The 227599-nt window shown below is 56.9% G+C and carries 228 protein-coding genes and 3 tRNA genes (2 of these 231 running past the window's edge); 86 read left to right on the forward strand and 145 right to left on the reverse strand.

Going from position 1 to position 227599, the window contains the following annotated elements; all coding sequences use genetic code 11:
- From MWU60_RS04190 to MWU60_RS04215, 6 genes are all read left to right on the forward strand, one after another.
- Positions 1-969, forward strand: partial view of a CoA-acylating methylmalonate-semialdehyde dehydrogenase gene (locus MWU60_RS04190; RefSeq protein ID WP_247225832.1) — the 3' portion only. Its footprint begins 531 nt before the window's first position; only the last 969 of its 1500 coding nucleotides appear in the window; its start codon lies off the left edge, out of view; its stop codon occupies positions 967-969.
- A 116-nt stretch (positions 970-1085) separates the two neighbouring features.
- The gene (locus tag MWU60_RS04195) at positions 1086-2222 is read left to right on the forward strand and encodes an acyl-CoA dehydrogenase family protein (RefSeq protein WP_247225834.1); all 1137 of its coding nucleotides are present in this window, start codon (positions 1086-1088) and stop codon (positions 2220-2222) included.
- Entirely contained in the window at positions 2219-3262 is a 1044-nt protein-coding gene (locus MWU60_RS04200) for an enoyl-CoA hydratase/isomerase family protein (RefSeq protein WP_247225836.1), read from the forward strand. The genes MWU60_RS04195 and MWU60_RS04200 overlap by 4 nt, the downstream gene beginning before the upstream one ends.
- Positions 3259-4131: a 3-hydroxyisobutyrate dehydrogenase gene (gene mmsB / locus MWU60_RS04205; RefSeq protein WP_247225838.1), complete on the forward strand. Its 873-nt coding sequence runs from the start codon at positions 3259-3261 to the stop codon at positions 4129-4131. Before MWU60_RS04200 ends, mmsB begins: the two co-directional genes overlap by 4 nt.
- Before the next feature lie 140 nt (positions 4132-4271).
- Entirely contained in the window at positions 4272-4415 is a 144-nt protein-coding gene (locus MWU60_RS04210) for a hypothetical protein (protein WP_247225840.1), read from the forward strand.
- A gap of 3 nt (positions 4416-4418) precedes the next feature.
- Positions 4419-4745: a hypothetical protein gene (locus MWU60_RS04215; RefSeq protein ID WP_247225842.1), complete on the forward strand. Its 327-nt coding sequence runs from the start codon at positions 4419-4421 to the stop codon at positions 4743-4745.
- On the opposite strand, the gene uvrA is transcribed toward MWU60_RS04215, so the two are convergent.
- From uvrA to MWU60_RS04245, 6 genes are all read right to left on the reverse strand, one after another.
- Positions 4746-7604, reverse strand: coding sequence for an excinuclease ABC subunit UvrA (uvrA, locus tag MWU60_RS04220; RefSeq protein ID WP_247225844.1), 2859 nt, complete (start codon positions 7602-7604; stop codon positions 4746-4748).
- A gap of 173 nt (positions 7605-7777) precedes the next feature.
- A complete protein-coding gene (lpdA, locus tag MWU60_RS04225; RefSeq protein ID WP_247225846.1) occupies positions 7778-9172 on the reverse strand; it encodes a dihydrolipoyl dehydrogenase in 1395 nt (464 codons plus the stop codon).
- Positions 9173-9275: 103 nt separating this feature from the next.
- Positions 9276-9857 carry a DUF924 family protein gene (locus MWU60_RS04230; RefSeq protein WP_247225855.1) on the reverse strand — a complete coding sequence of 194 codons (582 nt, stop codon included), beginning with the start codon at positions 9855-9857 and terminating at the stop codon, positions 9276-9278.
- A gap of 148 nt (positions 9858-10005) precedes the next feature.
- Entirely contained in the window at positions 10006-11277 is a 1272-nt protein-coding gene (locus MWU60_RS04235; RefSeq protein ID WP_247225857.1) for an MFS transporter, read from the reverse strand.
- A gap of 95 nt (positions 11278-11372) precedes the next feature.
- Entirely contained in the window at positions 11373-12425 is a 1053-nt protein-coding gene (queA, locus tag MWU60_RS04240) for a tRNA preQ1(34) S-adenosylmethionine ribosyltransferase-isomerase QueA (protein WP_247225859.1), read from the reverse strand.
- A complete protein-coding gene (locus tag MWU60_RS04245; protein WP_247225861.1) occupies positions 12422-15709 on the reverse strand; it encodes an AsmA-like C-terminal region-containing protein in 3288 nt (1095 codons plus the stop codon). The genes queA and MWU60_RS04245 overlap by 4 nt, the downstream gene beginning before the upstream one ends.
- Positions 15710-15797: 88 nt before the next feature.
- Between MWU60_RS04245 and bcp the strand changes: the two genes are divergently transcribed.
- The 4 genes from bcp to MWU60_RS04265 all read left to right on the forward strand — a co-directional run bounded on the left by bcp (position 15798) and on the right by MWU60_RS04265 (position 19043).
- Positions 15798-16265, forward strand: coding sequence for a thioredoxin-dependent thiol peroxidase (gene bcp, locus MWU60_RS04250; RefSeq protein WP_247225863.1), 468 nt, complete (start codon positions 15798-15800; stop codon positions 16263-16265).
- An 11-nt stretch (positions 16266-16276) separates the two neighbouring features.
- A complete protein-coding gene (locus tag MWU60_RS04255; RefSeq protein WP_247225865.1) occupies positions 16277-17092 on the forward strand; it encodes a ferritin-like domain-containing protein in 816 nt (271 codons plus the stop codon).
- Positions 17093-17248: 156 nt separating this feature from the next.
- Positions 17249-18556 (forward strand): M23 family metallopeptidase, encoded by a 1308-nt coding sequence (locus MWU60_RS04260; protein WP_247225866.1) that lies wholly within the window; start codon positions 17249-17251, stop codon positions 18554-18556.
- Positions 18546-19043 carry a polymer-forming cytoskeletal protein gene (locus MWU60_RS04265; RefSeq protein ID WP_247225867.1) on the forward strand — a complete coding sequence of 166 codons (498 nt, stop codon included), beginning with the start codon at positions 18546-18548 and terminating at the stop codon, positions 19041-19043. Before MWU60_RS04260 ends, MWU60_RS04265 begins: the two co-directional genes overlap by 11 nt.
- A 52-nt stretch (positions 19044-19095) precedes the next feature.
- On the opposite strand, the gene MWU60_RS04270 is transcribed toward MWU60_RS04265, so the two are convergent.
- The 3 genes from MWU60_RS04270 to MWU60_RS04280 all read right to left on the reverse strand — a co-directional run bounded on the left by MWU60_RS04270 (position 19096) and on the right by MWU60_RS04280 (position 23653).
- Positions 19096-19809, reverse strand: a complete 714-nt coding sequence (locus MWU60_RS04270) for a DUF2189 domain-containing protein (RefSeq protein WP_247226176.1) — start codon at positions 19807-19809, stop codon at positions 19096-19098.
- Between the two features lie 130 nt (positions 19810-19939).
- Complete coding sequence (prfB, locus tag MWU60_RS04275; protein ID WP_247225868.1) at positions 19940-21064, reverse strand: peptide chain release factor 2; 1125 nt, start codon at positions 21062-21064, stop codon at positions 19940-19942.
- A 75-nt stretch (positions 21065-21139) separates the two neighbouring features.
- A complete protein-coding gene (locus MWU60_RS04280) occupies positions 21140-23653 on the reverse strand; it encodes a PBP1A family penicillin-binding protein (protein ID WP_247225869.1) in 2514 nt (837 codons plus the stop codon).
- A 157-nt stretch (positions 23654-23810) separates the two neighbouring features.
- On the opposite strand from MWU60_RS04280, the gene MWU60_RS04285 reads away from it, so the two are divergent.
- Positions 23811-24419 (forward strand): class I SAM-dependent methyltransferase, encoded by a 609-nt coding sequence (locus MWU60_RS04285; protein WP_247225870.1) that lies wholly within the window; start codon positions 23811-23813, stop codon positions 24417-24419.
- On the opposite strand, the gene MWU60_RS04290 is transcribed toward MWU60_RS04285, so the two are convergent.
- The 6 genes from MWU60_RS04290 to hemA form a co-directional block, all read right to left on the reverse strand.
- Positions 24416-25570: an N-acetylmuramoyl-L-alanine amidase gene (locus tag MWU60_RS04290; RefSeq protein ID WP_247225871.1), complete on the reverse strand. Its 1155-nt coding sequence runs from the start codon at positions 25568-25570 to the stop codon at positions 24416-24418. The two genes, MWU60_RS04285 and MWU60_RS04290, sit on opposite strands and share 4 nt — an antisense overlap.
- Positions 25567-26712, reverse strand: coding sequence for an aminotransferase class I/II-fold pyridoxal phosphate-dependent enzyme (locus tag MWU60_RS04295; protein WP_247225872.1), 1146 nt, complete (start codon positions 26710-26712; stop codon positions 25567-25569). Before MWU60_RS04295 ends, MWU60_RS04290 begins: the two co-directional genes overlap by 4 nt.
- 113 nt (positions 26713-26825) lie before the next feature.
- A complete protein-coding gene (locus tag MWU60_RS04300) occupies positions 26826-27254 on the reverse strand; it encodes a DUF4399 domain-containing protein (protein WP_247225873.1) in 429 nt (142 codons plus the stop codon).
- A 162-nt stretch (positions 27255-27416) separates the two neighbouring features.
- Positions 27417-28541 (reverse strand): flavodoxin-dependent (E)-4-hydroxy-3-methylbut-2-enyl-diphosphate synthase, encoded by a 1125-nt coding sequence (gene ispG, locus MWU60_RS04305; RefSeq protein WP_247225875.1) that lies wholly within the window; start codon positions 28539-28541, stop codon positions 27417-27419.
- A gap of 82 nt (positions 28542-28623) precedes the next feature.
- Positions 28624-29817, reverse strand: coding sequence for a helix-turn-helix domain-containing protein (locus tag MWU60_RS04310; RefSeq protein WP_247225876.1), 1194 nt, complete (start codon positions 29815-29817; stop codon positions 28624-28626).
- A 116-nt stretch (positions 29818-29933) separates the two neighbouring features.
- On the reverse strand, positions 29934-31157 hold the full coding sequence (hemA, locus tag MWU60_RS04315) for a 5-aminolevulinate synthase (RefSeq protein WP_247225878.1): 1224 nt from the start codon (positions 31155-31157) through the stop codon (positions 29934-29936).
- 326 nt (positions 31158-31483) lie between these two features.
- On the opposite strand from hemA, the gene MWU60_RS04320 reads away from it, so the two are divergent.
- Together MWU60_RS04320 and MWU60_RS04325 are read left to right on the forward strand one after the other, a co-directional pair.
- Positions 31484-32857 (forward strand): M20/M25/M40 family metallo-hydrolase, encoded by a 1374-nt coding sequence (locus tag MWU60_RS04320; RefSeq protein ID WP_247225880.1) that lies wholly within the window; start codon positions 31484-31486, stop codon positions 32855-32857.
- A 345-nt stretch (positions 32858-33202) separates the two neighbouring features.
- A complete protein-coding gene (locus MWU60_RS04325) occupies positions 33203-34144 on the forward strand; it encodes a hypothetical protein (RefSeq protein WP_247225881.1) in 942 nt (313 codons plus the stop codon).
- A gap of 50 nt (positions 34145-34194) precedes the next feature.
- Here MWU60_RS04325 and MWU60_RS04330 read toward each other — a convergent pair.
- The 6 genes from MWU60_RS04330 to lon form a co-directional block, all read right to left on the reverse strand.
- Positions 34195-34271, reverse strand: a tRNA-Asp gene (locus MWU60_RS04330).
- 73 nt (positions 34272-34344) lie between these two features.
- Positions 34345-35283, reverse strand: a complete 939-nt coding sequence (locus MWU60_RS04335) for a pirin family protein (RefSeq protein ID WP_247225882.1) — start codon at positions 35281-35283, stop codon at positions 34345-34347.
- Between the two features lie 138 nt (positions 35284-35421).
- A tRNA-Val gene (locus MWU60_RS04340) sits at positions 35422-35497 on the reverse strand.
- A 42-nt stretch (positions 35498-35539) separates the two neighbouring features.
- Positions 35540-36094, reverse strand: a complete 555-nt coding sequence (locus MWU60_RS04345) for a histidine phosphatase family protein (protein WP_247225883.1) — start codon at positions 36092-36094, stop codon at positions 35540-35542.
- A 39-nt stretch (positions 36095-36133) separates the two neighbouring features.
- Positions 36134-36427: an HU family DNA-binding protein gene (locus MWU60_RS04350; protein WP_247225885.1), complete on the reverse strand. Its 294-nt coding sequence runs from the start codon at positions 36425-36427 to the stop codon at positions 36134-36136.
- A gap of 413 nt (positions 36428-36840) precedes the next feature.
- Positions 36841-39246 carry an endopeptidase La gene (gene lon / locus MWU60_RS04355; RefSeq protein WP_247225887.1) on the reverse strand — a complete coding sequence of 802 codons (2406 nt, stop codon included), beginning with the start codon at positions 39244-39246 and terminating at the stop codon, positions 36841-36843.
- 343 nt (positions 39247-39589) lie between these two features.
- Here lon and MWU60_RS04360 point away from each other — a divergent pair.
- Positions 39590-39666 (forward strand) — tRNA-Asp (locus MWU60_RS04360).
- Between the two features lie 136 nt (positions 39667-39802).
- Positions 39803-40744, forward strand: a complete 942-nt coding sequence (locus MWU60_RS04365; protein WP_247225888.1) for a hypothetical protein — start codon at positions 39803-39805, stop codon at positions 40742-40744.
- Here the strand turns inward: MWU60_RS04365 and tgt are convergent.
- The 3 genes from tgt to MWU60_RS04380 form a co-directional block, all read right to left on the reverse strand.
- Complete coding sequence (tgt, locus tag MWU60_RS04370) at positions 40705-41835, reverse strand: tRNA guanosine(34) transglycosylase Tgt (protein WP_247225891.1); 1131 nt, start codon at positions 41833-41835, stop codon at positions 40705-40707. The genes MWU60_RS04365 and tgt overlap by 40 nt on opposite strands.
- Before the next feature lie 52 nt (positions 41836-41887).
- A complete protein-coding gene (locus MWU60_RS04375) occupies positions 41888-42958 on the reverse strand; it encodes a glycosyltransferase (protein WP_247225893.1) in 1071 nt (356 codons plus the stop codon).
- A 147-nt stretch (positions 42959-43105) separates the two neighbouring features.
- A complete protein-coding gene (locus MWU60_RS04380) occupies positions 43106-44611 on the reverse strand; it encodes a phosphate ABC transporter substrate-binding/OmpA family protein (RefSeq protein WP_247225895.1) in 1506 nt (501 codons plus the stop codon).
- A gap of 528 nt (positions 44612-45139) precedes the next feature.
- Here MWU60_RS04380 and MWU60_RS04385 point away from each other — a divergent pair.
- From MWU60_RS04385 to tpiA, 6 genes are all read left to right on the forward strand, one after another.
- Positions 45140-45502, forward strand: coding sequence for an SUF system Fe-S cluster assembly protein (locus MWU60_RS04385; RefSeq protein WP_247225896.1), 363 nt, complete (start codon positions 45140-45142; stop codon positions 45500-45502).
- An 80-nt stretch (positions 45503-45582) separates the two neighbouring features.
- Entirely contained in the window at positions 45583-46185 is a 603-nt protein-coding gene (locus MWU60_RS04390) for a hypothetical protein (RefSeq protein WP_247225897.1), read from the forward strand.
- Positions 46186-46338: 153 nt separating this feature from the next.
- Positions 46339-47040 (forward strand): DUF3307 domain-containing protein, encoded by a 702-nt coding sequence (locus tag MWU60_RS04395; RefSeq protein ID WP_247225899.1) that lies wholly within the window; start codon positions 46339-46341, stop codon positions 47038-47040.
- Positions 47041-47084: 44 nt separating this feature from the next.
- Positions 47085-47447 carry an iron-sulfur cluster assembly accessory protein gene (locus MWU60_RS04400; protein ID WP_247225900.1) on the forward strand — a complete coding sequence of 121 codons (363 nt, stop codon included), beginning with the start codon at positions 47085-47087 and terminating at the stop codon, positions 47445-47447.
- Complete coding sequence (locus MWU60_RS04405; RefSeq protein ID WP_247225902.1) at positions 47447-47746, forward strand: TfoX/Sxy family protein; 300 nt, start codon at positions 47447-47449, stop codon at positions 47744-47746. The genes MWU60_RS04400 and MWU60_RS04405 overlap by 1 nt, the downstream gene beginning before the upstream one ends.
- A gap of 9 nt (positions 47747-47755) precedes the next feature.
- Positions 47756-48487: a triose-phosphate isomerase gene (gene tpiA, locus MWU60_RS04410; protein ID WP_247225906.1), complete on the forward strand. Its 732-nt coding sequence runs from the start codon at positions 47756-47758 to the stop codon at positions 48485-48487.
- Positions 48488-48490: 3 nt separating this feature from the next.
- On the opposite strand, the gene MWU60_RS04415 is transcribed toward tpiA, so the two are convergent.
- The gene (locus tag MWU60_RS04415) at positions 48491-49321 is read right to left on the reverse strand and encodes a cobalamin B12-binding domain-containing protein (protein ID WP_247225907.1); all 831 of its coding nucleotides are present in this window, start codon (positions 49319-49321) and stop codon (positions 48491-48493) included.
- A gap of 231 nt (positions 49322-49552) precedes the next feature.
- Between MWU60_RS04415 and MWU60_RS04420 the strand changes: the two genes are divergently transcribed.
- A complete protein-coding gene (locus MWU60_RS04420) occupies positions 49553-50722 on the forward strand; it encodes a cytochrome P450 (RefSeq protein ID WP_247225910.1) in 1170 nt (389 codons plus the stop codon).
- On the opposite strand, the gene MWU60_RS04425 is transcribed toward MWU60_RS04420, so the two are convergent.
- From MWU60_RS04425 to MWU60_RS04435, 3 genes are all read right to left on the reverse strand, one after another.
- A complete protein-coding gene (locus MWU60_RS04425) occupies positions 50719-51525 on the reverse strand; it encodes a DUF2145 domain-containing protein (RefSeq protein ID WP_247225911.1) in 807 nt (268 codons plus the stop codon). The genes MWU60_RS04420 and MWU60_RS04425 overlap by 4 nt on opposite strands.
- Before the next feature lie 11 nt (positions 51526-51536).
- Positions 51537-51896 carry a hypothetical protein gene (locus MWU60_RS04430; protein ID WP_247225912.1) on the reverse strand — a complete coding sequence of 120 codons (360 nt, stop codon included), beginning with the start codon at positions 51894-51896 and terminating at the stop codon, positions 51537-51539.
- A gap of 128 nt (positions 51897-52024) precedes the next feature.
- Positions 52025-52486, reverse strand: coding sequence for an Lrp/AsnC family transcriptional regulator (locus MWU60_RS04435; protein ID WP_247225913.1), 462 nt, complete (start codon positions 52484-52486; stop codon positions 52025-52027).
- A gap of 137 nt (positions 52487-52623) precedes the next feature.
- Between MWU60_RS04435 and cysG the strand changes: the two genes are divergently transcribed.
- The 6 genes from cysG to MWU60_RS04465 all read left to right on the forward strand — a co-directional run bounded on the left by cysG (position 52624) and on the right by MWU60_RS04465 (position 58032).
- Positions 52624-54015: a siroheme synthase CysG gene (gene cysG / locus MWU60_RS04440; protein ID WP_247225914.1), complete on the forward strand. Its 1392-nt coding sequence runs from the start codon at positions 52624-52626 to the stop codon at positions 54013-54015.
- Positions 54015-54317, forward strand: a complete 303-nt coding sequence (locus MWU60_RS04445; RefSeq protein WP_247225915.1) for a DUF2849 domain-containing protein — start codon at positions 54015-54017, stop codon at positions 54315-54317. The genes cysG and MWU60_RS04445 overlap by 1 nt, the downstream gene beginning before the upstream one ends.
- Complete coding sequence (locus MWU60_RS04450; RefSeq protein WP_247225916.1) at positions 54317-55987, forward strand: nitrite/sulfite reductase; 1671 nt, start codon at positions 54317-54319, stop codon at positions 55985-55987. The genes MWU60_RS04445 and MWU60_RS04450 overlap by 1 nt, the downstream gene beginning before the upstream one ends.
- The gene (locus MWU60_RS04455) at positions 55977-56696 is read left to right on the forward strand and encodes a phosphoadenylyl-sulfate reductase (protein WP_247225917.1); all 720 of its coding nucleotides are present in this window, start codon (positions 55977-55979) and stop codon (positions 56694-56696) included. The genes MWU60_RS04450 and MWU60_RS04455 overlap by 11 nt, the downstream gene beginning before the upstream one ends.
- Positions 56693-57109, forward strand: a complete 417-nt coding sequence (locus tag MWU60_RS04460) for a DUF934 domain-containing protein (RefSeq protein ID WP_247225918.1) — start codon at positions 56693-56695, stop codon at positions 57107-57109. The genes MWU60_RS04455 and MWU60_RS04460 overlap by 4 nt, the downstream gene beginning before the upstream one ends.
- A 65-nt stretch (positions 57110-57174) precedes the next feature.
- Positions 57175-58032, forward strand: coding sequence for a ferredoxin--NADP reductase (locus MWU60_RS04465; RefSeq protein ID WP_247225919.1), 858 nt, complete (start codon positions 57175-57177; stop codon positions 58030-58032).
- Between the two features lie 72 nt (positions 58033-58104).
- Here MWU60_RS04465 and MWU60_RS04470 read toward each other — a convergent pair whose 3' ends face one another.
- The gene (locus MWU60_RS04470; RefSeq protein ID WP_247225920.1) at positions 58105-58764 is read right to left on the reverse strand and encodes a hypothetical protein; all 660 of its coding nucleotides are present in this window, start codon (positions 58762-58764) and stop codon (positions 58105-58107) included.
- Positions 58765-58962: 198 nt separating this feature from the next.
- Here MWU60_RS04470 and infC point away from each other — a divergent pair, with 198 nt between their 5' ends.
- The gene (gene infC, locus MWU60_RS04475) at positions 58963-59508 is read left to right on the forward strand and encodes a translation initiation factor IF-3 (protein WP_247226177.1); all 546 of its coding nucleotides are present in this window, start codon (positions 58963-58965) and stop codon (positions 59506-59508) included.
- Between the two features lie 168 nt (positions 59509-59676).
- Positions 59677-60075: a hypothetical protein gene (locus MWU60_RS04480; RefSeq protein WP_247225921.1), complete on the forward strand. Its 399-nt coding sequence runs from the start codon at positions 59677-59679 to the stop codon at positions 60073-60075.
- A gap of 38 nt (positions 60076-60113) precedes the next feature.
- Here MWU60_RS04480 and MWU60_RS04485 read toward each other — a convergent pair whose 3' ends face one another.
- The 7 genes from MWU60_RS04485 to MWU60_RS04515 form a co-directional block, all read right to left on the reverse strand.
- The gene (locus tag MWU60_RS04485) at positions 60114-60905 is read right to left on the reverse strand and encodes a xanthine dehydrogenase family protein subunit M (RefSeq protein WP_247225922.1); all 792 of its coding nucleotides are present in this window, start codon (positions 60903-60905) and stop codon (positions 60114-60116) included.
- Between the two features lie 12 nt (positions 60906-60917).
- Positions 60918-63287, reverse strand: coding sequence for a xanthine dehydrogenase family protein molybdopterin-binding subunit (locus MWU60_RS04490; RefSeq protein WP_247225923.1), 2370 nt, complete (start codon positions 63285-63287; stop codon positions 60918-60920).
- 68 nt (positions 63288-63355) lie between these two features.
- Positions 63356-63841 carry a (2Fe-2S)-binding protein gene (locus tag MWU60_RS04495; protein WP_247225924.1) on the reverse strand — a complete coding sequence of 162 codons (486 nt, stop codon included), beginning with the start codon at positions 63839-63841 and terminating at the stop codon, positions 63356-63358.
- Between the two features lie 104 nt (positions 63842-63945).
- Positions 63946-64926 (reverse strand): molybdopterin-binding protein, encoded by a 981-nt coding sequence (locus MWU60_RS04500; RefSeq protein ID WP_247225925.1) that lies wholly within the window; start codon positions 64924-64926, stop codon positions 63946-63948.
- Positions 64923-65897, reverse strand: coding sequence for an XdhC family protein (locus MWU60_RS04505; protein ID WP_247225926.1), 975 nt, complete (start codon positions 65895-65897; stop codon positions 64923-64925). The genes MWU60_RS04500 and MWU60_RS04505 overlap by 4 nt, the downstream gene beginning before the upstream one ends.
- 70 nt (positions 65898-65967) lie before the next feature.
- On the reverse strand, positions 65968-67221 hold the full coding sequence (locus tag MWU60_RS04510) for a VWA domain-containing protein (RefSeq protein WP_247225927.1): 1254 nt from the start codon (positions 67219-67221) through the stop codon (positions 65968-65970).
- 69 nt (positions 67222-67290) lie between these two features.
- On the reverse strand, positions 67291-68196 hold the full coding sequence (locus MWU60_RS04515) for a MoxR family ATPase (protein WP_247225928.1): 906 nt from the start codon (positions 68194-68196) through the stop codon (positions 67291-67293).
- A gap of 113 nt (positions 68197-68309) precedes the next feature.
- Here MWU60_RS04515 and MWU60_RS04520 point away from each other — a divergent pair, with 113 nt between their 5' ends.
- A complete protein-coding gene (locus MWU60_RS04520; protein ID WP_247225929.1) occupies positions 68310-69533 on the forward strand; it encodes an acyl-CoA dehydrogenase in 1224 nt (407 codons plus the stop codon).
- Positions 69534-69639: 106 nt separating this feature from the next.
- Complete coding sequence (locus MWU60_RS04525; RefSeq protein ID WP_247225930.1) at positions 69640-70581, forward strand: phosphoadenosine phosphosulfate reductase; 942 nt, start codon at positions 69640-69642, stop codon at positions 70579-70581.
- Between the two features lie 162 nt (positions 70582-70743).
- Here MWU60_RS04525 and MWU60_RS04530 read toward each other — a convergent pair whose 3' ends face one another.
- On the reverse strand, positions 70744-71031 hold the full coding sequence (locus tag MWU60_RS04530; RefSeq protein ID WP_247225931.1) for a hypothetical protein: 288 nt from the start codon (positions 71029-71031) through the stop codon (positions 70744-70746).
- A 118-nt stretch (positions 71032-71149) separates the two neighbouring features.
- On the opposite strand from MWU60_RS04530, the gene pyrC reads away from it, so the two are divergent.
- The 5 genes from pyrC (at position 71150) to MWU60_RS04555 (ending at position 76043) form a co-directional block, all read left to right on the forward strand.
- Complete coding sequence (gene pyrC, locus MWU60_RS04535; RefSeq protein WP_247225932.1) at positions 71150-72205, forward strand: dihydroorotase; 1056 nt, start codon at positions 71150-71152, stop codon at positions 72203-72205.
- A 55-nt stretch (positions 72206-72260) separates the two neighbouring features.
- Positions 72261-72929, forward strand: coding sequence for an orotate phosphoribosyltransferase (locus MWU60_RS04540; protein ID WP_247225933.1), 669 nt, complete (start codon positions 72261-72263; stop codon positions 72927-72929).
- Positions 72930-73129: 200 nt separating this feature from the next.
- Entirely contained in the window at positions 73130-74617 is a 1488-nt protein-coding gene (locus tag MWU60_RS04545; RefSeq protein WP_247225934.1) for a replicative DNA helicase, read from the forward strand.
- A gap of 63 nt (positions 74618-74680) precedes the next feature.
- Positions 74681-75058: a MerR family transcriptional regulator gene (locus MWU60_RS04550; protein WP_247225935.1), complete on the forward strand. Its 378-nt coding sequence runs from the start codon at positions 74681-74683 to the stop codon at positions 75056-75058.
- A complete protein-coding gene (locus MWU60_RS04555) occupies positions 75051-76043 on the forward strand; it encodes an aldo/keto reductase (protein WP_247225936.1) in 993 nt (330 codons plus the stop codon). Before MWU60_RS04550 ends, MWU60_RS04555 begins: the two co-directional genes overlap by 8 nt.
- Positions 76044-76068: 25 nt before the next feature.
- On the opposite strand, the gene MWU60_RS04560 is transcribed toward MWU60_RS04555, so the two are convergent.
- Positions 76069-77232: a sterol desaturase family protein gene (locus MWU60_RS04560; RefSeq protein ID WP_247225937.1), complete on the reverse strand. Its 1164-nt coding sequence runs from the start codon at positions 77230-77232 to the stop codon at positions 76069-76071.
- Positions 77233-77356: 124 nt separating this feature from the next.
- Here MWU60_RS04560 and alr point away from each other — a divergent pair, with 124 nt between their 5' ends.
- From alr to MWU60_RS04605, 9 genes are all read left to right on the forward strand, one after another.
- The gene (gene alr, locus MWU60_RS04565; RefSeq protein ID WP_247225938.1) at positions 77357-78394 is read left to right on the forward strand and encodes an alanine racemase; all 1038 of its coding nucleotides are present in this window, start codon (positions 77357-77359) and stop codon (positions 78392-78394) included.
- Between the two features lie 56 nt (positions 78395-78450).
- Positions 78451-78891: a paraquat-inducible protein A gene (locus MWU60_RS04570; protein ID WP_247225939.1), complete on the forward strand. Its 441-nt coding sequence runs from the start codon at positions 78451-78453 to the stop codon at positions 78889-78891.
- A 55-nt stretch (positions 78892-78946) separates the two neighbouring features.
- Complete coding sequence (locus MWU60_RS04575; RefSeq protein WP_247225940.1) at positions 78947-79336, forward strand: DUF4087 domain-containing protein; 390 nt, start codon at positions 78947-78949, stop codon at positions 79334-79336.
- Positions 79337-79389: 53 nt separating this feature from the next.
- Complete coding sequence (radA, locus tag MWU60_RS04580; protein WP_247225941.1) at positions 79390-80754, forward strand: DNA repair protein RadA; 1365 nt, start codon at positions 79390-79392, stop codon at positions 80752-80754.
- A gap of 22 nt (positions 80755-80776) precedes the next feature.
- A complete protein-coding gene (locus MWU60_RS04585; protein ID WP_247225942.1) occupies positions 80777-81340 on the forward strand; it encodes a CvpA family protein in 564 nt (187 codons plus the stop codon).
- 182 nt (positions 81341-81522) lie between these two features.
- Complete coding sequence (purF, locus tag MWU60_RS04590) at positions 81523-82980, forward strand: amidophosphoribosyltransferase (protein WP_247225943.1); 1458 nt, start codon at positions 81523-81525, stop codon at positions 82978-82980.
- 3 nt (positions 82981-82983) lie between these two features.
- Positions 82984-83388, forward strand: a complete 405-nt coding sequence (gene arsC / locus MWU60_RS04595; protein WP_247225944.1) for an arsenate reductase (glutaredoxin) — start codon at positions 82984-82986, stop codon at positions 83386-83388.
- A gap of 127 nt (positions 83389-83515) precedes the next feature.
- Positions 83516-83782 (forward strand): pilus assembly protein PilP, encoded by a 267-nt coding sequence (locus MWU60_RS04600; protein ID WP_247225945.1) that lies wholly within the window; start codon positions 83516-83518, stop codon positions 83780-83782.
- Positions 83783-83821: 39 nt separating this feature from the next.
- Positions 83822-84463 carry an SDR family NAD(P)-dependent oxidoreductase gene (locus MWU60_RS04605; RefSeq protein WP_247225946.1) on the forward strand — a complete coding sequence of 214 codons (642 nt, stop codon included), beginning with the start codon at positions 83822-83824 and terminating at the stop codon, positions 84461-84463.
- Here MWU60_RS04605 and MWU60_RS04610 read toward each other — a convergent pair.
- A complete protein-coding gene (locus tag MWU60_RS04610; protein WP_247225947.1) occupies positions 84450-85013 on the reverse strand; it encodes a TetR/AcrR family transcriptional regulator in 564 nt (187 codons plus the stop codon). The two genes, MWU60_RS04605 and MWU60_RS04610, sit on opposite strands and share 14 nt — an antisense overlap.
- A gap of 81 nt (positions 85014-85094) precedes the next feature.
- Between MWU60_RS04610 and MWU60_RS04615 the strand changes: the two genes are divergently transcribed.
- The 4 genes from MWU60_RS04615 (at position 85095) to MWU60_RS04630 (ending at position 88226) form a co-directional block, all read left to right on the forward strand.
- Positions 85095-85472, forward strand: coding sequence for a hypothetical protein (locus MWU60_RS04615; RefSeq protein ID WP_247225948.1), 378 nt, complete (start codon positions 85095-85097; stop codon positions 85470-85472).
- A 65-nt stretch (positions 85473-85537) separates the two neighbouring features.
- Positions 85538-86323 (forward strand): 5'/3'-nucleotidase SurE, encoded by a 786-nt coding sequence (surE, locus tag MWU60_RS04620; protein ID WP_247225949.1) that lies wholly within the window; start codon positions 85538-85540, stop codon positions 86321-86323.
- On the forward strand, positions 86320-86961 hold the full coding sequence (locus MWU60_RS04625) for a protein-L-isoaspartate(D-aspartate) O-methyltransferase (RefSeq protein ID WP_247225950.1): 642 nt from the start codon (positions 86320-86322) through the stop codon (positions 86959-86961). The genes surE and MWU60_RS04625 overlap by 4 nt, the downstream gene beginning before the upstream one ends.
- A 62-nt stretch (positions 86962-87023) precedes the next feature.
- Positions 87024-88226, forward strand: a complete 1203-nt coding sequence (locus MWU60_RS04630; protein WP_247225951.1) for a M23 family metallopeptidase — start codon at positions 87024-87026, stop codon at positions 88224-88226.
- Positions 88227-88259: 33 nt separating this feature from the next.
- On the opposite strand, the gene MWU60_RS04635 is transcribed toward MWU60_RS04630, so the two are convergent.
- From MWU60_RS04635 to MWU60_RS04650, 4 genes are read right to left on the reverse strand one after another with little or no spacing between them, the layout of a single operon-like run.
- Complete coding sequence (locus MWU60_RS04635) at positions 88260-89102, reverse strand: ATP-binding protein (protein ID WP_247225952.1); 843 nt, start codon at positions 89100-89102, stop codon at positions 88260-88262.
- The gene (locus tag MWU60_RS04640) at positions 89099-90097 is read right to left on the reverse strand and encodes a twin-arginine translocase subunit TatC (RefSeq protein ID WP_247225953.1); all 999 of its coding nucleotides are present in this window, start codon (positions 90095-90097) and stop codon (positions 89099-89101) included. The genes MWU60_RS04635 and MWU60_RS04640 overlap by 4 nt, the downstream gene beginning before the upstream one ends.
- A complete protein-coding gene (tatB, locus tag MWU60_RS04645; RefSeq protein ID WP_247225954.1) occupies positions 90094-90519 on the reverse strand; it encodes a Sec-independent protein translocase protein TatB in 426 nt (141 codons plus the stop codon). Before tatB ends, MWU60_RS04640 begins: the two co-directional genes overlap by 4 nt.
- Positions 90520-90550: 31 nt before the next feature.
- Entirely contained in the window at positions 90551-90763 is a 213-nt protein-coding gene (locus tag MWU60_RS04650) for a twin-arginine translocase TatA/TatE family subunit (protein ID WP_247225955.1), read from the reverse strand.
- Between the two features lie 207 nt (positions 90764-90970).
- On the opposite strand from MWU60_RS04650, the gene MWU60_RS04655 reads away from it, so the two are divergent.
- On the forward strand, positions 90971-91630 hold the full coding sequence (locus tag MWU60_RS04655) for an HTH domain-containing protein (RefSeq protein WP_247225956.1): 660 nt from the start codon (positions 90971-90973) through the stop codon (positions 91628-91630).
- On the opposite strand, the gene MWU60_RS04660 is transcribed toward MWU60_RS04655, so the two are convergent.
- From MWU60_RS04660 to MWU60_RS04790, 27 genes are all read right to left on the reverse strand, one after another.
- Entirely contained in the window at positions 91627-92364 is a 738-nt protein-coding gene (locus MWU60_RS04660; RefSeq protein ID WP_247225957.1) for a hypothetical protein, read from the reverse strand. The genes MWU60_RS04655 and MWU60_RS04660 overlap by 4 nt on opposite strands.
- Before the next feature lie 35 nt (positions 92365-92399).
- The gene (dusA, locus tag MWU60_RS04665; protein ID WP_247225958.1) at positions 92400-93395 is read right to left on the reverse strand and encodes a tRNA dihydrouridine(20/20a) synthase DusA; all 996 of its coding nucleotides are present in this window, start codon (positions 93393-93395) and stop codon (positions 92400-92402) included.
- Positions 93396-93586: 191 nt separating this feature from the next.
- Positions 93587-94507, reverse strand: coding sequence for a sugar kinase (locus MWU60_RS04670; protein ID WP_247225959.1), 921 nt, complete (start codon positions 94505-94507; stop codon positions 93587-93589).
- Positions 94504-96585, reverse strand: coding sequence for an FAD-binding protein (locus tag MWU60_RS04675; protein WP_247225960.1), 2082 nt, complete (start codon positions 96583-96585; stop codon positions 94504-94506). The genes MWU60_RS04670 and MWU60_RS04675 overlap by 4 nt, the downstream gene beginning before the upstream one ends.
- A gap of 20 nt (positions 96586-96605) precedes the next feature.
- A complete protein-coding gene (locus MWU60_RS04680) occupies positions 96606-97769 on the reverse strand; it encodes a Gfo/Idh/MocA family oxidoreductase (protein ID WP_247225961.1) in 1164 nt (387 codons plus the stop codon).
- A 76-nt stretch (positions 97770-97845) separates the two neighbouring features.
- Positions 97846-98853, reverse strand: a complete 1008-nt coding sequence (locus MWU60_RS04685) for a LacI family DNA-binding transcriptional regulator (RefSeq protein ID WP_247225962.1) — start codon at positions 98851-98853, stop codon at positions 97846-97848.
- Positions 98854-98869: 16 nt separating this feature from the next.
- Positions 98870-99178, reverse strand: coding sequence for a Dabb family protein (locus MWU60_RS04690; RefSeq protein WP_247225963.1), 309 nt, complete (start codon positions 99176-99178; stop codon positions 98870-98872).
- The gene (locus MWU60_RS04695; RefSeq protein WP_247225964.1) at positions 99175-100770 is read right to left on the reverse strand and encodes a GMC family oxidoreductase N-terminal domain-containing protein; all 1596 of its coding nucleotides are present in this window, start codon (positions 100768-100770) and stop codon (positions 99175-99177) included. Before MWU60_RS04695 ends, MWU60_RS04690 begins: the two co-directional genes overlap by 4 nt.
- Positions 100767-102248 (reverse strand): GMC family oxidoreductase, encoded by a 1482-nt coding sequence (locus MWU60_RS04700; protein ID WP_247225965.1) that lies wholly within the window; start codon positions 102246-102248, stop codon positions 100767-100769. The genes MWU60_RS04695 and MWU60_RS04700 overlap by 4 nt, the downstream gene beginning before the upstream one ends.
- Positions 102248-103360 (reverse strand): ABC transporter ATP-binding protein, encoded by a 1113-nt coding sequence (locus MWU60_RS04705; RefSeq protein WP_247225966.1) that lies wholly within the window; start codon positions 103358-103360, stop codon positions 102248-102250. Before MWU60_RS04705 ends, MWU60_RS04700 begins: the two co-directional genes overlap by 1 nt.
- Positions 103361-103364: 4 nt before the next feature.
- The gene (locus tag MWU60_RS04710; protein ID WP_247225967.1) at positions 103365-104246 is read right to left on the reverse strand and encodes a carbohydrate ABC transporter permease; all 882 of its coding nucleotides are present in this window, start codon (positions 104244-104246) and stop codon (positions 103365-103367) included.
- Positions 104246-105139, reverse strand: coding sequence for a sugar ABC transporter permease (locus tag MWU60_RS04715; protein ID WP_247225968.1), 894 nt, complete (start codon positions 105137-105139; stop codon positions 104246-104248). Before MWU60_RS04715 ends, MWU60_RS04710 begins: the two co-directional genes overlap by 1 nt.
- An 84-nt stretch (positions 105140-105223) precedes the next feature.
- The gene (locus MWU60_RS04720) at positions 105224-106474 is read right to left on the reverse strand and encodes an ABC transporter substrate-binding protein (protein ID WP_247225969.1); all 1251 of its coding nucleotides are present in this window, start codon (positions 106472-106474) and stop codon (positions 105224-105226) included.
- 40 nt (positions 106475-106514) lie between these two features.
- A complete protein-coding gene (locus MWU60_RS04725) occupies positions 106515-108035 on the reverse strand; it encodes an aldehyde dehydrogenase family protein (RefSeq protein ID WP_247225970.1) in 1521 nt (506 codons plus the stop codon).
- Between the two features lie 4 nt (positions 108036-108039).
- Positions 108040-108807, reverse strand: a complete 768-nt coding sequence (locus MWU60_RS04730) for an enoyl-CoA hydratase/isomerase family protein (RefSeq protein ID WP_247225971.1) — start codon at positions 108805-108807, stop codon at positions 108040-108042.
- Positions 108804-110375: a CoA-transferase gene (locus MWU60_RS04735; RefSeq protein ID WP_247225972.1), complete on the reverse strand. Its 1572-nt coding sequence runs from the start codon at positions 110373-110375 to the stop codon at positions 108804-108806. The genes MWU60_RS04730 and MWU60_RS04735 overlap by 4 nt, the downstream gene beginning before the upstream one ends.
- A 110-nt stretch (positions 110376-110485) precedes the next feature.
- Positions 110486-110890 (reverse strand): VOC family protein, encoded by a 405-nt coding sequence (locus MWU60_RS04740; RefSeq protein ID WP_247225973.1) that lies wholly within the window; start codon positions 110888-110890, stop codon positions 110486-110488.
- A 121-nt stretch (positions 110891-111011) separates the two neighbouring features.
- Positions 111012-111623, reverse strand: a complete 612-nt coding sequence (ureG, locus tag MWU60_RS04745; protein WP_247225974.1) for an urease accessory protein UreG — start codon at positions 111621-111623, stop codon at positions 111012-111014.
- Positions 111620-112264 carry an urease accessory UreF family protein gene (locus MWU60_RS04750; RefSeq protein WP_247225975.1) on the reverse strand — a complete coding sequence of 215 codons (645 nt, stop codon included), beginning with the start codon at positions 112262-112264 and terminating at the stop codon, positions 111620-111622. Before MWU60_RS04750 ends, ureG begins: the two co-directional genes overlap by 4 nt.
- Positions 112254-112721 (reverse strand): urease accessory protein UreE, encoded by a 468-nt coding sequence (locus tag MWU60_RS04755; RefSeq protein ID WP_247225976.1) that lies wholly within the window; start codon positions 112719-112721, stop codon positions 112254-112256. The genes MWU60_RS04750 and MWU60_RS04755 overlap by 11 nt, the downstream gene beginning before the upstream one ends.
- Positions 112721-114430 (reverse strand): urease subunit alpha, encoded by a 1710-nt coding sequence (gene ureC / locus MWU60_RS04760; protein WP_247225977.1) that lies wholly within the window; start codon positions 114428-114430, stop codon positions 112721-112723. The genes MWU60_RS04755 and ureC overlap by 1 nt, the downstream gene beginning before the upstream one ends.
- A gap of 1 nt (position 114431) precedes the next feature.
- The gene (locus MWU60_RS04765; protein WP_247225978.1) at positions 114432-114737 is read right to left on the reverse strand and encodes an urease subunit beta; all 306 of its coding nucleotides are present in this window, start codon (positions 114735-114737) and stop codon (positions 114432-114434) included.
- 9 nt (positions 114738-114746) lie between these two features.
- Positions 114747-115049, reverse strand: a complete 303-nt coding sequence (locus MWU60_RS04770; protein ID WP_247225979.1) for an urease subunit gamma — start codon at positions 115047-115049, stop codon at positions 114747-114749.
- Between the two features lie 4 nt (positions 115050-115053).
- Entirely contained in the window at positions 115054-115824 is a 771-nt protein-coding gene (locus tag MWU60_RS04775) for an urease accessory protein UreD (protein WP_348644669.1), read from the reverse strand.
- A gap of 220 nt (positions 115825-116044) precedes the next feature.
- A complete protein-coding gene (locus MWU60_RS04780) occupies positions 116045-117865 on the reverse strand; it encodes an ABC transporter ATP-binding protein/permease (RefSeq protein ID WP_247225981.1) in 1821 nt (606 codons plus the stop codon).
- Positions 117866-118008: 143 nt separating this feature from the next.
- Positions 118009-118425, reverse strand: a complete 417-nt coding sequence (locus MWU60_RS04785; protein WP_247225982.1) for a VOC family protein — start codon at positions 118423-118425, stop codon at positions 118009-118011.
- Between the two features lie 193 nt (positions 118426-118618).
- Positions 118619-119887 carry a leucine-rich repeat domain-containing protein gene (locus MWU60_RS04790; RefSeq protein ID WP_247225983.1) on the reverse strand — a complete coding sequence of 423 codons (1269 nt, stop codon included), beginning with the start codon at positions 119885-119887 and terminating at the stop codon, positions 118619-118621.
- Between the two features lie 207 nt (positions 119888-120094).
- Here MWU60_RS04790 and MWU60_RS04795 point away from each other — a divergent pair, with 207 nt between their 5' ends.
- Positions 120095-120574 carry a DUF1877 family protein gene (locus MWU60_RS04795; RefSeq protein ID WP_247225984.1) on the forward strand — a complete coding sequence of 160 codons (480 nt, stop codon included), beginning with the start codon at positions 120095-120097 and terminating at the stop codon, positions 120572-120574.
- Positions 120575-120812: 238 nt separating this feature from the next.
- On the opposite strand, the gene MWU60_RS04800 is transcribed toward MWU60_RS04795, so the two are convergent.
- Positions 120813-121967 (reverse strand): LysM peptidoglycan-binding domain-containing protein, encoded by a 1155-nt coding sequence (locus MWU60_RS04800; RefSeq protein WP_247225985.1) that lies wholly within the window; start codon positions 121965-121967, stop codon positions 120813-120815.
- A 111-nt stretch (positions 121968-122078) separates the two neighbouring features.
- On the opposite strand from MWU60_RS04800, the gene MWU60_RS04805 reads away from it, so the two are divergent.
- Positions 122079-122636 carry a TIGR00730 family Rossman fold protein gene (locus MWU60_RS04805; protein WP_247225986.1) on the forward strand — a complete coding sequence of 186 codons (558 nt, stop codon included), beginning with the start codon at positions 122079-122081 and terminating at the stop codon, positions 122634-122636.
- A 225-nt stretch (positions 122637-122861) separates the two neighbouring features.
- Entirely contained in the window at positions 122862-123302 is a 441-nt protein-coding gene (locus MWU60_RS04810; RefSeq protein ID WP_247225987.1) for a hypothetical protein, read from the forward strand.
- A 184-nt stretch (positions 123303-123486) separates the two neighbouring features.
- On the opposite strand, the gene MWU60_RS04815 is transcribed toward MWU60_RS04810, so the two are convergent.
- Positions 123487-124458, reverse strand: a complete 972-nt coding sequence (locus MWU60_RS04815; protein ID WP_247225988.1) for a pyridoxal-phosphate dependent enzyme — start codon at positions 124456-124458, stop codon at positions 123487-123489.
- Between the two features lie 72 nt (positions 124459-124530).
- Positions 124531-125130: a superoxide dismutase gene (locus MWU60_RS04820; protein ID WP_247225989.1), complete on the reverse strand. Its 600-nt coding sequence runs from the start codon at positions 125128-125130 to the stop codon at positions 124531-124533.
- A gap of 271 nt (positions 125131-125401) precedes the next feature.
- On the opposite strand from MWU60_RS04820, the gene MWU60_RS04825 reads away from it, so the two are divergent.
- A complete protein-coding gene (locus tag MWU60_RS04825; RefSeq protein WP_247225990.1) occupies positions 125402-126220 on the forward strand; it encodes a DUF2189 domain-containing protein in 819 nt (272 codons plus the stop codon).
- 25 nt (positions 126221-126245) lie between these two features.
- On the opposite strand, the gene MWU60_RS04830 is transcribed toward MWU60_RS04825, so the two are convergent.
- The 5 genes from MWU60_RS04830 to MWU60_RS04850 all read right to left on the reverse strand — a co-directional run bounded on the left by MWU60_RS04830 (position 126246) and on the right by MWU60_RS04850 (position 132021).
- A complete protein-coding gene (locus MWU60_RS04830) occupies positions 126246-126812 on the reverse strand; it encodes a sarcosine oxidase subunit gamma family protein (protein WP_247225991.1) in 567 nt (188 codons plus the stop codon).
- Positions 126805-129816 carry a sarcosine oxidase subunit alpha family protein gene (locus MWU60_RS04835; protein ID WP_247225992.1) on the reverse strand — a complete coding sequence of 1004 codons (3012 nt, stop codon included), beginning with the start codon at positions 129814-129816 and terminating at the stop codon, positions 126805-126807. The genes MWU60_RS04830 and MWU60_RS04835 overlap by 8 nt, the downstream gene beginning before the upstream one ends.
- A complete protein-coding gene (locus MWU60_RS04840) occupies positions 129813-130142 on the reverse strand; it encodes a sarcosine oxidase subunit delta (RefSeq protein ID WP_247226178.1) in 330 nt (109 codons plus the stop codon). Before MWU60_RS04840 ends, MWU60_RS04835 begins: the two co-directional genes overlap by 4 nt.
- 102 nt (positions 130143-130244) lie before the next feature.
- Complete coding sequence (locus MWU60_RS04845) at positions 130245-130469, reverse strand: hypothetical protein (RefSeq protein WP_247225993.1); 225 nt, start codon at positions 130467-130469, stop codon at positions 130245-130247.
- Between the two features lie 307 nt (positions 130470-130776).
- Positions 130777-132021: a sarcosine oxidase subunit beta family protein gene (locus MWU60_RS04850; RefSeq protein WP_247225994.1), complete on the reverse strand. Its 1245-nt coding sequence runs from the start codon at positions 132019-132021 to the stop codon at positions 130777-130779.
- A gap of 204 nt (positions 132022-132225) precedes the next feature.
- Between MWU60_RS04850 and ccmI the strand changes: the two genes are divergently transcribed.
- Genes ccmI through MWU60_RS04865 form a run of 3 tightly spaced genes read left to right on the forward strand, consistent with a single transcriptional unit; the run spans position 132226 to position 134137 of the window.
- Entirely contained in the window at positions 132226-133425 is a 1200-nt protein-coding gene (gene ccmI, locus MWU60_RS04855) for a c-type cytochrome biogenesis protein CcmI (protein WP_281493188.1), read from the forward strand.
- A complete protein-coding gene (gene ruvX / locus MWU60_RS04860; protein WP_247225996.1) occupies positions 133422-133898 on the forward strand; it encodes a Holliday junction resolvase RuvX in 477 nt (158 codons plus the stop codon). Before ccmI ends, ruvX begins: the two co-directional genes overlap by 4 nt.
- Positions 133895-134137: a DUF1289 domain-containing protein gene (locus tag MWU60_RS04865; RefSeq protein WP_247225997.1), complete on the forward strand. Its 243-nt coding sequence runs from the start codon at positions 133895-133897 to the stop codon at positions 134135-134137. Before ruvX ends, MWU60_RS04865 begins: the two co-directional genes overlap by 4 nt.
- 292 nt (positions 134138-134429) lie before the next feature.
- On the opposite strand, the gene MWU60_RS04870 is transcribed toward MWU60_RS04865, so the two are convergent.
- The 4 genes from MWU60_RS04870 to MWU60_RS04885 form a co-directional block, all read right to left on the reverse strand.
- Complete coding sequence (locus tag MWU60_RS04870; RefSeq protein ID WP_247225998.1) at positions 134430-136172, reverse strand: phosphate ABC transporter substrate-binding/OmpA family protein; 1743 nt, start codon at positions 136170-136172, stop codon at positions 134430-134432.
- Positions 136173-136406: 234 nt separating this feature from the next.
- A complete protein-coding gene (locus MWU60_RS04875; protein WP_247225999.1) occupies positions 136407-137477 on the reverse strand; it encodes an ABC transporter ATP-binding protein in 1071 nt (356 codons plus the stop codon).
- A gap of 72 nt (positions 137478-137549) precedes the next feature.
- Entirely contained in the window at positions 137550-138671 is a 1122-nt protein-coding gene (locus MWU60_RS04880; protein WP_247226000.1) for a hypothetical protein, read from the reverse strand.
- Entirely contained in the window at positions 138671-139450 is a 780-nt protein-coding gene (locus tag MWU60_RS04885) for an SDR family oxidoreductase (RefSeq protein WP_247226001.1), read from the reverse strand. Before MWU60_RS04885 ends, MWU60_RS04880 begins: the two co-directional genes overlap by 1 nt.
- A 124-nt stretch (positions 139451-139574) precedes the next feature.
- Here MWU60_RS04885 and MWU60_RS04890 point away from each other — a divergent pair, with 124 nt between their 5' ends.
- The gene (locus tag MWU60_RS04890; RefSeq protein ID WP_247226002.1) at positions 139575-140537 is read left to right on the forward strand and encodes a Hint domain-containing protein; all 963 of its coding nucleotides are present in this window, start codon (positions 139575-139577) and stop codon (positions 140535-140537) included.
- A gap of 9 nt (positions 140538-140546) precedes the next feature.
- Here MWU60_RS04890 and MWU60_RS04895 read toward each other — a convergent pair whose 3' ends face one another.
- Complete coding sequence (locus MWU60_RS04895; protein ID WP_247226003.1) at positions 140547-141155, reverse strand: hypothetical protein; 609 nt, start codon at positions 141153-141155, stop codon at positions 140547-140549.
- A 100-nt stretch (positions 141156-141255) separates the two neighbouring features.
- Between MWU60_RS04895 and MWU60_RS04900 the strand changes: the two genes are divergently transcribed.
- The 4 genes from MWU60_RS04900 (at position 141256) to MWU60_RS04915 (ending at position 145514) form a co-directional block, all read left to right on the forward strand.
- The gene (locus MWU60_RS04900; RefSeq protein ID WP_247226004.1) at positions 141256-142851 is read left to right on the forward strand and encodes a peptide chain release factor 3; all 1596 of its coding nucleotides are present in this window, start codon (positions 141256-141258) and stop codon (positions 142849-142851) included.
- Positions 142852-142861: 10 nt separating this feature from the next.
- Positions 142862-143602: a hypothetical protein gene (locus tag MWU60_RS04905; RefSeq protein WP_247226005.1), complete on the forward strand. Its 741-nt coding sequence runs from the start codon at positions 142862-142864 to the stop codon at positions 143600-143602.
- Positions 143603-143720: 118 nt separating this feature from the next.
- Positions 143721-145178 carry a DEAD/DEAH box helicase gene (locus tag MWU60_RS04910; protein WP_247226006.1) on the forward strand — a complete coding sequence of 486 codons (1458 nt, stop codon included), beginning with the start codon at positions 143721-143723 and terminating at the stop codon, positions 145176-145178.
- A 48-nt stretch (positions 145179-145226) separates the two neighbouring features.
- Positions 145227-145514, forward strand: coding sequence for a hypothetical protein (locus tag MWU60_RS04915; protein ID WP_247226007.1), 288 nt, complete (start codon positions 145227-145229; stop codon positions 145512-145514).
- A gap of 29 nt (positions 145515-145543) precedes the next feature.
- Here the strand turns inward: MWU60_RS04915 and MWU60_RS04920 are convergent, their stop codons facing one another.
- From MWU60_RS04920 to MWU60_RS05060, 29 genes are all read right to left on the reverse strand, one after another.
- Positions 145544-147208: a ribonuclease J gene (locus tag MWU60_RS04920; protein WP_247226008.1), complete on the reverse strand. Its 1665-nt coding sequence runs from the start codon at positions 147206-147208 to the stop codon at positions 145544-145546.
- Complete coding sequence (locus MWU60_RS04925) at positions 147205-147978, reverse strand: type III pantothenate kinase (RefSeq protein WP_247226009.1); 774 nt, start codon at positions 147976-147978, stop codon at positions 147205-147207. The genes MWU60_RS04920 and MWU60_RS04925 overlap by 4 nt, the downstream gene beginning before the upstream one ends.
- 17 nt (positions 147979-147995) lie before the next feature.
- Positions 147996-148757 (reverse strand): biotin--[acetyl-CoA-carboxylase] ligase, encoded by a 762-nt coding sequence (locus tag MWU60_RS04930; RefSeq protein ID WP_281493189.1) that lies wholly within the window; start codon positions 148755-148757, stop codon positions 147996-147998.
- Entirely contained in the window at positions 148747-150183 is a 1437-nt protein-coding gene (gene nuoN / locus MWU60_RS04935) for an NADH-quinone oxidoreductase subunit NuoN (protein WP_247226010.1), read from the reverse strand. The genes MWU60_RS04930 and nuoN overlap by 11 nt, the downstream gene beginning before the upstream one ends.
- A gap of 12 nt (positions 150184-150195) precedes the next feature.
- Complete coding sequence (locus MWU60_RS04940; RefSeq protein ID WP_247226011.1) at positions 150196-151737, reverse strand: NADH-quinone oxidoreductase subunit M; 1542 nt, start codon at positions 151735-151737, stop codon at positions 150196-150198.
- Positions 151737-153854: an NADH-quinone oxidoreductase subunit L gene (nuoL, locus tag MWU60_RS04945; RefSeq protein WP_247226012.1), complete on the reverse strand. Its 2118-nt coding sequence runs from the start codon at positions 153852-153854 to the stop codon at positions 151737-151739. The genes MWU60_RS04940 and nuoL overlap by 1 nt, the downstream gene beginning before the upstream one ends.
- 5 nt (positions 153855-153859) lie before the next feature.
- On the reverse strand, positions 153860-154165 hold the full coding sequence (nuoK, locus tag MWU60_RS04950; protein ID WP_008235370.1) for an NADH-quinone oxidoreductase subunit NuoK: 306 nt from the start codon (positions 154163-154165) through the stop codon (positions 153860-153862).
- Between the two features lie 52 nt (positions 154166-154217).
- Positions 154218-154688, reverse strand: a complete 471-nt coding sequence (locus tag MWU60_RS04955) for a hypothetical protein (RefSeq protein ID WP_247226013.1) — start codon at positions 154686-154688, stop codon at positions 154218-154220.
- Between the two features lie 6 nt (positions 154689-154694).
- Positions 154695-155300 (reverse strand): NADH-quinone oxidoreductase subunit J, encoded by a 606-nt coding sequence (locus MWU60_RS04960; RefSeq protein ID WP_247226014.1) that lies wholly within the window; start codon positions 155298-155300, stop codon positions 154695-154697.
- Positions 155297-155695, reverse strand: a complete 399-nt coding sequence (locus MWU60_RS04965; protein WP_247226015.1) for a carboxymuconolactone decarboxylase family protein — start codon at positions 155693-155695, stop codon at positions 155297-155299. Before MWU60_RS04965 ends, MWU60_RS04960 begins: the two co-directional genes overlap by 4 nt.
- Positions 155692-156090: a carboxymuconolactone decarboxylase family protein gene (locus tag MWU60_RS04970; protein ID WP_247226016.1), complete on the reverse strand. Its 399-nt coding sequence runs from the start codon at positions 156088-156090 to the stop codon at positions 155692-155694. The genes MWU60_RS04965 and MWU60_RS04970 overlap by 4 nt, the downstream gene beginning before the upstream one ends.
- Positions 156087-156581: an NADH-quinone oxidoreductase subunit NuoI gene (gene nuoI, locus MWU60_RS04975; protein WP_247226017.1), complete on the reverse strand. Its 495-nt coding sequence runs from the start codon at positions 156579-156581 to the stop codon at positions 156087-156089. Before nuoI ends, MWU60_RS04970 begins: the two co-directional genes overlap by 4 nt.
- Before the next feature lie 3 nt (positions 156582-156584).
- Complete coding sequence (nuoH, locus tag MWU60_RS04980; protein WP_247226018.1) at positions 156585-157625, reverse strand: NADH-quinone oxidoreductase subunit NuoH; 1041 nt, start codon at positions 157623-157625, stop codon at positions 156585-156587.
- Positions 157626-157636: 11 nt separating this feature from the next.
- Positions 157637-159655: an NADH-quinone oxidoreductase subunit NuoG gene (gene nuoG / locus MWU60_RS04985; protein WP_247226019.1), complete on the reverse strand. Its 2019-nt coding sequence runs from the start codon at positions 159653-159655 to the stop codon at positions 157637-157639.
- Between the two features lie 137 nt (positions 159656-159792).
- On the reverse strand, positions 159793-160197 hold the full coding sequence (locus tag MWU60_RS04990; protein ID WP_247226020.1) for a DUF5333 domain-containing protein: 405 nt from the start codon (positions 160195-160197) through the stop codon (positions 159793-159795).
- A 100-nt stretch (positions 160198-160297) separates the two neighbouring features.
- Entirely contained in the window at positions 160298-160807 is a 510-nt protein-coding gene (locus MWU60_RS04995; protein WP_247226021.1) for a DUF3291 domain-containing protein, read from the reverse strand.
- Positions 160776-161009, reverse strand: a complete 234-nt coding sequence (locus MWU60_RS05000; RefSeq protein ID WP_247226022.1) for a hypothetical protein — start codon at positions 161007-161009, stop codon at positions 160776-160778. Before MWU60_RS05000 ends, MWU60_RS04995 begins: the two co-directional genes overlap by 32 nt.
- An 11-nt stretch (positions 161010-161020) precedes the next feature.
- On the reverse strand, positions 161021-161419 hold the full coding sequence (locus tag MWU60_RS05005) for a hypothetical protein (protein ID WP_247226023.1): 399 nt from the start codon (positions 161417-161419) through the stop codon (positions 161021-161023).
- Positions 161419-162705, reverse strand: a complete 1287-nt coding sequence (gene nuoF, locus MWU60_RS05010; protein ID WP_247226024.1) for an NADH-quinone oxidoreductase subunit NuoF — start codon at positions 162703-162705, stop codon at positions 161419-161421. The genes MWU60_RS05005 and nuoF overlap by 1 nt, the downstream gene beginning before the upstream one ends.
- Positions 162705-162935 (reverse strand): DUF5337 domain-containing protein, encoded by a 231-nt coding sequence (locus tag MWU60_RS05015; RefSeq protein WP_247226025.1) that lies wholly within the window; start codon positions 162933-162935, stop codon positions 162705-162707. Before MWU60_RS05015 ends, nuoF begins: the two co-directional genes overlap by 1 nt.
- Positions 162936-162950: 15 nt before the next feature.
- The gene (locus tag MWU60_RS05020) at positions 162951-163607 is read right to left on the reverse strand and encodes an NADH:ubiquinone oxidoreductase (RefSeq protein ID WP_247226026.1); all 657 of its coding nucleotides are present in this window, start codon (positions 163605-163607) and stop codon (positions 162951-162953) included.
- Positions 163608-163797: 190 nt separating this feature from the next.
- Complete coding sequence (gene nuoE / locus MWU60_RS05025; RefSeq protein ID WP_247226027.1) at positions 163798-164853, reverse strand: NADH-quinone oxidoreductase subunit NuoE; 1056 nt, start codon at positions 164851-164853, stop codon at positions 163798-163800.
- 73 nt (positions 164854-164926) lie between these two features.
- Positions 164927-165229 (reverse strand): hypothetical protein, encoded by a 303-nt coding sequence (locus tag MWU60_RS05030; RefSeq protein ID WP_247226028.1) that lies wholly within the window; start codon positions 165227-165229, stop codon positions 164927-164929.
- 49 nt (positions 165230-165278) lie between these two features.
- Entirely contained in the window at positions 165279-165476 is a 198-nt protein-coding gene (locus MWU60_RS05035) for a hypothetical protein (RefSeq protein ID WP_247226029.1), read from the reverse strand.
- Complete coding sequence (locus MWU60_RS05040) at positions 165473-166708, reverse strand: NADH-quinone oxidoreductase subunit D (RefSeq protein ID WP_247226180.1); 1236 nt, start codon at positions 166706-166708, stop codon at positions 165473-165475. Before MWU60_RS05040 ends, MWU60_RS05035 begins: the two co-directional genes overlap by 4 nt.
- Positions 166709-166714: 6 nt before the next feature.
- Complete coding sequence (locus MWU60_RS05045) at positions 166715-167608, reverse strand: sulfotransferase (protein ID WP_247226030.1); 894 nt, start codon at positions 167606-167608, stop codon at positions 166715-166717.
- Entirely contained in the window at positions 167608-168036 is a 429-nt protein-coding gene (locus tag MWU60_RS05050) for a GFA family protein (protein WP_247226031.1), read from the reverse strand. The genes MWU60_RS05045 and MWU60_RS05050 overlap by 1 nt, the downstream gene beginning before the upstream one ends.
- On the reverse strand, positions 168036-168647 hold the full coding sequence (locus MWU60_RS05055; RefSeq protein ID WP_247226032.1) for an NADH-quinone oxidoreductase subunit C: 612 nt from the start codon (positions 168645-168647) through the stop codon (positions 168036-168038). Before MWU60_RS05055 ends, MWU60_RS05050 begins: the two co-directional genes overlap by 1 nt.
- Positions 168644-169174 carry an NADH-quinone oxidoreductase subunit B gene (locus tag MWU60_RS05060; protein ID WP_247226033.1) on the reverse strand — a complete coding sequence of 177 codons (531 nt, stop codon included), beginning with the start codon at positions 169172-169174 and terminating at the stop codon, positions 168644-168646. Before MWU60_RS05060 ends, MWU60_RS05055 begins: the two co-directional genes overlap by 4 nt.
- A gap of 185 nt (positions 169175-169359) precedes the next feature.
- Between MWU60_RS05060 and MWU60_RS05065 the strand changes: the two genes are divergently transcribed.
- Complete coding sequence (locus tag MWU60_RS05065) at positions 169360-170784, forward strand: diguanylate cyclase (protein WP_247226034.1); 1425 nt, start codon at positions 169360-169362, stop codon at positions 170782-170784.
- 20 nt (positions 170785-170804) lie between these two features.
- Here MWU60_RS05065 and MWU60_RS05070 read toward each other — a convergent pair whose 3' ends face one another.
- The 12 genes from MWU60_RS05070 to MWU60_RS05125 form a co-directional block, all read right to left on the reverse strand.
- Positions 170805-171170 (reverse strand): NADH-quinone oxidoreductase subunit A, encoded by a 366-nt coding sequence (locus MWU60_RS05070; RefSeq protein ID WP_247226035.1) that lies wholly within the window; start codon positions 171168-171170, stop codon positions 170805-170807.
- Between the two features lie 121 nt (positions 171171-171291).
- Positions 171292-172233: a hypothetical protein gene (locus tag MWU60_RS05075; protein ID WP_247226036.1), complete on the reverse strand. Its 942-nt coding sequence runs from the start codon at positions 172231-172233 to the stop codon at positions 171292-171294.
- A gap of 68 nt (positions 172234-172301) precedes the next feature.
- The gene (locus MWU60_RS05080; protein ID WP_247226037.1) at positions 172302-173087 is read right to left on the reverse strand and encodes a crotonase/enoyl-CoA hydratase family protein; all 786 of its coding nucleotides are present in this window, start codon (positions 173085-173087) and stop codon (positions 172302-172304) included.
- Positions 173084-173944, reverse strand: coding sequence for a hydroxymethylglutaryl-CoA lyase (locus MWU60_RS05085; RefSeq protein ID WP_247226038.1), 861 nt, complete (start codon positions 173942-173944; stop codon positions 173084-173086). Before MWU60_RS05085 ends, MWU60_RS05080 begins: the two co-directional genes overlap by 4 nt.
- A gap of 78 nt (positions 173945-174022) precedes the next feature.
- Positions 174023-174673 carry a glutathione S-transferase family protein gene (locus MWU60_RS05090; protein WP_247226039.1) on the reverse strand — a complete coding sequence of 217 codons (651 nt, stop codon included), beginning with the start codon at positions 174671-174673 and terminating at the stop codon, positions 174023-174025.
- Positions 174670-176580 carry an acetyl/propionyl/methylcrotonyl-CoA carboxylase subunit alpha gene (locus MWU60_RS05095; protein ID WP_247226182.1) on the reverse strand — a complete coding sequence of 637 codons (1911 nt, stop codon included), beginning with the start codon at positions 176578-176580 and terminating at the stop codon, positions 174670-174672. The genes MWU60_RS05090 and MWU60_RS05095 overlap by 4 nt, the downstream gene beginning before the upstream one ends.
- 5 nt (positions 176581-176585) lie before the next feature.
- Complete coding sequence (locus MWU60_RS05100; protein WP_247226040.1) at positions 176586-178148, reverse strand: carboxyl transferase domain-containing protein; 1563 nt, start codon at positions 178146-178148, stop codon at positions 176586-176588.
- 84 nt (positions 178149-178232) lie between these two features.
- On the reverse strand, positions 178233-178526 hold the full coding sequence (locus MWU60_RS05105) for a hypothetical protein (protein ID WP_247226041.1): 294 nt from the start codon (positions 178524-178526) through the stop codon (positions 178233-178235).
- A complete protein-coding gene (locus MWU60_RS05110; protein ID WP_247226042.1) occupies positions 178523-179026 on the reverse strand; it encodes a lysozyme inhibitor LprI family protein in 504 nt (167 codons plus the stop codon). The genes MWU60_RS05105 and MWU60_RS05110 overlap by 4 nt, the downstream gene beginning before the upstream one ends.
- Positions 179027-179105: 79 nt before the next feature.
- Positions 179106-180269, reverse strand: a complete 1164-nt coding sequence (locus MWU60_RS05115; protein ID WP_247226043.1) for an isovaleryl-CoA dehydrogenase — start codon at positions 180267-180269, stop codon at positions 179106-179108.
- 113 nt (positions 180270-180382) lie between these two features.
- Complete coding sequence (locus MWU60_RS05120; RefSeq protein ID WP_247226044.1) at positions 180383-181588, reverse strand: DegT/DnrJ/EryC1/StrS family aminotransferase; 1206 nt, start codon at positions 181586-181588, stop codon at positions 180383-180385.
- Between the two features lie 67 nt (positions 181589-181655).
- Positions 181656-182324, reverse strand: a complete 669-nt coding sequence (locus MWU60_RS05125; RefSeq protein WP_247226045.1) for an HAD hydrolase-like protein — start codon at positions 182322-182324, stop codon at positions 181656-181658.
- 122 nt (positions 182325-182446) lie between these two features.
- On the opposite strand from MWU60_RS05125, the gene glmU reads away from it, so the two are divergent.
- Genes glmU through MWU60_RS05140 form a run of 3 tightly spaced genes read left to right on the forward strand, consistent with a single transcriptional unit; the run spans position 182447 to position 186300 of the window.
- Positions 182447-183790: a bifunctional UDP-N-acetylglucosamine diphosphorylase/glucosamine-1-phosphate N-acetyltransferase GlmU gene (gene glmU, locus MWU60_RS05130; protein WP_247226046.1), complete on the forward strand. Its 1344-nt coding sequence runs from the start codon at positions 182447-182449 to the stop codon at positions 183788-183790.
- 3 nt (positions 183791-183793) lie between these two features.
- The gene (gene glmS / locus MWU60_RS05135; RefSeq protein WP_247226047.1) at positions 183794-185617 is read left to right on the forward strand and encodes a glutamine--fructose-6-phosphate transaminase (isomerizing); all 1824 of its coding nucleotides are present in this window, start codon (positions 183794-183796) and stop codon (positions 185615-185617) included.
- Entirely contained in the window at positions 185617-186300 is a 684-nt protein-coding gene (locus tag MWU60_RS05140; protein ID WP_247226183.1) for a DNA alkylation repair protein, read from the forward strand. Before glmS ends, MWU60_RS05140 begins: the two co-directional genes overlap by 1 nt.
- Here MWU60_RS05140 and MWU60_RS05145 read toward each other — a convergent pair.
- Positions 186297-186776, reverse strand: a complete 480-nt coding sequence (locus MWU60_RS05145; RefSeq protein WP_247226048.1) for a D-galactarate dehydratase — start codon at positions 186774-186776, stop codon at positions 186297-186299. The genes MWU60_RS05140 and MWU60_RS05145 overlap by 4 nt on opposite strands.
- An 85-nt stretch (positions 186777-186861) precedes the next feature.
- On the opposite strand from MWU60_RS05145, the gene moaA reads away from it, so the two are divergent.
- Together moaA and MWU60_RS05155 are read left to right on the forward strand one after the other, a co-directional pair.
- On the forward strand, positions 186862-187866 hold the full coding sequence (moaA, locus tag MWU60_RS05150) for a GTP 3',8-cyclase MoaA (protein ID WP_247226049.1): 1005 nt from the start codon (positions 186862-186864) through the stop codon (positions 187864-187866).
- Positions 187867-188051: 185 nt separating this feature from the next.
- Positions 188052-188369, forward strand: a complete 318-nt coding sequence (locus tag MWU60_RS05155) for a hypothetical protein (protein ID WP_247226050.1) — start codon at positions 188052-188054, stop codon at positions 188367-188369.
- A 100-nt stretch (positions 188370-188469) separates the two neighbouring features.
- Here the strand turns inward: MWU60_RS05155 and MWU60_RS05160 are convergent, their stop codons facing one another.
- Both MWU60_RS05160 and argE read right to left on the reverse strand, forming a co-directional pair.
- Positions 188470-189633 carry a M20 aminoacylase family protein gene (locus MWU60_RS05160; RefSeq protein ID WP_247226051.1) on the reverse strand — a complete coding sequence of 388 codons (1164 nt, stop codon included), beginning with the start codon at positions 189631-189633 and terminating at the stop codon, positions 188470-188472.
- Between the two features lie 37 nt (positions 189634-189670).
- Entirely contained in the window at positions 189671-190837 is a 1167-nt protein-coding gene (argE, locus tag MWU60_RS05165) for an acetylornithine deacetylase (protein ID WP_247226184.1), read from the reverse strand.
- Between the two features lie 210 nt (positions 190838-191047).
- On the opposite strand from argE, the gene MWU60_RS05170 reads away from it, so the two are divergent.
- The 5 genes from MWU60_RS05170 to MWU60_RS05190 all read left to right on the forward strand — a co-directional run bounded on the left by MWU60_RS05170 (position 191048) and on the right by MWU60_RS05190 (position 196861).
- Positions 191048-192052 (forward strand): ABC transporter ATP-binding protein, encoded by a 1005-nt coding sequence (locus MWU60_RS05170; protein ID WP_247226052.1) that lies wholly within the window; start codon positions 191048-191050, stop codon positions 192050-192052.
- Complete coding sequence (locus MWU60_RS05175; protein ID WP_247226185.1) at positions 192045-193088, forward strand: ABC transporter ATP-binding protein; 1044 nt, start codon at positions 192045-192047, stop codon at positions 193086-193088. The genes MWU60_RS05170 and MWU60_RS05175 overlap by 8 nt, the downstream gene beginning before the upstream one ends.
- Before the next feature lie 25 nt (positions 193089-193113).
- Positions 193114-194835, forward strand: coding sequence for a peptide ABC transporter substrate-binding protein (locus tag MWU60_RS05180; RefSeq protein ID WP_247226053.1), 1722 nt, complete (start codon positions 193114-193116; stop codon positions 194833-194835).
- A 72-nt stretch (positions 194836-194907) separates the two neighbouring features.
- A complete protein-coding gene (locus tag MWU60_RS05185) occupies positions 194908-195915 on the forward strand; it encodes an ABC transporter permease (protein ID WP_247226054.1) in 1008 nt (335 codons plus the stop codon).
- On the forward strand, positions 195908-196861 hold the full coding sequence (locus MWU60_RS05190; RefSeq protein ID WP_247226055.1) for an ABC transporter permease: 954 nt from the start codon (positions 195908-195910) through the stop codon (positions 196859-196861). The genes MWU60_RS05185 and MWU60_RS05190 overlap by 8 nt, the downstream gene beginning before the upstream one ends.
- 459 nt (positions 196862-197320) lie before the next feature.
- Here MWU60_RS05190 and MWU60_RS05195 read toward each other — a convergent pair whose 3' ends face one another.
- From MWU60_RS05195 to MWU60_RS05205, 3 genes are all read right to left on the reverse strand, one after another.
- The gene (locus MWU60_RS05195) at positions 197321-198838 is read right to left on the reverse strand and encodes an NAD(P)(+) transhydrogenase (Re/Si-specific) subunit beta (protein ID WP_247226056.1); all 1518 of its coding nucleotides are present in this window, start codon (positions 198836-198838) and stop codon (positions 197321-197323) included.
- A 12-nt stretch (positions 198839-198850) separates the two neighbouring features.
- Positions 198851-200431 carry a Re/Si-specific NAD(P)(+) transhydrogenase subunit alpha gene (locus tag MWU60_RS05200; protein WP_247226057.1) on the reverse strand — a complete coding sequence of 527 codons (1581 nt, stop codon included), beginning with the start codon at positions 200429-200431 and terminating at the stop codon, positions 198851-198853.
- Between the two features lie 104 nt (positions 200432-200535).
- Positions 200536-200985 (reverse strand): isoprenylcysteine carboxylmethyltransferase family protein, encoded by a 450-nt coding sequence (locus MWU60_RS05205; RefSeq protein WP_247226186.1) that lies wholly within the window; start codon positions 200983-200985, stop codon positions 200536-200538.
- Between the two features lie 80 nt (positions 200986-201065).
- On the opposite strand from MWU60_RS05205, the gene MWU60_RS05210 reads away from it, so the two are divergent.
- Genes MWU60_RS05210 through kynU form a run of 3 tightly spaced genes read left to right on the forward strand, consistent with a single transcriptional unit; the run spans position 201066 to position 203380 of the window.
- A complete protein-coding gene (locus tag MWU60_RS05210; RefSeq protein ID WP_247226058.1) occupies positions 201066-201824 on the forward strand; it encodes an SDR family oxidoreductase in 759 nt (252 codons plus the stop codon).
- Positions 201824-202177 carry a DUF1304 domain-containing protein gene (locus tag MWU60_RS05215; protein WP_247226059.1) on the forward strand — a complete coding sequence of 118 codons (354 nt, stop codon included), beginning with the start codon at positions 201824-201826 and terminating at the stop codon, positions 202175-202177. The genes MWU60_RS05210 and MWU60_RS05215 overlap by 1 nt, the downstream gene beginning before the upstream one ends.
- Positions 202178-202186: 9 nt before the next feature.
- Positions 202187-203380, forward strand: coding sequence for a kynureninase (gene kynU, locus MWU60_RS05220; RefSeq protein WP_247226060.1), 1194 nt, complete (start codon positions 202187-202189; stop codon positions 203378-203380).
- Here kynU and MWU60_RS05225 read toward each other — a convergent pair.
- Positions 203377-204234 carry a YihY/virulence factor BrkB family protein gene (locus tag MWU60_RS05225; RefSeq protein ID WP_247226061.1) on the reverse strand — a complete coding sequence of 286 codons (858 nt, stop codon included), beginning with the start codon at positions 204232-204234 and terminating at the stop codon, positions 203377-203379. The genes kynU and MWU60_RS05225 overlap by 4 nt on opposite strands.
- A 198-nt stretch (positions 204235-204432) precedes the next feature.
- On the opposite strand from MWU60_RS05225, the gene MWU60_RS05230 reads away from it, so the two are divergent.
- Together MWU60_RS05230 and MWU60_RS05235 are read left to right on the forward strand one after the other, a co-directional pair.
- Positions 204433-205074: a nucleoside/nucleotide kinase family protein gene (locus MWU60_RS05230; protein WP_247226062.1), complete on the forward strand. Its 642-nt coding sequence runs from the start codon at positions 204433-204435 to the stop codon at positions 205072-205074.
- A 9-nt stretch (positions 205075-205083) separates the two neighbouring features.
- The gene (locus MWU60_RS05235; protein WP_247226063.1) at positions 205084-206715 is read left to right on the forward strand and encodes an alpha-D-glucose phosphate-specific phosphoglucomutase; all 1632 of its coding nucleotides are present in this window, start codon (positions 205084-205086) and stop codon (positions 206713-206715) included.
- On the opposite strand, the gene MWU60_RS05240 is transcribed toward MWU60_RS05235, so the two are convergent.
- The 4 genes from MWU60_RS05240 to MWU60_RS05255 form a co-directional block, all read right to left on the reverse strand.
- Complete coding sequence (locus tag MWU60_RS05240) at positions 206712-208022, reverse strand: TRAP transporter large permease (protein ID WP_247226064.1); 1311 nt, start codon at positions 208020-208022, stop codon at positions 206712-206714. The two genes, MWU60_RS05235 and MWU60_RS05240, sit on opposite strands and share 4 nt — an antisense overlap.
- Positions 208019-208522 carry a TRAP transporter small permease gene (locus MWU60_RS05245; RefSeq protein ID WP_247226065.1) on the reverse strand — a complete coding sequence of 168 codons (504 nt, stop codon included), beginning with the start codon at positions 208520-208522 and terminating at the stop codon, positions 208019-208021. Before MWU60_RS05245 ends, MWU60_RS05240 begins: the two co-directional genes overlap by 4 nt.
- Positions 208523-208563: 41 nt before the next feature.
- Positions 208564-209595, reverse strand: coding sequence for a TRAP transporter substrate-binding protein (locus MWU60_RS05250; RefSeq protein WP_247226066.1), 1032 nt, complete (start codon positions 209593-209595; stop codon positions 208564-208566).
- A gap of 73 nt (positions 209596-209668) precedes the next feature.
- The gene (locus tag MWU60_RS05255; RefSeq protein WP_247226067.1) at positions 209669-210346 is read right to left on the reverse strand and encodes a fumarylacetoacetate hydrolase family protein; all 678 of its coding nucleotides are present in this window, start codon (positions 210344-210346) and stop codon (positions 209669-209671) included.
- 117 nt (positions 210347-210463) lie between these two features.
- Here MWU60_RS05255 and MWU60_RS05260 point away from each other — a divergent pair, with 117 nt between their 5' ends.
- From MWU60_RS05260 to MWU60_RS05275, 4 genes are read left to right on the forward strand one after another with little or no spacing between them, the layout of a single operon-like run.
- Positions 210464-211093, forward strand: coding sequence for a paraquat-inducible protein A (locus MWU60_RS05260; protein WP_247226068.1), 630 nt, complete (start codon positions 210464-210466; stop codon positions 211091-211093).
- Positions 211063-211695 carry a paraquat-inducible protein A gene (locus MWU60_RS05265; RefSeq protein WP_247226069.1) on the forward strand — a complete coding sequence of 211 codons (633 nt, stop codon included), beginning with the start codon at positions 211063-211065 and terminating at the stop codon, positions 211693-211695. Before MWU60_RS05260 ends, MWU60_RS05265 begins: the two co-directional genes overlap by 31 nt.
- The gene (locus MWU60_RS05270; protein WP_247226070.1) at positions 211692-213785 is read left to right on the forward strand and encodes an MlaD family protein; all 2094 of its coding nucleotides are present in this window, start codon (positions 211692-211694) and stop codon (positions 213783-213785) included. The genes MWU60_RS05265 and MWU60_RS05270 overlap by 4 nt, the downstream gene beginning before the upstream one ends.
- A gap of 1 nt (position 213786) precedes the next feature.
- Positions 213787-214344: a PqiC family protein gene (locus MWU60_RS05275; protein WP_247226071.1), complete on the forward strand. Its 558-nt coding sequence runs from the start codon at positions 213787-213789 to the stop codon at positions 214342-214344.
- Here MWU60_RS05275 and MWU60_RS05280 read toward each other — a convergent pair.
- From MWU60_RS05280 to MWU60_RS05300, 5 genes are all read right to left on the reverse strand, one after another.
- Positions 214333-215478: a Gfo/Idh/MocA family oxidoreductase gene (locus tag MWU60_RS05280; RefSeq protein ID WP_247226072.1), complete on the reverse strand. Its 1146-nt coding sequence runs from the start codon at positions 215476-215478 to the stop codon at positions 214333-214335. The genes MWU60_RS05275 and MWU60_RS05280 overlap by 12 nt on opposite strands.
- A 3-nt stretch (positions 215479-215481) precedes the next feature.
- Entirely contained in the window at positions 215482-216534 is a 1053-nt protein-coding gene (locus tag MWU60_RS05285; protein ID WP_247226073.1) for a sugar phosphate isomerase/epimerase family protein, read from the reverse strand.
- A gap of 65 nt (positions 216535-216599) precedes the next feature.
- The gene (locus MWU60_RS05290) at positions 216600-217625 is read right to left on the reverse strand and encodes an extracellular solute-binding protein (RefSeq protein ID WP_247226074.1); all 1026 of its coding nucleotides are present in this window, start codon (positions 217623-217625) and stop codon (positions 216600-216602) included.
- Entirely contained in the window at positions 217604-218971 is a 1368-nt protein-coding gene (locus tag MWU60_RS05295) for a sensor histidine kinase (protein ID WP_247226075.1), read from the reverse strand. The genes MWU60_RS05290 and MWU60_RS05295 overlap by 22 nt, the downstream gene beginning before the upstream one ends.
- Positions 218964-219629 (reverse strand): response regulator transcription factor, encoded by a 666-nt coding sequence (locus MWU60_RS05300; RefSeq protein ID WP_247226076.1) that lies wholly within the window; start codon positions 219627-219629, stop codon positions 218964-218966. The genes MWU60_RS05295 and MWU60_RS05300 overlap by 8 nt, the downstream gene beginning before the upstream one ends.
- 106 nt (positions 219630-219735) lie before the next feature.
- Between MWU60_RS05300 and MWU60_RS05305 the strand changes: the two genes are divergently transcribed.
- From MWU60_RS05305 to MWU60_RS05315, 3 genes are read left to right on the forward strand one after another with little or no spacing between them, the layout of a single operon-like run.
- Positions 219736-220722, forward strand: coding sequence for a tripartite tricarboxylate transporter substrate-binding protein (locus MWU60_RS05305; protein WP_247226078.1), 987 nt, complete (start codon positions 219736-219738; stop codon positions 220720-220722).
- Between the two features lie 60 nt (positions 220723-220782).
- A complete protein-coding gene (locus MWU60_RS05310) occupies positions 220783-221271 on the forward strand; it encodes a tripartite tricarboxylate transporter TctB family protein (protein ID WP_247226079.1) in 489 nt (162 codons plus the stop codon).
- A gap of 3 nt (positions 221272-221274) precedes the next feature.
- The gene (locus MWU60_RS05315; protein WP_247226080.1) at positions 221275-222792 is read left to right on the forward strand and encodes a tripartite tricarboxylate transporter permease; all 1518 of its coding nucleotides are present in this window, start codon (positions 221275-221277) and stop codon (positions 222790-222792) included.
- Here MWU60_RS05315 and MWU60_RS05320 read toward each other — a convergent pair.
- The 5 genes from MWU60_RS05320 to MWU60_RS05340 all read right to left on the reverse strand — a co-directional run.
- The gene (locus MWU60_RS05320; RefSeq protein WP_247226082.1) at positions 222789-223619 is read right to left on the reverse strand and encodes a metal ABC transporter permease; all 831 of its coding nucleotides are present in this window, start codon (positions 223617-223619) and stop codon (positions 222789-222791) included. The genes MWU60_RS05315 and MWU60_RS05320 overlap by 4 nt on opposite strands.
- The gene (locus tag MWU60_RS05325) at positions 223619-224473 is read right to left on the reverse strand and encodes a metal ABC transporter permease (RefSeq protein ID WP_247226085.1); all 855 of its coding nucleotides are present in this window, start codon (positions 224471-224473) and stop codon (positions 223619-223621) included. The genes MWU60_RS05320 and MWU60_RS05325 overlap by 1 nt, the downstream gene beginning before the upstream one ends.
- The gene (locus MWU60_RS05330; protein ID WP_247226086.1) at positions 224473-225342 is read right to left on the reverse strand and encodes a manganese/iron ABC transporter ATP-binding protein; all 870 of its coding nucleotides are present in this window, start codon (positions 225340-225342) and stop codon (positions 224473-224475) included. The genes MWU60_RS05325 and MWU60_RS05330 overlap by 1 nt, the downstream gene beginning before the upstream one ends.
- Positions 225339-226229: a metal ABC transporter substrate-binding protein gene (locus MWU60_RS05335; protein WP_281493192.1), complete on the reverse strand. Its 891-nt coding sequence runs from the start codon at positions 226227-226229 to the stop codon at positions 225339-225341. Before MWU60_RS05335 ends, MWU60_RS05330 begins: the two co-directional genes overlap by 4 nt.
- 159 nt (positions 226230-226388) lie before the next feature.
- A protein-coding gene (locus tag MWU60_RS05340; protein WP_247226087.1) for an efflux RND transporter permease subunit crosses the window boundary here: on the reverse strand, positions 226389-227599 show its 3' end. Its footprint extends 1954 nt past the window's final position; 1211 of the gene's 3165 nt are visible here — the last part of the coding sequence; its start codon lies off the right edge, out of view — the gene reads right to left on this strand; it ends in the stop codon at positions 226389-226391.

Here is a 227599-nt window from a genome sequence, read left to right on the forward strand (position 1 = left end):
GACCCCTCTGTGCCGCTAATGCTGGCTGAACTGATGGAAGAAGCAGGGCTGCCCAAAGGTATCCTGCAAGTCGTCAATGGCGACAAAGAGGCCGTCGATGCGATCCTTTACGACGACACAATCCAATCGGTCGGCTTTGTCGGCTCCACCCCCATCGCTGAGTACATCTATGGCACCGGCTGTGCGCAGGGTAAGCGCGTACAGTGTTTTGGCGGGGCAAAGAACCACATGATCATCATGCCCGACGCCGATATGGACCAAGCCGCCGACGCATTGGTTGGCGCAGGCTATGGTGCCGCCGGCGAACGCTGCATGGCGATCTCGGTTGCTGTGGCGGTCGGTGATGACACCGCTGACCGTTTGCTTGATAAGCTGGTGCCGAAAGTCGAAGCACTCAAGGTTGGCCCTTACACATCCGGCAATGACGTGGACTATGGCCCTGTCGTGACGGCGGCGGCCAAGGCCAACATCGAACGGCTGGTGCAAACCGGCATCGACCAAGGTGCCAAGCTGGTCGTGGATGGACGCAACTTCAGCCTGCAAGGCTATGAAGACGGTTTCTTCGTCGGTGCGCACCTTTTCGACAACGTGACCAAGGACATGGACATCTATAAAACCGAAATCTTCGGTCCTGTTTTGTCCACGATCCGCGCCAAAGACTATGAAGAGGCGCTTGGCCTCGCCATGGACCACGAATACGGCAATGGCACCGCCATCTTTACACGCGACGGCGACACCGCCCGCGATTTCGCCAACCGGATCAATATCGGCATGGTTGGTATCAATGTGCCGATCCCCGTGCCGTTGGCCTATCACACCTTCGGCGGTTGGAAGAAATCCATGTTCGGCGACCTCAACCAGCATGGGCCGGATGCGTTCAAGTTCTACACGCGAACAAAGACGATCACATCGCGCTGGCCTTCGGGTATCAAAGAAGGCGGCGAATTTTCAATTCCAGTGATGGAATAGGACCATAAGGCCCACCCGAAAGCGGTGGGCCTTATGCTTGGGCCGGTCCGCTTGCCAATTGTGGCTGATCTGCGCAAGATATGAACAAGCGTTCAATTCCTTGACGGGAGGCAAAGATGGATTTCGCTCTAACCGAAGAACAATCCGCGATTTTCGATATGGCCCACGACTTTGGGCAAGAGCATATCGCACCCCATGCGCGAACATGGGAAGCAGAAGGCACGATCCCAAAAGAGCTTTGGACAAAGCTGGCAAAGCTTGGGTTCGGCGGGCTGTATGTCTCTGAAGACCGCGGCGGATCAGGTCTTTCGCGCCTTGACGCCACCCTTGTGTTCGAGGCGCTCGCGCAATCCTGCGCGTCGGTCTCTGCGTTCCTGTCGATCCACAACATGTGTGCCCGCATGATTGATGCCTACGGCACCGATGCGCTCAAAGACCGGCTGCTGCCGAAAGCCCTGACGATGGATACGATCCTGTCCTACTGCCTGACCGAACCGGGCTCCGGTTCGGATGCTGCGGCCCTCAAAACGAAGGCGACACGCGACAACGCGGGTTACCTGCTGACCGGCACCAAGGCGTTCATCTCGGGCGGCGGTTATTCTGACGCCTACATCGTCATGGCGCGCACAAGCGACGATGGACCCAAGGGTATCAGCGCTATCATCGTCGAAGATGGCGCGCCGGGCCTGTCCTTTGGCGGGCTAGAGGACAAAATGGGCTGGCGTTCGCAACCCACACGGCAGGTCCAAATGGACAGCTGCCCTGCCCCGGCCGAAAACCTTCTTGGCCATGAGGGCATGGGCTTTACCTATGCGATGGCTGGTCTTGACGGCGGCCGGTTGAACATCGCGGCCTGTTCGATCGGGGCGGCCCAATCCGCTCTGGATCAAACAGTGGCCTACATGGCCGAGCGCCGCGCCTTCGGCAAATCCATCGACCAGTTCCAAGGGCTGCAATTTCGGCTGGCTGATATGGAAATCGCCCTGCAATCAGCACGCACCTTCCTGCGACAGGCCGCATGGAAACTTGATCAAGGCGCACCCGATGCCACCAAGTTCTGCGCGATGGCCAAGAAACTATGTACCGAGACCGGCAGCAAAGTCGCCGATCAATGCCTGCAACTGCACGGCGGCTACGGCTATCTGGCGGATTATGGGATCGAAAAGATCGTGCGCGATCTGCGCGTGCATCAGATCCTCGAAGGTACAAATGAAATTATGCGGGTCATTACGGCGCGCCACATGATCCAATGACCGATATTCTCATTCGCAAGACCGGGCGTGCCGGACATATCACGCTGAACCGTCCCAAGGCGCTGAACGCGCTGACGTGGGACATGTGTCTTGCGATTGAAGACGCGCTCGACACATGGCGCGATGATGCTGACGTCGCACTGATCCTGATCGACGGCGCAGGAGACCGCGCCTTTTGTTCGGGCGGTGACATTGCCGAAATGTATGCATCGGGCCAACGTGAAGACTATGATTACGGCAGGCGCTTCTGGCGCGACGAATACAGGCTAAACGCCAAGCTTTATAACTACCACAAGCCCATCGTCACATTCCTGCATGGGTTTACCATGGGTGGCGGTGTCGGCGTTGGATGCCATGCATCCCACAGGATCGTGTGCGAAAACAGCCAGATCGCCATGCCGGAATGCAGCATCGGTCTGGTGCCCGATGTCGGCGGTTCACTGATCCTTGCCAAGGCACCCGGTCATTGCGGCGAATTTCTGGGGCTCAGCGGCGACCGGATGGATGCGGGCGACGCGATCTATGCCGGTTTCGCGGATCACTACATCCCGCAAGAGGCGTGGCACGATCTGAAAAAAACGCTTATCGCAACCGGTGACATCACAAAGATTGAAACCACTGGCCAAGCCGCACCGACAGCGCGCCTCTCCGCGTGGCAGACCGAGATCGACAGCGTTTTTGCAGGTACAACCCTTGGTGCCATCTACAACACCATGACTGACGCTCCTGGTCCTGCAATCACCCATGCACGCAAGTTGATGGACCGGAATGCCCCGTTGGCAATGGCGGTCGCGGCAAAGATCATTCAGGCCGCCCGAACTGACCCCAGCATCGAAAACGCGCTCGACCGGGAATTTCGCTATACTTATCGCTGCGTGGCACAGGGTGACTTTATCGAAGGCATCCGCGCCGCGATCATTGACCGGGACCGCGCGCCAAAATGGCAGCACGACAGCTGGGATGCCGTCACTGGACAAGAGGTTGCGCAAATGACCCGTGACTTGGGCACAAACGCGCTGCAATGGAAGGAAACAGCATGAAAATCGGATTTATCGGGCTGGGAAACATGGGCAGTCCAATGGCCGCAAATCTGGCTGCTGCGCATGATGCCATAGGGTTTGATACGGTGGCGAGACCAGAAGGCATGACTCTTGCTGACAGCGCGGCAACGGCTGCCAAAGACGCCGACGTGGTGATCACGATGTTGCCGAATGGGGATATCCTGCGGGCCGTGGCAAATGAGATTTATCCCGTGATGACGCCCGGCGCGATCCACCTCGACTGTTCCACTGTCGACGTCGAAAGCGCGCGCGCTGTCGCGGCACAAGCTGAAGCTGCTGGCCTGAACGCCGTCGATGCACCCGTGTCAGGCGGTATCGGCGGGGCTATGAATGGCACGCTGACATTCATGGCTGGAGGCCCGGCTGACGCCTTCGCCAAAGTCCAACCGCTCTTCGACATCATGGGCCAAAAGGCCGTCCATTGCGGTGCTGCAGGCAACGGCCAGGCCGCCAAAATCTGCAATAACATGATCTTGGGCGTCACCATGATCGCCACCTGCGAGGCCTTTGTACTGGCCGACAAGCTCGGCCTCGACCGGCAAGCGATGTTCGACGTGGTCAGCACCTCGTCGGGGTATTCATGGTCGATGAACGCCTACTGCCCTGCCCCCGGCATCGGGCCACAAAGCCCCGCGGACAATGACTATCAACCCGGCTTCGCGGCCGAGCTGATGCTCAAAGACCTCAACCTCAGCCAGATGGCCGCGGCGACGGCGGATGCTGATACACCTATGGGACAAGCCGCACGCGACCTTTATGCGCAGTTCGTTCAAAGCGAAAATGGGGCTGGAAAAGACTTTTCTGCCATGCTGCCACGTTTCAAAAAACGGACCCGGACCAAGACATAGTCGCGCCGCCATCGCCGGGCAGCATTGGCAAAACTTTGCCAATGCAGACAGAACAACGTGTGATCGACAGTCTGTTCCCTTGAACGCGAACATCCCATACCCAATTTCTTAGTCATTCAGTCAGGAAAAAGGAGTATCAGATGGAAGACCACAAAACACCCGCCCTTAACACGTCTACCGTGACCACTTGGTTGAAGAAAGACATCACGTTTACCGCACCCGGTTGGGTTTTTGCCGTGGCGGTCATGGTACTGCTTGTCCTTCTTGGCGTGGCATTGGACTAGACTATGCGGTACATATCCAGCCTTGCAGCCCTTCTATTGGCGTTGCCGACGGTCGGGTTTGCTGATCAAACAATTGCGGACCTCAAACCAGACACAGAAGTCACGATCAGCGGCACCGTCGACCGTATTTCCGATGAGGATACGTTCATCCTGAGCGATGATAGCGGACAGATCGAGGTCTATCTGGGCCCCAACCAGGTTCCCGTACCGGCTGGCACCACCGTGACGGTGACCGGCGTCGTTGACGATAGCCCCACCCCAGAGATCTACGCCAGCAGCCTGCAAACCAGCGACGGACAGATCTTTACGTTCGACCGCAGTTACGACTGATCACTCAGCAGCAACCTTACGGGCCGAGAGCATTTCCTTCAGATATCGGCCCGTATGACTCTCTGGCACTTCAGCCACTTTCTCCGGTGTACCGGTTGCAACGATGCGCCCCCCGCCGTCGCCGCCTTCCGGCCCGATATCAATGATATGATCGGCAGTTTTGACCACATCCAGATTATGCTCAATCACAATCACAGAGTTACCCTGATCAACCAATTCATGCAGCACTTCCAATAGCTTACGCACATCTTCAAAATGCAGACCCGTTGTCGGTTCATCCAGAATATAAAGGGTGCGCCCCGTGGACTGCCGCGCAAGTTCCTTACTAAGCTTCACCCGCTGGGCTTCACCGCCTGATAGCGTTGTCGCCTGCTGACCCACCTTGATATAACCCAGACCGACACGCATCAACGCGTCCATCTTCGCACGGATTGACGGCACCGCAGTAAAGAAGGTCTGCGCATCCTCAACGGTCATATCCAGAACATCCGCAATGGATTTGCCCTTGAACTTAATCTCCAGCGTCTCGCGGTTGTAGCGCGCACCTTTGCAGGTCTCGCAGGTGACGTAGACATCCGGCAAAAAGTGCATCTCGATCTTGATGACGCCGTCACCCTGACAGGCCTCGCAACGGCCGCCTTTGACGTTGAAACTGAACCGGCCCGGCTTGTAACCGCGCGCCTTCGCCTCTGGCATGCCAGCGAACCATTCACGGATCGGCGTAAAGGCCCCGGTATAGGTCGCAGGGTTGGAACGCGGCGTGCGCCCGATGGGGCGCTGATCAATGTCGATCACCTTATCAAGATGCTCAAACCCCTTGATCGTCTCGCAGGGTCCCGGCGTCTGGCGGGCACCGTTCAGTTTCATCGACGCGTTCTTGAACAGCGTTTCAATCGTCAGGGTCGATTTGCCGCCACCTGATACGCCAGTCACACAGACGAACTGCTGCAACGGAAAATCAACGGTGACGTTTTGCAGGTTGTTTCCGGTAGCCTTTACAACAGTCAGTTTCTTGCCTTTGCCTTTGCGGCGCTTTGCAGGGACTTCGATCTCTTTGGCACCGATCAGATATTGCCCGGTGACTGAGTTTTCATTGGCCATGATCTCTTGCGGCGTGCCTTTGGCCACCACTTGGCCGCCGTGCACGCCCGCCCCCGGACCGATGTCAAAGACATAATCCGCCTCGCGGATCGCCTCTTCATCATGTTCCACCACAATCACGGTATTGCCCTGATCGCGCAGGTTTTTCAGGGTGGTGAGCAGGCGGTCGTTGTCGCGTTGGTGCAAACCAATAGACGGCTCATCCAACACATAAAGGACGCCCTGCAGGCCCGACCCGATCTGACTGGCCAGCCTGATCCGCTGGCTTTCACCCCCAGACAGCGTGCCGGAGTTGCGCGACAGCGTCAGATATTCAAGGCCCACGTTGTTGAGGAAACCCAGACGCTCGCGAATTTCCTTCAGGATCGCTTGCGCAATTTCGTTCTTTTGCTTGCTGAGCGCGGACGGCACATCCTGACACCAGTCATAGGCCTCTTTGATCGACATCTTCACGACCTGACCAACATGCAGGCCACCAATTTTTACCGCTAGCGCCTCTTCGCGCAGACGATACCCACCGCAGGTACCGCAATTGCGGTTGTTCTGGTAGTTTTCGAACTCTTCGCGAATCCAATTGCTATCGGTCTCGCGATAGCGGCGCTCCATGTTCGGGATCACCCCCTCAAAGGCACGCTCTACCTGATAAACGCGGCCGCCCTCATCATAGCGGAACTTGATCTCTTCCTTGCCAGAGCCGCGCAAAAACACCTCTTGCACCTTTGGGTCCAGATCCTTCCAGCGGGCGTTCTTGTTAAAGCCATAGTGCTTGGCGATGGCTTCAATCGTTTGCAGGAAGTAAGGCGATTTACCCTTACGCCACGGGGCCAGCGCCCCATCAGCGATCTTCAGGGTGACGTCCGGCACAACCAAATGTTCGTCAAAGAACAACTCAACCCCCAAGCCGTCACAGGATGGGCAGGCCCCGAAGGGCGCGTTGAACGAAAACAAACGCGGTTCAATTTCAGGGATGGTGAAACCGGAAACCGGACAAGCGAAGTTTTCAGAGAATGTCATCCGCTCTGGTTCGCCCTCTTTTGGGGCGGTCTCTAGCACCGTAATCCCGTCTGCCAGATCAAGGGCCGTCCGGAAACTATCCGCCAAACGGGTCTCAAGCCCTTCACGCACTACGATCCGGTCCACAACAACGTCGATATCGTGGCGGAACTTCTTGTCCAGCGTCGGCGGCTCATCCAGTTCATAGAATTCACCGTCGACCTTCACGCGCTGGAAACCCTGCTTGCGCAGCTCAAGAAACTCTTTGCGGTATTCGCCCTTGCGGTCACGGATGATCGGGGCCAGCAGATAGCCGCGCGTGCCCTCTTCCAGCGCCATGACACGGTCCACCATGTCCTGCACCTGCTGGGCCTCAATCGGCAGGCCAGTGGTCGGGCTGAAGGGCGTCCCGGCACGGGCAAAAAGCAGGCGCAGGTAATCATAAATCTCGGTGATCGTGCCGACAGTCGAACGCGGGTTCTTTGACGTCGTCTTCTGCTCAATCGAAATCGCGGGTGACAGGCCAGATATGTGATCCACATCCGGCTTTTCCATCATATCGAGGAACTGGCGGGCATAGGCCGACAGCGACTCAACATAGCGGCGCTGTCCTTCGGCATAGATCGTGTCGAATGCGAGAGACGACTTACCAGACCCCGAAAGGCCAGTAATCACGACAAGCTGATCGCGCGGAATATCAACGTCGATATTCTTGAGGTTATGCTCGCGCGCGCCGCGGACTTCGATATTTTTCAGCTCAGCCATTTCGACCCCCAAAGGCAACGCCTTACCAGATAGGCGTACAAAGCGAGAGCGCCACCCTGAATACGGAACATTTCGCGAACATACACAAGTTTATTTTCCTCCGCCAGCCAAAAGCAAAAGGCCCGCCACGATGGGCAGGCCTTTGCAACCGGTAAGGTGGATCTTGATCCAACTTACATGTGAATCACGCGGTCATACGCATCAAGCACACTTTCGTGCATCATCTCTGACAATGTCGGATGCGGGAAAACGGTGTTCATCAGATCTTCTTCCGTCGTCTCCAATTGGCGGCCTACAACATAGCCTTGGATCAATTCGGTGACTTCCGCGCCCACCATATGCGCGCCCAACAGCTCACCCGTTTTGGCATCAAAGACCGTCTTGATCATGCCCTCAGGTTCGCCCAAGGCAATCGCCTTGCCGTTGCCGATGAAGGGGAAACGTCCCACTTTGATCTGATAACCCAGCTCCTTGGCTTTCGCCTCCGAATACCCAACGGAGGCCACCTGCGGATGGCAATACGTACAACCGGCGATGCTCTCAGGTTTCACAGGATGTGCGTGCTTGCCTGCGATCAGGTCAGCAACCATCACACCTTCATGGCTGGCTTTGTGCGCCAACCAAGGCGCGCCCGCGATATCGCCGATGGCATAAAGCCCTTCAACACCGGTGCGGCAGAATTCGTCTGTCACAACATGCGTACGGTCAATCTTGACGCCCAGTTCTTCCAGCCCCAGCCCTTCGACATTGCCAACAATCCCCACCGCCGAGATGACGGTATCAAACTCCATCTTCTCGGTCTTGCCGCCGGTCTCAATATGGGCGGTCACTTTGCCTTTGCCCCGGTCCAGCTGCTTGACCATGGATTTCTCCATGATCTTCATACCTTGCTTGACGAATTGTTTCTTGGCGAAAGCGGAAATTTCTGCATCTTCGACAGGCAAGACACGGTCCATGACCTCAACCACAGTCGTTTCAGAACCCAGCGTGTTGTAGAAACTGGCAAACTCAATTCCGATCGCACCCGAACCAATGACCAGCAACTTCTTTGGCATCTTCTTGGGTTCCAACGCATGGCGATAGGTCCAAACCAGATCACCATCCGCTTCAAGCCCCGGCAACTCCCGTGCACGGGCGCCAGTGGCCAGAACGATGTTCTTAGCCGTAAGCTCATCGGTGCCCTTCTCGCCTTTGACTGAAACCTTGCCTTTTGCAGGGATCGTCGCCTCACCCATGAACACTGTCACCTTGTTCTTCTTCATCAGGTGGCCAATGCCGCCCGAAAGCTGCCCCGCGACAGAGCGGCTGCGTTTGACAACCGCATCCAGATCATAATCAACGCCAGTTGCCTTCAGCCCGAATTCCTTGGCGCGATGCATCAGATGGAAAACTTCAGATGACCGCAACATCGCTTTCGTTGGAATACAGCCCCAGTTCAGGCAAATGCCACCAAGGTTTTCGCGTTCGATAATGGCGACCTTCATGCCAAGCTGCGAAGCGCGGATCGCCGCCACATAACCACCCGGTCCAGCACCGATTACGATAAGATCAAAATTCTGCGCAGCCATGCAGAGGCCCTCCAATTCCAAATTTAGTTGAACGCTAAACTACTTTTGGCGCAATCTCTAGTGACCTTAGGTCATAACAGCTACCCGATGCATGCAAGAGCCCTTATTTTGCGCGCTCTTGTTGCGCGCGAATTGCCGCACCATAGCCGCCAGCATCCAGAAATACCTGCTCGGCCGGTGTGGTTTTGCGGCCCAAAGCCTCATTGCGGTAGGGGAATCTGCCAAAATCGCGGATCACCGCGCGATGCGCGCAAGCGTGATCGACATTTCCAGCGCCGTGTTTTGGCATACGCGTATGGATCAACCGCACAGCACGGTCTTGATCACACAGGTTCTCGGCATGCATTAACGGCAAATAGAAAAACTGGCGCGCTGGTTCGTCGATACGCATGTCCCATTTACGATCAATCGCCATCTTTGCGGCGGCCCGCGCAACACTGTCGGTTTTGAAGGCCTCAGCGCTATCGCGGAACATATTGCGGGGAAACTGATCTGTCAGAATAATGTAGGCCAAAGCACCGGAAGGGTATGTCAGCCAGAGGCTAAGGGCGCCATCTGCGGCTTCCTGCCATGTTTCGGCAAATCTTTCGCGGATCAACGCGTCAAACGCCGGATCAGACTTGTACCAATCAGCAGGAGTGCACTCATCCAGCCAGAACGCCAATACCTCTTCAGGGGCTACCACGACACCGCTCCTTGGTCGTTACTATCTCTAAAACAATTGCAAGCAGACAAATCTTGATCTGACAAGTGTTTAGAGCGCCGCATTGGTCACTTGATCTTTCGAAGTGACATTTGCGGTGACCTAGGGTCAAGACCCTAAGGGCAACATGTTACGCCGGAGTGGTGTCATCCTCCATCGCGGCTTCTTCTTCGATATAGACCTCTTGAGCTAGCTCAGCGGCAACAGGTGTCGACGCGGCAGAGACAGGTGCATAGCGCACCGAGTCGCCTTCAAGCACATCATCACGGCTACGCTGCGTCGCCCGATACATACCGTAGACACCTACAGCGGCCATCAAAACCCCAGTAAACAGCCAGAACCCATTGTCGCCAATCACATCCATCATCAAACCAACAGTTAACGGCCCCAAGATCGCCCCGATCCCGTTAATGAACAAAAGGCCACCAGAGGCCGCGGCCATATCCTCTTTCTCAAGATAGTCGTTCAGATAGGCAATCAGCAGCGCATAAAGCGGGTTGGACGTGCCACCTACAATGGCCCCGCTGATCAAGATCACGAAGAAATAGCCGGGCACCAAAAAAGCGATCATCGACCCCGCAGCGCCAAGCAAAGACACCCAGACAATCAAAACACGGCGGTCCATGCGGTCGGACAGCCAGCCAATCGGATACTGCAGCACCAGGGCCGCCACATAAATCGCCGAGATGAAGAACGAAATCTCACCCACCGTCAGCCCGACCCGACTGCCATAGACCGCCGACATGCCGAACTGGGCCGAAAACACGCCGCCCAGCATAAACATACCAACGCAGGCTAGCGGTGAAGCTTTCACCAGATCGCGCAGTTTCATCGGCTTCGTCGTCTCAAACGCTGGCATGGGTTTGACCGACAATAGCACCGGTGCAAAGGCAAGCGACACCAAGATGGACGGGATAATGAACAGCACATAGCCCGACACATCGCCGGTCGTGACAATCCACTGCGCAAAGACGATCCCCGCCATCTGCACAATCATATAAAGCGACAGCGACTTGCCTCGGTTTTCGTTGCTGGACGCGTCATTGAGCCAGCTTTCGGCGGTGATATAGACCCCGCAAAAGCAAAACCCGATGATCACGCGGCCCACGGCCCACGCCCATGGATCGACAAGGACCGGATAGGCAATCAAAACCGCCGACACCATTGAACCCAAGGCCGCAAAGACCCGCACGTGACCAACACGCCGGATCAATTCGGGTGTGAAGCGCGAACTGAACAAAAAACCCAAGAAATAGGCCGACATGACGATCGACAGCTCTAACGTACTAAAGCCCTCGACCTCACCGCGCAGGCCCAATAGTGTGCCTTGCAGGCCGTTGCCGACCATCAACATGAACATGCCGACAAAGAGGGCCCAAGAGCCGGTGAATACCTGGAACATCGCACGCCCTTTCAGCCCGAAGCAGAACCGTGCAATGTCACGATTCTGGCTCGAGTTCACTACACGTTAGCGACAACGTCTCGCTCGTTCGCGCCTTAATGATCCGGCAAAAGAAGCGAGCTGTCACCATACGAGAAGAACCGGTACTTTTTCGCGATCGCGTGGTTATAGATCCTGTGGATGGTGTCCGTTCCCATCAACGCCGAGACCAGCATCATCAACGTTGATTTTGGTAGATGAAAGTTGGTCATCAACCCATCAGCAATCTGAAACTGAAACCCCGGCGTGATGAAAATATCCGTAGGCCCTTTCCAAGGCTGCATCACGCCGTCTTGCGCAGCACTCTCAATCAATCTCAATGCCGTTGTGCCCACGGGGATTACCCGGTTGCCTGCAGCCTTCGTGGCGTTCATCTCAATCGCCGCATCGGCTGTCACCTCACCCCATTCCGCATGCATCTTGTGATCGCGTACGTCGTCCACCTTCACAGGCAAAAAGGTTCCTGCCCCGACATGCAAAGTCACATGGGTGAACTGGACACCACGCGCCGCAAGCGCCTCTAACAATGGCCCGTCGAAATGCAGTGAAGCGGTTGGCGCTGCCACAGCACCAGAATTGCGCGCCCAATAGGTCTGATAGTCAACTTTATCGGCTTCATCCGCAGGTCGTTTCCCAGCGATGTAAGGCGGCAGCGGCATCGCCCCCACCGCATTCAACGCCGCATCAAAGTCATCACCTTTGAGGTTGAAGGACAGATAACCCTGCCCTTCCCCGCGCCCGACCACTTCGGCGGTCAGATCATCGGAGAAGACAATCACCTCACCATCGCGCACCTTCTTGAGCGGCTTGATCAGTGCCGACCAAGCGCCATCGGCGCGCGGTTCCAGCAACGTGACATCCATCTTGGCAGACGTCTCTCCCGCCTCACCTGACCTGTGGCGCAATCCGAACAACCGCGCCGGGATCACCTTTGTGTCGTTCAGGATCAACCGGTCACCGGGTTGCAAAATATCGGGCAGTTGATTGACGACACGATCCTCAATCGCGCCCCCCTGCGCCAACAACAACCGCGCCGAGGATCGGGGCCGCGCGGGCCGTGTCGCGATCAGCGCGTCGGGCAGATCAAAATCAAACTCGCTCAGCTTCATTGCGAGATATCCGGTGCAGGCCTGCGAAAGATCTCGCGAAACATCCCCGGCGTCAGCGCCGACAGCGGGTTCACCACGACCTGCGGCGCATCAGTCGTGCCGCGGATTGTATAGTTGAACCCGATCAGCCCCTCACCCCGACGGGTCAGGAACGAACCAATGCTGTTGACCAGAAAAAATGGTGACACGACGCCCTGCAGATCCAGTTGCTTGCTGGCGAGCGTGTAGAGCCCATCCACCGAAATGCCAAGCCCCGGACCAACGGCACTGGCCTCGGAAATGATGACCTGCTGAGGGGTCAGTCGGAAGCGGGCATCGACCTCATCAAAGGCAAGGCCTTGACCGTCAAGTTGCTGCAACAGCCCCACGACGCTGATGGCATCCAGAAGGGCCGCCATGGCAGGCGCGTCGCGTACCCGAATATCACGCACACGCAACCGGCCATCAAATGTCCCCGGTCCGCCCGCCGGCAACAATGTCAAATCAGCCGACCCGCCACGCGCGCCGCGCATCAGCCCGGCCGCTCTTAAGACGGCACCGGCGTCATCGCTGCGTAATCGCACACCTGATCGCCCGTCACGCGGTGCCACTGTCCCCGCCACTGGGGCTGCACCGTTTAGCTGCCCCGTAAACGCCCCCCGAAACCCGTCTTGGCTTCGGAAGTCGCCGCGAAAACCGGTGAGCGCAATCCCTTCGGTGACCTGCAAGCGATCCAGCGCGATGGTGACTGGACCACCCTCGCCTTGCCCACCGCCAAACTGGGCATTGCGCAAATCAAGTGACCCACCGCGTATTTCAACACCCAGCGGCTGCCCGACCCCGCGCCCCCGCAACGTGATGGGCGCATCAAACCAATCGCCTATGCGCAATTGCGAAAAGATCGCCGCCTCCAACCGGCCCGAGGCATCAACGTCGATCTGGCCTGAAGCCTGCAATCCACCGCCACCAATCTCAAGTGTTTCGATGAAGGGTACGGGACCCAGCGTTCCGGCGACCAACAGATTACCAGCTGTGTTCGGCCCCTTTTCCCAACCGACCGCCGGGATACCAACGCTGAGCCCCAGCAAATCAGAGGTCAAACGAAACGCTGGCGGCGCACCGGCCTGAAAATCAACCGAGAGTTCTCCGGCACCATTGCCGTCAATCGTGCCGGGCGGCAGTGCGATACCAAACTCATCCAGAAACGCTTGTGACAAGGCCACATCCGCCATGACTTGACTGCCCGGTCGCGCAGGATCGCCAAAGCGTTGATCCCATGCGCCCACCGCCGCGACATCGCCAATGCGCACAGGACCTGCGATGTTGACGCCTGCCCTGCTGACCGTCACATCCAGACGCGGTGCAGCAAAGCTTCTACCGGGCAGCAATCTTTCGCTACGCACGTTGCGTATCTCGGACGTCACCTCAAAAACAAAATCGTCAGGGGTCGGGCGTGGTGTCAGCGGCCACGTCACCTGCCCTTGGGTGTAGGCGCGCCCATCACCCAGTGTCACAGGCAGATTTGCTTTGTCCATATACTGAAACGGGCGACGGTTCAGGATCGACAGCGCAGCGGTCAGGGAGCTGTCAATCGCCAGCTCAAGTACCGCCGGTGATGGGTTTAGCCGCATATTCTGAATAGTGAAATGCGACCCCGCCAGTTGCAGCGGACCGCCTTCGGGTGCTGTCACAATGCCAGCGTCAAGGTTCAAGACAAAGCGCGCATCTTCGATGCTGGCAACACCTTTGGCCTGCCGGATCGGAGGGATATCGCGCAAGAACTTGATCTGACTGCCTGCAAACTCAAACCCAACAGCAAGCTCTGCGGCGCGTCCAGGTGCGGCGCGCAACCCAGCCACAACATCAAACAAAGCACCATCAGTGAAGTTGTTCACAACCCAACGCCGCGCGTTTGGCTTCATGGAAATCGGCCAAAAAGCGACCAGACGTTCCGGTGTGATCTCGTTGATTTGCGCGTCAAGTGCCACTTGCCAGCCCGCATCGGTGGCCGTGACTGCGCCGCTGCCCTGCACGCGGGTGTCATCGTCCAACACAACAAACTCGCCAATTTCGACAGCGAACGGGTCAAAGCGCAGCCGCAAATCAATGCTCGCCTCAGGCAATTGCGGCGCCGTTTCAAAAAATCCAGGGGGATTGAGGGCGATATCGCTGAACTGAAACTGGGCCAGCAAGGCACGCGGCAGACCATCGCGGAATTCGCGCAGATACGCGTCACCTTCTGCGCGCAAACTGCCCCATTCGGTTTGCAAGCTGATGTCGCTGAAAGCGATAAGATCGCGCGCCGGATCATAGGTAAAGTAGGCGCGGGCATCCTCAAAGGCGATGGCTTGGGTTGCGGGATTGGGCTGCAGAACCCCCTGCCCGATTTCCAAAGATGCGTTCAGCGGGCCAAGGGCACCGTCGGCGTCCACCTGCGTGCGCAAAGCCGCAGTGATAGGCGCATCCACACCGCGCAACCAACTCAGCGCGGGCGACTGCGCCGCGATATCGCTTGCCACGGCATCATCAAGGTTCAAGCCAAATTCTGCGGCGCGGCTGCCGCGCGGGCTGCTATAGGTCAGGCTGACGTTTGTGACGCCCGCGCGGCCCGATAGTAGCGAAAAGTTCCCCCGCATTACAGTTTCGCCACCGCGCAGATCAAGCGAGACAACTCCGCCATCGACAATCCAACTGCGCCCTGCGCGCGCATCATCAAAGTTGATGATCAGCCCGTCGGCGCGCACGCTTTCCAGCGCCTCCAGTGCGGGGCGTTCAAAGACCTGATCAAACTGCTCAAGCAGTGCGGGCAGCGAAGGGGCTTCACCCAAGGCGTTCCCACCTGCACTGAAGGCAAAGGATACATCCCCGTTTGTCGCGCGCCGCAGGTTCACCTGCGCCCCGATCAAGCGGACCTCTTGCATCAGCACGTCTTGCTGCAGAATCAGACCGCGTGGGGAAATCAGCCCCTCAACAATCGGCACGCGGGTCAGCGTCAGCCCACCGGGTCCCACAAGCCGCGTATCAACAAGGCGGACTGTCGGGTGCAGATCGCGTCCAATACGCAAAGTGATCGCTCCAAACTCCAAGGTTGCATCATCCAGCAGATCACCGGCGCGCGCCTCAATCCGCTCAGTAATCCAACTGGGAGCAGTGATATCGCGATCAATAATCATGACTGCGGCAGCCGCGACAAACACCAGCGGCAGCAAGCACACAACAAACGCGGCGCGCAGCCAAAACACCCATCGGCGCATGGCTTTGGGCCTTTCAGCCTTGGGGTCTGATGTTGCGTCCTCTTGGGTCATCTTTGCCTGATCATTGCCTTTGGTCTTTATCTTTGCCTGTCGCGGACTAAAACAAAACCAAGAAATCGGATCAGATGAAGGATACCCCATGACACAACCCGCCGTTGGCGACAAAGCCCCCGACATCAGCCTCCCCCGCGACGGCGGCGAGATTGTGAACCTGTCCGACTTTGCGGACAAAAAGGTGGTGCTGTACTTCTACCCCAAGGACGACACACCCGGCTGCACGAAAGAGGCGATCGGCTTTACCGAAAGCGTAGATGCGTTTGCGGCATTGGACACAGTGATCCTCGGTGTGTCGAAAGACAGCGTCAAAAAGCATGACAAATTCGTCGCAAAGCACGAACTCAAAATCGCATTGCTGTCGGACGAAGAAGGCGACGTCTGCGAACGCTATGGGACATGGGTCGAAAAAAGCATGTACGGCAAAACCTATATGGGGATCGAACGCGCGACCTATCTGATCGACGCCGAAGGCAAGATTGCGCAGGTCTGGCGTAAAGTCCGCGTGCCTGGTCATGTTGACGCCGTTCTTGATGCGGTCCGCGCACTGTGACCCTAACCGAAATGGCCGTCGCGGTACTGACCACCGCTGACGGTCGGGCCAAAACAGCCCTGTCGCGTCAGTGTGCAGCGACGTGGCAAGCGGCGCGCGATGCTGGTGAAACGATCAACATCGGCAATACCAAACCCCCGTTGCGCCCCGCACGGCCTGACAAACCAGAACTGCTCAGCCCGCGTGATGTGCCGCACCGCAAACCCGGCACGGCTGCCGGACAGATCGCTTTGTTGCACGCCGTAGCCCATATTGAGTTGAACGCAGTTGATCTGCATTGGGACATCATCGCGCGGTTTGCGGATACCAAAATGCCCATTGGTTACTATGATGACTGGGTCAAAGCCGCCGACGAAGAATCAAAACATTTCAATCTGATGTGCGACTGTCTTGAAGCACTGGACAGCCATTACGGCGCATTGCCCGCCCATGCGGGCATGTGGCGTGCCGCCGAAGACACGGTAGATGACTTTATGGGGCGGCTGGCTGTCGTGCCGATGGTGCTGGAAGCGCGCGGACTGGATGTCACCCCGGGGATGATCAAGATCTTCAAGCAGGCGAAACTGACCCAAGCGGTTGAGGCGCTAGAGACGATCTATGCCGAAGAGGTCCATCACGTCGCTTATGGGTCCAAATGGTTCCATTTCCTTTGTGGACGCCATGATCTGGACCCAACCGGCGTTTTCCACGGCCTTGTGCGCAAATACTTCCACGGCCCCCTAAAACCGCCGTTCAACGAAGAGAAGCGGGCCGAGGCCGGGATACCACCAGACTTCTACTGGCCCCTTGCCGGAACGACGCAAGCTACCCCTGGGTCATCCAAGTAATAGGCAATTCCCCGCGCAGCCCCCAATAAACATAAGGTACTCTCCATAAAATTGACGCAATAATCTTGCAGGTGCAGGCTGGTGCACTTAAACGAATATGCAACGCTACCGGGTGGGCTCCGGGAGACGGGCAAACGGGACAGGACAGGCTTTATCGTGAGATCACGACTAACAACACGCATCCACACCATGCTGGAACGCGTCTTTCCGGAAAGACGGCTATTCCTCCGCTCGGATAGTGAAACACGCTTCATCCGGCTCAAGCCTGAAACGCAGCTTGTGGCCTGGACCGGCAGTATCATTGTTGTGGCTTGGACAATCATTGCAACCGCCATTTTGTTAATGGATAGCATTGGCGCAGGAAATTTCCGCGCTCAGGCTCAACGCGATCAGCTGACGTATGAACAACGGCTCAACGCGCTATCGACCGAACGCGATGCCCGCGCGATGGAAGCCTTGGCGGCACAAGAGCGGTTCAACTCTGCGCTGCGGCAAATCTCGATCATGCAATCCGAACTGCTCGCGACCGAAGAAAAGCGGCGCGAATTGGAAACCGGACTTGAGGTCGTGCAAGCGACTTTGCGCGATACCATGCGCGCCCGCGAGGACGCACGTCGGCAGGTTGCAGCCCTGTCCGCCGATAACGAAGACGAAGGCACAGCCTCTATCAGCGATGATGCCGCAGGCACGGTTGGTCTGCTGGCAAGCGCGCTGGCAGATACCGCGTCAGAGCGCGATCAAATCGCGGCGGATGCCGAGTTTGCGATTGATCAAGCCCAAGAAATGCAGCTTGAACTGCGCCTCTTGCAAGAACGCAACGACCAGATTTTTCGCCAGTTGGAAGAGGCAATGCTTGTCTCGGTCGAACCACTTGATGATATGTTCCGCGCCGCTGGCATGAACCCCGACAACCTGATTGATCAGGTGCGCCGGGGCTATTCCGGCACCGGTGGGCCGCTGACACCGATCCAGTTTTCGACACGCGGCGGCACACCTGATCCTGATGCGCTGCGCGCCAATGCAATCCTGACAGCGATGGACCGGATCAACCTGTACCGGATCGCGGCTGAAAAAGCGCCCTTCTCAATCCCGGTCAAAGCAAACTTCCGCTATACATCGGGCTTTGGGCCTCGGTGGGGACGCCTGCACGCAGGCACGGACTTTGCAGGACCCATCGGCACACCGATCTATGCGACCGCCGACGGCGTGATCAGCCACGCAGGCTGGGCATCCGGTTATGGCCGCCTTATCAAAATCCGCCACGACTTTGGCATCGAAACACGTTACGCGCATCTAAACACCATGGATGTACGCGTGGGCCAAAGGGTCTCGCGCGGTGAACGAATTGGTGCTATGGGGAATTCTGGTCGTTCAACCGGACCCCACCTTCACTACGAGGTCCGTGTCAACGGCAACCCCGTCAACCCCATGACTTATATAAGAGCTGGACAAGATGTTTTCTAAATCCAAAATCAACGAGCCCGGACCCAAAACGTCCGAAACCGACACGGCCAAAGGCACAGACACTGCAAAGTCCGCAGGTTCTGATTACAAGGCATCTGCCACGCCAAAGGCAAAGCCTGCACCATCCATGCTGTCCTCTGATCTACTGATCACGGGCAACCTGAAGACAAGCGGCGATATTCAGGTCGAAGGCCAGGTTGAGGGCGACATCCGCGCGCACCTACTGACGGTTGGCGAAGGTGCGACGGTCAAAGGTGAAGTTGTTGCAGATGACGTCGTCGTCAACGGTCGCGTTGTCGGCCGCGTCCGTGGCCTGAAGGTTCGCCTGACATCAACCGCACGTGTTGAGGGTGACATCATCCACAAGACAATCGCGATTGAAAGTGGCGCACATTTTGAAGGTTCCGTGCAGCGTCAGGACGATCCACTGGCGACAGGGTCCAAGAAAATGCCGACCACTGCTGCGGCGACTGATCCGAAGGCTTAAAGCAGCTGAAAGCTTCTGAAATTGGGCGTCCTGCAGGGCGCCCTTTTTGCGTTTAAGCCAAGGCGCGCTTATACAAATGCCATGTTGCATGACCCAGTATTGGCAGGACCACCATCAGTCCTAAAAACCACGGCAGCAGCGCCAGCAACGACAGCACCGCGATGATCATCGCCCAGACCAGCATAACAAAAAGGTTCATACGGACCACCTTCATGCTGGTTAGCATCGCCGTTACAAAATCCACTTCGCGATGCAGCACCAGCGGCAGACTGACGACAGTCATCGAAAACAGCACAAACGCCAGCACAGCCCCCACAACCAGTTCAACCACAATCATCGCAATGCCATTGAGCGTCAGAAACACATCCAAACTCTGGCTGATATTGGTCATCGTCGAAAGCCCCATGAACAAGGCAAAGATCATATGGGCAAGAAAGGTCCAGAACAGAAAGTAGATGACAATGATCGCGCCCAGCCACGGCAACTGCCGGGTCCGTTCATTCCAGACAATGCCCAGCACTCCGCCCCATGCCAGCGCTTCACCCGCCTCCATGCGGCGGCTGACCTCGTACAGCCCCGCAGCGGCAAACGGGGCCAGCAAAGGAAAACCCAAGGACGTCGCAAGTGTCCATGTCACATGCCCCGCCCCGATCCAGAGCATCAAAAAACCGCCGACGACATAGACCGCACTGAAGAACAGCCCAAACTGCGGTGCGCGGCGGAAATCACCCAGGCCTGCACGCAGGCTGGCCATGATATCGGCCATTACAATCTGTTGGACCACCAGCTTTTCGGCACCGCCACTCAGAGTATTGGTAGAAGTCACGCCACGCCTCCCCACGCCTTGGACCTTCGGGGGTATCATCGCCTCAAGCCCGCGCAATTGGCAAGGGGGCTTACTCGGCGTTCGCCTCTGCCCTGCTTTTGCCGGACACATCCATCGCGAGGGTTGCGGCCATAAACCCATCCAGATCACCATCGAGCACACCTTTGGTGTCCGAGGTTTCAAAGCTGGTCCGTAGGTCTTTGACCATCTGATAAGGCTGCAAGACATAAGACCGGATCTGGTTGCCCCAACCCGCATCGCCCGCATTTTCATGCGCCTCATTGACCAGCGCAGACCGCTTGTCCAACTCGATCTGATACAAGCGCGATTTCAATGCCTTCATCGCGATATCGCGGTTCTGGTGCTGTGACTTTTCCGAACTTGTCACAACAATCCCGGTCGGGATGTGGGTAATCCGCACGGCGGAATCAGTCGTGTTCACGTGCTGACCACCGGCCCCCGAGGACCGATAGGTATCCAGACGGATGTCAGCGGGGTTCACTTCGATCTCGATATTGTCATCGACAACCGGATAGACCTTGACGGATGTAAATGATGTGTGGCGCTTTGCGGCACTATCGAAGGGCGAAATCCGCACCAGACGATGCACGCCGCTTTCCGACTTCAACCAGCCATAGGCGTTATGCCCGCTGATCTTGTAAGAGGCGGATTTGATCCCGGCCTCATCGCCCGACTGTTCGGCCTGCAATTCGACCTTATAGCCTTTCTTTTCAGCCCAACGGACATACATGCGCGCCAGCATATTGGCCCAATCGCAAGACTCAGTTCCGCCCGCACCGGCGTTGATTTCAAGGAAGGTGTCATTGCCGTCAGCCTCGCCATCCAAGAGCGCCTCAAGCTCTTTCTTGGCGGCCTTGTCCGCAAGGACAAGAAGCGCATTCTCTGCCTCGGTTACGACCTCCGCGTCACCCTCCATCTCGCCCAATTCGATCAGCTCGATGTTATCGGACATCTCTTGACTGATGCTGTCATAGTTGCCCATCGCATCGACCAGCAACTGCCGGTCACGCATCAGTTTTTGGGCCGCCTCAGGATCATCCCACAACGTCGGATCCTCAACGCGCGCATTGAATTCTTCCAGCCGGTGCGGTGCCGTTTCACGGTCCATCCGCTGCGCCAGCAGAGCGAGCGATTTTTCAATCGCTTCCACAGTATTTTGCATTTCCGCGCGCATGGGGCACCTGTCTTATGGTCAAAAGTTTGAATGTTTGATGGTCTTAGCGCGCCACCCGGCCCGCCACAAGCTTGGTCAGTAAAGACCGCCCGTGGACAGGGTGCCAAAGGTTGCCTTGTCGCCCACGGTCGCGGTTTCACCGGTGGATGTCGTGACCTCACGTTGGGTGCGCGGCACATCATCAAAGAGCGGCAGATCAACCCCCATTGCAAAGCCGCCATCAAACATGATCCCGAAAAGTGGCTCTTCGCCCGGACGGAAGCATTCGGTCACGACGTTATCGCCGGACGCACCAATCGGCAGGCGCGCACCGCTGAACCGGTCAATGTTGATGAACTGGCAATCAGCCGGGGCGCGGAATGAGCCCGAGCCGTATTTCTCGATCGCTTCGCCCATGAACTGGTTGAACACCGGCCCGCAGAAACCACCACCCGAGGCACCACGACCCAAGCTGCGTGGTGTGTCATACCCGATATAGCAACCGGCCACGATGTTGGATGAAAAGCCCACAAACCAAACATCCTTGGCATCATTGGTCGTGCCGGTCTTACCTGCAATCGGGACCGGTAGGTTGACGGTACCGCTTGCCGTGCCGCGATCCACGACGCCCTTCATCATGGATGTCAGTTGATAGGCGGTGATTTCATTCATCACACGGTCGCGGTTGGTCATGATGCGCGGCGCATCGCCTTCGGGCAACGTCGTTTGGTCGCAGTCCAGACAAGTGCGCTGATCATGGCGATAAACAGTGTGGCCATAACGGTCTTGCACACGGTCCACCAACGTCGGCTCAACCCGCTCACCACCGTTGGCGAACATCGCGTAGGCTGCAACCATCTTGAACAATGTCGTCTCATCCGAGCCAAGCGAGGCGGCAAGCACGCGGTTCATGTTTTCATAAACGCCAAAGCGTTCGGCATAGCGGCCAACCGTATCAATGCTGATCTCTTGGGCCAGACGAATGGTCATCAGGTTCCGCGACCGTTCGATCCCTGTACGCATCGGCGTCGGCCCGTAAAACTGGTTTGATGAGTTGCGCGGGCGCCACGTGCCTTGTGGCGTATTGATCGTGATCGGCGCATCAACGATAATTGTTGCAGGCGAATAGCCACTGTCGAGTGCGGCGGCATAAACAAACGGCTTGAACGAAGACCCCGGCTGACGCTGCGCCTGAGTCGCACGGTTAAAGACCGAATGCTGATAGCTGAACCCACCCTGCATCGCGATCACGCGTCCGGTATTGACGTCCATCGCCATGAAACCGCCCTGCACTTCCGGCACCTGACGCAATGACCAACGCACAAAATTGCCGTCACCATTCAGCAGGCGGCGCACATGCACAACGTCGCCGGGCGTGAAGTTGTCAAAGAAATCACCCACAAGCCAGCGAATGTCTTCGCGCGGAACGACAAAGGGCTCAGCATCGGTTTCCTGCACACCTTCAATGCCAATCGTCAACGTGTTCTCGGCCACATCGCGGATCACCGCAGGATACCATTGCCCGTCCAGATCAATATCGCGCGGAGCATTCACCGCGGACAGCGCAACGCGCCATTGTTCGGCGCTCAAAGCGTCCTCGGGAATTGTCAGCTCAGTCCCATGCCAGATACCCTGTTCGCGGTCATAGTCCTCTAACGCGCGTTGCAGCGAATGGCGGGCGGTGATCTGCAACTCCGGATCAACGGTCGCGCGGATCGACAGGCCACCCGAAAAGAATTCCTCTTCGCCAAAGTTCTGGCTCAGCTGGCGACGGATTTCATCGGTAAAGTAGTCACGCTCGGGCAGGCTGTCGCGGAAGTCGTCAAAGTCCCCGCCTTGCACGGACAAAAGCGGTGCCTCGCGCTCTGCGTCATAGGTGGCCTGATCAATATAGCCGTTCTCGAACATCTCGCGCAGGGTGTTGTTGCGCCAGAAAATCGCAGCATCCCGGTCACGGACCGGGTGGCGGTTGCTGGGTGATTTGGGGAGTGAGGCCAGATAGGCAGCCTCTCCGGGTGTCAGTTCGGTCAGTGGCTTATTGAAGTATGTCAACGCCGCCGCCGTCACACCAAAACTGTTCTGACCCAGAAAAATCTCATTCAGATAAAGCTCTAGAATACGCTCTTTCGGCATCGCGCCTTCGATACGGACGGCCAGGATAATCTCTTTGATCTTCCGCTCAACCGAGCGCGAGCCATCCAGCAAAAAGTTCTTCATCACCTGCTGCGTGATGGTCGAAGCACCACGCACGTTCTCTCCGCGCGATTCCACCGCATCGACAAAGGCCGACACCATGCCCATCGCGTCATAGCCGGAGTGTTCGTAGAAATTCTTGTCTTCAGCAGAAATGAACGCCTGCTTGACGATATCGGGAATTTCTTCGGCCGGTGTAAACAAACGCCGCTCGACCGCGAATTCGTCGATAATCTGGCCTTCGGCTGAATAAATCCGGCTGATTGTCTTGGGGGTGTACTGCGAAAGCGTCTCATAACTGGGCAAATCGCGGCCATACAAATAGAGCACGCCGCCAATCGCCAGCGCACCCATGATCAGGCCAAGGGTCAGCAGCGTGAAAAGTCCGCCGAGGAATGAGAAGATAAAGCGCAACACGTAAACTGGCCCAGCCCTGATTGTTTGGCAACGGTATACGCGCCCGAAGGCCCCGGGTCAAAAGGCCAAATGCCGCGTTCGGCCAGAAGATGCCGCCAAATCGCTCACTTTCTCATGAGCTCTTGCGCAGCGTTTCGCAACGCTGCATTCAGACGCCATGCGTGCACAAGATGTTATTCCGACCTATGAGCGTGTTGGCCAAACCTGGGCCAAACACCGCAACCGTAACCTGTTTGAAAAGAAGTGGTTGGACCGTTTCTTGACCGCAGCGCCCCGCAGCACCGGCCCGGTGCGGGTACTTGACCTGGGTTGTGGCTCTGGTCAGCCGATAGCGACTTATCTGGCGGAAAGAGGCGCAAGCATGACCGGTGTTGATGCCGCTGCGACGATGACCGCGCTTTATGCAAAGGCGCTACCGAAAGCGGACATCGTTCAGACTGATATGCGCGGCCTCGCCCTTGATCACTCATTCGATGCTATCCTTGCATGGGACAGCTTTTTCCACCTTTCAGCCGAAGACCAGCGGCCTATGTTTGCAACCTTTGCAGCGCATGCCGCCCCGCGTGCCGCCTTGATGTTCACCTCAGGCCATATGGCAGGCGAAGCCATTGGCACCGTCGCCGATGAACCCATCTACCACGCATCCCTTGATCCGGCAGAATACCGTAGCTTGCTTGAAGACGCCGGGTTCAAGGTCCTTTACTACACCCCTGAGGACCCCGACTGCGGGCAGCACACTGTCTGGCTGGCGCAATACCGCCCCTAACGGGCCATCAGCGCGATCGTATCCCGGATAGCGCGGGCAATCCGTGCCCGGCCTTCCGCACTTGCCAACACGGCACGATCATCAGCATTCGATAAGAAGCCTGCTTCGACCAACACACTCGGAAAATCAGCCGCAGTCAGTACTGCAAACTGCCCTTCGCGGCGCGGGCGCGTGTTCAAACGCACTCCTTCGGCGCGCATCGAAGACACCAAGGCATCCGCAAACCGGCGGCCCGCTGGCCCGGTTTCCGCACGCGCCAAATCCATCAAGGCCTTCGCCACTCGGTCCTCTGCTGCACTCAGATCGACACCTGCCAGCAAATCACCGCGCTCATGACGTTCGACAATGCGGCGTGCAGCATCGGACCCACCATCCGCAGATAATGTATAAACAGATGCTCCCTGCGCCTCATCCTCGTCCAACGCATCCGCGTGGAGCGAGATAAACAGATCAGCACCCACCCGCCGCGCAATCGTCATCCGAGCTGACAGCGGCACAAAATTATCGCCTTCTCTGGTCAGCACCGGGCGCACACCGTCAAGATCGCGCAGCATCACCGCCAGTTCCTCGGCCAGAACCAGCATCAAATCGGCTTCTTTGATGCCACCTTGATTGGCGCCGGGGTCAATACCGCCGTGCCCCGGATCAATCACAACGACAAAGTCCTCGCTCTCGGCCAGTTGTGCCGCGACCTGCGGGTCAAATCCCGTCACGACCTCCCAACCCGGATCAGGCGGCGCACCGGCGCTAGCTGCAAATTCTTCCGCAGTCGCACGTTCCAGCACGACCTTCAGGTCAGCGCCCTCAGCCACCGTCACCATCCCAGCCTCAGCGATCACCAGTGGTTCCGCCAGATCGACCACCATGCGCGACCAACCGGGGCGCAACGGGCCTACCCGCACGGCGGTCGCCCGATTACCTGATAAGACATTCAGAGGTTCGATCGCCCCAAAAGTCACCCCTTCAAAATCCAGCACCAAGCGGCGCGGCTGATCCAGCGTAAACACGCGATACGGGGTGATCTGGCTGAGCCCCAGTTTCACCTCAAGCGTCCACCACCCGTCACGTACCGCCGTCCGCTCAGGATCAACACTGACCTGCGCCGCCGCAACATTGGCTGCGAGGAAGAACGCAAGGATCCAGCGGATCATGCCGCGCGCGCCTTCATGAAGCGGCCCAGACGGTCCAGTCCTTCGGTGATATCCGCAGTTGATCTTGCATAGGAAAACCGCAGCCAGTGGTGACCACGGGCCGCATCAAAATCAAGACCCGGGGTCACGGCGACGCCTGCCTGATCAAGGATTTCAGCCGCAAAGGCCAAGGCATCATCGGTGTATTCGGACACATCCACATAAACATAAAACGCACCATCTGGCGGGGCAAACCGGGTCAAACCCGCCGCCTGCAACCCATCAATCATCAACGCGCGATTAGCTTGATAGACCGCCTTGTTCGCCTCTAACTCATCCGTGCAATCCATCGCGTGCAAAGCCAGCCGTTGGGCGGCATGGGGGGCGCAAATAAACATGTTCTGGGCCAGTCGTTCGACCTGCCGCACGTGATCGTGCGGCACAATCATCCAGCCCACGCGCCAGCCGGTCATCGAAAAGTATTTGGAGAACGAATTGACGACATAGACCTCATCAGTCACCTGCAACGCGCTGACAGGGGACGTGTCATAATCAATGCCATGATAAATCTCATCCGAGATCAGCGCGGCACCCTGCGCCTGACACGCCGCAGCCAAAGCAGCCAGCCCGGCACGATCCAACATCGTGCCTGTCGGGTTGGCAGGGGAGGCAACGATCAAGCCATCGAGATCATGCGCGGCCACATCAGATGGCAGAGGCTGAAACCGCTGCGCAAATGTTGTAGGAATATCGACCGGTGACAGACCGACGGCCTTCAAAATCTGACGGTATGATGGATAGCATGGCGTGCCCAATCCGACCCGCGCGTCATTGTCAAAAAGCGCCGAAAACGCCAGCAGGAAGGCTCCCGATGCGCCGCTGGTGATCACAACGCGGGCCGGATCAAGCGACACGCCGTACCAATCCGCATAATGCTGCGCGATGCGTTCCTTCAACGCGGGCAGCCCAAGGGCGACGGTATATCCCAGCGGATCAGCCATATCTGCAATCAGCTTGGCCTTCGCCGCCTCCGGCGCACCCGTCCCCGGCTGGCCGACTTCCATATGGATGATATGCCGCCCGGCCTCTTCCGCTTTGCGGGCGGCTTCCATCACATCCATCACAATGAACGGATCAACATCACCTCTGTTTGAGCGTCTCATGGCCTGCCTCAACTGCTTTGAGGTCTGTTTGCCCCTGCAAGGCGGGGGGCGTCAATGGGCAAGCGCCGTGTAACGCTTTACGAGACGTCAAAACCACCGCACTGTCGGTCCATTCAGTTTACCGTAATGGTGATCGCTTCGCTCATGACAGGCGGGTCATGAGGTACATGTGTCCAATCACCCAGCAAGAGTTGCAGCGTATGGGTGCCGGCAGGCAAATCCTTGGTCACCTGTGTCTGACCACCACCAAAGTGAACAATCTGATCAGTTGCAGGCAGACCAGCCTCCATATCAAGCGTCGTAGGGTCGATATTGATCAGCAAATGGTGATGGCCCGTATTCTCGATCTCAACATTTGCGGGCGCTATACCCATGCCCTCAAGCCCGAACACAATCGTGACCGGGTTTGGCACGGTCGCCCCATCGGTTGGCGAAATGATATAGGCTTTTGCACCCTCAGGCGCCGGGCTGCGATGCCCGTCTGCAAAGGATGGGCTGGCAAGCAGGGTGGCTGCGGCAATAACTTGAGCAAGGTATTTCATGTAATCCTCCCGATCCGTTGAACTTGATGATGTAATCATAGAACTAGGCCCAATAGCGCCAGAAACAATGCAACTACCTGTAGGCAAGGCCTAACATCACCGGAAAATGAAAGGGCGCTTGCGCGTGAAACACCGATACGCGACAGACTTGCGGGTCTGCGGCTACTCTGCAGCCACGTCCTTTTGCGCTTCGAGTTCAGCAGCCTTCTTTTCGACCTGCTCAACGATATGTTCGATCATTTCGTCGTTAGACTGCTTATGGCTTTGCTTGCCGGCCAGATAGACCATGCCAGACCCGGCACCACCGCCGGTAAAGCCCACATCAGTCATCAGCGCCTCACCGGGGCCATTCACCACACAGCCGATGATCGACAGCGACATCGGTGTCTTGATATGTTCCAGTCGCTTTTCGAGCGCTTCTACTGTCTTGATCACGTCAAACCCCTGACGCGCGCAAGACGGGCAGGAGATGATGTTCACACCGCGATGGCGCAGGCCGAGCGATTTCAAAATCTCGAAACCCATCTTCACCTCTTCGACGGGATCAGCCGACAATGAAACACGGATCGTATCACCAATTCCCATCCACAACAGGTTGCCCATGCCAATGGCAGATTTAACAGTGCCGCTGATCAGACCACCCGCCTCAGTGATGCCCAGGTGGATAGGCGCATCCGTCGCCTCGGCCAGCTGTTGATAGGCGGCGGCCGCCATAAACACGTCAGAGGCTTTGCAAGAAATCTTGAATTCGTGGAAATCATTGTCCTGCAGTATCTTGATATGATCGAGTCCGCTTTCCACCATCGCATCGGGGCAAGGCTCACCATATTTGTCCAGCAGGTGCTTTTCCAAGGAACCGGCATTCACGCCAATGCGGATCGAACAATTATGATCGCGGGCTGCCTTGATCACTTCTTTCACGCGCTTTTCGTCACCGATGTTACCGGGGTTGATGCGCAGGCAGGCGGCCCCCGCCTCTGCCGCTTCGATCCCGCGTTTGTAGTGAAAGTGGATATCGGCCACGATAGGCACAGATACTTCCGGCACGATCAGCTTCAGCGCCGCACTTGATGCCTCGTCCGGCACAGAAATACGCACGATGTCTGCACCTGCCTCGGCTGCGGCGTTCACCTGCGCGATCGTCCCTTTGACATCCGTGGTCAACGTGTTCGTCATGGTTTGCACGGAAATCGGCGCGTCACCCCCTACAGGCACATTGCCCACCATAATCTGACGCGATTTGCGGCGGTAGATGTTACGCCAAGGGCGAATATGGTTCAAAGACATCGGAATTCCGGCTTTCGACTACAAATCTGTTGTCGGTAACCTATGCCGCGCGCGCCGTCTCAGCAAGCGCTCGGGACTGCGATTATTCGTCCACCGCGACCTCAGCCACATTGACGATCTCGGCCAGATCATCATCCGCTGTCAAATCGGCAACGGCGTAGGTCTCTGTCAGGCTTTGGGTCGTCAAAGCCACGTTCGAGGTCACAACTCCCGACGGGCCAACCGGCCCATAATGCACGCCGTTCACCGCAAAATACATCGCGCCGCTTTCACCCACACGCAGCGTGGCAGGTTCTTCTGTTGCCGGAACCACAAAGTTCTGTCCCGGCTCCATCACACCTTCAAAAATCACCGTACCATCGGCAGAGCGTACACGGACCCACGCAGGGCGCACAGCGACCAACTGCAACTCGGGCACATCCGGTTCAACGACTTGGATCGCAGGTGGTGTCGGCAAATCAGCACTCGCAACACTCAGTTCCGGCACCTCCGGTACACCCACGTCAGGCATCAGCGCTCCGATTGTACCTGGGCTGAGTGTCGAAATTGGTGCATCACGCGCCACAAGCACAGGCACGTCCAAAGCTTGTGGCCGATAAAGCCGATCCAACGCCTGTGCTGTTGGAGCCTGAAAACCGGCTAGAGCATCATTCGTCTCAATCGCATTCGTAGCACCTGCCAGCGGGTCGAGATCGGATAAGACAACGGGTGTCTGCTCGATCGGTGCAAACTGTACCTTTTGCACCTCTTGCAGCACGGTCCAGCCACCGTATCCCAAGGCTGAGATCAGCGCGATCAATACGGCAACTGAGCCTATCGCGCGCGGTTCAACGCCTGAAAACACGGCCTCGCCTGCGGGAATAAAGGGCGTGGCGGAGGATGAAAAAATATCTTTGCCCAAAGGCGTTGAGGCAGGATCGAAACTTTTTCCTTTTAGCGATGATGCCTCGGCAGACATACCATGCGCCGTTACAAATCCGCTTTCTTTGCAGAAAGTCGCAAATGCGTCATCGGGGTCCATGCCCAGATAACGGGCGTATGACCGCACGTAGCCCGCAATAAATCCGGGGGTATCAAAAGCGGAAGGATCGGCATTTTCGATGGCGGCAATATAGGCGGCTTTGATCTTGAGCTCGCGTTGGACGTCCAACAGGCTTTTGCCCATTGTCGCACGTTCACCGCGCATCAAATCGCCCAAACGTAAATCGTAGGCGTCAAACCCTATGGTTTGTACGTCCTCCGACGCGTCCGCACGCTTGAAGGTCTTCCCGATCATCGACTGTCCCGCCGCTCAATGCCCCTAAGCGCCAATCGTCCAACGAATCGAAACAATACAAGCGCCTAGCACTTAAATAACACGTCCTACAAAGTTATGCACAGGTCTATATTATGTTATCCGGCAAGCTCAGCGCGATTTAGCGCACAGTGTGACCAAAGATCATCCAAAGCGCCCACCAAAGCATCCATTTCACGTGGGCCATGTACGGGTGAAGGCGTAAACCGCAACCGCTCTGTCCCACGTGGAACCGTGGGAAAGTTGATCGGTTGCACGTAAATTCCGAACTCGGACAACAACATATCTGACAATTTCTTTGTATGAACAGGGTCGCCCACGATCAGCGGCACGATATGACTGCCATGGTCAATGATCGGCAGACCCATCCCTTTCAGCCGCAGCTTAAGAATTTTTGCCTGCGTCTGATGCCGTTCGCGCGATGCTTGATCGGTTTTCAGATGCGCAACCGAGGCCGCAGCACCGGCTGCAACAGCGGGCGGCAAGGATGTGGTAAAGATGAATCCTGGCGCATAAGATCTTATTGCATCACACATTTTCGCGCTTGCCGCGATATAACCGCCCATCACACCATAGGCTTTCGCCAGTGTGCCGTTGATAATGTCGATGCGCCCCATCAACCCATCACGCTCGGCCACACCCGCGCCGCGGGGGCCGTACATGCCAACGGCGTGCACTTCGTCGATATAGGTCAGCGCACCAAATTCATTCGCCAGATCGCAGATCTCTTCAATCGGGCCAAAATCGCCATCCATCGAATAGATCGATTCAAATGCAATCACCTTTGGCGCGGCAGGATCGTCAGCCGCCAGCAGCTCGCGCAGGTGGGCCACATCATTGTGACGGAAAATGCGTTTGGCACCGCCGTTGCGACGAACACCTTCGATCATCGACGCGTGGTTCAAAGCGTCAGAATAGATGATCAAACCGGGAAACAGCTTTGGCAGTGTGCTTAACGTGGCGTCATTGGCGATATAGGCGGAGGTGAAAAGCAAGGCCGCTTCCTTGCGATGCAAATCGGCCAACTCTGCCTCAAGCCGCTTGTGATAGACCGTCGTGCCGGAAATATTACGTGTCCCGCCAGAGCCCGCACCGGTTGCATCAATCGCCTCATGCATCGCCGCCAATACGGACGGATGCTGACCCATGCCAAGATAGTCGTTACCGCACCACACCGTTACGGGGGCATCAGAGCCATCAGGCTTTCGCCATGTTGCATGGGGAAACTGACCGCGTTTTCGTTCAATGTCGATGAAAGTCCGATAGCGACCTTCTTCGTGCAAACGTTCAATCGCTGTATCCAACTGGGCGTTATAGTCCACGTCGTCGTCCTTTACTTCGGTACAAAAACCACCCTTTCGGCAGGCCTTTGAATCGTTCTAAACCTCATATAGAGCGCGACAGCACGGGGCAAGACGTTACAAAGTGTCGCGACACGTCACATCATTGATGAAAGGTCTGACGACGTGCTTCATTGATTTGCATCAAAGGCTGCGTAAAAATATCCAAACTGATCATTTTCCGCGTCCAATCAAACTTCGGGGTCAGCGCCAAAGGCGCGAGTCGCAGCGCACCTCTTTTTGCGCCATTGACCTAATGCGCAATTCCGACAACGTTACGCGAAACACTTAAGAAGTAGGTAACAGCCATGACCCTCACCCCCGTGCTCGCCCGTATTGACGCGGACCTGCCCCAAGCGACTGCGCGCCTCCTAGAGCTTTTGCGCATTCCCTCCATCTCGACCGATCCCGCCTACAAAAGCGATTGTGACACCGCAGCCGACTGGCTTGTTGCTGACCTGCAATCCATCGGGTTCGAGGCCTCCAAGCGGCCCACGACAGGACACCCGATGGTCGTGGCCCATACCGGTGGCGACGGCCCGCACATTCTGTTTTACGGCCACTACGACGTGCAACCCGTTGATCCACTTGAATTATGGGACCGCGACCCTTTTGACCCGCAAGTCGAAGACACCGCCAAAGGCCAAGTCATTCGCGGCCGCGGATCGTCAGACGACAAAGGGCAGCTGATGACTTTTGTCGAAGCCTGCCGCGCATGGAAAGCAGAGCACGGCACCCTGCCCGCCAACATTACGATCTTTTTCGAAGGCGAAGAGGAATCAGGTTCACCCTCTCTCACCCCCTTCATGGAAGAAAACCGCGAGGAACTGACAGCCGATATCGCACTGATCTGTGACACCGGCCTTTACGGCGACAGCACACCTGCGATCATCACCCAACTGCGCGGTCTCTTGGGCGAAGAACTAACTATCACGGGGCCCGACAAAGACCTGCACTCTGGCATGTATGGCGGGCTGGCCATGAACCCTGCCCGCGTTCTGGCACGCATCATCGCAGCCCTGCATGACGACAACGGACGGATCACCGTGCCGGGGTTCTACGACGGTGTACCGGAGCTTTCCAACGAACTTGCCGCGGCATGGGACGACCTGAAATTCGACGAAAAACACTTCCTTGGTGAAGTCGGCCTGTCCGAGCCCGCAGGCGAAGTCGGTCGCCGCCCGCTGGAGATGATCTGGTCACGCCCCACCTGCGAAGTGAACGGCATGTGGTCCGGTTACACAGGCGACGGTTTCAAAACAGTGCTACCGTCCGAAGCGCACGCCAAAATCAGCTTCCGCCTTGTCGGCACGCAGGACCCGCTGAAAATCCGCGAGAGTTTCCGCAACATGGTCCAAAGCATGCTGCCCGCCGATTGTTCGGTCAGCTTCAGCGACCATGGGGCAAGTGCCGCCGGGCAAATGACAACAACGCACCCCGCCTTCGATCAAGCGCGCAAAGCCCTATCCGACGAATGGCCCAACGCCGCGGCCTACGTCGGCTGCGGCGGGTCCATCCCAATTGCAGGACATTTCAAGGACATCCTGGACATGGACGCGATGCTGATTGGCTTTGGAAAAGACGACGACGCCATCCACTCACCCAACGAAAAATATGACCTGTCGTCATTCCATAAGGGGATCAGAAGCTGGGCACGCATTTTGGATGCAATGACGTCTTAGGTTCAAGGTGGATCAAGAATTGCCTCACTTTTTGGAACAGATGACGCGCTTGCCTATGCTCAACACCTTGTTGACGCAAACCCCAGCGATGCCCGCGCCTATGTCATTGATGTCTGCAAGACATCGGAGGGTCTTAGGATGATAGAAACAAATTGCATCAACACCGCAGGTTTTTACGCAACCAATTTGATCAAGCTGGCAAATGCGATTGATCCGATGGAATGAGGAAAGCTACGCTGTTGATTTGGCTGAAACCCAAGCTTACCGCTACGACAGAATTCGGGGTACACTGCGCCAACGACCATGCTAAGACACCATAGCTACGGTATTGGGATTGAGTGAATTATGAGTGCATCTGAAACAGCCGGTTACCAGGGTCCAGCACTTCTTCACGTCGGCTACATCAAGACCGGCACCACTTATTTGCAGCAAACCATCTTTGCTGATGAAAGCTTGGGATTTGCATTGGTGGGCGGGGATCAAAACCGTGCACTGCTCGTCAGTTGGTTTCGTGCCCGCAATGACTATGACTTTGACGCCGAAGCCCTGAAAACCGAGATGCGCGCACTTGAGGAACCAATTCGCATGCGCGGGCTTATCCCTGTGTGGTCCGAAGAAACCCTTTTGGGCGACCCTTTGGTGTCCGACTACTGCGGCCCCGCGATTTTGGCGCAGCTGAAACAGCTTGATCTGGACGTCAAAGTGCTGATCACCATCCGACGCCAAGAGGGGTTCGCTTTGTCCGGCTACCGCGAGGCCCTGCGCTATGGGCGCTACAGGATGCGCGATTTCATCGGCACTGGCAAAGAAGAGCTTTCAATGCGACCGATCTTGCGGCCAGAGTTTCTGTGTTACGACATCGCTCTCGCCCATTACCGGAACACTTTCGGCGCAGCAAACTGCACGGCCTTGCCCCTCGAAATGCTGCGCAGTGATCCTGTTGGTTATGCCAATGTGATATGTCGCCTGATGGACCGCCCCGACGCGACGAACGTTGACGCAGCACCTCGCAACGTGGGACGGGGTGCAACGGCCTTAACGGTAGCGAGAGTGCTTAATGGGCTCTATACAGTCAGCCCTCTAACGTTTCAGCGCAGCCTGACACATCGTGTGGTCGACAAGGTACTGAACATCATAAACCGGCTCGCCCCTGCAGCGCTGGACCGGCGCATTGAGACGACATGGCGCAAACAAATTGATGACGCTTATGAGAACCGGTTTGCTGACAGCAACCGTCGTCTGGAAGAGATGACCGGCCTCGTTCTGCAGCAGTTCGACTATCAATAGCTTTTAGTCTCCGCGCGGTCAGCAGAGCAATCAACATAAATAAAAGAAAATGGCGCGGTTGACGGGGCTCGAACCCGCGACCCCCGGCGTGACAGGCCGGTACTCTAACCAGCTGAGCTACAACCGCGCATCTACTTGTTCGGCATCGCGACCGAACGTGGGCTGCTTCTAAGTGGGGGAACGCGCCCCGTCAAGCGCCCTTAGCGATCCGGCAGTGGAATAAATTCCGCGTCATCGCCGGGCGGCAATTGAAAGCGTCCGTTTTGCCAATCGCCGGCGCGCCAAGCCTCTTTTGCCTCTTCGATGCGCTCCTTGCTTGAGGCCACGAAATTCCACCAGATATAGCGCTCGCCTTCCATCGTGGCACCGCCCAGCAACATCACGCGCGCGCCTTGTGAGCCCGCTTTCATGCTCACGCGATCACCGGGGCGGAATACCATCATGCGGCCCTGATCATAGGTCTCGCCTGCGATTTCCACAGAGCCTTCAAGCACATAGGCCCCACGGTCCTCGTGATTGTCGGGCAGTGGCAGGCCCGCGCCTGCCGCCAACACGGCGTCGAGGTAAAACATCTCAGACGGCGTTTCGACCGGCGCGCGTTCGCCGTAAGCGTCGCCCATGATCAGGCGCACTTGTTTACCTTCTCCCTCCATCACAGGCAGGTCACCCTTGGGCGCGTGAATAAACGCCGCCTCGCGATCCTCGGCCCCTTTGGGCAAGGCAATCCAGGACTGAATACCAAACAGGCTCTGTGGTTTCTTCATTGCCTCGCCATCCATGCGTTCCGAGTGGGTGATCCCGTGGCCCGAAATCATCAGGTTCATCGCCCCCGGTTCGATCCATTGGTCAGTGCCAAGACTATCGCGGTGGTGGATAGCGCCGCGATGCAGATACGTCACCGTGGCCAGCCCTATGTGGGGGTGCGGACGCACATCCATTCCCTGACCTGTGACGAACTCCGCAGGGCCCATCTGGTCAAAGAAGATAAAGGGACCGACCATCTGACGGCGCGGTGCAGGCAGCGCGCGGCGGACCTCAAAGCCGCCCAAGTCACGGGCACGGGGCACGATCACGGTTTCAATCGCGTCAACGGCATCGCCGGTCGGGCAGTCAGGATCAAGGGCGGGGTTCCAGCTCATCGCTTTGCTCCTTTATGGGTACAGAAGGAAAGATATATCGGGCCAAGTTGAATGCTAGACCGCTCCACGAAGAGAAATTGTGCAAACACGCACAGAACCATAGGTTTGGTGTGAGGCGACGAATATCAAGCTGAGGTATGGTGGGTGATGAGAGGCTCGAACTCCCGACATCTTCCGTGTAAAGGAAGCGCTCTACCAACTGAGCTAATCACCCGACGCCGCATCGTTTAGACCAGCCGTGCGGACAGTGCAAGCCTCATTCCAACAGGAATTGTTCACCGTCTTTAAGATGGTAGACGCGCCCCTGCCCACCATGCGTATCGGGTACTGCATGGGCCTTTTCGCCGACAACCAAGCCGCGGATCATGCTGCTGGTGATCCCATGGGTGACAAGCACGGCAGGGCCGCTCAAATCGGACAGAAAGTCCTGACAGCGCAGCTTGAGACGGGCAAAACCTTCGCCATTCGGGGCAATTTCGTATTGTGATGTGTGCGGTCTTTTGGGTGTTGGCAACGTGTCACGCAAAAGACCAGACCAGTCTCCAACTCCAATCTCCCGCAATCTGTCGTCCGTGCGGATGTGATCCGCAATGCCAGCAAGCGCGATACCCGCCGTTTGAAAGGCACGCCCTTGTGGGCTGCTAAGAAAAGCAAAGCGCTTCAACTCAAGCTCTGCCAGAATAGCGCCTTGCCTTGCCGCATCACGCAGGCCCTTTTCCGTTAAGGGCGAGTTGAGCTCACCTTGCATCCGGTTTTCGGCGTTCCAAATGGTTTCGCCATGGCGAAGAATATAGAGTTCTGGATACGACATACGTCAGCTCTGACAATCAGGAATAATGGTCATGTGGCGCTAGGCATCGTCGTCGGGCGCGACCGCCAGTGACGCGTTCTTGGGCGTGCGCAGCTTAAGCGTCATGACCGCTGCACCATTTTCAAGCGACTTGGATTTGACCAACCGAAGTTTCCCCAAAGGCGGCACATTCAGCTCTGCACCATCGCGCAACGCCTCTCCAATCACAGCAAGGGCGGCTTCGACCGTCGGCTTCACATCACGCTTCTTGAGGTTTGTACGTAATACCACCTCATCCAAAAGCTCCGGCTTCTTCACCAATCTTGGTGTGCTGTCTTCAGGCGGCATGGACATATTTTTGATCCTTCAATCGCTTTGCCTATTACCTCGCGTTCAGGTTGGAACGTCAAGCGGATTGCGACGCTGTCGTGTGAGATTGAACAATGCAATGCTAAACCGTCGCCGATAACGCAATTTTTGGGCTAATGGCATCATCGTATTCTCTGCTCAGGTGTTCCTCCAACGATGGCAACTCAACGTGCAAAGGACATCAAAGCAACTCTTGTTCTCGCGGGGCTTTCCCTCCCCGGAATGAAGACACCTCTATCTGTCGCGTTGCGGCAACCGCGCCAACACCCAAGGTCAGGACCCACTAAGTTCGCGCCGTCAGTTTGTCAGATTGTGGCTCAGCGCGCAGAATAGTTTAGTGAAAGCGAAAAAAAGGCGCCCCTCGAAAGGGGCGCCCAATGCTAAATCAATACGCGACATCAGTGCGCGCGGGCACCCTCGCCACCGCTTTGCGCTTTAAGTGCAGCGGCGGCAGCTTCTTCTGCGGCCTCATCCCACTCAATCGCTTCGGGCTTGCTGACCAGCGCGTGTTCCAACACTTCGGATACGTGAGTGACGGGGATGATCGTCAGCCCCTCTTTGACGTTGTCCGGGATTTCCGGCAAGTCCTTGGCGTTATCCTGCGGGATCAGAACAGTCGTGATCCCACCGCGCAATGCGGCCAGCAGTTTCTCTTTCAAACCACCAATCGGCATCGCATTGCCGCGCAAAGAAACCTCGCCCGTCATGGCGATATCCTTTCGCACAGGAATGCCTGTCAGAACAGAAACGATGGATGTCACCATCGCGAGACCCGCGCTTGGACCGTCCTTTGGTGTCGCCCCATCGGGGACGTGGACGTGGATGTCGATGGTATCGAACTTCGGCGGCTTCACACCAATCTCTGGCGCGATCGAGCGCACATAAGAAGAGGCCGCATCAATCGATTCCTTCATTACGTCGCCCAGCTTACCGGTGGTTTTCATCCGTCCTTTGCCCGGCAAGCGCAGCGCTTCGATATTGAGAAGCTCACCACCCACGGACGTCCAAGCCAGACCGGTGACAACACCGACCTGATCACTTTCTTCGGCAAGCCCAAAGCGGTGCTTTTCGACGCCCAGGAAATCATTGAGATTAGCGGCGGTTACATTGATGATATCCGCCTCCTTCTTGACGATCATGGTCACGGCTTTGCGCGCAACTTTGGCCAGTTCCCGCTCCATATTCCGCACGCCGGCTTCACGGGTGTAAACACGGACCATCGCCAGCAGGGCATCATCAGCGACCGAGAATTCCTTATCCTTCAGACCGTGATTTTTCATGACCTTCGGCAACAGGTGCTGCTTGGCGATCTCGACCTTCTCATCCTCGGTGTAACCAGAGAGGGAAATGATCTCCATCCGGTCCAAGAGCGGCCCCGGCATGTTGTAAGAGTTCGCTGTGGTCAGGAACATCACGTTCGACAGGTCATATTCAACCTCCAGATAGTGATCGACAAAGGTCGAGTTCTGTTCCGGATCAAGCACTTCGAGCATCGCAGATGCCGGATCACCCCGGAAATCCTGCCCCATCTTGTCGATCTCATCGAGCAGGATAAGCGGATTCGTGGTTTTCGCCTTTTTCAGCGCCTGAATGATCTTACCGGGCATCGACCCGATGTAGGTCCGGCGGTGACCGCGAATTTCGCTTTCATCGCGCACACCACCAAGGGAGATACGGATAAACTCGCGCCCCGTGGCTTTCGCAACCGACTTACCAAGCGAGGTTTTACCAACACCCGGAGGTCCAACCAGACACATGATCGGGCCTTTGAGTTTCTTGGAACGCTGCTGCACCGCAAGATACTCAACGATCCGCTCTTTGACCTTCTCAAGACCGTAGTGGTCGTTGTCCAGCACCTCTTGGGCCTTATGCAGGTCCTTTTTGGTGCGTGATTTCACGCCCCACGGGACGCCCAAGATCCAGTCCAGATAGTTGCGCACAACGGTGGCTTCCGCTGACATCGGCGACATGTTCTTAAGCTTTTTCAGCTCTGCATCAACCTTTTCGCGGGCCTCTTTGGACAGCTTGGTTTCGGCGATCTTCGCCTCAAGCTCATCAACCTCGTTCTGGCCTTCCTCACCGTCGCCAAGTTCCTTTTGAATGGCCTTCATCTGCTCATTCAAATAATACTCGCGCTGGGTGCGCTCCATCTGGGTTTTGACGCGGGTCTTGATCTTCTTCTCGACCTGAAGCACGGACATTTCGCCCTGCATCATGCCAAAGACCTTTTCCAGACGCTCGGACACGGAAAGTGTTTCCAACAGCCCCTGCTTTTGGTCCACTTCAATTCCAAGGTGCCCGGCAACAAGGTCTGCCAATTTCGCGGATTCAGTCGCCTCACCAATCGCAGCCATCGCCTCTTCTGGGATGTTTTTCTTGACCTTGGCATAACGCTCAAACTCAGCCGAGACGTTGCGCACCAGCGCTTCGATCTCAGCCGGATCGCCTTCGGTTTCGGTCAGATAGGCGCAAGATGCCTCAAAGAAGCTGTCATTTGGCACAAATCCGGTGATCTTTACGCGGTCGCGGCCTTCGACCAAGACTTTCACAGTGCCATCGGGTAGTTTCAGCAGTTGCAGGACATTCGCCAGCACGCCGGTCTTGTAGATACCTTCTTCATCCGGATCATCCTGGCCAGGGTCAACCTGACTGGACAAAAGGATTTGTTTGTCGTCCTGCATCACCTCTTCCAAAGCGCGGACAGACTTATCGCGGCCCACGAAAAGCGGCACGATCATATGCGGAAACACCACAATGTCGCGCAGCGGCAGGACGGGGTAGGATGAACTCAACGGTTCTTGCATGCTCTTTTCCTTTTTTGGCAAGACGCGCCTGTCCCGCTTGGCGGCAACGTGGGGCGTCTCCTTGGCCTCAACATGTGGGGTGATGTCGCAGTGGTTTCAACCAAACACATCAATTGCACGCGACAGAGTGCCCGTCTTGGCAGGCCGCCGCAAGCGGGCAAGGCAAAAAAGAACGGATAATTTTATGCGTAAATATCCGGTTTGGGTTGTATGCATACCCCGCATTAAAGAAGCTAAATCCGGACGGAGCATGATTTTGACGGCCAGTGCACAGAAAAAGGATAAGATTGCGCGGATTTGGCGTTGACGGTCTGCGTATCCGCGATTATCCCGCCCATCACGCGCGGTTGTAGCTCAGCTGGTTAGAGTACCGGCCTGTCACGCCGGGGGTCGCGGGTTCGAGCCCCGTCAACCGCGCCACTGCCTTTCCTGCGAAGACTGATATCTCCAAAATGGCAGCTGCGCTGCCATTGACAGTATTTGCTGATGCAGATGGTCCTGAAATCGTCATAATTTTAGAAGACCAGAGCGGTGCAACCGCAGTGTAAGGATACGCATGTTCGCTCAGCTTTACCGCCAAAGAAGACGGCTGATGCTTGTCGCGCTGGTCATCTGTGCACCGCTTTGGGTGGCCGTGTTCTGGAATGGTATCGACTACCCCCTTCCCTACTCGGTCACTGACTATTTTGAGAACAAGTATTTCTACTGGCTGTCCTTTGCGGTCTTTGCGCTTTTCGTGTCCGTCATAAATGTAGTTTTTCTGTTCGTCCCCGCCCTCTTCATTCTTTTTGCGACGCGGTGGCGCGGCATTGTCGAAGCGGGCTTTCTTGGCGTTTGTGTCGGCTTTCTTATCAGTGTCTTCCTTACTGCCACCGACAGGTTTGTTGATATATCGCGTTTTAGTGGTTTGCTCTGGTGGGTCTTGCTGTTCTGCGTTTTCTACTTTCGCCTGTATGATCGTGTATTGCCCAAGCTGCGCTTTGTCGCGCAAGAGACTTACAACAGCGCGAAGCCAATCGAACAGCTATGGGCTGAACTTGTCGTTGATGCTGCGTTCATTGATCAGCATTGGGACAAAAAGCTTATTGATATCACACACGCCCCCGATGATCCCGACAAATCAATCGCACGCTACCGCTTTGCCAAGTTCGAGGTGCGACAACAGATGCAGATCATCAAACATGATGCGCCGCATCACTTTGCCTACACCTACACAAACGTTGACGCCCCAAAGCAGCCTGTCATTGGTGGCACCTATAGCCTGTCCATTCAGGATCATGGTCATACACGGCATATCACCCTTGCCATGACAACGAACAAGCTGCCGTTCAGCGTTTGGATGCACATGTGGTTTGGTGACGGCCTTGGCGACCAAGTCGACCATCTGAAGGCACAGGAAACCGGCAAACGGGATTACTCAACGACAGGTGCAGTGATGCGCCAAGCTATCCGCCGTCATCAGACCGGTGCGATATCTCCCAACGCCCGGCCTTCGTGAAAATCTGCCTCCCAAGCCGCAAATGACCCCGCAGCAATCGCGTCGCGCATGCCTTGCATGATTTCCTGAAAGTAATGCAGATTATGCCAGGTCAGCAGCATACCCGAAATCATTTCCTGCGCCCGAAACACGTGGTGCAGATAGGCGCGAGAGTAATTGGTGCAGGCCGGGCATGTGCAGTGTTCGTCCAAAGGGCGCGGGTCATCCGCATGGCGCGCGTTCTTGATGTTCACGACGCCGCGCCGGGTGAACAGCTGACCTGTGCGCCCGGACCGGCTTGGCAACACGCAATCCATCATATCAATGCCACGCTTCACAGCGCCCACAATATCATCAGGCTTACCCACACCCATCAGGTAGCGGGGCTTATCTACGGGCAGCTGATCTGGCGCAAAATCCAGCACGCTGAACATCGCCTCCTGTCCTTCTCCCACCGCAAGGCCACCCACGGCATAGCCATCAAACTCAACCGCTTTCAGGGCCTCGGCACTCTGCGCACGCAGGTCCTCTTCCAGCCCGCCTTGTTGAATACCAAAAAGCGCGTAACCGGGCCGGTCGCCGAAGGCATCGCGCGACCGCTGCGCCCACCGCATCGACAGTTCCATGCTTGCGGCAATCCTCTTGCGATCCGCAGGCAAGGCCGGGCATTCGTCAAAACACATCACGATGTCAGAGCCGAGCAGTTTCTGGATATCCATCGACCGCTCCGGCGTCAGCTCATGTTTAGAGCCGTCGATATGACTTTTGAAGGTGACGCCTTTCTCGGTCATCTTGCGCAGATCGGCGAGGCTCATCACCTGAAAGCCGCCGCTGTCGGTCAGGATCGGCTTGTTCCAATTCATGAACTTATGCAGGCCGCCCAAACGGTCGATCCGCTCGGCGGTCGGACGCAGCATCAGATGATATGTATTGCCCAACAGAATGTCGGCACCTGTGGCCGCCACACTTTCAGGCATCATTGCCTTGACGGTTGCGGCCGTACCCACCGGCATAAATGCTGGCGTGCGAATATCCCCGCGCGGGGTCGAGATCACACCGGTCCGGGCTTTGCCGTCGGTGGCGTTCAGGGCGAATGAAAAGCGTTGGGTCATGGCCCCTCTTGCACTGATCTGGATGGGTTTGCCAAGGGGGATAACCCGTCGACTAGGTCACATCGTAAGGTGTGGGACGGTCCTTGAAGCAATAGTCAAAAATGGCAGCTATCTTTGCAATGCGCAGGCCTGCACTGCCAAACTGTATGCGCATCTTGGCCGGGTCGGACATCATCTTCAACGCTCCGTTGACGACATCAAAGCAAAAATTCACCATATTGAAGTTCAGATCCCGTACCAGCATGCGCCGTACAACAGCCGGCCCAAAATGTATGCGATAAATGAAATACAGATTTGTGTGTTCCCACCTCTTACGGCGAAAATGGTAGCTGTATTTGGTTTTTTCACCATGCTTGAGATCGTAGAGGATCGCTTCGGGAACGTGGCATAGCTGAATATCGCTTTGACGCAGGCGCATAAAAAATTCTGTATCTTCACCCCCCGACAGGTTGAACCGATTGTCAAAACGATACCCATGGCCAGAACTGTGAAAGATCGGCTTTTTGATCATGCAGTTACCCGTCTTGAGAAGGGTAGGCGTTGCTCCAAGCTTTAGATTTGGGCGCACTGCTGGGCGAATGTAGGTCGAGTAATCCGGGGGCAACTTTTCTTCATCGCGGCCGATGAAAACTTCACAATCAGAAATCTCGGATGCCGCCTGTTCAAAGCGTACCAGCCAGTCCTCGTGCACCTCATCATCGTCGTCAAGCAGGCAAAGCCAGTCTGCTTTCAAGCGCTCCGCCTCATCGAATGATCTGTTTCGCGCCGATACCAATCCCAGTTTGGGTTCATGTACGTGGTATATTGTAAAGGGAAAGTCCAATGCACCCAATATGTCGCCCAGTTTTGGTTCGACTTCGTTTTCGACGATCAGAACAGAGACGTCATAGTAGCTTTCGACATAGAGCTTGGATACGGCATCCAATGCCGCCATCAGAAGGTCGCTGCGGTTATGCGTACAGATGGCGATGACGACGCGCTTCTGGACAAAAGCATCTTTGACAAAACGCGTCGGTTTATTCGCAAAGTTATTCTTGAGCATGCCTACTTTTTCGAACAACAGCAATTGCCCCCCCGGACACTCACAGGTGGTAGCAATGTTACATTTCAATAAAAATGACAAGTCATGTCGTGGCCGCTATCCATCTGAGCCTCTTGGCGAAATGGGGCCTGCCACGTCGCACAAAAGGCTAATGCTGTGCACAAATAGGCAAAGGGCGCCGACACTTTGCCGACGCCCTTGGTATTTCTTGTAGCCGCTACCGGTTGATCAGCGCAGGGTGTTCCGGCTGTTGGGCAGGCGCAGCCATACTTCGACACGGCGGTTGCGCTCGCGACCGACTTCGCTGTCGTTGCACGACAGCGGCAGCAGTTCACCATAGCTGATGGGGCGCAGGTTTTGCGCATTGGCAACTGAGAGTGACTGGGCCAAAACGCGGCTCACTGCATCTGCGCGGTTCTGCGCCAGTGCTGTGTTGCGGGTACGCTCACCGACGGAGTCGGCAAAACCAACCAGCAAGACCTCAAGCCCTTCGAATTCACCGGCTTCCATACGTTCGGCCAGTTCTTGGATGTTGCGAATGGATTCAACGTCCAGCACGCTTGATCCGGTGTTGAAGCGGAATGAAGTGCTCAACCGGTCCGCGCCGCGCAGCTGCTGCATCATGTCGGAATACTGAGCACCGTCAAAGTCAGGCTCAACAGCGGCAGTGTGCACCAGCATCATTCCCATGTCTTCCAGGCGCATCCGCTCAAGTTCACGGTCAACAAAGTTGCTTTCCTTGATGTAGCTCTGTGCGTCGCTTGTCAGCGTCCAGTCCAGAAACGCCTGCGCTTCAGGGTGAATGATACCCGGCGTTGTGTAGGCATAAAGACGGCGGGACAGCGCATAGCCTTCGATTTTCATCCGGAAATCTGTTGGTGGAGACAGCAATCCGCAAACTTCACGAATAGCGAGCAGGTTCACGTCGTTGGTCCGCGCCAGCCAGCGGCCAACAAATCCTATACCACCACGATCAGCCATTACGGCGTCGACCATGTCCTGATAGGCGCTCCAGCGAACGACCTGAGCGGTTTCGTCACGGCCATTCGGACGTACCAGAGCGTCCATCATAACAGCACGGTCACCAGAGCCTTCACCGAAAGAGTTGACGGTAATGGGCACATTGCCACCGCCAAGTTGCAGCCAGTTTGTGATTTCGCCTGACCAGATCTGTGCGATTTCAAGCGAAGTCAGGTTCCGCACAGGGTTGTCAGGATGGGCGATCATCACAATGCCATCGACGCCCAAAACGGTCTCATCGGGGGTGTCACGCAGGTCAGGGATACCAGCGACGGCCAGTTTTTCGACATCACTGTCCTTCATGCGGCGGTCAGCGACGCCAATGGCCGCTAGTCCTTCGGCAAGTGCTGGGAAAGCGCTGCCGGATCCACGTGTTTGCAAATCAATCTCGGCGCGTAAAGTGCCATCAGCGTTGGTCAGCCTGACAATCCGCTCGGCTGCATCCTCAGTCGCTACAATCTCATAGGTGGCACCAACGGACGCAGCATAACCGCGCAGCAAGTTCGGGATTAGTGTCGTACCAACGGTACGCGATCCATAAATGCCAAACTCGGGGCCGTATTCCTGCCTTTCGGGGCAAAGAATACCAGTGCAGATCACACTGCTCGCCTTGATGCGAAGCGTACCGATATCTTCGGTTTCAACAATGTAAGTGTTGTTCTCAAAACTCAGCAGTTGACCAGAGATCGACATACTGCCGTCAACTGACTCCAATTGGATCGGAGCGCTTTGCTGAGCAAGCGTTGGGCTGGTCGCGATAGCAAATAAACCCGCCGCAACTGTGATGGCTTTCGTGAAAGCCTTGTACTTTAATTTCTTGAACTGTGGCATTACCTGAAGGTTCCTCGTTAAATCTCACAAGCGTTGTCAACATGACAAATGTGTTTCTATAACGGCAATCCATGCATTTTCTGCCTAATTTTGCATCAAATTGCACTATTCTTACGGTACGGCAGGCATTTTTGCCGACCTGACACCCGGACAATTGGCGCTTCAAGACGCATGAAGAAAGTGGCCGCTATTTTGTGATGGGCCTATCATCTGACGAATATCGCCAGTCTTTGTTCATGGTCAGCCGCCGAGAGTGCGATGCTTTACAACCTTGCAACGCCTTAAGGTCAAAAAACCCCCGGCCCCAGATTGACGATGCGGTCCCCCAATAACCGACGCTGTGCCGCACCCCCTTTACGCCTTCCCGCCCAAACCCTATATGTTTGCTCAGGTATATCGGGAACCGAGATCATGACAGACAGCAATGCTCAGCTTGAAGGCGCGCCGATGATTGCGCCGTCCACAACAGACCATCCGCTTTACGATGATGTCGTGCGGGCTTGCCAATCCGTATATGACCCTGAAATTCCGGTGAATATCTATGACCTTGGCCTGATCTATACGATTGATATCAAGGAAGATAACGCGGTCAATGTGATCATGACGCTGACCGCACCCGGCTGCCCTGTGGCAGGCGAAATGCCCGGCTGGGTCGCCGACGCGATTGAGCCGTTGCCCGGCGTTAAACAGGTCGATGTCGAAATGACGTTCGAGCCCCAGTGGGGCATGGACATGATGTCAGACGAAGCCCGTCTCGAACTCGGCTTTATGTAGCCCAGCCAATTTCTACACCGGTATTGCGACTTGCACTTGCCCCCCGCCCGCGCCAGCATAGCGACAAATGCGAGGGACCAATGGCCAATTATGCCGTTTTGACAGGCGATATCGTCAAATCTTCTCAGCTGCCTGAAGGCGGTTTGGACCGGATTTTTGCCAATTTAGAGCGGGCCTCTGATCTGATCGCCGGTTGGCAGGATGCCCCCACTTATCTGACACGCAATCGTGGTGATGGCTGGCAAATGGCCGTCGCACCGCAATTCGCGCTGCGCGCTGTCTTTGCGGCCCGCGCGGCGGTGCGCATGACCGACAAACGCTTTGACACGCGCGTCGCACTTGCGCTGGGCGATGGGGTGATCCCCGGTGACACGCTGGCCGACGCGCATGGGCCCGTTTTCACCGCATCAGGTCAGGCGCTTGAAGCAATGCCGCGCAGGCGCGATATGATTGTGGTGGACAATGAAAGCACGCTTGCCGTCGCACTGCGCCTTGCCGAAGAGATCATCAAACGCTGGACCGAGGCACAGGCGGAGGTGGCGCTTTTGGCACTTGATCCTGAAAACCCATCGCAAGCCGCTTTGGCCGCGTCTTTAGATGTGACCAAACAGACCATCCAACAACATGCTGAAGCATCTGGTATTGATGCGTTGATCGAAGCCTGCGAGGTGCTTGATGCATAGCCGACAGCCATATTTGGCTGTTTATGCAAGAAACAGTCATATGCAACTGCCTTTCTTAATGACAGGCGAATATGGCTGTCTTTTGAATAGACAGGCATATACGACTGTCTTCTATCAGGGCTGTCACTTGCAGCAAGAGCGGTGCGCCACGCCATGCTAACCACCGCCCTCGCCCTTTTGCTGGCCCATGTGCTTGCTGACTATCCGCTGCAAAACAGCTGGATTATCGCCAACAAGAAAAAACCTGCAGCAATGGCCGCACATATCGGCGTCGTTTTCCTGCTAACGTTGATTGCGCTGGGCGGAGAGATCATGCCAGCGTTGACGATCGCGGCCCTCCACCTTTGCATCGACTTAATCAAAACACACCTCGCGCCTGACAGGCTCTGGGCCTACATCGCTGACCAATTGGCGCATTTTGCGACAATAGCTGGCGTGTTGTGGTTTTGGCCTGAACTTGGGGCGCTTTGGCCGGACGCCACGATTTGGGCCCAATACCTGATGGCCATCACAGTCGGTACCATCCTTTGTGTCTATGCAGGTGGCCCCGCCGTCGGACTATTGATGCAAGACTTCGACACGATGCCACAACAAGGTCTGCCAGAGGCCGGACGTATGATCGGCCTTCTGGAAAGGGCTTTGATCTTCCTGATGGTGATGGCCGGACAACCCGGCGGGATCGGTTTTCTGATCGCCGCCAAATCGGTGCTGCGCTTTGATACCGCGTCCAAGGATCAAAAGGCAGGCGAATACGTGATTATCGGCACGCTTGCCTCTTTCGGATGGGCCTTGCTGGTCAGCTTTGCGACACTATCACTCATCACGTTCTACGGGCTGGACCCCACGCCATCTTGAGTGCGCCGCTCATGTACCTTACATAGTGTTTAAAGGAGAACACAATGTTCGGCATTCCAGGCAAACAAGCGGTAAGCATCACCGACAAGGCTGCAGCACAAATCGCGAAACTGATGGATAAAGACGGCCATCAGGGCTTGCGCATTGGCGTCAAGAAAGGCGGCTGTGCGGGCATGGAATACACGATGGATTACGTGACTGAAGTTGATCCGCTGGATGAGGTCGTTGAACAGGACGGCGCGCGGGTGATGATCGCCCCCATGGCGCAGATGTTTCTGTTCGGGACAGAGATTGATTATGAGGTCTCGCTTCTCGAATCCGGCTTCAAGTTCCGCAATCCAAACGTCGTGGATGCCTGCGGCTGCGGCGAATCCATCAAATTCGACGAAAATATCTCAGCAACCTGATGACCCTCGCGGACGCGGATATCGCTTTCGCGAAAGACCTTTTTTCTGAGCTTGGCAATGTGACTACCCGCAAGATGTTTGGTGGCATGTGCCTGTATCTGGATGGCGACGTCTTTGCACTGATGAGCAGTGACAGCCAACTCTACCTGAAGGCCCAAGGTGACATAGCCACACAACTTTCCGATGAGGGTGCAGCCCAATTTCATAATATGCCCTATTGGTCCATTCCCGACGCAGCCCTTGACGATCCCGGGGAGGCCTGCACATTAGCACGACGTACTATCGCGTCACTGATGTAAGGACCTGCCATGCCCCGTAAGATCGCTGCCGGAAACTGGAAGATGAACGGTGTGCAAAGCACCCTGGCCGAGCTGAGAACGTTGGAAGACAAACATGGCGATGCAGACATTGCGATCCTGATCTGCCCACCCTTTACGCTGATCAGTGCCTGCGAAGACACCCCTTTCGATATCGGCGGTCAGGATTGCCACCCTGAAGACGCCGGGGCGCATACTGGTGATATCAGCGCCGAGATGCTGGCCGATGCTGGTGCCAGTTATGTGCTTGTTGGTCATTCCGAACGCCGCACGGATCATGGGGAAACCGATGCGTTGGTCGCTACAAAAGCACAGGCCGCCTATGATGCCGGGCTGATCGCGGTCATTTGTATCGGTGAGACATTGGACGAACGCGAAGGCGGCAATACGCTTGATGTCATCGACGCGCAGTTGGAAGGATCCGTTCCTGCAACCGCAGATGCGCTGAATACCGTCATTGCTTATGAACCGGTCTGGGCCATCGGCACCGGCAAAGTTCCAACGACCCAGCAGATCGCCGAAGTTCATAGCCACATCCGCACGCGCCTAAGCGACCGCTTCGCCGATGGGGCCGCGTTCTCATTACTTTATGGTGGATCCGTCAAAGGCAGCAATGCCGCTGACATCTTTGCCGTGCCGCATGTCAATGGTGCACTTGTCGGTGGGGCCAGCCTGACGGCACAGGACTTTTCCCCTATTATCGCCGCACTGGAAGAGGCGTAAGACCTATCCGTTAGGCACCTCAATCACATCACGCAATGTACTGACGGCAGTGCCAATATCCCTCATCACAGCGTCAGCCCCGACCAGATCGTTGATATCGGGGTGATATTTTAAAATGTTGCCCGCCACAACGAGATGGGCCAAAGGATGTGAGATGCGCAAAGCAAGCACCAGACGTGTCAGAGGTTCGATCATCCCGTCGGAATTCGCCACCAACACAATAGCCAGATAACTGCGGCGGTCGGACTGTTCAACCAGCATATCATGGTCCAGCCCGACCATCATATCCACGTCCCAACCTTCACGGCGGAACACATCGGTCGCAATCTCAATTCCAAGTGTGTGGGTTTCCCCCGGCACCAGCGCAAACATCGCCGGGCATTCATCGCGGTTGTCCAATATGCCGGGCGCAATGACATGACGCAGGCCCCGGATAATCCGGTAAAGCTTGCCACAGGCCAGTGTGACATCAATGAACGAAATCTCGTCATTGTCCCACATCTCGCCCAGACGACGGGCAGCGCCTGCGATATAGCCAAGATAGATGGCATCAACCTGCACCCCGTCGCGGCGCGCGGCCAGAATGAACCTATCGGCGGAATCATCCTTTTTGGACAGCAAAGCGCTGCACAGCAGATCAATGTCTGACGGGGTGGGTAGGTCTTCTTTTCTGACAGCACGCGGCATTCGAAATGCAAGACGCCTTACAACTTCGCGCGCAAGTGACGATACAGCCACTTGCGGCAATTTCTGTTCAACTAACCGTAGCTGGCGATCAGCCCTATTATACTCAAAGCGATCAAACGCTTTTTCGCCCATTGGCGCTTTGGCCATGAACGGTCCTCCCTTGTTGGCACGTGATGTTCCCACTTCGCCCGTTGGCCAGACGATTTTGTATCCAACTGCATACAGGTTACCATAAAACAAAGGTGTGCAGTGCGCGTCAGAACGTCGCGGCGCACGGTTGGGTTGCGCCACAGGCAGGCCTTTGCCGTCAGGGTCCCCGCTGATCATTCTTGGATGATCGCCTTGCAAAGGCAGATTGCGTCGGACAAACCTGCTTCTATGCAACAGCTTAGCCAAATGCCAACCGACCCAACCTTTGTCCAGAACCCCTATCCGTTCTACGAAAAAGCGCGCGCTGAGGGTGATTTCATATGGTGGTCGGACTACAACATGGCCTGTGCCGTGTCTCACAAGATGGTCCATGCCGTGTTGCGTGACAGGCGGATGGGGCGCGAATGCCCTGCTGAACTTGCCCCCAAGATCCCCGCGCATCTACAACCGTTCTTTGATGTCGAATCTCATTCGATGCTAGAGTTGGAACCACCCCGCCACACCCGGTTGCGCTCATTGGTATTGCGTGCCTTCACCAGCCGCACGATTGCAGCGCTCCCGCCGGATATCAGCGCCTTGTGTCACCAGCTGATTGACGGGTTTCCAACAGGCCCCTTTGATTTGTTGACCCACTACGCACAACCCGTTCCGGTCATTATCATCTCGCGGCTTTTGGGCGTACCAGAGGACCGTGCTGATGATCTGGTGCGCTGGTCAAATGCGATGGTCGCGATGTATCAGGCCCGCCGCACGCCCCAAATTGAGGCGGACGCAATTGCGACCACCAATGACTTTGTCGCGTTCATGCGCGGGTACATTGCCAAGCGGCGTAAAACGCCCACTGACGATCTGATCTCGACCCTGATTGCCGCCGAAGAGCACGGTGAGAAGCTAAGCGAGGATGAGCTGATCACGACATGCATCCTACTGCTGAACGCCGGACATGAAGCCACGGTGCACACGCTTGGCAATGGGACAAAAACGCTGTTGGAACATGGTGTAGCCGACATCACAGATGCTGCGGTCGAGGAAATCATCCGCTTTGACCCACCCCTGCATATGTTTACCCGCTGGGTCTATGAGGACGTTGAATTGGGCGGTCAGACCTTCAAGCGCGGTGACCAAATCGCGTGCCTGCTGGGTGCGGCAAATCGCGACCCGCTGGCCTATGAGAGCCCCGAAGTTTTCGATCCGGCGCGCAAAGGTCCCCAAAACACCAGCTTTGGGGGTGGTATCCACTTTTGTGTGGGCGCCCCCCTTGCCCGGTTGGAGTTGCGTATTGCGTTGGAAGTCCTGTTTGAACGGTGCCCCACCCTGAAACTGGCCGGGACACCGCAGTATGGTGATGTCTATCACTTTCACGGGCTTGAGCGGCTGATGGTCTCAACCGGCACCTAATTTGCGAACCGCACGACCTGCGTAGGCGTGATCCGGTACACTTCATCCTCAAGACCATTGGCCTGCATGAACCGTGCGATTGATCCGAAGGTGGCAGTTCCAACGTTGGCCCCGTGATCAGCGGTTGTCAGCGCTTGTGACGCTGCTGGTGCAAAAAGCCGCTGCAAGCCATTCAGCTGTACTGGTTGCGGTGCAAAATACGCCCCGATATTGGCTTTGATCTGCTGCGGATCATCGGTGTCGTAAAGAGCGGCCATCAGCACATCCAGCGTATGTTCAGTGCAGTTTTGAAACTGCCCCGTGCGCGGATTTGCAAGCACGGAATAGCGCGCATTGTGCAAGGCCGCGTAGGTGGGGCTGGCAATCACATCAAGCAGTTTTCTTTGCAACCGCGGGTCGGGAATGATGACACCTGCATCAAGACTATGGGCACCGGCAAAGAAATCACCCGGGCTGTCTTGGACCAGATCACTGTGGGTCAGGTCACCGTCGCGTTGGTAGAGGTTGTAGACACGGTACCCCTGCCCTGTGGTGCCGTCCTCAAGTGTAATCCGAGAGTAGACCCAAAAAGCGACATGCGTGTAGTTGATCCCATTTGGCAGCACCGCTGGGTCGCGCCCGACCCGCGACACAATGGCGACACGTGCCCCACGTCCTGCAAGATCGCGTTGCACTTTATTGGCAAAGCTCGCGACATCGGCGGCAGGCAGAACAGGGTTTGTGGCAGCGCTGCTCCCGGCGGTGGCTGTGACGGGAGCCAGCGTTGACAGAGCAATCAGAACAGAAGCGATAAAACGTCTCATCATCATCCCCTTCAGTTCAGGACCGGCGGGCCGTTCGGCGCTACACATGGTGCGGGTTGCCGGGTTGCCGCGACGCGACACCCCGCAGGTGCTGTTGCACCCAGCCCCGCGTCCAGCACCTCGATCCCTGCATCGACCGAGGCGGTGCCAACGCTTTCGATCGCGGCCCCCGTCACTGATAGCACCGCGCCTGCTGCGACGACCGGCACTGCCGACACTGTGGCAGCACCGGATGCGACAGCACTGGCCCCGTGGCTGGCAGCCTGCGCACTGTGGTCCACCGATTGCGCGGTGTGCTGAACACTGGGTGCAGCACAGGCGGCGGCCAGTGTGAGCGTCGCCAGTGTGATTGCGAGTTTGGATTTCTGCATGGTATTTCTCCAATATTATGAACGATGTTCACAATAGCTAGCGGAGCCTCGCATCTCAGTCAATACATTTTTTGAACTATGTTCATATATGATGTGAGGCCGATCCCACCCCAAGTGCCCTGCTACCGTTAAAGCGGCAATGCCACCGTCGATTTGATCTCCTCCATCGACAAAAGTGCTGTCACATTATGCACCTTCACTTCGGAAATCAGCGCCTGATAGAACGTGTCATAGGCCCGCGCGTTCTGAACCCGGACCTTTAGAATATAGTCGATATCACCTGCCAGCCGATGTGCCTCTTGCACCTCGGGCCGTGATTTCAACGCTTTAAGGAACCGCCCCTGCCAGTCTGCGTCATGCTCGGACGTGCGGATCAGAACAAAGAAACAGGCCTCAAACCCCAGCGCTTCGGCGTCTAGTAAAACGGTCTGTTGCCCGATGATCCCAGCCTCTCGCATCTTGCGAATGCGATTCCACACAGGCGTCTTGGACGACCCTACAGATTTGGCAATTTCGTCCAATGATTGCGCTGCATCGGCTTGCATCGCTGCCAAAATTTTCCGGTCTGTGACATCTATCCGTACCGACATTCTTAAATCTCCAATTTTGCAGGACAGGTGGTCCTAACTCAGCACCTGATAGAACAAACGTCCTTATCAACAGCTATGGGGAGGCAAATATCAGAACATTATTCTATATTGAACCCAAGAAATCGCAAGGCAGACCCATGAAGCACTTTCCTATCTTCCTCGCCGTTGAAGGCCGCCGCATCGTTTTGTCAGGTGGCGGTGATGCCGCCATGGCCAAGCTGCGCTTGCTGATGAAGACCGAGGCGCATCTGACAGTCATCGCCGCAGACATTGCCGATGACATCCGCAAATGGGCGGGTCAGGGCAAGCTGCGGATCATCGACCGCGCAATGGAACCGGGCGATGCGCTTTGCGCCGCTCTCTTTTACGCCGCCAACGAGGATGACGCCGAAGATTCCCGTGTATCCGCCATTGCCCATGCTGAAGGCGCGCTGGTTAACATCGTCGATAACCTTGCCGACAGCCAATTCATTACTCCCGCCATTGTCGATCGCGATCCCGTCACCGTCGCAATCGGCACCGAGGGTGCTGCCCCCGTGCTTGCCCGCGCCATCAAGGCGGACCTTGAAGAGCGCCTGCCAACATCTTTGGGTGTTCTCGCCCGCATCGGCAAAACCTTCCGCCACGCGGTCGAGGTGCTGCCTATGGGCCGCAAGCGCCGCGACTTCTGGTCATCCTTCTATTTTGGCAGCGGCCCCAAAGCACTGGCCGAGGCTGGCGAGGGTGGTGTGATCCCTGCCCTTGAGCAACTCCTCGACACGCACATCACGCAAACCGCCAAGGCCGGTTCGGTTGACCTGGTCGGCGCTGGCCCCGGTGACCCCGAACTGCTGACCCTAAAGGCCCGCAACGCGCTGGATAAGGCCGATGTTGTGATCCACGACCGTTTGGTCACCGGTGAAATCCTTGAACTCGCCCGTCGCGAAGCGATTATCATTGATGCGGGCAAGGAAGGTTTTGGCAAATCCATGGCCCAATCCGACATCGACGCGCTGATCGTGCAGCACGCGCTGGACGGGCATCATGTTGTGCGTCTGAAAGCAGGCGATCCAACGGTCTTTGGCCGCCTGGACGAAGAGATCGAGGCGATTGAAGCCCATGACATTCCTTACCGCATCATCCCCGGCATCACCGCCGCCTCTGCCGCTGTGGCCAACATCGGCCAAAGCCTGACCAAGCGTGGCCGGAACTCTGCCGTGCGTTTGATCACGGGACACGACACCAAAGGCTATGCCGATCACGATTGGAAGGCGCTGGCCCAGCCCGGCGAAGTTGCCGCGATCTATATGGGCAAGAAATCTGCCCGCTTTATCCAAGGCCGCCTGCTGATGCATGGTGCGGATCCTGCGACGCCTGTGACCATCATCGAAAACGTCAGCCGCGCCGATCAGCAGATTATCGCGACCACGCTGGCCGAACTGGAACCAACCCTGACCCAAGCTGACCTAAAGGGCCCGGCGATCACCTTCTACGGCCTCGCCCCACGCGATGCCGCAGCCCAAGCCCGCCAACTCAAGGAGTTTGCATAATGCCCCGGAGTTTCTCTCCCAAAGTCATCACCGCTAATGCGTTGCTGGAAGGCGACGCGGTTTGGCTGACCGAAGCCAACACATGGACCCGCGATATCAGCGAGGCCGAGTTGCTGACCGATGAAGCACACGCTGATTTGCGCCTGTTGGAAGCGCAATCGCGGGTCGATGAAATCGCGGGTGCCTATCTGGCGGACGCCAAAGCAGGCGAAGCAGGCCCCGAGCCCACGCATTTTCGCGAAGCCTTCCGCACACGCGGCCCATCCAACTATGCCCATGGCAAGCAAGCGGAGCTTTCATAATGTACACCTACACCGACTTTGACGAAGCCTTCGTCCGCTCACGCGTCGCACAATTCCGTGGGCAGGTTGAACGCCGCATTGATGGCTCGCTCACCGAAGACGAATTCAAGCCGCTGCGCCTGATGAACGGCCTCTACCTGCAACTGCACGCCTATATGCTGCGTGTGGCAGTGCCATATGGCACGCTGAACCCAGCGCAGATGCGCCAGCTGGCCTATATCGCTGACCGCTGGGACAAGGGCTATGGCCATTTCACCACGCGTCAGAACATCCAGTACAATTGGCCAAAACTACAGGATGTACCTGATATGCTGGAGGCGCTGGCCGATGTCGGCATGCACGCGATCCAGACATCCGGCAACACGATCCGCAACGTGACTGCGGACCATTTTGCTGGTGCTGCCGCAGATGAAATCGAAGACCCACGCCCGGTGGCCGAGCTGCTGCGCCAGTGGTCCACCGACCACCCCGAATTCCAGTTCCTGCCGCGCAAGTTCAAGATTGCCGTAACCGGTGCGGAACATGACCGCGCAGTCACCAAAGCCCATGACATTGGCCTGCGCATGGTCCGCAACGATGCGGGCGAGCCGGGTTTTGAAGTCATCGTCGGCGGTGGCCTTGGCCGCACCCCGATGGTCGGCAAGGTCTTGCGTGCTTTCCTGCCCAAGGCCGATCTGCTGCCTTATTGCGAAGCGATTGTCAGCGTCTACAACCTGCTGGGCCGCCGCGATAACAAATATAAGGCGCGGATCAAGATCACCGTGCATGAGAACGGGCTGGAGAAAATCCAAGAGCTGGTAGAAGAGCGTTTCGCGGCGATCCGTGCCGGGTTCACCGGCCACGATCAGGCCCTGCTGGCCGAGATTGAGGCTGCCTTCGCGCCCCCTGCGTTCGTGACAAAATCAACCGACGGCTACGAGGCTGCGCGCCTTGCCAACCCCGCCTTCCGGTCATGGACAGACACCAACCTCGCTGACCACAAGGCCGACGGTTACGCCATCGTATCCATCAGCATCAAGAAGCACGGGTCCACACCCGGCGATGCCACATCTGACCAGATGCGCGTGATGGCCGATCTGGCCGAAGAATACGGTCATGGTGAGTTGCGCATCAGCCACGAGCAGAATGTGATCCTGCCACATGTGCACAAGGCGGACCTTGCAAAGGTGTATGCCGCCCTGCGCGAAGCCGATCTTGCGACGGCAAACATCGGTCTTGCGTCCGACATCATCGCCTGCCCCGGCATGGATTACTGCGCGCTGGCGACCGCACGCTCAATCCCGATTGCACAAGAGATTGCGACCCGGTTCGATGAGTTGAAGATTGAACATGAGATCGGCCAGCTGAAGATCAAAATCTCCGGCTGCATCAATGCCTGCGGGCACCACCATGTCGGTCATATCGGTATCCTCGGGCTGGACCGCGCAGGCATTGAAAACTACCAGATCACGTTGGGCGGTGACGGGACCGAGACCACCACCATCGGCGAACGCGCAGGCCCCGGTTTCAGCGCCGAAGAAATCGTGCCCGCGATTGAACGTCTGGTGACCGGCTATCTTGGTCTGCGCACCGATGCAGGTGAAACCTTCCTGCAAACCTATCGCCGTCTGGGGATGGAACCCTTCAAAGCCATCCTTTATCCAGCAGAGGACAAAGCAAATGCCGCTTAAAGAACTGGCCGAGCGCCGCAATATCCTGCACCGCAAATCTGATGCGCAAACCGTGCTGCGGCACGTATTAAGCGACGTCCAGATTGGCAAAATGGCTTTGGTGTCCTCTTTCGGGGCCGAAAGTGTTGTGTTGCTGCATATGGTGGCGCAGATCGACAAAACGACGCCCGTGATCTTTCTGGACACTGAAATGCTGTTTCCCGAAACGCTGACCTATCAGCGTGAGGTCGCAGCATTGCTGGGTTTGACTGATGTGCGTATCATTGGCCCAAACCGCGACGCGGTCCTGACAGAAGATGTGGATGGGCTGTTGCATCAGGCCGACACCGATGCCTGCTGCGACCTGCGCAAGACACGGCCATTGGCGGAAGCGCTGGCCGAATTCGACGGCTGGATTACGGGGCGCAAGCAATTTCAGGGCGGCAAACGCGCTGACCTGCCGTTGTTCGAAAAAGAGGGCCGCAAGATCAAGGTCAATCCGCTGAACAAATGGTCTGCGCAGGACTTGCAGGATTACATGGCAAAACACGATCTGCCGCGCCATCCGTTGGTGGCACAAGGCTATCCATCTGTCGGCTGCATGCCTTGCACCACACGCGTCAGCGACCATGAAGATCAGCGCGCAGGCCGTTGGCGTAACAGTGAAAAAACAGAATGCGGTATTCATTTTGACGCCACGAACACCGCCAAGGAAGGACAAGCCGCATGAGTTTGATTGTCACCGACACGGGCTTTGCCGTCGATGATTTTGCCTGCGGTTTCGTCGCCTTGGATGATGTCGCAGCAAACGATTGCGACTATGGCATTGATTTGCCCTCCGATACCACACCTGAGGCGCTAGCAGGCCTCAACAACGCGGCGATGATCCGCATTGATTTCCCTTCCTCTGCGGATGGGCGCGGGTTCACGCTGGCGGCGATGTTGCGCCGTGCGGGCTATAAGGGCCGTTTGCGGGCCAAAGGCCATGTGCTGGCAGACCAATACGCCATGGCGCGCCGGTCCGGCTTTGACGAGGTCGAAATCGACGACGCCCTGGCCGCCCGCCAACTCGAAGACCAATGGCAATTCCGCGCAGATTGGCAAAATCACAACTATCAGGCCCGCTTGCGCGGCCAGAAATAGACCGCGCCCCCTTCCCCTGATCCAGATCAACGACTAAACCGGAGGGCGGCCCTATTAGGGCTGCCATGACACATATGACTGAAGCGACACCCGTGACCCTAAATACCGCCAAAGCCGTACCCACCCTGCCTGATGCGCAGACGGTGACGGATGTAAAACACTACACTGACCGGCTCTTTTCGTTCCGGGTGACGCGGCCCGCATCCCTGCGGTTCCGCTCGGGCGAGTTTGTGATGATTGGCCTGATGGGTGATCCTGACCCCAAGACGGGCAAGCAGAAGCCGCTTTTGCGGGCCTATTCAATTGCCTCCCCATCTTGGGATGAAGAGTTGGAATTCTATTCAATCAAGGTGCAGGACGGCCCACTGACATCAAGGCTGCAACACATCAAGCCGGGCGATGAACTGATCCTGCGTCCAAAACCAGTCGGTACTTTGGTGCATGACGCCCTGATCCCCGGCAAGCGGATCTGGTTCTTCGCGACCGGCACAGGCTTTGCGCCTTTCGCATCACTGCTGCGAGAACCGCAAACCTATCAAGACTATGATGAGGTCATTATCACCCATACCTGCCGCGAAGTGGGCGAACTGACTTATGGGCGCGACCTGATTGAGGCGCTTAAAACTGATGAACTGCTGAACGAAGTCATCGGTGAAGGGTTCTGGAAGAAGATCAAGTACTACCCAACCACGACTCGCGAAGAGAGCCCCAAGATGGGGCGGATCACTGACCTGATGCGGTCAGGCGAAGCGTTTGCGGACCTTGATGTAGCGCCACTTTCGCCGGAAACCGATAGGGCGATGATTTGCGGAAACCTCGCATTCAACCTCGAACTTAAAGAGATGTTTGAGGAATACGGACTTGTCGAAGGCGCGAACTCAAAGCCGATGCATTACGTGGTCGAGAAAGCTTTTCTGGACTGAAGGCATCACAGACTACAAAAAAGGGCCGCGTCATGCCTGACGCGGCCCTTTTTATTTTGCGTTTTGAGACGCTTACATGCCTAATAGGTTCTTGATGTTATCCAGAACCGGCTGCAGCAAAGCAGGGTTGTTTTGGGCTGCTTCCAGCGCGGTTGTCAGCATCGGCTTTTGCGCGTCCGGGATTTCGGAACCTTCGATCAGCTGGGTTACTTGGTCGAGGTCGAAACCGTCGACCGTCAAAAGCTCACCCGCCATCTCCATCAGGCCTTCGCCCGCTTCAACAGCTTCAGTTGCAGCTTCTTCAGCGGCAGCTGCAGCTTCTTCGGCAGCAGCAGTGACGGCTTCCTCGGCAGCTTGAGCTGCGGCCTGCAATTCGGCGGCAGCAGCAGTAGCAGCTTCTTCGGCAGCAGCGGCTGCCTCAGCGGCAGCTTGTTCGGCGGCTGCAGCGGCCTCAGCGGCAGCGGCCTCAGCAGCAGCGGCTTCAGCGGCGGCAGCTTCTTCGGCAGCAGCAGCCTCAGCGGCAGCGGCTTCCTCGGCGGCAGCAGCCTCAGCGGCAGCGGCTTCTGCGGCTGCTTCAGCTTCAGCAGCCGCTTGTGCCGCAGCAAGCTCTGCGTCTTGTGTGGCGCCTGTTAGAACACCGACAGCTTCGCCGGGGCTGCGGCCTTCGACGGCGTACTGATAACCAAAAAAACCAATGACAGCTAAAACAACCAGAATAACAATTGCACGCATGGGTCATATCCTTCCAAATTTGTACATTTGGGCCCCATCGGACCTTGAGGCCGGCATATGTCAGATGGGTTGCCAAAGGTGAAGGGTCAATAAGGAGGAGAATTGGGCGGAAAGCCGCATCTTTTGCGGGTTGAAGCTGCCAGTATGGGTGTTTAGTTTGAGCATCATCAAGACGAAACAACACAAAGGATAAAGACCATAGGACGCAGACCCCATAACGCGCCACCACAACGCGACACTGGCCCACGGATTAACGACCGTATCAGGTCAGATGAAATCCGCCTGATCGGTGCCGAAGGCGAAAACGTCGGTGTAGTCACACCCGCACGTGCGATGGAAATGGCCGATGACGCTGGCCTTGATTTGGTGGAAATTTCACCAAATGCCAACCCGCCGGTTTGCAAAATCATGGACTATGGAAAGTTCAAATACGAGACTCAGAAGAAAGAAGCTGAGGCGCGTAAAAAGCAAAAGATCATCGAAATCAAAGAAGTGAAGTTCCGCCCTAATACGGACAGTCACGACTATGAAGTGAAGATGCGCAACGTCTTCAAGTTTCTGGAAAACGGCGACAAGGTAAAGATCACCTTGCGTTTCCGTGGCCGTGAAATGGCGCACCAACAGCTGGGCCGCGAGTTGTTGGAACGTGTGGCCGAAGACACCAAAGAGACCGGCAAGGTTGAAAACTTCCCAAAAATGGAAGGTCGACAGATGGTCATGCTGATTGGGCCGATGCCGAAGTAAGGACAACGGTTGCGGTTGAAGTGCATCACATTGGGGCTGGCACTACTTTGTGCCAGTCCACCACCTGCCTCAGCTGATGATCTTCAAATACTCATAGCCCAAATCGAAGAGGCCGGGATAAATGCAGATGACTTTGAAAGACACGCCGTCACGCTAGAAGATTGCGTGATGACCACCTATGTTTGGCGAAATACGAAGAATCACGGATGGGTGGTGTGGTCTTCGTTTCACTTCAATGTATCCCAAGTCGTTCTTGAGCCTATCGGCCTGAATAACGCGACCCCTTACATGTACATTCCTCCAGAACCGGGAATTCCGGGTGTCGTTACGTTCGGCTTGAAGAGCCGCGATAACGGTCTTGTGCGGCATGAACGCTCAAATCTGAGAAAGCCAACACCGACGGATCGCACCGAACCCTCACCTCGCGGCGATGGTGCCACCCACTATTTTGAATGGCACAACAGCTTTGCCATAATAATGGAGGGTCAGACGTCGGAGCAAAAGGCGAAGGACTTCAGCCTCGGTTATCAGCGCTATGCAGAAGAGTACTGCAACTATGCCGGCTAGAGAGAGGCCCACCGCCTAGGCAGTGAGCCCCGAATGCTTTAACTGGCTGCGGTAACCGCCCTGCCCGTCATAACTTTGACCAGATGCGCCCGGTACTCAGATGATCCGTGAAGGTCGGCGATCATGCCATCCGCGGAGACTGACAAACCATCAAGCGCCGACGCTGAGAAATCAGTCGATAGCGCCGCCTCAGCCTCGCTCCAACGGAATACGCCGTTCTCGGATGCACCTGTCACCGCCACGCGGACGCCATCTGCATATTTGGCGACAAATACACCGACCAATGCGAAACGCGACGCAGGTTGGACAAACTTTTCGTAGTGCGACTTTTCCGGCACCGGGAAACGCACTTCAGTGATCACTTCACCCTCATCAAGGGCCGTTTCGAACATTCCCTGAAAATAGTCATCCGCCGCGATCTCGCGCGCGTTGGTAATGATCGTCGCACCTGATCCAAGTGCTGCCGCCGGATAGCATGCCGACGGGTCGTTGTTGGCCAGCGAACCGCCAACAGTCCCGCGGTTGCGTACAGCCGGATCACCGATATTCCCCGCCAAACCGGACAGGCCCGGAAACGAAGATGCCGTTTCTTTGGCCACGGTTGCATGGTTCGTCGCACCCCCCACGCAGACCGCGCCATCGTCACCGATGCACACACCCTGCATTTCGCCGATCCCGGACAAGCTGACCAACGCTGACGGCATGGCAAGCCGCGCCTTTAGCGTCGGGATCAGAGTTTGCCCCCCGCCCAGCGCCTGCGCGTCTTCGTCTTTCAGCGCCTTTACCGCATCGGCGATCGTGGAAGGCCGTTCAATTTCAAAAGCATACATGAGCGTTCTCCCTTATGCGTTGTTCATGGCAGCCCAGACGCGCGCTGGCGTCAAAGGCATGTCAATGTGGGTGACGTTCTTGCCCCCCGATTGCAGTGCGTCGATAACGGCATTCACTACGGTGGGCGGTGATCCAATCGCACCGCCTTCGCCGCAGCCTTTGGCCCCCAGCGGATTGTGCGTGCAAGGCGTGCCATCCGCATGATCGACCGCGATGAACGGCAGATCGTCAGCACGCGGCATGACGTAATCCATGTAGCTGGCCGACAGCAGTTGACCGTTTTCATCGTAGGTCGTGTTTTCCAGCAAAGCCTGCCCGATCCCTTGGACCACACCGCCATGCACCTGACCGGACACGATCATCGGGTTCATCACGTTGCCAAAGTCATCGCAGGCCGTGAAGCGTTCGACCGTCACTTTGCCAGTCTCTGGATCCACTTCGACCTCACAGGCATACGCCCCTGAAGGGTAGGTAAAGTTCGCCGGATCGTAGAACGCTGTTTCCTCCAAGCCCGGCTCAATATCCTCAAGCGGGTAATTATGTGGGATATAGGCCTTGAGCGCGACTTCCCCAAAGCTGACTGACTTGTCAGTGCCTTTCACTGCGAACTGCCCATCGGTGAAATCCAGATCATCGGCAGAGGCTTCCAGCATATGTGCTGCAATCTTCTTGGCCTTCGCGATGATCTTCTCGGTCGCCCGCACCACCGCAGAACCACACACCGCGAGGCTACGCGATCCATAGGTGCCCATGCCGAACGGGATCTTGGATGTATCACCATGCACGATGTCCACAGAGGCCGGATCAATCCCCAGCATATCACCGACGATCTGCGGAAACACGGTCTCGTGTCCCTGCCCGTGGCTATGCGCACCCACCATGACACTCAGGTTGCCTGTCGCGTTCACGCGGACTGTCGCCGCATCATAAAGGCCCACACGGCTGCCCAGCACGCCAACAAGGTTGGATGGCGCGATACCACATGCCTCTACATAAGCATTGATCCCAAGGCCGCGCAGCATGCCTTTGGCTTCGCTGGCCTTGCGACGCTCTTCGAACGCTTTGCGATCAACCATCGCCTCCATCTTGTCCATCAGCGCATCATAGTTGCCACTGTCGTATTCCAGACCGGCGGCACTGGCGAATGGAAATTGATCCGGCTTGATGAAGTTCTTGCGCCGGATTTCGATCGGGTCCATGCCCAATTCGCGCGCGGCCATGTCGATGACGCGTTCAATGGAATAAGTCGCCTCTGGCCGCCCAGCGCCGCGATAAGCGTCAACCGGGGCGGTGTTGGTGAACACAGCCTTCAGGTTCACATAGACATTGGGCACCGTGTAGTTGCCCGCCATCAAGGTGCCGTGCAGGAACGTCGGCGTCGCGGTCGAGAAGTTCGACAGATAGGCACCGACATTCGCCAGCGTCTCGGTGCGGAAGGCGATGAATGTGCCGTCCTTTTCGCAAGCCAGTTCTATCTTGGTGACGTGGTCACGCCCATGGGCATCACTAAGAAAGGACTCCGAGCGATCAGCGACCCATTTCACAGGGCGGCCCACCTTCTTGGCTGCGGCCAACACGAGTGCTTCTTCGCCATAGTGGTAGATCTTTGATCCGAAACCGCCCCCTACATCAGGCGCGATCACAGTCAGCTTGTTCTCGGGAATACCCATGACGAAAGCCGAGATAAGCAATCTTGTCAGATGCGGGTTCTGCGATGTGGTTTGCAGCAGATAGGAATCACCTGCTGCATCATATGTCCCAATAGACGCGCGCGGCTCCATGGCATTAGGGACCAGACGGTTGTTGATCAGCTCCAACGTCGTGACGTGCGGCGCGTTCTTGATCGCCTCATCCGTGGCGGCGCGGTTGTCTTCGATCCAACCCCAGTCGAAACACTGGTTCGTCTCAATCTCATCGTGGACATAACTGTCACCGGCCAACGCGGCGGCCATATCAACAATCGCGGGCAGTTCCTCGATATCGGCGATGATTTCTTCGGCTGCATCACGCGCCTGCTGTTCTGTTTCGGCAATGACCGCGGCGTAGGCATCCCCCACATGGCGCACTTTACCATGCGCCAGCACAGGGCGCTTGGGCTCTTTCATCGGCTCACCATCACGGCTGTTGATCAGCCAGCCAGCAGGGTTGCCACCGACATCGGCGAAGTCTTCACCGGTAAAGACAGCCAGCACACCCGGCATACTTTCGGCGGCACTTGTATCGATCGACTTGATCACACCATTGGCGACCGTTGATCGTACAAATATCGCCGAAACCTGGCCAAAGGCGTTGATATCAGCCGTATACTTTCCCTTACCAGTCAAAAAGCGCACGTCCTCGCGGCGTGTTGTGCTGGCTCCAATTCCACCATCTTTTGGCATTTATTGTCCTCCCTGTCGGCCACACGACACCCCTCCTCGGGGCGGTGGCCAAGTTTTGTTTGAATTCTCTATTCAGCGGCGACCGCTGAGACATCCTGACCGGATGCTGCCATGATGGCCTTGACGATATTATGATAGCCCGTGCACCGGCAGATATTGCCTTCCAGATACTCCCTGATTTCACCTTCGGTTGGTGTTGGGTTGTCTTTCAGCAAAGCTGCGGCGGACATCACCATGCCAGGTGTACAAAATCCACATTGCAAGCCGTGATGATCCTGAAATGCCTGCTGGATGACGTTAAGCGAACCATCCGCATTGGCCTGCCCTTCAATGGTGGCGACATCCGTGCCATCCGCCTCGACAGCGAACATCGTGCAAGACTTCACTGCCTCGCCGTCAACATGCACGACGCATGCGCCGCATTGTGATGTGTCGCACCCTATGTGCGTTCCTGTCAGTTGCAGGTCATTGCGCAGAAAGTCCGACAACAGCGTGCGGCCCTCCACATTACCTGACACGGACTTTCCGTTCACGGTCATAGTTACCGATGCCATTCTTTCCTCCCGAGAATATATGCTTTGACAAGAGTTAAGCACGCCTATGCCCGGTTGAGAACACCCTAGTTACGCCGCACCTGCAAAGCAGTGGCCTCTTGCGCCTAGATTTCAGCGCGTGGTTTAGGCCGGGTCGGGATTTCCTTCAGCAGGCCACCGACCCCCATTTTGGCGAAATCAGCAGGGGTTGGTGTTACACCACAAACGACCCTCTCCAGCACCCAGTCCGCCCCATTAAGGGCGGGTGAACGCGCGCAACCGGGCAGTCCGATAACGGGCTTTTGCCCATAATAACCCAAGAATAAAAGGTTGCCGGGGTCCACCGGCATCCCGAATTGCGCGACGCTTCCGCCTGCTTCACGCACCGCTGCCGGCCCCACATCATTGATGTCCGAGGTCGCAGAGGCGGTCAGGATGCAAACCACATCACCAGTCGCCTCTTGCACGGCATGCGCCAAGGCATCTCGCGTGTGCGGCACAATCACGCGGGACGTCAGTGTCAGCCCAAGGCGGTCAAGGCGCCCATGCAAAGCCTGCCTGCCTTTGTCGGACGGTGTTGGGCCGATCTGCGTTTCGATCAGCGTAGCGGTCGCGAATTGTGCGGGCAGTACCGACAGACTGGCGCGTGCAGCAGACAATGCTTGGTCCACATCCTGCTCTGGGACGGCATAGGAAATGATCTTGATGGTTGCGACCATCGTGTCTGCGTCGACACGGAAGTAAGGTGGGACCGTGGCCACGGTGATCATCGGATTGACCGCGTTGAATGCATTGATCTGGGCGACATTGATCTGCGCAATTCCGAGGCCCGTTGCAAAAAGATTGACCCGCCCTGTCGCAGCTTGACTGATCCGCAAACCTGACCCAGCGAGGGCCTCTGCCAGTCGCGCGGCGGCAGTATCTTCATCCACATCGCCGGTTTCATACTGGGCCACGGTGACGGTATCCTGCCCCGCCGCCTGCAATGCCTCAAGGTCTGCCGCAGACAACACATGGCCTTTGCGCAAGCGTCCTTTTGTCAATGGAACCGAATGTGCGAGCACGGCTCCTAGTGCCTCCGCCGTGGCAATGCGCCCGAACTTCACGCCGGTTTCCGCAAAGTCTCGGTCACTTGCGCCATGATGCTGACGGCGATTTCTGCAGGGCTGCGCCCGCCCAGATCAAGACCAACCGGCGCGTGAATGCGCGCGACCTCATCATCCGTGAAATCAACCTCTTTGAGGCGCTCAACGCGTTTGGCATGCGTGCGCGTTGATCCAAGACATCCCAGATAAAATACCTCTGATTCCAGTGCAGTTACAATCGCCGGATCATCCAGCTTTGGATCATGGGTCAGGGTCACGACGGCGGTACGCGCATCAAGTTTCATATGGCGCAGCGCCTGATCCGGCCAATCGTCCACAATCGTTTCACCCGGAAAGCGTGCCTGCGATGCAAATGCGGGGCGCGGATCAATCAGAGTAACCTGATACCCGCAGGCCTTTGCCATTGGGGCAAGGTGCTGGGCGATATGAACGGCCCCAACGATGATCATGCGCAACGGCGGATTATGCACGGCAACGAAGGTCCGTCCGTCCTCTTCAACACCCGACCGATCCATCCGAAAGCGGTCAGGATAGGTAGAAGCAGCCTGGAGCCGGGGCGCGCCGCTTTCCAGATCGGTGACATAGGCAATGGGTTTTGCCTCGGACCGCGCCTCGATCAGCCGTTCAAGCAATTCCACGGGCATAACCGGGCCCACAGGTTCAATCAGTACTTTGATCTCACCGCCGCAAGCCAGCCCAACGGCAAAAGCCTCATCATCGCTGACCCCGAATTCCAGCACCCGCTGACGACCGTCGGCAACGGCGTCAATCGCCTCGGTGATGACTGCGCCTTCAACACATCCGCCCGACACAGAGCCTTCCATCGCGCCATCGGCGTCGATCACAAGCTGGCTGCCAACAGGGCGCGGTGCGGACCCCCAGGTTTGCACGACAGTCGCTATTGCGACACCGCGACCAGCGCGATGCCAATTCAAAGCAAGTTGTGGGAGGTCGGTGATTGATTCTGTCATCTGTTCCACATGTTAGTTGACTAGTCTGATCTTATCACAGGTCGCGCCGCGCGACACGGGGTTTGCAATCTTATTCTTTCATCATCGCCATCAGCCGCGCTTTTTCGCCCCCGTCGAAAGGCCGTGACAACGCCTGCGCCAGTCCTTCCAGCGATGCGATGTTATGGCCCGCGCGAAAACTACTGCAATGCGGCAGCATCTGCATGATGCCCGTGGCCTTGGGCGCAAAGCCATCCCAGCGCAGTAAAGGGTTCAGCCAGATCAACTGGCGCGCAGTCAGGTTGAGCCGCTCCATCTCGCGCGCCAGATTGCTGTCCGCATCGCGGTCTAAGCCGTCGGTAATCAACAGCACGACAGCACCCTGCCCCATCACCCGCCGCGACCAGTCGCGGTTGAAGTCGTGCAAACACGCACCAATGCGTGTGCCGCCTTCCCAATCCTGCGCCTCAGCCCCGGCGGCGGCAAGCGCTGCATCCACGTCACGACGGCGCAAATGGCGCGTGATATTCGTCAGCCTTGTGCCAAAGGTGAAAGCATGGACATGCGCCCAACCCTGCGCTTGCCGGTTGGCCACTGCATGAACGAAATGCAAAACAGCACGTGAATACTGCGACATAGACCCCGAAATATCGCAAATGACCACAAGATTAGGATACCTGATCCGCCGCCGCTTTGTCGCAAAATCCGTGACTTCGCCGCCACGGCGCATGGCTGTACGCATTGTGGCTTGCCAATCGGGCAGCTTGCCTGCCCGCGCTTGGGTTCGCCTGCTCAGCACAGGTGGGACCGGCAACGACAAGGTGGCCAGCATGCGCGTGGCCTGGGCCATTTCCGCATTGCTCATCAGCTCAAAATCAAGCGTGCGCAATCGTTCTTCGGCTGACGCTGTTTGCGAAGCGTCGATATCAATCTCGATCTCATCTTCGTTCTCTTCCGGCTTGGGCAGGGGCCGGTCTTGCCCATCAAGCAATGCTTCTGCCGCACGCTTTTCGGCAGGTTGCGCCGCACGTTCTTCTTGCGTGCTGCGCACCATGGGGCGCAGAAACGACATCATTTGTTCGAGGTACTGCGGATCACGCCAATAAAGCCGAAACAACTGCGCAAAGACCGTCCGTTCTTCGGGTTTGCTGACAAAGCAGGCGTGAAGCGTCCAGTAAAAATCTGACTTTTGGGAAAAGCCGACCGCTTGCACCGCGCGGATCGCGTCGATCACACGCCCCGGCCCGATGGCCAGTCCCGCCCGTCGCAAGGCACGCGCGAAATGGGTGATGTTCTGTGCCAGCTTTGGATCGTCAGGCAGATCAAGTTCGGGGTGTTGGAGCATGTTGTTAATGTTGGACTGGGGATTTCACATCCCCAGACCCCTGTGAGGTATTTTTGAACATGAGAAGCATTAGGCGACTTCCAAATCCGCCTTGGCTTCATCCAGAATCCGCTTCGCCTCACTACCTTGCAGCTTTTGAATGTCGTCCTGATACTTCAGAATCGCACCCAGCGTGTCCGCAATCGTTGCCGGCGACAGATTGATCACATCAAGCGCCAAGAGGCATTTTGCCCAGTCGATTGTTTCGGCAACGCCGGGCTTCTTGAACAGGTCTTCGCCGCGCAGGCGTTGAACGAAAGCCACAATTTCGCGTGACAGGTTTTCTGACGCTTCGGGGGCGCGGGCTTGCAATATCTCCATTTCCCGGTCGAAGTCGGGATAGTCGACCCAATGATACAGACAGCGGCGTTTGAGTGCGTCATGCACTTCGCGCGTGCGGTTTGAGGTTAGGATCACGATAGGTGTTTCGGGCGCGGCGATGGTGCCCAATTCAGGGATCGTCACCTGAAAATCGCTGAGTGCTTCAAGAAGAAACGCTTCAAAGGGTGCATCAGTTCTGTCGAGTTCGTCGATTAACAGAACAGGCGCTCCACCCGGTTGCGGGCGCATAGCTTGCAACAGCGGGCGTTCAATCAGATACTCTTCGGTGAAAAGCTCGGTTTTGAGCGTATCGCGGTCGGTGCCTCCTGCTGCCTCTGCCGCACGGATCGCGATCATTTGTTCCGCAAAGTTCCATTCGTAAACGGCAGATGACGCATCAAGGCCCTCGTAGCATTGCAGCCGGATCAGGCGTCTGCCCAATGCCGCCGCAATGACTTTTGCGATCTCGGTCTTGCCGGTGCCCGCCTCGCCTTCCAAAAACAACGGGCGCCCCAGCTTCAGGCTGAGAAACACAACCGTGGCCAGCGCCCGCCCGCAAACGTAATTCTCTGCCGCCAGCGCCGATTGCACATCATCAATGCTTGCAAATGCCATGTCAGTTCCTCCGCGTCTTACAACTGCATCCCGGGCCCGCCGCGTCAAGCCGTCCATTGCCCCGCCCCGGCCAAAGGCATAGCCTGCGCCCAACATCAAAAGGAGTTTGCGCCATGAATGATTCCACACCGATCAAGGCAACGGGTTTTGGCCCCGACCTTGGCCCTTTCGATTGGGCGGATCCGCTTCGGCTGGAGGACCAGTTGACCGAAGACGAGCGTATGTTGCGTGATGCGGCCAATGTCTTTGCGCAAGACACCTTGCAGCCCCGTGTGACAGATGCCTACCGTGAGGCGACCGTTGATCCGGGCATCTTCGCTGAAATGGGTGCTGCTGGTTTGCTGGGCCTGACGATCCCCGAGGAATATGGCGGTCTGGGGGCTGGCTATGTGACCTACGGTCTTGTCGCCCGCGAGATTGAGCGCGTGGATAGTGGTTACCGGTCCATGATGTCAGTGCAGTCATCGCTGGTGATGTATCCTATTCACGCCTACGGCAGCGATGCACAGCGGCAGAAATACCTGCCCGGATTGGCCGCCGGCACTCTGATCGGCTGCTTTGGTCTGACTGAACCTGATGCAGGCAGCGATCCTGCAGGTATGAAAACGACCGCGAAAAAGACCGCAGATGGTTATGTGATCAACGGATCGAAGATGTGGATCAGCAATGCGCCGATCGCGGATGTCTTCGTGGTCTGGGCCAAATCCGACGCCCATGAAGGCAAAATTCGCGGCTTTGTGCTCGAAAAAGGCATGAAAGGTCTTTCTGCACCCAAAGTCGGCGGCAAACTTAGCCTGCGCGCCTCTGTTACCGGTGAAATCGTCATGGACAATGTGGCGGTCAGCGAAGAGGCACTTTTGCCCGGTGTTCAGGGCCTCAAAGGGCCGTTTGGCTGTCTCAACCGTGCGCGTTATGGCATTGCCTGGGGTGTGATGGGTGCGGCAGAAGCGTGCTGGCATGCAGCCCGCCAATATGGGCTGGACCGCAAACAATTTGGCAAACCACTTGCCCAAACCCAGCTTTTCCAGAAAAAACTGGCCGATATGCAGACCGAAATCGCGCTTGGCACGCAGTCCGCCCTGCAATTGGGCCGCTTGATGGAGCAAGGCAAAGCCGCCCCGGAAATGATCAGCCTGATGAAACGCAACAATTGTGGCAAAGCACTCGATATCGCGCGGGCATCGCGCGACATGCACGGCGGCAACGGGATTAGCGAAGATTTTCAGATCATGCGCCATATGGTCAACCTAGAGACCGTGAATACCTATGAAGGCACGCATGACGTGCACGCATTGATCTTGGGGCGTGCACAAACCGGGCTACAGGCCTTCTTTTAGCACGATATGCCGTAAGACGAGGGCACATCATCGCCCATATACCGCCGTAAAGCCTTGGTATTTGCACCGATGAGATCGGGCAAAGACCCGACGGCGGAGCGCGTAAATGGTTGACCGGCAACTTGCCATTGAAACAGATCTGACGGACCTGAGCGCGAACGCGTGGATGGGTGCCGTTGACGAGTTGTGCGAGGAATTCGGTTTTTTCGAGCAGCTTGGCCAAACGCATTTTGCCGGGTTTCTTGAAGCGGGTAACAACCTGCTGGTGACCTTTGAGAACGCACCGACCGTGCAGGCACGCAATGCGAACGCGGAACCGCGTGGCTTTGCCTATGCCCGCCATGATGGTTGGTCGCATCTGGCGCTGTTTTCAACGCAGGAAAGCTGGTTCCGGGACGAAGCCGTTTACGACTTTTTCGACCGCATGGTTGACGACGGGTTTTTCGAAGACTTCGCGAAAATTATCTTTCACGGCGGCGATGGAGGGGCGGCTTATGCGGCGGCGGCATTCTCGGTCTCGGCCCCTGGTTCTACGGTCATCGCATTGCGCCCACAGGCTACGCTTGATGCCACAATCGCGGGTTGGGACGGGCGCTATCTTGCGGCGCGCAAATACGACTTTCGCGGCAGATACGGGTATGCGCCTGCGATGATCGAGGCAGCAAGTGATGTGTTTATCGCCTATGATCCGATACAACGCATTGATGCCTGTCATGCAGCACTATTCCTTAAACCCCATGTGACAGCGCTGCCTTGTCCTTTGCTGGGCACAGCGCTTGATCAGGCGTTTGACCGTATGGGTATCCATGACATCTTGATCAAACTCGCCATGGATAACGCATTGGACCGCAAGCGTTTTGTGCAATTGCTGCGCGCGCGGCGCTATGACCTGTCATATGTGCGCGCCCTCGTGCGCCGATTGGTCAGAACCGGGCATCCCCGCCTTGCCGTCATCATCTGTGACTACATGCTACGGCGCGGGCACGACGCATTTTTTACCGAAAAGCGTGCCGAACTTATCGCAGTCGGTGATGGTCAGACACAATAGAGGTCGCGGTGGACCTGCCTGCCGACACTGGTACGCGCCAGCCCTAGTTTGATATCACTGAGGTTTTGCGCGTTGTATCTTATTCGGTGTTTTTAGATAGATACGCGAAGCAAGTCTGTCGAAAACGGCCAAGGCTGCGTTACTGGTTTGCGGCACTATGCGCTATTCCGCGTCGCGGCGCCCTTCGATCGTCTTTTTGAGAAGGTTGAAAATGCGGGTGCCAAAGTAGCCCAGAATCGCTCCAAAGATGACGCCAAAGACAGTCCCACTCTCAAGTAGCACCGCCAGAAGAGCCGCAGCCAAAAGGGCAACCATGAACGCAATCAGTCGCCTTTCATTTGGTGCAACCGGAAAGTAGCCTTCCAGCACTTTGACAATCGGCCCTGCGACAGGACCTTCAAGTTGCGGCGTGAAAAAACCGGCGGCGGCGGCGATCAAAAAGCCAAGCATGTCGTATCTCCTCTCAGGAACCAACGTATGCAGATGAATATCAGAAATAGCGGCCGTATCTGCAAGGCCCGTGACAACACCTATGGCATCCCCCCGCGCAACGGTGTAATTGCGATTTATGCCTGATAAAGATTTGACCAGCCTGACCATCCGCCGCCCTGATGATTGGCATTTGCATCTGCGCGATGGTGCGATGTTGCAGGCGGTACTGCCAGAAACCACCCGCCATTTCGCTCGGGCTATCATCATGCCTAATCTTGTGCCGCCCGTTGTCACGGCCGCGCAGGCAGAGGCCTATCGGACACGGATCATAGAAGCGATGCCGGCAGGCGCGCGGTTCACTCCGCTCATGACGCTCTACCTGACCGAAGCAACCGACCCGGAAGACGTGCGTGCTGCGCATGCAGCCGGGATCGCGACGGCCGTCAAGCTCTACCCTGCTGGGGCGACGACAAACTCTGCCTCAGGTGTGCGCGACTTTGAGAAAGTCCGCCCAGTGTTAGAGGTCATGGCCGAGATTGGTATGCCGCTTTGTGTCCATGGCGAGGTGACGGATAACGACATTGATATCTTTGATCGTGAACCTGCGTTTATCGACAAGGTACTGAAACCACTGCGCAAAAAGGTCCCTGACCTGAAAATCGTGATGGAGCATGTCACAACGCAAGATGCAGTCGATTATGTGCGGGACAGCATCAAGAACCTGGCCGCCACGATCACAACCCATCACCTGATCATCAACCGGAACCATATTCTGGCGGGCGGGATCAAGCCGCATTACTATTGCCTGCCTGTCGCGAAACGCGAAACGCACAGGGTGGCACTGGTTCAGGCCGCGGTTTCTGGCGACAAACGTTTCTTTCTGGGTACCGACAGCGCGCCGCATACGGATCCGCTGAAGCTACAGGCGTGTGGCTGTGCCGGGATCTTTACCGCCACAAACACGATGTCTTGTCTAGCTGAGGTCTTTGACGCTGCGGGTAAAATTCGCAAGATCGAAGACTTTGCCTCTCTCAATGGGCCGCGTTTTTATGGGCTGGCCCCGAACGAAGACACGATCACACTGACAAAAGGTGAGCCGGTGGTTTATCCTGCACAGATTGAAACCGGCGATGGTCCAGTGACAGTTTTTGATCCGGGGTTTGATCTGCATTGGCGGGTGACAGAGACTTAACTTTTATGCCTCCGGCGGAGGTATTTTTGAACATGAGAAGACGAAAGCTGCTTGAATGATCCCCACTTCCTTTCCTGCCAAAGATGAAATAGCGCGCCTGACAGCGGGCATGTTGATCGAGATTGGGGCCGTTAGTTTTAACGCCGCCGAACCCTTTACGCTCGCATCAGGCAAACAGGCCCCAACTTATGTGGATTGCCGCAAAGTGATCTCTTTCCCGCGTGTCCGCGCGACACTGATGGACTTCATGGCTGTTTCAATCATGCGCGAAGCAGGGTTTGAGGCTTTTGACAATGTGGCAGGCGGTGAAACCGCCGGTATCCCTTTCGGCGCGATGGTCGCCGAACGTCTGGCCTTGCCCATGACCTATGTCCGCAAGAAACCCAAAGGGTACGGTCGCAACGCCCGCATCGAGGGCGTGATGACCGAAGGCCAGCGCGTGATCCTTGTTGAAGACCTGACCACCGATGGCGGATCAAAACTGTCTTTCGTCGATGCGATCCGGGAAACAGGGGCAACATGTTCGGCCACCGCAGTGATTTTCTACTACGGGATTTTCGACGGCGTCGAAGAGACGCTGAGCAATCACGGGGTTCAATTGATCAGTCTGTGCACATGGTGGGACGTATTGGCCGAGGCCAAGGCGCGCGGAGCATACGACGCGGCGACGCTGAGTGCGGTTGAGGCCTACCTCAATGACCCGGCTGGGTGGAAACCCGCCTGATTTTCTTTTCCACAACTGTGCATAAAAACAAGTGAAGTCGGTATCTATCTTGGGATTCCGCCGCTTCGCGATACAAGATGTTGATCGCCGCCGCAAACTCCGCAATAATGAGTAAGTTATCCGACGATATCCACAGACTTCGATCTGGCCCGCCGCGCAGGCAGCCTGCTAAGACCCATCCGGGGAACAGGTGAGTAGTAATGAACGAAATAACTGCATTTAACGCGACCGGCGTCGAACAGGCCGACACCGATCTGATGCCGCATTCGATTGAGGCTGAACAACAGCTTTTGGGTGCGATTCTAACCAATAACGATGTCTTTGATCGGGTTGCGTCTATCATCGGCCCCAAGCATTTCTACGATCCTGTCCATGCACGCATTTTTGAGACTGCAGCAAGCCGGATCGGACGCAATATGCTGGCCAGTCCAGTGACGTTGAAAACCTTCATGGAAGAAGATGAAGGACTGAAAGAACTTGGCGGCCCGCCGTATCTGGCCCGTCTGGCTGGTGCCGCAATTTCAGCCTTTGCTGCGCGTGACTATGCCCAGATGATCTATGATCTGGCAACGCGGCGCGAGTTGATCAAGCTGGGCCGCGATATCACCGACAAAGCCGCGAAAGTCGACGTGGAGCATGAGCCCAAAGAGCAAATTGTCGAAGCGGAACAGGCACTTTATTCGCTTGCCGAACAGGGCGTGTCCGAGAAGGGTTTTCAGTCGTTTCTTGCCGCCGTCACCGAGGCCGTGAACGTCGCCAATACCGCCTACCAGCGTGATGGTGGTTTAGCCGGGGTCTCTACTGGCCTGACGGATATGGATAAAAAGCTGGGTGGTTTGCACAAGTCCGACCTGCTGATCCTTGCCGGGCGCCCTTCGATGGGGAAAACCTCGCTTGCGACCAATATCGCGTTCAACATCGCCAAGGCCTACCGCAAGGGTAAGTTGCAAGACGGTAGCGAAGGGGCTGTCGATGGCGGTGTGGTCGGGTTCTTCTCGCTTGAAATGAGCGCGGAACAACTGGCGGGTCGTATTCTGGCCGAAGCCTCCGAGATTTCATCGCATAAGATCCGCCAGGGCGACATGACCGAAAGCGAATTCCGTCGTTTTGTGGATGCCGCCAAGCAGCTTGAATCCTGCCCTCTTTACATCGACGACACTGCCGCGATCCCGATTTCGCAGCTTGCCGCCCGCGCCCGCCGACTGAAGCGGACCCACGGGCTGGATGTGCTGATCGTGGACTACTTGCAGCTTGTGCGCGGTACGTCAGAAAACCGGGTACAGGAGATCGGCGAGATTTCGATGGGGCTCAAAGCCATCGCCAAGGAGCTCAACATTCCCGTCATCGCCCTGTCACAGCTCTCGCGTCAGGTTGAAAACCGCGAAGACAAGCGCCCGCAACTGTCGGACCTGCGCGAATCCGGTTCGATTGAGCAGGACGCCGACGTGGTCATGTTCGTCTACCGTGGCGAATACTATGTCGAGCGTGAAAAGCCCGAAGATCACAATATGGAAGCTATCGCCGCTTGGCAGGAAAAAATGTCGAGCTTGCATGGCAAGGCCGAAGTCATCGTTGGCAAGCAGCGTCACGGGCCTATCGGTATGGTGGAGCTTGCGTTCACGGCAGAATTTACTCGGTTTAGCGACTTAGCTAAACCGTGGCAGCAGGATCAGACAGAACAATTTTAAAACCGCCGCTTGACTTGGAGTGACTCCAATAGGCTAACTCGTTGGCCATCGGAGGAATGCACGATGCGAATCAACGAAGCTGCGGCCCGCTCTGGACTGACCCAAGACACCATTCGGTTCTACGAAAAATCCGGCATGCTGGCACCCATTCAGCGCGACACACGCGGTTGGCGGGTGTTTAGCGGTGATGACGTGAACTGGCTGACAACCCTTGAACGGCTGCGTGCCACAGGGATGCCACTGGATGACGTCAAACGCTTTGCGATGTCGGCGCATGCGCCGGATTGCAATGCGCCCGACCAACGCGCCCTGCGTTTGGCTTTATTGGAACGGCACGCCATCACGCTGGCGCACCGCGAAGCTGAATTGAAAGCCTGCAAGCATTTCCTCGACCAAAAGATCAATATGTACCGCACATCATTGGAGGTCTCAGATGGCTGATTTCAAACATATTCCGACCAAACCAACCCTTGGCCTTGGCTGCTGGGCCATTGGGGGTCCGTTCTTTACCAACGGCCTTGCCGTCGGCTGGGGCGAGGTTGATGACACCGTGTCCAGGGCCGCCGTCGCTGCTGCCGTCGAACAGGGTGTGATGCATTTCGACACCGCACAGGCCTATGGTTGCGGTCATTCCGAGGTCGTGCTGGGGCAAGCGCTCAAGGCGCACCCGGACGTTGCCATCGCAACCAAGATCGGTTTGGACATCGACACCGAAACAAAGCAACTGATCGGCCCCAACAATGACCCCGAATTTATTCGGCAATCCATTGATGCATCACGCAAGCGGCTGGGGCGCGACCGGATTGATCTGGTGCTGCACCACAACAACGAATTAGCTGTCGATGACGCCAAGCCCGCGTTCGATATGTTGGCAAAGCTTTATAACGATGGGATCATTGGTGCCTACGGATGGTCGACTGACTTTCCCGACAGCCTCCGCGCTTTTGCAGATCACCCCGGCTTTACGGCGGTCGAGCATGCAATGAACGTCTTTGTGCCCGTCACACAGATGGTCGCAACCGTTGAGGAAACCAATCAACTGTCCCTGATACGCTCGCCCCTTGCAATGGGCATCCTTGGCGGCAAATACGACGCCAAGACCACCTTCAGCAAGGATGAGATCCGCGGCAATGATCCGGGCTGGCAAGGCTATTTCAAGGACGGGAAAATCACCGATGCCTACCTCGCACAGCTGGACGCCGTCCGTGACACGCTTCGATCTGACGGGCGCAGCCTTGTACAAGGTGCAATTGCATGGCTGTGGGCGCGTACACCTAATGCAATGCCGATCCCGGGCTTCCGCACGCCAGAGCAGGTCAATGATCTTTGTGGCGCGCTAGAGCATGGCCCGCTGACGTCCGCACAGATGGCCGAGATCGAGACGATACTTGATCGGCCCGAAGAAGGCCCGCCAACAACGCTCTGAAGGTGATGGCGGGGCTCGCCCCGCCCTACTCTGCCGGTTCTTTGGGTTTGTCCTTCAGGAACGGATGCACGAACTGCCGCCAGTAGCCTTTGGGCACAGTGTCGCCGATTACGCCATAGGCCGCTGGCCAGTCCTTTTCAGGCAAGTGGTGCGTGCCGAAAAGCCAGTCATAGATCGGGAAATGGCTGGCGTAGTTGATATCAATCGCTGCCCGGTCTGACCCGTGATGCCAATGGTGAAAGCGGGGCGTGACAAAGAAGCGTTCCAGAAACCCAAGTTTCCAGCCGATGTTGGCGTGGATGAAGCTGGAATAGAAGTAAACGACCAACAGATAGGCTTGGATCGCCTCGGGCTTGAAGCCCAGCGTGAACATCGGCACTGCGGTCAAGCTGCGCAGCACGGCAATCTCGACAAAGTGCATGCGGGCGCCCGCCAGCCAATCCATTTTCTTGGTGGAATGGTGGATGGAGTGAAAACGCCACAACACCGGATAGGTATGAAACGCACGGTGCACCCAGTATTGCACAAAATCAGTGGCCATCATGATGATGATCACCTGCACAAAGAACGGCAAGTTCACGATATAAATCCGAACGTCATCAAGCGGTATTTGCGCGTTGACGTAGTTGGATGGCGCCAGCGTGATGAACCCCAGAACCTGCACCAACATGGAGCTGATCAGGTAGTAGAACATATCCTCCTGCCACTCCGCCCGGAAAACGGTTTGCTCGGAACGCGCGGGAAAGAAACGCTCAAGCGGGACAAAGAGAAAGCCAACGATCAGGACGTTGATGATGAAGTAATCAAGGCCAAAATAGAAGCTCTGCGGTGCCTCGGTGCCGATTTGCGGCTGGGTTGTTGCCATGAGCGAGGCCACGACAGAGACCGCTAAAGCCGTCCACCCCAATGATTTACGCGCACTCAGGATCAGGCTAAGCAATGACAACGCATAGCCCGACAAAAGCGTGAACCGCAAAAAGACCGTCACCACCCCACTGTCTTGGATGAAAGCGATCTCTGGATAGGACAGGGTTTCTGGAAACCAGCGCAACAGCACGATCAACAGACCCGCAAGCGACGCCAAAAGCGCCAAAGCCCCCGATAACCAGCCGCTCCCCAAAGGACGTTGATCCCGTGGTGTTTCCAACTGGGTGATGATTTTGTTCAGAATGCCCAAGACGTGCCTCACTCATTAAGTTGCGATCACCATAGCCGCATAAAATTGGCAAGAGAATGGCAGGAAAACCTCTATTGCAGCCCCTCACGTCGCCAAAACGCTTGCCCAGCCTCCGCACCCCTGCCAAAAGGTCGCAATGAGTACCGGACGCCTGATCATCGACCTTGACGCTGTCGTCGCCAATTGGCGCGCTTTGGACAGCATGACCAACTGCAAAACAGCCGCCGTGGTCAAGGCCAACGGCTATGGGCTGGGGGCAGCGAACGTCTCTAAGGCGCTGTTCAAGGCAGGCGTGCGCCAATTCTTCATAGCCGTGGCCGAAGAGGCCGTCGCAATACGTGAAGAACTGGGGCCAAAACCCGAGGTTTGCGTCTTTTCAGGGCATATGAAAGGCGACACTGACCTGATCCGCGATCTGGGCCTGACACCGATGCTGAATTCGGTGGAACAGCTGACGCATCACCTCGAAACCCTGCCCGGCCATCCCTTTGGTATTCAGCTTGATACCGGCATGAACCGCCTTGGTCTGGAAATGCAGGAATGGGCAGCGGTGGCTGAACTGGCATTAGCGCAACAGCCGCGCCTGGTGATGTCGCATTTGGCCTGCGCGGATGAGCCTGATCACCCGATGAACCCCTATCAACTTGCACAGTTTCATAAGATGACGGACGGTATTCAGGTGCCCCGCTCTTTGGCGGCAACCGGTGGTATACTGCTGGGCCCCGACTATCATTTTGACCTGACGCGCCCTGGCATCGGTCTTTATGGCGGTCTGCCTTTCGAGACAGCCGCACCAGCGGTAGAGCTTGATCTGCCGGTGATCCAAATCCGCGATGTCGCCGAAGGTGAAGTCGTGGGTTACGGCAATGCGTGGCAGGCTGAACGGCCCTCGCGGATCGCCACCGTGTCAGGTGGCTACGCGGATGGGATCACGCGCATTCTGTCGGACAAGGCCACGCTCTATCACGGGGATACGCCTTGCCCACTGGTGGGCCGCGTGTCGATGGACCTGCTAACGATTGACGTCACTGATCTGACCGAAGTGCCAACAAAACTGTCCTTGATCGGCCCAAATCAAACCGTCGATGATCTGGCACGCGCGGCAAATACGATCGGATACGAGGTGCTGACGCAGCTTGGCGCGCGCTACAATCGCAAGACCTTTGGTAAGTAAGCGAACCAGTCCGCATTAGCTTTCCTACGTAACAGACAGAATTTATTGGAATTTCGATGCTAACCTTCCTGCGAATTGCCAATCTGGCGCTGTTGATCCTGTTTCCCATTGCCTGGTTTGCACCATTGATGCGGGCGGGGTTACTGCCGATTTTTGGGCTCAGCGAAATCAGCGTAATCTCTGGCATGCAGGCCCTTTGGGAAAGCGACATCGCTTTGGCGTTGCTCGTCACGGCTTTTGCGCTTTTTGCGCCGTACCTCAAGACAATCGGATTGGCTCTGGTTCATTTCAACCTGTTGAAGGATAAGACATTACCAATCCTGTCATGGATCGGTAAACTGGCAATGGCGGACGTGTTTCTGATTGCCCTTTATATCGTCGTCTTTAAAGGCGTAGGCATCGGCAAGGTCGAAACCGGCTGGGGTCTTTATATGTTCACGGCCTGTATCCTCGCGTCGATCCTGATTTCAGCTTTGACGCCAACCAAAGGCAAGTAGAAAGTCACGTAGTTTTGTGCGAGTTTTGGAGAATACGCACATCAACTGGCGCATGATGAATATAATAAAATTGATCACTATTATCGCCCTGCTGCATCCGACTGCTGTTCTTGCAGAAGAATTGCGCTGTGGTTGGTACTTGAACCCGACACCCGCCAATCACTGGCTGGAAGACGCAGACGGCACTTGGATATTGGCGACCCAAGGCGGCTATCAGGTTTGGGAAACTGTTGACCTTGCAGAACAGAGTTTCGCCTTTGATGATCAATGGGTTTCGTCAAATGGTGAACCCGGACATGCCTACTACGGGCATGGATGTGCCTGTATTCGCGGGATATTCGAACCCACAAGTGGACGTGTGTCAGACATTTCACACATGAACCCACGTCCTTTGGACGCGTGCCGAACTGACCCTAATCTGCCGCCAGAGCCCAACTACCAGTAAATTCGTGTTGGGCAGGAGTTGTCGTTTACTGAAAATTGGTCCAAAAGGTGAACATGGCAAAAGACTTGAACTTCACCTGCTCTGAATGTGGCGCAGCATTTCGCAAATGGTCAGGGCAATGTGACGCCTGTCAGGCATGGAACACGATCAGCGAATCCAAGGCCTTGTCCAGCGGACCCAAGGGCAAGTCATTGGGTGCCATCCGAGGCAAGGCAATCCCACTGACTGACCTTGATACACAGGAAAAAGAACCACCCCGGACAGAGGCAGGCGTCGGTGAACTGGACCGCGTGCTTGGGGGTGGTCTGGTCAAGGCATCCGCGCTTTTAGTGGGCGGCGATCCGGGGATTGGCAAGTCAACATTACTATTGCAAGCCGCCGCAAGATTTGCGCGTAACGGGCTGAAAGTCATATACATTTCCGGCGAGGAATCTAACGCACAGGTCCAAATGCGTGCCCGCCGCCTTGGGCTGGAGAAAAGCCCGGTCATGCTCGCCTCTGAAACAAACCTCCGCGATATCCTCACGACGCTTGAGGCCGAAAAACCGGACCTCGCGATCATCGATTCCATCCAAACGATGTGGGCGGACAACGTTGATAGTGCGCCCGGGTCAGTGTCGCAGGTCCGGTCCTCTGCGCATGAATTGACAACCTTTGCCAAGCGCAACGGGATGTCAGTGGTGATGGTTGGCCATGTCACCAAAGACGGCACGATCGCCGGCCCCCGTGTGGTCGAACATATGGTTGATACGGTGCTCTACTTCGAAGGCGAACGCGGCCATCAGTTCCGCATCCTGCGCGCAGTGAAGAACCGATTTGGCCCCGCGGATGAGATCGGTGTGTTTGAAATGACAGGCAAAGGTCTGGCTGAGGTTAAGAATCCCTCGGCGCTTTTCCTGTCCGAACGTGGCACCCCTGCCCCCGGTTCAGTGGTCTTCGCGGGTATCGAGGGCAGTCGCCCCATGCTGTGCGAGATACAGGCACTTGTGGCTCCTTCGCCACACAGTCAACCACGGCGATCCGTGGTCGGATGGGACGGTGGCAGGCTTGCCATGATCCTTGCCGTGCTCGAATCCCGCTGCGGTGTGCCCTTCACCGGATTGGACGTATACCTCAACGTAGCAGGGGGTTTGCGCATCTCTGAGCCCGGCGCAGACCTTGCTGTGGCCGCCGCTTTGGTGTCGGCCCGCGAAGACGCGGCATTGCCCGCAGAGGCTGTCGTATTCGGGGAAATCAGCCTATCGGGCGCGCTACGTCCCGTCGTTCAAACGGAAAATAGATTGAAAGAGGCGCAGAAACTTGGTTTTACAACTGCGATCATTCCACAACAGGCCAAACAGCCAGGAGTGGACGGTTTGGTGTTGCGCACTGCAACGGACCTTGCCGGATTTGTAGAAGAGGTATTTGGCGCAAGATAGCGTCAATCGCAGGAGGCGAACCATGGAAGGTTTCACACTTGTCGACGCGGGCGTCGCGATCATCGTCCTGCTTTCGGGCGTTTTGGCGTACAGCCGCGGGTTCGTCCGCGAGGCGATGGCCATTCTGGGTTGGATCGGTGCGACCATCGTCGCATTCATCTTCGCCGATCAGGTTGAGCCTCTTGTGCGCCAAATCCCGGTCATCGGCGGATTTATCGGCGACAGCTGCGAGTTAGCCATCATCGCGGCCTTTGCTGCGGTCTTTGCGGTGGCGCTTGTGGTCGTATCAATCTTCACGCCCCTGTTTTCCAGCGTCATTCAACGCTCGGCCCTCGGTGGTATTGACCAAGGCCTTGGCTTTTTCTTTGGCATCTTGCGTGGCATCCTGCTTATCGCTGTGGCGTTCTTTGTCTACGACACGATCTTTGCGACGCAGCAGTTTGCGGTCGTCGATGACAGCCGCTCAGCACAGGTATTCGCCCAGTTGACTGGTCAGATCGAAGAACAAAATCCTGAGCAGGCTTTGGGTTGGATTACTGAACAGTACCAGCAGTTGGTTGGTAACTGCGGCGCACCAGCACAGTAGATAAACGCACCAATTCATTAAGGCTACATGCAGCTCTGCATGTGGCCTTTTTGATGGTCAAGCGCCCGAAACAGTCTTTCCATGCTCTGAACCCTGATCGTTTCGTGACACAACGCGTTTGACCCTCTAAGACGGACACATCCAAAACCAACGGATTCGGAGCTGCCCCCTTGTCCAACTTGATGCCCCCCGCCCATCCCTTTGACGATGATAAACTGCGGGAGGAATGTGGCGTGTTTGGCGTTGTCGGTGTGACCGATGCGGCGAACTTTGTGGCCCTTGGCCTGCACGCCTTGCAACACCGCGGGCAAGAGGCCGGCGGGATTGTCACACATGACGCCGACATTGGCTTTAGTCAGCAGCGCCGCATGGGGCTGGTCCGGGATAACTTTACCTCTGCCTCAATGATGGAGCGCCTGCCCGGTTCTATCGGGATCGGCCATGTCCGGTACTCGACTGCGGGCTCGAAGGGCCAAACGGCCATGCGCGACGTGCAGCCGTTCTTTGGCGAGTTTTCGATGGGCGGTGCGGCGATTGCACATAACGGCAATATTACCAACGCCCTGTCTTTGCGCAAGGAACTGATCGAGCGTGGATCCATCTTCCAAAGCTCATCTGACAGCGAATGTATCATTCATCTCATGGCGCGCTCTATGGGGCGCAACATCCCCGACCGCATGGAAGAAGCCCTGCGCAAGGTCGAAGGCGCGTTTTCCATCGTTGCCATGACCCGTACCAAACTGATCGGTTGTCGCGACCCGTTGGGTGTGCGCCCGTTGGTGTTGGGCAAAATTGGTGATGGCTGGGCATTGGCGTCGGAAACCTGCGCGCTCGATATCATCGGGGCCGAGTTTATTCGCGAGATTGAGCCGGGCGAGATGGTCGTCGTCACCGAAAAAGGCGTCGCGAGCCATTTTCCTTTCCGCCCCAAGCGGTCGCGGTTCTGCATCTTTGAGCATGTTTATTTCAGCCGCCCCGACAGTATCCTTGGTGGTCGCTCTGTCTATGAAACCCGCGAAAACATCGGCCGCGAACTGGCCAAGGAAGCACCTGTCGATGCCGATCTGGTTTGTCCTGTGCCTGACAGCGGCACGCCGGCTGCTATCGGCTATTCGCTGGAATCCGGTATCCCCTACGCGATGGGCATTATCCGTAACCAATACATGGGCCGCACGTTCATCGAACCCACCGAGAGCATCCGCAACATGGGTGTCCGTTTGAAGCTCAACGTGAACCGTGCCCTGATCAAAGGCAAACGCGTGATCCTTGTTGATGACAGCGTGGTGCGCGGCACTACCAGCCGCAAGATCAAGGAAATGATCCTTGATGCAGGTGCTGCCGAGGTTCATTTCCGCATTGCCTCGCCGCCGACCGCATGGCCGTGTTTTTACGGCGTCGACACCCCCCAGCGCGAAAAGCTGCTCGCGGCAACGATGTCCGCAGAAGAAATGCGCGATCATCTAGGTGTAGACAGCCTCAAATTCATCTCGCTCGATGGGCTTTACCGTGCCGTCGGTGAAGCCAAAGGGCGCGATGCCAAGGCACCCGCTTACTGCGATGCGTGCTTCTCGGGCGAGTACCCGGTGGCACCCTCAGATATGATTGAACAGGGGTTTCAGGCAAAGACGGCGGCGGAATAACCCATGACCACCGTGATCCACCACAATCCCGACTGCGGCACCTCGCGTAATGTCCTTGCGGTGATCCGGGCGACCGGGACAGAACCGGTCGTTGTTGAGTACCTCAAAACCGGCTGGACCCGTCCCCAATTGCAAGCCCTGTTCGCCGCGGCCGATATTACACCGCGTGACGCCTTGCGGACCTCCAAATCCCCGGCAGAAGAATTGGGACTACTTGCCCCCGATGTCAGCGATGATGTGCTGTTGGATGCCATGCTGCAACATCCCGTCTTGGTGAACCGGCCCATCGTGTGCACGCCCAAGGGCGTCGCTTTGTGCCGCCCGTCCGAGGCCGTGTTGCCATTGCTGGAAAAGCCGCTGACCGGGCCAGTCTACAAAGAAGACGGTACCCTGATCCTCGCGCCCTGACGCGCATGTGATCAAACGTTAGGTAAATTGGCGCCGAACCTAGCGTCAATGCACGCCCGCCCCCCTTTTTCTTGACGAACACATCTGGCAAGAGCGCGGCAAATCAAAAACCGACGCAGTATGATCCATGTCAGAAGACACACCAAACCCGGCTCTTGCAGCCGCCAAAGCCACTTTGCCGGACGCATTAGAGCTGCGCACGCTGTCCGTTATCGGGCTGATACAGGCCCATGATGGGCCGACGGCTTTGCTCCGCTCGTCACGCGGACAAATAGCACGGGTGCATGTCGGCCAAACCGCACTTGGTGTGCAAGTGAATGCTATTAACGATGCACAGGTGGTCATCACTGATCGCTGGGGACGCACGCAATCACTGGCATTGCCACACAGCTAACGCTTGACCTTGGGCGCGGTTCGGCACATCACGCGCTCCATGACAAAAACAGCACTCATCACCGGCGCATCGCGCGGCCTTGGGGCCGCATTGGCCAAGGCGCTCGCCCCGACACACCACATCATTGCCGTAGGCAAGACGGTTGGCGCGCTGGAAGAGCTTGACGATGCAATCCAGGCCGCCGGAGGACAAGCAACACTGGCCCCTATGGACATCAGCGTTGATGCGGCGATGCAGCAGCTGTGCCGTGGTATCTATGATCGCTGGGGCAGCCTTGATCTTTGGCTGCACACGGCGATCCATGCCGCCCCTTTGGCCCCTGCGGGACACATCGGCCCCAAAGACCTGGCCAAGTCCATGACGATCAACATTGAGGCCACATCGCGTCTGATCGCCTATGTCAGCCCGCTTTTGGGGCAAACCGGCCAAGCGGTGTTCTTTGACGATTCGCGCGGCGGCGATCAGTTCTTTGGCGCATATGGCGCAACGAAGGGCGCACAAATCGCACTGGCCCGCAGTTGGGCGGCTGAAAGCGCCAAAACCGGGCCGAAAGTGCAGATCCTGACCCCCGCCCCCATGCCCACGGCCACGCGGGCGCGGTTCTATCCCGGCGAAGATCGTAGCGCGCTGACAGACCCCGCGGCGGAAGCAGCCCGCCTCTTGCCGCTTATTCTGGGCTAGCCTGCGCCACGATCAGATCAATCAGACAGGTCAGGCCCGCCTTGGCGTCAATGTCATCGCGCGATGAAAGCTGCTCAAGCCCGATGTGGGCGCCATAAAGCAATGCCGCAAACGCGGGGTTTTGCACGCCAATGCCGGTCAGACAATCGCGCAAGAACGACAGCCGTGTGTCATCCACACGCGTCACAGCCACACCTGCCGGTGCATATGTGCGCGCCCAACCCCTGATCGCGGCCTCTGCCCCCGAGCCACCTTGGGCGTCATGAGGCGCATTGACGGCTGCGGCCAAGACCTTCAAGCGTGGCAGCCCCGGCGCAATCGCTTCTAGCTCGGCAATAATCCGATGCGTTGCGGCCTCTTCCCAATAGCGCAGCATTGCACGCTGGAATGCGTCCAGATCCTTGAAATGCCAATAGAACGATCCCTTCGTCGTGCCAAGCGCACGGGCAATCGGCTCCACCCGCAGCCCCTCGGGCCCGTGATGGGTCAGCGCACGAAAACCGGCATTGATCCACTCTTGTGGCCCGAGGCGTTGTTTTTTGGATGTCATCCAGAAACCATACGGGTGCGTATTGACACGGGCAAGCGATAAGCACACCATACGGGTACGTATGGAAAAGGAGTCTACCCCATGAACCGCCCTTTGATCATCGCCGCCTGTCTTATGGTCCTGACCACCGCGATCCACGTCTTTGCAGGTGGGCCAGAGTATCACGTGATCTATCAGGACGTACTGCCAACGGCCCATCTGGCCTCAATGGCTGCGGTGTTGTGGCATGCGGTGACGATCAACCTGCTACTATTGGCAGCAGCGCTATTCTGGCTAGCACGCCATCCCAACCCGGCCCTGTCGGTGGCCGTTTGCGCGATGCAGCTGGGGTGGGCCGGATTGTTTCTGTTTTATGGGATCGGCATGCTGGGGTCGCCCTGGGCCATGCCGCAATGGGTGATCTTCCTGGCCATACCGTTGCTGACATTCTACGGTACGACCCGACCTCGCACCGCATAACGAAGCGCGCTTGCCGCGCGCGCCTGCCTCGCTTAGGAACAAAGCTGAAGCAAAGGGGCGGCTGTATGCGCATTCTCATCACCAATGACGACGGTATCAATGCCCCCGGCCTGCAGGTTCTGACGGATATCGCACATGATATCGCCGGACCAGAGGGCGAGGTTTGGACGGTGGCCCCTGCTTTTGAACAATCTGGCGTGGGTCACTGCATCAGCTATACCCACCCCACGATGATCGCCGAGTTAGGCCCGCGCCGGTTTGCGGCGGAAGGATCACCAGCCGATTGCGTGATTGCGGGGCTTTATGATGTGATGAAAGACAACACGCCCAATCTGATCCTGTCGGGTGTGAACCGGGGCAACAATGCAGCTGAAAACACGCTTTATTCCGGCACCATCGGTGCTTGTATTGAAGGCGCATTGCAAGGCGTGCGGTCTATCGCCCTGTCGCAGTTTTACGGGCCTGCCAACGCGAATTTGGACAATCCGTTTGAGGCTGCTGCCGTACATGGCGCGGCAACTGTGCGGGCATTGATGCAAGACGCACTTTGGGATGATGCCGATTACAAGCTGTTCTACAACGTCAACTTTCCACCGGCACCGGGCGCTGACGTCAAAGGGATGGCCGCAACAACACAAGGGTTCCGTTTGAACACGCGGTTCCGGGCCGAGGCACAGACCTCACCTACAGGCCGCAAATTCCTCTGGGTGCGCGGCGGGCCGCAGCACGAACCAACCGCACCGGGCACAGATGCGGCGGCCAATCTTGACGGTTATATCTCGATCACGCCAATGCGCGCCGATCTGACCGATTACGCCCTTGTCGATACGCTCAAGGATGCGCTGAAGTGACCTTTGATGCGGCAACCAAAATGCAGTTTCTCTACGCGCTCCGCAGCAAAGGCGTGACGGACACCCGCGTGCTGACGGCTATGGAACAGGTTGACCGCGCCGATTACGTCAAAGGCACATTTGCCGACCGCGCCTATGAAGACATGCCCTTGCCGATTGCCTGCGGGCAAACTATCAGCCAGCCTTCGGTTGTCGGGCTGATGACCCAAGCGCTTCAGATCAGTCCCCGCGACAAGGTTCTCGAAATTGGCACAGGGTCCGGGTATCAGGCCGCAATCCTCAGCAAGCTGGCCCGCCGGGTCTACACGGTGGATCGCTATCGTCGCCTGGTCCACGCCGCGCGTGCCGTGTTTGAAGCAAACGATATCACCAATATCACGACATTCACCGCTGATGGCAGCCACGGTTTTGAAGAACAAGCGCCCTTTGACCGGATCCTGCTGACAGCTGCGGCTGAAGATCCGCCCGGCCCGCTGCTGGCACAACTGCGGGTCGGTGGGATCATGGTTTTGCCCGTTGGACAATCCGATGCTGTGCAAAGCCTGATCCGTGTTTCACGCACAGAAACCGGCTTTGACTACGATGAATTACGCGCCGTGCGCTTTGTCCCCTTGCTAGAAGGGCTCGGACAAGAGTAAACTACCCCAAAATATAGTACGACCCCATAGATAAGGGGCGACTTAGGCAAAGGAGCGGTAGGATGGCGAACGGGCATTTCCCGGTAAGACGCATCATGATGACGAGTGTGGCCTTGGTGGCCCTCACGGCATGTGAAGGTTTTGATTTTGATATGCGCGATGTGGGGAATGGGTTTGACACCACCTCAGCGGTGCAATCACTGCCTGGACGGCCAAGGCCCGATGATCGCGGCGTCATTTCCTACCCCAATTATCAGGTTGTTGTCGCGCGCCGCGATGACACGATCCGTGGCATTGCAATCCGGCTTGGCCTCGATGCGAATGAACTTGCAGCCTACAACGGCATCGAACCTGACGTGATCCTGCGCCGGGATGAGATCATTGCACTACCTACCCGCGTGACTGAGCCGTCACCGGCAACCGGTGCGCTGATCACCGGCCCGATCCAACCCTTTGACGTATCTGCCGTGGCGACGACAGCACTGGACCGCGCGGATGCCTCAGGCACCGGCGGTGTGACAGCCACGCCGATTGCACCGGCCGCACCGCAAGCAGCGGCACCGGTTCAACCTGCGGTCAGTGGCGACGAACCGATCCGCCACCAAGTTAAACGCGGCGAGACGACATTCTCAATCTCGCGCCTCTATAACGTGCCCGTGCCAAACATCGCGGAATGGAATGGTTTGGATGCGGCGTTCACAATCCGCGAAGGGCAGTACCTGCTGATCCCGCAAGGCGGCGCCGCAGCACCTGCCCCCGCAGCGGTCACAGCACCCGGAAGTGGCTCTGCAACGCCTGTACCGCCAAGTGCCGCCCTGCCCTTACCCGCAGAAACACCTGCCGCACCGCTTCCCGCCGCGGCTGTGCCTGCATCGCCTGATCTGGGCACCACGACCACGCAACCGGTCAGCAGCAACGCGCGCTTTTTGATGCCGATCCAAGGGTCGATCATCCGCGCCTATGCGCCCGGCCAGAATGAAGGCATCGACATCGGTGCCGCTGCGGGCAGTGATGTGCAGGCGGCAGGCTCTGGCACCGTTGCTGCGGTCACGACCGATACCAGCGGTGGCGCGATTGTTGTGCTCAAGCACAGCGACGGCTTGCTGACGGTGTACACGCAGATGGATGCGCTGACAGTCGACAAGAACGACAGCGTGTCCCGTGGGCAGGTTATTGGGAAGGTGCGGGCGGCTGATCCCAGCTTCTTGCATTTTGAGGTGCGGCGCGGGCTACAAAGCCTCGATCCGACCGATTACTTGCCGTAAGTGTTGATAAAGTAAGGTGGATCATGATCCACCTTACGCCAAGGTCACACCGCGCCTACCAGCCAGATCTATGAAATACTGCCACGCCACCCGGCCTGACCGGCTGCCGCGCGTGGCCTGCCATTCAATCGCTTCGGCACGCAGTGTCGCATCGTCAATCGCGACCCCATAGGCATCGCAATAGCCCCGGATCATTGCAAGGTATTCGTCTTGATCACAAGGATGGAAACCCAACCACAAGCCGAACCGATCTGAAAGCGACACCTTTTCCTCGACAGCCTCTGAGGGTGAAATCGCCGAGGAGCGTTCGTTCTCGATCATGTCGCGCGGCATCAGGTGGCGGCGGTTTGACGTTGCATAAAGCACTACGTTTTCGGGGCGTCCTTCGATCCCGCCATCCAAAACGGCTTTGAGCGATTTGTAATGCGCATCATCATGGCCGAAGGACAGATCGTCACAAAACATAATAAACCGCTCTGACGCGCCGCGCAGCAGGTTCAGACAGCGGCCGATCGTTGGCAGGTCTTCGCGCTGTACCTCAACGATTTTCAGACCCGGGTGATCTGCGTTCACTGCGCCATGTATAGCTTTGACAAGGCTTGATTTTCCCATGCCGCGCGCACCCCAAAGTAAAGCGTTGTTCGCAGGCAGCCCAGCCGCAAACTGCACCGTGTTTGCCATGAGCGTATCGCGCGATCTATCGACACCAACTAACAGATCAACGCTAACACGGTTCACCCGCGCGACAGGCTCCAGACGATCTGGATCAGCATGCCACACAAAGGCGGACGCGGCGTTGAACTCCGGTGCATCGCCCGGTGCCGGGCTCATCCGTTCAAGTGCTGCCGCGATACGTTGCAAGGACTTCTTGCTCACGCTTTGGGGCCCTCACCTGTCGTGGCATCGGCAGCAGCTTCGCCTTCGCTGATGTCATCATCGTCGATATCAAACAGGCTTTCACCTTCACCGATCACACCTTCGGCGCGGGCAGCGCGATCTTTTTTGCGCTCAACGGCGGCCACCAAATGGATCGAGATTTCATAGAGGCCGTAAACGACAACAAAGAGGATCAGCTGCGTTGTCACATCTGGCGGTGTGACAAGAGCTGCCACAACTAAAATGCCAACAACCGCGTATTTCCGTGTGCCGCGCAGACCACGCGAACTGGCCAGACCGGCAGAGCCCATCAAGGTCAGCAGCACAGGCAATTGGAAACACACACCGAAGGCCACGATCATTTTCAAAGTGATATCCAGCGTTTCATTCACCTTGCCGTTAAAGACGATGTCCACACCGCTGTCCGATACTGCAGATGCGGTGGCAGGCAGGCCAAGTCCGCCGGTCGCACCCGGCAACAACTCGGTCCCCGGTGGCGCTGTCACTGCGCCCGCCATAATGGCTGATACGAATGACGGAAGATCGGCGAATCCAAGGAAGAACGCCATTGCGAGCGGGACGACAATGTAATGCGCGAAGGCCGCACCAATCAAAAACAGCACGGGCGAGGCAATGATGAACGGCAAAAACGCGTTCTTTTCATTGCGGTACAGGCCGGGTGCGACAAAGCGCCAAAGCTGATAGGCAATCACTGGGAATGAGATCGTCAGACCACCCACGACCGAAATGCGGATCAACGTGAAGAAATACTCTTGCGGTGCGGTGTATTGCATGACCGGGTTCGGGTTGCCCAGATCACGCATGGTTTTTTCAATCGGGCCAAGCAGGAAATCAAGCAGCATGCCTCCGAACGCGAAACAGATGATCATGCCGACCAAAAACGCCATGACCGAATAGATCAGGCGCGAGCGTAGCTCTGTCAGATGCTCCAGCAGCGGGGCAGCGCTGTCTTCGATGTCGTCTTGGGCACTCATGATTTCGCCTCAGGTGCCGGTTTTTCATGGGCGGATTCGGTCTGTAACGTCTCTTCAGCCTCGCGCGCTTGGCGCGCAAGCGCTGCGTCCCCCATCGCCTTGCTCATCTTTTCTTTCGCCGCTTGGCGTTCAGCCGATAGCTCTGCGGTAGCAGGCCCTTTGGTCATACCTGTCGCTTCTTTGATCTTATCGGTCCCGAACTTTGTGGGGTTCGCAGCGGCTTTCAGCGTCTTCGACACTTCCTTCACGCCTGCCTGATCAGCGGCTTGGTTCATCGCGTTTGAGAACTCTCGCGCCATCATTCGGGCCTTGCCGGTGAATTGCCCTATCGTACGGAACAGGCCCGGTAAATCCTTTGGGCCGATCACAATCAGCGCCACGACGCCGACGACCAGCATTTCGCTCCAACCAAGGCCAAACATCAGGCGCGGTCCTTTTCGTCAGGCAAAGCGATCAGACTTTGTCTTTTTCTTCTGCGGGGGTCACGTCTTTGGCGTCTGCCATGCTGTCTTCGATTTCCTGCTTGCCGTCATCGACGCCCTTTTTGAAGGCCGTGATCCCTTTGCCGACTTCGCCCATCAGGCTGGAAATTTTGCCGCGTCCGAACAAGACCAGAACCACGACAGCGATCAGTAGAAGGCCGGGAAGGCCGATATTGTTGAGCATGTCTTTCTCCTTTTGCCGCGGGCAGGCCCGGCATCGTTTCATCTCTCTGCTGTGACAAATAGGGCCGGAGCCCGGCCAAGGGAAGCGCGAACTGCGCAATTTGCGCCGCTACTGCCCCTTTTTCACAAGGGTTTTTGGTATTTTGTGACAAAAACTTGTCAGTTGCCAGAAAATTGGCAAAACTGCCGCGAATCAAAAGGAAACCCGATGCGCCGTGCTGACCGTCTGATGCGACTTATTCAGATCCTGCGCGACGGGACCTTGCACCGCGCCGGTGATCTTGCGAAAGCGACGGATGTATCCCTGCGCACAATCTATCGCGATATGGAAACGCTGGCCGCCTCGGGTGTGCCAATTGAAGGCGAGCGCGGGATCGGTTACCGCGTCATTGCCGCGGTCACCCTACCCCCTCTCAACCTGACAATGACCGAGATGGAAGCGCTGCATCTAGGGCTGAATGCCGTCAGTCATAGTGACGATGCAGAGCTATCTGCGGCGGCGCGTGCCTTATCGGCGAAGCTTGATGCGGTGATGCCCGAAGACCGCAGTCGCGCCCCAAGCGGGTCGGGTTTTGCGATATACCCCTTTGCGGATGCGGCACGCGGGTTTCAACACTTGCCGATCCTGCGGCAAGCCGTGCGGACCCGCCAAAAGCTTGAACTGACCCTGCACGATGAGGCACGCACCGTCCGTCCGCTCCAACTTGATTATTGGGGGCGGCTTTGGACCTGTGTTGTCTGGTGCGAGACCCGCAATCAGTTTGACGAAATCCGGGTGGACCAGATTACCAGACAGCGGATCCTGCCCAGCCTGTTTGTGGATGAACGAGGCAAAGCGTTGAGCGATTACAACTGCCTGCGGGCCTAGAGCCACGCTGCAACATCAGTCTGCGGACGAAAATAAGCGATCATCCGCATCGCCCCCTCCGCATCGGCGGCCCAAGGGGCCACCCCATGCAACAGATGCCTGTCGAGCAAGACCGCCTGTCCCGGTTTTGCGCTGATCTCGACCCGTTGGCAGGTATCGAACACCGCGCGGCGCGTGGTCTGGTACACTTTCGTCACATCCAGATCGCCCCATGCCTTCGGTGGCAGGTCCTTGAAGGCTGCGCGAAACGCCGCGCGCATCATCAAGTGGCTGCCGGGCCAAACAACCAGAGGGCTCGCCGCAACATCATCAAGCGGCAAGCCAAGAATAAACGCGTGCGGTTCACGCAGATGCCGCCGTCTCTCCTGTCCTTCTGGCAAAAGCCCATCAACATGGGCTGCATCGCGGTTGCGGCGAAACAGATGCGCGGCCTCGCCTTCATGCGCGTCCCGCTGAGGATATCCGGGGAAAACAACCGAAAGCTGGGCAGCATGCCAGATGGCGGGCGCATCGACATATCGCAGCCAGCGACCTGTCAAAGGCACACCATTGATGCTTCCGTCTGGTGCGTTAGGCAAAGCATCAACGCCTACAAACCACGTCGATCCATGACGCCGCTCGCCGCCTTGCTCTAACACCGCGCACCCAGTAGTCGCTGCTGTGGCAGCCCAATCTGCGACTTCCGGCTCATCGGGAAAGACGGCATATCCCTGCTCTGAAAGTTGTTGTTCCATCATATCAACAGCCGCAGGTGCCGTACCCTCGTCCCTCAGGCCGCCAAACGCGTGACATGATCAAGAGCCGCCAACACAACCGCAGGCCCCGCGCCATCAGCATGGGCATTTTCCGACAAATGCCGCCGCCAGCCACGTGCGCCCGGACGCCCCTGAAATAGCCCAAGCATATGGCGGGTGACTTGCCCCAAACGCCCGCCTTGGGCCAAATGATCAGCGATGTAAGGCAGCATCAAATGTACAACCTCTTCGGCGGTCCGCCCGGTCGGGTCGCCAAAGATGCGAGCATCCGCGTCCAACAAAATATCAGCCGGAGTATGATAAGCGGCGCGGCCTATCATCACACCATCCAGACCACGTTCAAGAAACGCCTCAGCGGCATCCAACGTAGCAATACCACCGTTCACCGCCAGATGAAGATGAGGGAACAACCCCTTCATTTGCATCACTAAATCATAGTCTAAAGGCGGGATATCACGGTTCTCCTTCGGGCTTAGCCCTTGCAGCCAGGCCTTGCGGGCATGGATCGAAAACCGGTCCACACCCGCCGCTGACACTTGGGCCAGAAAATCAGGCAAAACCACATGCGGGTCCTGATCATCGACGCCAATCCGGCATTTGACAGTTACTGGTACACGTACCGCGTCCATCATCGCCGCCACGCAGTTCGCCACCAATGCGGGACTTTCCATCAGGATCGCGCCAAAACTGCCCGATTGCACTCTATCGGACGGACAGCCGCAGTTAAGGTTAATCTCAGCGTAGCCATACCCTTCGGCAATCCGCGCAGCCTCAGCCAGTTGGGCCGGATCAGACCCACCCAATTGCAGCGCGACCGGCTGCTCTGCAACGTTAAACCCCAACAAGCGGTCACGATCACCATGAACAATGGCAGGAGCCGTCACCATTTCGGTGTAAAGCAAGGTATGGCGCGACATCAGACGGTGCAGATATCGGCAATGCCGGTCCGTCCAATCCATCATCGGGGCCACGGATAATCGCGCTGACGCAGTGACTGCGTTGTTGGGCATAATCTGGTCTCCTGTGGCGCGCGCTTTGGATTTCGTCACCATTTCGCACACATACTGCACAGCAAATAGGGCAGTCCAGCCCCCGAGAGCGAAGACCTGATCGCAGGACCGCGCCTCCTTGCTCGAAGAGCCGCAGACCTGCTCGTTTTATGCAATAAGCTTGCGATCAGTCATAACCATTCAAGGTGTGTTCACAGCACAAGCTTGGGGATGTTCTGTTTGGGAATACGCGCACCAAAATGGCGGATCACTTCGCCAGAGACTTCGTGACCCAAATCGACAGCATCGCGCGAGCCCTTCCCTTGCAACCGCGCGACAAGATAGCCTGCGTTGAACGCGTCCCCTGCCCCGGACGTGTCGCGGATACCGGTGATCGCTGGTGCTGGTACGGCAAACGACTGTCCCATGGTCGGAGCTTCACCATTCTTGACGATGATCTCTGCTACGCCAGCCCCATCGAGGCGTTTGATCGTCTTTTCCGGCGTCTCGTCGCCCCAAATCAGCTGTTCGTCATCAAAACTTGGCAAGGCGATATCGGTCACAGCCAGGAAATCCGATACCGTTGTGCGGATTTCCTGCGTCGAAGTCCAAAGCTTGGGTCGAACGTTTGGATCAAACGAAACCCGCACGCCCTCTGCCCGCGCCTGTTTGAGTACGCGCAGCAAACGCACCCGGCTTTCAGGGGCGAGGATTGCCAGCGTGATACCGGACACATGGATCAATCCTGCCCCCTCCACAGCATTGGCAAGCCAGTCAGGATCGTCGGCCAAACATGTGGCAGCTGATGCGCTACGCCAGTAGTGAAAACTGCGTTCGACGCCATCCAATGCGATCAGGTAAAGGCCCATGGTTCGGTCAGAAATGCGTCTGACGGCGGTAAGATCCAAACCATCTTGTTTAAGTTCCGCTACAAACGCATCAGAAAGCGTATCGGTCCCAACGCAGGTGACAAACCCGACAACTGCATTGCCCCCCAGAAGCTGAGCCATGTGCCATGCAGTGTTGTATGTGTCGCCGGCAAAATTCCGGCGGTATTGGTTGTCACCGACTACTGCCATTTCAATCATCGCTTCGCCAATGGCGACGACCTTGTTTGATTTGAAACTTATCATTCAGGTTCCGCCCGATAGATCGCGCCGGTTAGCCAAGCGGGCCAGTCGCGTTCGAAGAAAGCTTTGTCCGCTTCGTCAAATGTGCGGTTCGGACGCCTCGATACGACCATGCGCTGTCCCGCCAGCCGCACAATCAATTGTTCCAATTTATCGACCTCACGTTCGCTGCGAAAGCGGACATCAGTCAACGGGCCCGTCACCGCCATTGGCAAAGCATCACCTTCGGGATCGCAAACGGCACGCGCGCCTCTGCTACCACCCCCGCTTGCGACATAGGTATCAAGCGCCGTCAGGACCGCTTCTGAGGCAAGCGCCATTTGCTGCCATTGCAGGACCCTCGCAACCTCTGCCGGGCGAGTGAAGGTCACACCATTTGCGCGGATTGCATCATTGAGGACCTGCGCATCCGCAAGACTTCGTCTGATATCACCGGGGTGGCACAGGATACCTGCGCTATCGCTCATACGTGTTTGGACTTGCTTGCGGATCTCTTGCGCCGTCAGTTCGCTATCAATCGTCAGAGTGGCCTCAATGCCAGCAACGGCCTGCGCCGCCTGATCCATGACATCTGCATCCTGCGGCATCACAGCCTGCCGACTGGCTGCAATATGCTCCGCCACGCGCGTGCCAAAGACCTGCCCTGCATTCAGGGCTGAGCCTCCTGGTCGGGTTACGCCGTGCGTACCTGCAGCCTCACCGATGGCATAGATGCCGCCCACATTGGTGCAGCCCCATGTATCAACAGCAATCCCTCCATTCATGTGCTGGTTGTTGACGGCAAATTCCAACGGATCGGTGGTGATATCCACCTTGTACCGCTTATAAAGTTCAATCGCCAGCGGGTTCATGTGGCGCAACCGATGGATCGGCAACTCGTGCGAAGCACCCGCCGTCTTCAGATAATTGCTGACATCATCATCCAACCGCGCAAGGCTGAAGGGCTGATCGCCCGGTACCGGCAAGGGATTGCGGTTGAAATCCATGAACACCCGCCGCCCCTTTTGGCCTTCACGAAAGATCGCCAGATCGACAAGACTGGATTGAAAATCTAGCATCCGTGACGCATGAAACGGCCATTGATAGCCTTTGCGAAACACATTCGATGCCAGTTCCTGTGTTGTCCGGTAATAATCGGCCAGAAAATGATGCTCGTTTTCAGCGTCATCAACCGAATAGATATGCGGGATGACTTGGACGTAGGTGCCGGACAAGTTCCATGGGAATCCTTCTCGACGTGTGCTGATACCGAATTGGCTTTCTGTGATGTTCACAAGTTCCAGCCCTGTTTCAAGAGCCAGACCCAACGTGCCAAAGCACCCATTGGGGAAAACACTGTCACGGTAGAGCTCACCCGGTCCACCTGCTGCGATAACGAGGGCCGTGCACGTGAACACCGTAAAGCCATAGGGGTTTGCGTCAGACTTGTCTTTCGGTCGTATCGCCAAAAGCCCGACCACATGACGTGCATCGCCCGCCCCTTGCGTCAGGACTTTGATCGCGGTTGTCTGGTTCAAGAAAGGAATATCGAGGCGCAACGCCTCGGTCGCCAAGACCTTAACCATCAGGCGCGACGTGCGTGGCCCGCAACTTGTCGCACGACCCACGTCGTCGTGGTCCGTCTTATAGCGTAGCGTGCCACCAAGACGGTCCTGCGGCAAAGGCAAGCCCATGAACTGCAACGAGGCCATCGCCCGCGTGGAACCGACAGCCTCAATATAGGCGATGTCTTCATCCATCGCACCGCCAGCGCGGATAGAACGCGCCATGTCTTTGAAGTTATCCCCTTGATCGGCGGTGTTGGCAGTGTGCAACGTCTGCTTGTCCGACCCGGAACAGGCCGACGTACCACCCCACGCGCTTTGGCTAATAATGGTAACATCCGCGCCCCGGCGCTTTGCCTCAACTGCGGCGCGTAATCCTGCCGCCCCACTACCCACGACCAGACAGCCGGAGCGATACATCGGCACGCTGTAACCTCCAACCTCCACATGATTATTCGCATCAGGATCAGGGCGCAGGCGCGGCATCTCAACGTCTGTCAACGCATCGAGGATTGATTGGGGGACACGCGATGTCACAGGCAGTTGACCTTCTTTGTTCAGTCGATATCGACCCAGCGTTTCAGGCGCGACGATGTCATACAGGCATCAACGATTTGGCAAATATGATGGCCGGTCTCGAACGTCGGCCACATGGGTTGGTTGGTGGTTATCGACCGCACGATCTCGGCCGCTTCGATGATCTTGCTCTCGTTATATCCCAGTCCAAAATTCGGCAGCGGCAAGAAAGCTTTGTAAGTCTCATGTTCGGGGCCCACATCAATCGCGCGATACCCGCGCCGTCCGACCCTGTCGTCGTTAGAGTAAAACCGCAGGCGACTGACCTCGTCATAGTTGTATGACAGACTACCTTTTGTACCATATATTTCATAGGCTTGCATGAACTTGCGACCAGTTGCAACGCGGCTAAAATCCACCAAACCGCGTGCACCATTGGCGAAAGTGCAAAGGATGTTGGACCCATCAGGGTTGGTGACATCGGCCCAGTCCTCGTCACCCGTAAGCGCGTTGTCATCACCAAATGCAGACCCTTCAACAACCGGGCGCTTGTCCGTCACAATGAAGTTGTCAGCGATTAGCGAACTGACCCGCCCAACAAGAAACGCCATAAAACTGAAGACATGGCTTCCGGTATCACCGACGATGCCCGTCGGCGCCAAATCACCATTTGCCCGCCACATATGCGGCGCAAGCGGATCGCCGAACATGTCGACATGCTGGCAACCTTTGAACATCTTAATCTGGCCGATTTCGCCGTTGTCGATGATCTCCTTGGCCAGATCGTGCACGGGATTGCGCGGGAAAGCGTGACCGACGCGTGTGATGACGCCTTTTTGGGCCGCAATCTCGGCCAGCTCTCTTGCTTGTTCAGCGGTATCGGCCAACGGCTTTTCGCAGAACACATGTTTCCCCGAGAGCAAGGCCGCTTTCGCAACTTCGTAGTGCATGTTGTCAGGCAGGCAGATGTCGATCAGATCAACCTCTGGGTCTGCCACGGCCTGTTGCCAGTCTTTCAGGATTTTTGCACCCGGCGCGCGGAAGGCCAGGTCCTGTTCGGCCTTTGGGTCGCGCGACACCAAAGCGACAACCCGGGCTGTGCCACCCCCTTGCCCAAAGAAATGCGGAAATGTCTGAAAGGCCATCGTGTGGGTTTTGCCCATCCAACCTGATGCACCTAAAACAGCAACTTTGACTTCCGTCATCTCAGTGATCTCCGCATTTTTGGAACGTTCCAAACGTGGACTGATAACTACCTATGATGGACCTGCGCGTCAAGTTTTACGGCTGACCGCTAGAGGCCCGGATCGCCAGTTCAACCTCTGAACGTTGATGGTCATTGGGACGCACCCCATCATTGATCCATGACAGAATTTGCGCGGCTGTGGTCTTTGCGAAATCTGGGATATGACAGCTGACTGAGGACAGGGCGGGAAAGCTGTCTTGGCAGTCCTGAATGTCGTCAAATCCAACCACCCGCAGATCGCGCCCGACTTGAATGCCACTTTCGACACAAGCAGACAAAACACCCAAGCCCACAAGATCATTAAAACAGATCACACCGTCCACGTCGGGGTGATCTGCGGCCAGCTTGGCCACCATCTGTTTGCCAAACCGACGCGTTACTTCACCAGTCAGGATAACAGGCTCCTGGCGATGACGCGCGAGGACATCCAGATACCCACTCATGCGTTCTTGGGTTACAGCACGCCCGTTCAGACCGCCCAAAAAGGCGATGCGTTTGCAGCCCATTTCCAACAGATGTTCTGTCGCGCATGTGCCACCAAGTTTGTAATCTGGGGCGACAAAAGGAAACCTATCGTCATCCTGCGACAATGCTCTGAACACTTGCAGCGTGGGGACACCAGCCGCCTCAATCACCGCGAGCGTATCTTCTTCCTGCCCGTAAGCCGGTGAAATCACAAACCCGGACACCCCATGCTCAATCAACGATGAAATCGTCCGTGATTGCAGCAATGGATCCTCATCCGTATTTGCCAGCACCGTCGCGAACCCGTTTTGGGCCAATTCCATCTGAAACGACGTCGCAAATTCGGCAAAGAAAGGATTGCGCAGGTCGTTGATAACCAACCCGATAAGGCCAGACGAAGACGACCGCAGCGTCGCAGCAGAGCGATTGTAGACATACCCGATATCCGCCATCGCCTGACGCACAGCGACGCGGGTAGACTCTTTGACCGAGGCACTTTGTTGCAAGACCAAGCTGACCGTGGACTTCGACACGCCAGCCTTTTTGGCCACATCAAGGATTGTCGGTCTCTGCCCCATTCAGTTTTCGCCTGCGTCACACATCCAAATCAAGCACCAAAATGCCATCAATCCCCCCTATCGCATTCGCGACAAGCTGACCACCAAGCATCTGATGCGTCGGATTATCTGCATAGTTTTGCAGCGCGTCCCAACTGTCGAAATCTATGACAAAGCCATGCATATAACCGCGCTCAATCTTTTCAGGGCTTTCAGATCGGCCGCCGGTGAAATTCTGCGCTCCCGGCAATTCTTCGGCCAGTGCTGACAGTCCGGCGTAGATTTCGGCCACTTTCGCTTCGGCCGTTTCAGGTTTGAATTTCGTCAAAACGATGTGGCGGATCATATGCTCATTCCTTGATCTTGCTTTATCATGTCCGCAGCCTTTTCCCCGATCATGATCGTAGGCGCGTTTGTATTGGATGAATTCACTTGCGGCATGACTGATGCATCAGCGACCCGCAGGCCCTCAATTCCATTAAACCGCAAACGCGGGTCAACAACGGCATCAGCATCGGTCCCCATCCGGCAGGTCCCGGCACAATGATGCGATGTCTTCGAATGCACGCAGATGAAATTGAAGTAGTCTTCGTGCGTCCGCACATCAGGTCCGGGCAACCGCTCAGCCATGATGAAGGGCTTCAGGGCATCTTGTGAAAGGATGTTCTGTACCAGTTTCAAGCCGCGGATCGACATCTCGCGGTCATAAGGGTCTGACAGATAGTTTGGATCAATCAGCGGCATATCCGCTGGATTATCACTTTGCAGCCGCACCGTGCCACGCGACCGTGGGCGCAAGTGGCATGCGTTCAGTGTGACGCCCCCATTGGGCATTGCCTCTACTCCGGCTTCAATCCCTGTTCCCAGCCCCAGATGCATCTGGATATCAGGCGAACGGGCATTTTCATCCGCATACCAAAAGCCACCGGTTTCAAACAAGCTAGAGGCCACGGGCCCCTTCCGCTGAAACAGATATTGCAACCCCGCGAGGGCCGACAAATGCAGCTTCGCAAAGCGGTCATACGTATGCGGACCCGTCACCTCGCAGATTGCATAGAGGTCAAGATGATCTTGCAGATTGGCACCAACACCGGGCTGGTCGAAGACCACGTCGATCCCAAGCTCTTTGAGATGATCCGCCGGACCAATGCCCGAAAGCTGCAACAGACGTGGAGAGCCAATAGCCCCCGATGACAAAACGACCTCGCGATCTGCCGTGATCGTCCGACCATCAGCCATCTCAACGCCGGTCGCCTTGCCGTTTTCCACGGTAATGCGACGCACGTGCGCCTGCATCTGGATCGTCAGATTTGGCCGCCCCCTGTTGGGCGCAAGAAATGCCATCGCCGCAGAGGACCGCCGCGCATGGCGCTGGGTCAGTTGGTAATAACCGGCACCATCCTGTTTTGCGCCATTCACATCTTTTGTTTCGGGAATACCTGCCTGCCCGGCTGCCGCGATAAACGCATCACAGATTGGAAGTGGCGCAGAGGGCATCGAAACACCCATCGGGCCGCCTTTGCCGTGAAACTCACCTTCGTAGGTGTCGTTATCCTCGGACTTTTTGAAGTAGGGTAGCACGTCAGCATAGCTCCACCCTTCGCATCCCATTTGACGCCATTCATCATAATCCTGTGCTGCCCCACGCGTATAAATCTGTGCATTGATCGCGGATCCCCCGCCAATCACCTTGGCTTGGGTGTAGTTGAACACCTTGTTCTGCATCGCGCGCTGCGGCGTGGTGGACCAACCCCAGGACCCGATGCCTTTGGTCATCTTCGCAAAACCAGCAGGGAGGTGGAAAAACGGATGACGGTCGCTGCCACCGGCCTCAAGCAGCAAAACCTGCACCGCGGGGTCTTCGCTCAGGCGTGCAGCGATAACGGAACCGGCAGAGCCCCCACCGATCACAATAAAATCATAGCCAGTGGTGGTCATGCGGCAAACTCCGTCTGGATGATATGGCGGCCTGCGCGCAAAGCGAGTGCTGCGATGGTCAAAGCGGGGTTCACGGCTGCTGATGTCGGTAGAACCGAGGCGTCGACGATAAAGAGGTTCTGGTGATCATGGCTGCGGCAGAACGTGTCAACAACGCTGGTCCTGGGGTCCGCACCCATCCGCGCTGTGCCACACTGATGCGACGGCGTGCGGCGATCAAAGGCGCGCGACATTACCATTGGAAAACCTGCCCTCCGCAACGCCCGTTTCAACTGGCTCACCAATTGCACATGCGCGTCCCAATTCGACCGTTTCCAATCCAACTTTATCTGGCCGTCGCACAGCATCACGCGGCTATCAGGGTCGGGTAGATCTTCGGACATTGCATAAAAATCAAAACTGCGCGCCGCGATCAGATTTGCGATCCATGCGGGCAGTTTTGTCTGGGTCGCCAGAATTGGACCCGTGATCTTGCCCAACATCTGTACGTTACCCAAGGGCGGGTCCTGATAAAAATCGTTCAACATCAGTGTCTTTTGATAAACTGCTCGATTGTGCCGTAACGGATGCAGCGCCAAAACTGCGGAACAGTTATGGTTCATGAAATTGCGCCCCACTTGATCAGATCGGTTCGCAAGCCCCGTCGGACAATTGTCATTTGCCGATGCCAGTAGCAGCGCCGCCGACTGTACTGCTCCTGCGGCCAAGACGATAATCGGGGCTGTGATACAAGCCCCCTGCCCGTCCTTTTCATAGCGCACGCTTGTGATCTGCCCGGCTGCATCGCTGACCAGCGTGTGTACAAGACAGCCTGTTTGCAGGGTCACATTTTCAAAGGCCAACGCCGCCGCCAAACCACAGGTCTCAGCATCCATTTTGCCGTCACATGTGTTGGGATATGCATCCCATGTTGTTTGACCCGCAGCAAGCCAACGATCGAGATCAACTCCAAGTGGGATCGTGCAGGGCCGCAGTCCGGCCTTCATGAGCCGCGCTCGCAGATCGGCAATGTCCGCTTCATCAGGCACCGGCCCGTGGGTGTAATCGGCGGCATGGGGCGGCTCGGTCGGGTCCTCACCCAACCTGCCGCGCACGGCATAAAGCGCCTCTGCTGCTTGATAGTCATCGGCGAGATCATCATAGCTGATCGGCCAACCGGGTGTGGTTCCGCCTTGATGCGCGACAGGATCAAAATCCACCTCACGGTAGCGGATCAATGCGGCGCCATAGAACTTTGAGTTGCCGCCCACGTTGTAATAATTACCGGGATTGAAAGACACGTCCTGCCCATCCAACCAATGCTCAGCAGGGCGAAAAACAGCATCACCAAAGATCGCCTTTGCATCTCGGTCATATGGCGAGGGTTGCAAGTGCTCTCCGCGCTCCAAGATCACAATACGGCGCCCTGTCGGGGCCAGTGCCGCCGCAAGAGTTGCACCACCCATGCCAGAGCCGATGATGACAACATCGGGCTGCATCAGGGCGCTATGCGGGTTTCTGTTTCAGGGTCAAATGCGACGGCCTTTTCCATATTCACAGCAAAGCTGAAATCTGCCCCAGCCTTCACTTCCGCATCTGACCGCATCCGCGCGATCACATCCTTGCCGCCCATTGTCATCGTCACAAACGTGTCTGATCCCGCAGGTTCGGTCACAATGATCCGATTGGTCATATGCGCGATGTTGGATGATTTGCGATCTGCAGCATCTTCATCGGTGATCGTTTCAGGGCGAATACCCAGTAAGATGTCTTTGCCTGTCCAATCGGCCATATTGTTCTGACTGAAAGGCAGCGACGTCATGGTGCCATCGTGCAAGGCAACCTGTGCGACTGGCTTGCCGTTTTCCATAGCAACCATAGCAGGCAAGACGTTCATTGCAGGCGATCCCATAAAGGTCGCAACAAAGATATTGGCGGGCGTGTCATAGATTTCCTGCGGTGTACCCAACTGCTGCACATAGCCACCGTTCATCACCGCGATACGGGTCGATAGCGTCATCGCCTCAATCTGGTCGTGGGTGACATAAACGATAGTCGTGCCCAACTTTTGATGCAGCTTCTTGATCTCGGTGCGCATATCGACACGCAGTTTGGCATCAAGGTTCGATAGCGGCTCGTCAAAGAGAAACACATCGGGATTGCGCACCAAAGCGCGACCCATCGCAACCCGCTGGCGTTGGCCACCAGAAAGCGCACCGGGTTTACGGTCTAGCAGCTGTTCAATCTGCAAAAGCTTGGCAACGTCATTCATCGCCTTGTCACGTTCTGGCTTGGGGACGCCGTGCATCTCAAGCCCGAAGGTAATGTTCTTGCCCACGGTCATGTTGGGGTAAAGCGCGTAGGACTGGAACACCATCGCGATGTTCCGCTTGGACGCATGGACCCCGTTCATGGTGGCGTCTTTGATGCGGATTTCACCGCTGGTGATTTCCTCAAGTCCTGCGATCATATTCAGCAGCGTCGATTTCCCGCAACCCGATGGGCCGACCAGCACGAGGAACTCGCCCTCTTCCACGGAAATGTCGATCTTATGGAGAACCTCAACGGCGCCATAGGACTTGGTTGTGTTATCAATATCGAGAAAGCCCATGGAGTTAGCCCTTTACGCTACCAGCCATCAAACCGCGCACAAAATAGCGGCCCGCGACGATGTATACGAGGAGTGTGGGAAGTGCGGCCAAGATTGCCCCGGCAAAGTGAACATTATATTCCTTCACGCCATGACTGGCCTGCACGAGGTTGTTCAAAGCAACCGTCATCGGTTGACTATCGGCGCCTGCAAACGATGCGCCAAACAGGAAGTCGTTCCAGATGTTGGTGAACTGCCAGATGATCGACACCACCGCGATGGGCCCTGATGACGGCAGCAGGATGCGCCAGAATATCTGAAAGAACCCCGCCCCGTCGATCTGTGCCGCGCGGACCAGTTCCGTTGGGAAAACCGCATAGTAGTTGCGAAAGTACAGGGTCGTGAACCCGATCCCATAGACCACATGCACCAGAACCAATCCACTGGTTGACCCGGCCATCCCCATCATGCCCAGCATCCGCGCCATTGGTATCAGCACGATCTGGAACGGGATAAAGCAGGCGAAAAGCATCAAACCGAACAGGATCGTATCGTACTTGAACCGCCACTTGGTCAGCACATAGCCATTGAGTGCACCCAGCACGGTCGAGATCGCAACTGCGGGCACAACCATCTTGATCGAGTTCCAGAAGTAAGGAGAAAGACCCGTTGGTTCGACCCCGATCTGGGCGGCAGACCAAGCTTTGACCCAAGGCTCAAAAGTCAAAACCTGCGGCAAGTTCATCATGCCGCCACCAGTAATTTCATCCAGCGGTTTGACCGAGTTCACGACCATCACGTAGAGCGGCAGCATGTAGAACAGAGCGAACAGTAGCAGCACCAGATAGATCAAGGTGCGGACAACGCGGCCTGTGCGGATGGCGGTATCTTGGGTTGCGACAGACATTACTTCTTCTCCCGCAATTCGGCGTACAGATAAGGGATCATGATCGCGGCAATCGTCATCAGCATAATTGTGGCCGATGCCGCGCCGATACCCATTTGATTACGCGAAAACGTGTAAGAGTACATGAAGGTGGCAGGCAACTCTGTCGCCCGGCCCGGCCCGCCGCCTGTTAATGCGATGACAAGATCAAAGGTCTTAATCGCAAGGTGGCTGAGGATCACGAAGGCTGATAGAAATGCGGGGCGCAGCTGTGGAATAACAATCCGGCGATAAAGGTTCCAATTCGAGGCTCCGTCCATCTGGGCGGCTTTCAGAATTTCATTGTCGATCCCACGCAACCCGGCCAAAAACATCGCCATAACAAACCCGCTGGTTTGCCAAACAGCGGCGAGGACAACTGTGTAAATTGCGAAATCGCTATTCTTGATCCAGTCAAATTCAAAACTGGTCCAACCCCAGCTTTGCATCACGTTCTCAAGGCCGATGCCCGGATCGAGGAACCACTTCCATGCGGTGCCGGTCACGATGAAGCTCAGCGCCATGGGATAAAGATAGATCGTGCGCAACATACCTTCTGCGCGGATTTTTTGATCCAGAAAGATCGCCAAACTCAGGCCCAGAACAGTGCAAATGCCGATATAGAGAAAGGCAAAAATGCCCATGTTCGTGATCGAGGTTTCCCAATGGCTGAGCCGCCAGAGCTTGGAATAATTCTCAAGCCCGACCCAACCGTAGGACGGCAATAGACGGCTGTCGGTGAACGACAGGTAGACTGAGAAAATGATGAACCCGTAGACGAACACCACCATCAAAGCGACGGAAGGCGACAAGACAAGCTTGGGCAACCAAATCTGAAGCTTTGTTTTGAAATCGGCGTCGGCTTGCATGGCCATCACGCCACCTCCTCACATTGAAGTGGTTGAGTTTGATATCCAAGGTAGCGGGGCGACGGCATGCGCCGCCCCATCTTTTCAAGATTACTTTGCGATGGAAATCGCATCCACCAGCTCGAGCGCCGCAGTGGCGCTGTCATATTCACCGTTGAAGTGCGCGGTGACGACATCAAAGATAGCGTTCTTAACCGATGCTGGGTTGGCGTGACCGTGTGCGACAGATCCAACAAGGTTGTCTGTGGCCGCAGCGGCAGCCAGATCGGCCATGCCTTGCTTACCGCAGGCGTCAAAGGCTTCGTCGGACACATCTGTACGCGCCGGAACGGACCCTTTGACCACGTTAAACGCGGATTGGAACGATGGTGACAGAATGGCAGAGGCCAGTGCGGCCTGTTCGGGTGAGACTTCACCGCTTTGGTCAAACATCATGAACTGGTCGGCGTTAAAGGTGACCTGCTCTTGCGTGCCTGGAAAACGGAAGCAAAGGAAATCTTCCCCAGGAACCTTACCTGCGTTCAGAAATTCGCCCTTCGCCCAGTCGCCCATCATCTGGAAACCGGCCTCTCCGTTGATGACCATAGCTGTCGCAAGGTTCCAGTCACGACCAGAGAAGTTGTCGTCCACATTGGCACGGATCACAGCCATACGGTCAAACGCTTCGACCATTTCATCGCCACCAAGCACACTTTCATCAAGATCAATGAAGGCAGAACGGTAGCCGTCAATGCCCAGAACAGACATCGCAACAGCGTCAAAAACAGTTGTATCCTGCCAAGCCTGACCACCGTGGGCAATTGGTGTCACACCGGCGGCCTGCAATGTATCAAGTGCGGCTGTGAACTCTTCCCAAGTAGTAGGTGCTGCAATGCCGTTGGCATCCAGAACCGCCTTGTTCGCCCAGACCCAGTTAGTCGAGTGAACATTTACAGGGGCAGAAACCCATGCGCCGTCAACTTTTGCGAACTGCTGCAAAGCAGCAGGAACAACTGCGTCCCACCCTTCAGCGGCGGCCACATCATTCAGGTTCGCAAGCGAGCCTTGGTTCGCCCAGTCAATGATGTCAAAGCCGAGGCCTTGAACGGCAGTTGGTGCATTGCCTGCGGTGACGCGGGCGCGCAGAACGGTCATCGCCTGCTCACCACCGCCGCCAGCGACGGGCATATCTGTCCAGCCAATGCCTTGGCCTTCAAGGTCTTCCTTCAGAACGTTCAGCGCGGCGGCTTCACCACCTGATGTCCACCAGTGCAACACCTCAACATCTTCAGCGTAGGCCGAACCTGCGGTGACAGTCAGCGCAAGCGCGATTGCAGTCTTTGTATTTAGAAACGAACGCATTGGTTTCCTCCCGATTTGCGTTAAGTAATCCCAGCCCGTTTTAGGTGCTGGTTTGAACCCAAGGTGCCCGGCTGCGCCCGATGCGCATCACCAGTGACTTCACCTCAAGAAATTCTTCGAACCCGTAGCTACCAATTTCGCGCCCTTGTCCCGACTGCTTGACCCCTCCAAAGGCAAGCTCGGGATAGCCGTCCATCCAGGTGTTGGTCCAAACGGTTCCGGCCTGCGCCCGTCGGGCAAATTCCAGACAGGTGTGCATGTTTTCGCTCCAGACGCCGGCGGACAACCCAAAATCACTGTCATTGGTCAAAGCAATCGCGTCTTCCAAGGTGCGAAATGTCAGGACAGTCAGGACAGGGCCAAACACTTCATCGCGTGCGATTGGCATGTCTGGTTGCACGCCACTGATGACAGTTGGCTGATAAAACTGATCACCCAACCCGTCCACAGACAGCGCACCGCCACCCAACTCAAGGGTTGCACCTTCTGCAATAGCCGCTTCGACGTAGGCATGGATCTTGGCGTTGTGTTCAGGTGTCACAATCGCACCCACCTGGGTATCAGGATCAAGCGGGTCGCCGAATTTCACCTGTTTGGATAGCGCCACCACACGGGCAACAAAGCTTTCGGCAACATCTTCGTGCACGATGATCCGACTGGATGAATTGCAGCATTGTCCAACATTGAAGTAAACGCCAAAGGTCACGGCATCAGCCGCATTTTCCAGATCCGCATCCGGGAAAATCACCTGAGGGTTCTTCCCACCAAGTTCCAACGCGACCTTCTTCAAGGTCCCGGCAGAGGCTTGCGTGATCATTTTTCCCACAACAGTTGAGCCGGTGAAGGTCACCATATCCACATCATCGTGGGTCGACATCAGACTGCCGACCGGATCGCCGTAACCCAACACGATATTGCAAACGCCCGCTGGAAGACCGGCTTCCAACAAAAGTTCGCCCATCATCACGGTCGAGGACGGTGTCATCTCTGACGGCTTCACAACCACAGTACAGCCCGCAGCCAACGCAAATGGCAGTTTCTGACTTAGAATCCAAAACGGGAAATTCCACGGTGTGATAATTGACACCACCCCGATCGGTTCCTTCAAAACAACGCCAAGCATTTCCGCGCCCAACGTATTGTGGCTGTCGCCATGCGACGTCCGCGCAAGCGACGCCGCATAGCGCCAAAGATCGGCAGCGCCGCCGACTTCGCCGCGCGATTGGCTAATGGGTTTACCACTTTCGAGCGTTTCCAAAAGCGCGATCCGTTCGACATTGGCCTCAATCAGATCAGCGACTTTCAACAGCGTGGTGGCGCGTGCCTTGCCAGACATGCGGCTCCACACACCGGCATCAAACGCACGACGTGCGGCGGCGATCGCGGCGTTGGCTTCCGCCTCGCCGCCACGCGCCGAAACGCTGACCACTGTTCCATGAGACGGGGAAACGCGATCAAACCTATCTGTGCTTGCGATCCAAGCGCCATCAATCAAATGGCGGCCCTCAAAAACGGGTGGCAACTCAAACGCGATGGCCTTGTTAATGGTAAAATCTTTCATTTTCTCATTGCCCGTCAAATTTTGGGATACGTTTTTCAAGGAATGCTTGGACACCCTCGGCCCGATCCGCAGTAGCAGCCGCGGCGGCGCTGCCAAGCATTTCAATTGCGGCGGCGCGGTCTTCTCCGACGGCACCATGTATCATCGCTTTAGCCAATTCATTTGCGCGCGGTGAGACCGCACAAAGTGTTTCGGCAACGTCATGGGCTGCCTTTATGGTGTCATTGGAGAAAGAGGTTACAAAACCCAGCTGGAAGGCGCGATCTGCGGTTATCTGACGTCCGAAAATCGCCATTTCCTTGATAACGGCTTCCGGCAACAACCGGGCCAGACGCTGGGTACCGGACCAGCCGGGCACGATGCCCACTTTGGCCTCTGGCAGCGCGATACGGGCCTTCGCGGACATGATGCGAATGTCGCAACATGCAGCCAGTTCAAGCCCGCCGCCAAATGCATGACCGTTCAGCGCACCAATGGTTGGCTTGCTGAACCGCGCAAGACGGTCAAACACGCGGTGACCATCACGGACCCAAAATCGCGCAAACTCCGCAGGATCAAGCGAACCCCATTCGGCGATATCAGCACCACAGCAAAACGCCTTGTCTCCGGCCCCGGTCAGGATCACACAGCGCACGTCAGGCTGGTGCTCGATCTCGGTCAGGTAGGTTTCCAGTTGGCGTAGCATAGCTGTGGTCAGCGCGTTCAGCTTGCTCTGGTTAGACAGCGTCAGAACGGCGGTCGTGCCTTCATATGTGCGGATAATCTCGCTCAAAGTTGCAACCCCATCGCGTCTTTGCGCAACAGGCTCTTTGGCATCTGAGTAGCGTTTTCAGCGATTTGAACGCGGCCACTTGACGCGCCAACGATATGTTCGCGCGGATCAATACCTGGCATGATTTCTGTCGCGATCAGGCCTTTGTCCGTAGACCGGATCACGCAACGCTCAGTCACATAAATGACATTCTGACCTTGCTCGCGGGCGCGCGTGCCAGAAAACGTGACGTGCTCTACCTTGTCCACCATCTTGGTGAACTTGCCCGGAGCGACTATCTTGATGCCGTTTTCATCCAAGTCGACTTTCGCACCAGCCTCAAACCAACCCGAGAAGACGATGTTTTTGGCGCGCGCGGTGATGTCGACAAAGCCGCCACAGCCAGCCGTCAGATACGGTTTTTTGCCCAGCTTCGAGACATTCACATTGCCTTGGACATCGACCTCAAGGAACGACAGGAATGAGACGTCAAAGCCTCCGCCCTGAAAATAGATGAATTGCTGCGGGGCTGGCACGAATGCATCCGCGTTTGATGCGCAACCAAAAGCAAAACCGGTTAGTGGAACACCGCCAACGGCGCCTTGTTCAATCGCCCAAGTCACGGCATCAGTGTAACCCTCTTCCAACAAAATGCGCGGCACCATGGCGCTAATGCCGAAACCTAAGTTGGCGGTCATGCCGCGCTGCAACTCTTGGGCCGCACGGCGCGCAATGACTTTCTCGATCCCGTGTTCCGCGTGGCTAAAGCTGTCCCAAGGGCGCATCACCTCTCCGGAAATCGCGGGATCATAATCTGTCTGGGTTGTCTGCTTCTGGTCTGCATCAACAACAATGCAATCTACCAAATGCCCCGGCACGCGGACATCATGGGGGCGCAAACTGCCGTTAGCGGTGACACGCTTAACCTGCGCGATCACAAGACCGCCATTGTTGCGCACGCAGATCGCCTGCTCCAGCCCGCCTAGGTAGGCACCTTCATGTTCATAGGTCAGGTTTCCACGCTCATCGGCAGTCGTTGCGCGGATGATTGCAACGTCGGGCACGATGTTCGGAAAATGCAACCACGTATCACCCAAAAACGCCACGCGATCGACAATGGGCGCCGCAGCCCCCTTATCATTCATCGCGCAGCCTTGGCGCTGTGGATCAACAAAAGTATCCAGCCCAACCTTCGTCAGCACGCCTGGCCGATGCGCGGCCGCCTCGCGATGCATATCAAACATGATGCCAGAGGGGACGTTATATGCCGCAATCCTGTCGTCAACGATCATCCGCCAAATCGCGGGAATTTCAACGTTGGACGGACCCGATGGAAACGACCCTGCCAAAATGCGGGCAAGCAATCCCTCTTTTGCAATATGGTCGATACCTTTGACGCCATAGACGTCCCCGGCTGCGATGGGATGCAATGAGGTGATCGCGCGCGGGTGCCCTTCCTGGTCGAACCGTTCGCCAATCGCCTTAAGGACAGCGTCGGGACATCCAAGCGTCGACGACGACGAGACAGACAAGACTGACCCATCATCTATTCGGCTGACGGCTTCCCTGACCGATACGACTTTGTTCATTGATGTCCCCACACTCACAGTTCCGGCAGCCTTATTGGAACGTTCCATATATTACTACTGGAACGTTCCAAAAAGTTCAAGGAGAAATCAAAAACGGGCGACAGCCTTTGTTAAGTAGCCGCTTTAGGGGCCACCACTTCATAGATTTCCAGCGGTAAACCGTCAGGATCTGCGAAGAATGTGAACCGAGAGCCCGTATTCTCATCGATTCTGACAGGCTCAACTGTTACCGCCTTGGCTGTCAAAATGCGGACGGTTTCGTCTAAATCGGAAACCCGAAACGCAAGATGCCGCAGTCCGCAGGCTTCCGGCCTGGACGGCCTGTTGGGCGTGACCGGAAAGCTGAATATCTCCAACTGTCCCCCACATTGCAGGCGCAAGTCGAGTTTCCACGACTGGCGGTCTTCTCGGTATGTCTCAAGGATTACCTTCAAACCAAGTGTTTCGGTGTAAAACCTCTTAGAAACTTCGTAATTGCTTGCGATGAGTGCAACGTGGTGAAACTCAAAATTCATGCGTGATAGTCCATTTGGTTGGCATCAACTTGCAATACAGCCTGAACAACTGACCAAGACAATGCAGGCGGCAGAATACCACAAAGACCCGCTGTCATGCGGACCTTTCTAGTTGCTGACGTCAGATCCCGCCCATCTCGCGCACCAACTCCAGCACACGCGTCGCGCCTTCCCCGTTGCGCAGTGAGGTCATCACGAAGGGCCTTTCACCCCGCATAAGCGTCGCATCGCGTTCCATCACATCCAGCGAGGCCCCAACATGCGGAGCCAGATCTGTTTTGTTGATCACAAGCACGTCCGATTTCGTGATAGCAGGCCCACCTTTGCGGGGAATTTCCTCGCCCGCTGCGACATCAATCACATAGAGCGTGAGGTCTGCGAGTTCCGGGCTGAAAGTTGCTGAAAGGTTGTCACCACCTGATTCAATCAGCACGACGGCCACGTCCGGATGCCGCTCTTGCATTTGCGCCACAGCCGCCAAGTTGATGCTTGCATCCTCGCGGATCGCCGTATGCGGGCAACCACCCGTTTCAACCCCGATGATCCGGTCGGCAGGCAGGATTTGCATGCGAGTCAACGCCTCGGCATCTTCTTGTGTGTAGATGTCATTCGTGATCACCCCGATTGAAATTTCAGGATGCATCAACTGCGCCAAACGGGCCGTTAGCGTTGTCTTGCCTGCACCAACCGGGCCGCCAATCCCGATGCGCAGTGGGCCATTTACCTGTGTCATGATTGAAAAAGCCTTGGTTGTTGGACCTCATGGCGCATCGCTGCGATGTCCGAGAGGAAAGTGTTTGAGTGAAGATCGTCAAGCGTCGTGGTACTGGCAGCACGTGCCGTTTTTTCACAAAGGACCGACAGGTCTTGGATCAGTGCTTGCCCATCGGTCTGGCCCAATGGCATCAAGCGCAGACATGCCATGACGATGTTGCTGACGAAAGCCTGCAAGTACATCGACGCCGACATCTGCAAAGGCGCGCTTTGCTGGGCTGTGGCCCAGCCCACGGCGACAGGAAACAACACCGGTGGCACATCTACTTGCGACGTCGCGGCAAGCGTGCGGGCAAAGGCAGCCCCTTGGTTTACGCTCTCGCGTAATCTCTCGTGGCTGGCAGCGAAGGCACGGCCTGTTGCATCCACCTGCATTAACGCCTTTGCGTCGGTCGCCCTGTAAGCCGCACAAAACAGCACCGCATCTGCCCAACCGGACCCGTCGGTCAGCACGTCGCGCAACCACGCGCGCAGGGTGTCGCGATCATCAACCCAGCCTTCGGCAATCGCGGCCTCAAGCCCGTGAGAATAGGCAAAGCTGCCCAGCGGATAGGACGGCGAAAGCCACTGCGACAGTGTCAGTACGGCACTAGTGCTCATGTGCTGTGGCACCATGTTCGTGGCTATGGGTGCGACCATGCCCGTAAGCGCCGCCTTCAGGGGTGAAGGGTTCACTGACCTCTTGAATAGTGGCCCCAAGATGTTCGAGCATATGTCCAATCACCTTGTCATGCTGGATCAACAGACGATCCGTTTCGATCTGACAGGGCGTGTGCCGATTGCCGATGTGCCACGCCAATTGCACAAGATCGCCGGTGACTTGCAGCAATGGCTCCTCCGCGGCGACAACTTCAATCAGGCGGCCATCATCCAGTTCAAAAGCATCGCCATGATCCAGTGAAGTCGTATGCGCGAGGTTCACCAAAAGCGTTTCGCCATGCGCCGTTTTGATCACTTTGCGCCGTAGAAACCGTTCATCATAGGTCAGAACGCAAAGTTCAAAGGCATCTGACCATGTGCCAACTTTCTTGACGGTATGAGAGGTGTAATCGGCCATCAGAACAAGAAATACCGCTGTGCCATCGGCAGTTCCGTCGCGGGCTCGCATGTCAGCAGTTCGCCGTTCGCGCGGACCTCATAGGTCTCTGGATGCACTTCGATATCCGGTAAGGCGTCGTTCAGTACCAGATCACGCTTGCCGATATTCCGGGTCCCCTTCACGGCAACCGTTTGCTTGGCCAGCCCCAGCTTGTCGCGGATACCATCGGCCTGTGCCGCAGCACTGACAAAGGTCACCGCATTGTGGCTGACCGCCCCTCCCATCGCGCCGAACATTGGCCGGGTATAGACAGGTTGCGGCGTCGGGATGGATGCGTTCGGATCGCCCATCTGCGCGCAGACAATCATGCCGCCCATCAACACCATTTCCGGCTTCACGCCAAAGAACGCAGGGTCCCACAACACCAGATCAGCGCGCTTGCCCTCGGTGATCGACCCGATCTGCGTGCTGATGCCATGGGCAATCGCCGGGTTGATCGTGTATTTGGCAATGTAGCGGCGCACACGGTAATTGTCGTTTTCACCCGTCTCTTCGGGCAACCGTCCGCGTTGTTTCTTCATCTTATCGGCGGTTTGCCATGTCCGTGTCAGCACCTCACCCACCCGGCCCATCGCCTGACTGTCAGAGGCGATAATCGAAAATGCGCCCATATCATGCAGGATATCCTCGGCGGCAATCGTCTCGCGCCGGATACGGCTTTCGGCAAAGGCTACGTCTTCGGGGATGGACTTATCAAGGTGGTGACAGACCATCAGCATGTCCAGATGCTCTTCCAGCGTGTTGACAGTGAACGGCCGGGTAGGATTGGTCGAGGACGGCAGGACGTTTTCATCGCCACATATTTTGATGATGTCTGGCGCATGCCCACCGCCTGCCCCTTCGGTATGAAAAGCATGGATTGTGCGGCCTTTTATTGCCGCGACCGTGTTTTCCACAAACCCGCTCTCATTCAGCGTATCGGTGTGGATCATCACCTGAACATCCATGTCGTCTGCCACAGACAGGCAGCAGTCAATCGCGGCAGGCGTGGTCCCCCAATCCTCATGCAGCTTCAGCGCGCAGGCACCGGCGTTGACCATTTCGATCAGTGCTTCCGGTTGCGACGCATTGCCTTTACCCGAAAGCCCGATGTTCATCGGCACCGCATCCACCGATTGCAGCATGCGTCCAATATGCCAAGGCCCCGGTGTACAGGTCGTGGCCAGCGTACCATGCGCGGGGCCGGTGCCGCCGCCAAGCTGAGTAGTAATCCCAGAGTGCAGCGCATCCTCCATCTGCTGTGGGCAGATAAAGTGGATATGGCTGTCAAAGCCGCCCGCGGTAAGAATGCGGCCTTCACCGGCGATCGCCTCGGTTCCCGGCCCGACGATAATATCGACACTGGGCTGCGTGTCGGGGTTGCCCGCCTTGCCGATCTTGTGGATACGACCATCACGCAGGCCGACATCGGCCTTGTAGATGCCGGAATGATCAACGATCAGCGCATTCGTGATGACCGTATCGACCGCACCGCCTGCACGGGTGACCTGGCTTTGCCCCATCCCGTCGCGGATCACCTTGCCACCGCCAAACTTTACCTCTTCGCCGTAAGTGGTCAGGTCGTGTTCTACTTCAATGATCAGGTCTGTATCGGCCAGACGAACCCGGTCGCCTGTGGTCGGGCCGAACATCGCGGCATAGTCCTGGCGGGAAACTTGGGTTGGCATATCACAGGTCCCCCATGACAGCTGCGTTAAAGCCAAAGATGCGGCGCGCGCCACTGATCGGTATCAGTGTGACTTCGCGGCGCTGGCCGGGTTCAAAGCGCACGGCGGTCCCCGCCGCGATGTTCAACCGCTGCCCGCGTGCGGCATCACGGTCAAAGTCCAGCGCCGCGTTGCTTTCGGCAAAATGATAATGGCTCCCGATTTGCACGGGTCTGTCGCCGGTATTGGCGACCATCAGCGTCGTCTCAGGAGCGCCCTCGTTAATCGTCAGGCTGCCCTCTTTGGTAAAAATCTCTCCGGGGATCATCGCGGGCTCCTATCTGATCGGGTTGTGAACGGTGACGAGTTTTGTACCGTCGGGGAACGTCGCCTCGACCTGCACTTCGTGAATCATCTCGGGGATGCCATCCATGCATTTATCGCGGGTGATGACCTGCGCACCTGCCGTCATCATATCCGCCACAGACCGCCCATCACGCGCGCCCTCAACCACTGCGTCAGTGATCAGCGCAATAGCCTCTGGGTGGTTCAGCTTTACGCCACGCGCAAGGCGCTTGCGCGCAACCTCCGCGGCCATCGCGACCAGCAGTTTGTCTTTTTCTCTGGGGGTCAGTTGCATCTGTTCAAAGTCTCCACGTCTTGGGAACCGTAGCCCCCGAAAGCAATTCAATGATGGGGATCAGGCTGCGGCGCAGCAGATAGCCGTCTGCGGCGACAACACGGCCCACAAGCAAATCATCGGCCAGTAATGAGGCACCACCGGTCTGCGGCAGCAAGGCGCGGACGCGGGCAATCCGGGCATCAGCATCGGGAGCGGCATAAACAAAACTTGCCATGGCACCCATTCCACCCGCAGTTGCAGGCCCTGCCAGTCGCGCCACGGCATCACCGTCGATCACAACCCTGTCCAGATAAATCGGCTGCCCATCCTGGGTGATCGCAATACGGTCGCGCAGCATGATATCTGTCAGGACCTCGCCCATCGCTGCGCGGCCAAAGACCACCGGTTCAACCAAAAGTGCCTTGGCCCCTGGTGCCAAGGCCAGATCAAGTTGCCGGTCCAGCCGACAGCCTTCGAACAAAATGATCTCTTGTGGCAACCATTGCAGGCTTGCACCATCTGCAACGGACAGAGTGGTTGTGATACGCGCGGTCTCATGCGGCTGTGCGCGATAGGCCCGTTCAGAGGCCTGCGTGGTCAGTCGCAACGTGCTACCCACACCAACGGCACCCGACACCGCGATGTTGTCGCCGCCAGTAACGCCACCAGATGTGTTGATCAGGACTGCATCCAACGCACCGAGTCCATGTGGAAACAGAACCCGCATACAACCTGACTGGTGCAGCTCATCGATCACGCTGATGGTGCCGCGGCGTTTCGCAGACAAAACCACGCTGCCCTTGGCGCGGGGCTGAAGGCTGCTTTGGTTGTCTAGCATTATAACGTCGCGCATTTCATTGGGTTGTCTTGTGGTAATCAGCCCAATTCATGCTGCACAAGAAACATAGCTGCCCTGCGCGCAAGGCATTCTTGGTTTGCTCAAATCATGTGCAAAATGCGAATAATCGCCCATTCGATAAGCGGCTTGCGGTCGGCTGCGTCGATCACGACCGTCAGGCTGTCTCTTCCTCTGACTGGCGGTTCCACAGATGGGCATAGCGCCCTTCCGCCGCCAGAAGATCATTGTGCCGCCCCTCTTCGACGATCACACCATTTTCCAGGACCACAATGCGGTCCGCATCGGCAATGGTGGACAAACGGTGTGCGATGGTGATCACGGTGCGTCCTTCGCCCATTGCTTTCAACTCGGCCTGAATTTCCATCTCGGTTTCTGTATCAAGCGCGCTTGTTGCTTCATCCAGCAACAGGATCGGCGGGTTCTTCAGCAAGGTCCGCGCAATGCCAACGCGCTGTTTTTCACCGCCCGACAATTTCAACCCACGCTCACCCACGGTGGTCTGATACCCGTCCGGCAAACTACTGATAAAGTCATGGATTTTCGCAGCCTTCGCCGCCGCAATGATTTCGTCCTCGGACGCGGTCGGGCGACCATAAGCAATGTTATAGTGCACCGTGTCGTTGAACAGCACGGTATCCTGTGGGACGACACCGATCTGGGCGTGCAGGCTGTGCTGGGTCACATCACGGACGTCTTGGCCATCAATCAACAAAGCACCGCCGCCCACATCGTAAAAGCGGAACAGCAAACGCCCGATGGTCGATTTGCCAGAGCCCGAGGAGCCCACGATTGCCACCGTTTGCCCTGGCTCGACCTCAAGGGTGACGCCTTTCAGGATGGGGCGTTCTTTGTCATAGCCGAATGTGACGTCCTGCAATGCGACACGCCCGCCATTGACCTGTAAAGCGACCGCGTCCGGCTTATCCTTCACCTCTGCCGGTTGCTCCAGAAGATCGAACATATCGCCCATATCAATCAGCGCCTGCCGGATTTCGCGGTAGACTGTGCCAAGAAAGTTCAACGGCATCGTAATCTGGATCATGTAGGCGTTGACCATTACGAAATCGCCAACGGTCAAATCACCGCGCTGCACGCCAATCGCCGCCATCACCATAACGGCGACAAGGCCACTGGTGATCAGGAGGGACTGGCCAAAGTTCAGGAAGGCGAGCGAATAGTTGGTGCGGATCGCTGCATCCTCATAATTCTCCATCGCCACGTCGTAGCGATCAGCTTCCCAACGTTCGGCGCCAAAGTATTTGACAGTCTCAAAATTCAGCAGGCTATCAATTGCCTTTTGGTTGGCGTCCGTGTCCTGATCGTTCATTTCCTTGCGGATTTTGACGCGCCATTCGGTGACTTTGAAGGTGAACCAGACATACAGCGCAATCGTCACAACAACGGCTGCCAAGTACCAGACATCAAAAAGGAAAAAGAGGATCGCGCCGATCATCAATAGTTCCAGCACAAGCGGCCCGATTGAGAACAGCAGGAACCGCAACAAAAAGTCGACGCCCTTGACGCCCCGTTCGATAATCCGCGACAGACCACCGGTTTTGCGCGTGATGTGATAGCGCATCGAAAGGCGGTGGATATGCGTAAATGTCTCAAGCGCCAACTGCCGCAAGGCACGTTGCCCAACGCGGGTGAAAACCACATCGCGTAGCTGCTGGAAGCCGACGGTCATCAGGCGCGCGATACCGTAGGCAATGGTCAGGCCAACAGCACCCAGACCCATCATTGTTGCCGCGTCCATCCCCTCTGGGGCCAGCGCGTCAACGGCCTCGCGGTAGAACAGCGGCGTTGTGACTGCGATCAGCTTGGACAGAACCAAAACCACCAGCGCGATGACAACACGGCGCTTCACCCATGGGTGCGCATCCGGCCACAGATAGGGCGCAACACGTCTGATGACGCTCCATCCTTGGATCTGGGCGTCGCTCATATTGGAATCGGTTTTGGCTAGACCACGCATAAAGGCTCCGGAATTTCGAAAATCATACCTAAAGGCGTGTTGCGGGGATGACCAGAGGGGCCACACATATGAAAGGCAAGATCACTTTGACATTCAGTTCACGGCACTGGCGCTACATCGGGAAAGGCAACAACCGACCCGTGCTATCCGTCGCGTCCGGGCTCATCGGGGTTGTCGCAGAACAATGCGATCTTGTTTCCGTGCGGGTCGCGAAGATAACCCACATAAAAGTGCGGGCCATAAGCTGCGCGAAAGCCCGGCTGACCGTCATCAGAACCGCCAGCAGCAAGGGCCGCGGCATGAAGATCACGCACCTGGTTTTGACTGCGCGCCTCAAATGCGACCATAGCGCCGTTCCCAGCCGAAGCAGGCCCACCATTGAAGGGTGATTTTACATAGAAATCTGGCGAAACAGCAGACTGGCCGGGTTGTACGGCCGGTATATAACTGAGGTCCCCATGATACCTCTCCACTCTGTAACCAAGAGCCGGCAGGACCGCAGAGTAAAACCGCTCCGCACGCGCGATGTCGTCTGCACCAACGGTGACATAGGCAATCATGAGGCGTGTTCCTCTCAGGAAATTCGTTTCGTGCAACGTAGGTACTGCATGACGATAAGCCTGAACACATCTCGGCTCAACAAAAGAGCAAGCGTTGAGGTCCCCGACAGCAAACGGCAGCGCACCTGAAACGATAGCCTACGTTGTTTCGTGAAACCGTCACCCGGACCGGCACCGTACAGTGATCGCGGTTTTAGGATTTGCTGAACAACGCACGAAGTCGACCAATAATCGGCAAAGTAACAGAATCCGACTTCTTGGCCTTGAGGTAGTTATATGTTTGTTCGCTGCGATCATTGGCGTTTCCAATTTGGCTTAGCTGCTCAAGGGCCGGGTCCGTCTTGATCTGGTCAATGCCTTCGAATTGAACCGAAAACCTATGGTTTTCGCCAAATTGCTGAAGACCCAACAACTGGCCCAGATCATCCACCTGCGTAAATGAGATGTTTAAGTCGGACAATGCCGGAAGGTCGCAAAGCGGCGAAAGGTCAGAAATTGGCGTGTTCCGTAACATCAGATGCCGCAGTTTTTTCAAGTCTTTCAGAGGTGTGAGATCAGTAATACGTGTTTCACTGAGTTCCAACGACCACAAGACAGGTTTGTTTTTGAGCGCTGAAATGTTGCTTACCCGTGTAAAGGCAAGCGACACGCGTTCCAGTTTCTGAAGGTCTTGTAGTGCCGTGATATCTTTGACGTTCGAGCGCAGAATTGATAGTCTTTTGAGGCCCGTATTTTGTTGCAGGGGGGTGATATCGCCGACCGGTGTTTCACAGGCTTCAAAAGATACAAGTGAAGTCAAATTCTCCAGCGGCGACAGATCACGCACATTGGTATCGCTGATACGTAGATGCGCTAACTTAGCACATCCGCGCAGCGCTTCGATGTTGGATATTGATGTACTATCAAGGACAATGTCCTCTAATTCAGTCAGCGATTCCAGCGCATCGATATTGTCGATCAGCGTATTTTGCATGTGCAAATGCTGCAATGCCTTGAGATTGCTCGCCGCCGAGATGTCGTTGACTTGTGACCAGGGGATATCAAGCTCGCGGAGCGCAGTAAGACCTTCTATACCTTGCAGATTTTCGATTTTGGTATTGGAAAGATTAAGCTTCTCAAGATTTGTCAGAGTGCGAAGCGGGGAAAGGTCGTTGATGTCCATATCTGACAGAGACAAATCTTTCAGCGACGTCAGATGTTCTACGGTCGCCAAGTCGGTGACGGGTCTACGGTCGATGTTAAGCGCTTCCAACTGAGGTAGCTTTTTGAGGATAGAGATGTCTTCGACATCGGTTCCATCGAGCCGGATCCTTAAAGGCCCATCCAACTGCGTGATGGATGGCGGGATATGGCGGAGTTTTTCGAAGCATTGTGCCGTCAGATCAAGCCTTGTCTTGCCAGCGCTTGCCACAGACGCGATTTCATCTTCGGCGGCTTTGTAGGCCTTTTCAGCTTCGTTCATTTTGGTCTCACAATTGTTGCAGGTTTTCATATTACCTTTCGCGGGAGCGAGTGTTATTCAATATCAAGACGACATGCTGCATTTGGTGTCATGGTGAGGCCATGCCATCGGCGTCGAAGCAGAGAATTTCGACGATACCGATATTGGCTCTCACTGATATCTGTGCTGCGTGGGGATAGCCTGCGCCAAAATGAGAGTCTGAAATAAATGAGCGTCCAAGAGAACTTTATGTCTTTGTCCCAAGATGAACTTAATGCTTTGAGCGAGGATCGGTTTTTTGCGTTGGTCGATGCAAAGGAGGCTGCCGGTCAAGTTCTTGTCGCGGATTGGAGCGGTCATCCTTTGAGGTTTGTCCTGACCAACGGCAGGGCCCTGATGGGTCACTGGCCCGGTAACTTCCTCAATCAAGGGGTCACGATTTTGGAAGGGGAGTGGGATGTCCATCTCAAATATTATGACGCCGACGAAGTGCGCGAGATAAATGCATTTCTAAGTTCGTTTGACATTAAAGCCGCGACAAGCGGGCAGGCGCGCAATGATCTTATCAAGGAAGCTTATGCTAGTTGCCCTGAAGATATACTGGACCAGGCCATAGACGCGGAAGTCATGCAGGCGTTTGATCGCATTAGCCAGTTCGTTGCGCAAACCATGCAGCGAGGCCATCTTTTGGGTCGCTACGTTTCATAGCTGGCCAGACTATTGGTCAAATCTCTACATCTTTGGTTTAAGGGTATCTCTTTGATGGATAGCTGTTTTGCCTTTCATCTCGTTGCAGCCCAGGGCTGTTGTGTCCGCAAAGCGGACCTGCCCGCAGCTCGCCATCAAGCTTCGCTTGAGAACATAAACCCTTGATATTTTGACTAATAATCACTGACGCGGCACCACGACGGCGCTCAGAGTTAACCATACCCCCGGTCCCCCACCACTACTGCGTGATTTCGGGCATCCGAAAGATCTGACCGGGGTAAATCAGGTCTGGATCACGGATCAAATCGCTATTGGCTTCAAAGACTTCGATGTAGAAAATGCCATTACCAAGGTTTTCTTCTGCTATCGCCCATAGGGTCGCGCCCGGTTGGACTGTGCGCACCGCAACTTCAAAGCCGTCCTGTGCTGTTTCCTCGGCCAGAACGGCGGCGACATCCTGCGGCTCTTCGCGTTTGAAGGGCGTCTCAAGCCGGGACACTACGCCGCCCTCTGCGTCCACCTCATCAATCCTCAAAGTATAAACGCCGGTATCAATTTCAGGCAGATCAATACGCCAGTCGCCACCTTCGGTCACTGGCGATGCGGTAATGGGTTCGTTGTCGATATAGACCTGTACGGCACCATCACCGATTGCACGGCCAGAAAGCTGCACCTCGCCTGCGGGATCATAGGTGATGGCATCAAGGGCCACGTTTTCTTCGGCCTCAGGTGCATCAAGGCTTGGGCCACCTTGCACGACACGGACACCATCCGCATCGGCCTGTAAAACCGTGGGTGGCGCAGGTGCGGCGATCACAGTGTCGACCTGCGGTGCTGCGGGTGGGGCCGGTGCATCATCGGCAAGGGCCGCAACCTCGGTATCCTCTGCCTCAACGACAGGCGCTTGCGCAACGATCACGGGGGCTGCGATCGGAGCCACCATGTAGCTGGTTGTCGACGCAATCGCAGCACCTTCGGGATCGGCCAAAAGCGACAAACGACGCGGCCGTTGGGATGGTCCCGCGACAGGCAGAGAAACAAAGTTGCCCTGCGCATCCGCGGTCACCCGGTCGATAGCGTCGCCGCCAAGGATGACATCAACCACCTGCCCCGGTTCTGCCTGACCTGCAATCACCATGCTGCCGTCAGGTTCAACCCTGAAGGTATCGAATTCGGGAACCTGCGGTGCAGCGGGTGTCTGCGGCAATTCAGGCGCTTGGGCAGCGACTTGAGGCGCAGGTTCTGCGGCCTCGGCGACGGATGCCTCTGGCGTCAGGGGCGCTTCCGCGATGTCGGGCTGTGGCATCAACACAAAGACGGCCACACCGATGATCACGGCGACAATACCGCCGATCACCACAGGTCCGGCACCTGATTTTGTCTCTTCTGTCACGTCTCTTCCCCTTGCAGCACCAAAGATCGGCCGCCCCGCCCACTTGTGGTTGAGGCACCTTAGCAACGCCGCTATGACCGGTCAAAGCGATGCTACAGTGAAGGGATCACAATGTCTGCATATCCAAAATCAGTTTGTGTATACTGTGGCTCTCGGGACGGCAATGAGCCGGAGTATGCGCAAGCCGCGCAGGCAACGGGGCAAATGCTTGCGGGCAATGGCTGGCGCCTGGTTTATGGCGCAGGCGACGTGGGGCTGATGGGCCGGGTTGCAAATGCGGTCCAGAACGCCGGCGGGACGACCTTTGGCGTCATCCCTACCCACCTGATGGACTGGGAGGTCGGCAAGCGCGATCTGGATACATTCGTGGTGACCGAGACGATGCACGAGCGCAAGAAGGTCATGTTCATGAACGCCGATGCTGTCGTGGTCTTGCCCGGTGGCGCGGGATCACTGGATGAGTTCTTTGAAGCGCTGACATGGCGGCAGCTCAAGCTGCACGACAAACCGATCATCCTACTCAACATCGACGGCTTCTGGGATCCGCTGTGCGATCTGTTGCAACATGTGGTCGATAGCGGTTTCGCGGGCAACGATGTTCTGGGCTTTGTGCAAGTGGCCGAGGATGTCGAAGCGCTGGAAGATGCATTGCAGACAGCGCTGGCCTAGGGCGAAGCGTAACGGCATATGGGCGATTAGGTGTGTTATTTGGTTATGCATGGGACCAAGAAGATGTGCGCTAGACATCTGGTTCTCAGCCGTGCGGGACTTTGCTGCTGTTGGCCACAGTTGTCTGAAAGGCTGCTTTCATCTAACCATTTGTGTGAAAGACTGTTTCAGTCTTTGCTGGCTGAGCTTGCAAATGGCCAACGGTCCCATGGGAAAGATATAGTATTGTTTAAGAAACTGGCCCTTCCCATAGTCATAGTGGCAGCTGTCACGCTGACCCTGGCTCTTTCTTTCATAATACGAGAAAAAATAGCTTCATCTAAATACAGGCTATCCGAGGATGGGCAGGACTACCTGATGGCCTGCCAAGGTGCTTTTGCGGCCTCTTGGCGAGAGGATGACGGCCTAGTGAGTTATCTAAAAATTATGCACTATCCAATGGCCTTGCGGGGATGCAGTTGTGTGGCCGCTCCTATCGCAGCATCTCAGCCAGATGATGTTGAGACGGCACACATCATCTTTGTCGCTGTGAATAAAACTATGGGCGATGCGTCAGATGACTTACTGTCCGAAGTGAGAGCGCTTGGCGACGAACTTGGCATTTCAGAAGCGAGATTGACTGAATTGGTCAACGCAAACGGAGATGCGATTAAGGCGTGTTCTTGAGGCTTAGATCAAGAATTACTGGGCCGCTGGAAGCTCCCTTCCACTGCCAATTACTAAAATATCTGAAGGGAAGTACATCTTCTTCCTAAGAGCGGTCCTTCGTACAATGTGCAGCATCGGTCGATTTGGGCTCAAAGCCGTCATTCCTGACACAAACATCAACGGGTGCACTTGCTCCAGAACCCTATCCCGCCGCCATCAACGCCGTGTAGCGTGTGAGTGAGATGTTGGACCCACAAGCGATAATCCCAACCTGACGCCCAGCCAGATCATGTTGAAGCGGACCGATGATCGCCGCAAGGGACGCAGCACAGGCAGGCTCTGCGGTGATCCGCAAGACGTTTTGGTAGATATCCATCGCCGCCAGCATCTCGCGGTCTTCGATTTTCACGATCCGATCCACATGGGCCTTTGCTGCGGCATATGTCAGTGGCATTGCCAAGGGTGCGCCAAGGCTATCTGCAATGGTCGCGACCTTCTCTATCCGCACGGCTTCACCAGCGGCAAAGCTTTGCGACATGCTGTCAGCACCATAAGGCTCCACCCCAATCACCGTCGCTGCCGGGTTCATTTGTTTGATCGCGCAGGCCATCCCACTGATCATCCCGCCTCCGCCGATGGGGATGACGAATGTGTCAATTTGCGGGGCCTGCATGGCATATTCATAGCCGCACGTGGCCGCCCCCAAGATCATATGCGCCGCCTCAAACGGATGCATCAGCACGCGTCCCCCATCGGCGGCGTCATTCATCGCAGCAAAGGCCGCCGCCATATCATCGTGCAAAGTGACAGTGGCCCCAAGCGCCTCGCACCCCGCAATACGGGCAGGATCCGTCGCCTTGGGCATAGCGATCAACGCGTTCACACCGGCCGCCTTTGCCGCCCATGACACCGCCAGCGCATGGTTGCCCCCACTGGCCGCCACAACACCCGCCCCGCGCTGCGCGGCATCCAGACGACGGATACCCAACAAGGCACCCCGCGCCTTGAATGACCCTGCCTGCTGAAACAACTCCAGCTTCACCGTCACGCCTGCACATTCCGGTAAAACGTCGTCCCAGCGAGCCGATGCGAGCGGCAGAACAGGCGTTTCCATCAAGTCGGCCTGCACCTCAGTCTTGGCGGCGATGATCTCATCTAAACTTGGTCCGATCATCACATTCTCCCACGCAAAAGGCCCGCGGAAAGATGTCCCACGGGCCTTGCAGATTGTCCAGATGGACTGGGTTTACATGCGCGAGGCGACGTTTTCCCAGTTCACAAGGTTATCAAGGAAGTTTGTCAGATAGACGGGACGCTTGTTGCGGAAGTCGATGTAGTAGGAATGCTCCCACACATCGCAACCCAGCAGCGCTGTCTGACCAAAGCAGAGCGGGTTCACGCCGTTTTCGGTCTTGGTCACAGTCAGGGAGCCATCAGCGTTCTTGACCAACCAGCACCAGCCGGACCCGAACTGACCGGCACCAGCCGCGCTGAACTGCGATTTGAATTCGTCAACAGACCCAAAGCTCTCGGTCAGGGCTGTCTCAAGCTCACCCGGCATCGCGCTATCGCCCGGCCCCATCATTTCCCAAAACTGGTTGTGGTTCCAAAGCTGGCTGATGTTGTTGAAGATACCGTTCTGGGCGACAGCGTTCTTGTCGTATGTGCCAACGATGATCTCTTCGAGGGACTTGCCCTCCCACTCCGTGCCTTCGATCGCCTTATTGCCATTGGTGACATAGGCGTTGTGGTGCAGGTCGTGGTGGAACTCGAGGGTCTCGGCGGACATGCCTTTGGACGCAAGCGCATCGTGGGCATAAGGAAGATCAGGGAGTGAGAATGCCATGTGATCGGTCTTTCTGTGTTGATGAAAGTGATATCCGGATAGATGTCACATGCAGGGCGAAGGTCAAGGGGGGCAAACACTATCGGCGCATCATGCCGTATGCAAAGCAGCCGAACTCAAATCGTTGTTCAGCAAAATGCCGGAGCCATTCAGCGACACTTGTCCCACTCTATGAGTTGATGCAACACTGTTTACCTAGGGTAAAACCCTTTTCGCCGCAGGGTTTGCAGTCAATATAGGCACGGCGAAACCTGTTTTGGGAGGAGCGTTCATGACCATCAAGTCCGAAAACGCCAAGCCAACTGATGATCCGGCGCCTAAGCGGGTCAGCGGCCCAATGGTCAACAAAATTACAGCGGATGATATCACGGCGTCACTAAAAGCCGGGTTTTCCGACTTTCTTGCTCATCCTATCATGAGCGGTTTCTTTGGCCTTTTTTATGCGCTGTTCGGCATCCTATTCGTTTGGGGGCTTGTCTGGCTTGGCAAGGTTTGGATGGTCATTCCGGCCGCTTTGGCATTCCCACTGGCTGCACCTTTTGCCGCCGCAGGACTTTATGAAATGTCGCGGCGGATACAATCGGGGAACAGTTTTGGCTGGGCAGAAATCCTCACTGTCATGGCTAATCAGCGCAAACGTGAACTGGGCTGGATGGCGTTTGTCGTCCTTTTCATTGTTTGGATATGGTTTTACCAGTTCCGCACTGTGCTTGTCATCGTCCTGCAGAACGCGTCCTTCTCAGATTTGGATGGGTTCTTGAATATCGTGCTTTATACACCGCAAGGCTGGACATTCCTTGCCATAGGCACGTGCGTTGGTGCCGTCTTGTCTGCGGTCCTCTTTTCGGTGAGCGTCGTTTCTATGCCGATGCTTCTTGATCAAGACGCGGATTTTGTGACCGCGATGCTGACCTCTGTACGTGCCGTGACCCAGAACCCAGCCGTCATGCTTGCTTGGGCCGCAATCATTACCGTGACCATGCTACTTTCACTGGTCCCGGCATTCCTTGGCCTGATCTTCACCCTGCCGATCCTTGGGCATACCACATGGCACCTCTACACGCGGGCGGTCACACCAGCAAAGGATTAATCTGGCAGGCGAGCGAGCAAAGCCGTTAGCTGAAATGCCCAACGGCACCCGCCTTCGCCGATGCCACCAACAAATCAAACGCATACCCCGCCACAGAGCGGAAGCAGATCACTTCAAACGTATCCGCATCCCGCATCCAGAAGGCTGCTGCCACCTGCCCCAGTCGCGTCCGCCGGAAATCGCCGGGTTTGAAGCTGTCGGGATGCAAATCCGCCGGGGCGAGTTTCGCGATCACCTCGCGGGCGAACGTTCCTTCCACAAAAATCACCGCCCGTGCGTCCGAGACGTTTTCGGCCAGATAATGCGTGCCACCCAGCGCCGCGTCGATCTTTGCCAGGGCATCTACGGCCTGCGAATAAGGTACAAGCACCAACACCTCATCAGGTGACATCCAGCACAGGCCTTTGTCGCCTTCGCAATGCGCCTTGCCTTGATCAGGCATCTTTGCACCCGTCAATGACGTGCAGACCTTGCGTAGTTTCTTATCGCTCAAATCACCACGCAGGATGATCATCCCGCGCAAACCCGCCTCGCGGATCGTTACTTCACCAGGGGCAACCTTGCCTTGTAATGCGCTGACAGCATCAGACATTTTGCTTCTCCCCTTCTTTGTCATAGAACACCGGATCAACGATCTTGGCACGGACAGTCGTGCCGTCCACCTTGTTGAACTCAATCACCTCGCCCATACGTTCCGGCCCTTTGTGCACCAGCCCCATCGCGATGCCGCGTTCAAGGTTTGCCGAATAGTAGGTCGAGGTCACACGCCCTTGGGTATTGCGCTGCCCATTTTCGTTTTCACCTTCGGCGATCGCATAGGCGCCATCGGGCAAGACCGAGCCATCTTCAGTTTCCAGCCCGACCAACTTCCACCGGTCAGCGTTCGCCATGTGGCTGCGCTCATGCGCGCGCTTGCCTAAGTAATCTTCTTTCTTCTTCGACAGCGCCCATTGCAGGTTCAGGTCCTGCGGGATCACCGTCCCGTCCGTCTCATCCCCGATCATAATAAAGCCTTTCTCGGCCCGCAGGATGTGCAGGGTTTCGGTACCATATGGCATGATCCCAAACTCCTGCCCCGCTTCCATCAGCGCATCCCAGAAAGCGGCACCCTGCCCGGCAGGTACTGCGATTTCATAGGATAGCTCACCCGAAAAGGAGATGCGGAAGACGCGCGCATCAAACGCACCGATCTTACCCTCGCGCCACTGCATGAACGGTAACGCCTCGGCTGAAACATCCATCCCACCCAGCTTGCGCAGCAGTTTGCGTGCATTCGGGCCGACAACAGCGATCTGCGCATATTGCTCGGTCACATTGGCGACATAGACCTTCCAGTCCCACCATTCGCATTGCAGCCAGTCTTCCATATGCGCGTGGATATGCTCTGCCCCGCCTGTGGTCGTGTGGCAAAGCCAGGTATCCTCAGCCATGCGCACCACAACGCCATCGTCTATCAGGAAACCGTTTTCGGAACACATCAGACCATAGCGGCATTTGCCGACAGGCAGCGTGGACATCATGTTGGTGTACATCATGTCCAGAAACTTGCCCGCATCCGGCCCTTTGACGATCAGCTTGCCAAGGGTCGACGCGTCAAGCAGGCCAAGGTTCTCGCGCGTGTTCTTGACCTCGCGGTTAACCGCGTCATGCACACTTTCACCGGGACGTAGATAGGCGAAGGGCCTGCGCCATTGGCCGACAGGCTCATTGTCAGCGCCGTTCGCGTTTGACCACGCGGATATCGGGGTAATGCGAATAGGCTGGAACAATTCATCCCGCGCCGCACCCGCGATAGAGGCCATGGAGATTGGCGTGTAAGGCGGACGGAAAGTGGTCGTACCCACATTCGGAATATCGGCGTTCAAGGACTGCGAGAGGATCGCAAGACCATTGATATTACTCAGCTTTCCTTGATCCGTCGCCATACCGAGGGTGGTATAACGCTTGGTGTGCTCGACACTCTCGAACCCCTCTTGCGCGGCCAGTTGGACATCACTGACCTTCACATCATTCTGGAAGTCCAGCCAAGCCTTGGAGCGCAGTGCATGGCTCGCCCCCTGCGGCATCAACCAGACAGGAGAGATCGGTCCTTCGGCTGCATCCTCACCCATCGGGGCCTGTCCACCGCGCTTGGTATGGCCCGCTGCCTTGGCCGCAGAGCGCCCAGCCGCCCAGCCATCGCTGACAGCCTCTGCTGTAAACAAATGCCCGTTGGCTATACCTGCCGTGATCACAAAGGGTTCTCCGTCAGCGCCTGTCGGCGCGCGTTCGGGGTCAGGTCGAAACATCACTTGCGCGGGATCCCAGTTCAGCTTGCCGCCACAGTGTGACCACAGGTGCACAACCGGGGACCAGCCGCCCGACATCGCGACACAATCGCATTCAATCTCTTCCAGCACAGCACCTTCGCCGGCCTGCGCGCACAGCGCCACACCAGTCACACGCTTGCCGCCTTTGACCTTTGCGATGCCCTTGCCCATCTCAACCCGTATTCCCAAGCCGCGGGCACGGTCGATCAAATCACCGTCTGCCTCGACCCGAGCATCAACGATAACGGGAACATCGAGCCCCGCCTCCTTCAGCACAATCGCCGTGCGATACGCATCATCATTGTTGGTCACAACAACTGTTCGGTCGCCCACGGAAACGCCGAAATTCACCACGTAATCGCGCACGGCAGAAGCCAGCATGACACCCGGCAGATCGTTTGCGGCAAAGGACAAAGGCCGCTCAATCGCGCCTGTCGCAGTGACAATCTGCTTGGCGCGGATACGCCACAAACGGTGGCGCGGGCCGTCTGTATCAGGTGCGTGATCAGTCAAACGCTCATAGGCCAGCGTATAGCCGTGATCATACACACCTGCACCCATGCAACGCAGGCGCATGTCAACATTCGACATATCTTCAAGAGCTTCCACGGTGGTGTTAATCCACTCTTGCGCGGACAAACCATCAATATCTGGCGTGTCCACAACTGCGCGCCCACCCCAATCAGCGGTCTGCTCTACCAAGAGCACCCGCGCACCACGCTCACCGGCAGCTTTGGCCGCAGCAAGACCCGCAATGCCCCCGCCAACGACCAAAACATCGACGTGGCAGTGAAAGTGTTCATAGGTATCCTGATCGCGATCCTTGGGCGCTTTGCCCAGACCCGCCGATTTGCGGATCACGGGTTCATAGACATGTTTCCAGAACGCCCGCGGATACATGAACATCTTGTAGTAGAAACCCGCAGGCAGGAACCGCGACAGATGCGTGTTGATCGCGCCCACGTCAAACTCCAGCGAGGGCCAGTGATTTTGCGATTGGGCGGTCAGCCCGTCAAACAGCTCGGTCGTGGTGACGCGCGCGTTAGGCTCAAAACCCGCGCCTTTGCCCAGATTGACCAAGCCATTAGGCTCTTCCGCGCCGGATGCCACAACACCACGCGGGCGGTGATACTTGAACGAACGGCCCATCAGCATCTGATCATTCGCCAACAAGGCTGAGGCCAGAGTATCACCTTCAAACCCGCGCAAGTGCTTGCCGTTAAAGGTGAATGAAACGGCCTTGTCTTTGTTGATCAGGCGGCCTTGCCTTTCCAAACGGGTGCTCATTGGACATTCCCCCAAGACCAACCGGGTCGTTTGGCCGTGATTTTATCTTTGATGTCCTGCGGTGGCTCCAGCGTCTGGGCCGGATAGGTGCCAAAGACCTCTAGCGTGTTGGTGCAGCGCGCCGCCAGAAACCACTTGCCGCAGCCATAGGCATGCCGCCAGCGTTCAAAATGTACGCCTTTGGGGTTTTCGCGCATAAAGAGGTAATCCTCGAAATCATCATCCGTTGATCCGGGGCCTTCCCGCTTCAGATGGGCTTGGCCGCCTGCGTGCAGATCGGTTTCGTCGGCGTCAACGCCACAACATGGGCAATGCAGGATCAGCATGGGCAAAACTCGGGGCTATTGAATGCAGTGATATCCCATGCACAAAAGGCGCGCGCATCGCTGCGCACGCCTTGAGGTGGTCGGGTGTGAGTGGTCGTGGGCTTATTCGCCTGCGGCTGGTGCGACAGGTTGGATCGGTGCTGTTTCTTCCACAACGGGTGCAACCTCTTGGGTTGTGCCAACTGTTGCCGGATCAACTTCCGTACTGACGCTGCCGCCCGCAAAGAGCGCGTAAAGCAGAACCAGAACGACAATGACCGCAGCGACAAGGAACCCGATGCCGCTTCCGCTTGACGTGGTAGACTTGGCTTGGCTGAATTCATCCATGATGCGTCCTCCTTTTGAGACAACACCAACATCGCAGCCCCCGTCAAAAAAGGAACATAAGCGGAAATCCCCCTTGATTTTAGGCGATCAGTAGCCATTTCCGCCGATGTCAGTCGGCTAACCGTTGCCGGGGTCGCAAACAAACACGGCAATGCTAACTTAGGTGCATGGAACTGTTGCTTATCGTCATAGGGGGTATCCTCACGACCGCGATCATCTTTATGGTCATCGACGGCGTGCGCGGTGGTTTCCTTGATGAGGATGAAGATGGGCGCGACTGAGCGCTTTGCTTTCCTGAGCACCGTTATCAATGCGCTACCCCTGCCGCTACACTTTCGTCAATGAACTTACCCTCGCGGAAGCGGAACATGCTGAATTCATCTGTCAGCGGTGATTGCCCCTTGGCCATCAGCTCTGCCATGGCCCAGCCTGATCCCGGGATCGCCTTGAACCCGCCTGTTCCCCAGCCGCAGTTCACAAAAACCCCTTCGACCGGCGTTTTCGACAGGATGGGCGAACGGTCGCCGGTCACGTCCACGATCCCGCCCCATTGCCGCAGCATTTTCAGCCGTGCCAGCATTGGGAAGGTTTCGACTAGGGCGCGCACCGTTTCCTCGATATGGTGGAATGATCCGCGCTGGGTGTAGTTGTTATAGCCGTCGGTGCCGCCGCCGATCACCATCTCGCCTTTGTCGGATTGCGACAGATAGCCGTGCACAGTGTTGGCCATTACGACGATATCCATCGCGGGTTTGATCGGCTCTGACACCAGCGCCTGCAACGCGACGCTTTCGATAGGCAACCGAAAGCCCGCCATTTGCGCCATCACGCCAGAGTGGCCCGCTGTGACCATCCCCAGCTTGTCGCAATCGATCGGCCCTTTTGTCGTGTCCACGCCAACCACTTTACCGTCTTTCTGACGCACACCCTGCACTTCGCATTGCTGGATCACATCCATGCCCATGTCAGAGCAGGCCCGGGCATAACCCCAGGCAACGGCATCATGGCGCGCGGTGCCGCCGCGTGCCTGCCACAGGCCACCCAAAACAGGGTAACGCGGGCCGTCGATGTTCATGATCGGGCAAAGCTCTTTTACGCGGGCCGGATCAATCCATTCGGTTTGAACCCCTTGCAGCGCATTGGCATGGGCGGTCCGTTTGTACCCCCGTACCTCATGCTGGGTTTGGGCCAGCATGATCACGCCGCGGGGGCTGAACATGACGTTGTAGTTCAGGTCCTGTGACATCGTCTCATAAAGCGAGCGTGACTTTTCATAGATCGCCGCAGACGGATCTTGCAGATAGTTTGAGCGGATAATCGTGGTGTTGCGCCCGGTATTGCCGCCACCCAGCCACCCTTTTTCAAGGATCGCGACATTGGTGATCCCAAAGTTCTTGCCCAGAAAATACGCCGTCGCCAACCCGTGTCCACCGGCGCCCACGATGATCACATCGTATTTCTTCTTGGGCTCAGGTTTCGCCCATGCCCGGTCCCAACCCGTGTGTTGGCGCATGGCTTCGCGGGCAATGGCAAAGGCGGAATAGCGTTTCATCGGCTTGCAAAATCCTTGTCATATGCGGGCCATACCCACGCATCCTATCTGAACCCTGCGCAGACCCAAGAGGTTCCTCTCAGCGGCGTATATTTCGTCTTTTACGACATGCTGGCGATGTCGTGAATTGTCATGCCGTCGCAGCCCCTTTTCATGGCGCGACAGGGCGTTTATGTCAGCATCAGCAAGGGGACGCGAAGACCTATGATTTTCTGGATTGTTTGCACTGTTATGACAGTGGCCGTGACGGTTTTAATGGTAACGCCTTTGCTGCGCCCGCAAGACGTGGGCGACGACAACCCTGATATCGCAATATACCGCGCGCAATTGGCCGAGATTGATCGCGATCTGGAACGCGATTTGCTCGCCCCTGACGAGGCCGAGCGTGCACGCGCCGAAGTGGCGCGCCGCCTGCTTGCCGCCAACAAAACTGCAAAAGCACCTGATGCGGCCGGGACGCCAACACGCTGGCTTTCAGCGGTCATTGGGGTGGCAATGCTTGGCTTGGGGTTCGGCACTTATTGGGCCATTGGTGCGCCAGGTTACCCCGATTTGCCATTGCAAGCACGCCTTGCGGCAAGCGAGGAAATGCGCCTGAACCGCCCCTCCCAAGATGCATTGGAGGCCGTAGCGCCTGCGCCGCCGCCGGTTGATGTGCCCGATGACTACCGCGAGGCGATTGATCAGTTGCGCATCATCGCGCCGAACCGCCCCGATGATCTTGAAGCCTGGAGCAGGCTGGCCTTTCACGAGGTTGAGTTGCGCAACTATGCCGGTGCCGCAGACGCGCAGGCGCAGGTGATCGCGATCAAAGGCGACGGGGCAGAGGTTGCCGATTTGCAGCGTTTGCTTGACCTGAAAGTTGTGGCCGCAGGTGGTTTGGTGTCACCCGAGGCCGAAGAGGTGATCGGCCAAGTCTTTGAAAAGGACGAACAGAATATAGCGGCCCGCTATTATCTCGGCGCACTTTACAATCAAACCGACCGCCCCGATCTGGCACTGCGCCTGTGGCGCGGCATTATCGAAACCGGCGATCCGAATAACTTCCATATCGCCAGCGCCCGCGCGCAAGTCAGCGACGCGGCCTTTCGGGCCGGTGTTGAATATGCAGTGCCCGAGGCACGAGGCCCGTCGTTTGAACAGATGGACGCCGCACAGGACATGTCACCCGAAGACCGCCAGGCAATGATCGGCGGTATGGTGTCCGGCCTTGCCAGCAGGCTGGCCAACGAAGGCGGCCCGGCGCAGGACTGGGCCCGTTTGATCCGCGCTTACGGTGTTTTGGGCGATCAGGAGGCCGCACGGATGGTCTGGACCGAAGCGCAGCAAGTCTTCGTAAGCAGTATGCGCGGCATGGAAATTCTGACCAATGCAGCCCGTGATGCAGGCGTGCTTGAGGAATGATCTGCAACACGCCTGAGGCATTCGTGGCCGCAATCCCTGAAATGGGCGCGATTGCCGGGCTAGACCTTGGGACCGTCACGATCGGCGTTGCGGTGTCGGACGTGATGCGCTCGGTCGCCACACCACTTGAGACAATCAAACGCAAGAAATTCGGCGTGGATGCGGCAAAACTGCTGGAGCTGACAACACACCGGATGATCACCGGATTGGTGCTGGGTCTGCCGATGAACATGGATGGCTCTGAGGGGCCGCGCTGCCAAGCCACCCGCGCGTTTGCGCGCAATCTTGAAAAGCTGACACCCCTGCCCATCACCTTTTGGGACGAACGCCTATCGACCGTCGCTGCCGAACGCGCGTTGTTAGAGGCGGATACGTCACGCAAACGTCGCGCCGAGGTCATTGACCACGTGGCGGCGGGGTATATCTTGCAAGGCATGCTGGACCGCATGGCGCATCTAAGGAATCAGACGTGACAAAGCCCGAAAATACCGACCACATCTGGGCGCGCGCCGAGATCGAGAGCCCTTGTGTGAAGGTCTGCGTGATTGAACCCAAAAGCCGTCTGTGCACAGGGTGTTTAAGGTCGATTGATGAAATCGGTGGCTGGTCGCGGATGACCGCCGCAGCGCGGTCAGAGGTGATGGATGAATTGCCGTCGCGGGCCGGCAAGATCACGAAACGACGCGGCGGACGGGCCGCACGATTGAAGTAGCAACCGCGGTGGGATGTCGGCAACGTGGGATAAAGCAGGCCTTGACGAGAAGTCGGCCAATGTCTGCTCTCTATGCAACAGACTCTAAGGCATTGTGGTTAGCTCATACCTAATCGCTGACGAACGGGCAGCGGCTTAGAGCTGGGATATCGTGCAAGAGCTGTATTCTTTCGAAGCGGCACAAGTAATACGCCAACAAGCTGAGATATAGAACCACGCAGATGTTGTTTTGGTCTAAATTGACGGACTGGCAGTGTTTGAGCGGAGAGAACCCGCTCAAACACTATTTCGTTTAACGTACCCAGACTTCGACACGGCGGTTCACACGACGACCGCTGTCTGCATCATTACATGCCGCAGGCTCTAGCTCGCTGTAGCCCACAGACGTCAACCTGACCTGGTTGCGGACATCGGCTGGCAGACGCGCCAGAACAGTGGCACGCACAGTGGCAGAGCGATTGTCAGACAACACCTGGTTTGTCGAAAATGAACCAATCGAATCTGTGAAGCCTGCAAAGATCACTTCAGACGGACGTTCCGCAATGATGTAATCCGCAATACGACGGACATCGGCTTGTGAACGCACGTCCAACCGGCTTGATCCCAATGCAAAACGGAAGTTCGTGGACAACCGCTCCGTGGATTGCAAGTCGCGGATCAGATCGCGCAGGCGTCGCAGTTCAGTCGCGTCATCGGTATCAAACATCTGTGCTTGAGCGCGTTCAATATTCGCGGTTTGCGGCGCAGCAATCACACCAAGGTCGATGAACCCGGCCTTACGGACAAGATCATCAAGGCTTTCATCATCAAGGAAATCGAGGAATTCACGCGCTTCAGGTGATACAGAAGCCCGGTTGTAGGCGTAGAACCGGCGCTGCATGATGTATTCTTCTGTCTTGATCGTGAAGATAGACGGCGTGTTGACGATCCCACAGCTAGAAGCAACAGGCACAGCACGGGTGTCGCGCTTGTTGGCAAACGGAACAACACCGATGCCAAACGGGTCGGCTGCGATCTTGCTGGTCATCTCGCTCATGGTTTGGATGACATTGATATTATCGCCCAATTCCTTATCGGCAGGCTCCAGAACAAGCTCGTCGACATAGTGGATCGCGGCATTCGCCTCGTCGAAGGAATAGACATTGATATCAGCATTCGGGCCACCAATCTCTGCCCAATTGTTGATTTCACCGGCAAAAATGCGGGAAATGTCGTCGACGTTAATCTGCGGAATCGGATTCTCGGTTGATACGGCAACCACGAGGCCTTCAACCGCGAGAACACGTTCTTGTCCGGCATCGGTGATAATGCCACCGCCGCCTTCTGCGACTTCTGCGATGTCATCCTCTTCGGCCGGCTCATCAAGGAAGATGATCTCAACATCGCCTTCGGACAGTTCCTCGATCGCTTCCTCTTCTTCCTCGATCACGACACCGTAACGCCGCACATCTTCACCGTCGGCGGTGCGTAGACGGATATCAATCAGATCCTCGATCTCATCATCATCGTCGTCGTCATCATCTGACCGCGCATCATCGTCGTCATCGTCGTCGTCCTCTGGACCACCGGGCAATGGTCGGCCGATGTCGTCAGGCAAGGGTTGGCCAAAGGCATCTGTCGTCGTCACGGTTGCTTCAAAGCGGTCTGCAAGGCCCTGCGCAATCACGGGCAACAACTGATCTGCAATCCCTGCGGAGGCGATCATCTCAAACGTGAAATCAATATCGGCGGCGATTTCATCGTTATCATCATCATCGTCGCCCTCAAGCACCTTACAGCCTTCGCCCGTGCACGTCACCTGTGAACGCACAATACGCAGCGGCCCCAAATCAGAGTTAACAATGATTGTCTCATCATCGAACGCAGCGATCTCTCCGTTGATTTGAACTCTGCCATCAGCGGACCGCAGCGTCACTTCCTCTGCGGACGCTTGAGCCCCCATAATTTGCATTGCTACTATCGCCGGAATGAGGATTGTTTTTTTGCGCAGTTCGAGCGGGCGAACGGCGAAGCCCTTTGAATCTTTGATAACCATCAGATCATTCACTTTCTTGTGTACAACACGTCGTTCTAACCCAAAAAAATGTTTTAAACAGGACATTATGTAGGATTTAGGAGGTGCCACAACATGACCTTGGATTTAAAGCTATTTGACTTCAAATCTGACATGATTTGACCACAAATTCACCGTGAAGACGGTAGCTGCCATTCATTCACCGCGCGGTATCAGGAACTCTGGGCGCAATGCAGTCATGCGCTTATCTCACCATCAGCGGGCCGCAAACACAAAGCACCTATCACGCCGGATCATCAGCCAAAGCGGCATGCCCGGCTTGGGCAGGAACACCGATGGCACAACCGCTTTCAGGATGGACCCGTCAAAATCCATGCGAAACTCTACCAGACTGGACGCCCCCATGAACCGTGCCCTCTCGACCACGCCGCGCGCGGCCGTTCCATCGACGGAGGTTGGATTGGGCCCGCGCCCACCGCGATCAAAGTCGATCTTGATGTGTTGCGGGCGGATCACGATATCAACTTCTGTGCCATCCGGTACGCCGGGTGCCAGAAACTGACCAAATGGCGTATCCGTCAAAGCGCCTTGAACTTTACCCTTGATCACATTGATATCACTAAAGAAAGCAGATGCCTCCAGATCAACCGGCGCGTTATAGATGTTGTAAGGCGCGCCCCGCTGCACGATCCTTCCGTCCCGCATCAAAGCGATCTCATCTGCCATGCGCATCGCCTCGCCCGGCTCGTGCGTGACCAGCAACACGGCCGTGCCTTCGCTTTTGAGCACTTCGAGCGTTTCGTCACGGATGTCATCGCGCAAGCGGTCATCAAGACCGGAAAACGGCTCATCCATCAGCATGATTTGCGGGCGCGGCGCCAAGGCGCGGGCCAGCGCGACGCGCTGCTGTTCGCCACCTGAGAGCTGATGCGGATAGTCCGCGATATGGGCGGACATACCGACTTTTGCCAGCAGTTCATGCACGCGGTCAGTGACTTTGCCACCATTGAGGCCAAAGGCCACGTTCTGCGCCACAGTCAGGTGGGGAAACAAAGCAAAATCCTGAAACATCAGCCCGATATTGCGCTGTTCCGGCGGCAGCCGATAAACCGTATCACAGACCAGTTTGCCATCTACATGGATGGTCCCACTGTCCTGCATTTCGACCCCCGCGACGATGCGCAGCGTCGTGGATTTCCCGCAGCCCGACGGCCCTAGCAAGCAAGTTACCTGACCGGGCATCACCGTCAGGTTGACATCATCGACCACCCGGCGGCCGCCAAAGTCTTTGACGATGTTCTTGATCTCAAGGCGGGGGGCTTGCATAGGCGGGGCGTCATCCCTGACGAAAACATTAAGGTATAGCGGACCTAACAATACTTAGGCGGCGGGGCAAGGTCAGGTCAGTACGAAAGGCAGGCTTGCCACCACACGCCCGTTGACCTGAGCATGAAGTCGGTGCGGGCCGGGATAGAGCCGAAATGTCGTGGCGTTGTCTTTGAAGACATGGCGTTTGGTCAAAACAAGCGGAACCCCACCTTTGGCATTGACCACTTTCAGCTTAAAGACCTTCGGCGCGTGTGCGCCATTGGCCTTCATGAAATCAATGACATAATCAACGATCAATGAGGCATCGGTCTTTGGGGTAATCGTCATGCGGACTTCAGCGGCATCCCCCCGCGCAACCGTGTCAGGAGTGACAGCCAGCTCTGTCACGCTGAGTTTGACATTGTGGTCATACCCCAGATGCGCCATCGCCCCCGCATGCCCCGCTTTGATCAGGCCGCGCAGTGCATGTTTGCGCATCCAATCCAGTTCTTTTTCATCCTGCGTTCCAGCTATCTGCCAGGCAGACAGCCGATCAATCACCGCCTCTGGATCAGTCTTGGCGATATCGTTCAAATGATTGGCGACCGATCGCGTGACGAACCTTGTCGGATCACCATGCAATTGATCAAGCAAAGGAAGGGTTTGCGCCGGCGTCAGCCCAACGGCCTGACCCCAAGGCAGTTTGGGCCGGGTCCCTTCACTGACCAAGCGGCGCACATGATAGCTGTCATGACATACCCAATCGTCCTGCATCCGCGCCAAAGTTTCATCAGGCCATCGGTTGAGGAACGCCCGAACCGAGAATTCCATGGAAAACCGTTGTGTGAGCGCAGCAAGCATATCCAGCGAAAGTGCCAAATGTGATTCCAACCCGTGGTTTTCGACATAAACGCCCAAAGGCGCATAGATAAAGTGGCCGAAATCATTGTCACTTAAGTCTGGATCCAAAGGTGGGGGCAATGCCCGCAAAATAGCATCGCAAGCGCTCGGAAAATCGTCTGACAGGTAGTCAGCCAAAACCTGAGCAATCAGATTGATCCGCTCTTTAAGGGCCAAGGGACCCATCTGCGCAACTACGTCCTTCACGAAAGCGGCGGACGCAAAGACGCCCGCCTCTTCAAAGTGCTGCCCCAACTGCCCCACGGTTGTGGGATTGAATAGCTGATCGTTGAGGCTGAACGTCTTGGCCATCAGATGGTTGCGTTGATCGCGCCACCATCCAGTACGATGTTTTGGCCAACGATAAAGCCCGCATGTTGCGAACACAGGAATGCACACATCGCACCAAACTCTTCCTTTGTGCCATAGCGACGCGCCGGGATCGTGGCTTCTCGCTGTGCTTTTGCCTGCGCCATGTCAATCCCTTGCGCCTTCGATACACCGGTATCAAGGCTGACGGCGCGGTCTGTCGCATGGATGCCGGGCAACATGTTGTTCACATTGACGCCAAACTGCGCGACCTGACGCGCGGTACCGGCTGCATATCCGGTCAGACCGGCGCGCGCCGAATTCGACAGGCCCAGTTGCGGGATCGGCGCTTTCACCGATCCGGATGTGATATTCACCACCCTGCCCCAGCCTTTGTCGATCATGCCGGGCATCAGCGCCTTCATCAGCGCAATGGGGGCCAGCATATTGGCATCTAATGCGGCAATGAAATCATCCCGGTCCCAATCAGACCACATCCCCGGAGGCGGGCCACCTGCGTTATTGACCAAGATGTCAACGCCTTTGGCGGCCTCCAAAAGGGCCGCGCGCCCATCTTCGGTCGCGACATCCGCAGCCACCGCGACAACATCAACGCCGTAGGTGCTGCGAATATGCTCCGCAGTTGCCTCCAACGCCTCGGCGCCGCGTCCGTTCAGCACAAGGTTCACACCCGCCTCGGCCAAAGCTTCGGCACAACCGCGCCCCAGACCTTTTGATGATGCACAGACAAGTGCGCGCTTCCCTTTGATCCCCAGATCCATGATGCAGTCCCTTCTTTAATCTTCGTTCCCGGGCAGACCTAGCACTGCACCTTACGTTGGGCAAATCATCATCGCGGCGCTTCGGGGTTGGCGGCGCAGGCTGCCACGTGTAATCCCATAAGCCATGACCGCACGCCCGCTCACAATTGATGTTTACCCCGCCGCGCTGGTGATCGCGAGCGATGGTGTGATGAAAGGTGAGCCACTGTCCTTTGCGGATGAATTGGTGATGGATGACGTGTTTCAGATCACCGCAGGCGCGCAGATGACAGCGCTGGATCTGATGTCAGATGCCACAGGTCTGCATCGCACGCACGCGGGCGAAAACATCGTACACCTCGATTGTTGCCTGACGCTGATGGCCCCCGACGGCAGCACGCATGAGGCGCTGATCCTTGTTGAGGTCGAAGACGATACCGTGGCCGAGATTTTTCTGTTGCCGCTGGGTGAACTGCGCTCAGGCGTCGACTATCGGCTCGTCGGCGTCGCACGCCACACCGCCACCCGCCGCTTTGCCGAAGCCGCCAGCGGGTCCTTTGCTCGGGGCACCAATATATCTATGGCCGATGGCAAGATGCGCGCAATTGAGACGCTTCAGGCCGGTGACATGGTGCTGACCCGCGACGCTGGCAAGCAACCCATTCGGTTCATCACGCAAGCCACCTTGCGCGCCACCGGCAGCTTTGCCCCTGTCGTGATCACCAAAGGGGCCTTGCACAATGACAATGACCTTGTGGTGCGCCCCGACCATCGCCTGTTCATTTACCAACGCGAAGATCAACTGGGGGCCGGACGCTCCGAGGTTTTGATCAAAGCCCGGCATCTGATTGACCACAGTACGGTCGTGCGGCGACGCGGTGGATTTATCGACTACTTTCAGCTGATCTTTGATGACCATCACATCATCTATGCCGAAGGGATCGCTGCCGAATCCCATTTGATTGATCCCCGCACCCGCCATGCGTTGCCCAAGGGCGTATCATCCCCCGATCATGCCCATCGCCCGCATCTGGATTATGAGGTCAAAGATACCTTGATCCGCGCCGACCAGACGGCAACGCTTTTGCGCAAAGCCTCTGCCCGCTAGCGGCACCGCTCAGGGCATTGCAGGCACTTCGCCGATCACCACGATCGTGCCGTCGCGCACCTCTCCATTTTGGGTGATGTCTGTTTCAAGATCTGCTGCGGCAAACGCCCCGACCGGGTTCCCCAGAAACGCACCCTGCATGCGCCCGCTCAATGCCAGCACATCGCCCGCGTTCGTCAGCGCGCCCGCATAGTCCAACCCCAGATCAGCCCCGGCCAAATCTGCGCTCAGATCAATCACGCCAGCGTAATCCACCACGGCCCCAGCCGCGTTATTGCCAAAGAAGTTGTTCAACGTACCCGTGCCGTCCTGCGTATCAAAACGCATCTCAAGATTGGCATCTCCGAACAACACCAGCGGATCAGCACCCGTTTCAACCCGCAAGGTGGCAGACCCGGCGAAGGCCATCGTTCCCATGGTCGGCAGATTTTCTAACTGTGTCATATCCATCGCAGGGACACCCGCGCCGGGGTTGCCCAGCACGCGGGTTTTCTGCGCCTCATAGATATCAAGCCGGGCAAGCCGCGGATCAATCCCGCTGCCGCCTCCGCCGCCACCCCCGCCGCCACAGGCAGCGAGGCAAAGCAGCAGAGCTATCGCTGTCGCATGTTGTTTCATCAAAGACCCCCGCAGCCCTAGCTAGCGATAATTCCCAAATCTTCGGTTAAGCCGCGCCACATGATTGCCCTTTGCGCCCCAACCGCATAAAGCGAACCCCATGACAAATCGCTCCGAACTCCCCCCTGAAATCGCTCGCCGCCGGACATTCGCGATCATCTCGCACCCGGACGCAGGCAAGACGACGCTCACCGAAAAGTTCCTGCTATATGGTGGCGCCATCCAGATGGCCGGACAGGTGCGCGCAAAAGGCGAGGCGCGGCGGACGCGGTCGGATTTTATGCAGATGGAAAAGGACCGGGGGATTTCGGTATCCGCCTCGGCCATGTCGTTTGATTTTGAGAAATATCGCTTCAATCTGGTGGACACGCCCGGCCACTCGGACTTTTCCGAAGACACCTATCGCACACTGACGGCTGTTGACGCCGCTGTCATGGTGATTGACGGGGCCAAGGGCGTGGAAAGCCAGACTCAAAAGCTGTTCGAGGTCTGCCGCCTGCGCGATCTGCCAATCCTGACGTTTTGTAACAAGATGGACCGCGAAAGCCGCGATACGTTTGAGATTATTGATGAAATTCAGGAAAACCTAGCGATTGATGTCACCCCAGCTTCTTGGCCCATCGGGGTCGGTCGCGAATTCATGGGCTGCTATGACATCCTGCGCGACAAGCTGGAGATCATGGACCGCGCCGACCGCAACAAGGTCGCCGAAAGCATCCAGATCAGTGGCTTGGATGACCCGAAACTGGCCGAACATGTGCCTGCGCATCTGCTTGAGAAATTCCTTGAAGAGATCGAAATGGCCAAGGAGTTGCTGCCAACGCTTGACCCTGTGTCGCTGTTGAATGGCTCCATGACGCCGATTTGGTTCGGCTCTGCGATGAACTCTTTCGGGGTCAAGGAACTGATGGATGGGCTGGCCACCTATGGCCCCGAACCACAGGTACAAACCGCCCAGCCCCGCAATATCGCCCCTGAAGAAAAGAGCGTGACCGGCTTTGTCTTCAAAGTCCAAGCCAACATGGACCCCAAGCACCGCGACCGGGTGGCGTTTGTGCGCCTTGCCTCGGGCCATTTTGAACGCGGCATGAAGCTGACGCATGTTCGTTCCAAAAAGCAGATGGCTATCACGAACCCGGTGCTGTTCCTTGCTGCTGACCGCGAGTTGGCCGAAGAAGCATGGGCCGGCGACATCATCGGCATCCCCAACCACGGGCAATTGCGCATTGGCGACACACTTACCGAAGGCGAGGCGATCCGCGTCTCCGGCATCCCGTCCTTTGCGCCGGAACTGCTGCAAACCTGCCGTGCGGGTGATCCGATGAAAGCGAAACACCTTGAAAAGGCCCTGATGCAATTCGCCGAGGAAGGCGCCGCCAAGGTCTTTAAACCCACATTCGGGTCCGGTTTTATCGTCGGTGTTGTGGGTGCGCTGCAATTCGAGGTGCTCGCCAGCCGGATCGAAATGGAATACGGGCTGCCGGTGCGTTTTGAGGCGTCACAATTCACCTCCGCTCGTTGGGTGGCCGGTGACAAGGACGCTGTCGATAAATTCAGCGAGGCGAACAAACAACACATCGCCACGGACAACGACGGGGACACTGTTTACCTGACGCGGCTGCAATGGGACATCGACCGGGTCGCGCGGGACTACCCGGATGTGACGTTGACGGCGACGAAAGAAATGATGGTGTAGGGAGAGGCGTTTGAGCGACGAAACCGAAACTTTCCCCGGCGGTATCGTGTCCTTGCTTGCGCAATACCAAAAGCGCCGCGCGTTGCTGACCGGTGCGGACCTGCCACCACCGGATGTGGATTTCAATGCACTGGCCGCCATGCCCCTGCCCCCGCAAGACCTGCCGCGTCCGGATGGCCTTACCCGTGTCGAAAAGAAACGGCACATGCTCTTGGGCGAACTGACGGGCCATAGCGAATTAGCGCTACTGCATGGGTTGCTGATCTCACATTTGCGCAAACACACTTACCCCGATGGCGCGCCTGCGCTTTTCCTGCGGCTTTGGGCCGAGCAAGAAGACTGGCTTTTGCAAAATCTACCTACCCGGTGGCTTATCTCTGCGGTGATCACATTCGCTGAGCACGGGGTGACAGAAGCCGACCGCAACCTTGCTGCCCGCATGAACATGCTGTTTTCGCTAATGAAAATCTATGAAGCAGAACGCGCATTTTCCGGCAAAGCCCCGCAAGACCCGTTCCGCACCCAAGACCGCAACAAATCACCCATGCCCATGAACATGAAGGATTTTTCCGTCCTACAAGGCGATCTTGAGGCGCATCTACTTGCACCTCTCTGGCGCGATGCCGAAAAAGCGCCCGCCATTGGCAATCTGACCCGCCATCTGCTGACCACGTTGAACACCGACGACGGTACTGTATTTCGCCGCTTTGCACTGATGCGGGCGAAGGCAGCAAAACTGCCCTCAACTTGACGCACACCGCCTTATCCGGTATCGGCACTTACGGCCTGCAAAGGCCCACGACGCGGGACGCTCGGAACAATGCGTCCTTTCACAGATTGCGGACCGAATCCGCATACATAGGACGTATATGATTAAGTTTTCTGATTTGAACCTTGCCCCCAAGGTTCTCAAAGCTGTAGCTGAAACCGGCTACGACACACCCACACCTATTCAAGCGGGTGCTATCGCCCCTGCCCTTGAAGGCCGCGACGTTTTGGGCATCGCCCAAACTGGCACCGGCAAAACCGCCGCCTTTACGCTGCCGATGATCACCCTTTTGGGCCGTGGGCGTGCGCGGGCACGCATGCCGCGATCGCTAGTGCTGGCACCGACGCGCGAATTGGCCGCCCAAGTGGCCGAGAACTTCGATACCTATGCCAAATACACCAAGCTATCGCGCGCCCTGCTGATTGGCGGCACCAGCTTTAAGGATCAGGACAAGATCATCGACAAAGGCGTCGATGTGCTGATCGCGACCCCTGGTCGTCTGCTGGACCACCTTGAGCGTGGCAAGCTGATCCTGACGGACGTGAAAATCATGGTCGTGGATGAGGCCGACCGCATGCTCGACATGGGGTTCATCCCCGATATCGAAGAGATTTTCAAACGCACGCCGTTTACGCGCCAGACGCTGTTTTTCAGTGCGACTATGGCGCCAGAGATTGAGCGGATCACCAATACTTTCCTGTCGAACCCTGCCAAAATCGAAGTGGCCCGTGCCGCGACGACGAACGTGAACATCAAGCAAGGTGTTGTGATGTTCAAAGGGTCGGCAAAGCCCAAAGAGCCGTCTGAAAAGCGTGAGTTATTGCGCAAATTGATTGATGCCGAAGGCGACGCCTGCACCAACGCGATTATCTTCTGTAACCGCAAGTCAGACGTCGATATTGTCGCTAAGTCATTGAATAAATACGGCTATGACGCGGCCCCGATCCACGGCGATCTGGACCAAAGCCACCGCACACGCACGCTGGAAGGGTTCCGCGACAACAAATTGCGCTTTCTTGTGGCCTCTGACGTGGCCGCGCGTGGGCTGGACATCCCCGCCGTGACCCACGTCTTTAACTTTGATGTGCCCAGCCACGCCGAAGACTACGTGCACCGCATTGGGCGCACCGGTCGTGCGGGCCGGTCCGGTGTTGCGATCATGATTTGCGTACCAAGGGATGAGAAGAACCTTGAGGACGTGGAACGTCTGGTCAAAACAACGATCCCACGTTTGGAGCTGCCGGGCGGCAAAACAGCGGCCCCGACCGCGGCTGAGCTAGAAAAGACCGAAGAAAAGCCCAAGCGGACACGCAGCCGAAGCCGCAAGAAAGACGACGCCCCAGCGGCGAAAGTCGAGGCGTCGAAGGTTGAAGAAGCCAAACCCGCTGAAGCGCCGAAGACAGAGGTGAATGCCGAAGAAAAGCCCCGCCAAGAACGCACACGCGGTGGACGCGGACGCGGGCCAGACCGCCGGGACAATGGCCCGAAGGTTGTGGGTATGGGTGACGAGCCGCCCGCGTTTATCGCAATGAGCTTTGCGGAGCGGGCGAAGGGGTAGACGAAAAGCTTACGGCTTGGGTAAAGCAAAGCGGCGAAGGTATTCAGGTTGGAATGGTTCCTAGAGGCATTTACCAAACTATTGTTCTTGAACGCCTTTATCTCGTTCTTTTATGCGTTTTATTACCAAATCAAAGTGGGTCATGCTTTGAACAAAGAAGTGGCGCACCTCAGCGGCATGGACAAATACAATGTGTCATATTCGAACTTCTCACTGTTCTTGTCCGGCCAGGTTTTGCCCGATTTATGCAGGAAATGGCTAAGGGCCGTCAAATGGGTTGTCGTTAGCTACTTCTTGTTGTTTGCATTTGCAGGCGTCGCTGCGCTCTTTGATTAGAGTTTTCGGCGGTCCATAAGCCTCGTACCCTACCCCAACCGCGACACAATCACTGTCACCTCTGGCTTTTTCCCGATCTCGCCCTGCGCTGACTTGCGCGCAATCGTCTTGAGCTCTTTTTCCAGCTTCACATCGTCGCGCAACGTCTTGGCATTGGCGCGGTTCATGAATTGGCTCAGGTCTTCTTCCACCACATCGACCAAGGCTGCGTTGTTGCGCCCTGTTTCGGCCAGACCTGATATCTCAACCCAAGGATCACCCAACGGTTCGTCATTTTCGTCGATGATCAGCGTCACGATCAAATGCCCGTTCATCGCCATACGAATCCGGTCGCGCACGATGCCGTCCATTGCACCCACTTGCACGGACCCATCCAGATAGGTGCGCCCGGTGTCGATGTACTCGGCCACGGTCGGTTGGTTGCCCGACAGATCAATCATCATCCCGTTCACAGCCACAATGCCTGACAGACCCGAGGCTGCACCAAGTTTCACGTGCTCGCGCAGATGCCGGTGTTCGCCATGCATCGGGATCAGCGTTTGGGGTTTGGTAATCTGGTGCAGGCGCTCCAGATCCGGCCGGTTCGCGTGGCCCGATACGTGATATTTGCCGCCTGCGTCATCGACGACATCAACGCCCAGTTCGGAAAGCTGGTTCATGATGCGGATCACGCCGCGCTCGTTACCGGGGATGGTTTTGGAGGAAAACAGGAAGGTATCCCCGTCCTTCAGCTTGATCCCCATATAGTTGCCTTGCGCCAGTTGGGCCGATGCCGCACGGCGTTCGCCTTGGCTGCCGGTCACCAGCAACATCACGTTTTCACGCGGCATTTGCAGCGCGTCTTCGGGCGAGACGACCGATGGGAACCCTTTCAGAATGCCCACTTCGGTCGCTGCCTCGACCATGCGGCGCATGGCCCGGCCCAAAAGCACAACCGAGCGGTCGGCCTTTTGTGCGGCAATCGCAAGTGTTTTCAGGCGCGCAATGTTGGAGGCGAATGTGGTCGCGACAACCATGCCGGACGCCTCTTTCATCATCTCGGCAATCGCATCCCCGATGGAGGCCTCGGACCGCCCCGGTTCCTGCGAGAACACATTGGTGCTGTCGCAGATCAGCGCCTTGACGCCATCCTTTGAAACCTCTTCCCAAAGTGCTTCGTTCCAAGGGTCACCCACCACTGGGGTTTCGTCGATTTTGAAATCGCCTGAGTGCAAAACGCGCCCTTCTGGCGTGTCGATCAGCAGGCCCGCACTTTCGGGGATGGAGTGGCTGATCGGCAGGTAGGACACAGTCATCGGGCCGCATTTGATCATCTCGGGATAGACGCCAACAACTTTGACCACGCTTTCGGGATGCCCGTGTTCGTCCAGTTTGCGCCGCGCGATGTTCGCGGTGAATGGCCGCGCATAGACGGGTGCGCCCAGCTGTTCCCAATAGTGCCCGATGGCGCCGACGTGGTCTTCGTGGGCGTGGGTGATGAAGATACCCTCGATCTGTGCTTTGCGCGCTTTCAGCCACGAAATATCAGGCAGGATCAAGTCCACCCCAGGGGTGCCGTCCATATCAGGGAAAGTCACGCCCAGATCGACCACGATCAGCCGCTCTTTGCCCGGTGCGCCATAGCCATAAACATAGGCATTCATGCCGATTTCACCGGCGCCCCCAAGAGGCAGGTAGATCAGGCGGTCGGTCATGTATTTTCCTTGTTATACTTATGGATCACGGTCAGCCCGTGGATCGTCAAGTCGTCTTCAAATGCATCAAACAGCGGTTCAGACTGTTGAAAAAGCGGGGCCAGGCCACCCGTGGAAATTACCTTCATCGGCACACCACGCTCGGCCTTGATCCGCGCACATATCTCGCGGACCAATCCGATGTAACCCCAAAAGACACCTGATTGCATGCAGGCCACGGTATTGGTGCCAATGACCGCCTGTGGTTTGGAAATATCGACATGCGGCAAGGCGGCAGCGGCGTTGTGCAGCGCCTCAAGCGATAGGTTCACACCGGGGGCGATCACGCCGCCGACATAGGCCCCGTCTTCGGCCACAACGTCAAAGGTGGTTGCCGTCCCGAAATCGACCACAATCAGATTGCCGCCATGCCGGTCATAAGCCCCAGCAGTGTTGACCAAGCGGTCCGGGCCGACTTGTGTGCCTTCATCGACGCGAGGGTTCGCTGGCAGCAGGCAGTCGGATTTGCCTACGACCATCGGGCGGCAGTTATAATAGCGATCCGCCAACACACGCAGGTTAAAGACCACCCGTGGCACGGTGGAGCTCACGATAACCTCGTCAATGGCGACATCGACATTTTCAAACCGCATCAGCGTCGACAACCAGACGTAATACTGGTCGGCCGTGCGCTGCCACTCGGTACTGGTCCGCCATGTGGCGATGAACTGTTCACCGTCCCAGATGGAAAACACAGTATTGGTATTGCCGCAGTCGATGGCGAGAAGCATTGGGTCGCCTCCTTGTCCTAGAAAAATACGTCCGCAGCAGGGATCGCGCGTGGTCCGGTGCCTGTGATCAGCACAAGGTTGCCGTCACGGTCGATGCTGTCAAAGATGCCGGTCACGTCTTCACGGCCTGTGCGGGCTGTGATCACCTCACCCAAGCGCGCGGCGTTCGACATCCAGTCATCGCGGATACGGTCAAAGCCAAGACGTAGCAGTTTGGCTTCTTGCGTGGCATAGGCATCGGCAACGGTTGAAAGAAAGTCCTTGGGGGACACGTCTTCGCCACCTGCGTTTGCGAGGCTGATTGGTGCGAAACTGGCATCTTCAACGCCTTCGGGCGTATGTCGCAAGTTCACGCCAATCCCGATGGAAAGCCAATCGACAAAGGGCCCCTGCCCGCTGCTTTCCAGCAAGATACCTGCGACCTTGCCACCAGAAAGCAGCACGTCATTGGGCCATTTCAGCGACAGTTTGTCGGCTGAGATATAGATCGCCAGCGCTTGATACAGCGCATTCGCCGCAAGGAATGACCGTTTTGCCGCCTCAGCCGGTGTGGCCTCTGGCCTGAAAATCAAAGTGGCGTTCAGATTGCCCTCAGGCACAACCCACTTACGTCCGCGTCGTCCGCGCGCGGCAGTTTGCGTCTTGGCCATGATCCATGTGGGCCGCTGAATATCTGGTGCACGCCGCATGGCTTCGGCCATCGTGCTGTCGACACTATCCAGCACAACGCGGTCGTAGCCCTCGGGCCACGGGCTATGATCATCTTGCTTAGTTGACAAGCGTCGCCGCCGCTGCCGCTGCGATTGGCTCGATCCCGAAGAGGTTCACAACACCAATCAGCATTACCGCAGCAGAGCCCATCAAGAAGGTCCAAAGCACCGGGTTCATCTTGCCATCAAGCGCTTCGCCTTCTTCACCAAAGTACATGAAATACACGATACGGATGTAGTAGAACGCGCCGATCACGGATGCGATCACACCAGCGACGGCAAGCCATGCAAGGCCACCATCATAGGCGGCACGCAGCACGTAGAACTTGCCGAAAAAGCCGACCATCGGTGGCACACCAGCCAGGCTGAATAGCAGCACAAGCATCGCAAGCGCGCGCAACGGCTGACGTTTGGAATACATCTTGAGGCTGTCGATGTTGGTCACTGGCCGCCCGTCACGCTCCATCGCAAGGATGAAGGCAAAGGTGCCGATGTTCATCGTCACATAGATCGCCATATAGATCAGCATCGCCTGCACGCCGAAAGCCGTGCCAGCGGCCAGACCCATCAGCGCAAAGCCCATATGCGCAATGGATGAATAGGCCATCAGGCGTTTGATGTCTTTTTGGCCAATCGCAGCGATTGCGCCAAGAAACATGGACACGACCGAAAGGAATGCCACGATCTGCTGCCAATCACCGACGATCCCGCCGAAAGCGTCATGCACAACGCGGGCGAAAAGCGCCATCGCAGCAACCTTTGGGGCGGTTGCAAAGAAGGCGGTCACCGGGGTGGGCGAACCTTCGTAGACGTCTGGTGTCCACATGTGGAACGGGGCGGCGGATACTTTGAACGCAAAGCCCGCGATCAGGAAGACGAGGCCGAAAAGGAGGCCGAGCGATGGCTCATTCGCGGTGGCTTCGATGATGCCGGCGAAAAGTGTTGTGCCTGCAAACCCGTAAGTCAGCGACGCACCATAAAGCAGCAAGCCAGAAGAGAGTGCGCCGAGCACGAAGTATTTCAAACCCGCCTCGGTCGATTTCACGCTATCACGGCGCAGCGATGCAACCACGTAAAGCGCCAGCGATTGCAGCTCAAGCCCCATATACAGCGCCATCAGGTCGCCTGCTGACACCATCACCATCATGCCAACCACGGCAAGTGCGATCAAAATAGGGTATTCGAACCGCAGTAACCCACGCCGCTGCATATAGCTTTCGGACATCAACAGAACCGCAGCCGCAGAGAGCAGGATCACAATCTTGGCGAACCGCGAAAAACCGTCATCAACAAACATGCCCCCAAAGGCGATGTTCGTCCCCTGCCCGTTGATCCCGATCCAGACCGCCAGCAGCACGAACAAACCCGACGTCGCCCATGTCAGCAGCGGGGCCATGCCGTCTTTGGTGGTATAAACCGCCGCCATCAATGCGCCCATGGCGTAAACCGCCAGCAGAATCTCGGGCATCAGGATTTGGATATCAGCGCCAATCATAACGGGCTTTCCTTAATTCGCAGCAAACTGCGTGGCGGCCTCAAAGGCCGCCAGCGCGGTTTCATAGTTGCCGACCAGCGCAGAAACGCTTGGGCCAATAATGTCGAGGACAAGGGCGGGATAGACCCCCAAAAGAAGGGTCATGACAACCAACGGTGCAAAGATCACCCGCTCGCGTGTGCCCATGTCTGTGATGGTTTTCAGGCTTTCCTTGATCAGATCGCCAAAGACGACCCGGCGATAAAGCCACAGCGCATAGGCCGCCGACAGGATCACACCCGAAGTCGCGAAAAGCGCGATCCATGTGTTCACCTGGAAGATACCCATCAGCACAAGGAACTCACCCACAAAGCCCGATGTGCCCGGCAGGCCGACGTTGGCCATCGTGAAGAACATGAAGATCAGCGCATAGGCCGGCATCCGGTTCACGAGGCCCCCATATGCATCAATCTCGCGCGTGTGCATCCGGTCGTAAATCACGCCGACACACAAGAACAGCGCACCAGAGATAAATCCGTGGCTGATCATCTGGAAGATCGCCCCGTCGATACCCTGCTGGTTGACCGCAAAGATCCCCATGGTCACGTAACCCATGTGCGCGACAGAAGAATACGCGATCAGCTTTTTCATGTCTTCCTGCACCAATGCGACCAGCGATGTGTAGACAATCGCAATGGCAGACAGGGTCAGAACCAGCGGCCCCATCACCTCTGATCCGACAGGGAACATCGGCAGGCTGAAGCGCAGGAAGCCGTAGCCGCCCATTTTCAACAGGATCGCGGCCAGTACGACCGAACCCGCAGTTGGCGCCTGTACGTGCGCATCCGGCAACCACGTATGGACCGGCCACATCGGCATTTTGACCGCGAAGCTGGCAAAGAACGCGAGCCACAGCAGCGTTTGCATGCCGCCAACGATCTGCACACCAAGAACGCTGAAGTTTTCGGTCCCAAAGGTATGCGTCATCAGCGTCGGGATGTCCGTCGTACCAGCATCCGAGAACATCGCGACCATCGCCACCAACATCAGGACAGAGCCTAGGAAGGTATAAAGGAAGAACTTGAAGGACGCATAGATCCGGTTCTTGCCGCCCCAGATACCGATGATCAGGAACATCGGGATCAGACCCGCCTCAAAAAACAGGTAGAACAGTACCAGATCAAGCGCGAGGAAGACACCCAGCATCAGGGTTTCCAAGATCAGGAAGGCGATCATGTATTCCTTGACGCGGGATTTCACATCCCAGCAAGAAGCGATCACCAGCGGCATCAGGAATGTGGTCAGCATCACGAAGAGGATCGAAATGCCATCAACGCCCATCTTATATTGCAAGCCCAGCAACCAATCGCGGGTTTCCACCATCTGGAAACCGGTGTCGGCGGGGTTAAAATTCGTCAGGATGAACAACGAACAGATGAATGTTACCGCTGTCGTAACCAGCGCCACCCATTTCGCGTTGCGCTGTGCGGCCGCATCATCACCACGCAGGAACAGCGCCAGAATGACCGCACCTAGCAATGGCAGGAACGTGGTGAGTGAAAGGATATTGCCCATCAGTTCGCTCCCCCGAACAGCGTCATCCAGGTCAGGAGGACCGCAATCCCAAGCACCATCGCAAAGACATAGCTAAAGATGTAGCCAGACTGCGCACGACCCGCGAGCCGTGTCAGGAACGGCACGATCCCCATAGCGACACCATTGATCCCGCCGTCGATTGTGTTGGTGTCACCCTGTTTCCACAGGATGCGGCCCAAGGCGAATGCGGGACGGACGAAGACGAAGTTATAGATCTCGTCAAAGTACCATTTGTTCAGCAGGAACTGATAAAGCGGCGCTTGCTGCTCGGCCAGTTTCGCGGGCCAGTCGGGGCGACGGATGTACATTTGATAGGCCAGACCCAAGCCTGCGAGCATTGCCACGAACGGCGCAATCTTGACCCAGACAGGGACTTCATGGGCGTCGTTCAGCACGTGGTTGTCGGGGCTGTTGTGAATGGCCCCTTCACCCGGTGCGCCGACAAGATTGTAGTGCGCTTTGCCGTGGCCGCCCTCTTCCGCGTGATCATCACCGTGATCATCCTCAGCCTTCGCTTCACCATGCTCGCTGGCTTCGGCGTAAGGCACGCCAAAGAACTTGCCGACCTTGTCGTTGGAGCCAAAGAACGACCCGTACCAGACCATACCGCTGAAGACCGCGCCGATCGCTAGCACATAAAGCGGGAACAGCATTGAGTTCGGCGCTTCATGCGCGTGCTCATGCGTGTGCGCATCGCCGCGTGGCGTACCGTAGAAGGTCAGGAACATCAGACGCCAGCTGTAGAAACTGGTCATCAGTGCCGCCACAACCAGCATCCAGAAGGCGTAGCCGCCAGCGGTGCCTGCATAGGCGCTTTCGATAATCGCATCCTTGGACACGAAGCCTGCGAAACCAATCGGGAAGCCCACGTAAAGCAGCGGAATACCAACGCCGGTGATCGCCAGCGTGCCGATCATCATCATCCAGAATGTCTTGGGGATCTTATGTCGCAAACCGCCATAGTTGCGCATGTCCTGCTCGTGATGCATCGCGTGAATGACCGAACCGGCCCCAAGGAACAACATCGCCTTGAAGAAGGCGTGTGTGAGCAGGTGGAACATGGCAACAGAGTAGACGCCAAGGCCAGCAGCCACGAACATATAGCCCAGTTGCGAACAGGTGGAGTACGCAATGACGCGCTTGATATCGTTCTGGACCAGACCCACGGTCGCGGCGAAGAAGGCAGTGGTCGCACCAAGGAAGACGATGAAGTTCGTCGTCGCCTCAGCATATTCCATCAGCGGCGACATGCGGCAGACAAGGAACACACCAGCGGTCACCATGGTCGCGGCGTGGATCAGGGCCGACACGGGCGTCGGGCCTTCCATCGCGTCGGGCAACCATGTGTGCAGGAACAGTTGCGCGGATTTACCCATCGCACCGATAAACAGCAGGAAGGCAATCAGGTTCAGCGTGTTCCAGTCACGCCACAGGAAGGTGATGGTCGCATCTTGCAGATCAGGGATCGCGGCGAAGATGTCATCAAACTTGATGCTGTCGGTCACCATATAAAGCGCGAAAATACCCAAGGCGAAGCCGAAGTCACCGACCCGGTTCACCACAAAAGCCTTGATCGCAGCGGCGCCAGCGGATGGCTTACGGTAGTAGAAACCGATCAGAAGATATGAGGCCACGCCCACGCCTTCCCAGCCAAAGAACATCTGCACAAGGTTGTCGGCTGTCACCAGCATCAACATCGCAAAGGTGAAGAACGACAGGTAGGCAAAGAAACGGGGGCGATAGCTTTCGTCTTCTTTAAAATTCTCGTCATGGGCCATGTAGCCAAAGGAATAAAGGTGGACGAGGGCCGACACCGTGTTGATCACAATCAGCATGATCGCGGTCAGACGGTCCATCTTGATCGCCCAATCGGTCGACAGCGTGCCGCTTTCGATCCAGCGCAGGATGTTGACTGTATATGCACCGTTTGGATGGGCAGACGGATCAAATGTCAGGAACACGACCCAAGACAGGATCGCAGCAAGGAACAATAGGCTGGTCGCGGTCCACTGCGCGGCCGTTTCACCGATCAGTTTCCAGCCAAATCCGCAAAGGATGGCGCCGACAAGCGGGGCAAAGAGGATGATGGTTTCCATTGAACTTAACCCTTCATCACGTTGACGTCTTCAACGTCGATGGTCCCGCGGTTGCGGAAGAAACACACGAGGATCGCAAGGCCAATCGCGGCCTCGGCGGCGGCGACGGTCAGCACGAACAGGGTAAAGACCTGGCCGACCAGATCACCCAGATAGCTGGAGAAGGCCACAAGGTTGATGTTCACCGCCAGCAGCATCAATTCGATGCTCATCAGCAGGATGATCACGTTCTTGCGGTTCAGGAACAATCCGAAGATCCCGATGACAAACAGGGCCGCGGCCACCGTAAGATAATGTTCAAGTCCGATCATTCATTCGTCCCTCCGGGGCATTCCCCGATCTTCTTGTCTGTTGCGCCGCGGTTTAACCCGCGAGCATAAATTCCGTCTTGTCGCCGCGCAGTTCTGGATAGGCTGCCGCGCAGGCGCAGTTTTCTGTTGTTTCTGTCGTGATCACGATGTCGCGCGCGATGAATTCAAGGTCCGCCGCAATCCGCTCGAACGTGGCAAAGACGCGGGCACCGGATTGATGGCGCTCCAGCACTTCCAGCGCGTCATCGGTGCGGTCAAAGGCACTGCGACGGCCCATGTTTTCCTCAGCACTCCAAAAGCGCAGCATCTGGCCGCTGGCACATTCCACCAGCGAAAAACCCTTCGCGGTGCCTTCCTGCGACCACCAGTCCATCCACATCACGCGGCCTTCGCCCAGATCTGCATGGCGGATTTCACCACCATGACTGGGATGGGTCGTGCGTTTGCAATCGGCCAGCGTCAGGGCTTGGCCCTGACCGGCGACCAGCATCGCAGTGGTTGATATGATAGCAAGGTTGCGCATGCCCGCTTACAGACCCTGCCCCGGTTTCACGTCTTTCAATTCCATCGCCTTTGCAGGGTCACGGTACATCTGGGACAGCACATTCTGCCGCTTGATATCGACACGGTGGCGCAGCGTCAGGACAATCGCCCCGATCATGGCGACCAACAAGATCAGACCCGACAGCTGGAACAGCAGGATGTACTTGTCATAAATCAGCAGACCCAGTGCGCGGGTGTTATCCAGATCACCGGTCGGGGCTGCAATCCGCCCTTCAACCCCGTCCGCAAAACCCCAGACACCAAGTGCCAGCGCCAATTGCATCAAGATCACAACGCCGATCAGCAAGGCAAGAGGCAAATATTTCGTCATCTCCGCTTTCAGTTCGGCAAAATCGACGTCCAGCATCATCACCACGAAGAGGAACAACACGGCGACGGCGCCCACATAGACAATGATCAGCAGCATGGCGACGAATTCCGCTCCCAAGGTCACGAAAAGGCCGGCAGAGGACAGAAACGCCAGGATCAACCACAGCACCGAATGTACGGGGTTGCGGCTGACGACTGTCATCAGGCCGCCCGCAATGGTCGACACGGCAAAAAGGTAAAATGTGAACGCGAAGACGGTCATGCGCTTTCGTCCTTTTCCAACACTTCATTGGCCAGTTCCATCGCTTTGGTCATGGCTGGCACGCCAGCGAACATGCCCATCTGGGCAATCGCTTCGGCAATTTCTTGTTTGGTGGCATCCGCCTCAACCAGATGACGGACGGTTAGCCTGATCTGCGCCTCGGCCTGCGCGCCCAGGACGGTCAAACCGGCGAGCGTCAGCAAAAGCCGCGTTTTGGCGTCCAGCCCGTCTTTGTTCAGCCCCTTGCCAAAGAACATCTCCATCGTTTCTTTGGGCATGGTGGGCCAAAGCGCTTCAAACCCTTTGGGGGTAAAGGTATCGGCATCGACGTTCATCGACTTGGCCCAGTCTTGACCCATCTTCATCATCGCTTCAAAGGGGTTCTGATCAGTCATGCCGCCTCCTCCGCCTCGAACACCTCAATCGCGGTGTTCAGCGCGTTAACCATCGCAGGGAACCCGCCGTAAAGTGCCATCTGGTTGATCACCTCAGCCACCTCGCGCTTTGACGCGCCCGCCCGCAACGCGTTGCGAATATGCACGCGCAGTTGCGGCGCCGTTTGGCCACCCAAGGCAGTCAAGGCCGCAACCGTTGCCAGATATCGCGTCTTATCGTCTAGACCATCCCGTGTGTAATAGTGCCCATAAGCCACCTCAATCAGCGATTCCGCAAAACCCGGCAGCAACGCATCATAGCGGTCGCGCAACGTGTCCTCGATACCGGGGTTCGTTGCTTCTGCCGCAGGTTTGCCGCGCAAATACGCTTCGCTTTTGGGGACAGTGTCGATCATCGGTAGGGCGCATCCAGTTCAAGGTTGCGTGCAATCTCGGATTCCCAGCGGTCCCCGTTTTCCAGCAGCTTTTCCTTGTCATAATACAGCTCTTCACGGGTCTCGGTGCTGAACTCGAAATTCGGGCCTTCAACGATGGCATCCACCGGGCAGGCTTCCTGGCAGAAACCGCAGTAGATGCATTTGGTCATGTCGATGTCATAGCGGGTCGTGCGGCGGCTGCCGTCATCACGCGGTTCGGCGTCGATGGTGATGGCTTGGGCGGGGCAAACGGCCTCGCAAAGCTTACACGCGATGCAGCGTTCTTCGCCGTTGGGATAGCGGCGCAGGGCATGTTCACCCCGGAAACGGGGGCTAAGTGGCCCCTTTTCATGCGGATAGTTCAGCGTGGCCTTGGGCGAGAAGAAATACTTCATCCCTAGTTTGAACCCGACCCAGAAGTCCTGAAGCAGGAAGTATTTCGCGGCGCGGGTGTAATCCATTTGCGTCATTGATTAAGCTCCTACTGCCCAGCGTGCCCAAAAGCCGCCGAGTACTTCGTACTTTGCCAAGAACGACACGATCACAACCCATGCCAGTGACATTGGCAGGAACACTTTCCAGCCGATCCGCATCAACTGGTCATAGCGGTAGCGTGGCGTGATGGCCTTGACCATCGAGAACATGAAGAAGACCAGCGCCATCTTCAGGACCATCCACAAAATGCCGTCTGGCAGACCCGGGATCGGGGACAGCCAGCCGCCGAAGAACAAAAGCGAGATCAGCGCGCACATCAGCACGACGGCCATCAATTCGCCGATCATAAACAACAGGAACGGGGTGGATGAGTATTCCACCTGATAGCCTGCGACCAGTTCTGATTCAGCCTCTGGCAGGTCAAACGGTGGGCGGTTGGTTTCGGCCAAGGCACTGATAAAGAACAGGAACAGCATCGGGAAATGGGCGACCCAGAACCAGTTGAAGATACCCGCGTTGCCGTCTTGCGCCGCAACAATGGCACCAAAGTTCATGGACCCGGCTGAAATGATGACGCCAATAATGATCAAACCGATTGAGACCTCGTAAGAGATCATCTGTGCCGCCGACCGCAACGATCCAAGGAACGGATATTTGGAGTTCGACGCCCAGCCGCCCATGATCACGCCATAAACCTCAAGCGATCCGACAGCCAAGATAAACAGAATGGCCACGTTGATATCAGCCAATACCCATCCGTCGTTGAATGGGATCACCGACCACGACACTACGGCCAGAACAAAGGCAATCAGCGGTGCGAGGAAGAACACGACCTTATCCGCGCCTGCAGGAACCACTATTTCCTTGACGATGTACTTCAGAAAGTCCGCGAAGGACTGCAACAGCCCAAACGGACCGACGATATTCGGCCCTTTGCGCATTTGCACGGCGGCCCAAATTTTGCGGTCAGCGTACATCAAAAACGCCAGTGCGACCAAAAGCGGGATCAAAACCAGCAAACATTGCCCCAGGATCAGCAAGACGATGCCAAGGTTGGTATTGGTAAAGAATTCAACCATTGTCGTCGTCCTTATTCCGCAGCCATTGGCGCGGATTTACGTGCCTTTGCATTCGCGCTGAGTTCGGCCATCAGGCTGGAGGCGCGTGCAATCGGGTTCGTGAGATAGAAATCAGTGATGGCATTGCGGAAATCTGCACTGCCGGGCTTTTTGACAGGCAGCGGTTGCCATGCGTTTTCGGCAACTTCGTCAATATCACCCAGATGCGGGTGTGCCGCGACCAGCGCCTGACGCAGTTGCGCCATGCTGTTGTAGGGCAGTGTCGCATCCAATTCAGCGGACAAGGCTCGCAGGATCGCCCAGTTTTCCTTGGCCTGTCCCGGCGGGAAGCTGGCGCGCAATGCCAGTTGCGGGCGGCCTTCGGTGTTGACGAACAGGCCGTTTTCTTCGGTATAGGCCGCAGACGGCAGGATGATGTCGGCGCGATGCGCGCCACGATCACCATGGCTGCCTTGGTAGATCACAAATGCGCCGGGCTTTACCTCGACCTCGTCCGCGCCCAGATTGTAGATGACTTCGGCACCCTCAAGTGCTGCCTCCAGCCCACCCTCTGTCGCAGCCCCGACGTCCATCGCACCCACGCGACCAGCGGCGGTATGAAGCACCATAAGTTTGCCGTTGGTCTTTGCGGCGACATCCATTGCGGCGGCCAAGACAGCCTCACCATCGGCCTCTTGCAGGGCGCCCTGCCCGACAATGACCAAAGATGGTACATCTTTGACCTCACCAAATTTGTGGTTAGTCAATGCGACAAGCGCCTCACGATCTGTCCCCATATGCACGTAGTCATAGGTCAGATCCACATGCTCACCGATCAGCGCGACATTGGCCCCGCGTGACCATGCCCGGCGGATACGCGCGTTAAGAACCGGCGCCTCGTCCCGTGGATTGGTGCCGATCAGCATGATGTATTGGGCGTCATCAATATCTTCGATCTTGGCCGTTCCGACATAGGCCGAGCGGTTGCCAATCGGCAGTTTCGCCCCATCGGTGCGGCATTCGACGCGGCCACCCTGCCCTTCGATCAACTGCTTAAGCGCGAATGCGGCCTCAACCGGGGCCAGATCACCGACAAGGCCCGCAACCTTCTTGCCATTCATGGCAGCCGCAGCGGCAGAGAGCGCTTCGGGCCAACTGGCTTTCCGCAACCTGCCGTTTTCGCGGATGAAAGGCGTATCAAGGCGCTGCTTGCGCAGGCCATCCCATACAAAACGGGTTTTGTCGGAAATCCACTCTTCGTTCACGCCGTCATGGTTGCGCGGCAGAAAGCGCATGACTTCGCGACCTTTGGTATCCACACGGATGTTGGATCCTAGCGCATCCATCACATCGATTGATTCCGTCTTCGTCAATTCCCAAGGGCGTGCGGTGAAGGCGTAAGGTTTCGACACCAGCGCACCCACGGGGCAAAGATCAATGATGTTGCCCTGAAGGTTCGAATCGAGCGTTTCCCCCAGATAGCTCGTAATCTCCGCATCCTCACCACGGCCGGTCTGGCCCATCTGGTGAATACCCGCGACCTCTGTCGTGAAACGCACACAGCGGGTGCAGGAAATGCAGCGGGTCATGTGGGTTTCGACCAATGGACCAAGGTCCAGATCTTCGGTCGCGCGCTTGGGTTCGCGGAAACGGCTGAAATCGACGCCATAGGCCATCGCCTGATCCTGCAAATCGCACTCGCCACCCTGATCGCAAATCGGGCAATCCAGCGGGTGATTGATCAGCAAAAACTCCATCACGCCTTCACGGGCCTTTTTGACCATAGGCGAATTGGTTTTCACAACAGGGGGTTGGCCTTCTGGCCCCGGGCGCAGATCCTTGACCTGCATCGCACAGGAAGCGGCAGGTTTCGGCGGGCCGCCCACAACCTCAACCAGACACATGCGGCAGTTACCCGCGATGGAAAGCCGTTCATGATAGCAGAAACGCGGGATTTCTATCCCGGCTTCTTCGCAGGCCTGTATCAGGGTCATAGCCCCGTCAACTTCGACCTCATTCCCATCAATGATGACTTTACGCAGATCAGACATGGCGTGTCCTATGTGTTCCCTCTCGCGCTTTGATCGCTTGGGACCACACGCGTTGCCCCGCGTTCTAACGCGACAGGTCCCGCGATGCCAGTCAGATCGTCAAAAAAAGGCGCAATTTTCGCGCCTTTGCCAGTGTCTTAGCGCAAGAGCCAGCCAACGCGCGTATTTGCATCCATTTGGGCACGTCCGGCTGCGCAATATGTGGCCTCATTGCCCTCTACGACACCTATGAGGGCAAGCTGCTGGCGTGCGATGGCCTCCAACCGGTCTTTTTCAGCGTCGTCGTTGATATAGGCCTCAATCTCAGCCTCGGAATAGCCAAGATCGCGGGCATGGCTGCGCAAGGATTGCAGATAGTTAATCCCACGGAATAAACGTGCATTGATACTGCCGCATTCCTCGGAAATCTCATAGGCCATGCCCACATAGATGATCCCGTCACGCACTTTTGCGACGTCTTTCAAAGCGGTTTGCGCCGACAGATGACCAGCGGAAAATACGGTGGCCAAGGCCACAACGGCGGTAAGGGCAAGCTTTTTCATTTTTCATCTCCTGCAGGGCACTTTGAATGCCGCTTGGTTCTGGACTGAGATCACCACTTTTGGCCCGCTATTCAATATCAGGCGGTTGTCATCGGTTGCATTACGCCGGTTGACCAAGAGCCAGAGCCTTTAACCTTTTGGCATCAAATACTTTTTCACTCTCGCCGTGATCTTGCAACAATTGCCACTTTGTCATGCCTTCTGCCACATTGGGGCGGTAATTAGCCGGTACCCACCAGCACACAAGATGTCCGCTGTCGCCTGGAACAAACCAATCAGGTGCACCGCGCATGATGCGCGCATGCAAGGTTTTCGTCACAAAATGATACAAGGCATACGGGCTTTCCCACGTTGACAGCGTCGAGGCCGTATTGGGCCTGTCACGCAGCGGGCCGTTGGGGTCGTTCTGTGCTGCATCCATGTCTTCATCAGACATCCGCCACACAAACCCCGGACTGCGCGCACCAATGGCATTGACCTGATCGACCGCATCCTCAAACCCGGCTATCCGAGGGTCGCCCCAAGGGTAGGCTAAAGTGCCAAAGTTGAACTCGGCCAGATGCATGCGCGCCACCTTCTCAGCGCCGCCGTTGCCTTGTCGGGGCGACACCACCGATGCCTTTGCGCACAAAGGCCAGCGTGAGAATGATGCCGATCACACCCAAACCACCGGCCGCCGCATAAGCCCACACCGGTGCGATATCAGCCCTGATCGCGGTGATGGTAAACCATGCAGGCAATCCGCAGACCGCCGATGTGACAAGGGCCGCGCCAAAGCTCGCGGCCCCATCCAAAATGTTGCGAAAAGCCATAGGCGTTGCCCTTAGGCGGGAACCAACATCGCGCTGATCGCCGATCCTTCGAGGATTTCGGCATCGCCCGCTGCACAAAGATCACCACCGGGGATTTCAACATCGTGCTTTACGGCAAAGCTACGTTGCGCGACGTCTGTTTCCAACTCAATCGCGTTGCGCTGGCTGATTGCGGCCAAGGATCCGCGCCCAACTTCGTTGCGCGCTTCGTTCAGCGCGGAATCAAGTCCGGCGTCGTAGGTGTAGCGCGGGCAGCTTTGCGCGATCTGATTGGCGATGTTCAGGCTCGCGTAATACTGCGGCGTTGACATCGCAAACAGCTTTTGCACCGCCGGATCATCCAGTGACCGCCCGCCCGCTGCACAAGCGGCCAGTGTCAAAGCCGCGCCAAACATCAATCCACGTGTCATCATTCTGCTGCCATCCCTGCCATGCGTTTGTCTTTGATCCGGTCCTCGATCTCGTCCCGGAAGTTTTTTATCAGCCCCTGGATCGGCCATGCGGCCGCATCACCCAATGCGCAAATCGTATGTCCTTCGACCTGTTTTGTCACGTCCAACAGCATGTCGATTTCTTCCACGCTCGCGTTGCCTTCCACCAGACGCGCCATCACGCGCATCATCCAGCCGGTGCCTTCGCGGCAAGGCGTGCACTGGCCGCAGCTTTCGTGTTTGTAGAATTTGGACAACCGCCAGATCGCCTTGATCATATCGGTGGAGTTATCCATCACGATGACCGCAGCGGTCCCAAGCGAGGACCCTTTTTCTTTCAGCGCATCAAAGTCCATCACCGCATCGCGCATGTTTTCGCCGCGCACACATGGCACGGATGACCCACCGGGGATCACCGCTTTCAGGTTGTCCCACCCGCCGCGAATACCGCCGCAGTGCTTTTCAATCAGCTCTTCAAAGGAAATCGACATTTCCTCTTCGACCACACATGGGTTGTTCACGTGACCGGAAATCGCAAACAGCTTGGTACCAGCGTTGTTGGGGCGGCCCATGCCTGCAAACCAGTCGCCGCCACGGCGCAGAATGGTCGGTACAACGGCAATCGATTCAACATTGTTCACAGTCGTCGGGCAGCCATAAAGGCCCGCGCCCGCCGGGAACGGTGGCTTCATGCGCGGCATACCCTTTTTGCCTTCAAGGCTTTCGAGCAATGCGGTTTCTTCGCCGCAAATGTATGCTCCCGCACCGTGGGTCAGGTAGATGTCGAACGGCCAACCGGATTTCGCGGCATTCGGACCCACGAGACCCGCCTCGTAGCATTCGTCAATTGCCGCCTGCAGCGCCTCTTTCTCGCGGATGTATTCGCCGCGAATATAGATGTAGCAGGCGTTGGCATTCATCGCGAAAGACGCAATCAGACAACCTTCGATCAGCGTGTGCGGATCATGGCGCATAATCTCGCGGTCTTTGCATGTGCCGGGTTCGGATTCGTCGGCGTTGACGACCAGATAGGCCGGGCGCCCATCGCTCTCCTTGGGCATGAAAGACCATTTCAGTCCGGTCGGGAAACCCGCCCCACCCCGACCGCGCAGACCGGATGCTTTCATTTCATTGATGATCCAGTCACGCCCCTTTTCGATGATCGCAGCGGTGCCATCCCAATGGCCGCGCGCCTGCGCGCCTTTCAGCGTACGGTCATGCATCCCGTAAAGGTTCGTGAAAATCCGGTTCTCATCTTTGAGCATCAGTCATCGCCCTTGTCGTTTTGGCGCGCGCGCCAGAGTTGGTAGGTCTGCCACAGGGCAAACCCGAAACCGGCGAGCGCTGCAAGATCAAAAAGCGCGCGTGTGCGGTTGGACCAGTTATATTCTGCCCCAAGCATGATCGCCAAGACCCAGAAAACACCAGTTCCGGCAACAATCAACGCGACGCGTTGTCCGGCCTTGGCCTGATTTGTGTGTCCTTGCTGGGTCATGGCCTTGGTTGCGCTTTAGTAAACGTCGCCCTTGTCGACCTTTTTTGAAAACTCGGTCGCGCCACCGGCGGCCAGCGTTTTAGCCTGCGGCACCCATTCGTCACGGGTCGCACGGCCTTTGAAGCCAGCAAGGTTGTCATCCATCCAGGCCTGTTCCTTGGGGCCCCAGTCAGCGATCTGGTCAAAGTGGTAGATGCCCATTTCGTGCAAGGTCTTTTCGAGTTTGGGACCAACGCCTTTGATCTGCTTCAAATCGTCCGGGCCGCCTTCGCGTGCCGCACTGAGGAACTTTGGCGTGCCATCGTCGCTGGATGCAACGGTTTCAGCGACCGGAGCAGGTTCTGGCTCAGGCGCGGGTTCTGGCGCCGGGACTGGTTCTGGCGCAGGAGCCGGTGCTGCTGCAACGGGTGCAGGCGCGGGCTCAGCAGGTGCAGGTGCCGGTTCGGCAACTGGCGTCTTTGCAACCGGTTCCTCAACCGCGTCCGGTCCCGGTGCTGGCGCACGCCAGCCAATCGCCAGTACAATTGCCGCAATCAGGCCGACGCCACCGCCGATGCAGGCCGATGCAAAAAACGAGAAATCATAAAGAACGAATGCAACTCCGGCTGCAATAACGGCGAACAAGGCCGCCACGGCAATGATGCCCTGGCTGATCGGTGCTGTATCTTTCATCGTGTATCTTCTCCCTCAGGTGGCCGCTTGAGCAGCGGTGCAGACGTAGCGCGGCTGGTCTGCGTCAATTCGACCCATCCATGCGCCCCATAACATCTCTACCCGAAACTTTGCTGTTGGGTAAAGAAATACTGCAATTCAGTCCACTTAGTTGGCCACAAGCCCAGTAACGCGCACAATCAAAGGGCGCTTACTTGCCCTTCGCCAGATCTGCCGCCTGCGCCATCCAGTTGTCGCGCTCAATGCGGCCTTTGAATTTCAGACGGCTATCAACCCATGCGATTTCGTCCATGGTCCATTTGGCGATCTGATCAAAGTGCCAGAAGCCAAGATCGTTCAAGACGCTTTCAAGCTTGGGTCCAACACCACTGATCTTTTTAAGGTCATCAGCACCACCATCACGCGGCGCCGACAGCGTTTCTGGCTGTTTTTCGGCAACTGGCGCAGCCGCTTTTGGTGCAGCTTTCACGGGCGTTGATTTGACAGGCTTTGGTTTCGGCGTCGTGGCCTTTGCCTTTGGCGAAGGTGCCGCTTTGGCGTCTTTTACCCAAGGGGTCAGCAGTGGCACTTCAGTTCCATCAATCCGCTTGATGGTATCACCGATATCCGTCGCAAGTTGCGCGCTGGCGTTATACTTAGTCTTACCGCTGTCATAGCCTTTCAGACTGGTCAGCCCTTTCAGAGGCTCGGCAGCAAAGCGGCCGTTTTGCGGGCCGGGCGTTGGAACGCGACCAGCGGCCAATTCATCAATGATTTCGCCCAACCGCTCGGCGGTCAGGTCTTCGTAGTAATCCTTGCCGATCTGGGCCATCGGTGCGTTTGCACAAGAGCCGAGGCACTCGACCTCTTCCCACGAAAACTTGCCATCTGCCGACAGGGCATGGGGCTTATCGGATATCTTGTCCTTACACACACCAATCAGGTCCTCGGCCCCACAGATCATGCAAGACAGAGTGCCGCAGACCTGAATATGGGCAATTGACCCAACGGGCTGCAATTGGAACATGAAATAGAACGACGCGACCTCGAGCGCACGGATATAGGCCAGATCAAGCATTGCCGCGACATATTCAATTGCCGGGCGGGACAGCCAGCCTTCTTGCTCTTGCGCGCGCCACAAGATCGGGATGATGGCCGATGCTTGGCGCCCTTCGGGAAACTTCTTCATCTGTGCCTCGGCCCATTTCTGGTTGTCTGGCGTGAAGGCGAATGTTTCAGGCTGGTCTTGGTAAAGGCGGCGTAGCATCAGGTCTTTCCGGTCATCTTTATGGTCACTTTATCCCCTAACACACCGGCCACGCCGGGCAAGAGATTTGTCGTCAGGCACAGGCCCCACCGGTGATCCGGAAGGTTGCCCCATCAATCTCGCCACGCCCCTCAGAGCGCAGTTCTGTCATCACTCGCGCCATATCTTGACGCGACAATACAGCGTCGGCCATGATCACATCGGTGTTGGCGCTGGTCAACGCACAGCCATTGGCCGCGACACTGCTGACAAAGCGTTCTTTGGCTGATTGTGGCACGACCATTGGCGTGGGCGCCGGTGTTGGTACTGGCACAGCAATTGGCACGGCACAGGCCGAAAGGCCCACAAATGCAACAAGGGTCAGTCTACCGATCATCTTCTTCGCTCCCGGTTATTTGGGCGACAAGCCCTAGGGCCTGCCTTTGTCAATTCTCTGCCGCCACAGGCGCAACTGCAAATACGTCCGTTAGCCCGTAGACCAGTACAAAGACCGATACGGCCAGTCCGGCCACGCCACCGATCACAACCCCGGCCATCCGGCCACGAAAGGCCCGCGCGACAAAGGCTGACACGAAAAACCCCAAGGACACCATAATCCCCAAGAGCAGGTCACCCGTTGTCATCTGTCAATCTCACCGAACACGACATCCATCGTTCCGATGATCGCGCTGACATCGGCCAGCTGATGGCCTTTGCAGATATAGTCCATCGCTTGCAGGTGAAGATAGCCCGGCGCGCGCAACTTGGCGCGATACGGCTGGTTTGTGCCGTCGGCGACCAGATAAACGCCGAACTCGCCCTTTGGCGCTTCAACAGCGGCGTAAACCTCGCCTGCGGGCACATGGAACCCTTCGGTATAAAGTTTAAAGTGGTGGATCAGCGCTTCCATTGAGGTCTTCATTTCGCCACGCGTGGGCGGCGTCATCTTGCCTCGCGCCATGATATCACCCTTCTCGTGACGCAGCTTTTCGCAGGCTTGGCGGATGATGTGGGTAGACTGGCGCATTTCCTCCATGCGGCAAAGATAGCGGTCATAGCAATCGCCGTTCTTGCCGACGGGGATCTGGAATTCAAACTCGTCATAGCATTCATAGGGCTGGGCACGGCGCAAATCCCAGGCAAGGCCGGACCCGCGCACCATCACACCAGAAAACCCCCAATCCTGAATGTCGTCTTCGGTCACGATACCAATGTCGGCATTGCGCTGCTTGAAGATACGGTTTTCGGTCAGCAGCCCGTCGATGTCGTCCAGCACTTTGGGGAATTCAATCGCCCACGTGTCGATGTCTTCGACCAATTGATCTGGCAGGTCCTGATGCACGCCACCGGGGCGGAAATAGGCCGCGTGCAGGCGCGCACCACAGGCACGCTCGTAAAAGATCATCAGCTTTTCGCGCTCTTCAAAACCCCACAGCGGCGGGGTCAGCGCGCCGACGTCCATCGCTTGTGTCGTCACGTTGAGAAGATGTGACAGGATGCGCCCGATCTCGGAATAGAGCACGCGGATCAGGGACGCACGACGCGGGACTTCGGTGCCGGTCAAACGCTCAATCGCCAAGCACCAAGCATGTTCCTGGTTCATCGGGGCTACGTAATCCAACCGGTCCAGGTAAGGTAGGTTTTGCAGGTACGTGCGGCTTTCCATCAGCTTTTCGGTGCCACGGTGCAGCAGGCCGATATGCGGATCGCAACGCTCTACGATCTCGCCATCCAACTCCAGTACCAGACGCAAAACGCCATGCGCCGCCGGGTGTTGCGGGCCAAAGTTAATGTTGAAGTTTCTGATCTGCTGCTCATCAGTGGCCGCATCAGTCGATCCATCATCATAGGTGTTTGTACGGATATCGCCGTCCATCATGGCTTAAGCCCTCGCTAAATTGTCTTGCCACCGCTGTGGCAGGGGCCCGACATTGCGCGCCACCCATTCATAGTGTTCATTCAACAGCCCCAACGCGCGGGGGCGCAGCTTGTCCAGCATCACGACCTCAGGTCCCTCATTGGCCGGGCGGGCGACTTCTGCCTTGACCGGTTTAATGCCGAGGAAAGCGCAAAGCTTGGCCAGCCCGTCTGGTGTAAACAGGTCCTCAGTAAACTGGATCAACAACCGACCTTCGGGGATCACGCGACGCAGCTTGCGGATGATCTTGGGATAGTCGCCCCGCTCAAGGATATGCGTTTCTTGGCCCCGGTTCAGAATGCGATAGAGGATGTTGTTGGATTTCTTCTCGTAGACTTCATGGTCCTGGCGCTGGCGGCGGGCCTGCATGCGGATATGCGACCAAAGGCGGTCCAGCGGATCGCGGATCAGATAGAGGAACTTCGTACTGGGTGACAGATCGCGCATGCGCACAAGGTCATCATCGGAAAGGGTTGCATAATTGGGGGTGATGTCGCCCACAACCAGCGCCCCATCGCGGCCGGTCATCATCCATGCCGCGTAAGCACTGTCATCGCTGCGGTCCGCTTCAAGCGTCGCAATCAGGGCTTTCATCTCATTGATGCGGCGATCCAAGTTCTCAACCTGCCAGCCACGGCCTTCCGCGCCGGCTTGGTCCTGTGCCGCACGCATCTCTGCCAAGCGGGCCTGGTAGGCCACCAACTGCGGATCACGCTTCTCGGCATCAAAAGTATCCCAATAATGGGCCTCTTTCACCGCAGGCATCGCGCAATCAGGGTGGTCGTGCAGATAGCGATAAAGCCAAGAGGTGCCGGCCTTCGTGGCCCCAACGCAATACAGGATGGTTGGTGCGGTCATCACGGGTCACCGTCCGGCATATAATGCGCAAACACCTCAGCCTCGGTCATTGTTTTGGTGTCATTGGCCAAGGCGTAGTTCTCGGGCTTTTTGTCGATAAACACCTGAATGCCAATCTCGAACTGGCTGGGATCCTCGAAAGCCTGAATAGAAACGTGCTGGTTCTGGCCGTCCTGGGTTTGCCACAACAGCGACGAGCCACATTCCTTGCAAAACAAGCGCGCACCCCATTCGGAACCCTTGTAGGACCCCACTGGCGCGCCATCGTCAAAGACCACCGAAGACCCGCAATCAACGGACAGATACATCCCGCCCGACCATTTTCGGCACATCCCGCAGTGGCAGGCCCCTGCGCCAAGACCGCCGGGCGTGGGCGTCGCAGTGAACGTAACAGCACCGCACATACATTTGCCCGGCAAAGCAGCCATCAGCCTGTTTTCTCTTCCGTCTTTTCATCACCCGGCAGGATGTACTCCGCACCTTCCCACGGCGACATGAAATCAAACTGGCGGTACTCCTGCACAAGGCTGACAGGTTCGTAGACGACGCGCTTTTGCACTTCGTCATAGCGGACTTCGGTATAACCCGTTGTCGGGAAATCCTTGCGCAGCGGATGCCCGCGAAATCCATAATCCGTAAGGATACGGCGCAGGTCAGGGTGACCCGAAAACAGGATGCCGAACATATCGAATACTTCACGCTCGAACCAGTTGGCCGAGGGGTGCACGGACATGATCGACGGCAGCATATCTTCTTCGCGGATTTGAACCCGCAACCGAATGCGGTGGTTCTGATACATGCTGAGGAAATGGTAGACGACGTCAAACCGCTTGGCGCGACTGGGGTAATCCACGGCCGTGATGTCGACCAGCGACGAGAACTTGCAGGTCGCATCGTTCTTGAGGAACTCCACAAAGCTGACAAGCGAGGATGGGGCAACGGTCACCGTCAGCTCATCATTGGCGACTTCCCAAGACAGCACGCAATCCGTGCGCTTCAGCTCCAGATGAGTGCCGAGTTCTTGCAGGGCTTCTGTCATCGTACAATTGTCCCCGTCCGACGCATTTTGCGTTGCAACTGCAAAATCCCGTACAGCAGCGCCTCCGCTGTTGGTGGGCAGCCCGGCACATAGATATCGACCGGCACGATGCGGTCACAACCGCGCACGACCGAATAGCTATAGTGATAATAGCCGCCGCCATTCGCGCAGGACCCCATTGAGATCACATAACGCGGCTCTGGCATCTGGTCGTAGACCTTGCGCAGCGCAGGGGCCATCTTGTTGGTCAGCGTCCCGGCCACAATCATCAGATCAGACTGACGAGGGGATGCCCGCGGCGCTGTGCCAAAACGCTCAAGATCATAGCGCGGCATCGAGGTATGCATCATCTCAACCGCGCAACAGGCCAGCCCAAAGGTCATCCAGTGCAGGGACCCTGTGCGCGCCCAGTTCACGATGTCAGCGGTCGAGGTCACAAGGAAACCCTTGTCCTGCAACTCAGAATTAATCAGTTGCGCGCCGTGTTCTTTGTCGGCCCCAACGGAGGTTCCGGTCATCACGCCCATGCAGGCTCTCCCATGGCTTTAGTCCCTGCTTTTCAACTAAGCCCCGCCCCGCCGAAGGTCAAGCAGACAACCGTGGTGCGCGTCATTATGGCTTTGCTAAAATGCTCCGCAAAGGCCCGGTTGATTTAAGAGGTTGTTAACGGTCCCCCAATACCTAAAGCGCACGTATTGCTGGAGCCGTCCAAATGAATATCGAACGACATGTGGCATCCGATGGGCAGGACGATGCGCATCGGCTGGCATGGCGCATTTTTTTGACCTCAGTCGCGAACGGCCTGACCGCAATCGTCGTGATCATCGGGGTCGCCATCTGGATGGCTAATCACGCGAATATGCAGGCCCGATCCACGACAGCGGCGCAGTTGGAAGCGGCCTTACAGGCCGAACTAGATAGTGTCGCCATTAGCACCCAAGACTACGCCCATTGGGATTACGCGCACACGCTCGTCACCAACCGGTCAACCGCAGATTTTTATGAAAACTTTGGATCAGGGGCGACTGAATCGACAACATTCGACTTTATCTATGTGCTCGATGGCGATGGAACCCCGCTTTATGCTTATGAAACCGGAGGCAGTGCTTCTGACTTAAGTGTATATGATCATAGGCTCTCTGCCCCTTTTTATGCGGCAGTCGTCGATAGTCCGGTCGTACCATATTTTACAAAAACAGGTTTTGCATTAAACGGCGACCGGTTTGCGGCTGTGGCAGCTGTACGGATCCAGCCGGACGAACCTGCATCTGACGGGCTGACGGATTTTCCGGTCATGATCGCAGGGAATTGGATCACACCAACACGGCTTGCAACATTGGGCCGCAAATTCTTTGTCACTGATATCACATTAGACACCGCAACCAGTGCGGCGACGGCAGAGCAATCCACGCTGTTGTTCAACGATATCACCGGGCAAAGTATCGCCTCACTGCATTGGACCCCGGATCGCCCCGGCCAGCGGTTGTTGAATACCGCCCTGCCCGTAATTCTGGCTCTTTGTCTTTTGACGCTGGTGTCCAACCTTGTTGTAGGGCGGGCGTCGTCCAGACAAACGCGCGCCTTGCTGGACCAACAGCAACTGGCGCGCACCGACCGCCTGACGGGGCTGATCAATCGGGCCGGTCTTGATACACTTATTTCCCTGCCAACGTATCGTGAGGCTATTGCGACCGGGCGCATCGCTGCAATTTATCTTGATCTGAACGGATTTAAGCAACTTAACGATAGCCAAGGTCACGATGTGGGGGATCTGGCGTTGCAAGTCTTTGCGGAACGCGTCCGTGGCACATTACGCGCACAGGACGCGATAGTGCGCATTGGCGGGGATGAATTTGTTTGCATTTTGCGCGATGAAAACCCGTGCCAAACCGCCGAAACGATCGCATGGCGCATCATCAAAGCCACCACGCCCCCGGTCCGCATCGGTGACAGGGCGCATAAGATTACGCCTTCAATCGGGGTCGCCATCGGTGCTGAGGGTATCTGCTGGCCAGAGCTTCAAAAAAATGCTGATCGCGCGATGTATCGAGCGAAGGTTTCAGGTATCGCAGAGCCTGTCTTTTATGCCAAGGATACCAATAATACGCAGCCTCTATTCACGGCAGTTACTGGCTAGGGGGCATGGCTTTTGCCAGCTTACTCCCACTCAAGCGCGCCTTTTTTCCATTCGTAGGCAAAGCCTATGGTCAGCACGCCCAGAAACACCATCATTGACCAAAAGCCGACCATGCTGACGTCTTGGAATGCGACCGCCCAAGGGAACAGGAACGCGACCTCAAGGTCGAAGATGATGAACAGGATCGCAACCAGATAGAAGCGCACATCGAATTTCATCCGTGCGTCATCAAAAGCGTTAAATCCGCATTCGTAGGCAGATACTTTTTCAGGGTCCGGGTTGCGCACCGCAACAACAGCCGCAGCAAGGATCAGGATCAGGCCCAGCGCAATCGCAAGCCCCAAAAAGATCATGATCGGCAGGTATTCAGAGAGCATTTCCTGCAAGGGTTGTTCCTTTCGGCTCGGGGCGCGACGCACCCGTACTGTTGGCTACGCGAATGCATACCGTTGCCGCCGTGCAGGGTCAACCAAGCGAAGTATCACTTATGACGCAATTTGAAAGGAATTAGTCGGCGCGGTTCGCAACCGGTTGGCGTGGTGACAAAAGCGTGCCTGCCACGGACAAAAGCGAAACAGCATGCGCCAAACCGTTTGCGCGGTCGCTTTGCCCAAAGATCACATCTGTCATCTCGGTCAGGTTGTCAGCCTGCTGATCAGTCAACCAGAACATCGCGTGCATACCAAGGGTAAAATCGCCTGGCATATCAAGGATTTCGATCTGGCAGCCTTCGTTGAGTTGCGCAAACCGCTGCGATGTCACTGTGACCGACCCGTTTGGCAACACGATCATCACATCGTGCTGATCATCGGTCGACGATAGCACCTTTGCGTCCACTTTCACGACAAGCGGCTGCGTTGGATTTTCGGGATCAGCGACATTGGCAGATGCGACTGCGACATCAAAAAAACCATCGTCATCAGCCGTTCCGGCCAAAACACGACCCCGGCGGGTTTGTGGCTGAAGCGCGCACTGACGCCGCGCGACGCTGGCAGAACACGGCAAGGTTTGACGGGTTGTCAGACGGATGCGCAAGGCGGGGCCTGCATAGGCCAATGCATTCAGCGCCAATTGCAGCAGCGCCATCAAAACGCCCATGGCCGCAACAGCAAGGGCGACAAGAATAACCAAGGCTGCCGAAACGTGCTCGGCCGGTGCCCAATGCGCGACTGCTTTGATCCACGGCATCACCAGCACGAGTGCGGTGACAGACAAAGACAGGCTGATCGTTTCCAGCGTGACATTGGGAAACAACATCACATGGCCCACAACGAGCGCGGCAACCGCAAGCGACGCAATCGTTGCATGTTGAGGTGTCAGGACGGCGGGGTCAACAAGCGCGACACCCAGCATCACAACCACAGGAATGACGACGGCCAAGGCGACCAAGCGGCGCAAGCGCATCACGCGGTACATCATCTGTTCAGCTGTCGGCCAATCGAAAAGCATTTTCGTCTCCTGTTTGAGACGTAAATTTCCTCTTAAAATCGGTCAGAAGTGAGACGCAATTCTGGCAATTAAGACTTTGACGTGGCGTCCCATCGGGGCTTTCGCCGCTCAAAGAAGGCAGAAATGCCTTCTTCTGCCTCGTCGCCCTCCCATTGTGCGATCAGCGCATCAATCGAACGCGCCACCACCGAATCGTCGATTGTCGGCCCAAGACTGCGCGCAAAGCGTTTTGCCGCAGCCACCGCGCCCGGTGCGCATTTGAGGTAGGGGGTGACCTCCGCCTCAACCGCAGCGTCCAGATCAGCCTCGGGAACTTCCTTGGCGACGATGCCCAGCGTTGCGGCCTCCGTGGCATCAAAGATGCGCCCGGACATAAACACGCGCCGCGCATGTGCCTCTCCCATGCGTCCCAGAACGTAGGGGCCGATAGTGGCCGGGATCAAACCTAGCTTAGTCTCGGTCAGGCCGAATTTGGCGTGATCGGCAGCGATGGCTGTATCGCAAACGCAAGCCATCCCGATCCCACCGCCAAACGCATTGCCTTGGATGCGCCCGATAACCGGTTGTGGCAGGCTATTGATCGCGCCCAGCATCTGCGCAATAGATTGCGCTGCGGCCCGTTTCATGGCCGCGTCACCGGCCATCTGATCCTGCATCCATGACAGATCGCCACCGGCACAAAACGACGGGCCCTGCCCTGTCAAAACCACGACGCGAATGGTTTTATCGGCTGCAATCTGCTCTGCGGCAGCACGCAGCGCGTCAATCAAAGCTTGCGACAAGGCGTTGTGCTTGTCCGGCCGCGCCAGTGACAGTGTTGCGACACCGCGCGCATCAACGGTCAGATCAATCATCGCATTCCCTTTGCCATTTCGGCCGCCTGCGCAATTACCGCGGGGTCCACGCCGGTTTCAAATCCACGCTGGTCTAGAAGCTCCAGCACCGCCTCGGTCGCCACATTCCCCGGCGCGCCGGGGGCATAAGGACAGCCGCCCAAACCACCGACTGCACTGTCAAAGGCACGCAGCCCCAGATCAAGGGATACGTCAATATTCGCCAATGCCTGCCCGCCGGTATCATGGAAATGTCCGGCTAGCTCGGCGGCAGGTACCACTGCCAACACTGCCTCTAACATGGCCCCGACACGGTCCGGTGTGCCTTTGCCAATGGTATCGCCCAATGAGATCGGCATCGGTGCGACCTGTCGTAGCAACGCCACGGCATCTGCAACCTGTTCCGGGGCTGTGGGTCCATCAAAAGGACAATCAGTGACACAGGACACATAGCCACGAACAGCCACACCAGCTTCGGCAGCGGCCGCGACAACCGGACGCAAACGGGCCACAGACTCAGAAACGGAACAGTTCAAATTGTTCTGTGAAAACCCTTCAGAGGCGGAAATGAAAACAGCAATATCAGGCAAGAAATGCAACCGACGGGCGGCCAGATACCCTTCCCAGCCGCGCATATTTGGCACCAGAACAGCATATCGCACCCCCGCAACAGGCGTCAGCTGCGCCAAGACCTGATCAGTATCGGCCATCTGCGGCACCCATTTGGGGCTGACAAAGCTGCCCACCTCAATATCGCGCAGGCCAGACCGGCTGAGCAGATCAATCAGCGCCACCTTGCGGGCGACAGAAATCACCCCCGGTTCATTCTGCAATCCATCGCGCGGGCCAACCTCGTGGATACGCACCGTCTCAGCCATCGGCCCTGCTTCTCATGTTCAAAAATACCTCGGGGGAGGCCGCAGGCCGGGGGCAGCGCCCCAACAAGATCAAGCCATTCATTTCGCCACCTCCCAAGGTGGGTAAAACGCGCGGGCATAGAGCCCCGGCCCCTCGGGCAAGGCGCGCAGATAGCCAGGCCGCGCTTGCATCCGCGCAAACCATGCAGCCACACGCGGCAAATCATCCAGCGCCACAAAATGCCGCGCCATATAAACGGCCTGCCCCACACCAATGTCGGCAGCCGAAAAATCAGACAGCAGATAGTCACCTTCCAAACGTGCCTCGATGGTGCCAAGGGTCTTGGCCAGACGTTTAGCCTCCAACTGCATCACAATGGGCGAGCGCATCGTGTCATCATAAAGCGCCACATGTTGCTGGGTTAATGCCGCCGTATGTTGTGATATCGTCTCGGCGAAATGGATCCAGTTGAGCCACATCGGGCGCTCCGCGTGACTTGGGTCTCGACCCAAGCCCGCCTGCGGGAAAAGCTCGCACAGGTATTCGGCAATGGCCCCGCTTTCGGTCAGCACCACCCCGTCGATTTCCAGCGTCGGCACCCGCCCTGTGGGGTTCAGCGACCGGTAGGGTTCTTCGCGCAGGGTTTTGTCGAAAGGGTATTCCACAACGTCAAAGTCAACGCCCAGCTCATGCAATAACCACAGGCTGCGCATGGACCGTGTTTGCGGGCAATGGTGCAAACGGATCATGTTTCGTCCTCCAGACGGACCATCAAAGCACCTGCGGTCACCTGATCCCCTGTTGCCACGGTCACATCTGCAATGACGCCGGCACGGGGCGCGCGCAGGACATGCTCCATTTTCATTGCTTCCAGCACCACTAGACGATCCCCCTCTGCCACCGTTTGCCCGACTGCAATGGCGACAGCACGGACCAGCCCCGGCATCGGAGCCAACACTGTGTCGCCACCCATTGCCGTTCCAGCCCGCGCCAATGGGTCCACGATTTCAAAGGTGAAATTTTCACTGCCGAAAACGGTGACGTGTCCGCCGTGCAGGATTGCGTGCAAACCCCAATGCCCGGCACGGCGATGTAGGCGCACCGCGGCATCTTCGATCTGCACCACACAGTCCGTGGCGGATTGAACAGTCAGAAAAGCAACCGTTTCGTCGTCGCCATCACGCAATGCGATCCACCGTTGCAAGGGCTGCCAAAGCGTAAAGCCTGTCAGTGGCTCATCGCCAAACTGAGCGGCTGTTGCAGCGGCAACCGCAAGATCATGTGGCGTCGGTGACGGTTTTGCACAGAGCGTTTCGCTGTGCCTTGCGATCAGCCCTGTATCCACGTCACCCGACACAAAATCAGCCGCACGCGCCAAGCGCCGCAAGAACCCAAGGTTTGTCACGGTCCCCGCCACCTGCGTCGCATCCAAAGCTGCTGACAGCGACTGCAGGGCGCGCGCGCGGTCCGGGCCATGCACGGTGACCTTGGCGATCATCGGATCATACCAAGGCGAGATTTCATCTCCGGCACTCACCCCGCTGTCAATGCGGGCATCGGGTGGAAATGACAGATGATCAATCATCCCGGTCGCTGGCAAAAACCCGGCAGGCACGTCCTCCGCGTAAAGCCGCGCTTCAAACGCATGACCGTTGATGGCAAGGTCTTCCTGTCGCGCAGGCAGTGGCTCACCCGCCGCCACGCGCAACTGCCATTCCACCAGATCAACACCCGTGATCGCCTCGGTCACCGGATGTTCGACTTGCAACCGCGTGTTCATTTCCATGAACCAGAACCCGTCGGCGCGTAGCCCGTCGCTGCCATCGACGATAAACTCAATCGTGCCCGCACCCGCATAGCCAATGGCCTTGGCCGCTGTCACCGCCGCATCGCCCATCGCTTTGCGCACATCATCCGTCATCCCCGGCGCTGGCGCTTCTTCGATCACCTTTTGATGGCGGCGCTGCAGCGAACAATCCCGCTCAAACAGATGCACGGCATCTTTGCCATCCCCAAAGACCTGCACCTCGATGTGACGCGGGCTTTGGACGTATTTCTCGATCAGCACATCGGCGTTGCCAAAGGCGGTGCGCGCCTCCGCCTGGGCGGAGGCCAGATTTTCCAGAAAATCTGGCGCCCTCTCAACCAGCCGCATCCCCTTGCCGCCACCACCGGCGACGGCCTTGATCAAGACGGGATAACCGATTTCATCCGCCTTGCCCGCCAGAAACGCCGCGTCCTGGTTGGCACCATGATAGCCGGGCACCACCGGCACACCCGCCTTTTCCATCAGCGCCTTGGCTGCATCTTTCAGCCCCATCGCACGGATCGCATCCGCCGAAGGCCCGATAAAGGTTAGCCCCGCCTCTTCAACATCGGCGACAAAATCGGGGTTTTCGGACAAGAACCCATAGCCGGGATGGATCGCCTGCGCACCGGTATCCAACGCCGCCTGAATGATCAGATCACCGCGCAAATAGCTATCAGCAACAGGGGCCGGACCAAGACGCACGGCCTCATCCGCCATCGCGACGTGCAGAGCCTGCGCATCGGCATCGGAATAGACAGCAACCGTGCGAACCCCCATCGCGCGGGCGGTCTGGATGACACGGCACGCAATCTCGCCTCGATTTGCAATCAGGATTTTTGAGAACATCGCCATCACATCCGGAACACGCCAAAGCGTGTCTCCTCAATCGGTGCATTCATGGATGCGGCAAGCGACAGCGCCAGCACCTCACGGCTTTTGCGCGGGTCGATGATGCCGTCGTCCCACAGCCGTGAACTGGCATAAAGCGGGTGGGATTGTTCGGTGAACATATCAATGGTCGGCTGTTTGAAGGCCGCTTCGTCTTCGGCGGACCAGCTTTCGCCTGCGCGTTCGATCGCGTCCCGCTTAACTGTCGCCAGCACACCAGCGGCCTGTTCGCCGCCCATCACCGATATGCGCGACGTGGGCCATGACCACATGAAGTTCGGGCTGTAAGCTCTTCCTGACATGCCATAATTACCGGCACCAAAAGACCCACCGACGACCATCGTGATCTTGGGCACCTTCGTTGTGGCCACCGCAGTGACCATCTTGGCCCCGTGCCGCGCGATCCCTTCGTTTTCGTATTTCTGGCCGACCATGAAGCCGGTGATGTTTTGCAGGAACACCAGCGGGATTTTGCGCTGGCTGCACAGTTCGACGAAATGCGCGCCCTTCTGTGCACTTTCCGAAAACAGCACCCCATTGTTCGCGATAATCCCACAGGGCCAGCCGTCAATATGAGCAAAGCCGCAGACCAGCGTTTCACCAAAACGCGCTTTGAATTCATCAAAGCGAGACCCGTCCACGATGCGCTGGATCACCTCGCGGATGTCGTAGGGCGTGCGCAGATCGGCGGGGACCACATCGAAGAGGGTATCAGGCTCAAGCGCAGGAGCTTCAGGCGGTAACCTATTCGCTTGCAATGATTTATCCAGATTACAGGACGCTACGGCTTGCCGCGCCAAGGCCAGTGCATGCGTATCATCCTCTGCCAAATAATCCGCTACGCCAGACAGGCGCGTATGCACATCACCGCCGCCGAGGTCTTCTGATGACACGATCTCTCCTGTCGCCGCTTTCACCAGCGGAGGGCCCGCCAGAAAAATCGTGCCTTGCTCTTTTACGATAATCGACACATCGGCCATGGCGGGCACATAAGCCCCGCCAGCCGTGCATGATCCCATCACAACCGCGATCTGAGGGATGCCCTTGGCGGACATCTGCGCTTGGTTGTAGAAAATCCGGCCAAAGTGATCGCGATCGGGGAACACCTCGTCCTGATTGGGCAGGTTCGCACCACCTGAATCCACCAGATAGACGCAAGGCAGATGACAGGCCTCTGCAATCTCTTGGGCGCGCAGGTGTTTCTTGACGGTCATCGGGTAGTAGGTGCCGCCTTTGACGGTAGCATCGTTGCAGACGACCATAACGTCGTGGCCATTCACACGGCCGACGCCCGCAATGACCCCTGCGCATGGGGCGGCACCATCATAAAGGCCGTGGGCGGCGGTCGCGCCCACCTCCAGAAACGGGCTTCCGGGGTCGAGCAATCCTGCGACGCGATCACGCGGCAGCATCTTGCCGCGGCTGACGTGGCGTGCGCGGGATTTCTCGCCGCCACCTTGTGCTGCCGCAGCCGCAGCCTGCGCGACCTCATTCAAAGCCGCCAGATGTTGTTTGCGATCACTCATTCTTCATCTTGCTCCATGCAGAGTCCTGCGCCTGAACGGGGCTCGCGCCGATCAACGCCAGCACGCGTGTCATGCACAATACGGTCATGCCCCCGGCTCTGTCGGTGGGGGCAAGGCTTCGCCGCGGGGACCAACAAAATAGGTCGTGGTCAAACCCGACGGATTGGCGCAACTGACGACCATGCGCACCGCCGGATCAGGATGCGGGGTGGCCGCGCAATCGGTCGGGGCTGCCCCGCTGGGTGCGGTTTTCATATAGGCGGCAGCGTAGCGGTTGATGATATCGGTTTCGGACGGCACCTTGCCCCATTGCAGGCCAAGGTAGGCTGCAAAGGCGATGAGGGCCGCGAGGGGGAGGAAGAAATAGGCGCGTTTCATTGTATCGGTGCCCTGTACTGCTCAAGCTCCAAAACCCGTTCAGCCGTCATGCGCATGTTGCACATTGCTCCTGCAACCTGTCGTAAAGATCCCGCGCCATACCGACCATAGGACATAGTGCAGTTGGCATCGCGAAAAGCGATCCAAGCCCTTTGGGCGTTCAGGACTTGCTCTTGACGGACGGCATACTCAGGGAAGTTTGAAAGATCACTTTCATCCCGCTCCAACGCAAATTTCTTCACCAACTGATATTCTTGATTAAGCAAGAAGTCCCAAACACCAGCTTCATCCGACAGGCAGAACATCATGCCAACTGTACTGTAGCCATTTGCCTCTTGCTCCATACAGGTATTCGCAGCGTCACCAATACAGTCGTCAGATCCGTTTGCGGCGGTTGCGGCTGCGTAACAATCATGCACGGCGCTTTCATAGGGCCAGCTTTCTTGTGCCACGGCGGACGTGGCGAGCAGTAACGCAGCCAGTCCGCAAAGACGACTCATCCAGCCGCCTCCCGCGTTTCTCGCTCAGCGCCGCACCGATCTGCCATCGCCACTGCACCTTTTTGTTCGACAGGCACCCTCACCCCATCGCCCCCATCATCTCACGACCCACCAGCATCCGTCTGATCTCTGACGTCCCTGCCCCGATTTCCATCAGCTTGGCGTCCCGGAACAAACGAGCCACGGGCGCGTCGTTCAGGAAACCGGCCCCACCCATCGCCTGTACCGCTTGGTGCGCCTGTTTCATTGCTTCTTCCGAGGCATAAAGGCAGCAGGCAGCCGCATCTTGTCGGGTCACAGTCCCCCGGTCACAGGCCTTCGCCACCTCATACACATAGGCACGCGCTGAATTCATTGCCGTGTACATATCCGCGATTTTGCCTTGCATCAGTTGGAAGTTCCCGATGGGTTCGCCGAATTGTTTGCGGGTGCTGACATAGGGCATCACCTCGTCTAGGCAGGCCGCCATGATCCCAAGGCCGATGCCCGCCAGCACAACGCGCTCATAGTCGAGGCCAGACATCAGAACGCGGACACCTTTACCCTCTTCGCCCAGAACGTTCTCAAACGGCACCTGCACATCGTCAAAGATCAGCTCGGCCGTGTTGGACCCCCGCATCCCCAGTTTGTCGAAATGGGGTGAGGTGGAAAACCCGGTCATTTCCTTTTCGATCAGGAAGGCGGTGATCCCTTGGGACCCCGCATCAGGGTCAGTCTTGGCATAAACCACCAGCGTATCGGCGTCGGGTCCGTTGGTAATCCAGTATTTATTGCCGTTCAGACGGTAATGATCGTTGCGCTTCTCGGCCCGCAGCGACATCGACACCACGTCGGACCCCGCCCCGGCCTCAGACATCGCCAGTGCGCCGACGTGTTCGCCGGATATCAGGCGCGGCAGGTATTTTGCTTTCTGTTCGTCAGAGCCATTCAACTTGATCTGGTTAACGCAAAGATTGGAATGTGCGCCGTAAGACAGGCTTATCGAAGCGCTCGCGCGGGCGATTTCTTCGATTGCGACCGTATGCGCGAGGTAGGACATGCCTGCCCCGCCGTATTCTTCATCAACTGTGACGCCCAGAAGCCCGAGTTCACCCATTTCCGTCCAAAGCGCCGGGGGAAATGCGTTTGACTGATCAATCTCAGCCGCCATCGGTTTCACTCGCGTCTGCGCCCAGTCGTGCACCATATCGCGCAGGGCATTCACATCTTCACCCAAATCAAAGGTCATAGAGGCGTGAAACATTGGTAGCTCCGCATTAATTGAACGCTTGTTCATTAAATAAGCAGCCAAGAGGCCACCTGTCGAGTCATTTCTGCTTCAAGTACTTGCTGCAGGGCTACGCATTTTCGTGGCGTTTATTCTGCCGCGGCTTGACCCTGATAAGCAGCCGCCACCTCGGCCTGGATGATGCGGGCCAGCAACGCGCAGTCCTCAGGGCTGAAGGTCAGCGGCAGGCGCATGTCGATCACCCCGGCCAAGATACGGTCTGAAGCCGGCATCGGCGCGGACGGCGCATAGCGCCAGCTGTCGTAGCGCGAGGTGAAGCCCTTGGGCTCTGCCCCGCCAAACCACTTGAGCTCAACCCCGCGCGAGGCGCAACGGCCAAGTACGGTTTGGATCGCCTCTGGCTGCCAATCCAACAGCAGGAATTGAAAGGATGAGGCGACGAATTGTTCTTTCTCAGGCCGTGGGATCAGGTGCAGACCGGGCGTGTCAGACAGCCCCGTTTCCAGCACGCGATAACGTTCGTTCCAGCGCGCGGCCTGTGTCGCCAGATTGCGCAACTGCGGACGCAGGATCGCCGCACGCAGGTTGTCCATCCGGCCAGAGATATTGGGGGTCTCGTATTTGATCTTCGCAAATGTCTCGACCGGCGGTGCCGCGCGGTGCTTTTCAAACAGCATATAGCTGCCCGACAGCATGATCGCGCGCGCCATATCCTCGGCCCCGTCACAGATCAGGAAGCCACCCTCGCCCGAGTTGATGTGTTTATAGGTCTGTGTCGAGTAGCAGCCAAACCGCCCCCAGCGCCCGCTGGGTACGCCGTTCCAGGCGGCCCCCATCGTATGCGCACAATCCTCGATTACGGTCACACCCGCCGCGTCACACATCGCCATCAGCCGTTCCATATCGCAGATATGGCCACGCATGTGGCTCAGCAGCAGAACCTTGGCCTGATCCAGCTTTGCCGCCAGATCATCAAGGTCGATCACAAGATCCTCGGTCACGCCGACAAAGACGGGCACGCCGCCCACGGCCGCAATCGCACCAGGCACCGGGGCCAGCGTAAAGGCGTTGGTCAACACCTTGTCACCATGTTGCACGCCCGATGCGCGCAAAGCTGTCGTCATTGCATAGCCGCCAGAGGCCACGGCGAGGCAGTATTTGGACCCGACCGAGGCCGCGAACTCCTCTTCCAGCAAAGCGGTTTCCGCGATTTCATCCCCGCTGGTGTTGTAGCGGTGCAAGCGGCCCGATTGCATCACGGCATTGGCTGCCGCGATCCCTTCTGCGGGGATTGGTTCTTGTTGGGTGAAGCTGCCGGTGAATATCTCTGTCATGGCGCTATTCTCTAGGCGCTTTTCGTCCGCGTCAAATGGCCACTTCGACCCAGGTGATAAGGCCAATTCAGCCGATCAGGCGCGCGACCACATCATCAAGCTGATCATAGCTGTCGATTGTGGCCTCTGGATCAAGTGCCAGCACATCGTCACGCCCCGGTCCAAAGGTCACCAAAACGGATGGCACACCCGCATTGCGCGACGTATCGCGGTCGGTCGCGGTATCGCCCACCAGCAGCGAACGGCCCGTATCACCGCCCGCGCGCCGCACGGCCTCAAAATGGTGTTCGGGGTCGGGTTTGCGCACCGGCAGTGTGTCGGCCCCGACCAGCGAGGCAAATGCATCGCGCACGCCAAGGCTTGTCATCAGAGTTTCGGCCAATCCTTCAGGTTTGTTTGTGGCAATACCGACCGCGTAATCGGCCAAGAGCAGGCGCTCTACTGCCTCCATCGCGCCGGGATACATGACGGTATGGGTATCAATGTCTGCGGCATAAGCGTCCAACAAAACTGGATACTGCGCGTCAACCTCCGCCTTACCGAACCCTTCCACCCGTGAAAAACCCAAGGTCAGCATCGCGCGACCACCCCGCAGCGCGGTCGCGGCGTCTTGGCTGTGGTCCAGCAAATCACCCAAACCCAGCCCACGAAAGCAGGTGTTCGCCGCTGCGATCAAATCGCCGCTGGTGTCGGCCAACGTGCCATCAAGATCGAAAATCACTGTGCGCTTTGTCATGGCCCTGCCTTTTATCTCGCTGACACTCTGTAACGCCATGTAAACTGATGTGAACCCCCATCCCCTTGTGATAATCAAAAAGGGCAGTAGAAGTCGCATCAACAACAAGGTTTGAGGCAGCAATGGCAACCGCACTGATTATCCTAGGCGCCGGCATGGGCACGCGCATGAATTCCGACCTGCCCAAGGTGCTGCATCAGATCGCAGGCGCGCCGATGCTGGTACATGCGATGAAATCCGGTGCAGCGCTTGAACCGGAGCGCACCGTTGTGGTTGCGGGGCATGGGGCGGATTTGGTTGAAAAGGCGGCTAAGGCTTATGATTCCGATGTGACCATCGCTATTCAGTCTGAACAGTTAGGCACTGCCCATGCCGTGAACCAGGCCCGTGAAGCTTTGAAAGGGTTCACAGGTGATGCCTTGGTGCTTTACGGCGACACACCCTTCATTCGCCCCGAAACACTTGCTGCCATGACAGCGGCACGGCTGACCCATGATGTGGTTGTGCTGGGGTTCGAGGCGGCTGATCCGGGACGCTATGGCCGTTTGATCATGCAAGACGATCAGTTGGACCGGATTGTGGAATTCAAGGATGCAACGGATGAAGAGCGCCGCGTAACCCTATGCAATAGCGGTGTTGTTGCCGCAGATAGCGCAACGCTCTTTGATCTGATTGACGCGGTTGGAAACGACAATGCCGCTGGCGAATACTACCTCACCGATATCATCGGCATTGCCCGCGCACGCGGGCTGTCAGCCACTGTGGTGCGCTGTGATGAGGCCGAGACGCTTGGGATTAATTCCCGCGCCGAACTTAGCCAGGCCGAAGCGCTGTTTCAGACCCACGCCCGTGCGGATGCTCAGTCTGATGGCGTGACGCTGACCGCCCCCGAAACGGTGTTCTTCGCGCATGATACGGTGATCGGGCGGGATACTGTGATCGAGCCCAACGTCGTCTTCGGCCCCGGCGTCACCGTTGAATCAGGCGCCACCATTCGCGCCTTCAGCCATTTGGAAGGGTGTCATGTGTCGCGCGGTGCCGTCGTCGGCCCTTACGCCCGTCTGCGCCCCGGCGCGGAACTGGCCGAGAACGTGAAAATCGGCAATTTTGTCGAGGTCAAGAATGCGCAAGTGGCCGAAGGCGCAAAGGTCAATCACTTGTCCTACATCGGCGACGCCGCTATCGGCGCGCGTAGCAACATTGGTGCTGGCACGATCACCTGCAATTATGATGGTGTCTTCAAGCATAAAACGACGATTGGCGAGGATGCGTTTATCGGATCCAACACCATGCTGGTTGCCCCTGTCACCATTGGTGATCAGGCGATGACGGGCAGCGGGTCCGTCGTGACAAAAGACGTACCTCCGGGCGATTTGGCCGTTGCGCGCGCACGGCAGGAAAACAAGGCAGGCTTTGCAGTGCGCCTGTTTGAAAAACTCAAAGCCAGAAAAGCAAAAGGGTCCTAAACCATGTGTGGCATTGTCGGTGTATTGGGCGATCACGAGGCCGCCCCATTGTTGGTCGAGGCGCTTAAGCGGTTGGAATATCGCGGATACGACAGCGCAGGGATCGCCACCATCAACGACATGCGGCTGGACCGACGGCGCGCGGTTGGCAAGCTGGTGAACCTGTCTGACATGCTGGTGCATGACCCGCTGCCGGGCAAAGCAGGCATCGGCCACACCCGCTGGGCGACCCATGGTGCGCCCAATGCAGGCAACGCACATCCGCATCGCGCAGGTAGTGTCGCTGTTGTGCATAACGGGATTGTCGAGAATTTTCGCGAATTGCGCAGTTTTCTGGCCGACCAAGGCGTTGGGTTTGAAACCGATACAGATACGGAAACCGTGGCGCTTTTGGCGAACTACTATCGCGATCAAGGGCTAAGCCCGCGTGACGCAGCAGAGCAGACGATTGCGCGGCTTGAAGGCGCATATGCGCTGTGCTTTCTCTTCGATGGCGAAGACGATCTGCTGATCGCCGCCCGCAAGGGCTCGCCACTGGCGATTGGCTATGGCGACGGTGAAATGTTCGTCGGCTCCGATGCTATCGCGCTCGCACCTATGACCGACCGGATCAGCTATTTGGAAGAAGGCGATTGGGCGGTGATTACCCGCACCAGCGTTGAAATTCGCGATGCGAACGGGGCCATCGCCAACCGTGCGGTCAAAACTATCCAGATTGATACCGCCCGCGTCGATAAGGCCGGGTTCAAGCACTTCATGGCCAAGGAAATCGCCGAGCAACCCGTCGTGCTGCAAGGGGCGCTGTCGCATTACATCAGCGCTGATGGCACGGCGGTGACGATGCCTGAACCAGAGGTCGACTTTGCAAAGGTCGAACGCATGACCATGGTCGCCTGCGGTACGGCATTTTATGCCTGTCTGGTTGCGAAGTACTGGTTCGAGCAGATCGCCGGTATCCCGGTGGAGGTCGATGTCGCGTCCGAATTCCGCTACCGCGAACCACCGGTGACGTCCGGCACTGTGGCACTGTTTGTCAGCCAGTCGGGCGAAACCGCCGATACACTCGCCGCGCTGCGCTACATGGAAGGCAAGGCCGACAAAATCATGTCAGTCGTCAATGTCCCCGAAAGCTCAATCGCGCGCGAAAGCGATATGGCGCTGCCGATTTTGGCCGGAACCGAGATTGGGGTCGCCTCAACCAAGGCATTCACCTGCCAACTGACGACCCTCGCCATCCTTGCTTTGCGCGCCGCACAAATGCGCGGCAAGTTGGGCGATGCTGCACTAGCGGAAAAACTGGTCGCTTTGCGCGCGTTGCCGGGGCTTTTGAACCACGCACTGGGGATTGAGGAGAAGTCCAAAGACATTTCGCGCAAGCTGGCTGAGGCGCGTGATATTCTGTTCTTGGGGCGTGGAGCGATGTATCCGCTTGCTCTTGAAGGTGCACTTAAATTAAAAGAAATCAGCTATATACATGCCGAAGCTTATGCATCTGGCGAATTGAAACATGGCCCCATCGCCTTGGTCGACAAACATGTGCCCGTGATCGTCATGGCCCCCCGCGACAGCCTTTTCGATAAAACCGTATCCAACATGCAGGAAGTCATGGCGCGCGGCGGCAAGGTACTGTTGATCACCGATCAAAAGGGCGCCGATGAAGCGGGCGAAGGCGTTTGGGATATGATCATCATGCCGGAAATTGATCCGTTCCTCGCCCCGATCCTTTATGCGATCCCAGCGCAACTGCTGGCCTATCATACGGCTGTCGCCAAGGGCACGGATGTGGACCAGCCCCGCAATCTGGCCAAGTCAGTGACCGTCGAATGATCACCGCAAAGACAGCAATTGCACAACTGCGCGCTTTGGGTGATCCGGTCAAAGCGGCTGAGATGCACAAGTATCACAAGGTGGACCGCCCCTATCTGGGTATCGCAAATCCGGCGATTGATGAGCACGTGAAAGCATGGCGGGCTGATGTGGATCTTGAACAGCGGTTGGCGCTGGCGAAGGGTCTTTGGAAGGGAAACACCCACGAAGGGCGTATTGCGGCGGCAAAACTGCTTACGCAGGCGCGGATCAGGCCTGATGACGCAGGCGCTTGGGCACTGATCACCGCGTGGGTGCCAGAGTTCGACGCATGGGCCATCGCCGATCACGCCAGCATTGCCGGGCAAAAGCGACTGGTCGCTGACCCATCGCGTTTAGATGAAGTCGAAGTGTGGACAACATCGGATCATATGTGGACCAAACGTGCAGCCTTGGTCATGACCCTGCCCTGGACCAAACAGAACCACCCCAAACCCGCCGATACAGCGATCCGAGACCGGGTTCTGGGCTGGGCTGCGTCTTATGTCACTGATCACGATTGGTTTATACAAAAAGCAATCGCGTGGTGGCTGCGCGAGCTATCCAAGCATGACCCGGACCGGGTGCGCAACTTTCTGGATGCCCACAGGGCTGACATGAAACCCTTTGCCGTCAAAGAGGCCGCGCGTAAACTGCCCGACTAGGGCGCGCCATACACTGTGACTTCCGGCAATGATGTTAAAGGCGCTTCGATCAGGCGCATCGCGGCAAGGCTCATCTGGCTGCCGGACCCTGCGGCACCGCCTGAGGGGCGCAGTTCGATGTTGATCGTCTTGCCTTGGTATTCGACGCGACCAGCGGTGAGCGCGGTCACCAAGGGCGTTTTCAGCCAAATTCCCGGTTCTGCTGGTGGCCCGAGCGATGCAATCGTCGTACCCAGCGCCTGATCATCGCCCGTCGGTTCTTCGGTGACGACAGCCGCATCGCGTTCTGCCTGACTGGTCGTGTCAAACTGCTCGGCGGTGACTGCCGTTACTGGTGGCCGTGGCGGCGGCGTGGGGTTCAGCGTTGGCACGGGTGCGGCAATGGCGGGTGCCGCAGCGGTGCCAAACAGCCCCTGAAATGACGGGGTGGAACAGCCGGCGAGGGCCACGATAGGCAGGATCAAAACTAGTCTCATAGCGTCACCCTATGCCGCCATTTGATGCCATGCAACGGCCCTCATGGCGCTTGCGCAGCGCATCGCCCGTGCTAAGGTTACCAGTATGACAGAGCCATTGATCGACCCGTTTGCCCGCACGATTGAATACCTTCGAGTATCGGTCACCGATCGTTGTGATTTTCGCTGTGTGTACTGCATGTCAGAGAACATGACCTTCCTGCCCAAAAAAGAGCTTTTGACGCTGGAAGAGCTGGACCGCATGTGTTCCGCCTTTGTCCGGCTTGGTGTGCGCAAACTTCGGATCACCGGGGGTGAGCCTTTGGTCCGCCGCGACATCATGACGTTCTTTCAAAGCATGTCGCGGCATCTGGATACGGGCGCATTGCACGAGCTGACGCTGACCACGAATGGCAGCCAGCTTGAGCGCTTCGCCGATGATCTGTTTGCGGCTGGTGTACGGCGGATCAACGTGTCGCTCGACACGCTGGATGAGACGAAATTCGCTGACATTACGCGCTGGGGCCGCCTGCCCCAGGTTTTGCGCGGGATTGATGCCGCACAAAAGGCCGGGTTGCGGGTCAAGATCAATACCGTCGCACTGAAAGGCTTTAACGAGGATGAGCTGGAAACGCTCACCGATTGGTGTGCCTCGCGTGACATGGATCTGACGTTCATCGAAGTGATGCCAATGGGCGATATCGGAAACGAAGATCGGTTTGGGCAATACTGGTCGCTAAAAGACCTGCGCGCTCGCCTTGAAGCACGGTCAACGCTGACCGATTTGCCTGAACGCACCGGTGGACCGGCGCGCTATGTGAGGGTTGAAAATACCGGACAAAAGATCGGCTTCATCACCCCGCTCAGCCATAATTTCTGCGAAAGTTGCAACCGCGTCCGGATCACCTGCACCGGTGAGATATATACCTGCCTGGGTCAGGAAGGGCATTCCGACCTGCGCGCACCGTTGCGCGCGTCCGAGGCAGATATTGACCTCGAAAACGCGATCCGGGCTGCGATCGCACTAAAGCCCAAGGGGCATGATTTTGACTATTCGCGCCAGAAGGTCGACGGGCAGGTCAGCCGGCACATGTCGCATACGGGTGGCTGAGCTTGCAGGCTCATTGCGCCCCGGAACTGCTGCTCCCATGTGACAAAACCTATGCGGGAACGTGCCCAAAGCAAGAATAACTGGCTGACGTCCTATCCTTTAGGACAGAACGCGAGTTTTTCTCTCATGGTGTCCTCGTCATCCCGCTAAGCTATTTTAATGTATAGTAAAGGTTAGCGAGTAACATGTTTAACAAATCCAACGGTAAGATCACCGCAGTCATTTTTTTCACCGCGTTGGCGGTGCCAACCATCACCACCGCAGAACAAATTGAGCTTCGTTCTTACGATGGCTCAGCCAGCATGGCTGGCAAGCTAACGGGCTACAACGACGGCCTCTATCAATTGGAAACAGCGCTAGGCAGCCTGATGATTTCTGCAAGCCGGGTACAGTGTGAAGGCGCGGCATGCCCCTTGGCGTCAACTGTGCTGTCAGATCTCCAAGCTGCGCAGGATGAACAGCTATGTGAGAACGGGATGCCAACCGATATCCTAACCAACTAGGGTCAGGATCCATCTTTGGTAAGCGGGGCAGATTGCCCTCACTTTCGACCGCATGGGCTGTGTTGCTACAACAGGGTTAGTTTTGGCGCAAACCAGCAATTCACCCTGCTGGCATCCTTTGCTCTACGATCTCGGCCCACCATGAACATCCTGCTGGAATAGCTTCATCCGCAAAGTTGTATTCGGGATGATGCACCGACGCCGTATCGCCGTTGCCAACCAGAATATACGCTCCCGGACGCTCTTCGAGCATGAATGCAAAGTCTTCGCCGCCCATCACCAAGGGGGCGTACTCGCATGCCCCGGACACTGATTTTGCCACCTCGGCTGCGAACTCTGTCTGTGCTTCGCTGTTCACCATTATCGGGTAGCCGCGCACATAGTCCACGTCCGCAGTGGCGCCAAATGTCGTCGCTATCCCTTCTGCAATCTCGATCAACCGCTTTTCGGCCAGATCACGCATTCCCGCAGAAAGCGTGCGCACGGTTCCACGCAGATGCACTGTCTGCGGGATGACATTGTGGGCTTTGGATGAGGTCTCAAAGCTGGTGACCGAGACAACCACCTGTTCCACCGGATCAACGTTGCGCGATGCGATTGTCTGCAATGCGATCACGATTTGGCTGGCCACCACGGTCGTATCAATCGTTTCCTGAGGTTTGGCGGCGTGCCCACCCTTGCCTTCAATCGTCATTTCAAACTGATCTGCTGCGGCAAAGAATGCGCCCGGCCGGATCGCAAAGCTGCCGACCGGTTTACCGGGCCAGTTGTGCATGCCGTAAACCTCTTGAATACCCCAGCGGTCCATCATGCCATCGTCACACATTTCCTTGCCGCCACCGCCGCCTTCTTCGGCAGGTTGGAAAATGACCACAACCTTCCCGTCGAAATTGCGGGTTTCAGAGAGGTATTTCGCCGCCCCCAGCAACATCGCGGTATGCCCGTCGTGTCCACAGGCGTGCATCGCGCCATCCACTTTCGACTTGTAGTCGAGCCCGGTTTGTTCGTGAATCGGAAGGGCGTCCATATCGGCGCGCAAACCGATGACTTTGCCTGATGTGTCGCTTTTGCCATTGATCACGCCGACCACGCCGGTGCGCCCGATGCCTGTGACGATTTCATCGCAACCAAATTCCTTGAGTTTTTCGGCAACGATGGCCGAAGTCCGATGCGTCTCAAACAGGATTTCGGGGTTCTCATGCAGGTCGCGGCGCCACGCTGTAATTTCGGGCAGGAGTTCTGCAAAGCGATTCTTGACGGGCATTTTTAGGGCCTCCGGTTAAATATATACATTATGTGGTTCAATCGGCGAGCATGTCCACCAGCCGACCGATAAACGCTTCGCCCTGCTGAAACTGATCCACTGTCACAAATTCATTTGGTTGATGGGCCTGCGCAATATCGCCGGGTCCACAGATCACGGCAGAATAGCCGCGTTCCTGAAATTGGCCGGCCTCGGTGCCATAGCTGACAACATTGCTGGCGTTTTCACCAGTCAGTTGACGCACCATGGCTTCGGCTTTGCCATCTTGTTCGGGGACGAGTCCCGGCACTCTGAAATACTGCTCTGCGGTGATCCCGGCTTCTGGACGGACGGCTTTCATTTCCGCCTCAAGTTCGGCCACTTTCGCGTGAAACCGAGCCTTCCATTCAGCGATATCTTCGCCCGGTACGATGCGGAAATCAAAACCGAAGTGGCAGTCCTTGGCGGTGATGTTATGCGCCGTGCCGCCGCTGATCGTGCCTACATGCAGCGTGGTGTAAGGCGGGAAAAAATCGGCAGACAAATCACTGGGGGTGCGGGCCGCGTTTTCGGCGTTTACCTCATTGGCCCAGTTGATCAGCTTGGCCGCCATCATCACGGCGCTGACGCCGGTGGGGGCAAGTGAGGAGTGCACTTCGAACCCGCGGAAATGCATCTTGTAGCCGATGCCACCTTTATGGCCGGTGACAACTTTCATCATCGACGGCTCCCCCACCAATACAGTGTCCGCACGGGGCAATCCCATGCTAACCATATGGTCGATCATGGGAGGAGCGCCGACGCAGCCGACTTCTTCGTCATAGCTCAGCGCGATCTGTAGCGGTCGTTTTATGCCGCGCTCCAAGGCCAATGGCACAGCCGACAACGCCAAGGCGTCAAAACCCTTCATGTCGCAGGTGCCACGCCCATAAAGCTTGCCGTCGCGCTCGGTTACGGTGAACGGGTCGGTGTCCCATGCTTGCCCATCGACAGGCACAACATCCGTATGACCGGATAGTACAACACCGCCATCGACCTGTGGTCCCACATGGGCATAGAGTGCCGCCTTCGTGCCATCCTCATTGGGCACGCGTGTCGACTTGACGCTAAATCCTGCAAGATAATCCTCAACAAAATCAATCAGTTCAAGATTGCTGTCGCGACTCACTGTCGGATATCCAACCAATCGGTCCATTAATTCACGAGCGCTAAGCGTCATATCTATCCTTTCAAGACAATCCGTATTTCACGCAAGATAGAGCATATCTTGTGCAAAACATGGACAGCGACACTGTGGCGTGTTCATTACTGCACTGTAAACAGGTTTCGACTTGCGGGATCGAAATTTGATGATACCGTCTGTCGCTAAGGTCACCGGCGATTAATAAGTACGGGGCAAAAAAACAAGAATACTGAACCACTTGGGAGGTTCTATATGCCCGATGGGGCGCTGCCTGTCCTGGATGTCCGGGACCTCAAAACTGTTTTTAGAACGCGCGGTGGCGAAGTCCACGCCGTCAATGACGTCAGCTTCTCTTTGAAGCCCGGCGAATTGTTGGGGGTGGTCGGGGAAAGCGGCTCGGGCAAGTCGGTGACGATGATGTCGCTTTTGGGCCTGCTGCCATCGCCCCCTGCTGACGTGCGCAATGGATCGGTCAATTTCGACGGCAAAGACTTGTTACACGTCAGCCCCGAAACCTTGCGCAGTATACGCGGTGGTAAGATCGGTTTCGTGTTTCAGGACCCGATGACCTCGCTTAACCCGGTCTATACCGTGGGTTACCAGATCGCCGAACCGCTGCGCAAACATATGGGAATGAACAAACGGCAAGCCGCTGTGCGTTCGCAAGAATTGTTGGAATTGGTCGGCATTCCTGATGCAAAGCAGCGGCTGGATGATTATCCGCACCAGTTTTCGGGCGGCATGCGCCAGCGCGTGATGATCGCAATCGCGCTTGCTTGCGATCCAAAGGTGCTGATCGCGGATGAACCTACGACGGCACTGGATGTAACCATTCAGGCGCAGATTCTTGAGCTGATGAAAGACCTGCGCGACAAGCTGGGGATGGCGGTGATCTGGATCACCCATGACCTTGGCGTGATTGCGGGCATCGCTGACCGGGTGATGGTGATGTACGGCGGGCAGGTTGTGGAACATGCGCCGGTACATGCGCTCTTTAGCGACCCGCAACACCCTTATACGCGCGCATTACTCAAAACGATCCCGACAATCCAAGGCGAACGGGCGGCCCGTCTGACCATCATCGAAGGCCAGCCGCCGATCATGACCGGACCGCCCATTGCCTGCCCGTTCCGCGATCGTTGTGATGTGGCGTTTGACCGATGCGAAGTGCACAATCCGCTGCGCTATGATCTGGGTGATGGCCATGACGTGGCGTGCTTTTATGATGCCCGCACTGGAGGGCCGCGCGATGTTTGATGAGGTCAAGAAACCACTGGTCAGTGTTCGCGACCTGAAGATGCATTTCCCCATCTATGCCGGCCTGCTGCGCCGCCGCGTGGGCGAGGTGAAGGCGGTCGATGGCGTTAGCTTTGACGTTATGGAAGGCGAAACGCTTGGGCTGGTGGGTGAAAGTGGGTGCGGGAAATCCACCTGTGGCCGTGCGGTGCTGCGTCTTTATGATATAACCTCTGGTTCAATACAGATTGACAACCGCGAGATCGGTCCGACCCCTCAATCGCAACTGCGCAGTATGCGCCCCACCATGCAGATGGTGTTCCAGGACCCGCAAGCGTCACTGAACCCCCGCATGACCGTCGAAGACATCATCAAAGAGCCGCTGGACGAACACACCAAAGGAACAGACGCCGAAAAGCGTGAAAAGGTCGGCGAATTGATGGATGCGGTCGGGTTAAACCGCAAGTTTGCCAAGCGCTACCCGCATGCGTTTTCCGGCGGGCAGCGGCAGCGCATCGGTATTGCCCGCGCGCTGGCGCTGAACCCCAAATTTATCGTTTGCGACGAACCGATTGCCGCCTTGGATGTATCCATTCAGGCGCAGGTGGTGAACCTGCTCGAAGACCTGCAAGAGCAGTTTGGCCTGACCTATCTTTTCATCAGCCACGATTTGTCGATGGTCCGCCATATCGCAACCCGTGTTGCCGTGATGTATCTGGGCAAGATTGTCGAACTGGCCCCGCGCGAGGCGCTTTATGCCGATCCACTGCACCCCTACACCAAGGCGCTTTTATCCGCAGTCCCAGAACCGGACCCCAGCCTTGCACGCGCAACCGAACGCATCATCCTGCAAGGTGATGTGCCATCCCCGTCAAATCCCCCTAAAGGATGCAACTTTTGCACCCGCTGCCCGTCGGTGATGGACATCTGCAAGGATGTGGAACCAGATTACCGCGAGGTGCGCCCTGGCCGGTTCACGGCCTGCCACCTTTACAACGAAACAACCGACGCTGCCGATGCAACGGCAGGTCATGAGGCCGAAGAGCACACAACATGACAAAGACCAACAAGGAGAAGTCAAAATGAAACTCAAAACAGCCCTGATGGGCGCTGTTGCCAGCTTGGTGCTTGCACCGATGGCCTATGCCGATGGGCACGAAGGCGAGCGCGGCCGCGATGGCAATGTTAACATCATCTATTGGCAAGCCGTTTCAATCATGAACCCGTTCCTGTCGGGTGGTACGAAAGACATCGAAGCCGCCAGCCTCGTGCTGGAGCCGCTTGCACGCTACAACGAAGAAGGCGTGATGGTTCCTTATCTGGCGACCGCAATTCCGACCGTCAGCAACGGCGGTGTATCAGAGGATCTGACCTCGATCACTTGGCAGATTGACCCCGATGTTGTCTGGTCTGATGGCACACCCGTCACATCCCGCGATGTACAGTTCACATGGGAATACTGCACCGCTGAAGGCGGTGGCTGTGCGCAGGGTGCCAAATTCTCAAACGTTGATAACGTTGAAATTATTGACGAAAAAACGGTGAAGGTGAACTTCACTGGTCCCGCGCCAAACCCTTATCAGGCGTTTGTTGGCCACGAGTCGCCAATTCTGCAAGCCGCACAATTCGCTGAATGCCTTGGGCCTCGTGCACCGGAGTGCACAGACGCCAACTTTGGCCCAATCGGCACAGGTCCGTTTGTTGTCACAGATTTCCGCGTCAATGACGTTGTGCAGTTTGCGGCGAACGAAAACTACCGCGATCCCGGCAAGCCTGCCTTTGCGACAGTGACCTTCAAAGGTGGCGGCGATGCAACGGCTGCCGGTCGTGCTGTCATGGAAACAGGCGAATTTGACTACGCCTGGAACATGCAGCTGGCACCTGATGTGATTGCTGCTATGGCCGAAGGCGGCATGGGCGTGCCTGTGTCCGCATTTGGGACATTGGTTGAGCGGATCGAAATGAACCTGACCGATCCATCACCAGAACTGGAAGAAGGCGTGCGCTCAACTGTTGCGGCACCGCATCCGTTCCTGACTGATGCCCGCGTGCGTGAAGCACTGTCCATCGCAATCGATCGCGATCTACTGGTTGAAGTGGGCTATGGTCAGGCCGGTCGTCCGACATGTAACCTTGTGCCAGCGCCTGCGCTTTATGCGTCTGACAACACGGCATGCCTGACACAAGACATGGAGCGCGCGAATGCGTTGCTTGATGAAGCAGGCTTTATGATGGGCAGCGATGGTGTGCGTGTGAACGCAGACGGCGTACGTTTGTCGGTTCTCTATCAGACATCCACAAACGCCGTGCGTCAGGATTTCCAAGCCCTGATCAAGCAGTGGTGGGAAGAGATCGGTGTTGAAACCGAGCTGCGCAACATTGATGCGGGTGTCTTCTTTGGTGGTGATCCGGGTTCGCCTGACACATTCCAGCGCTTCTATGCTGACGTTGAAATGTACGCCAACAACTTCCCCGGCACGGATCCACAGGCCTATCTGGGTGCGTATCTGTGCGACAACATCCCGTCGCCAGAAACACAGTGGCAGGGTGAAAACATCAACCGTGTTTGCGATCCAGCCTATGACGCGCTTTGGGCCGAGTTGGCTGCGACAGCTGACCTCGAAGAGCGGGGCCGCATTGGCCGTGAGCTCAATGATATGCTGACCAAGGACAGCAACATCATCGTGCCACTGGTCGATCGTGGCCGTGTGTCTGCACATTCCGTTACACTTGGCGGCGTTGTCCTGAACACATGGGACAGTGAGCTGTGGAACATCGCTGACTGGTATCGCATCAGCGAATAAGCCAACCCGTTGGCCGGGGTCCGCCCCGGCCGACATCCCTTTTTCCGAAAGCCATGTATAAAGGCGTCGTAAATGCTCACCTACACCATCCGTAGATTGCTGCTGTCGATCCCGACGCTTATCTTCATTGCTTTTGTCATCTTCATGCTGCTGGAACTTGCACCCGGCGATCCGATGGCCAGCATGCCCCTTTCAATACCGCCCGAAGTCCGCCAGCAAATGCGCGAAGCGCTGGGTCTGGGAGAACCGTGGTGGATCCGCTTCCCGCTTTGGCTGAACCAGTTCTTTATCGTCGAACCGCAGTATTGGATCGACAACGCCTTTGGCACGAATTTCGCCGATGGTGCCCAGCGCATCATCAGCTTCCAGTCCCGCAGCCCCGTATTTGACGTGATTGCCCAGCGCCTGCCACAGACACTCTGGGTTGTGGCGATGTCCTACGTTGTTGGTGTGCTGATCGCCCTGCCGATCGGGATTATCAGCGCCTACAAGCAGTATTCAGTCTTTGATCAGGCCGGTACTTTCATCAGCATGATCGGGTTTTCCGTGCCACCGTTCTTTTCCGGCGTGTTGCTGATTGTGATCTTCTCGGTGCAATTGGGATGGCTGCCCTCCATCTACGATACAACCTTGGTTGTGAACTCTTGGGACACGTTCACGCAACAGCTTCAGCAGATGATCATGCCCGTGATGGTTCTGGCCTTGCAGACCACTGCACAGGTCAGCCGTTACATGCGGGCATCCATGCTGGACAACCTCAGCCAGGATTACGTCCGCACCGCCCGTGCCAAGGGGATGTCGGAAAGCGTTGTTGTTCTCAAGCATGTGCTGCGCAATTCGATGATCCCCGTCGTGACCGTGATCGCGCTTGGCATCCCGTCTATCTTTGGCGGGGCGATCATCACCGAACAGATTTTCAAGGTGAATGGCCTGGGCCAATTGCTGATCATTGCCTTGCAAGGTTCTGACATTCCGATGGTCATGACGATCACCTTCCTGCTGGCGGTGCTGATCGTCATGATGAACCTGATTGCCGATGTGCTTTACGGCATTCTTGATCCGAGGATCCGCTATGACTGATACAAGCCTCGAAAAAGAAGTCGTTATTGAGAAGCCGCGCAATCAGTGGCTGGATGTTTGGGACCAGTTCCGCACCCACAAGGGCGCTGTCTTTGGTCTGGGGTTCCTGATTTTCATCACCCTGTTTGCGACCATCGGCCCATGGCTGTGGCAAGTCGACCCCGGACGGCTGGATATCCGCAACAAGGACCTTCGTCCGATCTACATGGCGCTTTTCGACGGCGATGCAAAGGTGAGTTGGGCCAACCCGATGGGCACAGACAACCTGGGCCGCGATATCATGGCAAACATCATGCAAGGCGGCCGCATCTCGCTCGCCGTTGGATGGACCGCGATGATTTTGGCGGTGTTTTTGGGGACGCTGATTGGCGTTCTGGCCGGATACTTCCGCCGCCTCGACGGCATATTAATGCGCTTTACCGATCTGGTGCTGTCGCTCCCATTGCTGCCATTGCTGCTGGTCATGATGCTGCTCTTCCGTGATCCGTTGCGGGCTGCCTTTGGGCCAGAGAACGGCATATTCATTTTGATTGTGACAGGCATCGGCATCACCTCGTGGATGCAAACCGCCCGTATCGTGCGCGGTGACGTCATGGCGCTGAAAGAGCGCGAGTTCGTGCTGGCCGCCCGCTCCATCGGTACCCCTGCCCGGCGAATGATCACACGGCACCTGCTGCCCAACGTCTTGTCACCGATTATGGTCTCGGCCACGCTTGGGCTGGCCACCGCCATTATTACCGAAAGCGCGTTGTCCTTCCTTGGCCTTGGCTTCCCGTCCGACTTTCCCACATGGGGCAAGATCCTGTTTGATAGCGTTGACCGGATGACCGCATTCCCCGAGCGCGTGCTCTGGCCCGGTCTGGCGATTTCGCTGACGGTGCTGGCGGTGAACTACATCGGCGACGGGCTGCGCGATGCGTTGGATCCGCGGATCAGAGGGTTATAACAGAAAAAGGTGCAAAGCCGGCGTAGGTCGGCTTTGCGGACAGAGTTGCCATTTATATCACGATTGCTCCGACAGCTCCTGAACTTCACGTTCATGCATTTCTCGTAATTCGGCACGCAACGAAAACCAGATGTATGAGGAATAAGCGCCAACTGCCAACCCAAACAAAAGAATGATTAGAGCATATTTTTTCATTTTATTCCGGCTATTTGAATCTGCAAAAGCAATTGCAAACCTGACCTTACATTGACTCAACTGATCAGCGAGGGAAGTCGATGACTCGAAAGGTATGTTAGTCCACTTGATTATGTAAGTGTAGTGTTTCAGGCAGGACTGCTTTGGGCTCAAACTAGTCATTGGCCCACTATAGGGTGTTGAGACGCCGTAAAACAAGAAAGCCCCGCTGCTCGCAGCGGGGCTTTTGCCGTAAGGTGGATCATGATCCACCTTACCTGATCATCAGTCAATCTTCGGCAGCAGCGCATCCAGTGAAGCTTTCGCATCACCATAGAACATCCGCGTGTTGTCCTTGAAGAACAGCGGGTTCTCGATGCCCGAATACCCTGTCCCCTGCCCACGCTTGGACACAAACACCTGCTTGGCTTTCCAGCATTCCAACACCGGCATACCTGCAATTGGGCTGTTAGGGTCGTCCTGTGCCGCAGGGTTCACGATGTCGTTGGAGCCGATCACGATCGCGACGTCCGTATCTGGGAAATCATCATTGATTTCGTCCATTTCCATCACGATGTCATAAGGCACCTTCGCCTCGGCCAGCAGCACGTTCATATGCCCGGGCAGACGCCCCGCAACCGGGTGGATCGCAAAGCGCACGTTCTTGCCCTTGGCGCGCAGCTTGCGCACCAGTTCGGACACCGCCTGCTGCGCCTGTGCGACGGCCATACCGTAGCCTGGAATGATGATGACGCTGTCTGCTTCGTTCAAGGCCGTGGCCACGCCATCAGCGTCAATCGCGACCTGTTCGCCTTCGACCGCCATCTGTTCGCCCGCAGGGCCGCCAAAGCCGCCCAGAATGACAGACACAAATGACCGGTTCATCGCCTTACACATGATGTAGGACAGGATCGCACCGGAAGAGCCGACAAGCGCACCGACGACAATCAACAGGTCATTGCCAAGGCTGAAACCAATCGCCGCTGCGGCCCAGCCGGAATAGCTGTTCAGCATGGACACGACGACGGGCATATCCGCGCCGCCGATACCCATGATCAGGTGATAGCCGATGAAGAGGCCAGCGAGTGTCAGCAACACAAGCGCCCAGGATCCGCTGCCGCCCATATACATGATCAGCAAGATCACGGAGAGCGCCGCGGCACCGGCGTTCAGGAAGTGCCCGCCCGGCAGCTTGTTCGCGCCTGTGTCTACCTTGAACGGCAGCTTGGAAGAGTTACCCGCAAGCTTGGCATAGGCAATCACGGACCCGGTAAAGGTCACCGCACCGATCCAGATACCCAGCACAAGTTCGACCCGCAGAATGCTGATCTCGACACTGGATTTCTTGGCGATCAATTGCCCAAAGGCGCTGAGACCATCGTAAGCCTCTTTCGGCAACCCGATGGCGGTAATCCCATCTGGCCCAACGGCGCCCAGCACTTGGCCGTTCGCCTCATAAAGCGCGGCCATATTGTTGATCATGATATCGGCGTTAAAGCCGACAAAGACCGCCGCCAACCCGACCATAGAGTGCATGATCGCGACCAGCTCTGGCATCTGCGTCATCTCTACCTTGGTCGCCAGTTGATAACCAACCATGCCGCCCAGACCGATCAGGATGACCGACAGGATACCCAAGCCCGCACCGGGCCCAACAAGCGTGGCAAAGACCGCCAGCGCCATACCTGCGATCCCGTACCAGACGGCCCGCTTCGCGCTTTCCTGCCCGGACAGGCCACCCAATGACAGAATGAAAAGAATACCTGCGACCACATAGGCCGCGATTGTAAATGCGTTATCCATTGCCCTGCCCCTTTAAGACTTTTGGAACATGGCGAGCATGCGCCGTGTCACGAGGAAGCCACCGAAGATGTTCACGGCGGCCATAAAGATACCAAGTGCGGCCAATATCGTGATCAGCACACTGCTTGATCCGATCTGGATCAACGCGCCGAGGATAATGATCGACGAAATCGCGTTGGTCACAGCCATTAGCGGCGTATGCAGCGAATGTGCTACATTCCAGATCACCTGGAAGCCGATGAAGACTGACAGAACGAACACGATAAAGTGCTGCATAAAGCTGGCTGGCATGCCGGGGATCAAACCCAAGCCAAGGATCAACGCCGCACCTGCGCCCAAAAGGGTCACTTGCGTCTTGGTCTCTTTCTGGAAAGCGGCCACTTCTGCGGCACGCTTTTCATCGGCCGTCAGTTCCTTTGGCTTTTCCTTCTTAGGTGCAGCCGCAATCGCAGCCACCTTTGGTGGTGGCGGCGGGAAGGTAATCTCGCCTTTGTGCGTCGCTGTCGCCCCACGGATCACGTCGTCTTCCATGTTGTGGTTTGGCGTGCCGTCTTTTTCAGGCGTCAGATCCGTCATCATGTGACGGATGTTGGTCGCATAAAGTGTCGAGGACTGCGCGGCCATCCGGCTGGGGAAGTCGGTGTAACCTACGATCGTCACACCGTTATCGGTGACGATCTTTTCGTCCATGACGGTCAGTTTGCAGTTACCACCACGTTCAGCCGCCAGATCAATGATAACCGAACCGGGCTTCATGCTTTCAACCATGTCTTTGGTCCAAAGCTCTGGTGCGTCGCGGCCCGGGATCAGCGCCGTCGTGATCACAATATCAATATCAGGCGCGATTTCGCGGAACTTGGCAAGCTGTGCTGCCGCAAATTCAGGCGAGGACACGGCAGCATAGCCACCTGTCGCAGAACCGTCCTGCTGTTCTTCTTCGAAATCGAGGAAGACAAATTGAGCGCCCATGGATTCGACCTGCTCGGCCACTTCGGGGCGCACGTCGAAGGCGTAAGTGATGGCACCCAGCGATGTTGCCGTACCAATTGCTGCCAAACCAGCCACACCAGCGCCGACCACCAGAACTTTCGCGGGGGGTACCTTACCAGCGGCAGTCACCTGTCCGGTAAAGAAGCGGCCAAAGTTGTTACCGGCTTCGATGACGGCGCGGTAGCCGGCGATGTTCGCCATCGACGACAGCGCGTCCATTTTCTGCGCGCGGCTGATGCGTGGTACCATGTCCATCGCGATCACGGTCGCGCCTTTGGCGTTCGCGGCTTCCATCAGTTTTTCATTCTGCGCGGGATAGAAGAACGAGATCAGGGTCTGACCTTCGCGCAGTTTCTTGACTTCGGCATCCGACGGGGGGCGTACCTTGGCCACGATGTCTGCCGCTTTGTAAAGCGCAGCGGCAGTCTTTACGACCTCAACTCCGGCGTCCTTGTAAGCCTGATCAGAGAACCCAGCGGCAGCACCGGCCCCTGTTTCAATCACGCAATCATAGCCAAGCTTTTGCAGATCCTTGGCAGAGGCGGGTGTCATTGCGACCCGGTCTTCGCCTTCGAATATCTCTTTTGGTGTGCCGATCTTCACGGACCATCCCCCATATCTGTTCTTGCAGTCAGTTTGCATTATAGCGCGCAAGAATATTTCACAAGGGACTGGCGGCCATGACATTAAATGTCATGCGCTAACAGTCACACCCAGCGGCGCGTCTTTTGGCAATAGCGGGCAAATTCAGCACGGAATTTCACCCGGAGGCGGTTTTCTTCGGGAACAATAAAACGCTGTGTGATCGTGAAGATGAACAGCGGGACAAGTACCAATGCGATCGGTGCATCCCAGCGCAGGGCAAGCCCCGCAAGAACCAGCGTATCCCCAAGATAAATCGGGTTGCGCGAGCGTTTAAAGATACCCGAAGTGACCAGCCTGTCCGCCTCCATATGCGGAATGATCGTCGTGCGCTGTTTGCGCAATTCAGCGGCTGCCAGCAGGATCAGCACGATCCCACCACCAACGAGCAAACCGCCCAATAGCTCGGTCACTGGCCCACCAACGGCCCATGCCATCGGCTGAAGTGCTGCAATCCACCACGTCAACACCAGTGCCAGCAGCAACCAAACAGGCGGTATGTCGATCCATTTCATGCTCATGTTTCTGCAGCAACGCTTTGCCCTTGTCCATGCCCGCCGTGCGGTTAGCATATACCCAAACGAAAGGATTGATCATGGAACATGCAGGCAAACACGCGCTGGTCACAGGCGGGGGTTCGGGCATCGGCGCTGGGATCGCGATGGCGCTGGCCGAGGCCGGGGCTGAGGTCACGATCACCGGTCGTCGCGCTGACAAGCTTGAGGAAGTCGCCGCGACCTCTGACCGTCTGCATGCCTTGGTGATGGATGTGGATGATGAGAGTTCCGTGCGTGACGGGATTGCCGCCGCATCGCAGGCGCGTGGTCCGATCCAGATTTGTATTGCAAATGCCGGGATCGCCGAAGGTGGTCCGTTTGAGAAAACCACGCTGGCGCAGTGGCGAAAAACGATGGTGACAAACCTTGATGGTGTTTTCCTGACCTTTCAGGCGGCACTGGCGACGTTAGAAGACGCAACCCCTGCCCGTATGATCGTGGTCAGTTCAATTGCAGGTGTGCGTGGTTTGAAGAATGCGATCCCCTATACCGTGACCAAACATGGTGTCATTGGCCTGATCCGCGGCTTGTCAGAAGAGTTTATGCGCCGTCCGATTACTTTCAACGCGCTTTGCCCTGGTTATGTGGACACCGACATCGTGCGCAATCAAATCCCCGGCCTGATGAAACGGTTCGGCGTCGATGAACAAGGGGCGATTGACGCGATTTCCAAAGGGAACCGACATCACAAGCTGCTTGAGGTCGATGAAACCACCGCCGCTGCGATGTGGTTGTGTTCGGAGGGCGCGCGCAGTGTGAACGGCCAAACGATACAGATATCTGGAGGACAAGTCTGATGGTTGGTCCCGCTCTCGTCATTCTCGTCGCACTGATCCACGCGTATTTCTTGGTGCTGGAGATGTTTCGCTGGGAAGCACCACGCACCCGCAAAGTGTTTGGCACCACGCCAGAATTTGCTGCGGAAAGCAAAGTGATGGCCGCCAATCAAGGGCTCTATAATGGGTTTCTGGCGGCTGGTTTGCTTTACGGCCTTGTGCTGGGTGTCGCTGGCGGACAGATGGTTGTCTTCTTATTGCTTTGCGTCATTGTCGCTGGCGTTTACGCCGCTATGTGCGGGATAAAAGCGGCACTCTTTGCGCAGACTGTCCCTGCCACGCTGGCGCTGATCGCCCTACTTCTGAATATCTAAGGACCGCCCATGACCGACTTTGCCGCGACCAAAGCCATGTTCTATTTGCCGGATGGCATGATCTATCTCGACGGCAATTCGCTGGGTCCATTGCCCAAGGCAACGGTCGCACGGGTGGAGCGGGCGGTCACCGCTGAATGGGGCGAGAAGGTGATCACAGGCTGGAACCGCGCAGGTTGGATGGCGCAGCCGACCGAACTGGGCGACCGGATCGGGCGGTTGATCGGTGCCGAGCCGGGGCATGTGGTGCTGGGCGATACGCTATCTATCAAGGTCTATCAGGCGCTGGCAGCAGCGATTGATCTGGTGCCGGATCGCCGCGTGATCCTGACCGATAGCGGGAATTTTCCATCCGACATTTACATGGCCGAAGGGCTGATCAAGTCGCTAGGCCGCGGGCATGAATTACGTGTGGTCGACCCAGAAGATGTGGCGAACCACATCAACGATGATCTGGCCGTATTGATGCTGACGCAGGTCGATTACCGCACCGGGCGTCTGCATGACATGAAGGCGTTAACCGCGAAAGCCCATGCTGCAGACGCTGTAACCTGCTGGGATCTGGCGCATACGGCGGGCGCGATGGCCGTTGATCTACAGGGTTGCAACGCTGACTTCGCGGTCGGTTGTACCTATAAATACCTGAATGCCGGGCCGGGTGCGCCCGCGTTCATCTATGTGGCACCCAAACACATCAGTAGCTGTCAACCGGCCCTCTCAGGGTGGTTGGGCCATGAAGCCCCCTTTGCCTTCGACCTCGACTATCGCCCCGGAACGGGAATTGAGCGGATGCGCGTCGGCACGCCCTCTGTGTTGCAGATGGCGGCCCTCGATGCATCACTCGATATCTGGGATCAGGTGGATATGGACGCGTTGCGCAAAGCCTCAATCGCGCTGACCGAACGGTTTATCGCAGGGGTTGAGGCGCGTTGCCCGCAACTCACCCTCGCCAGCCCCCGCGATCCGCAGGCGCGCGGCAGCCAAGTGTCTTTTGCGTTTGAGGACGGATATGCCGCGATGCAGGCCTGTATCGCGCGCAATGTTATTGGTGATTTTCGTGCACCGAACATCATGCGTTTCGGGTTTTGTCCGCTCTTTATTGATGCAGGCGATGTGGACGCAGCCATTGATGTGATTGCCGATGTGATGGGCAACAGGCTTTGGGATGATCAGACGTACAAACAGGTCGCGCGGGTGACCTAGACAAACGTCGTATCTTGGGCTTCCGGGGGCCTGTCGTAGCCGTGAACTTCAACGTTCAAGGCCGCACCCAATAAGATCAGATATGCACTGACGTAAAGCCAAAGCAACAAGCCAATGACGGCGCCGATGGAACCGTAAACCTCATTATAACTGGCAAAGTTGGTCAAGTAGTAAGACAGCCCCGCCGAGGCCGCGACCCATAAAACCACGACTGCAAAAGCACCCACCGTGATCCAGCGCCCTCGGCTGCCGATACGGGCAGGACCAAAGCGATACAGCAGGCTCAGCCCCGTCATCAGAACGCCCAAAGCAACAAGCCAGCGGATTCCCTCCAACAGCCATGCGGTTGAATTCGCAACCGGGATGAAGGCCAGCCCAATCGGCACGATGACAACGACGGTCAACGCCACAATGGCCAAGCTGACCAAGGCTACCGTCAGCATCAGCGCCACCACCATCTGCCAAATCCCATTGCGCATCCGCTGACCGGCGATCGCATTGAGACCGCCAATGAGCGCCGCTACACCTGCCCGGCAAGACCACAAGGCCAGAGATATCGACACAAAAGTGGCCCAGCCCAGTGCGCCGGACGGGGCCGCAACCAGTCGAAACACCTGGCTTGCGATCAGATTGTAGGCATCGGGGGGGATGATATCCTCCATCAACGCCAGTTGTTCGGCAATAACGACTGGATCAGCGATCAGCCCAAAGATAGCGATCACGGCAGCGATACCGGGGAAAATCCCAAACATGCCGAAAAACGCGACACCAGCCGCGATCAGCCCCAGATGCTTTTCGCCTGCGGTGGTCCAAACAGCGACCAGAACGCGCCAAATCCGTAAAACCGTTGCCATCTGTCTTCGCTATCCGCCTTTTTTTCTTTCTGCGCCTCAACTTAGAACAAAACCAGTGCAATCGCCACTTTCGTCGGCAGGTCATACTTTAAACTTTCGGCATTTGACCGCCTTGCCCTCAGAAAAACATCGCGCTTGGGCAAAACACGCGTTAACGTTTCAAAAAACGGGACCAACCCGAAACCTGAGGCAAACGCAGTGAACACCCTAACAGAGCATACCAATACGCTGGCAGAGCGCGTGTTGAACCAAGACAGTGACCGTTATCTGGTGGCGATCACCGGCGCGCCAGGCTGCGGCAAATCAACATTGGCCGACGAGTTGGCCCGCCGTCTGAATGCCCAGGGCCGCAAGGCGATTGTGGTGCCGATGGACGGGTTCCACCTTGATAATGCCATTTTGGAAGCACGCAATCTGCGTCCACGCAAAGGTGCACCTGAAACCTTTGATGCACCCGGTTTCCTGCGCCTGATACGTGCCCTGAAAACCGGCGACGAGGTCTTTGCCCCTTCTTTCGACCGCACCCGTGACATCGCGATTGCCGGTTCCGTTGCAGTACCGGCAGAGGCTCGCGTTGTGATCGTCGAAGGCAACTACCTGATGTTTGATGAGGCCCCGTGGTCCGAACTGGCCGGGCTTTGGGATCTCTCTGTGCGCCTGAATGTGCCAATGCCTGAACTGCGCGCACGGCTGATCCACCGCTGGCTGAGCCTGAATTATTCGCGGGCTGTTGCCACCCGCCGCGCAGAGGGTAATGATATCCCCAATGCGCAGCGCGTGATTGACCGCGCCCTGCCTTGCGACTTTAATCTTAATGGGGAACCCACCCCTCAATCTTAGGGGCGTTTCATGACAGCGCGACGTATCGCAACCCAAGCCATTCCCGGACAACAAGCAGGCACGTCTGGATTGCGCCGGAAAACGCGCGACTTCATGGCACCGCATTTTCTGGAAAACTACGTGCAGGCCACGCTGAATGGCATTGGCGGCGCGGCAGGCAAGCGCCTTGTCGTTGGCGGCGACGGTCGGTATTTCAACCCCGAAGCGATACAGGTTATCCTGCGTATGGCTGCGGCCAATGGTGTGGCCGAGGTGATCGTTGGGCGTGATGGTCTGCTGTCGACCCCGGCAGCGTCGCACCTGATCCGGCTGAACAAGACCGATGGTGGTTTTATCCTGTCAGCCAGCCATAACCCCGGTGGTATAGATGCAGATTTCGGGATCAAGTTTAATATGGCCAACGGCGGCCCGGCGTCCCAGACACTTGCAGATGCGATTTATGACGAGACGCAAACCATCGCGGATTATGGCATGTTCGACGCACACGACATCGCGTTACACGAAACAGGCACCCGGCAATTGGGCGACATGACAATCACTGTCGTTGATCCTGTCGCGGACTATGCCGCATTGATGGCAGAGCTGTTTGACTTCAACGCCATCGCCAAGCTTTTCGCTGGCGGGTTTGGGATGTGTTTCGACGCCATGCATGCGGTCACGGGTCCTTATGCCCACAAGATTTTGGAAGACATGCTTGGCGCGCCAAAGGGTACTGTGATCAACGGTATCCCGCTGCCTGATTTTGGCAAAGGCCACCCGGACCCCAACCCGATTTGGGCGCATGAGTTGATGGGCATCATGACCGGACCCGATGCACCCGACTTTGGTGCCGCCAGCGACGGAGATGGTGATCGCAATATGATCGTGGGGCGCGGCGCTTATGTCACGCCATCCGACAGCCTTGCCCTGATCGCAGCCCATGCTCATCTTGCGCCGGGTTACGCACAAGGGTTGAGCGGCGTGGCGCGGTCAATGCCGACATCAACGGCAGTGGACCGGGTTGCTGCGGCAAAAGGCATGGCGTGCTTTGAGACGCCGACAGGCTGGAAGTTCTTTGGCACGCTCTTGGATGCAGGCAAAGCAAACCTTTGCGGTGAGGAAAGTGCAGGCACCGGGTCCGATCATGTGCGCGAAAAGGACGGTCTGTGGGCCGTTTTGATGTGGTTGAACATTATCGCAGTCAGTGGAAAATCTGTCAGCGCCCTGATGCAAGACCACTGGCAAAACTACGGGCGCAACTACTATTCGCGCCATGACTACGAGGCAATTGATATCAACGTCGCCAACAGGCTTGTCTCTGATCTGAAAGCCAAGCTGGACAGCCTGCCGGGCCAAAGCTTTGCTGGTTTGGACGTGACCGAGGCAAGCGACTTTTCCTACCGTGATCCGGTCGATCACAGCTTTGTCGAAGGCCAAGGCATCCAGATCAAGTTTGCCGGCGATGCACGTGTTGTCCTGCGACTGTCAGGCACCGGAACCGAAGGGGCAACGCTGCGGGTCTATCTTGAGCAGCTTGAAACGGATGCAGCGCGTTTAAACCAAACGCCCGAAGATGCGCTTGCCGCCGTAAAGCAAGCCGCCGATGAAATTGCAGAAATCACCGCGCGCACCGGACGTGACGCACCGGATGTGAAGACCTAGACAAAGACCAGCGTAATGGCCGGGAACATCAGCAGGATGAACACCCGCACCACGTCTGAGCCAACAAAGAACAGGACCGACCGATACGTCGCCGTCATCGGCGTGTCTTTGTCCATACTATTGATAATAAACAGATTCATCCCCACCGGCGGCGTGATCAATCCGACCTCAACCACGATCAGGACCATGATGCCGAACCAGATCGCCAGTTCCTCGGTCGTCATGCCGAAATCAAGACCAGAGATAACGGGCCAGAAGATTGGCACGGTCAGCAGGATCATTGACAGGCTGTCCATCAGACAGCCAAGGATCAGATAGAAGACAAGGATCAGCACCATCACCATCCAAGGGCTGAACCCTTGCAAGGCCACCCACGCAGAGAGTTCTTGAGGCACTTGGGTCAACGCGAGGAAACCGTTGTAGAACGCGGCACCCAGCACGATGAAAAAGATCATGCCCGTGCCTGTCGCGGTTTCCGTTATACTTTGGCGAAACACTGACCAATTAAGTGACCCTGAGAAAAGCGCGATCAGCCCGGTGCCCATCGCACCCACGGCAGCCCCTTCGGTGGGTGTGAACCAGCCATTGTAAATGCCACCGACGACCAAGCCGAAAACGATCAAGACGGGCCAGACGGCCCCCAATGCTTTGAAACGCGCTGCATAGGGAATGCGCGCACGCGTTCCCGCCTGATCGGGGTAGATCCGCACATAGATCGCGATTGTCAGCATATACCCCAGCGCGGCCAGAATGCCGGGAATGAAGGCAGCGGCGAAAAGCTTGGCGATGTTTTGTTCCGTCAGGATGGCGTAGATCACGAGGATCACCGAAGGGGGGATCAGGATGCCCAGTGTGCCGCCCGCCGCAAGTGTCGCCGTCGAAAACCCGCCGGAGTAGCCATATTTGCGCAGTTCAGGCAATGCCACTTTGCTCATTGTGGCCGCTGTCGCCAAAGACGAGCCGCAAATCGCCCCAAATCCGGCACAGGCCCCGACCGACGCCATCGCCATGCCGCCCTTGCGGTGGCCCAACCAAGCCTCTGCCGCTTTGAACAGCGACCGCGACATCCCCGAATAGGTCGCGAATTGGCCCATAAGCAGGAACATCGGGATGATGGACAGGTTATAGCTGGAAAAGGTCGAGAACACCTCGGATTTCAGCCGTGCCATGAATACTGTCGTCCCGTCGGTGGCCAGCCAAAGCCCCCCGATCCCGCAAAGCAGCATCGCAAGCCCGATCGGTGCGCGCAGGAAGATCAGCAACAAAAGAACAGGAAAGGACAGATAGCCCAGCGCGAGGTCGGTCATATCATGCGCTGACCCGTCAGGCGCATTGCAGCACAATAGATGCTGACAATACTGGCGGTCACGGCCGCCCCAAAGCTGGCGGCATAGGCCCACCAGATCGGGAACTGGATCAGATAGGTGGTTTCGCCATAGCGCATCTTGTCCTGCATGCCGACAAACAGCCGCCACGTGATCAGCACGATGATCACCGCCATCACCACGCTCCAGAATGTGCCCAGCGCACGGTTGACACCATGCCCCATGCCGCTGGTGAACACATCGACCTTGGCATGTGCTCCGCTGAGTTGGGTAAGTGGCAGAAAAGCAAAGATGGCAAAAGCGACGCCTGCCTCCACCAGTTCAAAGTCGCCAAGGATCGGACCGACACCCAGACCAATCAACCAATCCCCCAGACTGCGCAATGCACCGGAATGGGCCAAATCGCTTAGCTCACGACCGCTGACACTCACGCAGACCATCAGCACCAATAGGCACAGCACCAGCCCGCCGAGCAGCGCCATGACATTTGCCAGCCGTTGGATACTTGCGTGCAGCAAGGGACCTAATTGTCCTTATGATGCTTGGCAATCAACGCGGTAGCCTCTTCGAAAAGGCCGGTTCCGTCGATGCCTGCTGCGTCAGCTTCGGCAATCCAATTGTCGATCGTAGGTTGGCTGGCGGCACGCCACGCTGCAACTTGGGCCGCATCAAGGGTGATAATGGTGTTGCCCGCCTCTTCGGCCAAGGCCCGACCCGGTGCGTCGTATTCCTGCATTGTGCGCCCTGCAAAGGCCGAAAATTCGAAACCCGAGTTTGCATCAATGACTGCCTGCAAATCCGCTGGCAGGCCGTCATAAGCGTCTTGGTTCATCGCCATGATAAAGGCCGTCGTATAGAGTGCTTCGCCGGGAAATTCGGTATGGTTGCTGACGAGTTCTTGCACCTTTAACGCCGGGACCACCTCCCAAGGGATCACTGCACCATCAATCACGCCACGCGAGAGCGATTCAGGGACCGCAGGCACCGGCATGCCAACAGAGGTCGCGCCAAGTTCAGTGAACAGTGTCGTCGTCGTGCGGGTCGGCGCGCGCAGTTTCAGCCCGCGCAGGTCTGCGACATCGGTGACAGGACGGTTAGAGTGGATCACACCGGGGCCATGCACCCAAAGGCCCAGCGGTTTGAACGCGGCAAAATCCGTGTCCATCATCCGCGCTTCGGCCAGTTCCCAAAACGCCCGCGAGGTCGCTTCGGCGTCGGGCGACAAGAACGGCAATTCAAACACTTCCAGCTGCGGAAAACGGCCCGGTGTGTAGCCTGCCACGGTCCAGATGATGTCGGCAACACCGTCGATCGCCTGATCAATCAGCTGCGGCGGCGTGCCACCCAACTGCATGGAAGGAAAGCGATCCACCTTGATCCGACCATCGCTGTCGGCCTCGACCCGATCCGCCCAGACATCCAGAATATGCGCGGGCACATTCGCTTGCGCTGGCAGAAACTGATGCAGGCGCAGCGTCACTTCTTGGGCTGTGGCGGTTGTTGCAACACATGCGGCGGCGAAGGCCCCCAAAAGGATGCGGCGCGAAATGGTCATGATGATCCTCCATCACAGATGAAACACGTGCGATACTGTCGTTATCCAACAAGGATACGCAAGGCACATTCAATCAGATGATCGTGGTCTCAACTGCGGCGAAATCGCCGATTGTGCCGTGCAATACGTCACCTTTGACCACAGCGCCCACACCAGCGGGGGTGCCGGTCATAATCAAATCGCCGGGCTGCAGGGTGTAGAGCGTCGACAGATCGGCGATGATTTCCGGGATGGACCAGACCATATCAGAGAGTTTGGCCTGCTGGCGCGTCTTTCCGTTGACGTCCAGTTTGATCGTCAGATGATCAATATCCGCCGTGGGCCTCAGCGGCGCGATGATCGCGGCATTGTCAAAATCCTTGCCTGTATCCCAAGGGCGGCGCTTTTCTTTCGCCGCCGCTTGAAGATCGCGCCGGGTCATATCAAGACCGCAGCCATAACCAAAGACAACGTTCATGGCATCGGCTTCGCTAATGTCTTTTGCCGTGGCACCGATTGCCACCACCAACTCCATCTCATGATGCAAATCGGCTGTGCGCGGCGGATAAGGCATGTCTTGGCCTGATAGCAGAACGGCATGGGCGGACTTTGTAAAGTAGAACGGTGCTTCGCGGTCAACCTCATGCCCCATTTCGGCAGCGTGATCAGCGTAGTTGCGCCCCACACAAAAGATGCGTCCAACCGGAAAACCCGCTGTCCCCTCGACCGGGATCACTGGCGTGGGACGGGGCGGGAAAACGGTGTCAGTCATAGCTCTCTCCTGTGCGTTGCGTTGTAGCCGACGGGGGCATAGCCTATCTATGGAACACGCGATATCGTCGCGCTAAGATCGGGGCAAGCCCCTTCACAACTCAGGAGCTTTCACCGCGTGACAACTGACGCCCTCCCGCTTGATGATCTGGTTGCCTGTCCGCAGTGCGACACGCTGCACCGTGCCAGCGCGCTGCCTGATAATGCGCGGGCACATTGCCAGCAATGCGGGATCGTTCTGATGACATCGCAACCAGCGGCAATGGCACGTATCCTGAGCCTTGCGCTTACGGCATTCATCATGATGATTGCCGCCGTCAGCTTTCCGTTTCTGACGCTTGATGCAGGTGGTTTGCACAATGCCACTTCGGTGATCGATGCCGTGCTGGCCTTCAATGATGGCTATGCCTTCCCGTTGGCGGTTGCGGTGGCCTTCTTTATCGTCGTGATCCCGCTGATGCGTCTAAGCGCGCTTATCTATGCTCTTGGGCCGCTGGTGCGCGAGAAAAAGCCGCGTCAGGGTGCGCGCAAGGCCTTTGCGCTGGCTGAACGGTTGCGTCCGTGGAGCATGGCCGAGATATTTATCGTCGGAGTGACTGTTGCACTGATCAAAGTGGCCGGATTGGCCGCTGTCACCATCGGCCCTGCGTTCTGGGCCTTCGCCGGGGTGGTGGTGATCACCGTCCTCAAAGATCAACTGATTTGCAGGTATTCGATTTGGGAAGCGCTGGACAAAGCCACGGCCTGATCACGGCACGCGACGCGGGGCTTGTCGCCTGTCAGCAGTGTGGGCAAGTGCATCCGCTGCATGCGCGTATCTGTAAGCGGTGCGAAGGCCGTTTGCGTAGCCGCGATGAAGAAAGCCTGCAAAAGGTCTGGGCCTGGCTGATCGCAGGTATGATTGCCTACATCCCTGCCAATGTTTATCCCATGCTGTTGACCTCAACCCTCGTCGAACGGTCTGAAAGCACGATCATTGGTGGTGTTGTGGAGTTGGTCGAGTATGGATCATGGGGGATCGCGGCAATCGTCTTTATCGCCTCAGTCATGATCCCGGTGGGAAAGTTTATCGCGATTGTCTATCTCGCACTTAGCGTACAGCGGCGCTCGATCGCCAATCAGCATGAGCGGCACAAAGCCTATGAGGTTGTTGAATTCATTGGGCGTTGGTCGATGATCGACGTCTTTGTCGTTGCAATCCTGTCGGCACTGGTGCAACTCGATACCATCGCTACGATTAACCCCGGTATTGCGGCCTTGAGTTTTGCTTTATCGGTGATTTTCACGATGCTGGCGGCGCAGGCGTTTGATGCGCGGCTGATTTGGGATGCAAACAGGACCCGTCAATGAGTGACCCAACACCAACCGGCCCCGCGCCTTTTGATGTCAGGCCGGTGAAAAAACCGATTTGGCAACGGCTGTCGTTGGTGTGGTTTGTCCCTTTGGTAGCCTTGGCGATTTCGCTTTGGGCGGCATGGCAAAGCTACGCGGATCGCGGCACATTGATTACCATCAGCTTTGAAAACGCCTCTGGCATCACCGCAGGTGAGACGGTGATAAAATATCGTGACGTAACGATCGGTGAGGTTGAGGATGTCGAGTTTTCCGAAGGTCTGACCGATGTGCTTATCCATGCCCGCGTCGATAAGAAGGTGGCCCCGTTCCTCGATGACGATGCCCAGTTCTGGGTGATCCGCCCGGATGTATCGGTGCGCGGGATTACCGGGCTCGAAACTGTGTTGTCAGGTGTGTTTATCGAAGGCAATTGGGACACCGATGCCGATGTCGCCCAGACGCAGTTCACCGGTTTGGAGCAACCCAATCTGACACTTGCCAACCAGCGCGGAACGCGGGTCGTTTTGCGCGCTGACGATGGCGGCAGCATCGCCGCCGGGGCACCAATCCTGCACAAGGGCATCGAGGTGGGCTATCTGGAAAAGCCCGAATTGTCCTTCAACGGGCGGCAGGTCGTCGTGAACGCCTTTATTGAAAGCCCCTATGACCGGCGCATTACAAGCAGCACCCGCTTTTGGGATACATCTGGCTTTAGTGTATCCTTGGGCGCAGGCGGCGTGTCCCTTGACGTCAATTCGCTTGCGTCACTGATCGAGGGCGGCATCGCATTTGATACCGTTGTATCGGGTGGTGAGGTCATCCGCGACGGCCACCGCTTTGACATTTTCGACACCGAGCAGGCAGCCCGCGACAGCCTGTTCACGGATCCCAACGCAGAAGTGCTAGAGGTCGCCGTGCTGTTTGAGGAATCCGTCAGCGGCTTGGCTGTTGGATCAGAAGTGCGCTTTCAGGGTATTCGCATCGGCGAGGTCAGCAACCTGAATGCGATTGTCGTTGGTGATGGTGACAACGCACAGGTGCGCTTGCAGGCTGTCTTGGCGATTGAACCTTCCCGCATGGGCATGGGGTCCGATGCAACCGTGGAAGAAGCGTTGGAATTGCTGTCGGATTTCGTGACACGAGGACTGCGCGCACGCATGGTCACTGGGAACATCCTGGCGGGTACCCTGTTTGTCGAATTGACCACAATCGAAGACGCTTTGCCTGCGATCATGAACCGGACATCGGGCGATTTCCCGGTGATCCCCACAACGGACTCGCAGATTTCAGACGTTGCGGCCACCGCCGAAGGCTTGCTGGCCCGGATCAATGCGCTACCGGTTGAAGAGCTGATGGATGGCGCGATCAACCTGATGGACAGCTTTGAGCGGCTGGCGAATGACGAATACACACGGGCGACACCGGCGGCATTGGTCGCACTTCTGGACGAGTCGCGTGAATTGATTGCCTCTGACGATATTCAGGCGATCCCTCGTGATCTGCGCGATGTGATCGCTGATCTCAATGGTTTGGTCACCGAGGCAACGGAATTGGGTTTGATCTCGGATATTGATGCTGCAATCGCCACTGCGGCCGAAGTCGCCGAAAACATTGACCTCGCCACCCGGAACCTGCCGCAGATCAGCGCCAATATCGAAGCTTTCACCACACGGGCCAATGAATTGGAATTGGGGGCCTTGGTGACCTCAGCGACAGCATCACTCGATTCAATTGACGCCTTCCTTGGGACCGACGACGCCGTTGCCTTTCCTGCCGAAGCAAACGCCGCCCTTTCTACAATGCGCGCTTTACTGGATGAGGTGCGCGAAGGCGGGGCTGTTGAGAATGTGAACGCGGCACTGGCCTCGGCCAATCAGGCCGCACGCGCCGTCGAAGACGCCGTCAGCACCCTGCCCGCCTTGGCGGCTCGCGCAAATGAGTTGGTCGACCAAACCGAGGCTGTTGTGAACAGCTATGGCGAACGGTCACGCTTCAGCGCGGAAACGCTGGCAACACTACGGGATATCCAAGAAGCCTCGGACGCGATTTCTTCGCTGGCGCGCACCATTGAACGCAATCCTAATTCCCTGTTGATCGGACGGTAAAATGCTTTCTCGACTATTGGTCCTGGCCATTGCCACCCTTAGCGCGTGTTCGCCGCTTGAAACACGTTTGGCACTCAGCCCGATACCTTCATCATTGGAACTGCGTCCGCTCGTGGGTAGTGCGATGGTGAGAACTGTGTCTTTGCCAAACTATGCTGCCGCCGAAGAGATCCCATTAGGGACCGCCGATGGCCGGATCACGATCAATGAAGATGTGCTTTGGGCGGACGAACCCGAGCGTGCGGTTACACTGATCCTGACACGCACTGTCGGCGACATCCTCAACACCGATGTCGGCCCCGACCCATGGCCTTTTATCGGCCTTCCCGATGTGTCGGTCGATGTGCGGGTCGAACGGATGTTGGGCAACGTTGATGGGACTTTCGTGCTGACAGGTCAGTTCTTTGTTGCCAGCGAAGGCGCAGATTTCCGCGACAGCACGCATACGTTTGAAATCACCCAAACCATGGCGGACGCATCGCTGGGCAGCATTGCAGCGGCACAGTCTGCGGCCCTGCTGACACTCTCAGAACAGATTGCCAGAACGCTAGGGCGCTAGTTTCACCCAGGCCCCGTCGCGTTTTGACGACCGCACGCAGGCATCAACAAACTGCATACCCTTGAGGCCGTCCTCAATCGTTGGATAAAGCACATCCGCCGACACATCGCGGCCTTCGCGATGCGCGGTGATGGCATCTGCGGCCTCGCGGTAGATCGTGGCAAACCCTTCCAGATACCCCTCAGGATGGCCTGCGGGAATACGGGTGACACGCTCTGCGGCGTCACCTGTACCTGCCCCGCCGCGCGTCAAAAGCTGCTTGGGTTCGCCAAAAGGCGTAAACCAAAGCTGATTGGGGTTCTCCTGCATCCATTCCAGCCCACCCTTTTCGCCGTAAATACGCAGCCGCAGCCCGTTTTCATTCCCCGGCGCCACCTGGCTGCACCACAGCATTCCGCGCGCGCCGCCCGCAAAACGCATCATCACATGGGCGTTGTCGTCCAGTTGCCGACCGCTGACAAAAGCCTGCAAATCAGCTGAAAGTGTCTCCAACTCTAATCCCGTCACGAAGGCTGCCAGATTGAACGCATGGGTGCCGATATCCCCGGTTGAACCGCCAAGGCCCGAGCGCGCGGGATCGGTCCGCCATGCAGCTTGCTTGAATTCTTCATGTTGGGTCAGCCAGTCCTGCGCATACTCCACCTGCACCACGCGGACTTTGCCCAACGCACCATCGGCCACCATCTGCCGCGCCTGTCGCATCAGCGGGTAGCCGGTGTAATTATGTGTTAGCACAAAGAGCGCGTCGCTATCATGCGCGGCCTTCACCAGCTTTTTGGCGTCTGCCATCGTCGAAGTCAGCGGTTTATCACAAATCACATGAATACCGCGTTTGAGAAATTCACGCGCCGCTGCGTAGTGCACGTGGTTCGGGGTTACGATGGCAACCGCCTCGATCCCGTCTTTCAGGCGCGCCTCGCGGATCGCCATCGCCTTGAAATCATCATAGGTGCGTGCCGGATCAAGACCCAGCGCCGCGCCCGAAGCTTGCGCCTTCTCAGAGGTTGATGACAAAGCCCCTGCGACGAGATCGAACCGCCCATCAAGCCGCGCTGCAATTCGGTGCACACCACCGATAAACGCGTCGTTGCCTCCGCCCACCATGCCAAGGCGAATTGGTCTGTCATAGCTCATGTCTTAAATCCCCAGCATCTTGCGGTTGGTCGCGGCATCGACGTCGCCGCCTGCAAAATCATCAAAGGCACGTTCTGTCACGCGAATGATATGATCTTTGACGAACTGCGCACCTTCGCGCGCGCCGTCCTCGGGGTGTTTCAGGCAACATTCCCATTCCACCACGGCCCAGCCATCGAAGTCATTGGCCGCCATTTTGGAAAAGATCGCCGCAAAATCAACCTGTCCGTCACCCAGGCTGCGGAAACGCCCAGCGCGATCAACCCACGGCTGATAGCCCCCATAAACGCCCTGTCGGCCGGTTGGATTGAACTCAGCATCTTTGACATGGAACATCTTGATGCGATCCTTGTAGATGTCGATATGATCAATATAATCAAGGCATTGCAGCACATAGTGCGATGGATCGTAAAGCATATTGCAACGGGTATGCCCGCCCAAACGTTCCAAAAACATCTCAAACGTCACGCCATCATGCAGGTCTTCGCCGGGGTGGATTTCATAGCAGACATCAACGCCATGCGCATCCGCATGATCCAGAATGGGACGCCAGCGCGCGGCCAGTTCATCAAAGGCAGCTTCAACCAGACCCGCAGGACGCTGCGGCCAAGGGTAGATATAAGGCCACGCCAGCGCCCCAGAAAAGGTAGCCATGTCGCTGAGGCCCAAGTGTTTTGAAGCACTGATCGCCATTTTGACCTGATCGACCGCCCATGCTTGGCGTGCTTGCGGGTTGCCCTGCACCTCGGGTGCCGCGAAACCGTCAAATGCGGTATCATAAGCCGGGTTCACGGCAACCAGTTGCCCTTGCAAATGGGTTGAAAGCTCGGTCACTTCGACGCCATTTGCTGCCGCCTGACCTTTGAATTCATCACAATAGTCTTTCGACCCTGCAGCCTTTGCCAGATCAATGAACCGCGCATCCCAGCTGGGAACCTGCACACCCTTGTAGCCGCAATCCGCCGCCCATTTCGTGATCCCGTCCCATGTGTTGAACGGTGCTTCGTCGCCTGCAAATTGCGCCAGAAACAGCGCAGGGCCCTTAATCGTTTTCATGGCATATCCCTCCGATTTGCAGAAACTATAACGATTTAGAAACGGCACACCAGTCCCAGGGCCACCTATTGCGACGGCGCACTCGGCGACTGAATAATCGCGCTTTCCCACTCGCGCATGAACGTGCGCCGCTTGAGCCTGTCGAGATAGGTCATCAATGCAGGCTCAAGCGCGATACGGCTGCGCCCTGCCGCATCCAGTTCGGTTATCAAAGGCGGTAATGGAAAGCTTGCAAGATCAGCGCCCTGTGACTGCGCAATGGTGAGATGACGGATGAAATCGGCAGCGGTTTGTGGTTGCAGCGTGTCCCGGGACACAAAAGCCGTGCGCATCATAGTTGTGGGAAAGTCCGAAGGCAGGATCACTTCCAGCTTATCGCGCGTATCTTGGCGGGCCTGCGCATAACTGCCCAGAACATTGTAGGCGACCGCAATTGTCCCATCCGCCAGATCATCAATCATTTCGCCTGAACAGCAATAAAGGCGGGCATCCAAGCTGCCCATCACCTCGGTCAGCCGCCAAAAGCTTTCCGAGGCACGCGCGTCTTGCGTGGCAAAGAGATAACCCAAACCTGACTGACGCACATCATAAGTTCCGACCCGGCCACGGAACCTGTCAGGATCAGCGCGCAAAGCCTGGATAAGTTCCAGCCGCGTGCGCGGCACGTCTTGTCCTGCGAAAGCCGCCTTGTTGATGACGATTGTCGCAGGTTCGGTGGTGAATGCGAAAAGGCTTTGCCGCCATTGCGCCCATGCAGGATGAGTAATGTCGTCAATGCGCTGTGCAAAACCATCGTTGGCGAGCTTCAGTTGCAAGTCCATCGCGCTTGAAATCACGACGTCGAATTCAGCGGGCGACGCACGGAAAATCTGATCCAGATCAGCAGTGCCGGTGACGAGGTACTCGATAGAAACATCGGGCCTTTCCGCCAGAAAGCTCTCGATGATTGGCGCGAAAAACGATGTATCCGTGCTGGAGATAATCCGCATTGTCGGGCTGCTATCCACCCCGAACATGCGCTGATCTTCCCAGTCTTGGGCATGGGCCAGCATTGGCAAAACCCAAAGCGCTAAAAGGACAAGGTAACGCATGCGCCCCCCGTCTTTTGGTTTTCCAGGGTCAGCTTGCCACCATGTGCATGGGCCACGTCTTCGACGATTGTCAGCCCCAGACCTGAACCGACGATGCCTGCAACATTCGTGCCGCGTTTGAACCGCTTGGCGAGATCATCGATTTCGTCGGGATCAAACCCTGTGCCCTGATCGCAGACACGCACATGTGCGGTGGGCACATCACTGACGCTGATGGTAATCGTGCTTTCGGCGGGTGAGTATTTCAGCGCATTATCAATAAGGTTGCGCAACGCGTTTTGTACCAGAATGGGATCACCCCGCACCGCCGCGTTTCCGTCTTGGGTCATTTCCAGATCAATATCCTTCATTTCGGCGATGGGGGTCAGTTGCACCAACAGCTCTTGTACCAACGCGCCCAAATCAATGTCTTGCTGGTCCAGATTATCGGCTCGAAAGGCAATCATAGCGTGATCCAGCAACTGCCCCGCCGCACGCGAGCTTTCGTCAATTGCGCGCACCATTGCGCGCAATGCCTGACGGTTCTCGGGCCGCTCGACGCGATGCAGCGTTGTTTCTGCATGTGATCTGACAGTCGCCAGCGGCGTACGCACCCTGTGTGCTGCTTCGGTGATGAAATTCTCGGACTGCAATAGCGATTGGTTCAGCCGCGCCATCAGGCTGTTGAGCGATGACACAAGCGGAGCCAGTTCCGCCGGGATCGGCTTGACCACCGGGCGCAAATCCTTGGGCCCGCGCCGGGTGATCGCGGTGGTCAATGCCTGAAGCTGCCCAAAGGTCGTTGAGGTCGCCCAAAACGCAATCAAGGTCGCCAGCGCAAAGAAACCCGCCCCAAACAAGGCGACGTTACGGGAAATTCCATTCAGCGTGCCTGACAGCGCATCCTGCGTTTGCCCTACAGACACCACGATGTTCGTGCGAAAACCGGCGCCTATCAGCGTGCGCGATGCACTGGCCAGCCGCACGGGCACGCCGTCGAAAACGACGGTTTCATATTGCCGGTCCGTGTTTGCAGCGATGTCGCTGCGTGGCAGCGTATCATAGCCTGATATCACGGCATCATCTTGATAAATCGCGTAAAAAACGCGGTCATCAAATTCCGTGCTTAGCATGGACAGTGACGCATAAGGGAAATCAACGTCAACCACGCCGTCACGGACAACAGCCGCATCAAGGATCGAACTGACAGAGGCGCCTATGATCTGATCCTGCCCGGCCTGTGCGATCTGGGCTGCATAGTTCCGCACGACAACAAAGAGCAAAATCGCAAGAACCGCGGCACCGCCCACAAGCGTCACTGCCAGACGGTTCCGCAGTGATCCTGCGACGCGCACGACCTCAGTCATGGTCAAGCCTGTAGCCAAGGCCACGATGGGTGGTGATTGACACACTGGAGTTTTCCAGATGCTTGCGCAGCCGGGCAATATAGACCTCAACCGCGTTCTCTGACACGTCTTCTTCGTAAGAAAACAGCCGGTCGATCAGTTTGGTCTTGGGAAAAATCTGCCCCGGAGCGCTGATCAGCAATTCAAGCAAACGCAGTTCACGGTTGCGCAGGTTGATCACGCGATCACCTATCGTCAGGTTGCCTGCCACCGGGTCAAACGCAACATCCCCGTAGCGCGTGATCGTCTTTGCAGTGCCTGCTTTGCGGCGCAGCACTGCCCGGCACCGCGCCTGCAATTCGGCATGATCGAAAGGCTTGGTAATGTAGTCATCCGCCCCCAGATCAAGCACGCTGATTCTATCTGATACCTCTGACCGGGCGGTCAGTACGATCACCGGCGTGTCGATTTCGCCCGCACGATGCGCCTTCAGAAAGCTGCGCCCGTCGCCATCGGGCAGCATGATGTCCAGCAGGATCAGATCATATTCGCCGGTCTCAGAAAAGGCGACAGCATGTTCTAATCTCTCTGCATGATCAACGACATGCCCGTCGAGTTGCATCCTTGAACAAATCGCTTTTGCCAGTTCAATGTTATCTTCGACAAGAAGAAACCTCATCGTGTCACATGCCTTTCTTGCGCCATGACAGGTCGGTGTCAGGTTGCTATGATCGAGTTTGTTAACTGAGCCGCCAAGCGGACAGTTGTCAAATGGGAGGAAACCAATGAAATCGTTTAACATGACCCGCCGGGTTGTGATGGCTGCGGCTACGGCTGCTTTATCACTCGGCACACCTGCAGCGGCGGACGGCCATCAGGTCGTTGACAGCATCCACTTTCTGATCCCCGGCGGTGCCGGTGGCGGTTGGGACGGGACAGCACGCGGCACAGGCGAGGCGCTGACGGCCTCTGGCCTTATTGGCCAGGCATCTTATGAAAACATGTCAGGCGGCGGCGGCGGTAAGGCCATCGGCTACCTGATCGAAAACGCAGAAAGCCAGCACGGCACGCTGATGGTCAACTCGACCCCAATCGTGATCCGCTCGCTGACAGGTGTGTTCCCGCAGAACTTCCGTGATCTGACGCTTGTGGCCGGCACCATTGGTGACTATGCCGCCATCGTTGTGGGCAAAGACAGCCCCGTGGACGACATGGCCGGTCTGATTGCCGCCTATCAAGCTGATCCCAGTGGTACCGCGATCGGCGGAGGGTCTGTTCCAGGTGGACTTGATCACCTTGTTGCAGCCATCGTGATGAAGGCCGCAGGTGAAGACCCAACGGAAGTGAAGTACATTCCTTATGACGCAGGTGGCGAAGCCATGGCGGCATTGCTGTCGGGCGAAATCGCAGCACTTAGCACAGGTTTTTCCGAAGCCATCGCATTGGCCGAAGCTGGCGAAGTCAAGATTGTCGGCATCACTGCGCCCGAACGGATTGAAAGCTATCCAGATGCACCCACAATGAACGAGCAAGGCATCGAAGCCGAGTTCGTGAACTGGCGTGGATTCTTTGCAGCCCCCGGTTTGCCGGATGACAAACTGGCCGCTTACCAAGATGCCATTGCCAAAATGTACGACACACCGGAATGGGAAGCCGTGCGCGCCCAAAACGGCTGGGTCAACATCTACAACAACGGCGATGACTTCTTGTCCTTCCTTGAGAACCAAGAACAGGTCATCGGCGATCTGATGCGCGAATTGGGTTTCCTCTAGGGTTTACCTTTATGTCCGGCGGGTCACCCGCCGGACGTGACGTATTTGGGGGGAAAGACAATGGCGCTAGATCGCTGGATTGCACTGATCATTTTGATGATGTGCACGGGCTATGCCTACACCGCTTTTTTCACGATGGATGACATGCTGGCACCTTTCATGCGCCGCGATCCGATTTGGCCATCCACCTTCCCCAAAGTTCTGTCTGTGATGGGTATGGTTGCCGCAATTCTGATCTTGCTTGGGTTTGAAAAAGGCGACGGCACCATCAAGGCAGGCGAGATTAACTATCGTCGGTTGCAAGACTATAAAATCGGTCAGGCGCTGTTTCTACTGGGCCTGATGGTCGCTTATGCTTTGCTGTTGCGCCCGCTTGGTTTTATCGGCTCGACCGTCGGTTTCCTGATTATCGGATCGGTTTTGCTGGGCGAGCGTCGCTTGCACATCCTGATCCCCGTCGCTTTCGCTGCCGCTTTTGGCATCTGGTATCTGGTCCAGGAAGTGCTGGGTATCTTCCTGCGCCCCTGGCCCTTTGTGTTTGGAGTGTAGCCGATGCTTGAAGGACTGATGATTGGCCTTGCGACGGCCTTTTCCCTGACAAACATTCTAATGGTGATTGGTGGCTGTCTGATTGGCACATTCATCGGCATGCTGCCCGGTTTGGGGCCGATGTCGATTATCGCGATCATGATCCCCGTCGCCATCTCTATCGGTGACCCGTCGGCTGCTTTGATCCTGCTTGCGGGCGTCTATTATGGCGCAATCTTTGGTGGCTCCACCTCATCCATCCTGATCAACGCCCCCGGTGTGGCCTCGACCGTCGCATCAAGCTTTGATGGCTACCCGCTGGCGCGCCAAGGCAAGGCCGGCAAGGCGCTGACTGTCGCCGCGATTTCATCCTTTGCCGGTGGCACGATTGGCGCGATCCTATTGATGATCTTTGCCCCTGCTTTGTCCACTGTAGCCCTGCTCTTTGGATCGCCTGAGTACTTTGCGCTTATGGTGGTTGGCCTGTCAGCTATTGCGGCTTTTGCAGGCACAGGCCAAGTGACCAAGGCACTGCTAATGACGCTTGTCGGGCTGATGCTGGCCACGATCGGTGAAGGTGTGTTGTTCAACATGCCACGCTTCACTTTCGGGATCATGGATCTACAGTCCGGTCTTGGGTTTATCACGCTGGCGATGGCGATGTTTGCCTTGCCAGAGGCGATTTATCTTGTGCTTGATCCCTCCAGGTCCAAAACCGAAGAAGGCGGCGGCGAAATTAAAGACCTGCGCATCACCCGTGATGAAGCCAGACAAATTGCACCGGTCATCGGGCGGCAGTCTGTACAGGGCTTCCTGATTGGTGTGCTGCCCGGAGCAGGTGCAACGATTGCATCCTTCCTCGGTTATGCGGTTGAACGCAACATCGCCACTAAAGAGGAACAAGAGCAATTCGGCAAAGGCAGCCTCAAAGGTCTTGCCGCACCTGAAAGCGCCAATAATGCCGCCTGCACCGGGTCTTTCGTTCCGCTACTGACCTTGGGCATTCCCGGCTCTGGTACGACCGCCATTCTGCTTGGCGCATTGATCGCCCTGAATGTGTCACCCGGTCCGCGCCTGATGATTGATGAGCCGCAGATATTCTGGGCTGTCATTATCTCAATGTATCTGGGCAATCTGGTCCTTTTGATCCTGAACCTGCCCTTGATCCCCTATATAGCCAAAGTGCTTCTTGTTCCGCGGACCTTCCTAATCCCGTTCATCCTGTTTTTCACGATGATGGGGGCCTATATCGGGCAAAACAACGCGACCGAGTTGCTGCTTCTCGTTGGACTTGGCATCGCGGCCACGATCCTGCGCTTTGCCGACTATCCGCTTGCGCCTTTGCTGATCGGGTTCATCCTTGGGCCAATGCTGGAAAACAATTTCTCGCGGTCCATGCAAATTTATGACGGGATCGGTTTTGTTCTTGAACGGCCCATGACCTTGGGATTGCTGACAGTTGCGGCCCTGCTGATCGTGCTGCCCAGCTACCGCGCGCGCCGTGCGAAGCTGCGGGCCGAAGGTGTCGCTGACGGCGATTAGGAAACGCTGGTGGCTTGCCGGACTTTCAGGTTTGCGCGAATGAACGCGACAATAAAGACAAGCGTGAGAACCAGAATGACCGTCGGTGCCGGCGCGCTGTCGATAAAGAAGCTCAGGTAGACCCCAAGAAAGCCGGAAATCATCGTAACCCCAACCGCGATGGGCAGCATCAGTGCGAACCGCTTGGTCGTCAGAAAGGCAATCGCGCCCGGTGCGATCAGCAAACCAATGGCAAGGATGATCCCGACAGCGGCCAGCGTGGCGACAATCGTCAGTGAGATCAGCGCCAACAGGCCATAATGCAACCAACCGACCCGCAGTCCAACCGCTTGCGCCTGAACCGGATCGAACGCATGCAGCATGAAATCCCGCCGTTTCGCTACGATGACTGTCGCGACCAAGGCTGCAATGGCTCCTGCTGTCCAAAGGTCTTGCGCGTTCACACCCAGCATGTTCCCAAACAGGATGTGATCAAGGTGCATTTCGGTGCTGATTTTGGTGTAAAGCACAAGACCGAACCCAAACATTCCTGAAAACACGATCCCCATGATCGTGTCCTGTTTCACCCGGCTGTTGGCAGACAAAAACCCGGTGCTTAGGGCGCAAAACATACCCGCGACAAAGGCCCCGATGATCAGCGGGATGTTCAGCAGATAGGCCAGCACAATCCCCGGCAAAACCGCATGGCTGATCGCGTCGCCCATCAGCGACCAACCCTTGAGAACCAGATAGCACGACAACAGGCTTGTCGGGACTGCGATGATCGCCATCATCAAAAATGCGTTGTTCATAAACGCGAATTGGAATGGGAACAGCAGAGTTTCCATCAGTCTGCCTCTAACACTGATGCCGCCCGGCGGCGTGCGGCCAGATAGCCGTGTTTGGGTGCAAAGAAAAACGCCGCAAGAAAGATCAGCGTTTGCAGTGAAACGATGATGCCCCCCGTCGCGCCATCCGCGAAATAGCTAAGGTATGCGCCCACAAAGCTGGTCCCTGCCCCGATCGTGACGCTGAGGACAAGCAGTTTTGGAAAGCGATCAGTCAGCAGATAGGCCGTCGCCCCCGGTGTCACCACCATCGCGATCACAAGAAACGCACCAACCGTTTGTAGGGCCGCGACGCAGGATGCGGACAGCAGGGTAAAAAATACGATCCGCAGGATGTCTGGCCGCAACCCGATTGAGCGCGCATGGTTTTCGTCAAAGAAGGTGACCATCAGGTCCTTCCATTTTGCCAGCAGCACAGCCAACGTCACAAAGCCGATAATCGCCAGTTGCAGCGTGTCTGACGGCGTGATCGCAAGGATATTGCCCATCGTGATTGTCTGCACGCTGACAGAAGTAGGCGACAGCGATACCATGAACAGGCCCAAGCCAAAGAAGGATGTAAAGATCAAACCGATGATCGTGTCTTCCTTCAACCCCGAGCGTTGATTGAGAAACAGCATCGCCCCTGCCGCTAATCCCCCCGCGGCAAAAGCGCCAAGCGCAAAGGGCAGACCCAGCATATAAGCCCCTGCCACACCCGGTACGATCGAATGGCTGAGTGCGTCACCGATCAGCGACCAGCCTTTGAGCATCAGATACGCAGACAGGAACGCGCAAACGCCACCGACCAATGCGCTGACCCACATGGCGTTGAACATGTAGGCATAGCTGAAGGGTTCCAGCAGCCATTCCATCAGGTTGGTTCTTTCGTCTCGTCTTTGGCAGTTTGATGATCGTCGCCATAGACGATAAAGGGCCGCTCATCGTCGGTGATGACCCGGATCTCGCGACTGTCGTCATCATCGTGCAGGTCTGCACCGCCAAGCACGAAGTGGCGCAGCACGCCGCCAAAAGCCAATTCAAGATTTTCGTGCGTAAATGTCTTTTCGGTCAGGCCATAGGCGAGAATGGTTTCTTTCACGAGTATCGTCCGGTCGCAGAATTCCGGCACAGAGCCAAGGTTGTGTGTAGACACCAAAATCACCCGCCCTTCATCGCGCAAATCCCGCAACAGGGCGACAATAGCATCCTCTGTCTGCACATCGACACCGGTGAAAGGTTCATCCAACAAAATTACTTGGCCCTCTTGCGCCAAGGCACGGGCCAGGAAAACACGTTTGCGCTGACCACCGGAAAGTTCCCCGATCTGCCGATACCTGTACTTTGCCATGTTGACCCGGTCCAAGGCCTGCGTCACCGCCGCATGGTCAGCAGGCTTGGGGCGTCGGAAGAAGCCCATATGCCCGTAGCGCCCCATCATCACCACATCTTCGACCAGCACAGGGAAGGTCCAATCGACCTCTTCTGATTGCGGGACATAGGCCACGATGTTGCGGCGCAGCGCCTCGCTCACTGGCATGCCCAGCACGGAAATCTCACCGCGCGCGGCGGGAACAAAACCCATGATCGCCTTAAACAGCGTGGACTTCCCGGCACCGTTGACCCCCACAAGGGCCGTGATGGTCCCTGTCGGAATTTCAAAGCTCGCGTTGCGCAGTGCCGTGTGACCATTGCGGTAGGTCACCGTCACATCGCGCGAGATGATACCGGGAGTTTGGGTCATTCGGTTAGGCCCGCCGCGATGGTTTCAGTCGTCACGCGCAGCAAATCAAGATAGGTCGGCACGGGCCCGTCTGCGTCGGTCAGACTATCGACATAGAGCACACCTGCATATTCGGCACCTGTTTCGCGGGCGACCTGTTGCGCAGGCGCTTGGCTGACGGTGCTTTCGCAGAAGACAGCCGGGATATTGTTTTCGCGGACTGTATCAATCACGCGACGCACCTGTTGCGGGGTGCCTTGGCTGTCGGCGTTGATCGGCCAGAGGTATAGCTCTTGCATTTCAAAATCGCGGGCCAGATAGCTGAACGCACCTTCGCAGCTGACCAGCCAACGCTGTTCGGCAGGCAAAGCAAGGATCTGTTCGCGCAGCGGAGCGATAGCGGCCGTGATTTCGGCCTTATACGCCTCGGCGTTCGCCTCATAGGTCGCAGCATTCTCGGGGTCATGTTCAACAAATGCATCGCGGATATTGTCGACATAGATCAGTGCGCTCTCAAGGCTCATCCATGCGTGTGGGTTCGGCTTGCCGTCGTATTCACCAGATGAGATGCTCATCGGCTCAATGCCGTCGGACAGTGTCGCACTGGGCACATCAGACAGGTTGCTGAAGAATTGCTCGAACCACAGCTCAAGGTTCAGCCCGTTCCACAAAATCAGATCTGCATCCTGCGCGCGGATGATATCGCGCGGGGTCGGCTGATAACCGTGGATCTCTGCCCCGGCCTTCGTGATGCTTTCGACGATGGCGGCATCACCGGCCACGTTTTGCGCCATATCAGCGATTACCGTGAACGTGGTGACGGCCTTGAACTTGCTCTCATCTGCAAGTGCCGCAGTGGACAGCGTAGCCGCAAAAACAGCAAGTGAGAGGTGTTTCATCATCTTCATTCCAGTGTCCTTTCAAGAGCAGAGTGTCAATTGAAAACCTGCTTATGAGACTTATTCGCAATTGTAAATTTAAATGAGAACGATTCTCATTTGCTCACAGGATGTTGAATTTGGTCAAGAATTGCGGTTCAGCCTTACGTAGGGCTGAACCGCCTTATCTTATTCGGCGGGTGCGGCAGCACCCAGAGTTTCTTCCTGCGGCTCTGGCTTGCGCAGCACAAGGCGCAGCAGCGGTGGCACCGTCAAAAGCGTCAGGAAGGCCGACATCGAAAGCCCGCCAACAACCACGGCGCCTAGGCCGCGATAAAGCTCTGATCCCTCACCGGGGAACACCACCAGCGGCAGCATGCCCATGACGCTGGTCAATGTGGACATAAAGATCGGGCGAATACGGTTGCTTGTCGCCTCCTCAATCGCGGCGACCGGGTCCATCCCTTCTTCTCTAAGATGGAACAAGGTCTGGTGCACAATCAGGATCGCATTGTTCACCACAATGCCCACTAAGATCACGAACCCAAGAAGCGTCAGCATGTCCATCGGCTGTGTTTGATAGAGGTTCAGAACCGCCAGCCCCCCGACCCCACCAGCCGCCGCCACAGGCACGGCAATCAGGATGACCAAAGGCAGTACGAAACTTTCAAATAAGATCGCCATGACAAGGAAAACGATGACCAGCGCAACAACCAGATTAATCTGAATGGCCGACCACGTCTGGCTCAGCTGGTCAGCAGTGCCCGACACGCTGAGCCGAATATCGTCTGGGATACCTTGTTCTTGCAGGACCGCGACAACCTCGGTTTCAAGCAGTTCCACGGCCTGTTCGAGCGGCAAGTTGTCTGCTGGTCGCACCTCAAGCGTGACCGTGCGCAACCGTTCGCGGTGCCTGATCTCGGTCGGACCTGCCGTCAGCACCACGTCAGCCAGCGCTGATACAGGCACGATCTGGCCATTGGGCGTGACAACCGGATAGTTGCCGACATCTTGCGTGCGCGCGGCCTCATTGATGGACGGATCGCCCTTAAGCACCAAGTCGACGCGTTCCGCACCCACGGTAATCTCTGCCACACGTAGCCCGTCGTTAAAGGCGTCCACCGTCGCCGCCAGCCCGGAACTGTCCAGTCCCGCATCGGCAAGGCGCAATCGATCGGGGATCAGGCGCACCTCAGGTGCACCAAGTTCCAGCCCCGGAATTGGTCGGAACTGGTGTCCTTCGGATCGCGGAAGCAAGCCGGACACAATACCCGCAGCGCGTCCCGCGACGCCTAGGATATCTTCCAACTCTTGCCCTGATACATTCAACTCAATCGTACGTCCGCCGCCTACGCCGCGCCCAAACAGCGAGGGCTGTGTCATGAAACCGAACGTACCCG

This window comes from Yoonia sp. F2084L (assembly GCF_023015625.1).
GTDB lineage: Bacteria > Pseudomonadota > Alphaproteobacteria > Rhodobacterales > Rhodobacteraceae > Yoonia.

Excerpts from the sequence above, each read along its gene's own strand:
- MWU60_RS04270 (WP_247226176.1), bottom strand. The coding sequence starts at position 19,809 with ATGGCCGATATCATGGCCAGCCTGCGTGCAGGCCTGGGTGATTTCCGC.
- MWU60_RS04820 (WP_247225989.1), bottom strand. The coding sequence starts at position 125,130 with ATGGCATTCTCACTCCCTGATCTTCCTTATGCCCACGATGCGCTTGCG.
- MWU60_RS04245 (WP_247225861.1), bottom strand. The coding sequence starts at position 15,709 with ATGACCCAAGAGGACGCAACATCAGACCCCAAGGCTGAAAGGCCCAAA.
- MWU60_RS05105 (WP_247226041.1), bottom strand. The coding sequence starts at position 178,526 with ATGAAACGCGCCTATTTCTTCCTCCCCCTCGCGGCCCTCATCGCCTTT.
- MWU60_RS05275 (WP_247226071.1), top strand. The coding sequence starts at position 213,787 with ATGCTTTCTCGACTATTGGTCCTGGCCATTGCCACCCTTAGCGCGTGT.
- bcp (WP_247225863.1), top strand. The coding sequence starts at position 15,798 with ATGACACAACCCGCCGTTGGCGACAAAGCCCCCGACATCAGCCTCCCC.
- MWU60_RS04600 (WP_247225945.1), top strand. The coding sequence starts at position 83,516 with ATGTCAGAAGACACACCAAACCCGGCTCTTGCAGCCGCCAAAGCCACT.
- MWU60_RS04770 (WP_247225979.1), bottom strand. The coding sequence starts at position 115,049 with ATGCAACTGACCCCCAGAGAAAAAGACAAACTGCTGGTCGCGATGGCC.
- MWU60_RS05305 (WP_247226078.1), top strand. The coding sequence starts at position 219,736 with ATGAAATCGTTTAACATGACCCGCCGGGTTGTGATGGCTGCGGCTACG.
- prfB (WP_247225868.1), bottom strand. The coding sequence starts at position 21,064 with ATGCGCGCGGAAATGCAAAATACTGTGGAAGCGATTGAAAAATCGCTC.
- nuoK (WP_008235370.1), bottom strand. The coding sequence starts at position 154,165 with ATGATCGGACTTGAACATTATCTTACGGTGGCCGCGGCCCTGTTTGTC.
- MWU60_RS05185 (WP_247226054.1), top strand. The coding sequence starts at position 194,908 with ATGCTCACCTACACCATCCGTAGATTGCTGCTGTCGATCCCGACGCTT.
- MWU60_RS05295 (WP_247226075.1), bottom strand. The coding sequence starts at position 218,971 with ATGACTGAGGTCGTGCGCGTCGCAGGATCACTGCGGAACCGTCTGGCA.
- radA (WP_247225941.1), top strand. The coding sequence starts at position 79,390 with ATGGCAAAAGACTTGAACTTCACCTGCTCTGAATGTGGCGCAGCATTT.
- MWU60_RS04480 (WP_247225921.1), top strand. The coding sequence starts at position 59,677 with ATGACCACCTATGTTTGGCGAAATACGAAGAATCACGGATGGGTGGTG.
- MWU60_RS04705 (WP_247225966.1), bottom strand. The coding sequence starts at position 103,360 with ATGGGCTTTCTCGATATTGATAACACAACCAAGTCCTATGGCGCCGTT.
- MWU60_RS05120 (WP_247226044.1), bottom strand. The coding sequence starts at position 181,588 with ATGACAGAGATATTCACCGGCAGCTTCACCCAACAAGAACCAATCCCC.
- MWU60_RS04385 (WP_247225896.1), top strand. The coding sequence starts at position 45,140 with ATGACAGACAGCAATGCTCAGCTTGAAGGCGCGCCGATGATTGCGCCG.
- lpdA (WP_247225846.1), bottom strand. The coding sequence starts at position 9,172 with ATGGCTGCGCAGAATTTTGATCTTATCGTAATCGGTGCTGGACCGGGT.
- MWU60_RS04815 (WP_247225988.1), bottom strand. The coding sequence starts at position 124,458 with ATGATCGGACCAAGTTTAGATGAGATCATCGCCGCCAAGACTGAGGTG.
- MWU60_RS04740 (WP_247225973.1), bottom strand. The coding sequence starts at position 110,890 with ATGAATTTTGAGTTTCACCACGTTGCACTCATCGCAAGCAATTACGAA.
- MWU60_RS04485 (WP_247225922.1), bottom strand. The coding sequence starts at position 60,905 with ATGTATGCTTTTGAAATTGAACGGCCTTCCACGATCGCCGATGCGGTA.
- MWU60_RS04520 (WP_247225929.1), top strand. The coding sequence starts at position 68,310 with ATGAATGATTCCACACCGATCAAGGCAACGGGTTTTGGCCCCGACCTT.
- MWU60_RS05045 (WP_247226030.1), bottom strand. The coding sequence starts at position 167,608 with ATGACCGCACCAACCATCCTGTATTGCGTTGGGGCCACGAAGGCCGGC.
- MWU60_RS04575 (WP_247225940.1), top strand. The coding sequence starts at position 78,947 with ATGAATATAATAAAATTGATCACTATTATCGCCCTGCTGCATCCGACT.
- MWU60_RS05240 (WP_247226064.1), bottom strand. The coding sequence starts at position 208,022 with ATGACCGACCTCGCGCTGGGCTATCTGTCCTTTCCTGTTCTTTTGTTG.
- cysG (WP_247225914.1), top strand. The coding sequence starts at position 52,624 with ATGAAGCACTTTCCTATCTTCCTCGCCGTTGAAGGCCGCCGCATCGTT.
- purF (WP_247225943.1), top strand. The coding sequence starts at position 81,523 with ATGCCCCCCGCCCATCCCTTTGACGATGATAAACTGCGGGAGGAATGT.
- ccmI (WP_281493188.1), top strand. The coding sequence starts at position 132,226 with ATGATTTTCTGGATTGTTTGCACTGTTATGACAGTGGCCGTGACGGTT.
- MWU60_RS04325 (WP_247225881.1), top strand. The coding sequence starts at position 33,203 with ATGAGTGCATCTGAAACAGCCGGTTACCAGGGTCCAGCACTTCTTCAC.
- MWU60_RS04455 (WP_247225917.1), top strand. The coding sequence starts at position 55,977 with ATGCCGCTTAAAGAACTGGCCGAGCGCCGCAATATCCTGCACCGCAAA.
- MWU60_RS04425 (WP_247225911.1), bottom strand. The coding sequence starts at position 51,525 with ATGAGACGTTTTATCGCTTCTGTTCTGATTGCTCTGTCAACGCTGGCT.
- MWU60_RS04755 (WP_247225976.1), bottom strand. The coding sequence starts at position 112,721 with ATGGCCGATTACACCTCTCATACCGTCAAGAAAGTTGGCACATGGTCA.
- MWU60_RS04720 (WP_247225969.1), bottom strand. The coding sequence starts at position 106,474 with ATGCGTTCGTTTCTAAATACAAAGACTGCAATCGCGCTTGCGCTGACT.
- nuoG (WP_247226019.1), bottom strand. The coding sequence starts at position 159,655 with ATGTCTGATCTGCGTAAAGTCATCATTGATGGGAATGAGGTCGAAGTT.
- MWU60_RS05075 (WP_247226036.1), bottom strand. The coding sequence starts at position 172,233 with ATGCTTTTCGATTGGCCGACAGCTGAACAGATGATGTACCGCGTGATG.
- MWU60_RS05215 (WP_247226059.1), top strand. The coding sequence starts at position 201,824 with ATGGTTGGTCCCGCTCTCGTCATTCTCGTCGCACTGATCCACGCGTAT.
- MWU60_RS05270 (WP_247226070.1), top strand. The coding sequence starts at position 211,692 with ATGAGTGACCCAACACCAACCGGCCCCGCGCCTTTTGATGTCAGGCCG.
- MWU60_RS05250 (WP_247226066.1), bottom strand. The coding sequence starts at position 209,595 with ATGACCATTTCGCGCCGCATCCTTTTGGGGGCCTTCGCCGCCGCATGT.
- ureC (WP_247225977.1), bottom strand. The coding sequence starts at position 114,430 with ATGCCAACCCAAGTTTCCCGCCAGGACTATGCCGCGATGTTCGGCCCG.
- MWU60_RS04850 (WP_247225994.1), bottom strand. The coding sequence starts at position 132,021 with ATGAAACGCTATTCCGCCTTTGCCATTGCCCGCGAAGCCATGCGCCAA.
- MWU60_RS05145 (WP_247226048.1), bottom strand. The coding sequence starts at position 186,776 with ATGAGACTAGTTTTGATCCTGCCTATCGTGGCCCTCGCCGGCTGTTCC.
- MWU60_RS05030 (WP_247226028.1), bottom strand. The coding sequence starts at position 165,229 with ATGATCGGTAGACTGACCCTTGTTGCATTTGTGGGCCTTTCGGCCTGT.
- MWU60_RS04840 (WP_247226178.1), bottom strand. The coding sequence starts at position 130,142 with ATGCTGATCCTGCATTGCCCATGTTGTGGCGTTGACGCCGACGAAACC.
- MWU60_RS04965 (WP_247226015.1), bottom strand. The coding sequence starts at position 155,695 with ATGACTGATCAGAACCCCTTTGAAGCGATGATGAAGATGGGTCAAGAC.
- MWU60_RS05155 (WP_247226050.1), top strand. The coding sequence starts at position 188,052 with ATGTTTAACAAATCCAACGGTAAGATCACCGCAGTCATTTTTTTCACC.
- MWU60_RS05060 (WP_247226033.1), bottom strand. The coding sequence starts at position 169,174 with ATGGGCGTGATGACCGGAACCTCCGTTGGGGCCGACAAAGAACACGGC.
- MWU60_RS05225 (WP_247226061.1), bottom strand. The coding sequence starts at position 204,234 with ATGGCAACGGTTTTACGGATTTGGCGCGTTCTGGTCGCTGTTTGGACC.
- nuoI (WP_247226017.1), bottom strand. The coding sequence starts at position 156,581 with ATGACGCAAATGGATTACACCCGCGCCGCGAAATACTTCCTGCTTCAG.
- MWU60_RS04195 (WP_247225834.1), top strand. The coding sequence starts at position 1,086 with ATGGATTTCGCTCTAACCGAAGAACAATCCGCGATTTTCGATATGGCC.
- nuoF (WP_247226024.1), bottom strand. The coding sequence starts at position 162,705 with ATGCTCAAAGATGAGAACCGGATTTTCACGAACCTTTACGGGATGCAT.
- MWU60_RS05100 (WP_247226040.1), bottom strand. The coding sequence starts at position 178,148 with ATGAGTGATCGCAAACAACATCTGGCGGCTTTGAATGAGGTCGCGCAG.
- MWU60_RS04805 (WP_247225986.1), top strand. The coding sequence starts at position 122,079 with ATGTCTGCATATCCAAAATCAGTTTGTGTATACTGTGGCTCTCGGGAC.
- MWU60_RS05065 (WP_247226034.1), top strand. The coding sequence starts at position 169,360 with ATGAATATCGAACGACATGTGGCATCCGATGGGCAGGACGATGCGCAT.
- nuoE (WP_247226027.1), bottom strand. The coding sequence starts at position 164,853 with ATGCTACGCCGCCTTTACCAAGACCAGCCTGAAACATTCGCCTTCACG.
- arsC (WP_247225944.1), top strand. The coding sequence starts at position 82,984 with ATGACCACCGTGATCCACCACAATCCCGACTGCGGCACCTCGCGTAAT.
- MWU60_RS05035 (WP_247226029.1), bottom strand. The coding sequence starts at position 165,476 with ATGACAACGGGTGACCTGCTCTTGGGGATTATGGTGTCCTTGGGGTTT.
- MWU60_RS04630 (WP_247225951.1), top strand. The coding sequence starts at position 87,024 with ATGGCGAACGGGCATTTCCCGGTAAGACGCATCATGATGACGAGTGTG.
- MWU60_RS04685 (WP_247225962.1), bottom strand. The coding sequence starts at position 98,853 with ATGGGGCAGAGACCGACAATCCTTGATGTGGCCAAAAAGGCTGGCGTG.
- MWU60_RS04505 (WP_247225926.1), bottom strand. The coding sequence starts at position 65,897 with ATGACAGAATCAATCACCGACCTCCCACAACTTGCTTTGAATTGGCAT.
- MWU60_RS04495 (WP_247225924.1), bottom strand. The coding sequence starts at position 63,841 with ATGGCATCGGTAACTATGACCGTGAACGGAAAGTCCGTGTCAGGTAAT.
- MWU60_RS04210 (WP_247225840.1), top strand. The coding sequence starts at position 4,272 with ATGGAAGACCACAAAACACCCGCCCTTAACACGTCTACCGTGACCACT.
- MWU60_RS05110 (WP_247226042.1), bottom strand. The coding sequence starts at position 179,026 with ATGAGTCGTCTTTGCGGACTGGCTGCGTTACTGCTCGCCACGTCCGCC.
- MWU60_RS05330 (WP_247226086.1), bottom strand. The coding sequence starts at position 225,342 with ATGACCCAAACTCCCGGTATCATCTCGCGCGATGTGACGGTGACCTAC.
- MWU60_RS05080 (WP_247226037.1), bottom strand. The coding sequence starts at position 173,087 with ATGATTGATCTGACCGTTGATGCGCGCGGTGTCGCAACACTGTCACTG.
- MWU60_RS05095 (WP_247226182.1), bottom strand. The coding sequence starts at position 176,580 with ATGTTCTCAAAAATCCTGATTGCAAATCGAGGCGAGATTGCGTGCCGT.
- MWU60_RS05195 (WP_247226056.1), bottom strand. The coding sequence starts at position 198,838 with ATGGATAACGCATTTACAATCGCGGCCTATGTGGTCGCAGGTATTCTT.
- MWU60_RS04640 (WP_247225953.1), bottom strand. The coding sequence starts at position 90,097 with ATGAGTGCCCAAGACGACATCGAAGACAGCGCTGCCCCGCTGCTGGAG.
- MWU60_RS05000 (WP_247226022.1), bottom strand. The coding sequence starts at position 161,009 with ATGGCTTTTCGCAACATTTTGGATGGGGCCGCGAGCTTTGGCGCGGCC.
- MWU60_RS04825 (WP_247225990.1), top strand. The coding sequence starts at position 125,402 with ATGACCATCAAGTCCGAAAACGCCAAGCCAACTGATGATCCGGCGCCT.
- MWU60_RS05050 (WP_247226031.1), bottom strand. The coding sequence starts at position 168,036 with ATGGCTGCTTTGCCGGGCAAATGTATGTGCGGTGCTGTTACGTTCACT.
- MWU60_RS04345 (WP_247225883.1), bottom strand. The coding sequence starts at position 36,094 with ATGTCGTATCCAGAACTCTATATTCTTCGCCATGGCGAAACCATTTGG.
- pyrC (WP_247225932.1), top strand. The coding sequence starts at position 71,150 with ATGCCTGATAAAGATTTGACCAGCCTGACCATCCGCCGCCCTGATGAT.
- MWU60_RS05005 (WP_247226023.1), bottom strand. The coding sequence starts at position 161,419 with ATGACACGTGGATTGATGTTTGGCGCGGCTTTGACACTGGCCGCTTGT.
- MWU60_RS05180 (WP_247226053.1), top strand. The coding sequence starts at position 193,114 with ATGAAACTCAAAACAGCCCTGATGGGCGCTGTTGCCAGCTTGGTGCTT.
- MWU60_RS04690 (WP_247225963.1), bottom strand. The coding sequence starts at position 99,178 with ATGATCCGCCACATCGTTTTGACGAAATTCAAACCTGAAACGGCCGAA.
- MWU60_RS04405 (WP_247225902.1), top strand. The coding sequence starts at position 47,447 with ATGACCCTCGCGGACGCGGATATCGCTTTCGCGAAAGACCTTTTTTCT.
- glmS (WP_247226047.1), top strand. The coding sequence starts at position 183,794 with ATGTGTGGCATTGTCGGTGTATTGGGCGATCACGAGGCCGCCCCATTG.
- tatB (WP_247225954.1), bottom strand. The coding sequence starts at position 90,519 with ATGTTTGGCCTTGGTTGGAGCGAAATGCTGGTCGTCGGCGTCGTGGCG.
- MWU60_RS04460 (WP_247225918.1), top strand. The coding sequence starts at position 56,693 with ATGAGTTTGATTGTCACCGACACGGGCTTTGCCGTCGATGATTTTGCC.
- MWU60_RS05210 (WP_247226058.1), top strand. The coding sequence starts at position 201,066 with ATGGAACATGCAGGCAAACACGCGCTGGTCACAGGCGGGGGTTCGGGC.
- MWU60_RS04670 (WP_247225959.1), bottom strand. The coding sequence starts at position 94,507 with ATGATAAGTTTCAAATCAAACAAGGTCGTCGCCATTGGCGAAGCGATG.
- MWU60_RS04795 (WP_247225984.1), top strand. The coding sequence starts at position 120,095 with ATGAGCGTCCAAGAGAACTTTATGTCTTTGTCCCAAGATGAACTTAAT.
- MWU60_RS05160 (WP_247226051.1), bottom strand. The coding sequence starts at position 189,633 with ATGCCCGTCAAGAATCGCTTTGCAGAACTCCTGCCCGAAATTACAGCG.
- MWU60_RS04610 (WP_247225947.1), bottom strand. The coding sequence starts at position 85,013 with ATGACATCCAAAAAACAACGCCTCGGGCCACAAGAGTGGATCAATGCC.
- MWU60_RS04265 (WP_247225867.1), top strand. The coding sequence starts at position 18,546 with ATGTTTTCTAAATCCAAAATCAACGAGCCCGGACCCAAAACGTCCGAA.
- MWU60_RS05175 (WP_247226185.1), top strand. The coding sequence starts at position 192,045 with ATGTTTGATGAGGTCAAGAAACCACTGGTCAGTGTTCGCGACCTGAAG.
- MWU60_RS04400 (WP_247225900.1), top strand. The coding sequence starts at position 47,085 with ATGTTCGGCATTCCAGGCAAACAAGCGGTAAGCATCACCGACAAGGCT.
- MWU60_RS04470 (WP_247225920.1), bottom strand. The coding sequence starts at position 58,764 with ATGCGTGCAATTGTTATTCTGGTTGTTTTAGCTGTCATTGGTTTTTTT.
- MWU60_RS04920 (WP_247226008.1), bottom strand. The coding sequence starts at position 147,208 with ATGACCGACCGCCTGATCTACCTGCCTCTTGGGGGCGCCGGTGAAATC.
- MWU60_RS04445 (WP_247225915.1), top strand. The coding sequence starts at position 54,015 with ATGCCCCGGAGTTTCTCTCCCAAAGTCATCACCGCTAATGCGTTGCTG.
- MWU60_RS04390 (WP_247225897.1), top strand. The coding sequence starts at position 45,583 with ATGGCCAATTATGCCGTTTTGACAGGCGATATCGTCAAATCTTCTCAG.
- tgt (WP_247225891.1), bottom strand. The coding sequence starts at position 41,835 with ATGACCCAACGCTTTTCATTCGCCCTGAACGCCACCGACGGCAAAGCC.
- MWU60_RS05290 (WP_247226074.1), bottom strand. The coding sequence starts at position 217,625 with ATGCGTTACCTTGTCCTTTTAGCGCTTTGGGTTTTGCCAATGCTGGCC.
- MWU60_RS05235 (WP_247226063.1), top strand. The coding sequence starts at position 205,084 with ATGACAGCGCGACGTATCGCAACCCAAGCCATTCCCGGACAACAAGCA.
- MWU60_RS04605 (WP_247225946.1), top strand. The coding sequence starts at position 83,822 with ATGACAAAAACAGCACTCATCACCGGCGCATCGCGCGGCCTTGGGGCC.
- MWU60_RS05300 (WP_247226076.1), bottom strand. The coding sequence starts at position 219,629 with ATGAGGTTTCTTCTTGTCGAAGATAACATTGAACTGGCAAAAGCGATT.
- MWU60_RS04365 (WP_247225888.1), top strand. The coding sequence starts at position 39,803 with ATGTTCGCTCAGCTTTACCGCCAAAGAAGACGGCTGATGCTTGTCGCG.
- MWU60_RS04430 (WP_247225912.1), bottom strand. The coding sequence starts at position 51,896 with ATGCAGAAATCCAAACTCGCAATCACACTGGCGACGCTCACACTGGCC.
- kynU (WP_247226060.1), top strand. The coding sequence starts at position 202,187 with ATGACCGACTTTGCCGCGACCAAAGCCATGTTCTATTTGCCGGATGGC.
- MWU60_RS04350 (WP_247225885.1), bottom strand. The coding sequence starts at position 36,427 with ATGTCCATGCCGCCTGAAGACAGCACACCAAGATTGGTGAAGAAGCCG.
- MWU60_RS04885 (WP_247226001.1), bottom strand. The coding sequence starts at position 139,450 with ATGGATCTGGGGATCAAAGGGAAGCGCGCACTTGTCTGTGCATCATCA.
- MWU60_RS04735 (WP_247225972.1), bottom strand. The coding sequence starts at position 110,375 with ATGAACAAAGTCGTATCGGTCAGGGAAGCCGTCAGCCGAATAGATGAT.
- MWU60_RS05325 (WP_247226085.1), bottom strand. The coding sequence starts at position 224,473 with ATGGAATGGCTGCTGGAACCCTTCAGCTATGCCTACATGTTCAACGCC.
- tpiA (WP_247225906.1), top strand. The coding sequence starts at position 47,756 with ATGCCCCGTAAGATCGCTGCCGGAAACTGGAAGATGAACGGTGTGCAA.
- MWU60_RS04300 (WP_247225873.1), bottom strand. The coding sequence starts at position 27,254 with ATGAAATACCTTGCTCAAGTTATTGCCGCAGCCACCCTGCTTGCCAGC.
- MWU60_RS04970 (WP_247226016.1), bottom strand. The coding sequence starts at position 156,090 with ATGATCGACACTGTCCCCAAAAGCGAAGCGTATTTGCGCGGCAAACCT.
- MWU60_RS04715 (WP_247225968.1), bottom strand. The coding sequence starts at position 105,139 with ATGGCCATGCAAGCCGACGCCGATTTCAAAACAAAGCTTCAGATTTGG.
- MWU60_RS04835 (WP_247225992.1), bottom strand. The coding sequence starts at position 129,816 with ATGAGCACCCGTTTGGAAAGGCAAGGCCGCCTGATCAACAAAGACAAG.
- MWU60_RS04925 (WP_247226009.1), bottom strand. The coding sequence starts at position 147,978 with ATGCTTCTCGCCATCGACTGCGGCAATACCAATACTGTGTTTTCCATC.
- MWU60_RS04530 (WP_247225931.1), bottom strand. The coding sequence starts at position 71,031 with ATGCTTGGCTTTTTGATCGCCGCCGCCGCCGGTTTTTTCACGCCGCAA.
- MWU60_RS04660 (WP_247225957.1), bottom strand. The coding sequence starts at position 92,364 with ATGGAACAACAACTTTCAGAGCAGGGATATGCCGTCTTTCCCGATGAG.
- MWU60_RS04955 (WP_247226013.1), bottom strand. The coding sequence starts at position 154,688 with ATGCGCAACCTTGCTATCATATCAACCACTGCGATGCTGGTCGCCGGT.
- mmsB (WP_247225838.1), top strand. The coding sequence starts at position 3,259 with ATGAAAATCGGATTTATCGGGCTGGGAAACATGGGCAGTCCAATGGCC.
- MWU60_RS04655 (WP_247225956.1), top strand. The coding sequence starts at position 90,971 with ATGCGCCGTGCTGACCGTCTGATGCGACTTATTCAGATCCTGCGCGAC.
- MWU60_RS04550 (WP_247225935.1), top strand. The coding sequence starts at position 74,681 with ATGCGAATCAACGAAGCTGCGGCCCGCTCTGGACTGACCCAAGACACC.
- MWU60_RS05190 (WP_247226055.1), top strand. The coding sequence starts at position 195,908 with ATGACTGATACAAGCCTCGAAAAAGAAGTCGTTATTGAGAAGCCGCGC.
- MWU60_RS05085 (WP_247226038.1), bottom strand. The coding sequence starts at position 173,944 with ATGGCTGAGACGGTGCGTATCCACGAGGTTGGCCCGCGCGATGGATTG.
- MWU60_RS04450 (WP_247225916.1), top strand. The coding sequence starts at position 54,317 with ATGTACACCTACACCGACTTTGACGAAGCCTTCGTCCGCTCACGCGTC.
- nuoL (WP_247226012.1), bottom strand. The coding sequence starts at position 153,854 with ATGGAAACCATCATCCTCTTTGCCCCGCTTGTCGGCGCCATCCTTTGC.
- MWU60_RS05310 (WP_247226079.1), top strand. The coding sequence starts at position 220,783 with ATGGCGCTAGATCGCTGGATTGCACTGATCATTTTGATGATGTGCACG.
- nuoN (WP_247226010.1), bottom strand. The coding sequence starts at position 150,183 with ATGATTGGCGCTGATATCCAAATCCTGATGCCCGAGATTCTGCTGGCG.
- MWU60_RS04780 (WP_247225981.1), bottom strand. The coding sequence starts at position 117,865 with ATGCGTGGTCTAGCCAAAACCGATTCCAATATGAGCGACGCCCAGATC.
- MWU60_RS05055 (WP_247226032.1), bottom strand. The coding sequence starts at position 168,647 with ATGACAGAAGCCCTGCAAGAACTCGGCACTCATCTGGAGCTGAAGCGC.
- lon (WP_247225887.1), bottom strand. The coding sequence starts at position 39,246 with ATGCAAGAACCGTTGAGTTCATCCTACCCCGTCCTGCCGCTGCGCGAC.
- MWU60_RS04235 (WP_247225857.1), bottom strand. The coding sequence starts at position 11,277 with ATGTTCCAGGTATTCACCGGCTCTTGGGCCCTCTTTGTCGGCATGTTC.
- MWU60_RS04845 (WP_247225993.1), bottom strand. The coding sequence starts at position 130,469 with ATGGATGAATTCAGCCAAGCCAAGTCTACCACGTCAAGCGGAAGCGGC.
- MWU60_RS04695 (WP_247225964.1), bottom strand. The coding sequence starts at position 100,770 with ATGACCACCACTGGCTATGATTTTATTGTGATCGGTGGGGGCTCTGCC.
- MWU60_RS04900 (WP_247226004.1), top strand. The coding sequence starts at position 141,256 with ATGACAAATCGCTCCGAACTCCCCCCTGAAATCGCTCGCCGCCGGACA.
- MWU60_RS04615 (WP_247225948.1), top strand. The coding sequence starts at position 85,095 with ATGAACCGCCCTTTGATCATCGCCGCCTGTCTTATGGTCCTGACCACC.
- glmU (WP_247226046.1), top strand. The coding sequence starts at position 182,447 with ATGGCAACCGCACTGATTATCCTAGGCGCCGGCATGGGCACGCGCATG.
- MWU60_RS04680 (WP_247225961.1), bottom strand. The coding sequence starts at position 97,769 with ATGACGGAAGTCAAAGTTGCTGTTTTAGGTGCATCAGGTTGGATGGGC.
- MWU60_RS04540 (WP_247225933.1), top strand. The coding sequence starts at position 72,261 with ATGATCCCCACTTCCTTTCCTGCCAAAGATGAAATAGCGCGCCTGACA.
- MWU60_RS04890 (WP_247226002.1), top strand. The coding sequence starts at position 139,575 with ATGACCGCACGCCCGCTCACAATTGATGTTTACCCCGCCGCGCTGGTG.
- MWU60_RS05090 (WP_247226039.1), bottom strand. The coding sequence starts at position 174,673 with ATGATCCGTTTGCACCATTGCCCGCAAACACGGTCCATGCGCAGCCTG.
- MWU60_RS04200 (WP_247225836.1), top strand. The coding sequence starts at position 2,219 with ATGACCGATATTCTCATTCGCAAGACCGGGCGTGCCGGACATATCACG.
- MWU60_RS04395 (WP_247225899.1), top strand. The coding sequence starts at position 46,339 with ATGCTAACCACCGCCCTCGCCCTTTTGCTGGCCCATGTGCTTGCTGAC.
- MWU60_RS05335 (WP_281493192.1), bottom strand. The coding sequence starts at position 226,229 with ATGAAGATGATGAAACACCTCTCACTTGCTGTTTTTGCGGCTACGCTG.
- MWU60_RS04880 (WP_247226000.1), bottom strand. The coding sequence starts at position 138,671 with ATGGCCAAGACGTTCAGCCTCAACGATCAGCTATTCAATCCCACAACC.
- MWU60_RS04335 (WP_247225882.1), bottom strand. The coding sequence starts at position 35,283 with ATGAGCTGGAACCCCGCCCTTGATCCTGACTGCCCGACCGGCGATGCC.
- MWU60_RS04310 (WP_247225876.1), bottom strand. The coding sequence starts at position 29,817 with ATGATCGGGAAGACCTTCAAGCGTGCGGACGCGTCGGAGGACGTACAA.
- MWU60_RS04255 (WP_247225865.1), top strand. The coding sequence starts at position 16,277 with ATGGCCGTCGCGGTACTGACCACCGCTGACGGTCGGGCCAAAACAGCC.
- MWU60_RS04515 (WP_247225928.1), bottom strand. The coding sequence starts at position 68,196 with ATGGCATTTGCAAGCATTGATGATGTGCAATCGGCGCTGGCGGCAGAG.
- MWU60_RS05020 (WP_247226026.1), bottom strand. The coding sequence starts at position 163,607 with ATGAAAGATACAGCACCGATCAGCCAGGGCATCATTGCCGTGGCGGCC.
- MWU60_RS05205 (WP_247226186.1), bottom strand. The coding sequence starts at position 200,985 with ATGAAATGGATCGACATACCGCCTGTTTGGTTGCTGCTGGCACTGGTG.
- MWU60_RS04490 (WP_247225923.1), bottom strand. The coding sequence starts at position 63,287 with ATGCCAAAAGATGGTGGAATTGGAGCCAGCACAACACGCCGCGAGGAC.
- uvrA (WP_247225844.1), bottom strand. The coding sequence starts at position 7,604 with ATGGCTGAGCTGAAAAATATCGAAGTCCGCGGCGCGCGCGAGCATAAC.
- MWU60_RS04285 (WP_247225870.1), top strand. The coding sequence starts at position 23,811 with ATGCGTGCACAAGATGTTATTCCGACCTATGAGCGTGTTGGCCAAACC.
- MWU60_RS05280 (WP_247226072.1), bottom strand. The coding sequence starts at position 215,478 with ATGAGCTATGACAGACCAATTCGCCTTGGCATGGTGGGCGGAGGCAAC.
- MWU60_RS04415 (WP_247225907.1), bottom strand. The coding sequence starts at position 49,321 with ATGGCCAAAGCGCCAATGGGCGAAAAAGCGTTTGATCGCTTTGAGTAT.
- MWU60_RS04320 (WP_247225880.1), top strand. The coding sequence starts at position 31,484 with ATGACCCTCACCCCCGTGCTCGCCCGTATTGACGCGGACCTGCCCCAA.
- MWU60_RS04940 (WP_247226011.1), bottom strand. The coding sequence starts at position 151,737 with ATGGGCAATATCCTTTCACTCACCACGTTCCTGCCATTGCTAGGTGCG.
- MWU60_RS04960 (WP_247226014.1), bottom strand. The coding sequence starts at position 155,300 with ATGACCGTCTTCGCGTTCACATTTTACCTTTTTGCCGTGTCGACCATT.
- MWU60_RS04785 (WP_247225982.1), bottom strand. The coding sequence starts at position 118,425 with ATGATTGCCTATGTCACCGTTGGTGCAGACGACATCGCGCGTGCGGAG.
- MWU60_RS04875 (WP_247225999.1), bottom strand. The coding sequence starts at position 137,477 with ATGCAAGCCCCCCGCCTTGAGATCAAGAACATCGTCAAAGACTTTGGC.
- MWU60_RS04910 (WP_247226006.1), top strand. The coding sequence starts at position 143,721 with ATGATTAAGTTTTCTGATTTGAACCTTGCCCCCAAGGTTCTCAAAGCT.
- MWU60_RS05255 (WP_247226067.1), bottom strand. The coding sequence starts at position 210,346 with ATGACTGACACCGTTTTCCCGCCCCGTCCCACGCCAGTGATCCCGGTC.
- MWU60_RS04750 (WP_247225975.1), bottom strand. The coding sequence starts at position 112,264 with ATGAGCACTAGTGCCGTACTGACACTGTCGCAGTGGCTTTCGCCGTCC.
- MWU60_RS04465 (WP_247225919.1), top strand. The coding sequence starts at position 57,175 with ATGACACATATGACTGAAGCGACACCCGTGACCCTAAATACCGCCAAA.
- MWU60_RS05170 (WP_247226052.1), top strand. The coding sequence starts at position 191,048 with ATGCCCGATGGGGCGCTGCCTGTCCTGGATGTCCGGGACCTCAAAACT.
- MWU60_RS04420 (WP_247225910.1), top strand. The coding sequence starts at position 49,553 with ATGCAACAGCTTAGCCAAATGCCAACCGACCCAACCTTTGTCCAGAAC.
- surE (WP_247225949.1), top strand. The coding sequence starts at position 85,538 with ATGCGCATTCTCATCACCAATGACGACGGTATCAATGCCCCCGGCCTG.
- MWU60_RS05285 (WP_247226073.1), bottom strand. The coding sequence starts at position 216,534 with ATGAAAACGATTAAGGGCCCTGCGCTGTTTCTGGCGCAATTTGCAGGC.
- MWU60_RS04510 (WP_247225927.1), bottom strand. The coding sequence starts at position 67,221 with ATGCTCCAACACCCCGAACTTGATCTGCCTGACGATCCAAAGCTGGCA.
- moaA (WP_247226049.1), top strand. The coding sequence starts at position 186,862 with ATGACAGAGCCATTGATCGACCCGTTTGCCCGCACGATTGAATACCTT.
- MWU60_RS04545 (WP_247225934.1), top strand. The coding sequence starts at position 73,130 with ATGAACGAAATAACTGCATTTAACGCGACCGGCGTCGAACAGGCCGAC.
- MWU60_RS04290 (WP_247225871.1), bottom strand. The coding sequence starts at position 25,570 with ATGATCCGCTGGATCCTTGCGTTCTTCCTCGCAGCCAATGTTGCGGCG.
- MWU60_RS05115 (WP_247226043.1), bottom strand. The coding sequence starts at position 180,269 with ATGTTTCACGCCTCTATGACCTTTGATTTGGGTGAAGATGTGAATGCC.
- MWU60_RS04650 (WP_247225955.1), bottom strand. The coding sequence starts at position 90,763 with ATGCTCAACAATATCGGCCTTCCCGGCCTTCTACTGATCGCTGTCGTG.
- ispG (WP_247225875.1), bottom strand. The coding sequence starts at position 28,541 with ATGTCTTTGAACCATATTCGCCCTTGGCGTAACATCTACCGCCGCAAA.
- MWU60_RS04870 (WP_247225998.1), bottom strand. The coding sequence starts at position 136,172 with ATGGTTATCAAAGATTCAAAGGGCTTCGCCGTTCGCCCGCTCGAACTG.
- nuoH (WP_247226018.1), bottom strand. The coding sequence starts at position 157,625 with ATGGTTGAATTCTTTACCAATACCAACCTTGGCATCGTCTTGCTGATC.
- ureG (WP_247225974.1), bottom strand. The coding sequence starts at position 111,623 with ATGACACAGGTAAATGGCCCACTGCGCATCGGGATTGGCGGCCCGGTT.
- MWU60_RS05245 (WP_247226065.1), bottom strand. The coding sequence starts at position 208,522 with ATGGCGCTGCTCGGCGGGCTGGTGCTGTGCCTATTGGTGCTGATGGTC.
- MWU60_RS04700 (WP_247225965.1), bottom strand. The coding sequence starts at position 102,248 with ATGCAGCCCGATGTTGTCATCATCGGCTCTGGCATGGGTGGTGCAACT.
- MWU60_RS04725 (WP_247225970.1), bottom strand. The coding sequence starts at position 108,035 with ATGAAAGATTTTACCATTAACAAGGCCATCGCGTTTGAGTTGCCACCC.
- MWU60_RS04765 (WP_247225978.1), bottom strand. The coding sequence starts at position 114,737 with ATGATCCCCGGAGAGATTTTTACCAAAGAGGGCAGCCTGACGATTAAC.
- alr (WP_247225938.1), top strand. The coding sequence starts at position 77,357 with ATGAGTACCGGACGCCTGATCATCGACCTTGACGCTGTCGTCGCCAAT.
- dusA (WP_247225958.1), bottom strand. The coding sequence starts at position 93,395 with ATGCCCAACAACGCAGTCACTGCGTCAGCGCGATTATCCGTGGCCCCG.
- MWU60_RS04830 (WP_247225991.1), bottom strand. The coding sequence starts at position 126,812 with ATGTCTGATGCTGTCAGCGCATTACAAGGCAAGGTTGCCCCTGGTGAA.
- MWU60_RS04570 (WP_247225939.1), top strand. The coding sequence starts at position 78,451 with ATGCTAACCTTCCTGCGAATTGCCAATCTGGCGCTGTTGATCCTGTTT.
- MWU60_RS05015 (WP_247226025.1), bottom strand. The coding sequence starts at position 162,935 with ATGACCCAGCAAGGACACACAAATCAGGCCAAGGCCGGACAACGCGTC.
- MWU60_RS04295 (WP_247225872.1), bottom strand. The coding sequence starts at position 26,712 with ATGAGACGCTCAAACAGAGGTGATGTTGATCCGTTCATTGTGATGGAT.
- MWU60_RS04710 (WP_247225967.1), bottom strand. The coding sequence starts at position 104,246 with ATGTCTGTCGCAACCCAAGATACCGCCATCCGCACAGGCCGCGTTGTC.
- MWU60_RS04585 (WP_247225942.1), top strand. The coding sequence starts at position 80,777 with ATGGAAGGTTTCACACTTGTCGACGCGGGCGTCGCGATCATCGTCCTG.
- queA (WP_247225859.1), bottom strand. The coding sequence starts at position 12,425 with ATGAAGCTGAGCGAGTTTGATTTTGATCTGCCCGACGCGCTGATCGCG.
- MWU60_RS05040 (WP_247226180.1), bottom strand. The coding sequence starts at position 166,708 with ATGGACGGCGATATCCGTACAAACACCTATGATGATGGATCGACTGAT.
- MWU60_RS05125 (WP_247226045.1), bottom strand. The coding sequence starts at position 182,324 with ATGACAAAGCGCACAGTGATTTTCGATCTTGATGGCACGTTGGCCGAC.
- MWU60_RS05315 (WP_247226080.1), top strand. The coding sequence starts at position 221,275 with ATGCTTGAAGGACTGATGATTGGCCTTGCGACGGCCTTTTCCCTGACA.
- MWU60_RS04525 (WP_247225930.1), top strand. The coding sequence starts at position 69,640 with ATGGTTGACCGGCAACTTGCCATTGAAACAGATCTGACGGACCTGAGC.
- MWU60_RS04215 (WP_247225842.1), top strand. The coding sequence starts at position 4,419 with ATGCGGTACATATCCAGCCTTGCAGCCCTTCTATTGGCGTTGCCGACG.
- MWU60_RS04895 (WP_247226003.1), bottom strand. The coding sequence starts at position 141,155 with ATGAAACAACATGCGACAGCGATAGCTCTGCTGCTTTGCCTCGCTGCC.
- ruvX (WP_247225996.1), top strand. The coding sequence starts at position 133,422 with ATGATCTGCAACACGCCTGAGGCATTCGTGGCCGCAATCCCTGAAATG.
- MWU60_RS04790 (WP_247225983.1), bottom strand. The coding sequence starts at position 119,887 with ATGAACGAAGCTGAAAAGGCCTACAAAGCCGCCGAAGATGAAATCGCG.
- MWU60_RS04555 (WP_247225936.1), top strand. The coding sequence starts at position 75,051 with ATGGCTGATTTCAAACATATTCCGACCAAACCAACCCTTGGCCTTGGC.
- MWU60_RS05320 (WP_247226082.1), bottom strand. The coding sequence starts at position 223,619 with ATGGAAACTCTGCTGTTCCCATTCCAATTCGCGTTTATGAACAACGCA.
- MWU60_RS04990 (WP_247226020.1), bottom strand. The coding sequence starts at position 160,197 with ATGAAAAAGCTTGCCCTTACCGCCGTTGTGGCCTTGGCCACCGTATTT.
- MWU60_RS04435 (WP_247225913.1), bottom strand. The coding sequence starts at position 52,486 with ATGTCGGTACGGATAGATGTCACAGACCGGAAAATTTTGGCAGCGATG.